At 42.6% G+C, this 201,120-nt stretch carries 156 protein-coding genes, 2 tRNA genes and 1 rRNA gene; 43 read left to right on the top strand and 116 right to left on the bottom strand.

Annotated features, from left to right (window positions below):
- Positions 1–53 precede the first annotated feature (53 nt).
- Positions 54–179 (bottom strand): hypothetical protein, encoded by a 126-nt coding sequence (locus LKO28_RS15465; RefSeq protein ID WP_262906112.1) that lies wholly within the window; start codon positions 177–179, stop codon positions 54–56.
- A 417-nt stretch (positions 180–596) separates the two neighbouring features.
- On the opposite strand from LKO28_RS15465, the gene LKO28_RS12790 reads away from it, so the two are divergent.
- The 7 genes from LKO28_RS12790 to LKO28_RS12760 all read left to right on the top strand — a co-directional run bounded on the left by LKO28_RS12790 (position 597) and on the right by LKO28_RS12760 (position 5,703).
- Positions 597–788: a hypothetical protein gene (locus LKO28_RS12790; RefSeq protein WP_227695307.1), complete on the top strand. Its 192-nt coding sequence runs from the start codon at positions 597–599 to the stop codon at positions 786–788.
- A gap of 346 nt (positions 789–1,134) precedes the next feature.
- On the top strand, positions 1,135–1,758 hold the full coding sequence (locus tag LKO28_RS12785) for a Crp/Fnr family transcriptional regulator (protein ID WP_227695306.1): 624 nt from the start codon (positions 1,135–1,137) through the stop codon (positions 1,756–1,758).
- Between the two features lie 62 nt (positions 1,759–1,820).
- Entirely contained in the window at positions 1,821–2,618 is a 798-nt protein-coding gene (locus LKO28_RS12780; RefSeq protein ID WP_227695305.1) for a sulfite exporter TauE/SafE family protein, read from the top strand.
- A 95-nt stretch (positions 2,619–2,713) separates the two neighbouring features.
- Positions 2,714–4,123, top strand: coding sequence for an MBL fold metallo-hydrolase (locus tag LKO28_RS12775; protein ID WP_227695304.1), 1,410 nt, complete (start codon positions 2,714–2,716; stop codon positions 4,121–4,123).
- An 86-nt stretch (positions 4,124–4,209) separates the two neighbouring features.
- Positions 4,210–4,443, top strand: a complete 234-nt coding sequence (locus LKO28_RS12770) for a hypothetical protein (protein WP_227695303.1) — start codon at positions 4,210–4,212, stop codon at positions 4,441–4,443.
- A 196-nt stretch (positions 4,444–4,639) separates the two neighbouring features.
- A complete protein-coding gene (locus LKO28_RS12765) occupies positions 4,640–5,191 on the top strand; it encodes a YeeE/YedE family protein (protein WP_227695302.1) in 552 nt (183 codons plus the stop codon).
- Positions 5,192–5,202: 11 nt separating this feature from the next.
- Entirely contained in the window at positions 5,203–5,703 is a 501-nt protein-coding gene (locus tag LKO28_RS12760) for a DUF6691 family protein (RefSeq protein ID WP_227695301.1), read from the top strand.
- A 65-nt stretch (positions 5,704–5,768) separates the two neighbouring features.
- Here LKO28_RS12760 and LKO28_RS12755 read toward each other — a convergent pair whose 3' ends face one another.
- Genes LKO28_RS12755 through LKO28_RS12745 form a run of 3 tightly spaced genes read right to left on the bottom strand, consistent with a single transcriptional unit; the run spans position 5,769 to position 11,234 of the window.
- Positions 5,769–8,957, bottom strand: a complete 3,189-nt coding sequence (locus tag LKO28_RS12755) for an error-prone DNA polymerase (protein ID WP_227695299.1) — start codon at positions 8,955–8,957, stop codon at positions 5,769–5,771.
- 17 nt (positions 8,958–8,974) lie between these two features.
- Complete coding sequence (locus LKO28_RS12750; RefSeq protein ID WP_227695298.1) at positions 8,975–10,468, bottom strand: Y-family DNA polymerase; 1,494 nt, start codon at positions 10,466–10,468, stop codon at positions 8,975–8,977.
- Complete coding sequence (locus tag LKO28_RS12745; RefSeq protein WP_227695297.1) at positions 10,461–11,234, bottom strand: ImuA family protein; 774 nt, start codon at positions 11,232–11,234, stop codon at positions 10,461–10,463. Before LKO28_RS12745 ends, LKO28_RS12750 begins: the two co-directional genes overlap by 8 nt.
- Positions 11,235–11,257: 23 nt before the next feature.
- Between LKO28_RS12745 and LKO28_RS12740 the strand changes: the two genes are divergently transcribed.
- Positions 11,258–12,079, top strand: coding sequence for an XRE family transcriptional regulator (locus LKO28_RS12740; RefSeq protein WP_227695296.1), 822 nt, complete (start codon positions 11,258–11,260; stop codon positions 12,077–12,079).
- A 409-nt stretch (positions 12,080–12,488) separates the two neighbouring features.
- Positions 12,489–12,920, top strand: coding sequence for a cold-shock protein (locus tag LKO28_RS12735; protein ID WP_227695295.1), 432 nt, complete (start codon positions 12,489–12,491; stop codon positions 12,918–12,920).
- Positions 12,921–13,012: 92 nt separating this feature from the next.
- On the opposite strand, the gene LKO28_RS12730 is transcribed toward LKO28_RS12735, so the two are convergent.
- The 4 genes from LKO28_RS12730 to LKO28_RS12715 form a co-directional block, all read right to left on the bottom strand.
- Positions 13,013–13,207, bottom strand: coding sequence for a cold-shock protein (locus tag LKO28_RS12730; RefSeq protein WP_227695294.1), 195 nt, complete (start codon positions 13,205–13,207; stop codon positions 13,013–13,015).
- Between the two features lie 4 nt (positions 13,208–13,211).
- Positions 13,212–14,351, bottom strand: coding sequence for a DEAD/DEAH box helicase (locus LKO28_RS12725; RefSeq protein WP_227695292.1), 1,140 nt, complete (start codon positions 14,349–14,351; stop codon positions 13,212–13,214).
- 304 nt (positions 14,352–14,655) lie between these two features.
- Positions 14,656–15,717, bottom strand: a complete 1,062-nt coding sequence (locus tag LKO28_RS12720) for a fatty acid desaturase family protein (protein WP_227695291.1) — start codon at positions 15,715–15,717, stop codon at positions 14,656–14,658.
- Between the two features lie 588 nt (positions 15,718–16,305).
- Positions 16,306–18,126, bottom strand: coding sequence for a BNR repeat-containing protein (locus LKO28_RS12715; RefSeq protein WP_227695290.1), 1,821 nt, complete (start codon positions 18,124–18,126; stop codon positions 16,306–16,308).
- A gap of 289 nt (positions 18,127–18,415) precedes the next feature.
- Between LKO28_RS12715 and LKO28_RS12710 the strand changes: the two genes are divergently transcribed.
- On the top strand, positions 18,416–18,751 hold the full coding sequence (locus LKO28_RS12710) for a hypothetical protein (protein WP_227695289.1): 336 nt from the start codon (positions 18,416–18,418) through the stop codon (positions 18,749–18,751).
- A gap of 3 nt (positions 18,752–18,754) precedes the next feature.
- A complete protein-coding gene (locus LKO28_RS12705; protein WP_227695288.1) occupies positions 18,755–19,000 on the top strand; it encodes a helix-turn-helix domain-containing protein in 246 nt (81 codons plus the stop codon).
- 168 nt (positions 19,001–19,168) lie between these two features.
- On the opposite strand, the gene LKO28_RS12700 is transcribed toward LKO28_RS12705, so the two are convergent.
- The 4 genes from LKO28_RS12700 to LKO28_RS12690 all read right to left on the bottom strand — a co-directional run bounded on the left by LKO28_RS12700 (position 19,169) and on the right by LKO28_RS12690 (position 23,155).
- The gene (locus tag LKO28_RS12700) at positions 19,169–21,091 is read right to left on the bottom strand and encodes a DUF2264 domain-containing protein (protein WP_227695287.1); all 1,923 of its coding nucleotides are present in this window, start codon (positions 21,089–21,091) and stop codon (positions 19,169–19,171) included.
- 125 nt (positions 21,092–21,216) lie between these two features.
- The gene (locus tag LKO28_RS15460; protein ID WP_262906111.1) at positions 21,217–21,411 is read right to left on the bottom strand and encodes a glycoside hydrolase family 88 protein; all 195 of its coding nucleotides are present in this window, start codon (positions 21,409–21,411) and stop codon (positions 21,217–21,219) included.
- Positions 21,374–22,339 (bottom strand): glycoside hydrolase family 88 protein, encoded by a 966-nt coding sequence (locus LKO28_RS12695; RefSeq protein WP_262906108.1) that lies wholly within the window; start codon positions 22,337–22,339, stop codon positions 21,374–21,376. The genes LKO28_RS15460 and LKO28_RS12695 overlap by 38 nt, the downstream gene beginning before the upstream one ends.
- Positions 22,340–22,351: 12 nt before the next feature.
- A complete protein-coding gene (locus tag LKO28_RS12690) occupies positions 22,352–23,155 on the bottom strand; it encodes a family 16 glycosylhydrolase (RefSeq protein ID WP_227695286.1) in 804 nt (267 codons plus the stop codon).
- Between the two features lie 301 nt (positions 23,156–23,456).
- Here LKO28_RS12690 and LKO28_RS12685 point away from each other — a divergent pair, with 301 nt between their 5' ends.
- The 6 genes from LKO28_RS12685 to LKO28_RS12660 all read left to right on the top strand — a co-directional run bounded on the left by LKO28_RS12685 (position 23,457) and on the right by LKO28_RS12660 (position 29,420).
- Positions 23,457–24,494 carry a hypothetical protein gene (locus LKO28_RS12685; RefSeq protein ID WP_227695284.1) on the top strand — a complete coding sequence of 346 codons (1,038 nt, stop codon included), beginning with the start codon at positions 23,457–23,459 and terminating at the stop codon, positions 24,492–24,494.
- A gap of 21 nt (positions 24,495–24,515) precedes the next feature.
- A complete protein-coding gene (locus LKO28_RS12680; protein WP_227695283.1) occupies positions 24,516–24,815 on the top strand; it encodes a hypothetical protein in 300 nt (99 codons plus the stop codon).
- A gap of 196 nt (positions 24,816–25,011) precedes the next feature.
- Entirely contained in the window at positions 25,012–26,010 is a 999-nt protein-coding gene (locus LKO28_RS12675; protein ID WP_227695282.1) for a hypothetical protein, read from the top strand.
- 105 nt (positions 26,011–26,115) lie between these two features.
- A complete protein-coding gene (locus LKO28_RS12670; protein WP_227695281.1) occupies positions 26,116–27,087 on the top strand; it encodes a hypothetical protein in 972 nt (323 codons plus the stop codon).
- 41 nt (positions 27,088–27,128) lie between these two features.
- Positions 27,129–27,689, top strand: a complete 561-nt coding sequence (locus LKO28_RS12665) for a hypothetical protein (protein WP_227695280.1) — start codon at positions 27,129–27,131, stop codon at positions 27,687–27,689.
- Positions 27,690–27,881: 192 nt separating this feature from the next.
- The gene (locus tag LKO28_RS12660) at positions 27,882–29,420 is read left to right on the top strand and encodes a hypothetical protein (RefSeq protein WP_227695279.1); all 1,539 of its coding nucleotides are present in this window, start codon (positions 27,882–27,884) and stop codon (positions 29,418–29,420) included.
- Position 29,421: 1 nt separating this feature from the next.
- Here the strand turns inward: LKO28_RS12660 and LKO28_RS12655 are convergent, their stop codons facing one another.
- From LKO28_RS12655 to LKO28_RS12590, 14 genes are all read right to left on the bottom strand, one after another.
- A complete protein-coding gene (locus LKO28_RS12655; RefSeq protein WP_227695278.1) occupies positions 29,422–30,948 on the bottom strand; it encodes a hypothetical protein in 1,527 nt (508 codons plus the stop codon).
- Positions 30,945–33,695: a hypothetical protein gene (locus LKO28_RS12650; RefSeq protein ID WP_227695277.1), complete on the bottom strand. Its 2,751-nt coding sequence runs from the start codon at positions 33,693–33,695 to the stop codon at positions 30,945–30,947. The genes LKO28_RS12655 and LKO28_RS12650 overlap by 4 nt, the downstream gene beginning before the upstream one ends.
- 2 nt (positions 33,696–33,697) lie before the next feature.
- Positions 33,698–35,167: a hypothetical protein gene (locus LKO28_RS12645; protein ID WP_227695276.1), complete on the bottom strand. Its 1,470-nt coding sequence runs from the start codon at positions 35,165–35,167 to the stop codon at positions 33,698–33,700.
- Positions 35,168–35,173: 6 nt separating this feature from the next.
- Positions 35,174–35,662: an immunoglobulin-like domain-containing protein gene (locus tag LKO28_RS12640; protein ID WP_227695275.1), complete on the bottom strand. Its 489-nt coding sequence runs from the start codon at positions 35,660–35,662 to the stop codon at positions 35,174–35,176.
- A 465-nt stretch (positions 35,663–36,127) separates the two neighbouring features.
- On the bottom strand, positions 36,128–38,833 hold the full coding sequence (locus LKO28_RS12635; protein ID WP_227695274.1) for an MG2 domain-containing protein: 2,706 nt from the start codon (positions 38,831–38,833) through the stop codon (positions 36,128–36,130).
- Positions 38,834–38,862: 29 nt separating this feature from the next.
- Positions 38,863–40,146 carry a hypothetical protein gene (locus LKO28_RS12630; RefSeq protein ID WP_227695273.1) on the bottom strand — a complete coding sequence of 428 codons (1,284 nt, stop codon included), beginning with the start codon at positions 40,144–40,146 and terminating at the stop codon, positions 38,863–38,865.
- On the bottom strand, positions 40,143–41,876 hold the full coding sequence (locus tag LKO28_RS12625) for an O-antigen ligase family protein (protein WP_227695272.1): 1,734 nt from the start codon (positions 41,874–41,876) through the stop codon (positions 40,143–40,145). The genes LKO28_RS12630 and LKO28_RS12625 overlap by 4 nt, the downstream gene beginning before the upstream one ends.
- A gap of 65 nt (positions 41,877–41,941) precedes the next feature.
- Positions 41,942–42,718 (bottom strand): hypothetical protein, encoded by a 777-nt coding sequence (locus LKO28_RS12620; RefSeq protein ID WP_227695271.1) that lies wholly within the window; start codon positions 42,716–42,718, stop codon positions 41,942–41,944.
- Between the two features lie 49 nt (positions 42,719–42,767).
- Positions 42,768–44,093: a hypothetical protein gene (locus LKO28_RS12615; protein ID WP_227695270.1), complete on the bottom strand. Its 1,326-nt coding sequence runs from the start codon at positions 44,091–44,093 to the stop codon at positions 42,768–42,770.
- A gap of 17 nt (positions 44,094–44,110) precedes the next feature.
- Positions 44,111–45,652: a hypothetical protein gene (locus LKO28_RS12610; RefSeq protein ID WP_227695268.1), complete on the bottom strand. Its 1,542-nt coding sequence runs from the start codon at positions 45,650–45,652 to the stop codon at positions 44,111–44,113.
- A gap of 367 nt (positions 45,653–46,019) precedes the next feature.
- Positions 46,020–46,991, bottom strand: coding sequence for a hypothetical protein (locus tag LKO28_RS12605; RefSeq protein ID WP_227695267.1), 972 nt, complete (start codon positions 46,989–46,991; stop codon positions 46,020–46,022).
- A 212-nt stretch (positions 46,992–47,203) separates the two neighbouring features.
- Positions 47,204–47,620: a hypothetical protein gene (locus LKO28_RS12600; protein ID WP_227695266.1), complete on the bottom strand. Its 417-nt coding sequence runs from the start codon at positions 47,618–47,620 to the stop codon at positions 47,204–47,206.
- A 419-nt stretch (positions 47,621–48,039) separates the two neighbouring features.
- Entirely contained in the window at positions 48,040–48,270 is a 231-nt protein-coding gene (locus LKO28_RS15595) for a PLDc N-terminal domain-containing protein (protein WP_227695312.1), read from the bottom strand.
- Between the two features lie 223 nt (positions 48,271–48,493).
- A complete protein-coding gene (locus LKO28_RS12590) occupies positions 48,494–48,994 on the bottom strand; it encodes a hypothetical protein (protein ID WP_227695265.1) in 501 nt (166 codons plus the stop codon).
- Between the two features lie 487 nt (positions 48,995–49,481).
- Here LKO28_RS12590 and LKO28_RS12585 point away from each other — a divergent pair.
- Positions 49,482–50,839 (top strand): IS3 family transposase gene (locus LKO28_RS12585; protein ID WP_373407983.1). Its coding sequence is split into 2 segments (ribosomal slippage): positions 49,482–49,797 and positions 49,797–50,839, totalling 1,359 coding nucleotides; the frame shifts between segments, so codons are not numbered across the junction.
- Positions 50,840–50,879: 40 nt separating this feature from the next.
- Here the strand turns inward: LKO28_RS12585 and LKO28_RS12580 are convergent.
- From LKO28_RS12580 to LKO28_RS12545, 8 genes are all read right to left on the bottom strand, one after another.
- Positions 50,880–51,497 (bottom strand): hypothetical protein, encoded by a 618-nt coding sequence (locus LKO28_RS12580; RefSeq protein WP_227695264.1) that lies wholly within the window; start codon positions 51,495–51,497, stop codon positions 50,880–50,882.
- 206 nt (positions 51,498–51,703) lie between these two features.
- Complete coding sequence (locus LKO28_RS12575) at positions 51,704–53,059, bottom strand: O-antigen ligase family protein (protein ID WP_227695263.1); 1,356 nt, start codon at positions 53,057–53,059, stop codon at positions 51,704–51,706.
- Between the two features lie 234 nt (positions 53,060–53,293).
- Positions 53,294–53,788 (bottom strand): hypothetical protein, encoded by a 495-nt coding sequence (locus tag LKO28_RS12570; protein ID WP_227695262.1) that lies wholly within the window; start codon positions 53,786–53,788, stop codon positions 53,294–53,296.
- Between the two features lie 77 nt (positions 53,789–53,865).
- Complete coding sequence (locus tag LKO28_RS12565) at positions 53,866–55,035, bottom strand: hypothetical protein (RefSeq protein ID WP_227695260.1); 1,170 nt, start codon at positions 55,033–55,035, stop codon at positions 53,866–53,868.
- Between the two features lie 45 nt (positions 55,036–55,080).
- On the bottom strand, positions 55,081–56,406 hold the full coding sequence (locus LKO28_RS12560) for a hypothetical protein (protein ID WP_227695258.1): 1,326 nt from the start codon (positions 56,404–56,406) through the stop codon (positions 55,081–55,083).
- A gap of 11 nt (positions 56,407–56,417) precedes the next feature.
- The gene (locus LKO28_RS12555; RefSeq protein WP_227695256.1) at positions 56,418–57,962 is read right to left on the bottom strand and encodes a hypothetical protein; all 1,545 of its coding nucleotides are present in this window, start codon (positions 57,960–57,962) and stop codon (positions 56,418–56,420) included.
- A 654-nt stretch (positions 57,963–58,616) separates the two neighbouring features.
- Positions 58,617–59,594, bottom strand: coding sequence for a hypothetical protein (locus tag LKO28_RS12550; RefSeq protein ID WP_227695254.1), 978 nt, complete (start codon positions 59,592–59,594; stop codon positions 58,617–58,619).
- Positions 59,595–59,744: 150 nt separating this feature from the next.
- Entirely contained in the window at positions 59,745–60,296 is a 552-nt protein-coding gene (locus tag LKO28_RS12545; protein ID WP_227695252.1) for a hypothetical protein, read from the bottom strand.
- A 258-nt stretch (positions 60,297–60,554) separates the two neighbouring features.
- On the opposite strand from LKO28_RS12545, the gene LKO28_RS15535 reads away from it, so the two are divergent.
- Positions 60,555–61,826 carry a MutS-related protein gene (locus LKO28_RS15535; RefSeq protein ID WP_227695250.1) on the top strand — a complete coding sequence of 424 codons (1,272 nt, stop codon included), beginning with the start codon at positions 60,555–60,557 and terminating at the stop codon, positions 61,824–61,826.
- A 22-nt stretch (positions 61,827–61,848) separates the two neighbouring features.
- Here the strand turns inward: LKO28_RS15535 and LKO28_RS12535 are convergent, their stop codons facing one another.
- From LKO28_RS12535 to LKO28_RS12490, 10 genes are all read right to left on the bottom strand, one after another.
- Positions 61,849–62,013 carry a hypothetical protein gene (locus LKO28_RS12535; protein ID WP_227695248.1) on the bottom strand — a complete coding sequence of 55 codons (165 nt, stop codon included), beginning with the start codon at positions 62,011–62,013 and terminating at the stop codon, positions 61,849–61,851.
- Positions 62,003–62,200, bottom strand: coding sequence for a hypothetical protein (locus LKO28_RS12530; protein WP_227695246.1), 198 nt, complete (start codon positions 62,198–62,200; stop codon positions 62,003–62,005). Before LKO28_RS12530 ends, LKO28_RS12535 begins: the two co-directional genes overlap by 11 nt.
- Positions 62,197–62,664, bottom strand: coding sequence for a DUF5675 family protein (locus LKO28_RS12525; RefSeq protein WP_227695245.1), 468 nt, complete (start codon positions 62,662–62,664; stop codon positions 62,197–62,199). The genes LKO28_RS12530 and LKO28_RS12525 overlap by 4 nt, the downstream gene beginning before the upstream one ends.
- 12 nt (positions 62,665–62,676) lie before the next feature.
- On the bottom strand, positions 62,677–63,309 hold the full coding sequence (locus LKO28_RS12520; protein WP_227695243.1) for a fibronectin type III domain-containing protein: 633 nt from the start codon (positions 63,307–63,309) through the stop codon (positions 62,677–62,679).
- Between the two features lie 918 nt (positions 63,310–64,227).
- Positions 64,228–64,887: a response regulator gene (locus LKO28_RS12515; protein ID WP_227695242.1), complete on the bottom strand. Its 660-nt coding sequence runs from the start codon at positions 64,885–64,887 to the stop codon at positions 64,228–64,230.
- The gene (locus tag LKO28_RS12510) at positions 64,880–65,971 is read right to left on the bottom strand and encodes a hypothetical protein (protein WP_227695241.1); all 1,092 of its coding nucleotides are present in this window, start codon (positions 65,969–65,971) and stop codon (positions 64,880–64,882) included. The genes LKO28_RS12515 and LKO28_RS12510 overlap by 8 nt, the downstream gene beginning before the upstream one ends.
- 317 nt (positions 65,972–66,288) lie before the next feature.
- A complete protein-coding gene (locus tag LKO28_RS12505) occupies positions 66,289–69,435 on the bottom strand; it encodes a glycoside hydrolase family 2 TIM barrel-domain containing protein (RefSeq protein WP_227695240.1) in 3,147 nt (1,048 codons plus the stop codon).
- 123 nt (positions 69,436–69,558) lie between these two features.
- Positions 69,559–71,220: a sodium:solute symporter family transporter gene (locus LKO28_RS12500; RefSeq protein WP_227695239.1), complete on the bottom strand. Its 1,662-nt coding sequence runs from the start codon at positions 71,218–71,220 to the stop codon at positions 69,559–69,561.
- Positions 71,210–72,373, bottom strand: a complete 1,164-nt coding sequence (galK, locus tag LKO28_RS12495) for a galactokinase (protein WP_227695238.1) — start codon at positions 72,371–72,373, stop codon at positions 71,210–71,212. Before galK ends, LKO28_RS12500 begins: the two co-directional genes overlap by 11 nt.
- Positions 72,366–73,418: a UDP-glucose--hexose-1-phosphate uridylyltransferase gene (locus LKO28_RS12490; protein WP_227695237.1), complete on the bottom strand. Its 1,053-nt coding sequence runs from the start codon at positions 73,416–73,418 to the stop codon at positions 72,366–72,368. The genes galK and LKO28_RS12490 overlap by 8 nt, the downstream gene beginning before the upstream one ends.
- A gap of 205 nt (positions 73,419–73,623) precedes the next feature.
- On the opposite strand from LKO28_RS12490, the gene LKO28_RS12485 reads away from it, so the two are divergent.
- Positions 73,624–77,709 (top strand): two-component regulator propeller domain-containing protein, encoded by a 4,086-nt coding sequence (locus tag LKO28_RS12485; protein ID WP_227695236.1) that lies wholly within the window; start codon positions 73,624–73,626, stop codon positions 77,707–77,709.
- A gap of 89 nt (positions 77,710–77,798) precedes the next feature.
- Here the strand turns inward: LKO28_RS12485 and LKO28_RS12480 are convergent, their stop codons facing one another.
- From LKO28_RS12480 to LKO28_RS12460, 5 genes are read right to left on the bottom strand one after another with little or no spacing between them, the layout of a single operon-like run.
- A complete protein-coding gene (locus LKO28_RS12480; RefSeq protein WP_227695234.1) occupies positions 77,799–78,941 on the bottom strand; it encodes a glycoside hydrolase family 43 protein in 1,143 nt (380 codons plus the stop codon).
- 25 nt (positions 78,942–78,966) lie between these two features.
- Entirely contained in the window at positions 78,967–80,502 is a 1,536-nt protein-coding gene (locus LKO28_RS12475; RefSeq protein ID WP_227695232.1) for a hypothetical protein, read from the bottom strand.
- Entirely contained in the window at positions 80,477–80,902 is a 426-nt protein-coding gene (locus LKO28_RS12470; protein ID WP_227695231.1) for an ExbD/TolR family protein, read from the bottom strand. Before LKO28_RS12470 ends, LKO28_RS12475 begins: the two co-directional genes overlap by 26 nt.
- Before the next feature lie 26 nt (positions 80,903–80,928).
- The gene (locus LKO28_RS12465) at positions 80,929–81,390 is read right to left on the bottom strand and encodes an ExbD/TolR family protein (protein WP_227695230.1); all 462 of its coding nucleotides are present in this window, start codon (positions 81,388–81,390) and stop codon (positions 80,929–80,931) included.
- Positions 81,380–82,930 carry a MotA/TolQ/ExbB proton channel family protein gene (locus LKO28_RS12460; RefSeq protein ID WP_227695229.1) on the bottom strand — a complete coding sequence of 517 codons (1,551 nt, stop codon included), beginning with the start codon at positions 82,928–82,930 and terminating at the stop codon, positions 81,380–81,382. The genes LKO28_RS12465 and LKO28_RS12460 overlap by 11 nt, the downstream gene beginning before the upstream one ends.
- A 474-nt stretch (positions 82,931–83,404) precedes the next feature.
- On the opposite strand from LKO28_RS12460, the gene LKO28_RS12455 reads away from it, so the two are divergent.
- Positions 83,405–85,471, top strand: a complete 2,067-nt coding sequence (locus LKO28_RS12455; RefSeq protein ID WP_227695228.1) for an FN3 associated domain-containing protein — start codon at positions 83,405–83,407, stop codon at positions 85,469–85,471.
- 17 nt (positions 85,472–85,488) lie between these two features.
- Here the strand turns inward: LKO28_RS12455 and LKO28_RS12450 are convergent, their stop codons facing one another.
- The 23 genes from LKO28_RS12450 to LKO28_RS12340 all read right to left on the bottom strand — a co-directional run bounded on the left by LKO28_RS12450 (position 85,489) and on the right by LKO28_RS12340 (position 124,114).
- A complete protein-coding gene (locus LKO28_RS12450) occupies positions 85,489–87,696 on the bottom strand; it encodes a hypothetical protein (RefSeq protein WP_227695227.1) in 2,208 nt (735 codons plus the stop codon).
- 25 nt (positions 87,697–87,721) lie between these two features.
- Complete coding sequence (locus LKO28_RS12445; protein WP_227695226.1) at positions 87,722–88,975, bottom strand: hypothetical protein; 1,254 nt, start codon at positions 88,973–88,975, stop codon at positions 87,722–87,724.
- A 34-nt stretch (positions 88,976–89,009) separates the two neighbouring features.
- A complete protein-coding gene (locus LKO28_RS12440; RefSeq protein WP_227695225.1) occupies positions 89,010–90,059 on the bottom strand; it encodes a hypothetical protein in 1,050 nt (349 codons plus the stop codon).
- Between the two features lie 167 nt (positions 90,060–90,226).
- Positions 90,227–92,563, bottom strand: coding sequence for a beta-galactosidase (locus tag LKO28_RS12435; protein ID WP_227695224.1), 2,337 nt, complete (start codon positions 92,561–92,563; stop codon positions 90,227–90,229).
- 70 nt (positions 92,564–92,633) lie between these two features.
- Positions 92,634–94,352 carry an alkaline phosphatase family protein gene (locus LKO28_RS12430; RefSeq protein ID WP_227695222.1) on the bottom strand — a complete coding sequence of 573 codons (1,719 nt, stop codon included), beginning with the start codon at positions 94,350–94,352 and terminating at the stop codon, positions 92,634–92,636.
- Positions 94,353–94,368: 16 nt separating this feature from the next.
- On the bottom strand, positions 94,369–96,492 hold the full coding sequence (locus LKO28_RS12425) for a M60 family peptidase N-terminal accessory domain-containing protein (protein ID WP_227695221.1): 2,124 nt from the start codon (positions 96,490–96,492) through the stop codon (positions 94,369–94,371).
- 51 nt (positions 96,493–96,543) lie between these two features.
- Complete coding sequence (locus LKO28_RS12420) at positions 96,544–98,376, bottom strand: DUF4983 domain-containing protein (RefSeq protein WP_227695220.1); 1,833 nt, start codon at positions 98,374–98,376, stop codon at positions 96,544–96,546.
- A gap of 16 nt (positions 98,377–98,392) precedes the next feature.
- Positions 98,393–100,078, bottom strand: coding sequence for a DUF5124 domain-containing protein (locus LKO28_RS12415; protein ID WP_227695219.1), 1,686 nt, complete (start codon positions 100,076–100,078; stop codon positions 98,393–98,395).
- Between the two features lie 24 nt (positions 100,079–100,102).
- Entirely contained in the window at positions 100,103–100,834 is a 732-nt protein-coding gene (locus LKO28_RS12410; protein WP_227695218.1) for a fasciclin domain-containing protein, read from the bottom strand.
- Positions 100,835–100,847: 13 nt separating this feature from the next.
- Positions 100,848–102,368, bottom strand: coding sequence for a RagB/SusD family nutrient uptake outer membrane protein (locus LKO28_RS12405; RefSeq protein WP_227695217.1), 1,521 nt, complete (start codon positions 102,366–102,368; stop codon positions 100,848–100,850).
- 21 nt (positions 102,369–102,389) lie between these two features.
- The gene (locus tag LKO28_RS12400) at positions 102,390–105,590 is read right to left on the bottom strand and encodes a SusC/RagA family TonB-linked outer membrane protein (protein ID WP_227695216.1); all 3,201 of its coding nucleotides are present in this window, start codon (positions 105,588–105,590) and stop codon (positions 102,390–102,392) included.
- Positions 105,591–105,644: 54 nt separating this feature from the next.
- Positions 105,645–106,700 carry a DUF5007 domain-containing protein gene (locus LKO28_RS12395; RefSeq protein WP_227695215.1) on the bottom strand — a complete coding sequence of 352 codons (1,056 nt, stop codon included), beginning with the start codon at positions 106,698–106,700 and terminating at the stop codon, positions 105,645–105,647.
- Positions 106,681–107,475, bottom strand: a complete 795-nt coding sequence (locus LKO28_RS12390) for a hypothetical protein (protein WP_227695214.1) — start codon at positions 107,473–107,475, stop codon at positions 106,681–106,683. Before LKO28_RS12390 ends, LKO28_RS12395 begins: the two co-directional genes overlap by 20 nt.
- Positions 107,476–107,483: 8 nt before the next feature.
- Positions 107,484–109,064 carry a RagB/SusD family nutrient uptake outer membrane protein gene (locus LKO28_RS12385; protein ID WP_227695212.1) on the bottom strand — a complete coding sequence of 527 codons (1,581 nt, stop codon included), beginning with the start codon at positions 109,062–109,064 and terminating at the stop codon, positions 107,484–107,486.
- Between the two features lie 22 nt (positions 109,065–109,086).
- Positions 109,087–112,032 carry a SusC/RagA family TonB-linked outer membrane protein gene (locus LKO28_RS12380; protein ID WP_227695210.1) on the bottom strand — a complete coding sequence of 982 codons (2,946 nt, stop codon included), beginning with the start codon at positions 112,030–112,032 and terminating at the stop codon, positions 109,087–109,089.
- Positions 112,033–112,561: 529 nt separating this feature from the next.
- Positions 112,562–113,842, bottom strand: a complete 1,281-nt coding sequence (locus LKO28_RS12375; protein WP_227695208.1) for a chloride channel protein — start codon at positions 113,840–113,842, stop codon at positions 112,562–112,564.
- 86 nt (positions 113,843–113,928) lie between these two features.
- Positions 113,929–115,137: an NO-inducible flavohemoprotein gene (gene hmpA, locus LKO28_RS12370; protein ID WP_227695206.1), complete on the bottom strand. Its 1,209-nt coding sequence runs from the start codon at positions 115,135–115,137 to the stop codon at positions 113,929–113,931.
- 53 nt (positions 115,138–115,190) lie between these two features.
- The gene (locus LKO28_RS12365; protein ID WP_227695205.1) at positions 115,191–115,628 is read right to left on the bottom strand and encodes an RrF2 family transcriptional regulator; all 438 of its coding nucleotides are present in this window, start codon (positions 115,626–115,628) and stop codon (positions 115,191–115,193) included.
- 77 nt (positions 115,629–115,705) lie between these two features.
- On the bottom strand, positions 115,706–116,977 hold the full coding sequence (locus LKO28_RS12360; RefSeq protein ID WP_227695204.1) for a glucose-1-phosphate adenylyltransferase: 1,272 nt from the start codon (positions 116,975–116,977) through the stop codon (positions 115,706–115,708).
- 10 nt (positions 116,978–116,987) lie between these two features.
- On the bottom strand, positions 116,988–118,400 hold the full coding sequence (locus LKO28_RS12355) for a glycogen synthase (protein WP_227695203.1): 1,413 nt from the start codon (positions 118,398–118,400) through the stop codon (positions 116,988–116,990).
- A 1-nt stretch (position 118,401) separates the two neighbouring features.
- Complete coding sequence (glgB, locus tag LKO28_RS12350; RefSeq protein ID WP_227695202.1) at positions 118,402–120,306, bottom strand: 1,4-alpha-glucan branching protein GlgB; 1,905 nt, start codon at positions 120,304–120,306, stop codon at positions 118,402–118,404.
- Positions 120,307–120,320: 14 nt separating this feature from the next.
- Complete coding sequence (locus tag LKO28_RS12345; protein ID WP_227695201.1) at positions 120,321–122,780, bottom strand: glycoside hydrolase family 31 protein; 2,460 nt, start codon at positions 122,778–122,780, stop codon at positions 120,321–120,323.
- Between the two features lie 89 nt (positions 122,781–122,869).
- Positions 122,870–124,114: an ABC transporter permease gene (locus LKO28_RS12340; protein WP_227695200.1), complete on the bottom strand. Its 1,245-nt coding sequence runs from the start codon at positions 124,112–124,114 to the stop codon at positions 122,870–122,872.
- Positions 124,115–124,298: 184 nt separating this feature from the next.
- On the opposite strand from LKO28_RS12340, the gene queA reads away from it, so the two are divergent.
- The gene (gene queA / locus LKO28_RS12335) at positions 124,299–125,348 is read left to right on the top strand and encodes a tRNA preQ1(34) S-adenosylmethionine ribosyltransferase-isomerase QueA (RefSeq protein ID WP_227695198.1); all 1,050 of its coding nucleotides are present in this window, start codon (positions 124,299–124,301) and stop codon (positions 125,346–125,348) included.
- A gap of 141 nt (positions 125,349–125,489) precedes the next feature.
- Here queA and rpmA read toward each other — a convergent pair whose 3' ends face one another.
- The 5 genes from rpmA to LKO28_RS12310 all read right to left on the bottom strand — a co-directional run bounded on the left by rpmA (position 125,490) and on the right by LKO28_RS12310 (position 129,523).
- Positions 125,490–125,756, bottom strand: a complete 267-nt coding sequence (gene rpmA / locus LKO28_RS12330) for a 50S ribosomal protein L27 (RefSeq protein WP_227695196.1) — start codon at positions 125,754–125,756, stop codon at positions 125,490–125,492.
- 53 nt (positions 125,757–125,809) lie between these two features.
- The gene (rplU, locus tag LKO28_RS12325) at positions 125,810–126,121 is read right to left on the bottom strand and encodes a 50S ribosomal protein L21 (protein WP_227695195.1); all 312 of its coding nucleotides are present in this window, start codon (positions 126,119–126,121) and stop codon (positions 125,810–125,812) included.
- An 87-nt stretch (positions 126,122–126,208) separates the two neighbouring features.
- The gene (locus LKO28_RS12320; RefSeq protein ID WP_227695194.1) at positions 126,209–128,119 is read right to left on the bottom strand and encodes a class II glutamine amidotransferase; all 1,911 of its coding nucleotides are present in this window, start codon (positions 128,117–128,119) and stop codon (positions 126,209–126,211) included.
- 104 nt (positions 128,120–128,223) lie between these two features.
- Positions 128,224–128,514, bottom strand: a complete 291-nt coding sequence (locus LKO28_RS12315; protein ID WP_227695193.1) for a hypothetical protein — start codon at positions 128,512–128,514, stop codon at positions 128,224–128,226.
- Between the two features lie 40 nt (positions 128,515–128,554).
- The gene (locus LKO28_RS12310) at positions 128,555–129,523 is read right to left on the bottom strand and encodes a YihY/virulence factor BrkB family protein (protein WP_227695192.1); all 969 of its coding nucleotides are present in this window, start codon (positions 129,521–129,523) and stop codon (positions 128,555–128,557) included.
- Positions 129,524–129,998: 475 nt separating this feature from the next.
- On the opposite strand from LKO28_RS12310, the gene LKO28_RS12305 reads away from it, so the two are divergent.
- Positions 129,999–131,318, top strand: coding sequence for a glycoside hydrolase family 28 protein (locus LKO28_RS12305; RefSeq protein WP_227695191.1), 1,320 nt, complete (start codon positions 129,999–130,001; stop codon positions 131,316–131,318).
- A gap of 4 nt (positions 131,319–131,322) precedes the next feature.
- Here the strand turns inward: LKO28_RS12305 and LKO28_RS12300 are convergent, their stop codons facing one another.
- Both LKO28_RS12300 and LKO28_RS12295 read right to left on the bottom strand, forming a co-directional pair.
- Complete coding sequence (locus tag LKO28_RS12300) at positions 131,323–132,084, bottom strand: TIGR03915 family putative DNA repair protein (RefSeq protein ID WP_227695190.1); 762 nt, start codon at positions 132,082–132,084, stop codon at positions 131,323–131,325.
- Position 132,085: 1 nt separating this feature from the next.
- Positions 132,086–133,342 carry a putative DNA modification/repair radical SAM protein gene (locus tag LKO28_RS12295; protein WP_227695188.1) on the bottom strand — a complete coding sequence of 419 codons (1,257 nt, stop codon included), beginning with the start codon at positions 133,340–133,342 and terminating at the stop codon, positions 132,086–132,088.
- Positions 133,343–133,410: 68 nt separating this feature from the next.
- Here LKO28_RS12295 and LKO28_RS12290 point away from each other — a divergent pair, with 68 nt between their 5' ends.
- From LKO28_RS12290 to pdeM, 4 genes are read left to right on the top strand one after another with little or no spacing between them, the layout of a single operon-like run.
- A complete protein-coding gene (locus LKO28_RS12290) occupies positions 133,411–134,406 on the top strand; it encodes a ligase-associated DNA damage response exonuclease (protein ID WP_227695186.1) in 996 nt (331 codons plus the stop codon).
- 11 nt (positions 134,407–134,417) lie between these two features.
- A complete protein-coding gene (locus tag LKO28_RS12285) occupies positions 134,418–135,998 on the top strand; it encodes an ATP-dependent DNA ligase (RefSeq protein WP_227695185.1) in 1,581 nt (526 codons plus the stop codon).
- A gap of 1 nt (position 135,999) precedes the next feature.
- Positions 136,000–138,453 carry a ligase-associated DNA damage response DEXH box helicase gene (locus LKO28_RS12280; protein WP_227695183.1) on the top strand — a complete coding sequence of 818 codons (2,454 nt, stop codon included), beginning with the start codon at positions 136,000–136,002 and terminating at the stop codon, positions 138,451–138,453.
- A gap of 5 nt (positions 138,454–138,458) precedes the next feature.
- Entirely contained in the window at positions 138,459–139,121 is a 663-nt protein-coding gene (pdeM, locus tag LKO28_RS12275; RefSeq protein ID WP_227695181.1) for a ligase-associated DNA damage response endonuclease PdeM, read from the top strand.
- A gap of 159 nt (positions 139,122–139,280) precedes the next feature.
- Here the strand turns inward: pdeM and LKO28_RS12270 are convergent, their stop codons facing one another.
- The 3 genes from LKO28_RS12270 to LKO28_RS12260 form a co-directional block, all read right to left on the bottom strand.
- Positions 139,281–140,195, bottom strand: a complete 915-nt coding sequence (locus tag LKO28_RS12270; RefSeq protein ID WP_227695179.1) for a LytTR family transcriptional regulator DNA-binding domain-containing protein — start codon at positions 140,193–140,195, stop codon at positions 139,281–139,283.
- Positions 140,196–140,348: 153 nt separating this feature from the next.
- Positions 140,349–140,957, bottom strand: a complete 609-nt coding sequence (locus tag LKO28_RS12265) for a hypothetical protein (protein ID WP_227695177.1) — start codon at positions 140,955–140,957, stop codon at positions 140,349–140,351.
- 71 nt (positions 140,958–141,028) lie between these two features.
- Positions 141,029–143,602 carry a phosphoenolpyruvate carboxylase gene (locus tag LKO28_RS12260; RefSeq protein WP_227695176.1) on the bottom strand — a complete coding sequence of 858 codons (2,574 nt, stop codon included), beginning with the start codon at positions 143,600–143,602 and terminating at the stop codon, positions 141,029–141,031.
- Positions 143,603–143,784: 182 nt separating this feature from the next.
- Between LKO28_RS12260 and LKO28_RS12255 the strand changes: the two genes are divergently transcribed.
- Both LKO28_RS12255 and LKO28_RS12250 read left to right on the top strand, forming a co-directional pair.
- Complete coding sequence (locus tag LKO28_RS12255; protein WP_227695175.1) at positions 143,785–145,974, top strand: FUSC family protein; 2,190 nt, start codon at positions 143,785–143,787, stop codon at positions 145,972–145,974.
- Positions 145,967–146,971: a YpdA family putative bacillithiol disulfide reductase gene (locus LKO28_RS12250; protein WP_227695174.1), complete on the top strand. Its 1,005-nt coding sequence runs from the start codon at positions 145,967–145,969 to the stop codon at positions 146,969–146,971. Before LKO28_RS12255 ends, LKO28_RS12250 begins: the two co-directional genes overlap by 8 nt.
- Here the strand turns inward: LKO28_RS12250 and LKO28_RS12245 are convergent.
- Positions 146,937–147,551 (bottom strand): TetR/AcrR family transcriptional regulator, encoded by a 615-nt coding sequence (locus LKO28_RS12245; protein ID WP_227695173.1) that lies wholly within the window; start codon positions 147,549–147,551, stop codon positions 146,937–146,939. The genes LKO28_RS12250 and LKO28_RS12245 overlap by 35 nt on opposite strands.
- 259 nt (positions 147,552–147,810) lie before the next feature.
- Between LKO28_RS12245 and murB the strand changes: the two genes are divergently transcribed.
- A complete protein-coding gene (murB, locus tag LKO28_RS12240) occupies positions 147,811–148,827 on the top strand; it encodes a UDP-N-acetylmuramate dehydrogenase (RefSeq protein WP_227695172.1) in 1,017 nt (338 codons plus the stop codon).
- 267 nt (positions 148,828–149,094) lie between these two features.
- Positions 149,095–149,604, top strand: a complete 510-nt coding sequence (locus LKO28_RS12235; RefSeq protein ID WP_227695171.1) for an RNA polymerase sigma factor — start codon at positions 149,095–149,097, stop codon at positions 149,602–149,604.
- An 86-nt stretch (positions 149,605–149,690) separates the two neighbouring features.
- Here LKO28_RS12235 and LKO28_RS12230 read toward each other — a convergent pair whose 3' ends face one another.
- The 12 genes from LKO28_RS12230 to mgtE all read right to left on the bottom strand — a co-directional run bounded on the left by LKO28_RS12230 (position 149,691) and on the right by mgtE (position 161,781).
- Positions 149,691–150,608: a PfkB family carbohydrate kinase gene (locus tag LKO28_RS12230; protein ID WP_227695170.1), complete on the bottom strand. Its 918-nt coding sequence runs from the start codon at positions 150,606–150,608 to the stop codon at positions 149,691–149,693.
- A 1,141-nt stretch (positions 150,609–151,749) separates the two neighbouring features.
- Complete coding sequence (locus LKO28_RS12225) at positions 151,750–151,962, bottom strand: hypothetical protein (protein ID WP_118194049.1); 213 nt, start codon at positions 151,960–151,962, stop codon at positions 151,750–151,752.
- Between the two features lie 63 nt (positions 151,963–152,025).
- Positions 152,026–152,670, bottom strand: coding sequence for an HdeD family acid-resistance protein (locus LKO28_RS12220; RefSeq protein ID WP_099371733.1), 645 nt, complete (start codon positions 152,668–152,670; stop codon positions 152,026–152,028).
- A 64-nt stretch (positions 152,671–152,734) separates the two neighbouring features.
- Complete coding sequence (locus LKO28_RS12215; RefSeq protein ID WP_185214046.1) at positions 152,735–153,589, bottom strand: universal stress protein; 855 nt, start codon at positions 153,587–153,589, stop codon at positions 152,735–152,737.
- 20 nt (positions 153,590–153,609) lie between these two features.
- Positions 153,610–155,151: a hypothetical protein gene (locus tag LKO28_RS12210; RefSeq protein ID WP_099371735.1), complete on the bottom strand. Its 1,542-nt coding sequence runs from the start codon at positions 155,149–155,151 to the stop codon at positions 153,610–153,612.
- A 59-nt stretch (positions 155,152–155,210) separates the two neighbouring features.
- Positions 155,211–156,368 carry an HlyD family secretion protein gene (locus LKO28_RS12205; RefSeq protein WP_099371736.1) on the bottom strand — a complete coding sequence of 386 codons (1,158 nt, stop codon included), beginning with the start codon at positions 156,366–156,368 and terminating at the stop codon, positions 155,211–155,213.
- Positions 156,369–156,446: 78 nt separating this feature from the next.
- On the bottom strand, positions 156,447–157,754 hold the full coding sequence (locus LKO28_RS12200; protein ID WP_214649548.1) for a TolC family protein: 1,308 nt from the start codon (positions 157,752–157,754) through the stop codon (positions 156,447–156,449).
- 52 nt (positions 157,755–157,806) lie between these two features.
- Entirely contained in the window at positions 157,807–158,259 is a 453-nt protein-coding gene (locus tag LKO28_RS12195; protein WP_099371737.1) for a MarR family winged helix-turn-helix transcriptional regulator, read from the bottom strand.
- 234 nt (positions 158,260–158,493) lie between these two features.
- Positions 158,494–159,774 carry a phage integrase SAM-like domain-containing protein gene (locus tag LKO28_RS12190; RefSeq protein WP_165438719.1) on the bottom strand — a complete coding sequence of 427 codons (1,281 nt, stop codon included), beginning with the start codon at positions 159,772–159,774 and terminating at the stop codon, positions 158,494–158,496.
- A gap of 187 nt (positions 159,775–159,961) precedes the next feature.
- Positions 159,962–160,035 (bottom strand) — tRNA-Asn (locus LKO28_RS12185).
- Positions 160,036–160,205: 170 nt separating this feature from the next.
- Positions 160,206–160,279, bottom strand: a tRNA-Asn gene (locus LKO28_RS12180).
- Positions 160,280–160,407: 128 nt separating this feature from the next.
- Entirely contained in the window at positions 160,408–161,781 is a 1,374-nt protein-coding gene (mgtE, locus tag LKO28_RS12175) for a magnesium transporter (RefSeq protein ID WP_227695169.1), read from the bottom strand.
- Between the two features lie 652 nt (positions 161,782–162,433).
- Between mgtE and LKO28_RS12170 the strand changes: the two genes are divergently transcribed.
- Complete coding sequence (locus tag LKO28_RS12170; protein WP_227695167.1) at positions 162,434–165,244, top strand: hypothetical protein; 2,811 nt, start codon at positions 162,434–162,436, stop codon at positions 165,242–165,244.
- A gap of 57 nt (positions 165,245–165,301) precedes the next feature.
- Here LKO28_RS12170 and LKO28_RS12165 read toward each other — a convergent pair whose 3' ends face one another.
- A complete protein-coding gene (locus tag LKO28_RS12165; protein ID WP_227695166.1) occupies positions 165,302–166,492 on the bottom strand; it encodes a phosphoglycerate kinase in 1,191 nt (396 codons plus the stop codon).
- Between the two features lie 80 nt (positions 166,493–166,572).
- Positions 166,573–168,339 (bottom strand): signal peptide peptidase SppA, encoded by a 1,767-nt coding sequence (gene sppA, locus LKO28_RS12160; protein ID WP_227695165.1) that lies wholly within the window; start codon positions 168,337–168,339, stop codon positions 166,573–166,575.
- 84 nt (positions 168,340–168,423) lie between these two features.
- On the opposite strand from sppA, the gene folK reads away from it, so the two are divergent.
- Complete coding sequence (folK, locus tag LKO28_RS12155; protein ID WP_227695164.1) at positions 168,424–168,936, top strand: 2-amino-4-hydroxy-6-hydroxymethyldihydropteridine diphosphokinase; 513 nt, start codon at positions 168,424–168,426, stop codon at positions 168,934–168,936.
- Positions 168,917–169,267: an Hpt domain-containing protein gene (locus LKO28_RS12150; protein WP_227695163.1), complete on the top strand. Its 351-nt coding sequence runs from the start codon at positions 168,917–168,919 to the stop codon at positions 169,265–169,267. The genes folK and LKO28_RS12150 overlap by 20 nt, the downstream gene beginning before the upstream one ends.
- Before the next feature lie 13 nt (positions 169,268–169,280).
- Here the strand turns inward: LKO28_RS12150 and pssA are convergent, their stop codons facing one another.
- Both pssA and rho read right to left on the bottom strand, forming a co-directional pair.
- Complete coding sequence (gene pssA / locus LKO28_RS12145) at positions 169,281–169,961, bottom strand: CDP-diacylglycerol--serine O-phosphatidyltransferase (RefSeq protein ID WP_227695162.1); 681 nt, start codon at positions 169,959–169,961, stop codon at positions 169,281–169,283.
- A gap of 68 nt (positions 169,962–170,029) precedes the next feature.
- Complete coding sequence (rho, locus tag LKO28_RS12140; protein WP_227695161.1) at positions 170,030–171,526, bottom strand: transcription termination factor Rho; 1,497 nt, start codon at positions 171,524–171,526, stop codon at positions 170,030–170,032.
- A 584-nt stretch (positions 171,527–172,110) separates the two neighbouring features.
- Here rho and LKO28_RS12135 point away from each other — a divergent pair.
- The gene (locus tag LKO28_RS12135; protein ID WP_227695160.1) at positions 172,111–172,971 is read left to right on the top strand and encodes an N-acetylglucosamine kinase; all 861 of its coding nucleotides are present in this window, start codon (positions 172,111–172,113) and stop codon (positions 172,969–172,971) included.
- A gap of 44 nt (positions 172,972–173,015) precedes the next feature.
- On the opposite strand, the gene LKO28_RS12130 is transcribed toward LKO28_RS12135, so the two are convergent.
- Both LKO28_RS12130 and LKO28_RS12125 read right to left on the bottom strand, forming a co-directional pair.
- Positions 173,016–173,702 carry a metal-dependent hydrolase gene (locus LKO28_RS12130; protein WP_317206630.1) on the bottom strand — a complete coding sequence of 229 codons (687 nt, stop codon included), beginning with the start codon at positions 173,700–173,702 and terminating at the stop codon, positions 173,016–173,018.
- Positions 173,703–173,727: 25 nt separating this feature from the next.
- The gene (locus tag LKO28_RS12125) at positions 173,728–174,051 is read right to left on the bottom strand and encodes a YbaB/EbfC family nucleoid-associated protein (RefSeq protein ID WP_227695158.1); all 324 of its coding nucleotides are present in this window, start codon (positions 174,049–174,051) and stop codon (positions 173,728–173,730) included.
- A 102-nt stretch (positions 174,052–174,153) separates the two neighbouring features.
- On the opposite strand from LKO28_RS12125, the gene LKO28_RS12120 reads away from it, so the two are divergent.
- Positions 174,154–174,651 carry an ABC transporter substrate-binding protein gene (locus LKO28_RS12120; RefSeq protein ID WP_227695157.1) on the top strand — a complete coding sequence of 166 codons (498 nt, stop codon included), beginning with the start codon at positions 174,154–174,156 and terminating at the stop codon, positions 174,649–174,651.
- A 24-nt stretch (positions 174,652–174,675) separates the two neighbouring features.
- On the opposite strand, the gene LKO28_RS12115 is transcribed toward LKO28_RS12120, so the two are convergent.
- The 3 genes from LKO28_RS12115 to LKO28_RS12105 form a co-directional block, all read right to left on the bottom strand.
- Positions 174,676–175,512, bottom strand: coding sequence for a hypothetical protein (locus LKO28_RS12115; RefSeq protein ID WP_227695156.1), 837 nt, complete (start codon positions 175,510–175,512; stop codon positions 174,676–174,678).
- Positions 175,513–175,684: 172 nt separating this feature from the next.
- Positions 175,685–176,200: a glutathione peroxidase gene (locus LKO28_RS12110; RefSeq protein ID WP_227695155.1), complete on the bottom strand. Its 516-nt coding sequence runs from the start codon at positions 176,198–176,200 to the stop codon at positions 175,685–175,687.
- Between the two features lie 31 nt (positions 176,201–176,231).
- The gene (locus LKO28_RS12105) at positions 176,232–177,095 is read right to left on the bottom strand and encodes an N-acetylglucosamine kinase (RefSeq protein ID WP_227695154.1); all 864 of its coding nucleotides are present in this window, start codon (positions 177,093–177,095) and stop codon (positions 176,232–176,234) included.
- A 110-nt stretch (positions 177,096–177,205) separates the two neighbouring features.
- Here LKO28_RS12105 and LKO28_RS12100 point away from each other — a divergent pair, with 110 nt between their 5' ends.
- Positions 177,206–178,945, top strand: coding sequence for a M61 family metallopeptidase (locus LKO28_RS12100; RefSeq protein ID WP_227695153.1), 1,740 nt, complete (start codon positions 177,206–177,208; stop codon positions 178,943–178,945).
- Between the two features lie 12 nt (positions 178,946–178,957).
- Here the strand turns inward: LKO28_RS12100 and LKO28_RS12095 are convergent, their stop codons facing one another.
- Entirely contained in the window at positions 178,958–179,488 is a 531-nt protein-coding gene (locus LKO28_RS12095) for a hypothetical protein (protein WP_227695151.1), read from the bottom strand.
- A gap of 253 nt (positions 179,489–179,741) precedes the next feature.
- Between LKO28_RS12095 and LKO28_RS12090 the strand changes: the two genes are divergently transcribed.
- Entirely contained in the window at positions 179,742–180,683 is a 942-nt protein-coding gene (locus LKO28_RS12090) for a YihY/virulence factor BrkB family protein (RefSeq protein ID WP_227695150.1), read from the top strand.
- A 7-nt stretch (positions 180,684–180,690) separates the two neighbouring features.
- On the opposite strand, the gene LKO28_RS12085 is transcribed toward LKO28_RS12090, so the two are convergent.
- The gene (locus LKO28_RS12085; RefSeq protein ID WP_227695149.1) at positions 180,691–183,411 is read right to left on the bottom strand and encodes a carboxypeptidase-like regulatory domain-containing protein; all 2,721 of its coding nucleotides are present in this window, start codon (positions 183,409–183,411) and stop codon (positions 180,691–180,693) included.
- A gap of 157 nt (positions 183,412–183,568) precedes the next feature.
- A complete protein-coding gene (gene cls, locus LKO28_RS12080; RefSeq protein WP_227695148.1) occupies positions 183,569–185,047 on the bottom strand; it encodes a cardiolipin synthase in 1,479 nt (492 codons plus the stop codon).
- A 174-nt stretch (positions 185,048–185,221) separates the two neighbouring features.
- Between cls and LKO28_RS12075 the strand changes: the two genes are divergently transcribed.
- The 3 genes from LKO28_RS12075 (at position 185,222) to LKO28_RS12065 (ending at position 191,071) form a co-directional block, all read left to right on the top strand.
- Positions 185,222–186,376 (top strand): efflux RND transporter periplasmic adaptor subunit, encoded by a 1,155-nt coding sequence (locus tag LKO28_RS12075; protein WP_227695147.1) that lies wholly within the window; start codon positions 185,222–185,224, stop codon positions 186,374–186,376.
- A 63-nt stretch (positions 186,377–186,439) separates the two neighbouring features.
- A complete protein-coding gene (locus LKO28_RS12070; protein ID WP_227695146.1) occupies positions 186,440–189,598 on the top strand; it encodes an efflux RND transporter permease subunit in 3,159 nt (1,052 codons plus the stop codon).
- A 3-nt stretch (positions 189,599–189,601) separates the two neighbouring features.
- The gene (locus LKO28_RS12065; RefSeq protein WP_227695144.1) at positions 189,602–191,071 is read left to right on the top strand and encodes an efflux transporter outer membrane subunit; all 1,470 of its coding nucleotides are present in this window, start codon (positions 189,602–189,604) and stop codon (positions 191,069–191,071) included.
- A gap of 20 nt (positions 191,072–191,091) precedes the next feature.
- Here the strand turns inward: LKO28_RS12065 and LKO28_RS12060 are convergent, their stop codons facing one another.
- The 7 genes from LKO28_RS12060 to LKO28_RS12030 form a co-directional block, all read right to left on the bottom strand.
- Entirely contained in the window at positions 191,092–191,757 is a 666-nt protein-coding gene (locus LKO28_RS12060) for a sulfite exporter TauE/SafE family protein (RefSeq protein ID WP_227695308.1), read from the bottom strand.
- 29 nt (positions 191,758–191,786) lie between these two features.
- A complete protein-coding gene (locus LKO28_RS12055) occupies positions 191,787–192,209 on the bottom strand; it encodes a FixH family protein (RefSeq protein ID WP_227695143.1) in 423 nt (140 codons plus the stop codon).
- 8 nt (positions 192,210–192,217) lie between these two features.
- Positions 192,218–193,609 carry a cytochrome c oxidase accessory protein CcoG gene (gene ccoG / locus LKO28_RS12050; RefSeq protein WP_227695142.1) on the bottom strand — a complete coding sequence of 464 codons (1,392 nt, stop codon included), beginning with the start codon at positions 193,607–193,609 and terminating at the stop codon, positions 192,218–192,220.
- Between the two features lie 36 nt (positions 193,610–193,645).
- Positions 193,646–194,527 carry a cbb3-type cytochrome c oxidase N-terminal domain-containing protein gene (locus LKO28_RS12045; protein ID WP_227695141.1) on the bottom strand — a complete coding sequence of 294 codons (882 nt, stop codon included), beginning with the start codon at positions 194,525–194,527 and terminating at the stop codon, positions 193,646–193,648.
- A gap of 6 nt (positions 194,528–194,533) precedes the next feature.
- Positions 194,534–194,728 carry a hypothetical protein gene (locus tag LKO28_RS12040; protein WP_227695140.1) on the bottom strand — a complete coding sequence of 65 codons (195 nt, stop codon included), beginning with the start codon at positions 194,726–194,728 and terminating at the stop codon, positions 194,534–194,536.
- A gap of 10 nt (positions 194,729–194,738) precedes the next feature.
- The gene (gene ccoN / locus LKO28_RS12035) at positions 194,739–196,883 is read right to left on the bottom strand and encodes a cytochrome-c oxidase, cbb3-type subunit I (RefSeq protein WP_227695139.1); all 2,145 of its coding nucleotides are present in this window, start codon (positions 196,881–196,883) and stop codon (positions 194,739–194,741) included.
- Between the two features lie 172 nt (positions 196,884–197,055).
- Complete coding sequence (locus tag LKO28_RS12030) at positions 197,056–197,817, bottom strand: lytic transglycosylase domain-containing protein (protein ID WP_227695138.1); 762 nt, start codon at positions 197,815–197,817, stop codon at positions 197,056–197,058.
- Between the two features lie 293 nt (positions 197,818–198,110).
- Between LKO28_RS12030 and LKO28_RS12025 the strand changes: the two genes are divergently transcribed.
- Both LKO28_RS12025 and LKO28_RS12020 read left to right on the top strand, forming a co-directional pair.
- Positions 198,111–199,223, top strand: coding sequence for a pseudouridine synthase (locus LKO28_RS12025; protein WP_227695136.1), 1,113 nt, complete (start codon positions 198,111–198,113; stop codon positions 199,221–199,223).
- A gap of 50 nt (positions 199,224–199,273) precedes the next feature.
- Positions 199,274–199,741, top strand: a complete 468-nt coding sequence (locus LKO28_RS12020) for a nucleoside triphosphate pyrophosphohydrolase family protein (protein ID WP_227695134.1) — start codon at positions 199,274–199,276, stop codon at positions 199,739–199,741.
- 28 nt (positions 199,742–199,769) lie between these two features.
- Here the strand turns inward: LKO28_RS12020 and LKO28_RS12015 are convergent, their stop codons facing one another.
- A complete protein-coding gene (locus LKO28_RS12015) occupies positions 199,770–200,720 on the bottom strand; it encodes a TIGR01212 family radical SAM protein (RefSeq protein WP_227695132.1) in 951 nt (316 codons plus the stop codon).
- A 92-nt stretch (positions 200,721–200,812) separates the two neighbouring features.
- A 5S ribosomal RNA gene (rrf, locus tag LKO28_RS12010) occupies positions 200,813–200,924 on the bottom strand.
- Positions 200,925–201,120 lie beyond the last annotated feature (196 nt).

Here is a 201,120-nt window from a genome sequence, read left to right as displayed (position 1 = left end):
AATCCCTCACTCTCCGCAGAGCTTCAATCGAAAGGTTGGAGCTTTTTTTATAGCTAAGCTTTTACAAGCTGCTCGTTGAGGGATGAGAACCCCCGGGTTCGATTCGAAGAAGGTTCAGGGATCAGCATGGGGATGTGGGGCTGAACCAATCCCTCACTCTCCGCTGAGAGGGTCTTCATCGAGAAGACCCTTTTTTTTTCGTATGTCAACAGTCTAGCCGTATCCTTCATAACTACAGCGATCCGGATAGAGGTTTTATCCTTTGGAAAGCATTTTTGGAAGAAGTAACACTTTAAGAGTGAATTTTAATTCCTCTTCGGATTGGAAATAAGGCATTCGTCGTCCTCCTTCAGCAAGTATGTCGCCAATCCAAATAGACCCTATCCATGAGTGCTCAATTCCAAAAGTATTGGGATAACGTCTATTTGCCCTTCGGGTGCTGCGCAGATTGTCACCATCCATGCAGTTCAGTTCGTCCTCCTCATAGGCGGCTACTTTGTCTGGCGTGGAGCTGTGGAGGAAGTCTGTGAATATTTAGGTTTGGATAAAGAGCAGATAAAAACGGTAATTTAGACCATCGATCAACCATATTGGATGTGTTTTATACTGAAACGTTCATACAGCCTGCCTTGGTAGTCGACGGCATTCGATTAGCCACCATAGAGGAGATTATTGCCATGAAGGTCGATGTTGTTCAACGTATTGGCGGAAAGAAAGATTTTTGGGACCTGCATGAGCTGTTGACTAATCACGATATCCAGACTATGATATATGCTCCCATTTTCTGACCTCTTTACATCGAAGAAATACGTGCGATTTCCTTTAGTGACTTTATCAGTGAATAATTCGATATTGGTGACGACAGACGGGCACATTGGGGTGAAAACCCGTAAATATCATAAAACAAACGAGAAATAACGTAACAGTAAAGTGGCCGTTTATACGGAAATTTGCATTAGTAATTGTATAACGTTAAATTTAAATCATTATGCCAATTCCCAGCCTGTAACACCACACAAAATAAAACATCAGATATGGAACAGCATCAGCACAACCATAGTGACGGGCATGGCAATGGATATCGCGACCACCCTCAGCATTAAAAAGTAATACTGATTACCTGACATAAGAAAAATGAAGCAACTTGAAGATATAACAGAATTTAAGTCATCGCCTGAATTGATAGAGAGACTTTATGAATTCAGCATACAAAAAGAATATGAAGCCGGAAGCGTTCTCCTGAATGAAAACGCTTACATACGTTCAATCCCAATTGTTACCAGAGGAACGCTGAAAGTTATCCGAACAGATGAAGACGGCAAAGAAATTCTGCTCTATTACATCCGATCAGGAGAAAGCTGTATTATGTCCTTTTTGGGCGGTATGCACAACGAAACAAGCAAGGTAAAAGCAGAAGTGGAAGAAGATGCCGAGATTCTTTTTTTGCCTATGGATAAAGTAGCGTTGTTCATTAGGGAATATCCACAGTGGCTGGATTATATTTTCCGTTTGTACCACAAGCGTTTTGAGGAACTGTTGGAAATAGTCAACGATGTTACTTTCAAAAAGGTCGATGAGCGATTGTTATCTTTATTAAATAAAAAGCGGGAACTTACGGGAAGCAATATTTTAAACATAACCCATGAACAATTAGCCAACGAACTGGGTACTGCGCGAACCGTTGTATCACGACTTTTAAAACAGTTGGAAGATATGGGCAAGGTGCAGTTGGGCAGAAACAAAATCATCCTTGTGTGACTAAAGTAGCTGTATAAGATTTGAAATTGATACAATTTTACAGTATCAATTTCAAATATCATATGGAAATAGCAGGCTACTTGGCATCAATTTTTATAGGTATAGCATTAGGAATAATCGGCGGTGGCGGTAGCATACTTACCGTTCCCGTGTTGGTTTACCTGTTCAGCATAGATGCGGTTTTGGCAACCGCATATTCTCTTTTTGTCGTCGGTGCAACCAGTGCCGTCGGTTCATTCTCTTATTTCACTAAAGGTTTGGTCAATATCAGAAAGGCTATCGTTTTTGGTATCCCGTCCATTATCGCCGTTTACCTTACGAGGGCGTTTATCGTCCCTGCCATTCCCAACGAAATTTTCAGCATCGGAAATTTTACTCTTACCAAGAGTATCTTACTGATGCTGCTCTTTGCCATACTGATGATATTCACTTCATACAGTATGATTAAAAAAGAGAAAGACGTAACGGATGAACCACCCCAAAAACAACAATTCAATTATCTCTTAATTCTTATTGAGGGTACACTTGTGGGCATCTTGACAGGGCTTGTCGGTGCAGGTGGCGGGTTTCTGATTATCCCGGCATTGGTGCTGTTGAGTAAATTGCCGATGAAAGAAGCTGTCGGGACATCATTGGTCATCATTGCCGCAAAATCGTTGATTGGCTTCTTGGGAGAAAGTGGCGAAACCGCTATTGATTGGCTGTTTCTGTTAAAGGTATCTGCCTTTGCCATTATCGGCGTTTTCATGGGAATGTCACTTTCCAAAAGAACTAATGCAGAGAAGCTTAAACCCGCTTTCGGTTGGTTTGTGTTGGTAATGGGAGTTTACATTATCGTTAAAGAAACTATTTTGAAATAAATTTTGCTTGTGTGACCAAAGTAGCTGTACAAGAGAAAAAAATAACGGAAATTTGCAGTATCAACAGAATAATCAATCCTTAAAAATAAAGGACTATGTTTTTTGAACACGTTTATGACAAAAGCTTGGCGCAGAGCAGTTACCTGATAGGCTGTCAAGCTACGGGTGAGGCAATCGTAATAGATGCGCAAAGGGATATAGATGTATATCTTGAAATTGCAAAACAGAACAACCTCCGCATCACACACATTACCGAAACCCACATACATGCCGACTTTCTTTGCGGTTCACGAGAGTTGGCTGCCGTTACCGGAGCACCGATGTACCTGTCGGACGAAGGCGGCGAAGACTGGCAATATCAGTTCCCACACAAGGGGTTGAAAAACGGCGATGTGATTAAAGTAGGCAAGCTCACGCTTGAGGTTATGCACACGCCCGGACACACTCCCGAAAGCATCAGCTTTTTGTTGACCGACCATGCTGCAACGGATAAGCCTGTCATGGTGTTCACTGGTGATTTTGTATTTGTGGGCGATATTGGTCGTCCCGATCTATTGGAAAAAGCTGCAGGGCTTACCGGAACAAAAGAAACCGGAGTAAAACAGCTATTCCAATCGCTGAAAAAATTTGCGTCACTGCCTGAATATGTACAGCTATGGTCAGGACACGGAGCAGGTTCGGCTTGTGGTAAGGCTTTGGGGGCAGTACCCAGCTCTACCATAGGATATGAAAAAATCCGTAATTGGGCGTTCCAATATGGCGAAGACGAAAAAGGATTTACCGATTACCTGTTAGCCGACCAGCCCGAGCCGCCTAAATATTTTGCAATGATGAAGCAGCTCAATAAAGTGTCCCGTACTTTGTTGATTGAAGTACCAAAACACCCGAAACTGTCTAAAGAGCAATTCATTTCAGCCTACGAAAAAGGTATCAAGGTGATAGATACCCGCAATAAGACAGATTTTGCCAACGGCTTTATTCCCGGTAGTCTGAATATTCAGGGCAACAACTCATTTTCTACGTGGTGCGGTTGGCTGTTGGACTATCAGGAGCAATTTATACTGATAGCCGACGACAGCCAGATGGAGGACTTGACCCGTAAACTGATGCGTATAGGCTTGGACAACATTTATGGTTACATTTCGGATATCAACGATTTGGGCACTGAACTACAGACCGCAGACGTGATTTCTTTGGACGAGTTTACCAGCTATATCGATAAAGAGAATGTACAGATTGTAGATGTTCGGGGAGAAAGGGAGTATAAATCGGAACATGTAGCCGGTGCAGAAAACATATTTGTGGGAAACTTGCCGGACAATCTGGATAAAATCAGTAAGGACAAACAGGTAATCATCCATTGTCAGGCAGGCGACCGATCAGCGATAGCTTATTCCATCCTTGCCAGGAACGGCTTTAAAAACGTAAAGAACTTTTCGGGCGGCATGAAAGAATGGTTGGCAACCAATGGTAAAACAATGGGCGTGGCCTGCACCAATGTTTAAAATGTGAATGATGGGATTTTCGATCTGTTGGAGAGAAGTCAATGTTCCCAATAACAATTCGTATGTTAAAGCAAAGCGTTAAGACAATGAAAAACTATTTTAAGAACTGGAATTTTATGCGGATGCTACGTTTGGCATTAGGCATCCTTATAATTGTACAGGGTATCATGGCAAACGAATGGCTGCTCGTAGGAGTGGGCGGTCTGTTCTCCTTGATACCTTTAATGAATATGGGTTGTTGCGGTGTATCGGGTTGCAGTACACCTGCTCCGAGAAGCAATAAAAAGACAAAAGATATAACGTATGAGGAAATTCGCTAAAAAACATTTGTCGACCCTGATAGGTGTGGCAATCGTTGCAACCGCAGGCAGCAGCTGCTTTTCAGGTACGTGGCGTACCTACGCTCATTATCTTAAAAAATGGTGAAATACGCTGGAGGCAATCGGGCGTTTTTCCCGCAAATGAATTGGAAAGATTAATTAACAAAAACAGATAAAAATATAAATGTTAGAATTTTTGAAACAACCGTGGGCTTGGTACATTGCCGGTCCATTGGTCGGGCTTACTGTACCAGTGCTTTTAATTGTTGGCAATAAATCATTTGGTATCAGTTCCTCACTACGGCATATATGCGCATCCTGTGTGCCAGCCAATATCCCGTTCTTTAAGTATGACTGGAAAAAAGAAGCGTGGAACCTGTTTTTTGTATTCGGGATATTTTTGGGCGGAGTTATGGCCGTTAATCTTTTATCAAATCCAGCTCCTATCGAGGTCAATCCAAAATTAGCACAGGAATTAGCAGGCTATGGCATTACCGACTATAACAACCTAATCCCGGAAGATATCATTAATTGGCAATCGTTATTTACCATTAAAGGTTTTATCCTGATGGTCGTCGGAGGCTTTTTGGTAGGCTTCGGCACACGCTACGCTGGAGGCTGCACAAGCGGACACACCATTATGGGCTTGTCGAATTTACAGTTGCCCTCACTGATTGCCACCATTAGTTTTATGATTGGCGGTTTCATTATGGCAAATCTCATTTTGCCAATTATTCTTTCACTTTAAACCGACAGAAAATGCAACAAAATACAGATACAGAAAAAGATTTACAGCTTCGGGAACTGGATGGAATGTGTGTAAACGAAAGCCGTTTGGAACACAAAGGTTATCATAACCTCAAATACCTAGTCATTGGAATACTGTTCGGTATCGTCTTCGTAAAATCAGAAGTAGTCAGTTGGTATCGTATACAGGAAATGTTCCGTCTGCAATCGTTCCATATGTACGGCATTATCGGCAGTGCGGTGATAACAGGCATGGTTTCCGTTTTCCTGATAAAGAAATTCAACATCAAAACCATTTACGGCGAACCGATTAAAATTGCTCCCAAAACATTCAATAAAGGTCAAATCTATGGCGGTTTGATTTTCGGTCTGGGCTGGGCAATGACCGGAGCTTGCCCCGGTCCGCTGTTCGCACAGATCGGAACAGGTGCAACCGTCATTGGGGTTACCTTATTGAGCGCCATTGCAGGTACTTGGGTGTACGGCTTGTTAAGAGAGAAAATTCCTCACTAAACCGCAATCACAGAACGACTGCCAGCGCGATGACGAAACCCTATATAATCCGTAAGCGAAAACCCCTACTTAAAATCCCTCGACTTAAACAGATCTCCCTGTGTTCCGCCCCCGTCTTTTTCATCGGCCCTTGCCGGCTTATGTACCGAACCGATATCGCGCACGCCCAGATCAATTCGCAGCAGTTTATTCATGTTATGGCAGGATTCGGCAATGACATGGATCACCTCTCCTTCGATCTGCAGCTTGCCCATCACCATCAGCATCTTCGATTGCAGGATCACCTTTCGGAATACTTCGAAAGTCTTGCCCCAGATCACCAGATTGGCATAACCGGTTTCATCTTCAATCGTGACAAACAGCACCCCTTTGGCCGTACCGGGACGCTGCCGTACCGTGATCAGCCCGCATACCTTGATCAGCGAACCATCCTGCAGCTCTCCCAGTTTACCGCAAGGGGTGACATGCAGCGCATCCAGCTGCTGCCGGGCAAAACTGACCGGATGCGCCTTCAGTGAAAGTCCCGTAGAACCGTAATCCTGAAAGACATGTTCTTTAGCAGATACGGCTGGCAATACCACCTCACGCTCCCGGCTGCTCACCGACGGATGTCCTTCAAACAGGCCGGTAGGATGGTCGGCAAGAGCCGATACCTCCCATAGCGCCTGTCGTCTGTCCAACCCCATCGAGCGGAACGCATCCGCGTCGGCCAACCGTTCCAGCACGGAAAGCGGAACGCCGCAATCCAGCAGCTCGTTGATCGTGCGGTAATGCCGTGCTCTATGGGTTACCAGCCGCCCCAGGCTTTCCTCGCGCAGCCCCTTCACCTGCCGGAATCCCAATCGCACAGTCCGATACGCGCCCGACGGCTCCTCCATCGTGTTGTCCCAGTGTGAATGGTTGACATCGACCGGTCTGACCTCTACACCGTGCTGCCGCGCATCGATCACTAGCTGTGCCGGCGAGTAGAAACCCATCGGCTGGCTGTTCAGCAGCGCCGTTGCAAAGATATCGGGATAATAACATTTCACCCACGAAGAGACGTAAACCAATAACGCAAAACTGGCAGCATGGCTTTCCGGAAAGCCGTAACTTCCGAAACCTTCCAGCTGGCGGAATACCCGGTGTGCAAACTCCTCCTGATAGCCTTTTTTGACCATCCCCTCTACTAGTAGCCGTTCATATTTCGATACCTTACCGTTCGACTTGAATGTGGCCATGCTGCGGCGCAGCCCGTCTGCCTGCGCCGGAGTAAAGCCCGCCGCCACAATCGCAATTTCCATCGCCTGCTCCTGAAACAGTGGCACCCCTAATGTCCGTCCCAAGATCTTCTGCAGCTCCTCGGACGGATATTCCACGGGCTCCTCGCCGTTACGCCGCCGCAGATAGGGGTGTACCATATCCCCTTGTATAGGGCCGGGGCGGACGATAGCCACCTCAATAACCAGATCATAGAACGACTTCGGCCGCAAGCGGGGCAGCATAGACATCTGTGCACGGCTCTCGATCTGGAAGACACCGATGGTATCCGCGTGGCTGACCATTTCATAGACCTTGGGGTCGTCCTGCGGAATATTCGCCAGCGTGAGATCCAGCCCGTAATGTTCTTTTGCCAGATCGAAACACTTGCGGATACAGGTCAGCATACCCAGCGCCAGCACATCGACTTTGAGAAAGCCAAGCACCTCGATATCGTCCTTGTTCCATTCGATATTGGTGCGGTCTTCCATGCGGGCGTTCATGATCGGACACAGATCGGACAGCCTGTTCTGTGTGATGACGAAGCCTCCCGTATGTTGGCCCAGCTGTCGGGGAAAGCCCATGTACTCGCCTGTAAGTTCCAATACCTTCCGAAGTAAAGGATCATTGGCATCAAAACCTTCCGAAGTGGGGGCCGATCTCCCCGAATACCAGTCTTCAGTAAACTCATAACCCGTCTTGGCAAGCCTGTCTACCGCATCGAGGGAAAGCCCCATCGCTTTACCAATATCGCGGACGGCGCCCTTCCAGTGCACCTGTGTAACCGTGGCTACGATCCCTGCGCGGTGGCGGCCATATTTACGGTAGATGTATTGCATCACCTCCTCGCGCCGCTCGTGTTCAAAATCCACGTCGATATCCGGCGGTTCGTTGCGAGCGTCGCTCATAAAACGCGCGAACAACAGGTTAAATTTGGAGGGATCTACGGAAGTGATACCCAAGCAGTAGCAGACAGCCGAGTTGGCGGCCGATCCGCGCCCTTGACAGAGGATGTTCCGCTCGCGAGCGAAACGCACCAGATCATAGACGGTAAGGAAATACGACGCATAGTTCTTCCGACCGATGAATTCCAGCTCCATTGTCAGGGTGGCGCGCATCTTTTCGGGCAGGGGATCGCCGAAACATTCGCGTCCCCCCTTCCAGGTGAGGTATTCCAATTCTTCCATCGGGCTCCGCCCCTCGCTGACAATCTCCTCGGGATAGATATACTCGAGCTCATCCAACGAAAAACGGCAAGCATCAGCCAGCGCCAAGCCATGGGCAAGGGCTTCTGGATACTGCCGAAAAAGGCGGTGCATCTCCTCCACCGGCTTGAGGTAGCGTTCAGCATTAGCATGGAGCCGGAATCCAGCGTTATGGATGGTACTTTTCTCTCGGATACAGGTCAACACATCCTGCAGCTGCCGCCGCCCGGGATCGTGGTAATGCACATCGTTGAGCGCGACAAGCGGGATATCCAGCCGGTCGCCGATCTGCGCCAGACGGTACAGCTTCTTCTGGTCGTCACCGCTATAGAGGAAAGCAGCACCTAGATAGAGATTCGTACTAAAGGCCATACGGTATTCTTCCAGCGCCGCAATAAACCCTTCATCGAACATGAATTCGCTGTTTAGCACATCCGGCGGAATAGCAATAAAACGGATACCCGCGGCGTGTTTATAAACATCTGCTTTGTAGATCAAACACTGGCCTTTCTCGGCGCGAAGGTTGCCCGCTGAAAGCAAAGCGGAAAGACGGCCGTATGCCTCCCTATCCGTCGGATACGCCAACAGGCTTGGCCCATCGACCAAGTCGATCCGGCAGGCGGGGATAAAGCTGATGGGCTTTCCGTGTGCCGCTGCATGCGCCCGGACAATGCCCGCCAGCGTATTGCGGTCGGTCACGGCGATAGCCTTGTAACCCAATGCAACAGCCGCGTCTATAATCTCCTCGGGGTGTGAACCGCCCCGTAGGAAAGAAAAATTGGTGGTTATTTGTAATTCAGCGTATTCCATTTCTATTCTTATTTTAATCAAGCAAAGAAACCATGGAGGAACCATTCGGGATCCCCTTCGCCGTAATGTCCGGAGCGAAACAGCCAGTACCGCGCGCCGTTTTCATCCTCCACCCGGTAATAATCCCGCGGCCGTCCATCTGCTATCCACCACTCCTGTTCGATGCGTTCCGGTCCTTCGGCCTTAGCCAGTTTATAGGTTCTTCCTTTGTGGATAAACAGCAAGGGAGGATAATCCGGCAATACCACCATCACGGATATAGGCTCAGGCCGGGAGAGCAGATGGAGGGGGCGCAATCTATCGGCCGGCCAATCGGTATCCGGTACCTCATCCAAAGAGGATGTCGCCCGGATCGACCGCTCCGGCCAGTGGTGCTGCCGGGGCATATACCGGTGTATAGCGTCCATACCCATCTTTCCGGCGATGGTGTCCAATAGTTCGGCCACCTGCCTGCGCCCGCCCTTGGTTTCCCAGAGTGCCTCCTGCGCCTTCGGCACCTCCTCCACAAACGGTGCTTCCAGTAGGAACAGCTCAATGCCCAGTGCGGGCTCGATGGTCGCTATCTGGAGGGCAAACAGCCGGAATAGGTGTTCGGGGTTGTGCGAGGCCCGGCTGGTGCCGATCTGGATCTGTTGAATATTTCCGTCTACGCGGTAGCCTTTCAGCACACCGCTACGCATTCCCCTGCCCTCTTTGGCCAGCCGCTTGCAGAGGCTTTCGAGCAAGGTCTGTAGGGCGATTTCGATGGCTGGGCGCGTGCGTATAGGTTCCAAACAGGGTAAACGCTCCTGATAGGGCAGCTCGGGAACAATGGGTTCCAGCGTTTCGGGTTCCGTACCCAACGCCTGCCCCAGGCGCAGCAGTAGCGCATCGCCAAAGCGCCGCCGCAACATGGATTTTGGCATGTGGAGAAACTGGCCGATCTCGCGGAAGCCCAGTTTCTCCATCCGCGCCAATACCGATGTTTCGAGGCGAAGTGCGGCAGGCGGCAATGCTTCCAGTATGGCAGCCTGCTGACCGCTCTCCACTATGGTACCCTGCGTTCCGAAATGCGCCTGTGCCCAGGCGGTTCCGATCGTATCGGCTATCGCTATCCTGGTGCCATAGCCCCCTTGGGCTAAGCGGGCGACAATATGATCCAGATAAGGTTTTTCCCCGCCCCATAGATGTGCACAGCCCGATATATCCAACAAGATACCATCCGGCGCGTCTACCGACGCAATCGGGCTGAAACGCAGACACCACTCGGCCAGCGATTCCAGTACGCGTGCGGTGGTAGCCGGGTGATCCGGTAAATTTTGCAACTCAGGTAACATCGCTTTTGCGTCGGCCAGTACCTTCCCCGGCAGGATGCCCTCCTTCCGTGCCCGACGGTTCGATGCGGTAACTACAGTACGCCCGTTTTGCGGTGTGGAAAGCACCAGCGCGAGCTCGCGAAGTTCGGGGCGGCCCTTTTCGATACGATCCGTTGCCAACAGCGGCAGCCAGATCGCCATATAACGCTTAGGCATAATGCTCCCTTTTCGGTGCTGCCACGCGTTGTAGATCGGGCAGTAGCGTAAATTTCCCTTGGCGCCAGCCCATACACCATCTCCCAGGTTTTCCGTTTCTGATCTTTTCAAGCGTTACCTCCCAGCGGGGATGGCCGACGCCGGGCATCTCCTCCGTTACGTAGCTTGCTGTGGGTCTGATCTGCCAGCGGGCAACGCAGGCGAGCGCGCGCTGCCGCCCTGGCCGTCTTCGGTGCAAAAATCCCGTTACCCGGCTTTTCTCTACCGCCAGTTGCAACCGTTGAGATTCGGCAAAACTGACCTCGCTCAGCTCCGCGACTACGGCCGCTAGGGCATCACACTTGAGCCCCTGTTCCATGACCCAGAGAACCTCCTTGTCCCGCTTCACATCTACGAAGATGATCTGGTGAGGCGGTACACCATATCCCTCCAACGCCAAGGGGTACAGGCTCCGTTTCGTACTCACCCATAAACAGAACATCCCTTTTTGAACCAGCCCTGAAAGCAGCCCCGAAATAAATCCGTTAGCCGCGGCTGCGCAGGCAGCCGTAGGGCTGATGAATTCATGCACGGCCCCAGTCGGAAACACACCGCGCGGGAAGGCGTGCGCAATCTCCTGCAAGCCCAGATCCGTTCGTTCCATCTCTATCCTGCCACTTTTGAGCCCCTCCATGAGCAAGATCTGCTCGCGAAGACTTTCAATAATTTCCTTTTTTACACCCTCCATATCCAAAAAAATTAATACATTTGTTATTATTAATAACAAACATGCGTTTCTAATTATAACAAATGGAAACTAAAAAACAAAAGATATTTTTTGCAGCGAACGTGAAATTCCTTCGTGAGCGGCGGCGGATAAGCCAGCAGGATCTGGCCGAAAAGCTCGGTATAACAAGGGCTAAGCTAGCCGCTATCGAGGCAGGAAATACGAAGTCTCCACAGCCGGAAGATTATTTAAATTTTTCAGGTTTTTTTGCGATCAGTATCGATACACTGCTCAAAATTGAGCTCTCGAAGCTGGGGGAACTGAAAATACGCGAGCTGGAAGCGGGCAATGATGTCTATATCAAGGGCGGCAACCTTCGGGTGCTGGCCATCAGTGTAGACCGGAACAACAACGAACATGTGGAGTATGTACCGATCAAAGCCAAAGCCGGTTATGCCGCCGGTTATGCCGACCCAGCTTATATCGCCGCCTTGCCCAAGTATTCCGTACCGAACCTCCCTACCGGGGATACATACCGCATTTTTACCATTTCGGGCGACTCTATGCTACCCATCTCGGAAGGCAGTGATATTACGGGTAAGTATGTCGCAGACTGGACGGCTATTAAACCAGACACACCCTGTATCGTCATCTTAAAAGGAGAACAGGACGTAGTATTCAAAATGGTGACGGTGCATGCGGATGGGACTTTGTTACTGAGATCGCTTAATCCGCTATACGATCCGTACACCGTGGAAGCCGACGAGGTGCTGGAAATCTGGAAATTCCATGCGTATACCAGCCGAGATTTCCCAGAAGGGCAGTCAGATATGGCAGCGATGCTATCGGCGATACGAAGTTTGGAAAGCAAAATGGACCGGATAGGTAAACGTAGTGCTTTTTAAATCATTATATTAACTGATGCGGACCGGTCGTGGTGATACCCGCAAGGCCGTGTACAATAGGAATGTGGAATTGCAACTTAAAATAGGAGACTTTTTTATGCTGCCATTTTCTCTTTTTCCAATAGCATCTCTTCGATCTGCTTAGGGGTTTTATATCCCAGGGTAGAATGTGTTCTTTTGGCATTTGGCGTTTTTGGTTTTTAGACCAAACGGTTTTAGGATGGACTTTTGGTTTGGTATGTCTTTTTTCTGGTTGATACAGAGATCACTCCGCAACCGACTCAATTGCTTTTGCCATTTTTTATCCGTATATTTGTATGCGTTTCAAAAAGGCCCCTATCTCTTATCTTCGAGCACATCGCTTCTATAAGATTTACACCTTATTATTTTATAACTTTAACCCCTTTTAATGTCAAGAAATCAACTTACATTCAAGAAAAAAGAACTTGCTAAAAAACAGCAACAGAAGAAGAAAGAAAAACAAGAAAGACGAGAATTAAACAAATCGGAAAACAACAAAGGCAAACCGTTGGAGGAGATGTTTGCGTATGTGGATGAATTTGGGAATCTCTCCGACACACCACCCTCCCAACCTTACAAATTCAAAGAAGAAGATTTAATCCGTCCGGCAGATAAAGAAGAAGAGTTTCTTTACGGTCGGGTTTCTTACTATAACGAAGCCGGGCACTATGGTTTTATCCGAGATAACCTAAGCAGGGAGACCGTTTATTTTAACGATTCCCTAGTTGGTATGGTTTTAGCCGTCGACCAAAAAGTAAAATATAAATATATCCGTACGAAACAAGGAAATCAAGTTTCAGAAATAGAACTACAGCCGTAATCTTTCAGGTTAAATAAAAAAAATGGCGAGTTTAAAAACTCGCCATTTTTAATATGAAAAGTAACCTGATACATTATCAGATTACCTCTTCATTATTGTGCTACGCGTACATTCACCGCGTTAAGCCCTTTTTTCCCTTGCTCTACATCAAATGTAACGGTGTCATTTTCACGAACCTCGTGTACTAGACCTGTTGAATGTACAAAGACGTCCTGACCACCATTGCTTGGTGTAATAAAACCGAAACCCTTGGTAACGTTAAAGAATTTTACTGTTCCTTCTTGCATTGTATTAATTGTTTATTGATAAATTATTATTTCTTTCTTTGGCAATTGGCAATTGAAAGCCAATTAATTTTTGAATTTTTAACAGAGTCGGCTTTTCTTCCTCACTACATAAGGAAAGTGCTTTCCCTTCTTTTCCAGCTCTCCCTGTCCGCCCGATACGATGTACGTATGTTTCAGAGTCTACCGGCAAATCGTAATTGATAACAAACGGAAGCTCTTGGATATCGATACCTCTCGCAGCAATATCCGTAGCGATCAATATATTGACCCCACCATTTTTAAAAGATGACAATGCGCGTTGTCGGGCTGTTTGCGATTTATTTCCGTGTATACTAGCTGCTACTATTCCGCCCTTACCCAATATTCTAACTAATCGATCCGCACCATGTTTTGTACGCGTAAAAATTAAGGTTTGTTTCACATCACTATTTCGCAACACATTGGCTAGGAAAGCCGCCTTATCTTTCTTTTCGACAAAAGAAACAGATTGCACAATCTTTTCTGCGGTCGAAGAGACGGGAGAAACATTAATTTCAGCAGGATGATGCAGGATGGTATTCGCAAACTTTCGGATCTCATTAGGCATAGTTGCCGAAAAGAATAGCGTTTGTCTTTTCTGCGGGATATACTTCAAAATACGCTTTATATCGTGTACAAATCCCATATCTAGCATACTATCCGCTTCATCCAACACCAACATTTTAACTTCGCTAAGGCTCACATGTCCTTGGTTGATCAGGTCCATCAGTCTGCCTGGTGTGGCGATAAGCATGTCTACCCCCTTGCGCACCCGATCCACTTGGGTAACTTGAGAAACACCGCCATAAATCGCCAATCGACTAACACGAATATGCTTACTGTATGCTGCTACACTTTGGTCAATCTGTATGGCCAACTCCCGAGTCGGGACAAGCACCAATGCACGGGGCATTTTGTATTTTTTAGTATCCGACTCCAGCAGCTGCAAAATAGGCAATGCAAAGGCTGCTGTTTTGCCGGTTCCGGTTTGTGCACAACCGATAATATCCTTCCCCTCCAATATAAGTGGTATTGCCTGCTTCTGTATCGGTGTTGCCAACGTATACCCTATGTCGTTGACGGCTTTTATAATAGGATCTATTATCCCAAAATTCTTAAAACTCATTTTTTGTAAATTATGATATCTCCACAAGACGTTGCTTGCTTCCAAAGAGAACCATGCATTTTATTTGTTAGCAGTAATATATCAAGATGTTCAGATCGGAGGGTTTCATCGCCAATCAGCACGAGCGCTGTTTATATTTATGATAACTTAAATGGCAACTGAAAAAACTAAAGTTGATCCCAAAAGTAATGAAAAGGAAATCAAAAAAAGCGTAGGCAGGGCCTTGTCCGGTCAAAGATAATGCTAATTATTTATAAATAAAACATTTTTCTTTATTTTCTGCACCATCTGCTACAATATACAATTATCTAGACATTGCCTGAATAACCTTGACATGCGACATAAAAGCCTGTCGAAAGGATCTAAACTCGATATATTGGATATTGTATTCTCTGCAGGTTTGCTGTACAATTTTATTGAGCGCGGGATAATGTACGTGGCTAATCCGCGGAAAAAGATGATGTTCTACTTGAAAGTTGAGCCCTCCTAACAACCAGGTCAGTACATTATTCTTCGTAGCAAAATTCGCCGTGGATTGGATCTGATGAATCATCCATTCTTCCTCGACCTTCGATTCATCCAACGTTTTGAACTCCGTTTCCGAAACAACATGTGCCAATTGGAAAACAGTAGCCAAACTGATACCGCATACGGCACCCGCGATGCCTAATCCGATTAATGTCGGTAACCATCCTACGTATAATATAGGAACCACGACAAACATGATGAAATGTAACACCTTACTTGTCCAAAAGATAATTCTCTCCCGCAATGGAAAGTGAAATTTAGCCGAATTTCCTCCCATCTTCTGCCTAAAATATTTTTCGTAATCTTGATAGAATATCCACGCTAGATAAGAAACCCCATATAGAAAAATAAAATAAAACGATTGGTACCGGTGATGTTTTTTCAATTGCTGATCATGATGAATCCGCATGAATTTAACTTCAATGTCGTGATCTTCTCCCTCAATATTGGTATAGGTATGATGTGCGATATTATGCTTAAGTTTCCAAAAGTAGATATTCCCTCCCAAAAGATTCAATGTATAGGAAAGCACGGTATTCAAATTTTTATTATCCGAAAATGAGTTATGCCCCGCATCGTGCATAATATTGAAACCGATTGCCGCAAGATTAATCCCGAACAAGGCACAAAGCACTATACTGATGGACCAATGCGGTTGTACAAAAACCAAAACGGTGTACAAAAGCGCAAAGGCAGCCAATAGCACTGCTGCCTTAATAAATATGCGTCTATTTCCAGTCTTCTTTTTATAGGTGCTCGTGAAATAATCGTTGATTTTAATTTTAAGGGATTTTGAAAACAATGTATTGACATTGTTAAACTTAACGGATGAGCTCATTAGATATTGTAAAGTGGTATTGATCTTCTGTTTTATTGTCTAGTCTAATATGGCTAGTATTTTTTTTGTAAAGATAAGCGATAAATTTGAATAATGTATGGAATCTACAGTTAAATGAATGTTAAATTAAAGTGTTAAAAGTTGTTAATGCCTGTTGAGCCATACAACATTTTACGCAGACCAACGTTATATAAGTAATTCATAATTTAGGTTAATAATTGGTTAGTTAATGAAAATCCCGAAGCTCCCCGCTTCGGGATTTCTTTTTATGAGCTATTCTGAATAATCTATAAAAGCAAAAGGGTTCAGATTAAATCTGAACCCTTTCTTACTTCTTTACTTCGTATCTTTTTTTCCGTTTCTATGTTTCTTCTTGTTTCTATGTTTCATTTTTCGAATAAACCCTTTGCTTATTCTTTGCCGATACATTTTTCCATAAAGAAGCGTTTATTTAAAAGTATCTCGTTTTAGCGATCCTGTATTTTTGCTTCTCTTTATATTAAAAACGCTGGTATGTGTAATATATTGTATAAAAATTATATTTTTTTATAGTTATGGTAAGCGTTTGATTGAATGATATTTATCGCATTAGCGTAACGCCGTAATCTCCTGCCAATTCAACACATTTTCATATACTGCTATTTCATGCAAGTCGTGATTTGGAGAAGAAATAACTACGCCAGCGCGGTCCAGCTTCCCGATAGCTACATGTTGATCGAGTAAACCATTGATATAGATGGAGCAAGTTCCTCTATCATAAACCAAAGTAAGTTCCAGATATATCAGCTTCTCCAGCGCATACCATCTTCCGTTCGTACCTCGATCAGCCCGCAGCCAACTATCCGCCGTTGCCAATTTATTTCCGCTGATATATTTCTTACCGACGTAGGACAGTTCCGGTTGCAGGGTTTCGGCATTGACCGCATAAATAAGTTCCCCGATTTTTAATACTGTTCCTTTATAGTTGGCTGTATCCAATTGAATTTTGGTATGGATAGTAAACTTGTTAGGCAACTTTCCACTAAATTGCGTACCCTCAGACAGCAATCGTCTTCTGGGTTGCTTGTCCTCTTTAAATCCGGAAAAATCAGCATGGATGGCGGTTGGATAACCCGGTCTGCTTTTGCTGACAATCCAATCATAATAATCGCCATGCATCCACATAAGGCGCAGAGGTGTTCTGTTACTCCCTTGAATCATGTATGGGCGAACGTTATTTTTCACTGAATTATGTGTAATGGTGTCAGTAGAGACAACCTGCCCGGCATCATCCAATGTATATTTTATTATCTCGTACACACGACCGTGTTTACCTTCTACCGGTACCGAACAATACACCTGATTCACATTATCTGGGTCGATTGCCATCCCTCCGCTATAGCACATCTCCAAATTCTCCGTCTGATGGAAATGTCCGCCACCATTTGCCAAAAATGTCTTCTGCCATGTGGCTCCCGTCCATTTGCCATAATAATAATCGTGCGATTTTTTATCCTCGCTTATCCGAACGAATGCGATTACTGGAGCACCGTCTTTATCCATAGCCACTTGCCAGACCCAATCCCGCAGTTGCGGATTGTCCACAACGGTCGCAGGGAATCGCTGGACATATTCTTTTGTCGTATTGACACGAAATACACCCTCCTCGATAGCCGAAAGTTCCCTACCTCCTACATCGTGTAAGGTCATCGTATTCACATCCACATAGTTGAAATAGAGAAAATTCGGGTTTTCGTTATCCGGATGCCCCGTTGTATAGACCATATAAATCTTATCTTTCCCATTAGACATATATTTAGCGTAGGGACGGGAACCTGTAGACTGGACAATTTGATACGGCTTATCAACAAAACGCACCTCATCCCGTTCGCCCGGTAAAGAAAGTTTCGCAATAGTGGGATGCCATTTCAGTCCACGCCAGCAGAGATAAATATGATCAGGATCATCGGCAAGTATAAAAGGTGACGGATACGTGGTATTATGATCCGTCTCCAAGCGTTTTTCTTCACCCAGCGTCGTAATATCGCCCGGCTTTTGGGAAATACGGTAATAAAAACAAGCTTCGTCGGTATGTCTCGAATAAAAGATCATCACCCGATCGTCCGGAAGTACCAAAAACGTTGGGTTGTTATGGTCATCCGGCTGAAACCAGGAACGTACCAGTACCTCCACTTGTTCGTTCTTTACAAAATCGTACTGCATCGCTTTGATATTACCATGCACATCAATATAACCGATGTATGTTTTTCGGATTTTCTTCTTCGAGTTTTCATGATGAATAGCTCGTGGATCCGCAAACCAACACCAAGCACCTTCTGGACTTACCTCATAGCCACTTGATATTTGTGCAAACAACGGAAAGACGAACGAACTTAAAAGCAATAATGGTAATAGTAAGATTCTTTTCATATATAATTTTGTCAGCATAAAATTTCAGTTAAGGTTTTTTATACCCTACACATATAACATGTCGACAATATAAAGTAAAGATTTCTCTTCTTCATGCGTACATCATAAAATTCCCATTATCCCCCCCTTTTTATACGAATCTGTCCTTAATACAGGCACGAGATAATATGTATCATTGCATAACGATTTCGCTGATAACAAATTATTTACACTTATGCACAAATTATGGGCTATATGCTTACTTTTACTTATACTATCATATAATACTATAAAAGCCTCCACGGCAAAAGTGGATTCAATAAATATTCAATCAGCTCCATATCCCGTCTCTTGGGTGGCAAACGATGGATGGAGCAATATCCATTTCCGGGATATCGAGCGAAACAACAATGTGTCTTTGGCCATTTCGGACAATCTATCTGAGAATATATGGTCGGTCCATGATATTTATCCCCGAAGTGTCGGCGAATGGGAACCCTCTTATGACACCGAACTCTGGAAACGGAAACAATGTCTGGATATTTATTTACAGGAAGTGGAGCAGGTCGACGGCGAAGGAAAAGCAAATCGTGCACCAACGAAAGTCGGGGTGCTACAATGGAAACCCAATAAAAAAGGAGACTAAAATTTGGCTTCTATTCGATTAAAATATGGAGATCGTAAACACGATCTGCAAAAACAGGAAGATATCCTGAAAAACCTTCGGGAGAGATTCGGCTGTACCCAACAGGAAGTTGCTGACGGGTTATATGTCAGCCGGCAAACTTACTCCTCTTGGGAATGCGGGCGTAGTGAAATTCCTTTGTCCAGTTTTCTACAACTGGCGGTGTTCTACGATATGGATATAGAAGAACTCATACAAGCGTTGTTCTGATACAAAATCATACAGATAAAGGTATTTTTCAGTTACCTAAACCAGCCCCTCTAACAGTACTTTGCTGTAGCGGGGCTATCTTTTTGATGTGAAAATTTGTAGCATGGAAGTACAGGGAAGCAAATTTTGAGGTCGCTTCCCGAGATCGGTTATATAAAGAGGAAGTCCTTACTCAACATCTGCTTCCTGCCATTTCTCGCCCGATTTCTTCCACAACAGCCGTGTTTTAAAGATATGCTCCGGCTGGTTGATTTTCGATGAGGCTTGAATCACGTGGCTGATGTTCGCTTCGGGATGTAAGCCAGCTGAAGTCACTACCTCTACTTTATCCCAACCCGCTAATGGTATCATGGCCAACTGATATATCCCATTATCCAATATCGTTACCTGATATCCAGCTATTGTTTCTTGACGTTGTTGAATCGATTTGCCATCCAATTCTGGTAAAGCATAGTGTCCGAAATTCACTGTTTTCCCACTTGCTCCGAATAGCGTATCAACACGCAATATACCATTCGCTTTTATATTGTCTGTCAGCTTCATCCGAACAGATGTATCTGATCCCCAGATCGCTTCCCTACGATAGACGTTATCATCATAAGATTGGAATGTGTACATGCGGAACGTTTCCCATTTTTTTCCATCATCAGATAATGCGTAGTTCATCGAAACCGTACCATCTTCCCCATCCGCTTGCCATGGAAAAGCACTACTATACGATAGCTTTGTGTAGTTTTCCGTTCCTTCGTAATACCCCACTTTCCACGTCCCGCTCCACGCTCGTATTTCAGCAGCCCCTATATCGGCATAATCGGTAATCAAGATATTTGACCCTTCTGAATACCGCTGCACAAGGCCGTGTTGCGCTATCCCATCTGCCCAATCACCTTCATTTTCTACTGCTGTCCAAAAAATATTGTCCTTGGGTATCAATAATCCGGTCAAAAAGACTTTACCCAACCAAAAGGCACTCCCTCTACAGCTGTACTGCTGTACGGCCGGCTCAAAGGCTCCGTAAAAACCTAAAGTGGGCAGACGATCTGATAGAAAATCCGGGTGCTCCAAAAATTGGAGTAAAGTGCCCGACGCTATACGGCGCATCCAGCCATAATTTACATCCTCCCGATCCTTCAACAAGCCCATCAGTGGAAATGGTGCTGCAGCGCCCATACGGTAAGCAATGCTGCGCCCCCACATGATCATCTTACCATCCCGGGCAAACATATACGGATAGGTATCCGTCAAATCACCCAAATTATCCATAAATTGCTTGGCATCCTCCGGATAGTGACGCTTTCCGAACATGTCAGCCCACAACACGCCATACATCTGAAACGCCCACATGCTATAGTAATCGTAATAAGGACTATCGTTGTACCAGCCTTGCCCCGCGTAATCATGTAGCACTTTTTTTACCAGTTCTTCTAATTTAGTTTCATTGACATCGTAACCTTGGTCTTTGAATAAACTGAGGATAAAAATATTGAAAAAGCGCCAATTCATATCGATAGTCGGGCCATCCCCGTAGCTCAACATTAAGTGGGACAGCTTTTCCTTTTGGTCGTCAGATAAAGGTTCCCAAAGGATTTCCGGTGCTGCCATTAGGGAAATAGCCAATCCACCAAATTCAACCAGTATTTGACTAGGCCCTCCATTTGGAGCACGTGGTGCAATATAGCTTGAGCTGCTTGTATCCGATAAGCGCATGATCTGATTCCGATAGTAGTCTGCTATCGGTATGCCCTGAATGGTCAATTCAGGTTCATCTTTTAAAAGCGGAGCGGCAATAAACAAAGTTCGGCACAGCCCTTCCAATATTTCTGTCGGTGTATGTTTTCCATCGCGCGGATAGCTTTTGCCGGGTTGCTTCGGAAATAGCAGTGGATCGTCCAGCGTCTTTACGTACGAAAAAGCGCCGTCCAACAAATACTTGCCCGCTTCTTTCCAATGTTCGCGGGTCATTCCAGTAAACGGACTTCCCTTTTTATCGGGGTTATCAACGTGAAACACCGTTTGCGCCCGCATGGGCAGACTATATAGCACTGTTGATAGCAACACCAAACAGATTCGAAGTATATTCTCTTGTTTCATATGTAAATAATTTGTCTTTTAAAGGCCATATGGAATGTCCAGATTATCTTCGATGAGCCCTTCGGGGTTATTTTTATTCGTATTTGTGTTTTTGCAATCATGGATATTTCATATTCATTCTTCGTTTACTTGCCCAAAAAACGATACATTTCCGATGCCGCCAATAAAAATGCCCCTACACCAAAGGGCGCAGTCGAATTTTGGTCGACAATCTGTCCCGGAATAGCCCGCTCCCCTATTGGTTGTACAAAACCAAGATGTCCGTTTGGTTGCAATGCTTCTTTAGACAGATATTCCCAAGCCTTTTTTACCGTGGGCAAATATGCCCTTTTTATCCAAATAACCGTTGTTTATTCCCCATAGCAAGCCATAGGTAAAAAAAGCTGTACCGCTTGTCTCCGGCCCGGGCGCATGATCTTTGTCCAACATACTTCGTGTCCAATATCCTTCCGGTTGTTGCGATTTACGCACAGCTTCTGCCATTGCCGTAAACTTTTCTACATACACATCGCGGTGCGGCGCATCTTTAGGTAAATCCGCCAATACCTTTGCCAATCCAGCCAGCACCCAACCATCGCCTCTCGCCCAAAAGTCCTTTTTCCCATTTGCAGATTTATGCTTTGGATACACGTATTTTGCATCTCGATAATACAAGTTTTCTTCATCATCAAACATAATGCTGTTGGCATATTCAAAATAAGTGTGTAGTTTCTCCAGATAGATATCTTCTTCCGTAAGATGATACATTTTAGTCATCACCGGCATCACCATATATAATCCATCCGACCACCACCAATAATCGTTGTTAGGCGTACTAACTTGGTAAGCCATCACTTCTTTTGCCCGTGCAACTTTCTTCGGATCGGGCTTCAAATTATACAGATCAATATAAGTTTGAAAGCAGATCTGCCAGTCGCCAAACAGCACATAATCATCTTTTTCACCATACGAATATTTCCATTCGGATTTATTGTCCGATTTCGCTCCTTTCCATTCGTTGTGCTCTGCCCAACGTTCTGAATAAGCCAAGTATTGTGGATTTTGGGTTATTTTATACGCTTCCATATTACCCGTATGATAGGCTGCGATATCCCAGAACGCCCATTTTTCAGCAAAATGATTTGCTTGCCAGTAATCGTTACTGGACTTCAAGGCTTTAAGTACATCTTTCTTTTTGGGTAGTTTTTGGGCATGAACTATCCCAGCGGTTAAACTGACCGCGAGCAACAACATTGTTATTCTCCTCATTATTATTTTGTTTTATTTTTTATATGCTTTTACTTCTATATCTTTTGCCTTAAACACAGCTTTTGCAGGGCCGCTGGCTCCCTCCATTTGTAAATTGACAATAACATGGAAAGGTTTCCCTACAAAATCTGCAGTATGGGACGCCTTTAGTTCATCATCAATGTAGTATTGGAGTTCTACATTTTTATCATCTATTTTTCGCATGATTAAGGTATACCGATGCCATGTATTGTCGGCTGTCGCTAACGTTGTTTTTTCGGTTTGCCAATCCGTGTTTAGCCAATCTTTGCCCTTTACGGTATTCTGCCAATTGATATTGTCCCCTTTAAACTCCAAGATATCACTTTCAGGCGGCCAAGTTTCTGATCCTGTAATCCAGAATGCCGGCCAAGTACCTTTTTGAGTCGGAGCTTTGAAATAGCCTGTCAATTCCCATACAGGGTAATTGTCATTAACCTCTATTGCAGTTTTAGCATGAATTGCACCAGAATGGTAAACAATAGGTAAATGGGGATCTTTTGTACTTTTTCCGTCCGGCATTGTGAGGCGGTCTGCCGTGATATGCAGTTCGCCATTTTCAATTTTCACCTGCTCTTGCTTCATTCTTGCCGTTCCGTTGTGGTCTTCGCCCCAAGGATATAGATAGTTCCAATGTTGGCTAAAAGCCGATTGATCATTAAGCGAGCTCACGGGAATCACTGTTTTTGGCTTTGTCGTATATAGCTGCTCCTGTGCTTGAAGGGATAGTCCTTGACATATCAATACGGTCAGTGCAAAGGCAAAAGAAATCTTCTTTTTTTCTAATTGTATTCTCATTTTTATAATTGTTGCTCATGTTACTCCGCTATCTCACTTTTATCGGCTAGAAGGGGGAGGTTTATAACCGCGAGGTCAATTACAAAAATGGGGAAATACCCCTGTAAGCATAAGGGGTAAATCTGTAAAAAACAGGGGTGAATTAGTGTATTTCGGTATTGTATCGAAAAAATCACAGCGGATTCCTCTCATTCCACCACCGGCTATCCATGTCAAAATTTGTAGCATTGATACATGAAGCATATTGGTTAGTTTTGCTTAGACAGTTATAAATGCGATCCCTTTATAAACACAGATCGTTATGAAAAAAATTATTTTATACATGCTATTTGGTCTCGCTGCCATCTCCGCTCGTGCACACGAAGGCATTGGGCTAACACAAGATTATGGAAATGTGCGCGTTCTCTCCTACAAGGATAATGAAGTAGAAGCCTTTCGAAAAGCCTTTATCATCGGACAGCTGGTTGAGAAATTAGCCCATGAATTGAAATATAGTCATACAATCTATTTGGATTTCCGCCATAATATGTTTCGACAGGATAGCCTGCCGTCCGTCTATCATGTAGCATTTGAAACATTCAGCTACAGCGACGAAGAAGGTGAAATCTCGGAAAAACTGGTTGTCCGGCAATATGCAAACGATTATGATGCAAGCGATATATTAAAGCTTGTCGAATATGCTGTCGAACATAAATCGATCATTAAACAGCAACAAGCAGAAAAAGAAAACGCCATCAAATACGGAACACGTAAATTCCCGTCCATCGACGATAAAAAAATCCGTACTATACAAGAAGCCCCCACAAGCCCTATCGTCGAGAAGATCATGCACACCCGGATCGATCGACCGTTGTTTTCCGACGAAAGGCCGTCCGACATTACATATTATTGGCAGGAAGATCAATACCACATATACCGTCACCGATGGGGGCGTAAAGACGATGATCAACCCGATGTCGTTCTGTTAACCGTGCCATCTATCCAGCAATTCGCGACCCTGGACTTGGTCTTTCTAATTTTCGATACGCCGTCGTCTTTCTATTATCTCAATATCAATCACTACGATAAGGATACCCGTCTTAACAAGGTCTCCTCTCATCATATCATAGAAGATGTCGGAGAAATTGATTTTGGTAAAGAAGCTGCTGCTATATCCGACGGTGATGTCAGCATCTATTTCACACACGGTGCGATGGGCTGGGGAAAGAAAAGAGTGCTGCTTTATTTTTATGCGACAGAGACATTAATACAAAATGTATATGCAGCAGCTGGAGTCGAGTCCAGCAATCCGGGAAAGCAGCTTCGGGAAGCATATAACAATGCACTACCTGCCCAATAGAGGCATTAACACACGAATAAGATGAAACAGTTATTTCTTTTTATACTTTGCTCTATTTTCTCCCATTTCGCGACGGCGCATACGGGCATTGGAGTGACACAGCACTACGGAAATGTGATGGTACTTTCCTTCAAAAACTTTGAATTGGAGGAATTTCGAAAGGCCTTTATCATCGGGCAACTGGCAAAGAAGCTGGTAGATAAATTAAATTACACCGACTCTATTTACTTAGACTTTTACCACAACCATTACCAGATCGACAGCCTACCGTGTATATATCACCGGTATCGACCGACTGTGTGCACCCGGTCAGATATATAAAATAGGAGACGAAAAAATTGTCGTCCGCCAATTCGCCAATGAATACAATGTAGAGGAAACCTTAAAGCTGCTAGAATATGGTATAACGTACCGTAAACAGATCAAACAGGATCAACATATTAAAAACAACGCTACGATCTACTCCTCTTTAGTCCGCAGTTTCCTATCTATCAGCGATGCGGAAATCCAACAAATTTTGCAAAAGCCAAGCAGTACCGTCGTCAAAGAGGTGATGCAAAATCGTATAGACCGCCCTCAGTTTGAATATGATCATCAGCCATCAATAAGTTATTATTGGCAAAACGACATCTATTATCTATTCCGTCATCGCACGTCCATACAAAAAAAATTAACGGAAGCCATCATCATGGAACTTCCCCGGATACATACCTTCTATCCGCTTTATCCGATGACGGTCGTTTTTGAAAATTCGGAATCGTTCTATGTCATTCATCCAAATAACCGTGATCCCAAAACAGGTGCCTATCTCCCGTCTAAAAAACAGACGATTGCTTATATGAGCAATACCGACCAAGGAAAGAAAGTATCCGCCATTTCATCGGATGATGTAGCTATTTTTTTTCGGTATGGATATGTGGGATTCGGCAATAGCCCTGCCCGATTATTACTTTATCTGTCCCAAGCCGACACACTCATACAAGATGCCTATACATTAAACGATTCACTTTCTTCTCGCCCATCATACGATAAGCTTAGAAAAGCGGAAATACTGCCAAAAATACATGAGTATACAACAACGTGGAGAAAACAGTTGGACTTTATTAAAGAGCAAGGAAAAAACGATAAAAATATAAGGCTGCTTGGGCACACCGAGCTTGACCGGAACGATAGCATCTCTATATCGGATTTCGATGAGGCAAGACTATATCAGACGATCCCTCGTATCTGGACAGGTATTCCGGAATACTTCAAACGCTACCGAAATCCGGCGAAAGGCAGACACGCCTACATCCAAGAACACACCGAGGTGCTACGTCGACACCAAGCAATGAAAGACGATTTAAAATTGATCAAACTCCAATGGAGTTATAACGATCAAGTCTTTTATACATATGCTGTGGCGTCAACCTATTTTGATACACTTATATACGACGACATTATCTTGTACAATGACGGTCCCGGAGAATCGTATGTTATTCGGGATATGATCCGCTTTAGCAGACGGGATCGTTAAGCGATTGGCAACATTCGATATAACACGTGATGTCAAAATTTGTAGCATGGAAATTTGAAAATGATCAGTTACCTTTATCAGTAGCAACCAAAAATATAAACGTATATGAAAATATTAAAATTATCTCTATTAGGCATTATTTTGTTCGTTTTAGCATCTTGCTCAAATGATTTTCTAAACATAAATGATACAACAACGGAAAAACTCGAAAATATTTCTTTTAACACCTATAATGAACATTTTGAAGCTACATTAGAAATTAATTCAATGACCAGTAAACAAACACTTGAATTATGGGAGAGCATGAATATTGGTTTGGAAATTTCTCCAAAGAGTTCGGGGGGAGATCCCAATACGTATTCAGATCTTCGTTATCAGATTGTTAGAAGGGGTGAGTCTTTTACAACAACACCGGATAGTGGTCCAGAGATTCATCCCTGTCACAACAATAAAAATTGCCTTCGAAAACCCATGCAACCGGGAGAATGGGATATTCGGGCTATAATTGTGTATCCCGATACAAGTGAATTTGGAGCGCAGACCGTTTATTCAAACATCGTTGAAGTTGACGTCTTATATCCGGATATAGACAACATTTTAAGCCATCATGATATTAAAACCGCTATGGATAGTATATGGGATGCTTCCATAGACAATGCGGATTCAACCGGTCATCGGGAATTTGGTTTTGCGGCTTACGCCGTGGTAGACCACACCGGAACAGTAGAGTACGTAGCAAAAATGGCTCCTCCCGGAACAAAGGTATCTTGTCCTTCAAGAGCCAAGGTCAATGTGCCTTTTGACCCTGATTATCCGACCTATAATGCGAATGGTGGCTGGTTTGTAATTGCATGGTTTCATACCCATCCTCCTCATACATGGTGTGAAGGTTGTAGAGATACTGAACCTTCAGATGAAGATGAAGCAATAAGCAATGACAGAAAGATGCCAGGAGTTCTTTTAGATTTCCCCCAAAATGAAGTTTGTACTGATCACAGCGTAGATGTTGGTTATAAAGAAATAAAAATTGGCTCCGCAACAAGAAGGACATATACTGATTTTGGCAACATACCTTAGTGGGAGCGGACACATATATTTATAATTATAAAATAAAACTCATGAAAAAACTATTCATTCTATTATTGATAAGCTGTAGTATACAGGTTATGGCACAGGAAACTCAGCGTAATGACAAAAACCAAAACAACGAAGATCATTACAATAACCCTGAATATGCCCCAATGGGCAGACTATACGCGGCCCACTTCGATGCCTATTTATATGTATTGACTCCCGAACGTAGAAAAGATTTTTTGAACTGGTACTATCAAGGCAACAAGAACTTGGTGGAAAGACGTGAACAGTTATTTGAAGATAGACTCCGAGAAGTAGAAGCGATGACACAAGCGCAACGAGACTCGATCATGAAGATCCCGCCAACTGAAGAAAGAAAGTCAATTACCAACGTGAAATTAATGAATATGGAGGAGCAGATTTTTAGTGAACACATGTTTGTTGCTCCAAAGGAAATCGTTCATTTATTCAGGGGATACCCGGTATACGTGGTATCTACAAAAGGAAAGCTTCCGAACAGTGAGGTAGAGACAAGCAGTATAGCAATATACTTCCAAAAGACAATGAATTGGCTCTATAGCAGCGTGATCATGACAACGCACTAATTGTTCAACACGAGGTCGTTCCAAGCTGATTAGTTCAAATAGCAGAGGAAGCTAAGCGATATATTTCTGCGAAAATAGCCTCCATAGCGTATTGCTGACTAACGCCAATGTCAAAATTTGTAGCATTGATACATGAAACCTAATGGTTAACTTTGGATAGACGATTATAAACTCCCTTAAAAAAAGATAGCTATGAAACAGTTACTCATCTTTATACTTTCATTTATTTCAATACTATCCTTTGCAGTTTCGAGAGGAGATATCCAAACACAAGATTACGGGAATATACGCGTATTATCTGCAAGCAACTATGATTTTGAAGAATTTAGAAAAGCGTTTATCATCGGACAGTTAGCGAAAAAACTGGTCGATGAACTGCAATACATCGATTCGGTCTATCTGGATTTCTATCATAATCATTATCAGTTAGACGACTTTACTCCTATCTATCACGTTGGTGTTCAGCAAATAGGAGAGAAAGGCAGAAACAGTATAACTGGTGAAGAAAAAATTGTTATCCGACAATATGCGTATCAATACGATTTTGAAGGAATGTTAAAGCTATTGGAGTATGCTATCGAAAATAAAACACAGATCAAGCAACAACAAAGCATCAAAAGAAACGCCAGTGCTCATGGCACACGCAGCTTTCTTTCTATTAACGACAAAGTTATTAAAGAAGTATTACAAAAACCGATTAGCGAAATCTTAAATATAACATTGCAAACCCGAGTTGACCGGCCTGTACTCACCAAAGAGCTTAAACCATCAGCAGGAACAATCGATTATTACTGGCAGAACAATATGTATTACGTCTTTCATAACACACCTCTCCGAGGGGAAAAAGAAAATAAAGATATAACGATTATGAAACTGACAAATATTTATACTTTCCATTCCTTATATCCAATGACGGTCGTGTTCGACAATTCCGAGTCGTTCTATTGTATCCATCCGAATCGTCGTGACAAAGAGACCTCGGCCTATATTCCATCCCGTAAACAAACCATTGAAGCGATGACACAGATTGACAGAGGAAAAAAAATAGAGGCCATCTCTCACAACGATATTTCTATTTTCTTTCAATATAATTACGGTGTCATTGGCACCTCTTTTCTCAGGCGATTATTGTTATACTTCTCGGAGGCAGACACGCTGATACAAGATGCCTACGCCTTCAACAACATTGTAGAAGATTCTATTTGGCGCAAAGCTTCCCATGCTGAGATCAGGGAAATGGAAAAGAAACCGGAAGTCTACGATCTAACTACTTGGAAGAAACAATTGAATTTTATCAAAGAGTACCAAACATCAGGAACAAATAACAGAATTAAAAAACCTGAACTTATTTCCTATACAGCAGTTGATGACAATGAGGTTATCGATATCAAAGATTTTCTAGGAGAAGGATGGGAACAAACTATTGAACGTATCCGGAAAAACATTCCTGAAAGCCTTATGCAGCGGATGCGTCCGAGAGCTAATGCAGAAGCCTATTATAAACGTAAAACAGAAATCCTACGTCAATACCAACGTCCAGAAAATGATTTAAAACTATTGAAATTAACCTGGACGGTAGATGATGAACCTTTTCATACCTATGCCGTGATATCGGAATTTCATGACAGTGTGATATACGATGATATTATTTCATATCTAAGTAATTTTCCAATCAATATAGTTCGGGGCTCGTTTCGGTATAATGAATGGCAATTGTATCCGTATTTGTGATTCACTCCAACACCGGGTATCCGCCATTCACACTATCCTCATCCATTCGCCAACGTCTGAAGGGAAAACCGAATTTGCCCGTCCAAGCATTGAGTCGATCGACAAAGCTTGCTGCTTTCATAATATCATCAGGCATCTGTTCGAAAACTTTCGGCGATCGAATGAGATACATATCTTTCTGCACCTCCGTTTCAAAATCACGCATGTTTCTGGGCAATCGCTGTGCTTCCAATTTTACGACCACCGTGGAGGAATCACTCCAATAACAACTATCTCCTCTCCTGTCCAATAGATACACGCTCCGTCGCCAATTCCATCCATAATGACCAATTAATCCATCCACATGCACAGGATACTGGCCCGAAAGTTTTCCCGCATTATAGCAATTGGCAAAGTAAGTACCCTTTCTCATCGAAATCCTAAAAAAACGCAACAAACTATCAATCGGTGTGTTTCTGTCGGTTATACCCTCTTCTGAATAATCCAGTTCCCCGCTTGACGTGCCGATTTCCGCTTCATCGATGGCAAAAGAGTCCCCTCCCGAACTTGCCGTATCGATTATGCTTTTACCGACATCCGCAAAAGATCCGGCGATTCCACCGATCATATCTTCGCCGGTTATCCCTCCCGTATTGTAATTGTTAGCAAAAGTATCCTGCGTACTGCGTAACCTATCCGCACGTTTTTCCACATCCCGCACAATTCCTCTATCCAATTCATAACCCTCTTCCAACCTCCTTAAATCATACAATGCACCGTCCAAAAGTGCTCCCACAATGCCGCCTACGCGTTCATGTCGGCCACGCACATCTCCCTGATTGGAGCAATTGTAAAACGATCCCCACATAAAACTCCCGGTGATGCCCCCTACCCGTCGTTGACCGTATATGTCGCCCAAGTTCGCACAATTGATAATTCGATTGTATTCCTCCGCCTTGCCTACAATACCCCCTATCATGTGCCCCGCACCTCTTATCGTTCCTCCAAAAGTACATCCACTGATCTCGCTCTTATAACCTATCATTCCAGCGATACCGCCTACATGATCGTGTGCTCGGAGGTAGGACGCCATCACCTGCACATTCCGTATGCGCCCGTTCAGCACTAGACCAAACAATCCTTGGTAGTAGCTTTCCATACCACGACTGATATATAGCCCATATACCGTATGTCCCTGTCCATCGAATGTTCCACAAAAAGGTCTATCTTCTTTTCCGATTGGCATCCACTGCGCATCACCAGACGGTGGATTCTGCTCCCAATCTTTCCATCCTGTTGTATCATTCAAAAAAATATCGTTTGCCAAGCGTACCTCCTGTTTATGGAAATCAATTCCCGAATTGACCAGTTCGGCAAAACCCCGTAATTGTGCTACTGAATGAAGCTCAAATACGGAGTCTCGTGTATTGTACCAGTGTACTTCCACAGGGTCTTGTTGCCTTCCGTACAACGTGTTTCCACTTGACAACGTAATATGCCCTAATAAGCAACTACACAACAGCAAAAGTCGTTTAAGTATACACATCATTCATTAATCTTTACATCTTCATCCTTAACTGCCATCTCCACAATCTCTCTGACCATTTCGCCTTTTTCCGAAATCCCTTCCACAATAATGGAATATGTTCCCGGTTCATCCGTCGTATAAAATGAAAACCGTGCTACGCCGTTTGCATCGGGTTTCAATGCTGGATTCCAATAAACGGTTTCCCGTTGGTCAGGTGCCGGATCTTCTTTCTTTTCCGGTGTGTCGTAGATGGGGTAATAGAATTCTACCGGGGGTTGATATCCCATCGGGAACACCGTGCTACGGGGAGCATAGCCGGAAAAGCGTGGAATAAATCGCTCTCCGAAATTGCGGGTATCAAATCCCTCGCGCGTCACGATGTGTAAAGCCGGCATACCATCCTCTTTTGAATACAGATCAAACAAACCTCGCAATCCGTCGCGTTTGCCCATCGGCAGACCAGCCAGGCGGTTAAGTGTCGTTGCCGTAACAAACGGCAAAAATACAATCTCTTCCAAATCGGAAAGCTTGAGCTCATAAAGTACATTCGAATGATATGGCATCGGTTCGCCGTTAACAAATAGCGCAACGCGGTCTTTGTTGCTGTAGATAAAATTGTCTGGCTCACTATCCACACGGCCTAAGGGCGCTCCCGCTGAAATCCGCAACCCCATGTGCTTTAAAAGCCCTGTCATATCGTGGTAGGGTAGGCGTCCTACCTCTCTGAGCGTGAATTGCATGTACTCCGTACTACCCCAATAAGGCGGATACACCTGCACCGGCTTGATCAGGAAATCCCGACCACGGCGGGTAACCAGCGGAACTGTATCCAATAGGTCTTCCGGTATCCCGATGTATTCAGACAAAGGGTCTTGCAGCACATCATTGTCTACCGAAACCTCCTCAATCTGGTTCAACTGGATATAACGATCGCCTTCTGGAAAGTACTCCCCTTTCTTTATCGCAGAGATATGGAACCCCGCACCATCCGCATATTCCAGACTATCAAAAACAAACGTCCGTTTATTATCCGTCCGGACATCGTTTCGGTACGCGTTGTTCGTGCCCCGGATACGCACCGCATAATCCTTGCTCCAGTCGAATACCGATACCGCCTTTACCTGACCGGTGATCTGCATAAACTGTTCGGGATTCCGTTTGGGCTTGGCAATATGGCCTTTCAGAACAGCCGGGAGGTCGTAGCGTCGCCAACCCTTCACCAATAGGAGCAAATCCAACGCCTCCTTCGAAAGGTGGTCATCCCGTAGGTAGAACGAGGGGTTCTCGATGGTGCCCCGAAGCTCGGAAGAAAGCAGAAGTGTCGCCAAGATAGAATGTGCCGTGTCGGTCATTCCCGTCGCCTTGTCCGTTACCGCTACCGAGAAATCTCCTGAAAGCGGATCGCCACTGCGGCTTTGTAGAGACACAACCGCTTCTACCTTATCCCTTTTTTCAAAAATATCTTTGTTCAAAGACAGCTGTGCCATACCTATCTCATCTTCTCGGCTACTGAATACCAAGCGTTCCGCCAGGGGGTTCGATTGCCCGTCCAACAATAGGAACTGTACCACACCGGAAGGGAACAACCGCTTATCGAAGATATAGCGCTTGCGGCTCTCTTGCCAAGGAGCGAAGTATAGTACCGCGCCCCGTACATGCGCGAGCAACGCGATATCTGATTGGTCGATCTGTGCTGCAGCCTGTAGGCTCACGATATAGGTGCTATCGGTCGTTTCCACCTGTATGCCGATCCCGTCGGTCAAAGCAGCAGGCAAAGCCGTTTCGTTCACCGTTCCAAATCTATCCTTACTGCGTACGCGATAAGCCCTGCCGGCTTCGGGTGTAAAGATAAATGAACCTAATCCAGCATAAACGGTATTCGCCTTAACCACTACATTGTCACTATCGTCCAGCACCTCTACAGTGACGTCCTTGTCGTGTCCGGTCTGGCTTTTCGCACGGAAGCCAACCCGGCAAGCGATCCCTTCCAGCAGGTATCCTCCTTCCGGATAGCATGTGACGGCAAAGTCTGCCCTGTCGGTTGCTAGCGGGATGTATTTCCGATAACGGTCGTTGTTGACGTCCGTCACCTCCAACAGCATACTTCGGTTATCGCTTCGCTCACGAGATCGAAAAGCTGGCTGTAGCCTGTTCTGTACGATCGGTACACCAGCTGTAGCTCCGTTGGACAAGGTGGCCGTTGCGCCACCGATTTGTATTGGGCTAGACGAGAAACTATCCCACAGATGTAATGAAAGTGTCGATTTAGACTGCCCTAGTGGCGTCTGTGCCTGTACATCAAAAGCCTCCCAGGCAGGTGGCACAATGGTAATAGAGCGGCTAAAGAAATGACGTAGGCTGTCCGATGCCATATAGGCCGTGTAGGCGCGCAACAGGTAGTTCCCTGCCGGAAGCTCGTCATTTAATACTAGGTATCCTGCCATCGTCGTCGTATCGGTATCCCGTATTTTCGTCGTGCTCACCACCTCGTCAAAGGGATTGACCAGTTCCGTGTAGATATACCGACTAAAATGAATAGGTGTATGGAATGTACTATGTACCATATAGGCACGGAAACGTATACTGTCGCCGGGGTAATAGGTCGAGCGATCCAGGTGCAAGTGTATTTTTTCCTGCGGATAGGTCGTTAGCTGCTTGGCCATGCCCTGTAGTGTTGATTCCAATAAGACAGGATCGCCCATTTGGGCATGGAGCTGCACATTGCAATAAACGAACAACGCTATAAGTAAAATCAGTGTCTTTCTCATGGCTACTCTCCTTCGGGTTCAAAAACAGGGTAACCCCCATTGATATTTTCATAATCTGGTCGCCAATGGTGAAAAGTCCGTCCCTGCTCTTCCACCCATGTATTGAGCTTAGCTACGAATTCTTCAGAACGCATCTTATCATCTTTCACCTCTCCAAAACCCTTCGGCGGGCGAACCGAATAGATTTCTTGCAAGTTATCAAAAGAACGTATATTACGGGGTAATTGTGCCGTTTCTACTTTGGCTACTACGACCGAGGAATCACTCCAATACGAATTGGCCTGGCGCTCATCCAACAAATGAACAGCTGTTTGCCAATCCCAGTCGTAATGTCCAATGAGGCCATCGGTATTTACTGCAAAACGGCTTTTGATCTGTCCCGTATTGTAACAATTGGAAAAATAACGCCCTTTTATTGTCGCGGCACGTATATTATTCGCCGCAAGCTGTCTAAATCCTAAGATGTCCCATACATCCGTCTTTTTTTCATCTTCTACAGGATCCCTATCTACAAATTTTAAAAATGATCCGGCAAGACCCCCGATTTTATACTCTCCTTCCACCGTTCCGGTATTGTAATTATTGGCAAAGGTATAACGTAGTTCTTTTGCCGTTACCTTACGTCGTTTTTCCACTACACGCACTACACCTTTTGCCCATTCCCAATTATTTGTATCCCTTTCTCCAAACTGCCCACCAAGCACCATACCTACCAAACCGCCGACATACTCATGCCGTGCTTTAATATACCCCCGGTTAAAGCAATTATATAATTCTCCATATTCAAAACTACCGGCAATACCGCCCACCCTACGCTGCCCCTGAATATCTCCCATATTACCACAGTCAATAATCCGGTTATACTCCTCTGCTTTACCCACGATACCGCCTACCATATGGCCACGCCCAATAATTTTGCCGTGAGAAGTACAACCTCTGATCTCACTGGTATAGCCGATCATCCCGGCGATACCGCCAATATGATCATGCGCACGGATATGGAAAGATTGGAGATGCACATGTTGTATATGACCATCCAATACTAATCCGAAGAAGCCCTGATAATAGCTTTCCATTCCTTTGTTGATATACAATCCAAATATCGTATATCCCTTCCCGTCAAATGTACCCGAAAAAGGGTTATCCTCTTTACCAATTGGTATCCACGGCTCCAAATGTCCCGAAGCATCGTGTTCCCAGTCTCTCCATCCGGTAGTATCGTTGAGGAAAATATCGTTTGCCAAACGCACCTCCTGTTGATAAAAATCAATGCCCAAATTGACCAGTTCGGCCAATCCTCGTAATTGTGCCGCGGTTCGCAGCTCGAAAACAGAATCTTGGGTGTTGTACCAGTGTACTTCTACAGGGTCTTGTTGTCTTTCGGGCAAAGTGGCTTTTGTTCCGCTCTCGCCGCAGACAGCGACGTGGCAGATTAAGCAACAGATTAGAAGTAGGAAAAACGGCTTGGGCATATATAGCTATTTATATTGTTCACGTACGAATAGCTCATCCCAGATATAATACCGCTGTTCCTCTCCCTCGAAATTGAAATATTTTACAATACGGTATTTTTTGCCCTCCTCATAAAACCATTTAAAAATCGGATCAAAAGAAAATGAGTGCTCCCCTTGAGAACCCGGTAGCCGATTGAGTCCGATCAAATCAAAAGCACGTATAACCGTCACCGAATCATTCGTCGCGCGAGGCACAGGCCCCTCCATCTTTTCCCACCTCTTTCCAGACACAAACTCTTCTTCCATAAACGGTGTTCCATATTCAATGGTCTCGTTACTGTTATTTATCATCTGGTATCGAATCGTACGTGTCGTATCTATCGGTAGATATAAAGTATCTATGATTTTGAATTGAATATCCCCGCGGGTATATTCGATCGGTTCGGGTCGCTCTTGCGCCCATAAGGAGAAGGAAAACACCGATAAAATGAGATAGATAAGTGTTTGCTTCATTTTGCAGTTCTTTTACAAAGTTTGACAATCATCCAATACAACCAAAAAGGCTATAGATACCAACACAATAAGTGATAGTAGTGTCCATAAAGTAAATCCTAAAGCTGGTTCCATAGTATGTGTATTTTATATTTATAATTTCTGTTAACTAAAAACAAACTTAAACACAATGTTTCAGGTTTCCATGCTACAAATTTTGACATCAGCGATTCCTTATTGCATAAATATTGAACGCGTTATTATAATTGGTCTTCACCGGCTTTTTCAAGACAAGTATAGCGGGAGGAACTAATAATAGTGTCGTTACGATATAAGTAACTACCAAATGAGGGCATGATTTTTTTCGGTATCATTTCTGAGGCAAGCCAGTAGGGTTTTTCAGCTTCCGAATAATTTCTCCAATTGAAATAATTATTTGCTAGCAACATTTAAATATCATAGTCGTTCAATCGTTTCATACGTCGTTTACTTACTTTCCGTCTCTATCCTAATTTTTCTTATCTCATAGATAATATCTCCTTTTTCGGTGATTCCTTCAATCACCGCTGTATAGGTAGCCGGTTTATCCGATGTGTAAAAAGAAAAAGAAGCCTTTCCTGTCGAATCGGTCTGTATATCGGGCTTCCAGTGGATCGTCGGGCGAAAAGCCGGTGCTTCTTCATCGTTTTCCGATTCCCTTTCGTATAGCGGAGAATAGAATTCGGCGGGCTGTTGGTACCCCAATGGAAAAATAGAAACCACACCTGCCTTCTCGTCATTCACGGTTGTGGATCCCGCCAAAAGGGTAGTTGGATTTGCCCATCTTATCTGCCGAAGGTCGTAGGAATCCTTGGTCACAATATCCAAAAATGGTGTCGTATAGCCAAATGTCATGTCACGGTTCATATTATCGATATCATTTAGATAGGTGAGTTCCGCAGCTGGCACGAACGTAAGCTGTTGAATACTTTCCACATGAATGTTGTCCAATAATAGACCGACGTTTAAGTTATATCGATAATCTATATAAACGGCCGCACGTTCTTGCTGGTAATTGAGCTGCAGAACATACCCCCGTTCATCCATGACTACATCCAGGCCCAGCGAGGTCAGCAGATCATACATATCCCGATATCTTCTCTTGGCCAGGTCCCGTCCGTCTAATTGGACATAATCGGCAGAGCCCAGGTAGGACGCCCTGACCTCTACGGAAGGAATATAAAAACGCTTCTCTCCGCCGGTATAGCCAGTCCAAAAATTATCCAAACCGTCACTATCCCCTTCTATCGGCCTTTCCGCAAAACGCGGCTGCGGAAAAGACGGGGCCGGAGCGGGATATACCTCTTCCTCCATGACGACCGGCAGGCGACGGGTTCCTTTTCTATCATTCTCCATCCCCACGATTTCAAGCCCTACTCCCTCGGGGAACTCCACGTCATCAAAACTGAAATGACCCTGTCCGTCCGTTACCATCTCTTTGCTGTATTCCATTCTCTGGTCAAAGACGGTGACCTTTCCTTGTTTGCCCCGGTTGAATATCCCACCGGATTGCACCTGTCCGGATATCCTGACCCCTCTTTCCGGCGTATCTGCCGGATGCTTCAGCTTTCCGGCCAGCACAGCAGACAGGTCATACCGCCGCCAGCCCTGCGTGAGCAGGAGTAGATCCAGTGCCCGTGCGGCTCGCGTACCGTCCGTGCGCAGATAGAAAGACGGATCGTCGATAGGTCCTTTAAGTTCCGAGGTCAACAACAGTGTTGCATTGATGTGAAATGCCGTGTCCGCTATCTGCATCGCCGAATCTGTGATAGCCACCGATAGGTTTGCTTTAAACGGATTCCCTAAACTATCCGAAACCCCCAGGTCTACAGTCACCTTTTCATGTGAACCATACACTTCCCTGTCCGTTACCCAGACAAAATCCAGGGCAGGCTCCTTGCTGGAAAAGCTAAGTCTTTCGCTCATTACCTGAAAGCTCTCATCTAACAACAGAAACTGGATAACTCCCGGTGGAAATAACGCTTTGTCGAACACCATCGGAAGATTTTCCGTTTCCACGGCGCCGGCATATACGGGAGCCCCGCGCACCTGGGCTATCAGGTACAGCGCAGCACGGGGCGCGTCCGATGCCCCGTTCACCCACACCGCTATGCTGTCCGTTCCGCTTTTTACCCGCAGCCCGTAGATATCTGCCCGCACTTCCGGCAGCTCGACCGTCTTCTCCAGTCCCTCCGCGCTGGTACACCTCGCCCTATAGCGTTGACCTACTTGTGGTGTCAAGTCAAAAGAGCCCATCCCGCGGCATAAAGTAGAATCCACCAGAAGCACCTTTCCATCCTCGTCCAGCAGTTCCACACGGACCGTAGCATCGCCACCGCTGATATCCTGAGCCTTAAAGGCTATACGGTTCGCCACACCCGAAACCAGGTATCCGCCTTCCGGATAGAATCCCACCCGAAAGTCTTCTTTCCCTGAAGTGAGGGCGTAATACCGGCGGTATCCATATCCTTCCCTATCCGTCATATCAAACAGTACCGACCGGTTACCGGCTATCTCTGCTGGTGTAAAAGCTACCTTCATGCGCTTGCCCGACAGGTCAGTGTTTTTTACCCGGCCGTCCTTCAGCTGCAAACGGCTCTCGACGGGAGTCGGGAGTTGCGATCCTAATCCCGTCATCTGCAGATCGTAGGTCGTCTGTCCGCTTCTCTCTATCGTGGCAGAACTTTCCACATCCAACTCGTTCCAGGCCGCAGTCTTGATATCAATTGCCCGACGGGAAAGATATCCCTCCCCCTGCGATAACATGTACCGGCTGTATGTGCGCAGACCATAACGGCCTTCCGCCACGTCATCCGGTACTGCCAGGTATCCGCTATATATCCCCACCGAATCCACTCGGATCCGTACGCGCGCCAGCAGCGAGTCCTGCGGGTTCCATAATTCGGCATATATATAACGGCTCTGGTAGCGGGGTGTGTGAAAGGTCGCATGTACAGGATAGGCCTTGAACCAGATGGTATCGCCCGGCGTATAGATAGATCTGTCGACATGCAGGTGTATCTTTTCCTGCGGATAGACCCTGAGCTGTTCAGCCATTTTATCCAGAAGCTGTTCTGTTCCCATATCTATTTCCTGTGCAGACAGGAGGGCTGTCTGGGTTATAAAAAGTACCAACAATAAAAATCTCTTCATCCCATATTCATTATGAATGATGTAACCGATTACTCTCTAAATACCGGATAGCCTCCATTGATACCCGTTTCATCGGGCATCCAGTCCTTATATTGTGGATGTTCCCGGGCAAACCCGTTCAGCAGCTCTACGAACTCGGCGGAAAGCATCTCCGCCTCTTCCAGATCCTTGATGTTTTCCGGAGAGCGTATTTCAGTACTACTGTACAACGCAACCGAGAGCTTTCTGCTTTTCGGCAACGGTATTTCAGCTTTTTTCACATAGCAAGGCCCGCTGTTCTCCTCGATAGTTTTCGCGAGGTTAGGTACTTCACCCCATATTCGCCCTGTTGCATATTGTCCGATCAAGTGATCAGTCGCCAGCGTGTAACGATCTACCACGGTGCCGGCGCTGTAGCAGTTTGAAAAGGTTAGCTTATCTAACGTGTTGCCATAACCAACTATTTTCCTTCTTGGGTGCCTGGAAAAATAACCGACCATTCCACCCGCGCCCAAACGGCTCACGATCGCTCCGGTATTGTAGCAGTTTGCCAGGGTATCCACCGTTTTCCGTACCGAGATAGTTTTAAACACGCCGATTATGCCGCCCACGTCCTGACTGCCGCTGACCGCACCACGGTTAAAGCAGTTGTAGATCGTGACTCCGTCATATTTCCCGTCAAAAAAGCCCATCGTGCTATAATGGCCTATAATCCCGCCCACATCACATTTACCCGTTACCGGCCCTGTATTGGAACAGCCGACCACCCGCGTCCCGCCCTGCGATACACCGGCTATCCCGCCTATATGGTTACGCTCACCGATAACGATCCCTGTGTTGTGGCAGTTGGAAAGCTCACTCTTTTCATATCCTATTGTCCCCACAAGGGCTCCGACATAGTGATAGGCCTTAATAAAGGAGGCGGCAATTGTTGTGTTCTTTATTGTTCCGTCCTCGACGATCCCGAAAAGCCCTTGATGAAAGCCTTCGGTGCCCACATGGATATAAAGCCCATAAATGGTATGGCCCTGCCCGTCAAATGATCCTTTAAACGAAGCCATCCGATTGCCAATGGGAATCCATTGCTCTAGCCCCGCCGCCGCATGATGCTCCCACTGATCCCATCCCGTCGTATCGTTCAGGAAGATATCATTTTCTAGGCGTACTTCACGCCCCGAAAAATCATCCCCCGCATTTACCTGGCAGGAAAAGTTCTTTAACTCTTCCGCACTCGAGATGTACAGGACACTGTCTACGACCGACCTACCGTAACCCAGGGGCATTGATCCTATAAAAAGTAGAATGAAAATGGATATAAAGGTTAAGTGTCTCATAATTCTAGTACTCCTGTTTCAGTATATTGTTTCATTTTATACTTGATCAAATGACTATTGGCGTTATGTATCTTCATAGGTTTGTCTATGATATGCAACGCCAACGTTTGTGCCTCTTCATATCGTGCTGTTTCATTGTAGATAATGACTAAATGATATAAAGGTAAAAAGGTGCTGGGGCGCATATAACGCGCATTTTGAGCATACTCTTCCGCCACCACATAATTTCCCAAGTTTAAGTAGTTATCAGCCATATACGTTTGTATCTGGCTATTATCGACATGTTGCGTACATTTTTCAAATATCTGAATGCTCTTTCTATAATCCCCGGATTGGTTCAACCTAGCTCCATAGTTAAACAAAAATGATTCCTTTTCAAAACCTCTTTTCAATAGATTTTCATACTTTGAAATAACGTCATCAACCTCGCTAAACTTCATCGATCCTTCCCTTATCTTACCCCACTCCCTATCATTTTTCATCAAACCGATGGTATTGTACAACAAAAACAAACCGGCAAATGCAAGCCCTATCGAAAGTATAGGTTTAGCCACCAATCGGGACAAAAAGATCCTCGGTTCGGGATTATATAACGACAGACAGATCCACAGGTTGATAGTCATTATAATGATGAGAGTGGTGTACTGGAAAGGATAAGAAAAAAAACCGAATATCAATACGCCCAATGTAGAAAAAAAAGCATATTTTTTCTGCTTAAAACCGACACGAACAGATTTCATAAGAAGAGCCAATAAGAAAAGAAAAGCAACAAAACCAATGATGCCATATTTAACGATAATGTCCAGATATTCATTAAAAGGGTGGGTTACATCATCAGCCAAATTTGCATAGGGAGATTCGGGTTTATCTTTTAAATATGCCGCTTGGTAAAACATGTATCTGGTTTTAAATCCACTTGTTCCATATCCTAATAACGGTTTTTCTAAAACCATGTTTATACTACATTTCCATATCAGTAATCTTCCATTAGCTGAATCCTTCTTTATTTGGTAGAGTATGAAAATAAACGTCAAGAGACCAATCAAGCAAGTAATTCCTACTGCTAATTTTTTAAAACTAGAAAATCGTAGGAGCTTATCCCTGCATCCGTAAATCAAATAAAGTACTACCAATGTAGATGCGGAAAATATACCTGACCTAGAGCCAGACAGATATATTGCCACAACGGCAATTAAGAGGCCAATTATACCCATGAATTTCATGACCTTTTTCTGTACCGTTAATAAATGAATGGAAAACGGTATTATCGCAACTTGTACAACGGCGAATCCTGCAGCATTATCAAAGTGCCCTATTGCTCCCGTTAAGTTGGTATGAAACGTAACAATCCCATATAAACCTTCAAAAATAGCATACAATACTAATCCTATAGATATGGGAATATGATTTTTTATTCCAATTCTTTTCAAGAACAGAAAAACACAAAACATCAATCCTACTAAATAGATATTTTGAATTGATTTGTTCTGGAAGAATACGAGCCCTACCCCTAGAAGAAAAAGAAAAAAAATTAGTTCATTTTTTGTAAACGAATTAGCATAGTTATTCACATACACACTAAACAATAAAGAACAAACAACTAATAACAGTGAAAGCTGTGTCGACACAGAATGCCCTAGATTATAACATAATGAAGAAAGAGATAGTATTATAACCGTAATTATTACTATAAGCCACACCACCTGCTTATTCGCTTGTATATTTAACATGGTTATAATACTATCAAGATTTTTTCCGCAAAAGATGTATTCCCACTTATAGAATATCTCTCATATTAATTCGTACTACCTTCTAAAAGCCAAACGACAGTTCCTACTTGTTGGTGCCCGAAAGTACAATACATATGTTCTTCATGTATATGCATACCGTTATCAAAACTATTTAACCAAGGAACTGACCCTGCGCCGGAGCTTTTAGAATTTAGTTCGTATGCTAGATCAACAGCAATATTATAAGACGCCTGAAAAGGTAATTCGTTTGCCACAAGCTCTCCCGTATAGCGTTGTAAGCCAACATCCCACGCGTCCAACAGGTTAGGTAATCTCCCTTTCGATAAGTAAACATCCATAATATTCAAACCGGTCAAAGATACCCCATTTAAACCATCGTAAGGAATAGTATATGGATACTCCGGATTAATGATTACTGATTTCAGTCCAACTTTATTTTTAGTATCTACGAACTGAATAACATTTTTTTTGACCTCTACAGGCATAAAACCCTCTTCGATCATTTGCGCAAGATACTCATTTCTTTCCTTCAATCTTTCCTGATAATAATCAAACAATTCCTGGTCCAGTCCTATTTCCGATCCCGATTTAATATCCAGAGTGAATTGTCCATCTTGAAAAGACAGTTTCTCGTCAACAACTTTATCAAACTTTTTTAATGTTTCAACCTGTGCTTTAGTAGGTTTATTTCGATTGCCTAATGATTGAACCTGTGGAGCATCTGGGAAATATTCATGTTCATTTTGGCAACTGTAAAATAAACCACCGAACATTAAACTTCCAACAAATAGAAATAAAATAATTTTTTTTGTTACTTTCATGATGTTAACTAATTTTAATATGTTAATAGAATTTTTTGTTGTCATTTTTTTAAAACCTCACCACATTCGTTTCCCGCTCCGCTTTTTCCTTTTCCTCCAGTTTCTTCAACAGCTCGGGACGGTTATCCAGGACATCCCGCTGTGCAAACTCGTTCTTTTTGCTCCGCTCAATGGCAACCCATTCATCGCGCACCTGCAGGCGCAGTCGATAGTCGAATAGTTCCTGATGAACGCCTGCACTATCTTGAGCCATTACCAACCCATATTCCCGTAGCTTTTCATAATCTCTCTGGGCATTCTCCTCCGCACTTTTCCGGTTCCGGATCTGGAGATAATTGTCAATCTGAAGGGTGTTCAACACCTTTACAAGTTCCGTCTTTTCGAACTGCCACCTGTCAAATCGTTCGTCGCTGTCGTCTGCTTTGAGGTATCTCGCCCTAAACTCTCCCTCCTGTACTTTTCGGTACATCGAAACAAGAGAATTGATCTGTGCGTTGGTAAGATCCAAACTCTTCCGGTGAAAAAGAATATTCAACGGCCAAGACCAAGGATGGAGATTCCGATGCCCGTCGTACAGGATGGTGATAGCCGGCTGGTGGCAGGCCATCGAATCCCGATATCGATCGTACAGTTTATTTTCTTTCTTGAAGCTGTAATATGCCAGTCCCCCTGCACGCTGATATTCGAATGGGTAAAGCAGTTGGTAAACTTTTGCACTATCATCCATGGTCATCAGTTCAGCATCCCGAAGTCTGTCCATAAGCTCGTCCACAGTCCGCTCTACGCCCGGAACAGAAGACAGATAGAAGTATTCCCGAAATTGCTCTTCCGAAAGGAAATGGGCTAAGCCTTCATTTTCCGCACTGTCCACGTTAAATTCCCCGCTCCTTGCCGATTCTTCGATCTCCGCCACATCTGCCAATAAGTCCAACACTTGATCCTTGCTCAGTTTCAGTTCTTCCGCATGCCGGTCGGCCATTCTCCTCAGTTTCAACGCGAGCGGATAATTCCGTAGCTCTTCATCTTCGTGAAGGGAAAGGATATACCGGTTAAAATCTTCGGGTTCCAACAGTTCCCTGATCTCGTCATAATCGACCGTATAGTATTTGGCAAAAACCACAGGGTCTTCGCCACGCTCTTTCGCTTGGTTCGCCATCCTGTCCTTCTCCTGAAAATACTCCGCCAGTTTACGTTGCCGTTCCACAGGCAATGCCACCCGTGAAGTTATGCTGTAGACCCGGGATATGACCGCGGCCGGATAGGCCTTCAGTACGCCGCTGTCCATTACCGACTCTGCCCTTCCTTTTGCGAAGTACGCCACTCCTATTATGATGCAGGCAGCCAATAAAACGATATAACCATATTTCTTTCTCATATATTCTGCTTTTGTATTTACCACCAATGCCTTGTCCCGTCATCCATGATCATAAACGGGCGCTCCTTACGTTCCGAGTACTCCGGCACCAGCAACATCAGTGCGTTGCGCGGTACATTGTCAAATTGCAATACCCTTTCATTTTCAGGAGCTATCTTCTCCGCCACAAGCCGCCACTGCGTATCCCAGTAGAACAGTTCATAGCGTTTGCCCGGACGGAAGATCAGATACCGGTCCTGTTCGTGTATCTCGATTGTCCTTGTATGCACGGTATCCGGCCGGAGCAACAGCTCGTTGTTAAAGCCGTTTACTGTCGGGTAGCCGACCGGCACCAGTTTCCCATCCCGGAAATGTGCCGGCATGACCACGGTTCCCCTTGGCATATCGGTAAACGTGACACGCCCACTGTCCGGTCTTCCCCACCACATAGGGTGCCAGTGACCACCGCTGAACATGCACGCGTACACCACGGATGTATCCTGCACGTTGCCAAACAGTTCAGTCTGTATATCTCGCACCGGCCAGTACTCCGCCGTAGCGTCCACATAGTTCTTCGTCCGCAGAAAGTTATAGGGAATAAGATCTTCATCCAGCGTGGATGCCAGTGCGCCCGGCTGCGCAGAGTAGGTCTGCCGGATAACCTTTGCAGGCTCTCTCGGTAGCTCGTGGTCTACCACGGTACCGGTCGTCACGTCTAAGTGCACGGGCTGCATATCCTTGTCAAAGACCGTGTTCATAAAATGTGCGCCCATAGACGTAGCCCATAGGGGCACGATGTCGTAGGCCACGGGGATGCCCTGCGAACGGAAAGCAAACACCTCCAATGCAGCCACATCCTCACAGGCGCCCTTCTCCCGGAAAAGTAGGTGGTTAGGTCCCAGTCGCGGAAGCGGTTCGTCACGGGTTTCTTTACCGAACGTGAAGGTAAACCAGTCGTTATAATCGATGCCTGCGTATGCCAACACTGTTTTTAGCGGTTTGTTCCGAAGGCTGTCGGTCATCCAGTGGTACCGCTCGTGATATGCCTCCTGCCAGTCCTGCAACGGTTCGATCGTCGCCCGGTAAGGTAGCACATATTCGCAGAAATCTTCAAAGGGGATGTCTTTTGCATAAGACGACCGCCAGCTCTTGAAAACGTGGTCGATGTGGTCGATCAGGTAGGTTCCACTGATGGTTTCCAGATCTCTATAGAGGGTATCCTGTTTAAGCAGTGTCCCTTTTTTCTCACGGAGCTTGTCCATCCCAGCTACTGCACTCGGAAAATCCGGGTAGGCAAACTCATCAAAATCTATCCGTCTGCCCTCCCTATCTTTCCAATAATAATCCGCCGAGTAATGGTTGTCCATATTTTCCAGTAGAAAATACAGTGCCTGCAACTTTAGGGTGTCATCCTGCGCCTGAAAATGCGTAACCGCCTTTTCCAGTTCCTGCCGATTGTCTCCTGCCTGCTCTATTGCCCGTTGGACGGAGAAAGGAACATCGTCGATAATAACCTGCCTGTGGCAAGATGTCGTCAAAAACAATAAAAAGACTAGAATACTGAATATGTATAACCTCAAAATCAAACGAAGGTAGTTAGCGGTATGATGTCAAAAACGTTTGACAAAAAACCGGTTTATAAAACTGTTCGTTGCAAAACTACTCCCTTCCACTTGAATTAATGAGGGGTATATTCGTATAAAAAGAGGGAGAAAAACATATTAGGCTGTAATACAGGACTCACAAGACCATCGTCAGCTTTTGCCTCATCAACGTCAGGGATATCAGAGCGTTCAAGGTTGAGGACTGGTCTGACTTCACCAGCTATTTCCTAGAAGAGGATTGATTTATACCTGTAAACTCAATTTCACCGCCAGCTCATCCCAGATATAATATTTCTGATCTTCTCCCTTGAACTTAAAGTATTTCACAACGCGATATCGCTTTTTACAAATCCTCCGGAGCACCATACTCATCTTGGAAAAACACCAAAGAACTGTCAATTACAGTATTCTTAAACAATTCTTCATATTCTTTGTCCATTTGCTTAACATCTACTATAATTCGATTATTTATGTCATCTCTTGCATAGAGATCAATGTTTTTCATAATAATGCCCTTTGGATTTTCTCGCATATAGGCGTTTATTTTATCCATAATCTCATTTAACGCATTCAGTGAATATTTTACGGTTCTTATGGATACATAATCACTGTTTGCATAATCACGATAGGAATCGATATTAGCCATACTATCCGTGATTAATATAACCAATCTCCCTTCATCATCTTTATAAGCACCTGCGTAAGATTCCGGATAGATTTTATCCGGGCGGGAGCGTTTACCTGTGCTAGGAGCATCATCGAAAGAGTCGAGCAACTGTTCGTAAATTTTTGAAGAATACTTTCGATTCCGTTTAAGCGTTTCAGAACGACCAAGGATCTCGTTGTCCCAAAACGCTTCTTTCACCAGCAGTTCGTCCGTGATATAATACCTTTGGTCTTCTCCTTCAAAATTAAAATATTTGACCATGCGGTATCGCTTTTCGGGTTGATAGGTCAGAAAATCCGACCCGATAAACTCAATCAATAACCTTCGTTTAGCTTCCTCTCCATTTTGAGCCGCCGGAAACGTAAACAAAGAAGTACTTTTTCTACGTTCAGCGTCCATTCGCTCCCAACCTTTTCCTGGCACAAATACCTCTCTTCCCATTTTCCGTCCATACCGAATCGTTTTCGGATTACGGCTAATCATTTCATAACCTATATAAGTCCGACCAGTATCCGAAGGGACGTACAGGGTATCCAATATATTGAAAAAAATATCACCTCGGGTATACGCTATAGTATCTGTTTTTTCCAGACAGAATCCAGAAACAGAAAACAGCAGTATAGCCAGATAAATCAATACATCTTTCATTTTGCAGTCCCTTTATAAAGTTTTACAATTACCCATACAATCAACATAACGATTGCCACCATGACAGTAAATGATAATATTGTCCATAAAGTCAATCCTAGAGCAGGTTCCGTAATACGCGTATTTTTTATTTATAATTCCTGTTAACTAAAAACAAACTTAAACACAATGTTTCAGGTTTCAATGCTACAAATTCTGACATGGACATTAAGCTATTCTGTCCCTCTTACACTAACTGCCCTGGTCTCATAGATAATATCTCCTTTTCCGGTTATTCCTTCGATGACAATGGTATAGGTCGCCGGTTCTTCTGCTGTATAGAAAGAGAAAGCAGCCTTGCCGGTAGAGTCTGTTTGTATATCCGTTTTCCAGAAAACTGTAGCACGAAAATCCTGTAAATCATTATCGACTGCTGACTTACTATCATATAACGGAACATACAATTCTGCAGGTTGCTGATGACCCAACGGAAAAATAGAGACTACTCCCGATTTCTCATCCTGTATCTTCTTTCCCCCGGCTATAAGTGTAATCGGATTTGCCCATCGTAACTGCCAGAGATCGTATGAATCTTTCATAACGATATCTAAAAATGGGATCGTATCGCCAAATGTGGTATCACGGCTCATAATGTTAATATCAAATATATCGTTTATATACATAAATTCCGCATCCGGCACGAACGTAAGCTGTTGGATCCTCTCTCTACACGTATATATTTAACAGTAGTCCGGGATCTACATAATTTCTATAATCTATATGGACATGCACATGCTCTTTGTCATAATTAAGCCACCGGGCATATCCTCGCTCATTCATAACCATATCTAGGCCCAGCGACGTCAGCAGGTCATACATATCCCGATATCTGCGCTTCGCCCGTTCTCGCTCACACAATCGGACATAATCGGTACACAATGGAAAAAAAAGAATGTACCTAGTAAGAGCTCAAAACGTGCAATTGCTAAAAGCGCTTAACTACACCCATGCGCATTTAATTCTGAAAAGACTTCAAAGCTACTCGTGACGTGAAAGCTAATCTAAAATCTCAAAAATTATTATCCGAAATCGTTCGCCCTAAAAGCTTAAATTCTTTCCGCCGCTGTTTCGCACCGATCAAAGTATAAGCAAGTGCCCCAAGAAGAGGTTGGACCAATACCAACAGAAACCAAAATACTCGATATCTACTTGACAAATTTCTATTTATGGCGATCTTGTAGAGACAATAAAGCGCAAATCCATGAACTAATACATTGACTAATAGTGCCAAACCGTCCATCTGCAAATTCGTAATATTATGTAATAAATTCATATATAAAAGTTTTATTCTAAGAAATTATAGGCCTAGCGCATTGCCATTCCAGATTAAAGTTATTACTTTATTTTAATAAAAACAACTTAAATATAATGTCTTGTACATGAATTATCATTTGTGTTTCAATTCCAAATAGACCTTAGGTGACTGTGGCATTTAGATATAGCTTTTGTCTGAAAAGGATAATCTAAAGCATCCCCTTTTCGATAACTGTTAGCTTCGCCTCCACAATAGATTTCATAATTTCTATTTCTCTGGACGGCACCTTAGGCTTCCGAGACAAAAAACGGTGAATAAGATCACTCATTTTTTCTTTTTGATTGGTCATTTCGTACAATTTGATCAATTGAAATGATGGCATGAATTTCTTCGGTATCATTTCTCCCGCAAGTTTGTAATGCTTCTCGGCTTCGGAATAATTCGTTAAATTAAAATAATTATTTGCCTGGAGCATTTGGACGTCATAATCGTTCAACTTATCCATACATTCGCTCAATATATATAAACTTTTTTCGTATTGTTCTAAATAGTTCAGTTCTGATGCATAGTTATACAGAAAATAAGGGTTGTTATTCCATCTTCGATAGATATTATCATACGTTAAAACAACCTCGTCATTATTTCCCTGTTTTGCGAACTCATAGCAACGACCCCATTTATATTCGTAAAACGCATCTTTGCCAACCATCAAAGAAACAAACAACAAAAGAACCGCAACAAACGAAGCACCCAGTAGGTTAGTCCGAAAGACGAGAAAACTCTTACTTTCTCTCGAAATTTTTGCTAGACAAAAAGCTAGTATAACTAAGATCGACCAATATTTTAAAGGATAAGAAAAAAAACCCGTAATAAGTACGGATAACACTGAAAGAAAATATGCAGGATTTTTTCTAGAGATCTTGCCTAAATAACATAAAATAACCAATGCTAGTAACAGTGACAAAAGTCCATGTTCATAAATCGCAAGCAAATATTCGTTAAGTGGATGATTAATATTATCTGCTAATTCACTGAAAAGGCTATCGGAGTTATCTTTAATATAGATTGCCTGACCAACCATATATTTCGACCTAAAGGCGCCATAACCTTCACCGAATGTAAATCGTCAGCAAAAAGTGGACATGATAATTTAGAATCTTAAGGAGTGTTTTCATCAAAAAAGATTAGATTTAATTATGGGAACACCGAAGAAAAAGAGTACGGAATCATTTGTCAAGGACATTCGCAGGCAGACGCGCAGGATGTTTACAGCCGAGCAGAAGATTTTGATCGTGATGGAGGGGCTTAGAGCAGAGATTTCCGTTGCAGAACTTTGCAGAAAGCACAGCATAGCCCAATCCCAGTTCTACGCTTGGAACAAAGAGTTTATGGAAGCAGGAAAGAAGCGTTTGAACGGCGATGTGGTTAGAGAAGCCACGAGTGATGAAGTATCGGAACTCAAGAAAGAGAACGCCCGCTTGAAAGAGATGGTAGCCGATCTGGTATTGCGTTACGATATCGTAAAAAAAAGTTTGGACATGCTGGATTAATCCATAAATACCGAAAATATATGAGATTATCAGCAGCAGAAAAATACGAGATCATACAAACGGTTACCACCAGTGCAATTGGTGTAAAGCGTACCCTTGAAAGCTTCGGCATCCAAAGGAGTACATTCTACAAATGGTATCAGAACTATCTCAAGAACGGTTATGACGGCTTGAAACAAGGTTGCAGAGCATCTAGAAGACAATGGAACAGCATTCCCGAAGAACAAAAAGACCTGGTGGTTGAAATTGCTCTGGAACACACCGAGTTATCTTCCCGGGAACTGGCGCACAAGATCACGGATGAACAGGGCGTTTTTATTTCAGAATCCAGTGTTTACAGGATTTTGAAGCAAAGGGATCTAATCCCAGCTCCGAATCATATTCTTATCTCGGCAGCTAATGAGTTCAAGGACAAAACCCAATTCGTGCACCAGATGTGGCAGACCGACTTTACCTATTTCAAGATTGTGGGTTGGGGATGGTATTATCTGAGCACGGTTCTGGATGATTACAGCCGCTATATCATCCACTGGGAGCTTTGCGATTCAATGAATGCAGAGGATGTGAAGAGAACGGTAAATACAGCCATTGAAAAAGCAAAATTAAAGTCGAAAGCAAAACCGAAATTGCTGTCCGATAACGGCCCTTGTTATATCTCCAGCGAGTTAAAAACATATCTAAAAGAGGATATGAAGATGAAACAGGTTCACGGCAGACCAATGCATCCCCAAACACAGGGGAAAATTGAACGATATCACAGAACGATGAAAAACGTAGTGAAATTAAACCATTTTTACCATCCCCAAGAGCTTGTCGAAGCCCTGGGAAACTTTGTGGACAACTATAACAACAGGCGTTATCACGAATCGCTGCAAAACTTAACACCTGCAGATGTCTATTGTGGACGTTCTGAAAGAATTTTGGAAAAAAGAAAACAGGTGAAAATCGATTCTTTGAACAAAAGAAGAAAATTGTATAATCAACAAAAATTAATAAATTTATAACTTGAAACTCTCCTTAAGGTTTGAACCTAATATGTCTAATTTAGTTTGAAGACGTACACTTAGCGATGACCAGACCTGTACAATACGTATACTTGTTCTTAAATGGTTCCTCCAGGGGTATATCATATATGTATACCGTATCTGCATTAAACCTTTCTTTAACATCTTTACCAATAATAGTGGTGACATACGTGTTGAAGTCGATTGAGGTTGTATCATATACCGGAGTAACAATCATTGGAACAGAATTTTTCGACTTTGTTGGGGGAGTTATATAATCTGGATAACCCAAAGCAGCCTTTATCTCCCGCACAATTTGACCAGTATAAGACAGATATTTAGCTTCCGCTTTTGGATTACCTTGTAAATCCCATGGCCATGCCCAGGCAGAAGAAGGATATTGAATGATACAATTCCCATCTGGAGTTTGGAAAACAGGGCCATACATCGCGCCGACACCTCTATCGTCCCGAATCGGTTGGACGACAAAATATTCCTGTAAATCAACCAGCTCCTTCGAAGGTTTACATTCTATTCCATCGTTCTCAAAGATATAGTTGCTGTACGCTTCAAACGTTTTTTCATATGGAATATTCTCCTGCGCCCATAAGGAGAAGGAAAACACCGATAAAATGAGATAGATAAGTGTTTGCTTCATTTTGCAGTTCTTTTATAAAGTTTGACGATCATCCATACAATCAAGACAACAATTGATAACAACACAAAAAGTGATAGTAATGTCCATAAAGTCAATCCTAAAGCTGGTTCCATCTTCCTATATTAGTTTATAATTTATTGTTAAGCTGAAAAACAAACTTAACGACTATATTTCAGGTTTCCATGCTACAAATTTTGACATATAAACTATCCGCCCCATTCCATCGCAATTTTTTTAATCCTATCGACTGTAGAAGACTGTACTTTCACCGGTTTTTCGATAATAAGGCTTGCTATCTCCGTTGCTTTTTTAACTTCTCCGGTACTTTCATAAGTCGTCAATAAACCGTATAACGGCACAAAGCGAGTTGGACACATTTCAGATGCCAACCGATAATGAAACTCTGCTTCTTTATATTTTTCCAATTGTTGATAATTGTGCGCCATGATAAGCTGTAAGTCATAATCTGCCCACATGTCACTCACGAGTTTTGCAATATCTAGACTTAGCATATATTCTTGCTGATGATTCATTTCTGCGGCATAATTGAAAAGAAACAGATGGTTTTCTTTTAACTTTGGGAAAAGCATCTCATACCGTTCTTTGATATTGTCGATACCTGCGTGCAAGGCAGCATTAATCGTCTGCGTCCACGCCTGTTTATATCGCATATCTCGATAAATGGTTGTACATATCATCAGCGTGGCAATACCACTCAATAGGGCACATACCCGTTGTTTGCGACGAGATAAATGAAACATATCCTTTAAACCGATCAAAAGAATACTAACACTTAACAACAACAGCCACCATATATAAGGGTATAATAATGGGTACGAGAATAGGGCAAGCACCGCGATTCCAATGAGCGTTTGCACCGCAAATAAGGTTAGCGGTGATTTATTTCTTCGGTACAGCCGAACAATTCCATAGATACAAACTATTAAAACTAAAAGCCCCAATAACCCGAAATTAACCAATAACAGGATATATTCGTTGAACGGTCTGCTGACATTGCCCGCCAGCATGGCGTATGGACTATCCGGAAATTGACGAAAATAAGCAGCTTGGTAGTACATATAATTCTCTCTAAATCCACCAAAACCGAAACCTGTCCACGGTTTGTCCATAATCATATTCCACGAGCAATTCCAAATAAGCAGTCTTCCATCAGCAGAGTCTTTTTTTAGCAAGTACAGAAAACAAATAAAACCGAGAAGAATTCCCGTCAGTATGAAAATCTGCTTGGTCTTAATTGATATGGAAAAATAGTGTAAAATATAGAGCATGCCCAAAACGACGAGGCAAAAAACTCCGGTTCTTGAACCGGATAAAATCACGGCAAGGATGATCAATAGTCCAACGACAATACTTAACCTGTTGCCCCACTTGTTAGGCTGTGACCAATGGTAATAACAAGTAGGGAAACCGGCAGACAAACAGATGGCGAAACCAGCCGGATTATCAAAACTACCCGTGACACGGAATATGCCATTGGCCGTTAAGATGCCAAAAAACTGCAATATCCCTTGAATAGCTAAAATGCCTGATGCTATTACCATCCACCACAGCGAAATCTTTATAATATTACTAAAAAAGATAGTCGTTGTTGTATAGCATATGCTTCTTATACAACAAACGACTATCAATATGGCAGTAGTAAAAACAGCCAGATACCATTTCGGCGTGACCGCATAATTCAAAAATGTCTTCGATTCCAGAAACAATGTCCCAAAACATAATATCCCCAAAAGGGTAAGCATCAGAAACTGTATCGAAAGGAACCTAAACATTACTTATTGTTTATCCTCCTTCACCACCAGTTTATCCCAGATATAATACCACTGTTCCTCTCCCTCGAAATTGAAGGCCTTAGTAATTCGATATTTCTTACCAGTTTTATAAATACTATGAAATGGCAATAAAAAAGAAATACTATGTTCTGATTGATGCTTAGGTCTAAGAGGTATCTGAATCAAATGAGTCACGCGTGGAAGAACAAGCGTATCTCCCTTAAAAAAATGACTCTTTTCATAAACTAGCTGTTCCCAACCCCTGTCTTCAATAAATTCTTCTTCATCGAAGTCTTCACCAAATTCAATCAACTTCGGACTATTATTGATCACTTCATACCGTATAATGGTTGGAGTAGTGTCCAAAGGCAAATATAAGGTATCCAAGATTTTTATGACGACATCATCGTGCTTATAGGCTATTGTGTCTATATTTTTTTGTCCCAAACCAATGATTGGGAGCATAAGGAGAGACATATATAATAATATTAATTTCATATTCTGCTGATTAGTAAAAGGAAAAAATGTTCTTTAAGAAAATTAAAATGATTCTAACAATTCTATTTGTACTGATATCAGTTTATCGTAACCCCCAAAGCATCTTGTATCTTAGAGGCTTTACTATAAATACAAAGATTAGTTTGACCTGGTTCTGAACCCTTTCCCTTGATTACCCCTAATACGCCACCAGCTCTCACAAACACTCCTCCTCCGCTATCTCCATTCGTTAACGTAGATCCACTATCAAATGCGAATGCAGACATATTCGTTAAACCATTCGACGATACATTTGTATACCAAATCTCTCCGTAAGCGGTATTGTTATAACCACGAGCAACGACTTTAACGCCGACAGCTTCTGTTCCAATTGAACCACCAGCGCTGGCGTTGACTTCAAAATCACTGTCCGTGATTTCACAAAACGCAGCGTCTACTGATCCAGAGTTCTGAAAATTCACTAATTTGGCAAAGACATCTCCATCATATTTTACAGATTCTCCTTCTTCCCAGGCTGCATGCCCGGTTGTGATAAATCCTTCTTCACTATCCAAACTTGCACGAATCCCTAACGAAAACCCTTGACCGCTGCTATTCGCCACAATCTCTGCCCCGCTCTGTAAACTGGTAGAAGCCAATTCGTCAAAACTGCCATGTTTATCCTGAAAAACAACACAAGAGGCATCTGCTATTAAATTCCGCAGCCGTACCTCATACCCTTTGTCCAACTGCTTCACATCCACGATGACGCGGTTAGCTTGCTCATCGATAGCAAAAAAATCGATATTTTTGGCGATTGCCCCGTCCGGGTGCTCTTTGATATGCGCATTCATTCTTTCCATAACATCTTTTAATGTATTCAGCGGATACTGAGTTGCTTTCAATCTGGTATTGCTATCGTTTACATAGTGACTGAACGAACGGGCGTTAGTACTACTATCGGTAACACAGATAACCAATTTACCATCCCCGTCAATATAAGCTCCTCCATAAGATTCCGGATAAATTTTATCCGTTTGTGCGCGTTTTCCTTTGCCACTTTTCGCTTTAAGCGGCACATCATCAAATGAATCAAGCAACTGCCTGTACTGGCTTAAAGCCTGCTCCTGGTTTTTCATAAATTGCTCGGAATAATGTGATTCCACATTATCAGCACCGGAAAAACCGTCCAAAAAATTATCTGAGCAGGAGAACTGCATCACGATAAATCCGATTCCTGTTAAAATAGTTGTTACTCTTCTTTTCATTTTAGTTTGTTTTTAAAAGTTAACATGTTATTCATTTTAAAAGGCCTAAAACCTCACCACATTCCTGTCCCGGTCTGCCTTGATCTTTTCCTCCAGATTCTTTAATAACTCCGGTCGGTTGTCGATTATATCCCGCTTGGCAAACTCGTTCTTTTTGCTCCTTTCGATACCGATCCATTCATCAGATAGCCGCAGGCGAAGCCTATAACCCAATAAGTCCTTCAGAACCGCGATACTATCGGCAGACTGAACCAAACCGTGTTCATTTAATTTTTCCCAATCCTTTTTACTGTCCTCTTCTGCACTTTTTCGGTTTCGGATCAAGAGATAATGATCAATCTGCAGGGGGGTCAACACCTTTACAAGTTCCGTCTTTTCGAACTCCCACCTATCAAATCTTTCCCTGCTGTCATCTGTTTTGAGGTATCTTGATCTAAACTCCCCCTCCTGTACTTTTCTGTACATTGAAACAAGGGAATTGATCTGTTCGCCGGAAAGATCAAGACTATCGCGATGGTGCAGAATGTTCAACGGCCAGGACCAAGGGTGCAGGTTCCGGTGCCCATCGTACAGGATCGTTATATCCGGCTGCAGGCAGGCAATCGAATCACGGAACCGGTCATGCAGGATGTTCTCCTTCATAGCACGGTAATAAGCCAGTCCGCCAGTCCGTTCATATTCGTAGGGATATAGCAGCCGGTATATCCTTGCACTATCCCCGTTCGCTATCAGATCCGCTTCCTGAAGTTTACCGATAATATCTGCCACCCTCTGTGCCGCATGTACCTCGGCAGACCGATAAAAGTGTCCGCGGTACTGCGTATCGGAGAGGACACGCCGCAGGCATTCGTTCTCGGCACTGTCGATATTGTAGCCACCCGCTCGCCTTGCCATCTCATTCTGTTTTACCTCGTCCAATATCGCCGTTACCTGACCCGTTGTTAACCCCAGGCTTTCCTTCTGTTCGCTGACCAGCTTCCTCAGTTTGAACGACAGCGGATAGTCCCGCAATCCCTTGTCCTCATAAAGCGAGAGAATATAACGGTTAAAGTCCTCTCCTCCGAGAATATCGCCGATCTCTTCATAGTCGATCTTATAGTAGGCCGAAAAAACGTCCGGTCCCTCTCCTTTGTCCTTTGCCTCATTTGCCAGCCGGTCTTTCTCCATAAAATAGATCGCCAGTTTCTCCTGCTCCCCGCGGATAAGTCCGGCGCGGGAGGCAATATCGTAGACCTGCGCGACAATGGCCGCCGGATAGGCTTCCATAACACCTCTATCCATCACCATTCCCGTGCGCCCCTTAGCCAAGTACCATGCACCGCTTATACCCACCAGCAGCAATAGAATTATATAGCTGTATTTTTTCTTCATATCCATTTTTTTCACCACCAATGTCGTGTCCCGTCGTCCGTTATCATAAACGGCCGCTCCTTGCGTTCCGAATACTCGGGCACCAATAATAGCAAAGCATTGCGCGGTACGTCCTTAAATTGCAGTACCCGCCCGTTTTCGGGAGCGGTCTTCTCGCCCAATGACCGCCACTCGATGTCCCAGTAAAATAGTTCATAGCGTTTCCCCGGGCGGAAAATAAGGTAGCTCTCCTGCTCATGTATCTCGATTGTACGCTTCCGAAGCGTATCGGGTTCCAAAAGCAGCTCATGATTGAAACCGTTCACTTTCGGATGCCCCACCGGGAGCAGCATACCGTTTTCGTAGCGCGCGGGCATTACCACTGTGCCTCTGGGCATATCGGTAAAAGTAGTCTTGCCGCCGTCCGCCCTGCCCCACCACATCGGGTGCCAGCGTCCGCCGCTGAACATACAGGCATAGACGATAGATGTATCCTGTTGTCCACTGAACAATTCCATCTGCATATCGCGGACAGGCCAGTATTCGCGGGTAACGTCAAGATGATTTTTTGTCCGTAGAAAATTCGGGGGGATACGTTCTTCCCGTTCCAGGATAGCTAGCGCATGAGGTTGTGCAGAATAGGTCTGCCGGATAACCTTTGCCGGCTCACGTGGCAGTTCGTGGTCGACTACCGCTCCGGTCGTCACATCAAGGTGTACCGGCTCCATATCCGCATCAAAGACCGTGTTCATAAAATGCGCACCGACGGAGGTTGCCCATAACGGTACGAAGTCGTACGCCACGGGGATTCCCTGCGAGCGGAAAGCAAAGACCTCCAAGGCCGCCACATCCTCACATGCTCCTTTCTCCCTGAACAACAGGTGCTTCGGTCCCAACCGGGGGAGAGGCTCATCCCGGGTTTCCTTGCCGAATGTAAAGGTGAACCAGTGACTATAGTCGATACCGGCATACGCCAATACCGTTTTCAGCGGTTTGTGCCTCAAGCTGTCACCCATCCAGCGGTACCGTTCATTATAAGCTTCCCGCCACTGCTGTAACGGTTCGATAGTTGCGCGGTAGGGCAGAACGTATTCACAGAAATCCTTAAAAGGGATGTCCTTCGCATAGGATGCGCGCCAGGTACGGAAAACATGGTCGATATGGTCTATTAAGTATTTTTCACTAATTTCGGCCAAATCCTTTCGGATTACCCCCTTTTTATATAAGTTCCCTTTTTTCTCTCGAAGTTGCTTCATGGCATCCACGGCACTCGGAAAATCCGGATAAGAAAACTCATCAAAGTCTACCCGTTCCCCATTCCTGTCTTTCCAGTAGTAGTCTGCCGAATAATGGTTGTCCATGTTTTCCAGCAGGAAATACAGAGCCTGTAACTTCAGCGAGTCATCACCGTTCTGGAAATGGACGATCGCTTTTTCAAGTTCCTGCAGGTTATCGCCTGCCTGCTCCAATGCTAATAAAACGGTCGCCGGCACTTCGTTTACCCGTATCTGCCTGTTACAGGCGGTTAGGACAAACGCCGGAAGAATAAAAATCAATATATGTCGTAAAAACCTCAAACGGAATTTTTTATAATGTAGTAAGTTATTTCCCTTCATAGTCTCCTTTAGGAAAAGGGGACGTTGCAAATGTGGTGCTTATTTTTACGGATTGTGAGGGGTATATCCGTATAAAAGGGGGGGGTACAAACACCTTTATTTATTCTGTTTCAATAAAAATAAATAGAATTCGTTGTTTTGGTTCGCCCATTATGTCGCAAGCTTGCAGCTCGTGACTTCAATAAAAATGGCAAGTTGCAAACGTGCGATATACCGAAAACTGACAGAAAAACAACCTTTAACGATGACGATGTTTTGATAATTTTCCAAAGAATGAATATGAGCAGGGAATAGATTAATTAAAAACAGAATATAGTATTAGCACAACAAGCAATACAGAATAAAAGTAGAAAAAGCGATTTAGGTATACATCAGCTTTTGTCTTCATGATTAACCACCCAATAATACCCGATAAAAGGAACCAAAGCTACAATCATCACGTGCGTCAGTCTTGTCCAATGGCTTATACTGTTTCGGGGCAAGATATTACCAACACAATATCTTATCGCCAAATAGGCGTGTATTATAAAGAGAATATTTATTATCATCATCTCTTTTCCACCTACATTAATAAAAGCAATATTCATAATAATAAAATTTGATACAATTGGTTTTCTATTGCACTGTAGAAGTGGATGGCAAAACATTTATACTCGACAATGTTCCCCACTTAGCACCGGATCCTTCCTGTCCATCCAGAATCGCGCTTCCGTATTTTACACCTAATTCATAAGCAAAATTGACATGCCCATCCTTTCCTTCTTTGAAAGAGACTATGTTTGATTTTCCTGTGGCTTCCCAAAAAGGCATACTATTAAATTTATTGTCGTAGGAGTAATCTTTAATAGATAGTTTATCACCATCTTTCTTTCGCCTTACTTTTATCGTGGTTGACGTCTGCGCGAGTGTCGAACCTATCGGTGATTTTATAGCCAGAGCCTCTCCAAATATATAGTCATCTCCAGGCATGACGTCTGACGGCTGAAGGGCAACATCGCCTCCCCTTGACTTTGTCACGATAAAAATATTGGAGAGAATATCATCATAGATAAAAGTATCCAACGTTTCGGATACGACACAGTAACTGTGAAAAGTACTATCCTGATATTTCCATTCCAATCGAACCAAATGTAGTCCAAGGTCAACTTCCAAGGAATCATAGTAGTTAACAATATCAGCCTTTATAGCTCTATAAAATTTTGCTCCGCGCCATTTTTCCCGTATTTTCTGAATGACGGGAACTCCGTTTTTGTCACTTCTGCCAATGATACTGACCGGCATCTCTTTGAATTCTTCCAAAGTAGGGTACTCCCCCGCTTCAACCGCTGTAAAAGAAACCAAACTTAAATCGCTCGAATCCAACACCCCTTTGTACCCGCCCTGCCGTATAAAATCCAGCTGAGCCTCCCACGACTCGAATCCGGCTTTTAGATTAGCAGCAAGTGAAAACGTCTCCTCGGTATCTTGTTTTCGGGTCATTTCGCCCTTTGACCCGTTATATCCCTTAGTGGAGTTTTGTGCCATTACCGAGAAACCTGCTAGAATTGCTAAACATATAACAGTGAAAGAAAAGAGTTTTTTATGTTGTATCATTTGGTCTTTGTAATTTATTTGGTGTTTATAATTTGTTGTTAAGCTAAAAACAAACTTAACGACTATATTTCAAGTTTCCATGCTACAAATTTTGACATCGAAATAAGTTTATGGGCCTTGAATTAGTGTTGTGTTTGTAATATTTTACAACTATTCTAACATTTGCTTAACCTGTTCTTCTATATTCTTGCGCAAAGCTTCCTCGTTCGGACGATCCGGTTCCTCCATTTTCGCAATGTCGGCATTTAAACGCACAAGATCTTTTTTGTAAAGCTGAAATATCTCTTCCGAGATTCCAATTTCTGATCCGGAGGGAACACTACAAACTAGTTTGCCTCCCTCGACCTTCACTTGATTATAAAATCGATATATCAGAACGCGAAAATCGACAATATGATTTTCGTCGACGGTTTTTTCACCTATTAAATATGCTTCTATTTCTGGGAGATCATCGACTTTTATATCCACAAACTGATTCTCCTTTATCTTTTTGCGTACTTTTTCACTGATGACCGAATCACCTAATCCGCTTCCAAATGTCGTCGGGAAAATTTTAGGCAGTTCGTTATATCCATCATTCACCTTTATAAGCTCACTGGTCTGCGTTTTACCAATCCTACTGTTCAGTGTAAAAATTTCGAATAAATAAATTAGGGCAATTATTACCAACAAACTCAATAATATTATTACTATCTTTCTCATAAATGTTCTTACTTTTAATGTTGGTGAAAGGTTAGCTGTCCGACCCTGCTTTGAAAATATATAGTCACTTTAGTACAACGACTATGCAAAGATGTCGTGTTCATTTGAATATTATAAGGGGTGTATTCGTAAAAAGACAGGGGTATAATAACATATCATTGTTTTAGTTTGGATATTAAAACACATATAAGCAATTTGGTAAATCAACGAGAATAATTCGAGAATCAAAACCAAAATAGAACACTAAAACAAAACAACGTGACAAATCTAAACGATCTCCATATCGAATCGGATATACTAGGCATCTTTGATAACACCCTAAACGCTTTTACCAAAAATCGGCTGATCGATATACTTTCTGCTCCACTCGAAAGCGTAGAAGAAATAAATAGACGCCAACAAATATTAAAAGCATTCCTAGCTAACAAAAAGTTATTAGAACGATACTATTATAATAGGCTGGATTTCCATGATATCCAAACGCTTTTGACATCGTCTGACGATACAAAGATTAACCTACGTTTTAAAGCAGCCCTTTTCTTTCATAACGACAGGCGAAATGCTACCAAAGGTATTTACATTCAGCTTATCATATTCCTGCAGCAACAGTATACGCTCCTATCAAATTTTGTCGACTTTTCCTTGTTTCCTTCTGCGTACAAACAAGAACTAGACACCTTAGAAAGGTATTTCCTAAACTTTGAACTGGATTTTTTCAGTAATCTCATACGGGAGAAGAAATTCAAAATTCATCATCTTATAATACTGAAAAAGAAAATAAATGCATTGCAACAAACCGGGGAAACCGAAGAATTCTTTGAACGCTTATTTACATTTGAGTCGTTACTATCAATAAGTCAATCTATCCATAAGCAGGATTTCATCTTTCCCAACGTAGGTGACTATGTATTTTCGATCAATGGCGTTTACCACCCATTATTAACCAACCCCATTCGTAATAACATCACCCTAGACAAGCAAGTTGCCTTGATTACGGGGTCTAACATGGCTGGAAAATCTACTTTCTTAAAATCGATCGGAATATGCGTCTATTTAGGACATTTAGGTGTCGCGATTCCAGCAGAAGAAGCCGAATTTCCGTTTTTCCAAGATATCTACGTGTATATCAATCATACAGACGATTTACAACGAGGTTACAGCCATTTTATAAATGAAATTAAAAGCCTTAAAGAAGCGGTTCAGGCTGCTTCGGAAGGCTCCCCCGTTTTTGCAATTTTTGACGAAATATTTAAAGGAACCAATATGAACGATGCGCTGGATATTACCCGAACCACTGTGCAAGGGCTTGCCCGGTTCAGCAAGTCGATGTTCTTCATATCGACACATATGGATGAGTTAAAGGACATGGAGCCGACCAGCTTTAGTTCTTATTTTTTAGACTGTAAAGTTGAGAATGGGATTCCTGCATTTAGCTATCGGCTAAACGAGGGGTGGTCCAGCGTTCAGATTGGTAAGTTGTTATTTAAAAATGAAGGACTTTACGATATGCTACAAAAAAATAAGGGCTGACACATCTGCCAGCCCTTACCATTTACCGCCTTCGACGACGGCGATCCAATAATCTACTCACCAAATAGCTCACCATCGCACCTACCGCAGCGAGTACAGCGGTATGCAACATATTGCCCCAATCGAAACTGTTCCATACCGAACAAATTGTACCACCAATCGTCGCAAATTGTACATTAGTCATCATGCGCATTGCTTCCCTCCTTTCCTTTTGTTTGAGGAGAATTTTCTTCTTCCTTTTCCAATACCGTCTCGATAATACCTAGGCCAACGGCGATATATTTCAATACGTTTAATGCCTTTCCCGGCAATTTTATCGGCGCCAGCAATACCACCTGTACCGCTTGGCTAATTTTTTTAATTATTTTTTTCATGTTTTTATACCTTGTAATTCATCACTTATAACTACATACACCTCTCTTTTTTCCATCATAGCTGCCAACCGCTGATACAACGACATATACGCTTTCTTTGACTTCCGGATTTCGTACTCATCCCAATCCTTAAAGTACTTCATCGTCTTGCCTACCAAAAGACATCCTGACGTATCGGAGAAATTGTTGCCCATGTGGATATAGATGTAGGAGAAATTCGGAACATCCATCAGCTGGATCATCCCCTTATGAAAATCGGGGAATAGACGTTTGTATTGCCCGTTCATCCCACCATAACGCCGGAATGCCAGTTTGTAACGACCTGCCGGAATCGCTGTACTTCCCGGTATTTTCTCATCACGTACAGAATCCTCCAGCACATAGCAGATAAATTCACCATCGATATAGAGTTCAGACAGGGTACTGTTTTTCCCCTGCCTGATACGTTTTACGTGTATTTCCAACAAACTGTAAACTTATCTAGCTATTAATGATACCGGTTCGCTCCAGTCACCGGTTCCTTTGCCGTTACGCGCACGTACGCGGGCATAGACCCGTTCGCCGGGCGTCAGGTCCCGGATATAGTTCAACCGTGAGTCTGTGGTCCGCACAATATCCCCCCACTCCGGCAATCCATCCTCGTTCAGACTAGTCGCATAGCAATACTCGTATTCCCACGCTGACCGCAGCGAGGCGAAAGTATAGCGCATCTCGCCACTCACGTTGCCGTCCAGCAAGCGGGCGTTTCCCGGAATCCCCGGAATCTTGGAAGATTTCGGTTCTGGAACGATCTCAAAGCCTGAGCTTGCCAGCATTTCCCGATCACCATCGGCAACCGTATTCACGTAGAAAGCCATTTCTTTCATCGCCCGGGCTACCGCCGCTTTCGCATTGTCCCGTGCTTCTTTCTCCAAACGGCTACCGCCGTTGCTGGCAACCTGGTGTTTCTGTCGGTAGTCGCTTACCAATGCATCGTAGTCTTCCATTGAAGGACGCGGATCCGGAAAATTAGTATTTCCTGTCATAGCCCCCAACGTGCGTCCTGCGAGCGTGGCCAAGGAGTCGTCTCCCCATTTTTCATAAGCGATATATACTGTTGCTTTTCTCATTTTTATTGTTTTTAGTGTTAATGATATTTATTTGTTCGCTGGGAGCCCTTGGCTCCATGTTCACCCTTTTTCGGCGGTCCTCTCGGACGGTTTTCTATCGTTTGCATGCCCAAAAATGGCATCAGAAACATGGCTGAACGAGTAAACAAACAACGCCTAACAACAAACTACAAGACCTCACAAAAAACAACAGAACCTAACACAGTTGTAGGAACCGCCAACGGATGTAAACGAACTCAAAACTGGAACCTGCTACCTAACATGGATGAACTCCCGAATAGAAACGATCAGCTTCTATACAGAAGAAAAATGTTTCTGGAAAATAATTGGATACTTCTGGCCAGCAATAACTAACGTCCACATGAAAGTAAAGCACATCCGACAGATCCTACGAACATCAGGAAAGAACGTAGGGGGAGCCACGCGGAAGCAACTTACCGCTATGTCATAGCTCGCAACTTTGACATAGCGTACAGGTATCTCCATATAGAAATAAACTATCCCCTTGCCGTATCTACCCACTTCGGACCAGTAATAAGCAAAAGCTGGTCACAAGTATGCCTATACCGGAAAACTATTTGGTACTTCCCCGTGGAACTATCCCCCGTCCGCGCGGAAGTGAGCGATAACGGTATGATACGATATAGCTTCCGCGTCGACGTATTTCACTATCAGATCGAAGAAGCACCTATCTGCACAAAACCAAATTACTTCTGGACAGCGCGCCCTTTCTTCTTACCGGACCCCATGGGATTGGGATGGAACCGACGTATAACTATATTGAAGGGGCAAAGATCTATATAGATATATTTTACTTCAAGTTAGCAGTAAAAAGCTTCCATACCAGAGTTGAGGGTTCTGATATAAAAGCTGTTGACTTCGAAGTATCCCGGCATCACAAAAAGGAGGAGTCCGGCCTTACACCTTGCCTTTTAGAACGCTGTAACGAAAACGCGCCTCTTCTACTTCCTTTCGCCAGAGGCGCACCTGTCCGTCCTTTTTTAAAGTCGTCAGTTCGCCTTTGTCGCGCAGGTCCTGTATTTTCCAACGGCTAACTTTCAAGATGCCTTCCGCTTCCTTCACCGTTACCAAATCCTGTTCCGAAAAAGCTTTGTCTTGATCGGCTTTTCCTTCTGTCGAAGCTCGCTTCTTGCGCTTGCCATCCCTCTTGCGAATGGACAGGCGCGCTATTTCCTCTTGGATCGCGATATACGCTTTGATCAGCTTTTCCGCGGTCAGCGGCTTCTGTATATAATAAACTGCACGGTGGTCAAAGCAATCCTGCGGATTGACTTCAAAACCCGAGCAGAGGACGACAAACAGACGCGGCACAGAGAGATTGCCCGGGTTGACCAGATGTTGTACCTGTTTCATTACATCAAACCCGTCCAGTAAGGGCATATCGACATCGAGCAGGAGGATATCGGCATGCTCCTTCAGCAGATATACCAAGGCCTCTTTGGGGTCGGTCGTGGCTTTTTTCAGCCGTAGGGCGGGTACCAGTTCAACGATCCGCACCGCATAGTCGATGAACGCACGGTCATCATCCAATATCACCAGTTTTAGCTTTTTATTCATGGTTATATCTTTTTAGGTTATCGATCTGTATCTCCAGCCAAAAGCGATCCCCGTTTATTCCCGTGCGAAGGACTGCCCGGTTTCCGTAAACTTCTTTTAACCGCTGCTGGATATGCCGCAGCCCATGGCCACTGTCCGTCCGCTTCCACCGTGGCACTGCTGCTATGCCGTTCTCACTGTAGATACGAAGTGTCGAATCTTCGATCCGAATGTCAAGCAACGCGTGCGGCTCGCCCGGTAGATGATTGCCATGTTTGACCATATTCTTCGTGATACTGACCAGCAGGACGGGAGGAATCTGTACACCCCGGACATCGCCGCTCACCTTCACATCGATATCGTGGTCGCCTTCCATCGACAGGAAATGACGGGCAGCCGTAATCTCGTCTTCCAGGGGAACCGTGTGTCGGGGCGGACCGACGAAGTTCTGCGTGCCGTAATCCAATAGGTTGACCAAGTGGTTCAGCCGTTCCGAACTTATCCGGGTATTGGACAAGAGCCAACTACACACGCGACTGATGAGATTGCTCGAAAAATGGATAACAAGCGGATTGCGTTCGATCGTTTCTTTCCAGTATGGATGGTGACTATAGAAACCGACCAACGCTATCATATCATCCGGCCGGTATCGTGATAGCAGCCAGTCGATGCTGTCGAACAAGTATTTTTCGAACGCGAAGAAGATCATCCCGTATTTCGCAAAATTGAAATACCAGCCGAGGTAAAATCGGATATAATCTTGCCAGGGGTGTCCTACGCTTGGGCCTACCACGCCAGCGGATATCGGATTTTCTAAACCGTGGAACAGCAGATAGCCCGATATACCAAAAAGGGAAAAATTGGTCAATAACAGTATCGCAGCACGGACCGCCTGCCGCCGTCTTATATTCAGCACCAGCACATATCGTGCAGTATAGGCGACGCCGATACCAGCAACACCCGTAAGCAATAGCGCTAGGGCCCGCATCGCGGTGATTCCACCAGCTTCGCTATTGAATATAAGTAGGATGACGAGGTAGGACATCGATAAAGTGATATGGACAAACGCCCTGCGCCTCTCCAGCATACAAATAAATAGTTTCATGGTCTATATGATCAAATAAAATTTAGTGATGTATTCATCCCGGTTTATAGCCTCCGCTAGGGGCATAGTTAGCCATCATGTTTCACAACATTCTGACCGTCAGACCTAATTTCAGGAAAATATCTGTTAATTCCTAATTCGTGATTCATAAAGCCGTACCTATTAATTAGCGTCCTGAGCCTTTCGCGATCGTAAATAATGACTTGTAATATCGGCTGGAATACGATATTTTGGAAATAAAAAATCCCACGCATACCTTAATAAGGCACACGTGGGATCGCCATATATAATCCCCGTCTATATGACTTCTTTTTGGGTTATTCGTCTCGACTACCGCCGTCCGCTATCGCTTTTATCGTATAGCTATAGCTGTACGTTTTATCCATTAAGCGATATGGCTCGTGTGGCAATGAACCCCAACTATCATCTCCGGCTACACCGCGTTGCTTCCAGTCGACATGCAGTTGGATATCTTTTGATTTCTTCAATTGATAAGGATGCATCTGCTTTTTTGTCATGCCTGGATCCAATTCCTCCACAGCATAACGAGTAGCTGAAAACGCTATCGCTTGAACACCGGAGATTTCCAAGCCAACACCTTTATTGTTCAGCAACCGAAGCCATCGCACATCCGTTTTATTTCCAGATTCCTGCGGACGCATGTACTCTAAGAAATACTGGTTATCGACATTATCCTTATATATACCTATTTCCGAAGAATAGTTTCGATCGATATAATTTTCCCAAGGGCCACGTCCGTAGTAAGACAAGTTTTCAAACTGACTGTCTAATATCATCCGCATTCCAAAACGAGGTAATTCCGGCAATTCGCGATTGCCCATATCCATACTTGCTGTCACCGTAACAGACGCATCGGCATGCACGATATATTTTACCTCATAAGGTACATGAATGCCTGTTAATTCATAGCGTGTGACAATTTCGTATTGGTGAGTGCCTAGTTCCCTCACATCTACCGAGTTTACTTTTCGGTTCACATGTGCATTCCGCCATATCCCTAATTTTTCCGGCATACCATTTCCAAAATCATTGTCCGTAGGTGCACGCCAGAAATAAGGAATCGGAAAATTTTGTATCACGCTTGTACCGTTGACTGTATACTGCGTCAGCTCTCCTTTTTTCAAATCAAACGTGCCGCTGATTTTTCCATTGCTAAACGTTAATTTATCTGCTGTTTTCTCGATATCCAGCCCGTCGCTCTCATCTTGTCCTTGCTGCGCAAAATAGTCTCCGCTAATTTTCAGCTGTTCATGTGCTACCACGTGGCCAGCCGATAACAACGGTCGGTCATCTTTTAATAGGGCTTTTACATTCAGGAAGTACTCTTTATCTGCATCCATTGCCGGAAGCGATAACGTAACATTCTCCTTTTCTCCTGCTGCCGGATTTACCTCAAATTCACCTGTTTCTATCACGGTTCCATTTTCAATGACCTCCCATGTAAATGTGTAATCGGATAAATCTTTAAAATGAAAGCCATTGGTAATCGTTATTTTTCCATTACTGAGGTCTTCGGCAACAAAATCAATATTCTGATATACTTTCTTTACCTCATACGCGCCCGGATGTGGCACTGTACGGTCCGGGTTCACCAGCCCATCTGCAACAAAATTATCATCATTCTGCAAATGGAAACCACCAAGATCACCACCATATGCCCAGAACTTATTTCCATAGCCATCATCAGTCGCCATGCCGTGATCCATCCATTCCCAAATAAACCCTCCCTGTAGATGCGGGTAGGTCTTGATGATATCCCACAGATCTTTAAAGTTCCCTGTACTGTTACCCATGGCATGGGCATACTCGCACATAATATAAGGCCGCGACTTGTCGGTCGCTTTCGCATAGTTCCAGATACTGTTCATATGGGGGTACATCGGAGCAACAATATCCGTATTGCTGTTTTCGCCCGCTTGCTCAAACTGCACAGGGCGAAATGGGTCTCGTTCTTTCAGCCAATCGTAAGCCTCGTAGAACACCGGGCCATTACCGCACTCATTGCCCAGACTCCATATAATGACGCTCGGATGGTTCTTGCTCCGCTCAAACATGCGCTCGATACGGTCAAGGTGTGCTGCCTTCCACTCTTCCCGGTAAGCCGGATGGCGGTCTTTGTTGAACCAAGCCTGCCACTCCGCGCCCATACCGTGCGTCTCGATATTAGCTTCGTCCACCAGATACATTCCATATTCGTCGCACAGCTCGTACCATAAAGCATCGTTTGGATAATGCGCGTTCCGGACTGCATTGATGTTCAGTTCCTTCATCAATTGGATATCGCGGATCATGTCTTCTCGGCTCACAGCTCTGCCTTTTGTCGGGTGCTGTTCATGCCGGTTCACACCTTTTACATAGATAGGCACACCGTTCACCAACAATTGCGCATTTTTTATCTCTACCCTTCGAAACCCGGCGTGCACCGCCGTACGGGTCAACACTTCGCCTCTGTCGTTGACCAGCGTGTAGACGGCACGATACAAATGGGGTATCTCTCCGTTCCATTTATGGACATTGGGTATTCTTCGTTTTGCCTCTACAACGATAATGGAGTCTGTCGAGCGAAAACTATCTTCCTTTTTCCAGACCGATCTGCCCTCAAAAAACAATTCTGTCTGTAACTTTCCCCGTTGCTCGGTCTTTTCAAAATTGCGGATGGAAACCTTCGACGCAAACAGTCCATCTTTATACTTCGTATCTAAATCTGCCTGCTGCTCCACATCCCATATGGTCGTCTTCGGTAGCAATAGTAGGGACACATCACGGTCCAGTCCACCCAGACGCCACATATCTTGATCTTCCGAATAACTGCCGTCATGATATTTGAATACCTGTACAGCAATCGTATTTTCTCCGTCTTTCAAAGCATCGGTTACATCAAACTCGGCCTGCATTTTGGAGGTTTTATTCATACCTACTTTCTTTCCATTCACATAGATAACTGCATACCCGGAGATAGAACCGAACTGCAAGATAGCCTGTTTCGAGGACCAGTCCGCGGGTAGCGTAACGATTTTCCGGTAGGTACCCACCGGCACGTCATTTCCCACATAGGGCGGATTGGCCGGAAACGGATAGATGATATTCGTATAGATTGGAATTCCATGCCCGTGCATCTCCCAATTTGATGGAACTGGAAGGATGGCCCAATCGCTGTCATCCAACTCCTGCGTGTAAAAATCGGTAGGTCTGTCGGCAATAGTTTCCGAGAAGTGAAATTTCCAATCCCCATTTAAGGATACGAGTTGATTGGACGAGCGGGCCTCGCCCGAAATAGCTTGCTCCTGCGTATCATAGTAGCGCAAGGAGGCGCGCTGTTTCTCTTTATTAAAATCGAGTACCTTCGGGTTTTCCCATTCGTTGGTTTGTCCAACGGCGTTAAAACTCATCGAAAAAACAGCAATCAGGGTTGATAACAACTTAAAAAAGATTTTATTATTCATAGTACAATGTCCAAAATAGGTTTATTACTTTTTTGACTTTACAAATATGCCCCCTCCAACTGTAAATAGTAGGGCACAAACTCATATAAAAAGGGGGGTAATCTTGCGAAATGCCCACACATCCTACCAATATATCGTATAGAGTGCTGTCAGCGCTGCGACGACCAGCAATGCACCAATGGTAAAACTCCGAGATGTGCGGAACATACTTGGATCAGTCTCGAAGCCCACCGGCACTACACCACGCCTATTATCCCATTTGCTGATGAGTACCATTCCTGCGATACAGCTCACGAAAACGATCGCAATCCGATCGATAAACGGAATTTCATATACGCCTGCTGTTGTAGGTACAGCAAACCCGATTCCGGCAAGAAACGAAAGATCAACCAGTAAGGGAAGAAATTTCAACAGCATGGACATCACAAAGCCGCCGATGGTCGCAAAAAGTGCCGCGTTAGACGTTGTTTTCTTCCAAAAGAATCCTAATAGGAACATCGCAAATATCCCCGGTGATACAAAACCCGTATATTCTTGGATATACTGAAACCCACCTTTTTTATCAATACCGAGATAGGGCGCAATCAAAACCGCTAAAATCATAGAAATTATAATGGTGATTTTCCCCGTATCAACCAATCGTTTTTCGTCCGCATCTTTGTTGATAATTTTTTTATATATATCCAACGTGAAAATAGTCGCTACACTATTGGCTTTACCGGCCAGCGACGCCACCACGGCTGCCGTCAAGGCTGCAAAGGATAATCCTTTCAAACCTGTAGGCAGCAGGTTCAGCAACACTGGATAGGCTCGATCGGGGTTGATATCATCGCCCAAACCCATTTCCTGCTGGAAAAGTCCATCTTTATAAAGCACATAGCAGGCGATTCCCGGTAATACCACGATAATCGGCATCACGAGCTTGATACCGGCCGCGAAGAGCAAACCGTTCCGCGCTGTGTTAAGATCGGCTCCTAACGCCCTCTGGGTAATGTATTGGTTACAGCCCCAATAGCTGAGATTCACCACCCATAGCCCACCTACTAATACGGACAGGCCCGGCAGATCAATATAATGTTCATCTTCCGGCCTAAAAATCATTTGGAAATGTTCGGGTGCCTTTTTTACGATCGTTCCATAGGCCTCCAAAATTCCATTGCTCCCGTAATGGTTAGCCACCAAATCCAAAGCCAGGTAGGTTGTGGCCAACCCGCCGAGGATAAGAAAGAATACTTGGATAACATCCGTATAGCCAATCACTTTCATTCCACCTAGTGTAATCAAAATCGCAAAAAATGCCAGTCCGTACATACAGAACGTCAGGCTTAACCCCGACACGCTGCTAACAGCGAGTGCACCAAGAAATAAGATGGAAGTGAGATTGACGACGACATAGAGCATTAGCCAAAATACCGCCATAATCATAGCTACCGTCCCGTTATATCTTTTCGAAAGGAATTCGGGCATCGTCGAAATCTTGTTTTTGAGATAAACAGGTAGAAAGAAGATGGCAACGACAAGCAATGCCGCCGCGCCCATCCACTCATAGGATGCAATGGCCAATCCCATCATGAAGCCCGACCCGCTCATACCGATAAATTGCTCGGCCGAAATATTAGAGGCAATAATAGATGCACCGATAGCCCACCAGGTCAGTGATCCTTCGGCAAGAAAATAATCTTTTGAAGAGGCCGTCTTTGCTTTCTTCTTGTAATAGATATACAGGCCATAGCCTGCCACTATAAGAAAGTAAAATAGAAATACAATATAATCTTTAATATCCATGCTCGTTAACTATTTCGGTACCATTCTTTAATTCCACCCGGTATTCGTCCAGCGCGAGGCCAAACTGCTCTTGATATTTAACGCGTAGTGCTGACAAAAGCTCCTCGACAAAATCCTGATGTACGATGTTTATCGTACAGCCTCCAAAGCCCCCTCCCATCATTCTGGCGCCTAATACTTCGGGAAATTGCCTTACATAATCGACTAGGAAGTCCAACTCCGCGCAGCTCACCTCATAATCCTTGCTCAATCCGGTGTGTGTCGCAAACATGTTTTGCCCCATCGCCTGCAGGTTTCCTTGTATTAAGTATGCACAGGATTCTTCTACCCGTTGAATTTCCTCTACCACGAATTTTGCTTTGACGAACGCTTCTTTATCCTTTTCCAACACCACCCTTTCCAACATATCGACATTGGCGTCCCGTAGGCTGCGCACATCCGGATACTCAGGCTGTAAATATGCCACGGCCTGCTCGCACTTTTCACGGCGCTGATTATAGGCCGAAGAAGCCAGCGAGTGCTTCACATTGGTATTTAACAGCAGCAACACATAATCTCCCATCTGCATAGGTACATACGTGTGGCTTAAATCCCGACAATCCAATTTAATGACGTGCCCGTCTTTTCCAAACAGAGAGGCAAATTGATCCATGATTCCACACTTGACACCGATATAGGTATGTTCACAACGCTGTCCCATGAGCGCTAGTTCCATTCGATCCATGCCCATATCAAAAAGTTCATTCAAGGCAAATCCTGTCGCAGATTCCAGCGCCGCAGATGAGGACATCCCCGCTCCTAACGGAACATCTCCATAAAAGGTCATATCGAATCCCGAGGGCAGCTTTTCTTTCAATTGGTCTGCCATACCTAATATGTAGTTTGCCCAATGTGTCGAAAGTGTATGCGATGTCTCTACAGCACTTATAACGGTTTCATTAAAATTAAGCGAATACAGGTATATCTTGCTGTCCGTTCTACGGGAAATGCCTACATAGATATATTTATCCACGGCTGCCGGAAGAACAAACCCTTCATTATAGTCGGTATGCTCGCCGATGATATTGATGCGGCCCGGGGAACGGACTACAAGCGGCTCTTCACCAAACTCCTTTACATGGTGCGTTTGTACCTGTTGTATGATCTTATTCATTTCTTTTTTGTTTATAGTGTACATCAGAAAGTTGTTGCAGCCGCTCGGCAGCCACCTCAGGCGTAATATCGCGTTGGGCGTCTGCCAACATTTCATAGCCAACCATAAATTTTTTGACCGTAGCCGAGCGTAGTAAAGGCGGATAGAAATGCATATGCCAATGCCATCCCTCTTGATTTCCGCTATTGACAGGTGCTTGATGCATACCCGCAGAATAAGGAAAGGATGTTTCGAAAAGATTGTCATACCGTACGGTGAGCTTTCCGATAATCGCAGCGAGATCTTGTTTTTCCTCTTTTGTAAAATCCAGAATCGTCTGCACTTCACGTTTGCTGATAAGCATAGTTTCGAACGGCCACTTTGCCCAAAAAGGCACGAGTGCGACAAAAGAGGTGTTTTCTAGGATAATTCGCTCTTTTTTCGCGCACTCTGCCACCAAGTAGGCATTCAACATCGTTTGCTTGTGTTGTTGATAATAATCCTGTTGGCGTTGCCCTTCCGTTAGGATATTACTGGGTATACCGCTCTGTGCCCATATCTGGCCATGCGGATGAGGATTGCTGCATCCCATCATAGCACCTTTGTTTTCGAAAATCTGTATATACTTGATCCATTCCTTTTTGGAGAGCTCCCGGAATTCGTCTTGCCATACATTGACAACCTCTGTCAATGCAGCCACATCCATTTCGGCCAAGGTCAGGTCGTGGCGTGGACTGAAACAAACGACCTTACAGATTCCTCTTTCGGGCGTCGCAAGGAAAAGATCATCGTTATTCGGCACCAATTTATGGTCTGCATCCAGCAGAGCTGCATAATCGTTCACAAATACAAAACTGTCTTTATATTGTGGATTATGATCACCCTCTGCGCGGCGATTTCCAGGACAGAGATAACAGCTTGGCTCGTAAGCTGGTCGGCTGTCCGCGACGTTTTTTTCAACTTGCCCTTGCCAAGGTCGCTTACTACGATGGGGAGAAACAAGAATGCGTTCGCCCGTTAAAATGTCGATCCGCGTATGAGGATCAGTGGTTATATCAAAATTCATATTATGTAACACGGTTTATGTTGTCGAAACAAAGATGGCGGCAAATGCAGAAATATATAGGGCGTAAACTCGTATAAAAAGGGGGACAATCCGGTGAAAATAGGATCCGAAACATCACGACAGCCACTTTCTTCTCCGATTCGCCCAAAATACCTTATATTTGTTTTTAGCAAAAAGCCAAACCAATCGTTAAAAAACTATGTACATGAGCATATATCCTGGTTATATATATATCATACGAAGATTCATCCTGATAGCCGTCTCACTGTCGGTATACCTCGGTCATGCCCAGGTCCAGCAGCTTGGCATGGACGACGGATTGTCTAACAATTCCGTCAAGAGTATTTTTCAAGACCACCAAGGGTATATGTGGTTTGGCACGTCAGACGGACTCAACCGTTATGACGGCTATGAAATACGTTCTTACCGTAATCAATTGCACAACCCCCGCTCGCTGCCACACAACTATATCTATTGTGTCACGGAAGATTTGCTTCAGCAGTTGTGGATTGGTACAGGGCAAGGAGTAGGAATATACAACCGGAATTTTGATACCTTCAGTAGATTACGCTTCCACCCCCATTGGGATGTAAACGACACGCAAGTGCTTGCCGCCGATGCCAAGACCATCGCCGTGGATACATTTAACAATGTATACGTCGGAACCAACGGATGGGGCTTGTTCGTTAAAAATGCGGAGCAGGATGTAGCAGACTGGATCCCTCTTCAGGCAGAACAACAAGGCAAGGACGAATATTATTATCATGTCTCGGTGTTACACGTCGATGAAGACAATACAATATGGGTTTTCATCAACGAGAAAGGCTTATTCCAATACGAACCAGCCAGCCAGAAATTTCAGTTGATGAACGATAGTGTGTCGACTGCGTCGGCACTACTGTCGGATAACGCCGGTGGCTTGCTTCTTGGCAACGGAGATGGTCTCTATGTCTATGACATCGACAGTCAACAGTATGTTGCCAGGGTTGATTCAGAACTCCGTTCTCCTAGCGTCGAACAACTTGCTTTGGACAAGGATAACAATGTTTGGTTGGCGACAAAAAATGGGGTTGAGCATTTGGACGTCCGAAAAAAACAGGTGCTAGGATCTTTCTGGAACAGCCATGACTACAACTCGCTTTCCAGTAATGCAATCTATACCGTCTATATCGATCAGGAACAACGCAAGTGGATCGGCACGTCGAAAGGCGGCGTAAATATACTCGATCCTTCCAAGCACAAGTTCAAAATGGATGACGCCCTTTGGGAGATCTCAAAACGTTTACCTAATCGCTTCGTCCGCAGTTTCCTGGAAACAAAATCTGGCGAGCTGTGGATCGGAACAGAAGGGGGCGGTCTCGGTATCTGGGATCAGCAGACAAATGCTTTTAAAACGATCAAAAAAGGACAAGAAGGGCTAACGGATAATGTCATCAACAGCATGGCTGTAGACCATAATGGCGACATATGGATGGCGACCTCAAACGGCATTCAGCGGTACAATGCTGGCACCGGCTTCAAACGGTATCCCTGCTATGCCGAAAATGGAAGAGAAAATAACCATATCCAGATTGTCCTGGCAGACGATCAGCAAACACTCTGGGCGGCCACATTTGGTTACGGACGGCTTTATCGATATAACCCCGAAAAAGATGCTTTCGAGATCTTTTCTTCGGAAGCCAATGATATCAACACGCTGATTTCGGCGGGGAGAGATTATCTATGGGGCGGAAATTATCACGAGCTTCTTAAAATAGATAAACGCACGGGTGCCTTTAAAAGATATGAAATAGGAAAACCTGTCCGGGCTATCTATCTAGACGGACCGGACCACATGTGGATAGGGACTGAAGGTCGAGGGCTTATTTTATTTAATCGATCGACGGATAGTATCGAGAACACGTTTGCAGACAAGGAAGGCTTACGTAATAACTCGGTGCTCAGTATTGAAAAAGATGATTCGGGACATCTTTGGTTAAGTACCTTCGACGGGCTTTCCCGATTTGATCCGGAAACAAACGAGTTCACCAATTTCGACCGCTCCGATGGTTTACAAAGTAATGAGTTCTCGTATGGTGCATCCCTGCATTTGCAAGACGGTAGGCTCGCTTTTGGTGGCGTCAATGGTTTCAACCTCTTTTACCCGGATAGCATTTCTTCCCGAAACTACACGCCCAAAATGGCGATTACAGCGATACGGATCAACAACAAATTGCTGCGGGATTCTACCTATCGTGTGCAGTTGGATAGCGAGTATCACATCCACAAAATCACATTGCCTTATGATGAGGCTATCTTATCCCTTAATTTTGTGGCTTTAGAATTTTCCTCACCGCACAAAATCAGATACCGATACATGCTTGAAGGGTTGGATAAGGAGTGGAATATGGCCGGAACGACCCGCGCCATTAACTACAATAACCTGCGGGAAGGCTCCTACACCTTACTGATTGAATCGACAAATGCAGAGGGAGAATGGAGCAACCAGCCAACGGAACTGCATATTAAGGTGCTTCCGCCATGGTACCGTTCCTGGTGGGCGTACATTATTTATGTGGGAGTTGCATTGGGTCTGTTACGGCTGTATATCCAGTATCGTCACCGCCAAACTGCACTCAAATATGAGGTGGAACTTGCTAATTTCACTGCGAAGAAAGAACGGGAACTCAATGAGAAGCGTCAATCTTTCTTCACGAACGTATCGCACGAATTCCGGACACCATTAACCCTGATTATCAACCCCATAAAGGACCTGTTACGAGAGAGTACAGATAGTCAGGAGAAAGCCAAGCTTAACATGGTGAAACGCAACACCAAACGGCTCCTGAGCCTTGTTGACCAACTGCTGTTGTTCCGGAAGGCAGAAAACGAAGTGGAGAACCTGAAGATGAGTCGTCTTGATATCGTCACTTTTACGCGTGAAATATTTCTCTGCTTCCAACACCAAGCACAGCAACTGCATATTCAGTATACCTTTGAAACAGATGTAGAACGTGCTGAAATTGTTTCCGATAATGAAAAGCTAGAAATCATCCTTTACAACTTACTTTCCAATGCTTTTAAGTTTACTCCAGAAAATGGGCATATAACCCTGCATATAAAATGCACATCTACGCAGGTAATCTTACAGGTATCTGATACAGGCGTGGGTATCCCTGCGGAAGTTGGGAACAGTATCTTTACGAAATTTTATTCCGACCATCGAAAAGGTGTAACACAAAAACCGGGGTTCGGCATTGGTATGTACCTTTCCAAAACATTTGTGGATATGTTGGATGGCGAGATATCTTATGAAAGTACTGTCGGCGTTGGCACGACCTTTACCATTGCATTGCCAAACAATGCCGATATGCTTCCCGCACATACGTATCTTCCCGAAACAGATACGCATTTATCCGTGATACAAGAACTTATAGCAGAAGACAATCCATTAGCCAATACTGATGAGACGGGGGAAGAGCAGGTTCCAACCCTGAAGGAAACAGAAATCGTGCAAACGGCAAGTCTGTTGGTTGTGGACGACGATAAACAGCTGCGAGAGTATCTTGCACAACTTTTCCGCGACAAATATATTCTCCATATCGCCAAGGATGGTGTAGAAGCGTTGGATATCGTCAAAAAACACCAGCCCGAAATTGTCATTAGCGACGTGATGATGGATCGCATGAACGGGATCGAATTATGTGCTGAAATCAAATCAAACCCTGCGTACGGTCATATTCAAGTAATCCTGCTCACGAGCAGTCCGTCCGACAGACACAAGTTAGAAGGTGTGGAAGAGGGTGCTGACGACTACATCAGCAAGCCATTCGATGCCGATTTATTAAAGGCACGAGTCTCTGCACTCATCAAAAATCGAAAAAACTTACAGCAGTTTTTCTATAATGCTATTACGCTGCAGTCCAACGATCTTAAGATATCTTCCAAAGACAAGGAATTTATTGAGCTTTGCATCCAACAAGTCGAAAAATATATCCGAAATGAAAACTTTAATGTTAAAATGCTGGCAGAAGAAATGAGCATGAGCTATTCGAGCCTTTATAAGCGCGTGAAAGCCATCTCGGGGAAAACGGCCAACGAGCTAATACGGGATATTCGCTTACGAAAAGCTGCTCAACTATTCATTGACACCGATATGAAAGTGAACGAAGTAGCGAACGAAACGGGTTTCTATGATGTGAAGTATTTCCGCGTTCAATTCAGCAAGCTCTTTGATATGAACCCTTCGGATTATATAAAGAAATATCGTAAAGCGTTTCAGAATGAATTTAGGGTAAAGCGTAATGATTGATGGTAAAAAAAGGAAATCCGCATAACGCGGATTTCCAACACTAAACTAATTGAATTAAAATAGATAATCTTATATCTCGGCGCACCGCCTCACTTCTCGTCGAATACACTCAAATCCCATTTGTTAAACCATTTTAACACCGGCATCCCATCCTCAAATAATACCGGCAACCATACATAGCGGCCATCAATTGGGTTCTCGGGACGCCAACGGTCTGCCATAAAGATGAACGCGTCTTTCTTGCCAGCGACAGGTAATATATAGGTGCTTTGGGAATGAAAAGTGAGCTCGGCACCTTTTCCGACAGCTGGGTTGGGATGTAATGTCCATTCGCCCAGCACATGATCTGCAGTGAGCAGCCGCGCTTCATTGGGATCCCAACCGGTACATCCCGACGTAATCATAAAGTACTTGCCGTCCTTCTTAAAGATAGCCGGGGCCTCATTATGTCCTGCCGGGGCGATCCGGATATATTTTCCTGTATAACTTAGGTAGTCTTCAGTTAGTTCTGCAATATGAAGGGTAAGGTTGTCTTCCGATGAATAAATATGATATCCTTTCTGATCATCGTCCACAAAGAGCGTCATGTCACGCGACATCTGTCCGCTTTCGAAGTCACGACGTACAAACAATCCGTTTTCAATAGCTTTCGTCCATTCCGGTGTCCACCATTCATAATCTTCCACCTTATCCGTCGCATTCCGTTGGGCTTCCGTCATGTTTAGCGGCCATTCTCCCGGATTCACGCGGTCATTTTTAACAAGCTCATACGGACCGGTCGGTTTATCGCTCACGGCAACCCCGACATGCGCAGCCTCATATCCCTGTCCTTTTAGCTCCAAATGGAAATACATCACAAACTTTCCAGTCGTTTCGTTATAAATGACTTTGGGCCGTTCGATGGTGCTCCCTGCCACTATCGGACTTGTATTGTCCTTACTTACGGCTAACGCCACCCCTTCGTCGCTCCAGTTGTATAGGTCAGACGACGAGTAACAGGTAACGCCCACCCAAGCGGCGTTCGATCTTTCGCCTTTGTGTTCGCCGAACCAATAATACTGACCTTCATGATATAAAACACCCCCACCGTGGGCATTGATAAGTCGTTGGTTATTGTCGAACCAAAGTTTCCCAGGATGGAATTCCGTTTCTTGCGCCCGAACGTGGACGAATGCAAAGAAAGCCGCAAGGGTGATGATTAGATATTTGTAGTTCAAAATTTTCATATTCATGATTGTAAATTTTTAGATGTTACTGTTAAATGGCATCTTTCGGGCAGATCAAGAAACTAAAGCCCGCGGCCCCGCCACCTCCATTTTCCAAACGCACCAACACTTTATTCCAACCTTGTCGGAAATTGAATGTTACGATGTGTTCATCAATATTGTACCAGCTTGTTCCCCTATCCTGCCATACATCCTGCCCATTGATCCAAACCCGTCCACTATCATCGGTACCCATCGCGACCAACATCGAGGCTGCCTCATCAAAGTAAAGCTCGGTATATGCGTAATAGGTCGCACTTCCAGTCGTGACGGGGGGCACGTTGTGCATGGATTCACTTTGCATAAAACGCCAACGTAATGTGCCATCCAGTTTCACACGTGGCCCTACCATCTTCAGCGGATGGGCATCCGTTTCGGCGATCCCCTCGCCTATTTTCCCATCGGTATACACGGCATCAAAATCTACGGCAATTTCTGGGGGGTGCACCACGGCAAAATCATCCCTTCCATAGCTTTCCCACGGGCCGATCATATACCAGGAATTAACGTATAGCCAACCTTTCCGTTCTGCATCTTTAGAAATCCGTCTCCCCGGCAAGGCTTGTGCTTTTACCATTTCAGGATCCAGCTTTGGCCCCGAATACGGCGCCATCGGTGCTTTTGGACCATCATCGTTACTAAATCCGATGGCCATACCGCCATCTCCTTCCCCGTTGCCCCCAGGTTGTCCACTGCTGTTCCCTCCCGGTCTATTCATCGAGCGACCGCCTCCGAATAGCCCTTCTAAACGTGCCCCTGCCAATCCTGCTTGGCGAGACGCCTGGTCTAATAGGCCGCGGTACTTATTCAAATCGCCTGTAGATCGCACAGCTATATCAGCGGCTTTCTCCAAACCGTCAAATTGTTGTGCCGCAAGATTATCAAAAGAAGGCATAGACGAGCTGCTCATCGTCAAGGAGGCGTAGACCTCCGGAAAAGAAAGCCCATCTGTAAGTGTTCTTTTTGCAGCATTGACCGCCACGTTCCGTTTTTGAATCTCCTGTTCATATTGTCGTAGTCGCTCATACATCGCAGCAGCACTAGCGTCAGCTGGCAAAGGTGGAGAACCCGCTTGTGGGATATTACGTGCGGCGGATACGTCGTTCGCATCTCGTGGTGCGCCCGTAGGCAGTTGACGTTGCTCCACTCGATCCAATGCGGCATTGCTATGCTCTCGCATCTTGTCCACCATCTGCTGGAAACGTTGTAATTGCGAACGCAATTGCATTTTTGTCATCTGTTCTGCTTTCGCAGCCATCTCATCGGCGTGCTCTTTGGGCAATGGACGCGTTTTTTGTTGCTCTTTTCGGGCGTTGGAAGGCTTTTTGACCGTCTGTGTCCGTGGTTTTATAGCTTTTCGCACATTTTCTTTTTCCGCTGGTTTAAACACTCCCTGTCCGGTACTCCGACCACTTTCCTGCATCAACAAATAGGCTATGCCACCACAGATCAATAGCGCTCCCAACCACGCGATGGTGATCACACCATAATGTCGTTTGCGCCTACCCTTTGTTGTAGTTTTCGTCATAAGTTCTAATCCCTATATTCGTCAGATTGTAAAACTGACAGGCATCCATAATTTCAACAAAGCGCCCAAAAGGGGCCTCCTTGTCCATATCAATCCGTATACGTCGATCAGGTTGCGTGATACTGACGTCCCGTAGTTGCTCCAATAGAAAGTTGGTGGAGCAATGTTCTCCTTCCCAAAAGATCTGTCCGCTATAATCAAGTCCGACTATCGCCTGCTTATCATCGGGTTTCATTTTGATGGCTGCGGTAGAAGCCGGTAAATCGACGTCGATATCCTTGTTTTTCACTTTCGTCATGCTCGACACCAAAAAGAATATCAACAACAGAAACACGCAATCGATCAAGGGCGACATCGAGATTTCCGGTTCGTCGTCGTTATTATCGTAATTCAATTTCATATCACTATCCGTTTCGTTCGTATTAATTACTGTAACTCGTCGCTCGGCGGTTTACTTCCCAAACGCACGCGCGTTTGATCAAATCCCGCTATTTGACAGGCATCAAACACATTGATAACGTCGTCGACGGCCACGGTGCGGTAGGCCGACACATCGATGGCAATTTCCGTCCCGTATTTTTGCTTCAACTGACCTAGGAAGCCGGATAAATCGGTTATAGGGACATAAGTGCCTTCACCGGAGTAAGCGTCGACATTTACGACCTGATAGATTCGATTACGCTCGTCCACGGACAACACGATAGGCTGATCGCCGGACTGCACTGTCGAAAGACTGGAGGTCGAAGATGGCAGTGAAAGTGGGATTTGCTTTTCCCACTTTTTCATCATCGTTGTCACCAGAAAGAATATAAGCAACAAAAACACGCAGTCAATCAAAGGTGACATCGGTACCTCTACCTTATCATCATCTTCATAGTTAATTTTCATTTGATTCAGGGTTCGTTTCTGGTGATTCGTGATTCGTTGCTTGTTCCTCTTGGTCTTCTTCGGCAGAAGCCTCCGTCAATAGCCTTTGCTCCTTTTCATCCGCTTGTTTGTACAGATATACCATGGTCAGGGCATGCTCTAGTTCTTCTTCCATAATCGTAGCTGTTCCTTTGATACTCCGTTTCAGGTAGAAATAAATAGTGATTGCTGGGATAGCGATCACCAAACCGGCTGCTGTAGTGATTAACGCTAGTGAGATGGAGTTAGAGAGCAAAGATGATCCACCTTCATCGCCGTATATGGCGACCAAGCCGAATGCTTCAATCATCCCCACAATCGTTCCCAGAAGACCTAAAAGCGGTCCTAACGATGCCACGACCGAAAGTGGATAAATTTTATCCAGTTGCTCCCGGATTTCACGCCCCGCCATGTCGCCGCTCACCTGACTAACTATATCTCTATCCGCATGTCGATGCTCAAGGATATACTTCAAGGATTCACTTAATGTCGATGGACGCTCTTCACAAGCTGCGATAGCCGCATCGATGTCATTCGTCGCCAATGCCAACCTAACTTCCTCCCGCATCTTCTTCGGAGCCAACCGTCCTCTTCTCGACAAAATTGCCCGTATGATGGTTATAACGATAGCAAAAAAGCCTAGCACGTATAATGGGTACATCCAGACACCTCCCGAGCGAATTTGCTCTACCCAATCTACTTTCAAAGCATCCTCGGGGTCTTCCCCGTTCTCATCTGCCATAATCCCCTCTTCATACGCTCCAGCTATCGTCGAATCGTTACCTTCTGCCAACGCTGTATCGTTTGTTGTCGATCCTCCTTTGGCAGGTGCATCTAAATCGTCTAAGGTAAGTTCCGCTTCTTTTACGGCAATAGGCTGCGCCACCTTCGTAGGTAACACCCCTGGCGAATTGTCAAAAACTTTGTCTGTTTGTCCTAAAAACACGTCGTCAAAGCCGGCATCCCTACGATCTGGACAAATAAATGATAGACCTGTAAGCGTAAAGTCCCCAAAATCCTTCCATAAATCCCGTGTTACGGTGATCCAGTTTCCGGGCGCCGTTTCGTCAATTTGCAATCCGGAGAGCAGGGAATCCATTTTTCCGGCTGCATACGTATAATTAAATTTTGAACCCTTTCCTTTGGAACTTGTCAAAAAGCGAAGGCCTAGACGATCTCCTCCCCAAGCTATCCACTTAAACGTTACATAACGGTATTCTCCCGGTCCCGGATTTTCGCGGATACGGAGAGACATGCCTGTCAGATTTGCTGGACTAAGATCTGGATTTAAGTAAATGTATTTTTTACTGTTCCCCGCGCCTCCGTCACGCTCTACGTTTTCTTCTGTTGACCATTTTGCACCCGCAGGAAGCTTATCCTCAAAAAGGGCATACTTTCCTTCCTTATTACTACGTTGCGCCATACTGTCTTGCGCCCATACGGTAGCGGCCGCGATACATGCAACCATGAATGCTTTCGATAATGCTCTCCATAGAGCAAAACCACGGTTTCTTTTTTTCATTTGTGTATAATTTGTTTTTTCAGTTGTCAAATGGAGCCTTTCTCTCTGTGCTTAATCGTTATTTTAATCATGCCAGCTTTATAATAACATAATTTTTTAATACAAAACCACTAAAAGTGTATACGATTCTCATAACAGATTTACAATAATAATAAAATCGATATTCAAAGATAGACCTTTGGCGGGACCATCGTGAGGGTATAAACTTCTAAAAAAGAGTGGTAAAATCGTAATTCCTGTAATATAGCTGTTATAAACCGTTGTCAAGGACCTGCTTCCCGTTGTTCCATCTTCGCGATTTCTGACTCATGATTATCAACGAAAGGGCACCCGCAAGGGAAGCCGCTATACATATTCGTGATTACCCGAAACGCTAAATTCCCCTATAATTTACGGATTACCCCCCCACAGGTCCACCGGAATATATCTTTATTTGTATCTCCGACGACGTATAAAAATATTGAACATATAATAATGATGACAAACAAAGAAAATCAACGAAAAACTATTTTCTTATCCATTTTTTTAACATGCTTTTTAATTATCCTTGAACAGGAGCGGATAGTGGGGCAAGCCTTTCCAAGGATGTCGGCAGTCGTAGGGCAATCGACAAACCGAGTCGCGAACACGAAACCAAAATCTGGCTATATATCTACTATTCCGCCGTCCGCCGTTGTTGCGCCACTAATATCTCTGCCTGACGGTGACTATTGGGAAAGTCAAACCCTTAAACTCACTCATCATCATCCAGCAGCAAAGATCTACTATACACTAAATGGTAGCGAGCCGGATAAAAACAGTATAAAATATAACACACCAATTCTGATTGACAAAAATACACATATAAAAGCTATCGCTTACATCGACGATGAGCCCAGCAAGCCCATCACACGCGAACTCGCCATCCGCACATGGGCAGCAACAGCTACTGAATTCAAACTCGCAGGTGAAAATGACGTGAAAAATGTCAAAATACATTGGGAGCAACGGCCGGATGTTGAACATTATAAAATATATCGGGACGGAAACCTCATTGGAGAATCGACAGGCGACGTCTTTGATGATTATAACCTCGACATAGGGAAAACATACACGTATTATGTCGAAGGTTATCAAGCCGGGCAAAAGATTGCAACCAGTCTTGATCATCAAGCGACGCCTTTCACGCCTAGCGAAGAAGTATCGGTTTACAAAAACAGCAACGGCAAGCAAGGGAGTAACCGCCGCAAGCAACCCGAAGGTATAAAAGTAGGCAATCAATATTATCGTTATTCTATCCGCCATCAGGTGAAAACAACGGAGGAGGGAACGGGTACGCAAACAGTTCGAGGTAGAGCCGTATATGAGCTGGTATCTCCGAATGGGCTGAATAATTGGACTTCGCGCGAATTGGCATTTTATCCACACCCGGCAAATTTTGAGGGCGTGTCTACCCAATACAACAAAAGGACCGGCAAAGTAGTTATCGTTGCGCATTATGAAGACGCAGGAGGTTATGTCGCCGCGAAACTGTATTTAGCACAAATTACACCGGGAGGTGATCTGGAAGTCACATTTGACGACCGACCTTTAGGGTTTGAATCGCGCGATCAATCTATCTTTATAGATGATGATAATACCGCCTACATCCTCTCTGCAACCAATATGAATGAGGACGTCAATATCTATCAGCTTGACGAAACCTGGAGCAAACCTATACGGTTAGTGAACACGGTTTTCAAAGGGCAGCATCGTGAAACCCCTTATATCACCAAAAAGGATAGCGTGTATTATTTTTTTAGTTCCAAAGCTTCGGGTTGGTATCCCAGCCAGGCGATGTATGCGTCAGGAACAGATCTAGCGGGCGTATGGACGCAAAAAAAAGAAGTAGGTAACAATTCGTCTTTTGGCTCACAGGTAAATTCCGTTTTCAGTACCGGTTCGGAACGTATTACCTACGGCATGTACAGTTACCGCTGGGGGGCACAGTATCATCATAGCGAAAAGACCGGTAATTTCCCTAGAATTTTGTTCGTAAACCTTAACAACGGATATGCTTCAATGGAGTATTACGACCGGTTGGAAAGACATGAAAAGTACGGGCTTATTCCGGTTCAAGCCGGTAGGAATTTGACTTTGGGCAAACCAGTAACAGCTACGAGCAGCGACGCGGGAACGGCACCGGCATCTGTTGTCACCGACGGAGCGGACTTGGATTCGTCGCCGTTTTTTAAAGGGGGGAAGTTGCCTTATTCACTAACGGTTGATATGGAACAGCATGCTAGCATTACTGAAATCAATCTTGCCACGCGATTGACCGGCGGTTCAGAAACGGCATACAAATATACAATAGAAGCCAGCGCTGACGGCAAGACCTACCATACCATTGTGGATAATTTGAATAATTGGAAAGTCGGTTTTCATATCTTAAAAATAGCAAATGAAAACCCATACCGCTATCTGCGACTGAACGTCCATAACGTTGTGAATGTGCACAACGAACAGGAAGCTGAATGGGCAGATGGTATATTTGAGCTAACAGCTTTTGGAGAATATAAATAGTGATGGGTGATAATATACTAGCGCGTTGAACCGCGCATCCAGGCCACCCGCCAAATGGTGGTCATGGTTTCTTTGAAAATCATTCTTATGGAACTGGTAAACAGCTCGCCGTCCTCCAGTTCTTTTTGATGTGTGACTACATACATCGGATATCCTCTAAAATGGTTTAGAATCTCCGTTAACCGCTTATTATTGGAATTCAATTGTTCATTAAGTTCAGCCACCGTAGTATCATTCAGCGTCACCAATTTGATATGTACCTGTTCATTCGAGTCTATCTCCCCGTTTCTCCTAATGACCGAATCCCGTTGCGCATCGGTCATCGTCGCTACCCAATTCAGGTTTTTACGGAGGCGATCTTCCTGTCTGGTAGCATCGTGCACATCTCCTTTACGGTGCAAATAAGCATAACGTATATCCTTGGGTAACGTATACAAATAAGTAGCGGAAGGAAAATATCTATTTATCCATACTCCTATCTGATGATACGGTATAGTGTCGATCGAAGCAGCATCATATCCGATTCTTGAGGGCAAATAAGCCCTTCCCCAGAGGAAATCCATTGTTTTTTGTAAAACAGCCTGTTCCGCGATCTTTATCACGCCCCCATCCGGTACTCTCCTATTCAAGGTGACTGCGTAAATCGGGAAGCCCTTAAAAACCGCTATCACATCCTTTTCTCGATCATCTTGCGGTTGCGCAATCAGCTGCTCGATAGTGGTCGACTTTATTTCGACGAAAGTATCTTTGGATTCGGGATCCTTGATGCGACTTATTAAGACAGAATCATGCTTTTCCGCAACCATATCCATTTGGCGTTGTATTTGTTTTTGATATCGTTCAAAATCTTGAAGGCTAAATTTTGGACGACGATAGCGCTCTAAAGCATATTGTACTTCCGGAGACAGGGTGCTGAGGTAAGCATATCTTCCATATCGTTGATATCGGCGACGAGCCGTTTCATACGTTAGGGTATCTTCTGCAGGTATCTGGTATTGACTTCCGGGCTGATAGATCGCGCCCCATATAAAATCCATTGTTTTCTGCAAAAAAGCTTGCTCGGTAATTTTAATCTCATGTCCATCCGGTAGTTTCTTTTTTAAGGTAACGACATACACTGGATTATCCTTAAATGCTTTTACCACATCTTTATCTTCGGGGGTTGATGGAGAAATAAGGAACTCTTCCATCGTGGTCGACTGAATTTCCACATTTACCTCTTCGGTCGCTTCAGGATTTTTTAGATGGCTTATCAGTACCGAATCGCGTTCTGTATCTGACAGCTGGCTAGCGAGCAAAACGCTTACTTGATAACGGGATTCTGCTATAGAATCAATTTGCTCATTAGACCTCCTGAGTACTACCTCGCGCATCTCATCCGGGAGTATAGCCAGGTATGCATCCCGATATTTACCGTAGTTCCTACTCATCTGATAGATTGTTCTTCTGTTGATGTAGTCTCCGTCATCAGCCCAACTATCCACCGCTTTAGAGTTTATTCGGGTTGGGCGTATTCCCAAATGTATCAGCGCGGCCTCTACCTTCTCTATTGCCCTCATATCCATACGGAATGCTTCCCGATCGACTGGCCTAACTCGTAATCTCTCATATGTCTTATCCCGCAGCGACTTAATATAATGGTTTAGCATGTCATGTACGGTGGAATCGCGCCTTGCTGCCAAAATTCTTTTCGAAATATCTTCTCTAGGCTCCTCGTTTCGTGCTCTTTCTTCCATTTCGGCATATAATTTTTTGATTTCATGCGCAATAGAATCGGTTTTATGGGCAATGGGTTTCAAAACAGCTTGAATCGACTCGGCTCTGGTAATTTCCATCGTGTATTGTGTGTACAGTGTATCTCTTTTTTCTGCCAGCGCTTTCATGATGTATGTTTCCACCGAATCACGCTTTTTTCGTAATAGCCCCAGCTCATCTTCCAACGTTTTGCGTTTGTCTTCTATACCCACAACATCGATTGAATCGGATTCCTGCTGACGCAGACTCCTTAACTCTTTAGCTATTTCATTAAACCGCATACGCCACGGTGCCAGATCCTTTATTGCTTTCATTCTTTGTAATTGTACAGTTTCCAGTTCTTTTTCCAATTGCAAAGCTTTTGGGGTATTGACAATTTCGGCAATTCGAACGGTCTCTTGCGCATATACGGTATGTACCGTTGATAACAGCATGAAAGATGCTAGTATATGTTTAAGGTGCTTTTTCATAAAAAAAATCATTTAAAGGTTAACCTCAACGGTCCACTATAATATCCACTACCTGAAAGGTTGGGATCCCTAAATACCCCAGCGCGGTGTTTATTTTGTCTGTCGCTCTTGTTTCTACACGTGAAATATCCAAGTCAATTTGATAAAGCTGTCGTCTGGCTGATGTCTCGTCACGTAATGATTTGATGTAATCCCGTATGATATCATGGGCTATGGGGTCACGTTTGGCTTCTGCAATTTTTCGTTGGATTTCTTGTGTTTGTTTGCCCTGGAGTGCATTTTCCTCATACTCATTGTACAGCGTCGCAATGACGTCAGCTATAGAATCCGTCTTATGGATAACCTGTTTTAAAACAGCTTGAGCCGACTTCCCTCTCGTGATTTCTTTCGCGTATTGGCGGTACAGTGTATCTCTTTTTTTTGCCAATGGGTCAGTTAGGTGGGCTCTTAAAGAGTCCCTTTGCTTTTTCAGCATCTTCCACTCCATTTGTAGTTTCTTACGTGTATCCGCTAATGTTCCCGCATCATGGGATTCTATTATTGTTCGATGTAACGCTCTTAATTCCTCTCCGGTCTCCCTAAATCGTTTGGATATAGACGCAATTTTCCAGTCTGCCCACCTTCTTTCCATCGCCAATCTGTTAAGGTCTTCCTCTAGTACCAGTGCCTTTGGGGAGTTCACTAAAGCGGAAAGATAGCCTAACATCCCCAACGCCTTATCTATTTTGTCAATGGATTCCATTTCGGTATCATAAATCTGGGCATCTATGCGTTTGGCATTTAGTTTCTCGAGTGTGGTTGTTTTAAGTAATTGTATATAATCTTCTTTCACGATAACGGCGCTGTCTCTGTTGTCTGCTTCCATCGCTTGTCTCATCTTATCCAAAACAGCTTGAGAATCTTCGTTTCGCAATATTTCGTTAGCGTAGAAAAGATTTAGCATAGCACTCCTTTTCGAGAGAGAATCCCTTTTTGCGTATGCCCTCTCCTTGATGGAACCTCGCTCTACAATGTAGGGTTTCGGTATCTTCTCCTGCTCTGAAGAATCGGTTGATCGGAGTCTTTGAGCATACAGTTCGTTTGCTTCTTTCCGCAATTTTGACAACTCTTCATTTTTGATCTTCATTTCATTATTTGTATGCTCTATTTCCTCCAGCAAGCGTAATGCCTTCGATGAATTGACTGCTTTATTTATTTCTTGGGCGTATGCTGTTTGTCCTCCTGCAAATACCAGGATAATAATAATAATAATAATCCATATTGTGTTGAGTGGTTTCATAAGTTAATAAAATTTAAACGATGCCTGTCCCGCATTATCTATACTGTACCGTAATAATATTGAGGTAGTCACGCGTATCAAACCATTCTTCCGTACGGTGAATCGTCACTGTCTTCTTAATGTCATTATAGTTGTCGTATTCGTACTGATAATTTTTACAGCGTCTGCTTATGTTTTCACCTTGTCTAAAAATTTCGACTTCACCCGCCAATCTGCCGTCTGCCAGGTATTGATACACTGTATGACGACTGAAACCATTATTCTCCGCGTGATTTTTAAACAATTTCTCGACCAACCGATGATGCTGATATAGCTCATATCCGCTTTCGATTGTGTCGTTATTTTTATCCTGGATATACCACGACTCTTTAGATTTCCCATTGTCGTCATAGGTAGTTTTTGTTTCCTTATATAGGTTTTTCAGATATTGATAGTCATTGCCCAGTACATAGCGTCCTTGACGATCATATTTATAAACGGTCTGTTGTACGGGCTGGTCATCTTCTGTATACGTTAGTGCAGTTACCTTTCTCCGGCCAAAAGAATAGACGCGTTTTGCCAATATACTGTCTCGATCATTTTTTATCAAAACCGCTTTGATCTGACCATATTTGGTATAATCAATCTTATAGCGATAGAGCGTCGTGTCTTTTGAAGGATAGTGATACGTCCATTCATCTACACCTACCAATCGATCTTTTTCATCAAAGGAGTAGTCATAACGCTCGCAGTACAACGTATCTCCCACTGTTTTGTTATAACGAGATTTCGTTAATACATAGCCTTTATCGTTAAGTTCGGCATCCCAATTCCCACCAGTATGTAACGCCAATTTTTCTGCTACCACGATACTATCATTTTCAAAGATACCGTCATAAGATCGGGAGTGCAGCTGACGATAAATGGTGTCTTTATGAAGTTGGTCGGGTTTTATATCTAACCGAAAAAGGTTGGATACGAATCTATCGTAATTGGCTGAGATTCCGTTCTCGTATAAATCACTTCTCCCAACATCAACAAGTAACCTCTGTGATGTACAGCTCGATATTAACGCTAGAGCCAACAATATGCACAGGTATTTCATAAGCTAACGAGTTTATAGCAAAGCTGGTTTATAATAGTAAACTTAAACAAAGATAACCAATAAGGCTAGATGTTTCAATGCTACAAATTTTGACATGGAGGCAGAGGACGGCTAAAAAAAAGGGACACATTCTACTTGATGCGTCCCTAAACCAAATGCTTACTATGCTAAAATTTAAACGGTTCCATTTTTAAATAAATGCGATAATCTTTGATCATGCCGGTTTTATTTGCTTCTGCACGTGGCAGATACGAGAAGCCGCTAACGACTTTTTCCTCGCCTAGGTCAATGACCAAATGGTGCGGATGTTTCGCTTTGGTTTTGGAATAGTTCGTATGCCAGAAAGTAGACTCCTGCAAATCAAATACGTTTGTCGCCAAATTATTGGCTTCGTCCACTTCTTCGCTGTCGGCATAGGCTACTTTCCAATGCTGGCGGGATACCGGTTTACCGTCTTCGCCCAAAATTTCCAACTCTGCGATAGCTGCATAATCATCACCGCCGTGTGCATCCAGGGTTTCGATCGTGAAATACCGTATTTTCTCTTTTTTACCGAAATCGACATGCTGCCAGCCGTGGCCGGGCTTAAAGCTTCCGGTATAGGATGGTGTCTCACCCGTCAGATCAAGTTCTTGATCGAACTTGCGATGCGTATAGGCACCATTGCCGGTCAACTGATCTAAAATCGGCTTTTCCAGTCCAGCCAAACGTAGTTCCTTCGGCTTGTCCATATCCAAAATGATGATTTCGTTTTCACCTTCTTTCAACCAACAACCCGGCATGTAGAGTGTCTGTTGTGGCCCTATCTCCCAAAAGCGACCGATATGGTGTCCATTGATCCATACCATTCCTTTTCCCCAAGTGCTCATATCAATAAAGGTATCCCCCACCTTATCCAAATCAAAAGAACCTTTATAGTATGCGGCAGCAGACGGTATTGTCGTCAATTCTTCGTAATTCTTCTTAGAAGCAAATGCGTAGTCCGATGGCAAAGTATAGACCTTCCAGTTTTTCAGTTCGCGACTATTGCCCTCCGATTGGATTTCGACTTTTTCGGTGATGCCCTTCCAGTCGTATATCCCTTTTCCAAAATTCATCCGCCCCATCGGCTCAACCAGGATATCCAGTACAGCGCCAACCTTTATCGCAGGTAGGGCGACCGCCCCCTCTCCCTTCATACGGCTCAATGTTGCAAGGTGCTTGCCGTCCACGAATACCTGCGCCCAATCGTTCGCCTCGGTAATCAAAAGGGTTTCCCCTTCTTCGACTTCTGGCAAGGTAGTGCGGTAGAGGATACTGCCGTAACCTTGGTCAAAAAACTCCATGGACTGTATATGCTCGCTCTCTATGGCTTCGGGCAGGTTATCGAAGATGGGAGCTACTTCCGAAATGTTAATGGATGGAATCGCCACGGTGGGAATTGCTTCTGGAATTTCACCCAAGGTCTCCCCTTCACCCAGGTACTGCTCGAGCAATTCGCGCACTTTAAAAAATTTGGGTGTGGTGTTTCCCGCTTCTCCGATTGGTGCATCGTAATCGTAGGATGTTGCTGTCGGCGAGAAGTTCGGGAAATTGGCCCCTGCCCAATGGCCGAACGAGGTACCGCCATGTGCCATGTATAAGCTAAAGGAGATGTTCTTGTCGAGCATTTCTTTCATGCCGCTGACCAACTCATCGGCGCTACGTGTCTCATGCGGTGCACCCCAATGATCAAACCAACCGGACCAAAATTCGCCGCACATCAGTGGGCTTTCGGGACGCAATTCTTTGACACGGCGAAACTGTTCGTCAATATTGGCTCCCGTACCAAAGTTAATCGTCCAAAACAAGTCTTCTTGGGCGTTGTTCTCAAAATTGGAGTTCCAATCGCACTGAAAGAGTGGCACATCGGTGAAGCCAGCACCTTCTACAATATCTTTAATTGCGGCGATGTAGGGTTTATCTACGCCATAGGCACCGTATTCATTTTCGACCTGCACCATGATGATGTTGCCGCCTCGGTTAACCTGTAGGTCTGCAATCTGCTCGCCTACCTTGTCCATAAAAATTTTGACGCGCTCCATGTAATAGGGATCCTGCTCGCGCAGGCGGATGTCCTTTTTCTTGAGCAACCACCAGGGCAATCCGCCCATTTCCCATTCGGCACAGACGTAGGGTCCAGGACGCACGATAACATACAGACCGTGTTTCTGCGCAAGACGACAAAATTCCGCCAGATCCTTATCGCCCGTAAAATCAAATTTCCCTTCTTCCGGTTCGTGGTAATTCCAGAATACATATAGGCAGAGCGTGTTCATGCCCAAGGCTTTTGCCATCTTAATCCGGTGTTCCCAATAGGGTTTGGGAATACGCGGGTAATGCATTTCGGCGGCTTTGACCACAAAGGGTTTATCGTTCAGCAAAAAGGTATTCTTGCCCACTTCAAAAGTCTCTTGGGCATTGGTGGTCTTGCATCCTGCCAAAAAGGCAAGTAAACATACATATAAAATAAATCGTATCATCATTATATTTTCATTATATTTTTTTGATTACTAAACTCTTACAGGGGACACAGGTTGAGCGCTGCAACACCAATTACTCTATCTCTCTCCACTCTTCTTCACGATTGAAATTGTCAATAAAACTAAAGCCATCCATTGTCGAAATTTGACCAACATTTAGCCAATACAATACCTGTGGAACAATCATCGCATTTTCTATAATAAGATTTCCAGATTGTCGTTGTGATGGAAGTGTATTGGCAAATTCAACGATATGGGGCGTGGTATTAAAAACTAGGTCGGGCATGCCTTCTACCTGGTTTTTGAATGTATTACCATTCATAAGCTGATCGGGCGTAAATTTCCAGTACCCCACGAGGTGTTTGTACTCTGAATGTGTAGATGGGATATTTAGTTCGCTATACAGATCTTCAAATGTTTTATCATCCAACATTTTATCCCAAATTCGCAATTCGGTAATATAGTAATTCGTCGGAATCGATGTCCCACCAATCTGTAAATCATTTTTGTCTTCCAGGTATCCTGCTGTATTCGAAGTCTCCCGCACTTTAATTTCTCCATCATACATCATCAGGTAACCTTTAGTCGAATCCGTCAGTGCATGTATCCCCAGCTGGTAGGAATGCCAAAGTGAATTGGTAAGCGTGGTAAAATTTTTCTGAATCGCATTCTTTCCCTTCTCTCCCTGCTCCATCCTGAAGACGACTTCCGTTCGCTCCCGATGGAAAGACCAACTGCGTTTTCTAATCATTCCTTGCCAGCCGCTTCCGCCAAATCCTCCCGTAGGGCCCTGTTCAAAACGCATCAATGCTTCAACAGAGAGCGAGCGACCCTGACCGGCACTGTAAATTTGATCTGGATCAGCTAGCCTTGCACTGTTATTTTGATCGAATAACACACCATAAAGGGTTGTCCCCTTCATTTCTACAGAAGCATAGCCCTGATAGTAAAATATGCACATCGTATTGCGCTCTTCTTGCGAAGCCCCTAACCAAGAACCGTCCGCCTTACCCCCATGGCCAGAGGTAATCACCACCAGCCAATCTTCATTTTCGACTCCTTCTCTGCCATTTATCGCCTCTAGACATTCGCCTATATAACCATCTAGGGTATTTAGCGCATCGATATATGCAGTATTATTTGCAGAAAATCCACCCGATTTTCCTTGTTCAGCCAACCCCGTAAAACTAACTAAGGTGAAATTCATGTCCTCATTTTTTATGGAAGCAATGACCAAATCGCGGGATTCTTCATCCGACGTGGATGTCACCGTGCGATAGGCATTATTCAGCATATTACCATTTAAATTGCGATAAGGCGTTACACATAACGTCTTTGCGCTCGGATAGCTGTCAGTAATATGCGTGATGACATTTGGGTAATAGTTCACTTTTTGCTCAGGATTGCTTGGATCGACATCTAAATTCGGGATATATGAATCATCCATCACCCTATGTGTTGCCGCGTTCATTCCAGTGAGTAATGTGGTCCAATTCGTCGCATCTTCCGCATCGGGATCTTCCTGTATACGGTTATCGGACAGTGACTCGAATGTATATTTACTATGCGGCAACATGGCATTTATATGCGTAGGAATATGATTTTTTACGATTTGTCCCACCGCGCCTTCCATATTGATCCAAAGCACTCGCCGTTTCACATTGGAGTCGCCATTCTCCAGAATGTCTCTTTCGATAGCCGCAGGTGTATCATATTTTGTACAGGAAAGGAGATTCAAAACGCCCACACCAATAAACAGGTATGTGTATATAGTATGATTAACTTTTTTCATTTTCTTAATTTTTTCATTAAAAGGTGCCGAACTCCGCAATGGTATGATCCGTGGTGCTACGATTCAGATCTGGGTTATCACTAAAATAGCTCGCCGCGCTTATCTCCGGCAATACGATACGTATATATCGAATATTTTTCTTATTGATAAACTCGAAAAAACGTTCATTTCTATATTGACCCGAAAGTCCCTCATAAGGTTTTACGTTATCTGCCGCACTGTAATTCTGCATGTCGTCAATAGGTCGTAATTCTGCAATTTTATACCAACTTACATTGTTATCGGCAAGTCTAATATTTTCTTCATCTGTCGTTTCAATAATCATGCGCATTGGTCGATATTGCCGGTCGCCATTCGCATAAAAAAACCCATTGCGCTCCTGTTTATTCTTCATATCGATAACCACGTAATGGGGAAGCGGAAGTGTACCACCTCTCCATACGGTATGCCAGTAAGACGCTTTGTTGCCGTCTATTATATGTTCTACCGATTGATCGTCACTAGGCTGATCGTTGTCAACATAATAGGCATCAAAAGCCTGAACATCCCAAGTTGAACGGTTGTGCCGATAACGATATTGACTACCGTCAAAAGAGCCAACCTGTGCATTCGGATCAGTGGATAACGGATCGTACTTCCAGATGGTTTTGTCTAGTAAGGGATAATTTCTTCCGAGCGTCCTTTGGGCATCCGTTAGGTCTATCCCCCAATGGTCAAAGAAGGGTGAAAAATCTTTGCCAAAATAGGTACAGAGTTCAGTAAAAAAGAAATTGAGTCCCGAGGAGAGAGGGTTTTGTTTTACTTTCCTATTTAGATGCTCATAAAATGCCCAATCGTTGTTATTGTAATTTGCTAATTGAATGATGGGTAATAAGGCATAAGCATCATGATTCGTGCCAGCATCCGAACGAAACCACTTCGACGAATCGGCGGACACGTATGACAGCGCCAAAGGGAATAATTCATTAATTCCTTCATTTTCCGCGGCAAAAACATCACTCATCCGCTGCGTGATTCCTGCTTTGAAACCCTGTTCTACCAAGCGGTAAAAAGGAATCATGTTTGCAGCCGCGGCCATCTGCGACCACCAGGGTGATTGGGTCATCGCATAATTATTGCCGAAGACCGTGAAAAAATTGATCGAATTACCTGACAATAAAGTATTTAAGTCGGTTAGGTCGTTCATCATAAAATTAGTATTTAGCGAAAAGACGGGTTGCCCAGTCCAGCGCATATACACGTTGTTTTCTAGTTGCACATCCAGCACAACACGTTCTGGAAATTCCGGCATCCGGAATTTGGGATCGTTGTCTCCTTTCTGAAAACCGTAATACGCATAATAATAGGTTTCCATGATATTATCCCAGGTCTTCAACAGTTCCTCCATTTGATTCGCATACTGAGGGTCTTCTAGTATTTTACTTTCAATACGTGCCCTAGACACCGAAAAGGCTACATGCTCTCCACGCAGTTCGAGCCAAGGCACTGTCGTATTGCGAATCTGATCTGCCCAAGCTAAGGGATCCATACCCGCGTTTATCACATAATCGGGGGCTTTATACACATTGCTGATCTTTAGCTTGAAATCAGATTTTCCAATCACCCCCTCCTTTTTTGTGATCCAGATATATCCTCCAAAACTATTACGGACGTAATTCTTCCCCGGGAAGAGTGCCTTAGTCGTGTAGATGATGGGTTCTCTAGAAGATGCTCCCGTGGCAGTGAGATCGTCTGTATGGGAGCCGATATGTACACTCAAGCCCATCGTATTGTCTTCTATATCGACAATGACCAATTCCCCTGCACCGGCATATAAGCCTGTGCTGTATATAGGTTGGGGCGAAGCCGTGATTCCCATCAGCTGTGGCGATGTATATTTCTTGCCTAAATCAACGTTTATCGTTGTATCGGCGATTCTCCTTTCTGTTAACGTGTCCACCAGACCTGGAAAAATACGCGCCCGATTGTACATCGTCACATCAATAGCCAAGGTGGTGTCTATCGTAACATTCGATGATTCGCCTTTATACTCGTCCGTTCCGCTCTCGATATCGTATTCGTAGCCGACTTCACAACTCTGTACGACCAAGCCTATCCATAATAAGCAGACCATTATTTTCGTTAAACTCCTTCCTTTCATATCTTATATATGCTAAAATGTAAGTGTAAGATTTGGATACCTAAAAATTCATTAATTCGTTAACACCCTGTATCGTAAAGGCCAACCCAAACCTTCTAGTTGCCATTGCCTATCCACCGATATACCCAGCCATGCCATGATCTGAACGGGGAGATCTACCGTGTTGAATACTTCCCGAAAAAATGCGTCGTCTGGGTTTGGACATACATTAGGATCCAACATACTGCCTGTTTCCCATATAGGGTTCGTAAGAACCATATCCGAACGGCCTGCATTCTCCCCCCCATAGACCGATCCATACTTGGAGTAATCTGGCAGGATGGTTCCGCCGTGATCGATCTCCCGGTCGTTAGGCCAATAGCCCAACAAATTATCCCAATATTCGAAACCATCAATTTTATCTAGACCAGTCTTGCAGTAGTTTGCTGCTAAGTAATCTGCTGGCAATGCAACATCATAGAATTGCACATTATTTACAAAGAAATGTCCATTTAAGCCGTAATTAGATCCCTCGATCTTTCCAATGGTTAGCGGCTCGTCATTTCGCATCTCATCATTCCATAATCTTTCTCTTCTAAACTCAACTCCATCTAAATAACAAAACAGCGAATCGATCTCCCCGCATTCTTTATAGACATATGTATAGACTCGCCAGGGATTATTCTTCCGGATCTGATACCAATTTTCGCCGCCCCAAGCTGAATTTCCTTCAAAATTAACAGCCACATTTCCCCCACTGGAATTCATGCGGATATTCCACCCTGGACCGTTATTCACTCGTGGCCTTTTGGATAAGATTGTATGTCCGTCACCAGCATTTGGCCAAGTATCGTATATCATAAATTGAATGGTGTAAGAAGTTGTGTCACTTGATCTTGACCCCATATTAAACAGCGTCGCATCCTTCACTATGGCATTGTCTGTGCCCCCCGTACCGGAATACCAGGGGCTGAAATAATTATACCGAATTTCCGCTGCCTGCGGTTGAAGTAAGCTTGATGTCAACCGTGGACTATAAAGCAACGTAAAAGTATTTCGCTCTGGATCATCGTAAAAGTCTCCTTCTTCTTTGTCACCCGTATAAACGCCGCCGTAATTGGAGGTGACAATGACCAGCCAATTTTCCTTAGCAAAGTTCGGACGCTCCCGCAAGGCGTCTACCATCGCTCCAATCTGACCATCGACGATATGAATAGCCTCTATAACATTGGCTTTCGGTATACCAGCATCATCGTAAAAGCCTTCGGCACTCCCACTTTTCTGAACCCCTTCCAGTTGTGCAATCGAAATATCCGGAATTTCCTCCGACGTATTCGAAATCTGATCTATAAGCGCATCGGTAACGGCTGCATCATTTGTCAAGCGATCACCCCTATCCACATCTCCTTCCAAAGCGGAAACAATATGTTGATTCGCAGAAAACAAATTACTTGATATTTGTTTCGGGGATGTCTTTAGTAAGGATAAAAAAGTAGGCGTGGCGAGATCTTCAAGATCCTCTTTTGTTTCGCCTACCTCATGGGTGGTGACCCCCGTCAGTAAATTTGCCCAGCCTCGTTCGTTGGATATATTCGACAAGTTTGTCCGCGAATCGGCTAATCCTTCAAACGTATACATGGAATTATCGATCAAGCCCCGTATCCGCGGTGCCTGAGCGGTGTTAACCGCTTGCTGGACGGCTTTTCCCGCCGCCCCATCGACCAAGATCAACAAGACCTTCCCTTGTTGATAATTTGTACCGGATTCACCATAATCTTCTGTAAGCACACGTTCAAAGTTTTTATTACACGAGGAAAAGCAACATACAGTTAGCATGGCTAAACTGGTTATTTTCCCTATCGTCTTTAGCCCATTCATTAGTCTACAACTTTTCATTTTCATCATTCTTTAGGGTTATTTTTTAATCAAAATCTACTTCGATCATCACGACATTGTTCGCAGGTTCGCCATTGAAGCGGGAGAAGTTCCCCATTAAAAGCAAACCATTGCTTCCCGTGGTGGTTTGCGTTTCTACAGCCTGATACAGCTGTCCGATAAAGGTGCCCGGTACATTAAAACGCTGTGTCGAGGTCCCATCTTCATCAAGGATCAGAAATCCTGGACGTGCTACGCCGTCGTAACGTTGAAAGCTTCCCGAAATCACCACCTTACCCGAATTCAGTATCGTGGCAAAGTTGATACTTCCACCTGTAATTTCACGAGAAACAAAGGTTTCATCCAAAGAACCATCCGTATTCAATACCGCTATGCCTTGCCTAGGTTTGCCATCGAAGGTTGTGAATTTGCCGACGACGACGGCTTTATCCAAATTTTTATTATAACGCACCATGTTGATGGAACCATTCGCACCTGTCCCAATATTATTCATAAAAGATTCATCCACAGCACCGTCGGTTTTCAACCGCACAATATGGTTTGCGGGTACACCATCGAATTCGGTAAATTCACCAACGACTACCAGCCTATCATCTTGATCTAGGTAGGCATCGGTTATACCTGCACCACCGATGGGATTACCAGAACGATATCCGGGATCCAGGTTTCCGTTGCGTTCCATCCGGATGGCCGTTGCCACAGTATAATAGTTGTATATATTCTCTAGGATAGTCGATCTGCTGTAGTCTGCCTGTGCATACGTGTTGATATTCCCCACCGCAATTACTTTTCCATCCTGCGTGACGAAGGAACGGATAATGGGCTGAAGGGTACCACCATTAAAACGAGGTACCGGCCTCGTCGTTTCGGTCGAGCCTCCCCAGGGAACCACCTGCACCACCATGGTGTCTAAAGTTAAATTATTGTTCAAAATAGTGATATTATTCACCTCGGCATAGGTGGATGAGTTATCGGTACTCGTTACCTCATAACCATTAAAGGTTCCAGATAACAATATCTGCCCATCACTGAAATAAGACATGGCGGATAAGGTCTCTTGGTTCCTATCAAAGATGCCTCCTGTTCCGACAGCTAGCCGTAAGGGTCTTCTTACATTGTAGTATGTAGAAACCTGATTGGCAAGAACACCACGATTCGACACGTAAGCCAATTGTGTTCTAGGCTGTTCTTCCACGGTCGAAAAACCACCCAATAAATAATAGCTCCTTGCTTGTGTATTATGCTCTAAAAAATTCAATATTGCACCATTGACTCCCGATTTCAGTCCCCATTCCCGATCTTTTCGGACATTGCCTAAAACACTGAAGTTTGGCCCGTAGAATACTTGACCTTGGAGTAAAATATGAGTAATTCCAGAACTTACATTTTGGGGTATAATAATAGTAATCGTTGAATCTGTCGCCGTTTTGATTTCTACTTTTTCATCAGCAATAAAAAACTCAAAATCGTATTGATTCTGTTCGGGCTCCGCCCACGCCAATAATCCCTTCGCATGAAAAGTCACTTCATCTCCAGGGTAGGCTGCTTCTGGCGATGGCGTTCTATTAGATAAAGCGATGCCCAGGGGCTCGCGCCCTCCCTGATACGGATCTTCTCCTATCGTTTCTATCTCTGCATCACACGCGACCAAACAACAAGCCGAGAAACAGATCAGCCCTAAAAGTAATTTGTGTATGTTATGTGTTTTCATCTCTCTATTGGTTTTAAAAGTTTATTAACGCCCTTGTTCACTTTTGGGATCTATCCCCGCTGCAACAGCTTTACTGATAAACAGAGATTCATTAAAACCAAAGTAGTGGTCGATAAAGCGCAATACATGCACTACTCCATTGATGGGTTGAACATCAGATGTGGCGACATATGCATTAGTCAAATCGTTATTCACAAAATCGTTTACATAGGAATACAATAATTGTCGATAACCGGCATACTTAATTCCGTTAGCATCGTGATACACAATACCCATGTTCATAGGACGGCCGTTCAGTGAAACGTACGCTTGTCCCGGATAGGCATCCATGGCCACTGTATCCAACTGTGGGATATCCTTTGCCACGTAGCGATCTTTTACGATATAAAGCGAAAGGAATTCCTTCCACACTTCGGGTTTTACCTGCGTAATCTGCGAAACACTGTCTTTTCCTTCCATATTGTACCAATAATTATTCAGTTCCTCCATACTTCGTTGGATAGACCAATCAGTAGGGGCGAAAAATGTAATTTCATCACGATCAAAAACGTCCTCCATCTCTGCATAGTGAATCACTTCGACCAGATCTTTAAACAAATCAGGACGAGATTCCAAAAAATGCATTATCGTACCATTGTAGTATGGGTCGGCCGTACCACCATCATCGAGATAGCTCTTATCCTGACAGGATATAACACATACCTGGCAGATAAGCGCCAGCAATATGACCTTTAGACTATTAAATTGCTTTTTCATGCTACTACGTATGTTATTTCCAAAATAGATTATCTGTCATCTTTGTATTATTAATAAAGGCGTCCGGATGTATGGGCCAGGTCCAACCTCCCGCATTGAAATCAACACGAGACATGGGGTGATAGCTATAGTTGGGATCATGTATTTTACTTGTTCTGATCAAGTCGTAGAAGTAATGTCCTTCGCCAATAAGCTCCCGCACCCGTTCCCAATAAATATCATCTTTAAGGTCATCACCGGACGATGATCTTGAGGGAGCCCCAGCTCTTTCCCTCACTGTATTCAATATTTCAAGGGCCTTTCCATCATCTGTACCTAACTCAGCTAGCGCTTCCGCATACAATAAAAGGGCATCGGCATAACGAAACACAATCTGATTTCCGGAATTCGACGTGGGTGTTGTACCCGATACATCTGCGTTGAGGAACTTCACCATTTCTTTTGATGTACCATCAATTTGATAGATGTTCTCATCGAACCAGGCTTCCCGTCTATTATCCACCTCTTCGGGTGAATAAAGTTGTAGCAGAAATCTGGATTGGTAATAAAGTAAAGGCGTACTAATACCTAATCCTCTATATCGGTACGTGAATAAGTTAGAATAATTAGCATTCTGCGGAAAGGTTTCATTCGTATTGATATTTTGTACGATCTCAAAAAGAGTTTCCGCGGTACCGCCCCGAAAAATATCATTAGATCGGGCTAAATCCAACAGATAGTAGGTTCCTCCGTTATCTTCAATCAATGTACGACCTAAATTGGCAGTATTTTGGTAATAAGTTGTCGCTCTGGTTGCATCAAATCGCACCAACCACATGTTGATATGCATCATCAGCAAGAGCACAGCGCCCCGATTCGGGCGGATACCTGCTTTCGCCCCGGGTTGTGTCCAGGGGATATATTGATAATTCGGATCGGCATCTATAATGGTCTGCAAATCTGCCAAACAGCCCTGCAATACCTCTACCATATTTGACCGAGGAAGTGCTTCATAATTTTGGGCATTGGTGTAATAGGGTATGTCACCAAACACACGTGCCATGAAAAAATAGGTAAGGTTACGCATAAAGATGGCCTCCGAACGGTATGCTCGCTTATTTTGTTCGGAGAGTCCGGGTACATTATCAATGTTTTCAAGCAGTATATTTGCGGATTGTACCACTTTATAAAAGGTTTTCCAACGAGTGATATTGCTTCCCAAATAATTGTTCTGCTGACTAATCAATTGATTGAGGTTGTTGGCTACCAGATGCCGCACATAGTAATTGGCGTCAGTCCCATAAGGTACCACGGGCGCCGCACGTAACTCTCCTGTATTCACTATAAAGGCAGCTTCTCTCATCGTGGCATCACGAAAAAAACTATATAGACTTAAGGTAAAGGATTCAACACTCGCGTCATTTCCTTCAGTCCAGAATTCATCTCCCGAAAGCCTTTCGTCGCTTTTTACCCTCATGAGATCCTTACAGCCTGTAAAGTAACAGAGGGACAGTAGCAAAATCAAGTAGGATATATATTGTTTTATAACTTTCATCGTTCATTTAAATTAAGCAGATTAAAAATTGATGTTTATACCAACCGTGTACGTCCGGCTATTGGGATAACCACTAGAAAAGTCGTGACCTAATGAGTTTACACTTTCCGGGCTAATGCCGGAATACTTGGAAAAAGTATAGATATTATTGGCACTGGCCGTAATATTCACGCGCTCAATACCGCCCAGGAAACGCAAAACGTTACTGTTAAGTGCATACGCAAAGGAAATACCATTAATCTTAAAATACGAACCATCTTCCATAAATAGAGTCTGGTTTGCCCGGAACGGATCCATAATACTTACGCGGGTATAATCGTAAGGATTGGGATACTCGGCAATACGGTTATCAGGTGTCCAGAAATTGTAAGCTCGGATAGGAACAAGTACACCGTTTGCCGTTGCGTTAGTACCCTGTGGGTTATTAAAATATCCAAAACGCTGTGCGACCGACGCATTAATAATATCCCTCCGCAACGTGAAGGAGGTATTGATGTTCATAGACAGGGCTTTATACCGTAGGTTCATATTGATACCACCTGTCATGCGTGGTTGCGAATTTCCGACAATAGTCAAATCTTTTTCATCAATTATATAATCGCCGTTTATATCTACAAATATGGGATCGCCTGCCCTAAAATAAGCCAGTTCAGATTCAGCATCCACGCCCCCGACCCTTAATCGCCTGCCCGTTGCAGGATCAACGGGTACATCTTCATCATACGCATAAACTCCTTTATTGACGTAGAGGTAATGTGATAGTGCGTTTCCACCAAGTTTATTGACCACCTGCGCATTGTTGCTAATAATCTGTCTAACATCCCCCGGCAAGCTCGTAATGACATCCTGATTGAGTGCGAAAACAAAATTGGCGCTCAAGCTAAAGTCTCTTGATTGTTTAAATGGTGTGACCCCCACAGCCATTTCCAGACCATAATTTACAAGACTAACATCTGTACTTTTGATTCGATCAAAACTATTATGGTCTACCAAATCAATGTCACTTAGTTGATTATCAACCTGTCTGTAGTAAACCTCACCGGTAACAGTAACCATACGATCGAACATCGTCAAATCCAAGCCAAGATTCCAGGTGGTGGAGGTGACGGGGTCCAAATCGGGATTTGGCATCGTACTGAAATCGATGGGCGTAAAAGCTTCTCCGTTATAGGTATTCCCACTTGCATTAAGTAGATAAGACCCCCATACATCGTAAATACTTGCGTTATATCGCACGACTCGCCCCCAGGTAGTCCGAATAGCTCCGTAATTCAGAAAATCCATATTCTCCATAAAATTCTCCGCATAGAAGTTCCATTTGAAACCAAAGCTGGGGTTGATCGTTACCTTCATTTTAGAACCATACGCCGAATTTAATTCAGGACGAATAGAGGGATTAAATATATACTTATCGGCCCCCATCTGGCTGGCAATACCAAAAGAAGGGGCAAAGATAATAGCCACTGTATTGTTACTGCGTGATAATGTGGAGTAGCCACTCGATATGGAAGCGTCTTGCCCGATGGGACCCAAAACACCATTTGGCAAACCGCCCAACGTAATGCTGTTTCCTGTGCTATTCCGCATATCAATTTCTCCTCCAACCGTCAAACCTAGGTTAAGCATACTTACACGTGTGGCATAACTAGCACTGGATTTCAAATAGATATGAGACGAGGTAAAGTTCCGGGATTCCATGCGGGAACCACTCCGCGCTCGATTTTCAATCAAAATACCGGGGGTGAACACTTCTACGTCATCCGTTGAATAGTTAAAAGAAAATGTACTGTTCCAAGAAATGTTATATGGCAGTATGTAAGTCGTTTGCACATTGGCGTTATAGCCTATAGAAGTAGATTGATTATCAGTGGACAACGCTCCTAACACATCATTGGAAGCCGTGTATAAAGAGGGTGGCGGCAATAGAGATGATGCGTTTGCTCCGCCGGCGACCCCGGACTGACCGAGGGCATTACCGCTGCCCTTATTGCTCAATCCCAACGTGGAACCAGCTTGTGCCATAATCCTAAATTTCTCGAAAGGCTGGTATTCCATCAACATCGAGATGCCGTACCGTTCAAATCCTGTTTTCCGGATAATCCCTCGTTCCTGAAAATAATTTCCGTTCACATTGTAGTTAAAGGATCCGTCCCCTCCAGAAAAACGAACATTATGATCGTGGTCATACGTTGTTCGCATAAAGACATTTTGCCAATCCGTGTTATTGTTGTAATAGGGGTTTAAGCTATCCGATAGAATGGGGTTAGCATGAATGTCGTAGTAGCCGTGAAACCGCGATGTATCGTGACTAAGTAATTGGTAAATACGGGAGTCCCGTTCGGTCATTCCTACCATCACATCACGTAGGCGCGGCGGTGTGCTCATTTTGTATCGCCCGTTGTAATCTATCTTGGGTGTTGGCGAGTTTCCACGTTTCGTAGTGATGACAATTACGCCATAAGCACCTCGCGAACCATACTGTGCCGTTGCCTGCGCATCTTTTAACACCTGAATCGTCTCGATATTCTCAACGGGTATCATGGAAATCGGAGAGATACCGGAACCGTCCAATAATCCGGCCGCATTAAACTCTCCCACATCTTCTTGCGGTATGCCATCCACCACAAATAAGGGATTGGAGGAATTGAGAAATACATCGCCTCCACTGCTGGTCACACCAATATCAGAAATACCACGAATGGTGTATGTACCGGACATTCCCGGTGTACCGTTATTTAACTGGACGTTCATTCCCGCTACTCGCCCCTGCAGCAAGTCCATTACATTAGCAGCCGGTGTAGCCACCAGATCTTCTGCTTTGATGACCACTACGGAGGCTGTATTATCCGCAATCGTTTTTGTTGTATACCCCACCACTACCGTTTCCTCGATCTCGTTTTGTGCGGCCGTCAGTAATATTCTTCTATTCGGATTTTCCGATGTCGCAGTAAACGTATGTGAATCGTAACCAACCAACGAAACACGTATCCTTGACCCAGTAGGTGCCGATAGAGCAAAACGTCCCTGCGCATTGGTGGTTGTCGTACGCCCCCTCATGCGCTTTCCAGCTGCATCTTGATAAACATCGACGGTCACACCGACCAAAGAATCCTGTGAGTCTTTATCGATCACTACACCACGGATCGTGATATCCTGTGCTTCTGCCTGCATAAAACCCAGAAAAAATAACAAGGGTAGAAGATAGATTTTATTTTTTTTCATAAAACAAAACGTCCGTTTATAATATCGTATAGCTTTATTCATTTTCCCCAAATTTTAATTATCAGTCCGTACGCCATCGGTAAAGAGCGGTCCGTTGCCGTCGAATACAAAAATGATTTCCCAATTTCCTTCCTTGAAAATGGAAAAATCCAGTTCCATATAGGATTCTTCCCGAAATCCGGATAAACCCACCCGGTTATAGGCGAAGCGCACCCGTGCTCTATCGCCAGTAATATTAGTATACCTAGAGACTGCATTCAGCAACGGAATGGGGTAAGCGACGGTATATCGCACATATTCGGCGGTGCGCTCGATGTTGAAACCATGTACAAGGTTGCCCCAGTCCGTCAGGTTGAATTTGCTGGGGTCAATCGGTGTGTAATCCTCTTTAAAAAAACGAAAGGTGAGGGCTTTGGCTCCAGCCTCGGTGTCTTCGTTTTCTCGAAAATACACTTTTACATTCTCCGGCGTCAACAAAAATCCCTCGTTGGATGAACGAACGCCCTGCATCAGCGAAGGATGCACATATTCCTGGGTTTCTAATCCGGTTCTCAGATCTACATTATTCGGTTCATAAGCAACCTCCCGCGTCGGAATTAGACGCATCCGAGTCGTATAGGCGTACCCACCCGAATTAGTGGCAAGCACATCGAAGGTGTAACTCGAATCGGGCGAGCATAACACAAAAGAAGAGTTGGCATTCTCCCACACTATGAATTCACCGGAATGCTTCCGTACCTGAAAGAGCGGGCGGTACTCTGTGGTACGCTTCGATTCAATCTCCTGCAAAGAAGTTTCGGTGCCCAAATAAGGTGTTTTCCAAACCTTTACCGGAAAGTACTGCGTCAATTCGGGTGCATCGGAACCATCAAAACGCTTAACGTTCAAAATTTCAAAGGTAAAAGGGAGTGTTGAATTTCCTGCATTGAAATTATTACTCATCAGCGTCGTACGTCCAAGTTGAGGTCTGTATACCGTTTCGGTAAAAACAGACTCGGGGTCAAAAGCGTCCAAGCTTTCGGGTAAAAAGTGGTCTACACATGATCCAGAAAAGACCAGTATCGCGAGCGCCCCTATACCTTTATTTATCTTAATCATAAATGTATTCATTTCCGTAATTTTGAAAATTTGCAATTAATTTACTGAAGCCAAACTCATGTCCATTTGAAAGTACATGTATATACCCGTTGCTCGTCTGAATATTGATGACTTGGGTTTCACTCCTATCCCATCCTTCATCTAACAATGTGTAGTTTTTATCACTCAGTATCAAACGTCTTTTCCCCATATCCTCCAATCCGGACGCATACTGGCGTTCGAAGAGGATATGCATGAGATATCCAAATTTAAAATCTTGGGTATGCAGTCCGTTCGTATATTCGGACAAGGTCTTCATATCGAAGCTGCCCTCAAAAATATATCGACTCATTAAACTGTCCAATTGTAGACGATAGTCGTAGGGATGCTCGATAATAATAACGCTATCGGGGGTCGGACCTTCTTGTTCCTCGATTACTACAAAAGGTTCTATCAACAAATCCCGCAAGTACAAGTTCCTTCCTTTTTCCTTTGTTTCCCGATAATTGTTTAGCCGTAACATAGCTTCCTGAAAGCAAATATTGGGCACGGCGAAGATCGTTCTTTCTCCAGTTTCTTTCGCCAAAGAATCCCGTAACCCGGGGATACCATTGATTACAACTAACATGGAGTCGAAGTCTAGTCCACGATTCGGATTTCCTTGTTCCAGATAGTCCAAGACAGAACCATCGAAAACGGTTATTTCGTCGGCTTGGGGTACATCTGTAAAGTCGCTATCATAGTCTTTACAAGCGATGAGCAGGGATAACATACAACATATAGCCCCTATATATTTTAATACATTCATAATTATTTTTATTTCCAATAGCTGTTTTGTTCAATCAGTGTATTGGCTTGTAGCACTTCATTTGCAACAGGCCAATAGATCCCTCCTTTTTCGATCAAATCCAATAAGGCTGGATCGTCTTTCAATAATTTTTGCCGGCGTATCAAATCATACCAGCGCCATCCCTCTCCAATAAGCTCTTTTCGCCTCTCTTCGAATATGGCACGAAGAAGTTCCGTATCATTTTGTTCAAAATCCTTCAGATAGGATTTGTCTCTCAAACCTCTTGTACGCCGCACTGCATTATAGGGGGCGATTGCTTCTACCCCTCGGTTTAATGCAACCAACGCTTCGGCACGTAATAAGCTGATTTCTTCTAGACGCGTAAACACGAGTGCGGAACCAAAAACAGCATAGTCGCCGTCGGCGGTTACACCGTTCTTTACGACTTTTATTTTACTGAAAACAGGAATATCGGCATTCAAATTATACACATAATTCGTGTGATAGAGAAATGTTATCGTATCCACACCAAAACGTAGATCGTCCATGTCATCGAAGATAGAATATAAACTATCTTTCGTCACGTAAATATCCGGGTAGGCTTTTCGCACAAAGGGATATGACAATGTAAGCTGCTCGATATGACCTGTCTGTGTATTCTCTACCAGACGGTCACTCACTGCTGGAAAATTGAAAGCAATAATCTTTGAACCCCTCAAAGAGGCATTGGTTTCTGAGCTGAACAACCCTTCTGATGATGACAAAACCAGATTTTCGATCGGCGTAAAGTTGGCAGAAATATGCGTATTGTTATCCAATATAAATTTGGTATAGGTCTCTACATCGGCGTAATTCCCTTCCCAGGCTGAAATATGCGCGAGGCAGGCGTATACCCACAGTTTGTTGAAGACCATACCTCGCCATTCCTCTGGATTCCGGCCATAGTATTGATTGGAAGAAGTGCCAAATTCAAACGGTAAGGTAGGTAGCACCTCCAACAGTTCATTCTTCGCGTAATTCAGGACGGTTTGCGCATCTGTTTTCGGAAACTCGCGAAATGACCCATTGTCAAAGGACTTGGTGATCAAGGGTACATCGCCCCAGATGCGAACCATGTAAAAATAGTTGAAAGCCCGCAAAGCTCTTGCCTGTGCAATATCCAACTCCAAATTACTCTCTGAATAGGATCTGTCTTTGTCTACGATCTGTGGGGCGCGCTCTATATACACGGCAGCAGCATTGATGGCCGCATAAAAGCGCCGCCAATTGGCCAATTGTTCAAACACAGGATATGACCTGGACAGCTTGTTTTCCACTACGGCACGTAGCTGCGATTCGTTATATGCTCCCTTCGTAACGGTAAAGTCACCCGCCCGCAGGTCACCATTGATCCAATGTGCATTGTTTTCAACAAGTGCTGCCCGTGTCAATCCATAAATGCCCATCAGCGCCGCGCGAGCATCTTCTAACTTATTCCACTGCTGTTCTTCTGACGCTGCGTGGTACACATCAATATCTACTATTTTATTACAGGAAGCCGAAACCAACGCAAGCATACACAACCAAAACCTGCTCCTGTATTTATTTGACTTAAGACTGTTGCTCATTTTTTTCATTGTTTCAGATCTTTTAAAATTTATACCGAAGTCCCACACTCATCGAGAAAGGAATTTGAAAATGATAGCCCGTGTAATAACCGTTAAAATCTACCAATTCGGGATCGCCAGCGCTGAAATTGCTTAATGTCCATAGATTGTTGGCAACGAGGTAAACATATAGATCGCTCTTTTTCTCTTTAATTCTGTTACTATCGAAAGTGTATCCCACCGATACACTCCTTAATTTTAGATACGTTCCGTTTTCTAGAAAAAGATCCTGATCTTCTCGGTAGGAATTTATCTCGCTTTCGGGATGATAAATAGGATAATCGTCCTTTTGCTGGGTATTTTGCCAAAAGAAAATCTCCCTTAGCGATGAAACCGTATTTTGCTCGTCCATGTCGGAAAATCCATATCGACGTGCATCGTAGGTATTTAACGCATGATGCCCCAACGCAAAGAATAAGTGGAAATTGAAATCAAATTGTTTATATGTAAAATGATTGTTCGTTCCACCGGTCCACCTGGGCAACGCGTGTCCTTTCATCACTTTATCGTCATCGTTAATTTGGTTATCTTGGTTGATGTCGTTCCATTTGGCATCACCTTCCTGAAATATCAATCCCTCCATGGCCATTCCTGCTGGTATATCATTCTGGTAAATACCTTGATTTTCAAGCACCCAAAACTGATCTATGCCATAACCGACTTTTAGCTTCCGGTTGCCTATTACTAATTCGTCTCTGCTCTCAGGCAGGGCTTTTAAGGTATTCTTATTGTAGTTCAAGTTCCAAGATGTTGTCCATTTGAATCTGTCGGGATTATTCAAGATCACACCTTGTAGTGTAACATCTACCCCTTTGTTATTGACGTGCATGCCGGATAGATACTGAACGCTATATCCATATTCCTGCGGAACGGGCATTGCCATTAACATATCCTTATCGTCATTATTGTACAGGTCTACATGAACATGTAATCTATTTTGAAACAAAGAAGTCGCAACACCTAGATTGAGTTTATCTGCATAAGGCCAACCGATACCGTAAGAAGACCAACCCGATGCATAGGGTCTCGATAGTGTAGCAAAAGAATTATAAGATGGCATTGCCCACTGGTTTTCCCAGCTCATGTTATTGGCGGTGTAATTAGGTCCTAAGGCAAATCGGTCGCTTCCCAGTAACCGGCCTATTCTCGCCCAAGATAATGATAACGATAAATCCGACACCTGATTGTCGTCTATATCAAACTGGTTTTTCAAATTCCATCTCGCCGAAAAAGCGGGTGTAAACAGCCAACGCTGATCGGGTTGAATACCGGAATAGCCGTCATATTTCATTACCGCCAGTAGAGATAGATAGTCTTTATATTGATAATCAATATTGAAGCCTGACGATACCAACCTGCTCTGCTCTTTGTCTACGAAGTTATACGTTCTATATCCGCCGGAGCCTGTTGTTTTATACTTGTCGTTCGTTCCATCGTAGGCTCTGGTATAATTGTATCGATGCAGATCTGCGTTGTAGTTGGTCTCTAGTTGTAAACCTAAGGTATGATCGGTATTAAATGTAAAATGATAACCTGCATAGCCGCGAACAACAATCCGCCTATTGATACCCCAGAAATCGGAAATGTAACTGACCGACTCCATCAAGGTAGATGGCCAGAAAATATGACGTGTATCGACATTGTGATCATACAGCAACTCCGCTCCGACTTTCCACTGATCTTTATCATATCGCAGTTTTAGGTAGCCATTGATATAATTTATGGTATTCATATCGTCAGACTCGTCGTATAGCGTCAAAAAATTACTGTGCGCAGCCGGAGCGAGAGGATAAGTAAAGTCGGTATAATATTCTGTTTCGGCATAACGATCACGTTGGTTCTTGTTTCGTTTACGGGAGGTTAGCGTTCCGGCAATCATCGCATCCATCCAAAAGTTTTTCACCGGTTGCATGGTGACAAAGAAATTCAGATTGTGCTTCGTAAATTGCGTACTATCGGCAATACCTGAATTTTTGTTACTGGCCACGGTAAACAACAAACTTGCGTTTTCTCCTCCTCCTCGTAAACTGGCGTAGGCATCGTATTGCTGCGCTAATTTGTAATAGGTGGTTGGCCAATTCGCATTTCCGTAATAGTTCACATCGGATGGATCTTGAAGATAGGGCGGTTGCTGATCGACCCCAAAAGGAAGATTATAAGCATCATAGAACTGTTTACGGAAGCCATGTTCGTAAGTGGCGTTGGTAGGCCGAATGGTGGTCGGAGGGGTAACGACCCCATAGGAGGTCTGCAACGTGACTTTCTCTGGATTATTCCGCGTATTTACGGCATCGTTTGTTTGTATCCAGATAGCACCATTCGCAGCCAGTGGGCCAAGTTGTGCCAGTCTGGCGGGATCCTTTATGATTTCGACAGACAATATATTATTCATATCCACCCCCGACAACATGTTGTTGGCAGAACCAATGGGGTTCACGTCATGCTGCTTAATATCGTATACATACGGATGGCGTTGTGTTAACGGCATCCCATTGACATATACAGTGGGCTGCGTTGCGGCAAGATCGCGATTGGAAAAAATAGGGGAAGAAATACCTCTTAACAACATATGTTGTATGGTACCTGGCTCTCCATTATTCTCTTGTACATAAAGTCCTGCAATATTTCCTTTTAAATATTGTTGCACAGATACGTAAGGTGATTTTTGCAAATCTACCACATATAGCGTATCTCGTGAAGGACTGGTATCGTGCCACGGCGTCTTAGATTTACGGATGAGACCACTAATGGTGTCTAACGGACTGATACTGTCTGTAAGAATTGTATCCTGTACAGAAAACGGTTTAAACAGCCCATTAGATGCAAGATTTTCGGCACTGAAAACTTGATTGCCCAAACCGAGAAAACCAATAACCATTAGTGCTTTGCCTATCTTCTTCCGATGGTAGCAAGGAAATGTATACTTCATTCTCCTCATTTTAATAATAGGTTTATTTATATTAATTCTATTGTTTCACATCACTTATCCTTCTTACACATTTGTTAACCATAAAATATATTTTGCTTTATGGTTTATTGACTAGTTTTTTCCCCTCAGCAAATCTCCATCATTACGATCCCTCATGCTTCTGAAAATCCGAGCTATTTTTTTATGAGTACTTTAAAAATAGGACTACACCGTTACTTATAAATTCCTCAGATAAAATGTCAGATGATTTAATATTGGTTAAAACAAAATCAACAATTCAAAGATACAACGACCATGTGTTTGTCGTGAGGCATAAATCAATATTAAATGGGGGGTATTTTTATTTTTCTCTTCCTAGGGGCTCAAAAATAGACTTTTTGTCATCGCCGGCAAAAATAATTTCGACGTAAAAGATATCATTACCGGGGTTTTCGGATCATTTCATGTATATATGGGTTTGTTACCTTTTACTATATTCCCCCTTATAAATTATGGATTTGCCCCCCTCATAGTCAAAAAAACAATGCGTTTATCCCACTACCCTCCGCTTCGCCAAAAATTGATCATACGTGTAGGCGTTATAAGGCAATATCTTCTGTGCCGCGTACTTTGCTACAAAACTGACAATCAAAATAGGGATAAACAGTTCAAACCCATTAGACACCAATCCGCACACTAAAAAAAGAGCGGTAAATGGCGCATAAATAGAAGCCGACAATGTGGCCGCAGCTCCCGCGAGTGCGAAATTGAAAAGAACGAGATCAGTACCGAAGTACGTATTGCAACCTATGGCGAATCCCAACCCTAATAAGGCGCCTGCGACGATACTGGGTGCAAAAACACCTCCATCTCCTCCAGCACCTAAGGTTAGGGAAGCTGCAAGAGGCTTCAACAGAGCGATAACAAGAAGTATTCCGAAAGATAGCTCTCCGCCTGTCATTGCGGTATGGATCAACTCCTTCAGTCCGTGATAGCTATCACCGTAAAGCAACGGAAAACAAAAAATCAGGCTCCCGACAATTAGTGCACCGAGATTAACGCGTATAAAATTGTTATTGATTCGCGAAAAAAAAGTTTTAATACGCGTTACCAACAACGTAAAATAGATAGACAACAGTCCGCACAACACGCTTAGTACAATAAAAAAAGGTAAAGCAGCCGTATACCAATCTTGAATGACATAGGTGAAAAACGGACGATTATCAAAAAAGTAAACAAATGTGCCCGCGACGACCGCAGCTGTTGTGCATGCTAAAACGAGGGTTTTACTGACTTTTCTGGCGATCACTTCCATGGCAAAAAGCCAACCTGCAAACGGGCTTCCGAACAATACGGCTACACCGGCCGTTACCCCCGCACAGATCAATTCCCGTTTGTACATCTTAGCGGCAAATTCCTTTTCATAAACGGCATTGCCGATGGATGCCGTAGCCACCACCGTAGATACCTCCACACCAGTCGATCCCCCAAAAACGACCGTTAAAAAACCATTGATATAATGGGAAGGTATCTTAAATAATGGGAGATGATCCTTTCTGTCGTCCAGCGTTTTGAAAATTTCGGTGAGGCCTTTATTCTTGCGGTTGTGGAACAACCATTTGCGTAAAAAATAAATCGCGGTAATGCCTATACTCGGGAACAAAAGGAAAAGCCAGATATTTGTATTGAAAATCCATTCCAACGCTGTTATTTCCAGCCATTCTGTAGCATGCTTTAGTGTGTAGGCCAATAAACAACACACCAAAGCTATCCCCATGGAAACGATTGCAAGTTTCCAATAATGCTGTTTGATAATCTTATTTCTGTCCATTTTGCGACAAAGGAAGCAATAAATGTAGACTATACCACATCTATTTGAAAAAAGCTTTCCGGTATGTTGGAAAGCTTTTCAGATTATTAATTGAATTGTAATGATGCCGGACCAAATTCTTCAAAATGTATGGCTTCCGTCGCCACTCCCTTTTCTCGCAGATAGGTGTAGTGTTTGGTAATAAAAGGAGACGGGCCACAGATATAGTAAGCTGCGTTGTCTAGTAAGACGTCTTTTTCGATCTCTCCTAAATCGACCATGCCAGCATGTGCATTATCCAACCCATGCTGTACATTCTCGTAAAAGATATGCCGCTTCACTTGGTTATGAACGGCTCCCAATTCTGCTATACGGTCTTTGAAGGCATGTACGGCCTCATTCCGGCAACCATGGACCCAAGTGATTGGAAATCCAGCTACATCTTTCGAAACTAGACTTTCCAACATAGCCATTAAAGGAGTCTGCCCAACGCCACCGCTAATAAATACTTTTGGTCTTGCCTGTTCTTCCTCTTTTAATACAAATGTCCCCGCCGGCGCGGTGAGCTCTACCGTATCTCCCTCGTTCACATGATCATGTAATCGATTACTGATCATTCCATCTGCATGCTGTGGCTTCCGTTCGCGTTTTACCGAAATACGGTAGTAGCCGTGATTTGGTGCACAAGAAATACTGTACTGGCGCGGTTGTAGCAAGTTAAGCTCGGGAAGAAACAAGCGTAAACTGATATATTGCCCGGCTAGGTATTTCGATACCTCGCCCCCATCCGTCGGATAAAGGTAGAAAGATGTTATTTCTTCGCTTTCTTTTACTTTCCGCTTCACGGTGAAAGGTCGCCATCCGCTCCATCCACCACGTTGGTTGGTTTGCACATCGTATAGCTTCTGCTCATGGCCACTCATAAGGCTCGCTAGCTGCTGGTATGCCTGTGTCCACGCCTCCAACAATTCGGGTGTGGCAGCGTCTCCCAATACTTCTGCAATAGAAGCGATGAGATGCCGGCCTACAATTGCATAATGTTCGGGACGAATATCCAAACTGGTGTGCTTATGCCCTATACTATCTACGACCGGTAGCAATACAGAAGGATTTTCGATATGCTCCGCATAAGCCAATACCGCCATCGCCAATGCTTGCTGTTGTTTGTTGTTCTTCTGGTTTCCCATATTGAAGATATGCTTCAACTCAGGATTATGGGTAAACATGCGTTGGTAGAAGTGAGAGGTTAACGCAACGCCGTGTTCACGCAAGATAGGAACGGTGCCTGAAATCAACTGCTTTTGTTCTGTTGTCATTATATGATGATATTAATAAAAGACAAAAATGTCTTTTATAGGGTTAAAAAAAATCACTTGTTTAAAGTCAATACACCTTGGATCAATTTCTCATTAAACTGTCCGATAGTTGTCTTGTGTAGCATGATATTGAGCCGAGCACGAATCTCTTTGAAATCATCGTGCAATGGACAAGGATTTTCCTGGGAGCAATAGCTCAATCCCATGCCGCATCCATTTAGAAACCGTGTGCCTTCGATAGCGATTACGATATCGGCCAGAGGTCTTTTTAATCCATCAGGCTCAATATAAAATCCGCCCTGTGGCCCCTTTGTAGACTGAATAAGGCCTTCTTTGCTTAGATTTTGTAAGATTTTCCCTAAAAAGTGCGCTGGGGAATTGATTCTATCTGCTACCTCTTTAATCCCTACCTTTCTCCCATCGCTGGATTGTGCCGCAATATACATCACAGCCCGCAAGGCGTATTCGCATGTCTTAGAAAAAAAACCCATCAATGATATCCAAAACAGTTTCCACAGGCAAAACTACAAAACAAATAATAAAAGACAAAAATACCTTTTATTTACTTTTAAAAACCAATAGTTGCTCCGTTCGGAATAATTGCATCGCGCTTGACAACCACGATGCCATCACGTATAGCATAGTTTTGAAAATCACCATCAGGTAAATTCGATCCACCTTTTATGCGCACATCATTCCCAATTCGGCAATTTTTATCGAGGATAGCATTCTCAATATAACATCGTTCGCCTACACCTATCGGAGGAGGCTGCTGGGTGTTACCCAACGTGAGCACTTCTTCCAGTTGTTCGTAATGATCGCCCCCCATCATATACGTTGCTTTAATGACAGTGCCTTTACCGATTCTGGAGCGTACACCGATCACCGAGCGTTCCAACTTATCACCATTCAGGATACAGCCGTCGGCAACGATAGTATGGTTTAGTGTCGTTCCGGAGATTTTGGAAGGCGGCAACATCCGTGCACGGGTGAAAACAGGTTCGTCGAATAAGTTGAAGTCCGGCACATCATCCGTCAATCCGATATTGGCATCAAAGAAGGAACGAATGGTACCGATATCTGTCCAATATCCGTCAAATTGGTAGCTAAGCACTTTTAGACTTTCGATGGCATCTGGAATAATCTCCTTTCCGAAATCCATTCCGGGATTCTCGGTGAGCATCTTACGCAATACATTTTTGGAGAACACGTAAATTCCCATCGATGCCAGATAAAGCCTTCCACGTCGTTGCATATCTTCTGAGACCTCCGACGACCACTTTAACACTTCTTCGCTATCTGGCTTTTCGGTAAATGACGTAATCTCATTCTCTTCGTTTGCTTTTAAAATCCCGAAGGCTGTGGCATCTTTCGAATTGACCGGAATGGTCGCGATGGTAACATCGCCCCCGTTTTCCACATGGAAATCGATAATCGACGAATAATCCATTTGATAAAGTTGATCGCCTGATAATATCAAGACATAATCATAGTCAACGTTGTATAAATAACGTTGCGTGCGGCGGACAGCATCTGCTGTGCCTTCATACCAGCGATCCCCTTCGATAGTCTGTTCAGCGGCCAGGATATCCACAAAACCTTTACTAAAAATGCTAAAATTGTAGGAGTTTTTGATGTGCTGATTTAACGACGCCGAATTAAACTGTGTTAAGACGAAGATCTTGTTATAGCCGGAATTCAGACAATTGGAGATGGGAATATCGACTAAACGATATTTTCCGGCAATAGGAACTGCTGGCTTAGAGCGCTGTTCTGTCAATGGAAAAAGGCGTGTTCCGCGTCCTCCTCCCAATACAATCGATACTACTTTGTGTGCCATATCATTACATTTATAACCGGTTATACAAATCGATATACTGTTGAGCGGATTTATCCCAAGAAAAATCCAACTTCATTTCCTTTCTTCGAACCCTTTGCATTTTTCCACGTTGTCCGATATAATCTAAGGCTCGCTCGATGGCCGAAACCGCATCTTCCAGAACAGCGTTCTGGAAGACGAAGCCATAACCGTTCTTCTCGCTTACATCCCGCACCGTGTCTTTTAGTCCACCTATGCCACGAACCACCGGAATAGTGCCGTATTTCATCGCATACAATTGATTTAATCCACAGGGCTCGACTCGCGATGGCATCAAAATCATATCTGCTGCGGCATATACTTCGTGTGCCAACCCTTCATTATAACCAAAGAATGTCGCTAAACGACCGGGATATGCGGCTAGTAAAGCTTGTAAATTAGCTTGAATCTGGACATCGCCTGAACCTAGTATAAATATACTTATTTTATTTTCTGTATTCGAAAAAATAGTTGCCACAATTTCCGGAAGCAAATCTGCCCCTTTCTCTACTGCAAAACGCCCGATATATGTCAACAAAGGCAACCTATCATCTAAACCGTACTTTTCACAGAATGCTTTCTTATTTTTCATTTTCCCTTCTTTGCTCGAATCGACATCGTAATTTACCGCGATCAATTTATCTTCTGCGGGATTCCAGTAGACGTCGTCGATACCGTTGACTATACCATAGCCTTTCGCTGCTTCCGAAGAGAATAAGCTTTCCAATCCATTCGCCTGCGTGTATAATTCTTGCAGATAGCCGGTACTAACGGTGGTAAAAGCATCGCAGCACTTAATTGCTGTCGCTAAAGGATTAATAAGACCATCCCAATCCAACAACCCCCATTTCCAGGTGTCAAAGGGAGGTAGTAGGATACCCTTATTCCAGCTCATCCAGCCTTGATATTGACCATTATGTACGGTGAACACCGTTTTTACAGATGCAAACATCTCAAAACCATCCGCATACTTCGTTAAGAACGGGATCAAACCTACATGGTGGTCATGACAGTTAATGACATCGGGCATAATCCGACTGCTCTTTAACCAGTGTAAAAAAGCATGTTGGAAAGCAATCCATTGCTCGGCTTCATCGGGATAACAATATACGTCTTCCCGATCTAATTTACCCGGAATATGGATCAAATATAAGGGGAAGCCTAAGCTATCCGCGGTTTCCTTCCTTATTTCATATTGCAATTCTTCTGAACCCTGAAAAAAGGAACCTTTTGCAACGGTCGAAAAGTCGTGTTCCTGTGTAAACGGCTTATCGTAGTACGGACATACCACCCAGGCATCCATGCCGAGCTTACGTTGGTATCGGGGCAGTGCCCCTACCACATCGGCCAACCCACCCACTTTTGCCAGCGGAAAACATTCCACACTTAAATGTATTACATGCATATTAAACTTGTTTAAGGACTAACCCGCCTAGTGGCGGCAATTTAAGTGTGATGGAAGCTGCATAGCCCATCCAGTCTATTTCTTGGGAATGCGCTGTTTGTTGCGACACCCCGCTTCCGTAATAGGATGTATCGTCTGAATTAAGGATCACCTCCCAAGAACCGGCGGCCGGAACGCCGAGACGATAGTCCCGAACAAGCGGTGTAAGATTAAGTACAACCAATAGCAGATCGGAAACGGTATTCCCGCGACGTAAATAAGCAAACACACTATTTTCCTTGTCGCCGAATTCGATCCACTGAAAACCCTCGGGACTAAAGCCGCGCTCATATAACGCGGGCTCTGCCCGATACAACAGGTTAAGGTCTTTCACAAATTGTTGTATACCTCGGTGTGGTTCGAATTGTGTGAGATGCCAATCGAGCGACTGGTTGACGTTCCATTCGGCTGTTTGCCCAAACTCTCCGCCCATAAATAACAGCTTCGTTCCTACGAAGGTATACATATAAAGATAGAGCGCGCGTAGGTTTGCAAACTTCTGCCATTCATCCCCTGGCATTTTATAAATAAGCGATTGCTTACCATGTACCACTTCATCGTGTGATAAAGGGAGCATAAAGTTCTCATGGAAACCATACACGGTTCCAAACGTCATCTTATCGTGATGATAACGGCGGTTGATGGGATCTTCCTTAAAATAGTTCAACGTATCGTGCATCCAGCCCATCATCCATTTCATCCCAAAACCCAATCCATTCTCAAATGTTGGCCTGCTTACCCCTGGCCAAGAGGTTGACTCCTCCGCTATCGTCTGCACATCCGGAAAATGGGCATATACCGCCTCATTCAATTCCTTCAGAAAATGAACGGCCTCTAAATTTTCCCTTCCGCCGTATTCGTTCGGTATCCATTGCCCTTCCTCGCGGGAATAGTCCAGATAAAGCATAGAGGCTACAGCATCTACGCGTAAACCGTCGATATGATACCGATCTAACCAAAAAAAAGCATTCGAAATCAAGAAAGAACGCACTTCATTTCGTCCATAATTAAAAATATACGATTTCCAATCGGGATGAAATCCTTTGCGCGGGTCTTCGTGTTCAAAAAGATGGGAGCCATCAAACTTATATAAGCCGTGGGCATCTCCCGGAAAATGGGATGGCACCCAATCTAAAATAACACCAATATTATTTTTATGTAGGCTTTCGATAAGGCACATCAAATCTTGGGGACTTCCATAACGGGAGGATGCGGCAAAATAACCCGTAATCTGGTATCCCCAGGAAGGATAAAAAGGATGCTCCATGATGGGCATAAACTCCACATGTGTAAATGCCATTTCTGTAAGGTAAGGAACCAATTTATCGGCAACCTCCCGATAGTTCAGAAAACGTTCGGGATTGGAGGGGTCGCGCGACCAAGACCCAATGTGCATCTCGTATACTGAAAAAGGTCTATCGAGCGCGTTGTGCTGTTGTCTTTCGCGCATCCACGCCTCGTCCGACCATTGGAACCACGTAGTACCGACTATCGAGGCGGTGTGCGGTGGTTGTTCGTTCACCAACGCAAATGGATCTGCCTTTTCGAGATGTTCACCGGTATTCGAATGGATATGGTACTTGTATACCTCTCCTAATTCCAATCCTTCAATAAATCCCTCCCAAATACCACTACTGTCCCAGCGAACATATAACGAGTGGCTATACGGATTCCATCCGTTGAAGTTACCAACGACGGAAACCGATGCTGCATTGGGTGCCCAGACAGCAAAGTGAACGCCTTCCTTACCCTGGTACGTCACGGTGTGCGAACCGAATTTCTCGTACAATTTAAAGTGCCTCCCGGCACGAAATAAGCTGATATCGAAATCCGTAAATAACGAGTGTACCTCTACTGCCTGCCGCATAACCTAAGTTGTTTTTATTTTGAAATGGTTAACCGTCTAAACTCTTTCTCGACTTCTACATAGTGCTTTCCATCTTCTTCCACAAACATCTCTAACAAATCACCATCTACCTCCACATGATACACATCAAACGGGAGTCCAATAACGTATATTTTATAATTGTCAAAACGTTCATGATACATCCCTTCCGTATGTTGGACGATTGTCAAGCTATTTTGTTCTCCCTCGACGATAAAATATTTCTCGTTGTATACACTTTGTTCGTAAGCGAAGGTCTCTCCGTGGTCTATATAAACGTGAGATTCATGTCGTCCTTGGGCCCAAAATACATTTAATTTCAACGCGTCGATATTCTTTTCCATCGTGTATTGCATTACCGGAAATTCAGGAATAATACTTCCGCCGCGAATAAAAATAGGCATTTCGTTTAATGGGGTTTCTACGGTATGTTCTTGTCCGCCCTCCAATACGGCATGATCAAAATAATAATACCAATTCCCCTCGGGCAAATATACAATCTTGGATTGCTGCCCCGGTTGAATAACCGGCGAAACAAGAATATGATGTCCGAAAGCAAATTCTTCTTCCCGTTGCAGATTTTCAGGCTTATGTTGTTCTAACAAAGAAACAGGACGTAAAATTGGCTCCTTATACTTATACTGTCTCCAAAAGACCGTATAAAAATAAGGCAACAGCTGATAACGAAGTTCAATAAATTTCTTACAGATAGCTTCCCATTCAGGACCAAAACTCCAAGGTTCTCTATCACGCGTATCGCCGGCAGAATGGACGCGCATAAATGGAGAGAATACGCCAAATTGCATCCAGCGGGTATAAAGTTCGCCGTCCGGCTCGCCGGTAAACCCGCCGATGTCCGTACCACAAAATGACAAGCCTGAAACGGACAGGCGCTGTAGTTGGAGTATACCGATCTTTAAATGTTCCCATGTTGCAATGTTGTCGCCCGTCCACACGGACGAATAACGTTGTACACCTGCATAAGCTGCTCGGGTAATTGTAAATGGGCGTCTGTTTTTCTGAAGTTTCTTTAAGCCGTCAAATGTAGCTCGCACCATCTGCATGCCATATATATTATGTGCTTTACGGTGAGACCCCCGCAAACCTTCAAAATAATGTCGCACATCATCCGGGAAAGTCCCGCGACCAAATACAGCTGGTTCGTTCATATCATTCCATACACCCGCCACACCATCGGCTACCAAACCACGGTATAGGGTTCCCCACCATTCGCGCACTTTGGGATTGGTATAATCCGGAAATTGACAACGACCGGGCCATACGTAACCCTCCATATAGTAATCGTCTCCCCTGCGACAGAAATATTTGTTTTCTTTACCTTCGTTGAACACCCAATAATCCTCATCCACTTTAATACCTGGATCGATCATGACAACCGTTCTAAAACCATCGGCCGCTAAATCGGAGATCATCTTTCGCGGATCGGGGAAATAGCGCTTATTCCAAGTAAAGCACCGATAACCATCCATATAGTCGATGTCGAGATAAATAGCATCGCAGGGTATCTGACGTTTACGGAATTCATAAGCAACCTCCCGTACATTCGCTTCTGGATAATAACTCCAACGACATTGATGATAGCCAATGGCCCATAAAGGAGGCATATCGTGGGTGCCTGTCAGTTCGTGATATCGCTTTACAACGTCCATCATCTGCGGCCCGTGGAGGTAATAGTATTGCAATTCTCCTCCCTCCGACCAATAGCTTGTCTGATCCGGTCGTTCGGCCGCAAAGTCAAAATAAGTCTTAAAAGTGTTATCGAAAAAAATACCATAGGCATCGCCGCCTGTTACACCAACATAAAACGGAATGGTTTTATATAAGGGATCTTGGTTAAATCCGAAACCGTAGGTATCTGAATTCCAATTCTGAAATCGCTTTCCGCGTAAGTTTAGATTTGTAGATTTGTCGCCCAATCCAAAAAATGCCTCATCCGCCGGTGTATCTTTTGTACAATACACATAATACCCGCCAAACTCAGGATTTTCCTCCCAGTGCATCGGCTGTTGGTCAGCATTCATCACTTTTCCCTCCGGCGTCTCGAAGGATACTAGAAAATCTTTTTTTTGTAATTGACAAATCACGGCGTTGGTTTTAATTTGAAACGCATCGTCTGTCTCTACAAGCGTAAAAGACGTAGGGTGTAGATCGAGATCTTTTTTTATGGCATAAGAAAAGTCTTCTAGAAACAGGTTTCTCGGAGCCAAACGTACCCGAATAATGTCGTCTGAAAAAATCTTAATTTCTACGCTGGCTTTCCCGTCAGTAAATACAAATACATTACCCTGCTTACTGTAGGAAAGTATCGCATTCAAGTACTTTTTCTCCACCGCAGGCACATCAAGCACAGGATTATTGACGTGATGGATATTATCCAAGGTTTCTTCCTGCAATATATCCGTAGCGATCTCTCCTTTTTTTTGGGATTCTGCCATATTCTTTTCTATTTAGTTTTGTGTCGGGGTTACATCGGTATTAAAGTACGATAAAATTCGACAAAAAGAAAACAAAAAACCGGAATTATCTAACTACGGATGGCTTCTACGGGATCAAGTTTGGCGGCTTGGATAGCGGGTACGATTCCCGAAATCAGTCCAATAAGGGTAGATAACACGGTCGTCAGTATAACCATCTTCAGACTGACGATGATCACCATGCCCGTCAATATAGTTGCCAAAGCAGCAAGCCCATAAACCATTAGCAGACCGATCCCTCCTCCGATAAGGCACAGTAGAATACTTTCGATTAAAAATTGGGATAGAATGAAAAATTGCTTTGCCCCCAATGCTTTCTGTATACCGATCAGATTCGTGCGCTCTTTTACACTAACAAACATGATATTGGCAATACCGAAGCCGCCGACAAGAATAGAAAATATACCGATGAAAAATCCAGCTAGGTTAATAATCGCAAACATCTGATCCAGTTGGGCAGTGATCAGCGTAGTTTGGTTGATCGAAAAATTATCTTCCCGCTGCGGAGGTAAACGACGAGCCGAGCGCAACAGTCCTATTAATTCACTTTCGGCTTCTTCTAACGCGTAATCTCGTTTGACTTCTACCGCTATACTAGGACCATAGTTTTCGTAATTCACAAGATTTCTGGCTAAGAGGAAAGGTATATAGGCCACCTCGTCATTAGAAACATTCAGTAACACGCCCGAACCCTCTCTCTTCAATACGCCCACAACCTGCAATTTTCTCCCTAAAAGTGTTACGTACTTCCCAATCGGTGTCGTATTAGGAAAGAGCCCTTCGGCAATCGTAGCTCCTAGAATAACGCGATGGCTTCCCGATCGTGATTCCTGTTCAGTAAAATAGCGACCATCTACTATATCTAGATTCCTGATGGAATACATTTCGTGCGTCACCGCTGTTATATTGATATTGGATGCCGAATTGTTCAAGTATTTCGCAGTAGCATTAGGAATATTTATAGAATAAGCAACTTGTTCTGCTGTAGTCATCCGACTTTTCACGACTTCAAAATCGGCATATTTTGGCTCAGGCCGATTGATATATCTCCACCAGGGATAATCCCCACCGCCGCCCCACGGCCATTTTTCTACATAGAGTGTGCGGCTTCCTATTTTACGAACAGATTCTTCTAAGTTATTTCTTAACGTATCGACTGCAGAAAAAACACTGATAATCGTCATGATACCGATCGTTACTCCTAACAAAGACAGCAATGTACGCGTACGGTTATCCCGCAATGCCGATATTGCAAATAGAAAACTTTCCTTAATAAGCGTAAAAACCGAAAACATATAGGGATAAAAGTAAATATTTTTTTTCGCTTTATTATGCTTAACTTTGTAAGCATTTTTGGAACCCAAACTGAGCTTATTTGTTAGGTTTCAACAAAAAGCATATCGAAACAAATGAATCGTGAGGTACATCCTATTTTATTAATGTGCATCACGTGCTCTCAACAGATAAAAAAGTAATTAGATGAAATTATCACAATTTAAATTCAATTTACCGGAATCATTGTTGGCAAGCGAACCATCAGAACATCGTGATGAATCGCGTTTAATGGTTTTGCATCGTGATTCGGGAAAAATAGAACACAAAATTTTTAAAGATGTACTGGATTACTTTGATGACAAGGATGTCATGATTTTGAATAACACCAAAGTGTTTCCAGCTCGCATGTATGGCAACAAAGAAAAAACTGGGGCCACAATTGAAGTGTTTTTATTAAGAGAGTTGAACAAAGAGTTACGTCTGTGGGATGTTTTAGTTGACCCAGCACGTAAAATCCGAGTTGGTAACAAACTATATTTTGGTGAAGAAGATTTGTTGGTGGCCGAAGTTGTGGACAATACGACTTCGCGGGGACGTACTATTCGATTTCTTTTTGACGGTACGGACGAAGAATTCCGACGTAATATTGAAATCTTAGGAGAAACGCCGCTCCCTAAATACATAAAGCGTAAGGCAACTCCGGAAGATAAGTTTCGCTATCAAACGATATATGCGAAAAATGAGGGCGCCGTGGCAGCTCCCACCGCTGGACTTCACTTCTCACGGGAGTTGATGAAGCGATTAGAATTAAAGGGTGTCGAATTTGCTGAGGTGACCTTGCACGTAGGTTTAGGAACTTTCCGAACGGTAGAAGTAGAAGATCTTACTAAACATAAGATGGACTCTGAACAATTTATTATTAGTGAGGAAGCTGCACGCACTGTAAACAGGGGTCTCGATGAGAAACGCCGTATCTGTTCGGTGGGCACGACTTCCATGCGCGCTATTGAATCCTCCGTTTCGGCAGATAAACACCTTAAAGCTGCAAATGATTGGACTAGCAAATTTATCTATCCTCCGTACGATTTCAGCATTGCCAATTCCATGATCACAAATTTTCATACACCGGAATCTACCCTTTTGGTAATGATCGCGGCGTTCGGTGGATATGAAAATGTAATGAATGCATACGAGGTAGCGGTAAAAGAGAAATATAGATTTTATTCTTACGGTGATGCGATGTTAATCATTTAGTAAGGCATCATTCAGATACACTAAAAAGAAGAGCGGTAGGAAATTACCGCTCTTCTTTTTTTTGGAGAACTGTAAACAAAAAAAGAAGCCGCTTCGTAAATACGAAGCGGCTTCTTTTTTCTAATTTTTATACAATAAAACTTAGTTTACTTGCTCCGCAGGAACTACGGACACATAAGATTTATTGTCTGCTTTTTTACGGAAAACTACAGTACCATCAACCAAAGCATGCAATGTATGGTCTTTCCCCATACCTACATTTTTATCCGGGTTATGTTTTGTACCGCGCTGACGAACTATAATGTTACCAGCAATAGCTTGTTGACCGCCAAAAATTTTAACGCCCAATCTCTTACTGTGTGACTCACGGCCGTTCTTTGAACTACCCGCACCTTTTTTGTGTGCCATCTTTTATCTTAATTTATGACGTAACGTCAGATTAAAAATTCTTGTTTTGCTCCTTACAGCGTAATGCCTGTTATTTGGATTTTGGTAAATTGTTGACGGTGACCATTTTTCTTTTTATAGCCTTTACGACGTTTCTTTTTGAAAACGATAACCTTATCACCTTTTAAATGAGACAAAATCGTAGCCGAAACTTTCGCTCCTTCAATAGTAGGCGCACCTACCGTGAATTTACCAGCATCTTCTGCTAACAATACATTGTCAAATTCAATACTAGCGCCTTCATCTCCTTGTAAACGGTGCACAAAAAGATACTGGTCTTTTGCAACCTTAAATTGCTGTCCTGCTATATTTACTATTGCGTACATTGTTATTAATATAAATTGTTAATATTTCAATAAGCTGCAAAGATATGCAATTATGTAAAATTTTAAAAATAAAAAATGAAAAAGCAATTAACTACTAAAATACGCCCGTACATTTTTACCTTCTACCCAATTCATAAATGCTCTGTTGACCACTTTATTACCGCCTGGTGTAGGATAGTTCCCGGAAAAGTACCAATCTCCTAAGTGCTTCGGACAAGCTTTATGTAGGTTATCGAGCGTTTGATAAACAACCTCCAACTCTGCTTCTAAATGATGAGGACGGATAATCCGAGAGATTTCTGCCGAAATTTCATCGTCTGTAAAAGGCTCATAAATCGCTTTTACATAGTTCTCCACTTCATCTTTCGGCATCAAAAGAGAAGCCAGACATTTCTGATATACTTCATCGATCACATGTGCCATTCCACCACTTTTCAACAAATTAATGGCGGCCTCAAACGCAACAAATTCTCCCATCCTTGACATATCTATCCCATAACAATCCGGATAACGAATTTGTGGAGCGGAGGATACGATGACAATTTTCTTCGGATGCAACCGATCTAAGATCGTCAATATACTTTGTTTAAGCGTGGTTCCTCGTACGATAGAGTCATCAATTGCGACAATCGTATCGACATCGTTCTGAACAATACCATAAGTCGTATCATAAACGTGCTGTACCATATCCGTACGATCGGCATCTTGCGTGATAAATGTCCGTAACTTGGCATCTTTAACGTTCAGCTTTTCAAAACGAGGGGTAATGTTAATCATTTCCTCCAGTTCTGCATCAGAAATCTTATCCGCACGATTCAGCAGGACATCCTTTTGGAAGTCTCGTACGTATGCATTTATTCCTTCCATCATACCATAATACGACACTTCTGCCGTATTTGGAATAAAGGAAAACACCGTGTTTTTAATATCATTATCCACTGCTTTGAGCACTTGTGGACATAATAAACGGCCCAATTCTTTGCGTTCTTTATAGATATCAGCATCAGACCCTCTTGAAAAATAAATGCGCTCAAACGAACAGGATTTCTGTTCTACCGGTTGCCGGAACATTTCCTCGCTTATCGTACCATCCTTTTTCGCAATCAAGGCGTGTCCCGGCTTAATCTCTTTAACTGCTTCCAACGGAATATTGAGTGCTGTTTGGATAACGGGACGTTCAGAAGCAACAACTAGTACTTCATCATCTTGATAATAGAAAGCTGGCCGTATTCCCGCTGGATCGCGCATGACAAAAGCATCACCATGACCAAAGATTCCCGCAATAGTGTAGCCACCATCCCAAGTCTTCGCAGAACGTGTCAATATTTTCGCAACATCTAAATTTTTTGCAATTAATGCACTTATTTCAATATTAGAATATCCTTCCCTTTTGAACTTATCGAATAACTCTTGATTTTCATCATCTAAGAAGTGGCCAATTTTCTCCAATACGGTAACGGTATCCGCCTGTTCTTTCGGATGTTGTCCCAATTCATACAACTGCTGTAGAAGTTCGTCAACATTCGTCATGTTGAAGTTACCCGCCACAACAAGATTTCGACTCATCCAGTTATTTTGCCGCAGAAAAGGGTGACAACTCTCGATACTGTTTTTCCCATGGGTTCCGTATCGTAAATGCCCTAACAGGACCTCTCCGGTAAAACTAACATGCTGTTTGAGCCATTTCGTATCCTTAGACTCTACAGGATATGCCTTGTTTACCGCAGCGAATTTCTTTTGTATGTATTCGAAAATATCTGCTACTGCAGAGGAGCCCATGGCGCGGTATCGGGAGATATATCGATGACCGGGCTTTACATCAAATTTAATAGTGGCGATACCCGCTCCATCTTGGCCTCGATTATGTTGCTTCTCCATGAGAAGATACATTTTGTTGACACCATAATAGGGCGTACCATATTTTTCTTGATAATAAGACAGGGGTTTTAATAATCGAACAAGTGCTATTCCGCACTCATGTTTTATTGCGTCACTCATAGCTTGAATTGATGCTGCAAAGGTAAGCATTATTTAGAAAAAAACTATGCTCTCTTCTACTGCGCAATTATATGTCATCTAAACAAATGACAAAGGAAAGATATTTACAAATCCTCGCTTTGTTCTAAATCCTCATGGTTATCCCCTCCCAGACTATAGTAATTATTTTCCTCGTCTTCTGAACCAACATCTTCTTGCGTATCATCTAACTCGGAACCGGGCACATCCAGTCCTTCATCCAGCGATGGTTCCCGTTCGTCTTCTTCCTGGCCTACCTTGTCACTCAAGATACGCTCTTCCTGCTCGAATATATCTTCATCTTCTGGATAATGAGGATATCCGGGCAGGTCTTTCTCTTTTTCTTCTCCGGATTTATGTTTTCTTGAATCTTGCATAATGAATATGATTTTATTCGTGCGACCAATGATTTATCTACTATTCTACATTTTTTTCTTCATCAGTTAAAGGTGCTGGTGGAATCTCGTCCACCTCCCGTTCGATTTCTCTGACTTCTATATGTACCGCGAACTCGGACGGTTCTATTGGCACGCCTTTATGGGTTGCGTATTCACGGGTATAAATTGCCCCTAAGTATAAAATTGCCGCTGTATAGTAGACCCATAACAAAATCAACACAATCGAACTAGCGGTACCATAAGTCGATTCTGTATCGGAACTTTCAATATAAATGCCAATCAATAAGCGCCCGACTACAAAAAGCAATCCGGTGAAAAGGGCGCCCGATCGAACGGTGCGCCATTCGATATTAACATCCGGTAAAACCTTAAAAATCACCGCAAATAACACGAAGATGACGCCAAAAGAAAGAAAAAAGTTAATGGCGTTGAACAAAAACACGGTGACATCTGGAAAATATTGCTGTAATCGATCCGTGAAAGCTAGGATGGCACCATTAATTATTAAGGTTACCACCAACAAAAAGCCGAGCCCGATGACCAAGGACGAAGACAGTAGCCTATCTTTCAACATCTTTAACCAGCCCTTTTTTACCTTTGGGCGGACGTGCCAAATTTTATTGATCGAATTCTGAATATCTCCGAATACGGTCGTCGCTCCAATCAATAGTGTCACAGCACTTATTAGTAATGCTATATTCGATTTTCCGGAAAGAGACAGGTTTCGAATTACCTCTTGAATCTGGCTGGCTGCGCTCGCTCCTACGAAACCACGTAACTCTTCAAAAACCTTTCCCTGGATTGCATCCTCACCTAAAAAGATTCCAGCTAAGGAAATCATCAATACTAAAATAGGCCCTAAGGAAAAGACAGTATAGTAAGCCAATGAAGCACTGTACTTCAAACTATCTTCACTCGTAAATCCCAAAGCCGTATTCTTTAAAATAATAAAATGAGATCTAAAAAAACTTTCTTTGTCCTTTGTCATACGCTATACACTAAGTGACTACATTAATAAACGGCTTGCCATCGCAAATGTTTAAAAAAATATCCCGAATCCATATCCAGCGCAATCACCTACAACAATTTATGGGCTATGTTGTTCTAGATATAACATGAAACGACACCGACATCCTATAAAAAGAAATAAAAAACTGATCTTCGCGGGATTTGCTATTCTCATTGGTGGCATGTGTATGCGGTTAGCTTGGGCCTTTCTGCACCACCCCTTGGGGCCAGTTATTATTATTGCGGGGGCGGTTCTGTTTTTGGGAGGGGTTATCGTATTTATAAACACTATTTACAATCAGCGGCATAAATTTTAACTTCTCACACCACTCATCTATAATAACCGAACCAGAAATGTTACTTTTGGCTTAGCAGTTTTAGATAAACCCAATGCTATGTTCAGAAATCTTTTTTTTCTTACCATAAGCCTATTGCTTATATCATCGTGTACAAATATGTCCGAAGAGAACTTATCGAGGACCCAAAAGAGGGATCATATTTTACAAACGATAGTCCCTCCTCCTATATCCGACAGTGTATTAAACCTACAAGATTTTGGCGCGCTAGGGGACTCACTTACAGATAACAAGCCGGCCTTTGATAGTGTCATCGAAAAATGCAAAGCATTAGGTGGAGGAAGAATTGTAGTTTCGCCCGGCATCTATTTGGTAAATGGCCCTATCCATTTAATAAGCAATGTCACGCTCGACCTACAAAAAGGCGCTAAGTTGGTTTTTGGTTCAAACCCAGACGATTATTTACCTGCAGTACTAACTAGCTGGGAAGGAACATTTTTGTATAACTATAGTCCCTTTATTTACGCCTATCAAGCAAAGAACGTCGCGATTATTGGCGAAGGTATAATTGACGGAAATGCTAAAGACACCTTCAGCACGTGGCATGCAAAGCAAAAGCCGAGTCAAATGCTGAGCCGGAAAATGAACCATGAGGACACACCGGTAGAAGAACGCATATTTGGATCAGGGCACTATCTAAGGCCTCACCTCGTTCAGTTTTTTGAATGTAAAAACATCTTGATAGAGGACGTTACGCTAGCTAATTCACCGTTTTGGTGTGTCCACCTACTAAAGTCGGAAAATATTACAGCCAGAAGGGTAAAGTTTGATGCCTTTAATAAAAACAACGACGGATTCGACCCAGAGTATTCCAAGAATATTTTAATCGAAGATATTGATTTTAATAATGCGGACGACAATGTTGCTATTAAAGCCGGCCGAGATCATGAAGGTAGAAAAACTGGAATTACTTCTGAAAACATTATCATCCGTAATTGTCGATTTAAAGGTTTACACGGTGTCGTCATTGGAAGTGAAATGTCGGCGGGGGTACAAAATGTTTTTGTGGAGGATTGCACGTTTGGCGGATATTGCAAACGTGGCATCTATTTGAAATCGAATCCTGATCGAGGTGGTTTTATCCGCGACATTTATGTAAATAACGTAGAATTTGGTGAAGTAGAGGATTGTTTCTTCATCACATCCTATTATCATGGCGAAGGATCTGGGCATGAAACAGATATACGAGATATTTTTGTCGACAACCTACGTTGTCATAAAGTGCACAACGCGGCTTTAGTCATTCAGGGCTATCCAACAAAAAAAGTGAGCGACATACATTTTTCAAATATCCAGATAGATACCGCTAAAACCGCTATCAGTTTCACCAACACAGAAAACATCGTATTTAATAATATTATCATTGGAGATGAAGTCAAGGTGCCATCACATGCTAATAGCCACACTGTTTTAAAATAAGAAGTTATTTCTTCTCCACCAGATACTTCCAGTATCTTCTAGGAACATGCTGGAGATGCAACTTCATATTTTTTCGCGCTTCAATATTGGTACTGGTATAATAGTGCTTCCACAGGTGCTGAAAAAGTTCGTCCCGTTCGTCCAGGGCAATCGCAATTGAAGGTGCCGCTGCTCCTTGTACTTCTTTTAGGCTAAGGTGCACCTCTCCCACCTGTCGCATATCGGACAGCAGACCATACTTGCGCTTCATATCATAAATAAGCCAAGGCATATCGGCGTATCTTTTTCTAAAAAAGTCCGAAATTAATGGCAATACGTTAAAATCCGGTTCCACCAATGCAAAATACAGGCCATCCGAGCTTTTACTAAAACGGATAAACGCTTTCATACGATGACGTTCGCGACTTACCTTTTTTAATATCTGTGAAAAGTATAATACCTGGTCGTTACCATAATGTTGCCGTATATCTGCCCGACCGTTAAATATTTGATGCAAAATAAAAAAAGAAGCTAGCCAAGCTTTCCGGTCTTCGGAAAGGAATGCTCGATAGAAATCCATCGCTTCCACATTACCGACACGTTTCTGTAATCCTTTCTGAACGCGTAATGCTTTTCGGTTATCGGTCACGATTGTCCTCGTTTCCGCAAATAGCGCTATTTGATAATCCGTGTGCACCAGGGGAGTGATAGGAAACTCCTTTCTTTCAAAGCTTTCAAATACGCAGCATAAAAAGCCTAAATAGGTGCCATCAAATAAATAGTACATATTAAAATAACGTTAATTGTCCAGCAACGACCTTTCGTTGATTATGGCGGGTACCTGCACTCAAAATAGCATGTCGAACGTGCTCCATACTCGGGCTCCCCAATATAAAAGGAGTATCGACGCATTGCAAAAAATATTTCGCACGGTTGTAGGCTATACCCATCTTTTGAAGTTGATAAATATGTAATCTTCCAAATTTTCGCGCCTGTACAATCTTTAGTGCAGACTGCCTGCCTATTCCGGGTATCCGAATGATAGCGTTAAAGTCGGCGGTATTCACATCCACCGGAAAAAAATGAGGATTACGTAATGCCCAACTTAATTTAGGATCGATATCCAGATCCAGATGTATATGTTGCGGATTTAAAATTTCGTCGAGTTGAAAACCGTAGAAACGCAACAACCAATCCGTTTGATATAGCCGGTTTTCACGAACCAAGGGCGGTGCTGAACCAATTTGTGGTAACAAAGAATTGCTGTTGTTTATGGGAATATAACCACTATAATAAACCCGCTTCAGTTTATAGTTCTTATAGAAATCATGGGCTACCTGCATGATTTCAAAATCATTTTCGGGCGTTGCGCCGATCACCATTTGCGTACTTTGACCAGCGGGAACAAAAATCGGCGTGTGTTTTATGAGTTTCTTTTCTTCTTTAAAAGATGCTATCTGATCTTTCACAAACGCCAATGGTTTCTTTACGGATTCATGGTCTTTCTCTGGAGCTACCAACTTAAGCCCTGCTTCTGTCGGTAATTCCAAATTGATACTCATCCGATCAACATATAGTCCAGCTTCCTTTATCAACTCCTCACTCGCACCGGGAATCGTTTTGAGATGGATATACCCATTATATCGTTCTTCTTGGCGCAACTTTTTCACGATCCGCAACATGCGTTCCATCGTAAAATCTGCATCTTTGAAGATGCCGGAACTCAGAAAAAGTCCTTCAATATAGTTGCGTCGGTAAAAGTTCATCGTAAGATCGACTACCTCTTCTACGGTAAAGGCAGCTCTTTTCACATCATTGCTTTTACGGCTTACACAAAACGCGCAATCATAGATACAATGATTGGTTAGTAGAATCTTTAGTAAGGACACACAGCGTCCATCTTCCGTATAGGTATGGCAGATGCCGGATGCCGAAGCATCGCCGACCCCTCCTTTATTCTTTCTCGTACTTCCACTGGAACTACAACTCACATCATATTTGGCGGCATCCGCCAATATCTTCAATTTTTCTTCAATTCGCAGCATATTACAACAAAAATACTAATTTTTTTAGCGAAAAACATAAAGTCAGAAAGTTGGTTATTTATTAATATATGCTACAGTTCCGACAAGAAGGTATTTATTGTATACCGGGCAATTTTTTTATTGACCCGTGGCAACCTGTAGATTTCGCTGTGGTGACACATGGGCATGCCGACCACGCACGCTGGGGTATGAAAAATTACCTGTGCCATCATTTTACGGTACCTATATTGAAAAGCCGTATCGGCATCGACATTTCCGTGCAGGGTCTTTCCTACCATGAATCCATTCACATTAATGGCGTCAAGGTATCGTTGCATCCGGCAGGACATATCATCGGATCTGCGCAGATCCGAATGGAATATAAAGGAAAAGTATGCGTAGTTTCTGGAGATTACAAAACTCAAAATGATGGTTTATCAGCCCCTTTCGAGTCTATTAAGTGCCATGAATTTGTCTCCGAAAGTACTTTCGGACTCCCTATCTATCATTGGTTATCGGTGGAGCAGCAAAATCAACACATGCAAAATTGGGTTTTACAGAATCAGACAAACGGTAAAACATCCGTTTTTATTGGCTATTCGCTAGGCAAAGCGCAACGCATTATGAAGGCTCTTGTAGGTATCGCCCCTTTGCATGTACACTATTCTATAGCGAAACTCAATCAAGCCTACGAAAGTGTTGGTGTCAAGCTACCTCCTTACAATATTATCAATCTTCAAGAAGACATCAAACAGGTAGATACGCATATTGTTATCGTTCCACCCGCCTTAGCCGATTCTAAAGTAATCCATAAAATACCGCATATGGCAAATGCTATTTGTTCGGGATGGATGCAGGTACGCGGATCCCGCCGTTGGCGGAGTGCTGACGCGGGTTTTGCCATAAGTGATCACGCCGATTGGCAAGGACTCTTGGATGTGATAAAAGCTACCGAAGCCGAAAAGGTTTATATAACACACGGACAAACAGCCGTGTTCACCAAATATCTGAACGAGATCGGCATATTGGCGGAAGAAGTTAGGACAGTATTTGGAAATGAGGAAGAAGAACTTGAAAAAACATAAGTGAGAAAATTATGAGAGCCTTCGCCACCTTAATTAATGCCTTGGATAGCACCAACAAAACCAATTTAAAATTGGAGGCTATCGACCGTTTTCTCCTAGAAGCCGACAATGACGACAAATTATGGTTTCTTGCTCTCTTTACCGGTAAGCGTCCTAAACGCAATATCAATACCACATTGATGAAGCAATGGGCGATCGAAGTGACCGGTATTCCCGAGTGGTTATTCCAAGAGTCTTATGCTGCTGTAGGCGATTTGGGTGAAACTATTGCTTTGATTTTACCACAAGCTCACCACTATGTGGATCGGACGCTCACAGCTTGGATGAATAGGATTATAGCGTTGAAAGACAGTACGGAGGCTGAAAAAAAAGAATTTGTCTTGCAAGCGTGGAACAATCTCCCTACTACCGAACGTTTTATCTTCAATAAACTATTAGGCGGCAGTTTCCGTTTAGGTGTCTCTTCCAAGACACTTATCAATGCTTTAGCAAGACATTATCAGATGGACGCCAGCACGGTAACCCATAGTGTCATGGGCGATTGGAAAATGGGTGAGGTGACATTTGAAAATCTTATAAAAGGTCATTATACCGATACGCAACTTTCCAAGCCCTACCCTTTTTGTCTAGCTTACCCGTTGGAAAAGGATTTGAATGAACTGGGAGACGTGAAGGATTGGCAAATAGAATACAAATGGGATGGTATCCGCGGACAGTTCATCAAACGCGACAATGAAGTATTTATCTGGTCACGTGGCGAGGAACTAGTTACCGATCAGTTCCCGGAGATACGAGATATACTGCGGCAATGGCAGGGAAACTTTGTTATCGATGGCGAAATTCTAGTCGTGAAAGAACAGGAGGTCATGAATTTTTCGGCGCTACAAAAACGTCTAAACCGGAAAACGATCAGCAAAAAATTATTGGAAGAATTTCCTGTTCAAGTATATGCTTATGACCTCATGGAATGGGAAGGCGACGATTGGCGACAAAAAAGCATGTTGGAAAGACGACAACAATTGGAAGCATTATTCTTTCTTAATCCATCTCCTCATTTGCACTTATCCAAAGTTATTACTATTGATCACTGGGAAGCGTTAAAGTCGATTCGGGAAAACGCGCGTTCCATCAACAGCGAGGGCATCATGCTAAAACACAAAGTATCTCTTTATCATACAGGACGTAAGAAAGGCGATTGGTGGAAATGGAAAATCGATCCATTAACAATTGACGCTGTTTTAATTTATGCCCAAAAGGGAAGCGGGCGGAGAAGTGCCTATTACACCGATTATACCTTTGCTGTGCGACATGGCGAGCATTTAGTGACGATCGCAAAAGCCTACTCCGGACTAACAGATAAGGAAATAAAAGAGGTTAGTCGTTTTGTCAACAAAAACGCCTTGGAAAAGTTTGGCCCGGTGCGAACCGTCAAACCCGAATTAGTATTCGAAATAGCTTTCGAGGGCATTGCTTTTAGTAACCGGCATAAGTCGGGTGTAGCTTTACGGTTCCCGCGAATAGCACGTTGGCGAACGGACAAAACGGTTGCGGACATCGATGATATTGAAGAAATCAAAAAAATGATTCATTGATTTGAAAAATAACAAGCGACATACCGAAGGCTACGTCATTATCACAGACTGGATGCAGCAAAAAGGCCATACACCTTTTAGCTTTCAGAAAAAAGCATGGAAGAAATACGGCAATGGGTACAGTGGCATGGTGGTCGCTCCTACCGGATTTGGGAAAACCTTCTCCATTTTTCTTGCGGTATTGATTGATTTCATGAATAATCCTTCCGGTTATGAAAAAGGATTAAAACTATTATGGATTACCCCTTTGCGTTCGTTAGCAAAAGATTTGGCCCGGGCGATGCAGGAAGCCATTGATGAGATTGGTTTAGATTGGGAAGTGGAGGTACGGAATGGTGATACGGATATCAAGATCAAGCAACGGCAAAGTCGACAGATGCCTGATGTATTATTAGTAACGCCCGAGAGTCTTCACCTCTTGCTCGGGCAAAAAGGTCGCCAGCGATACTTCAACGCTTTACAATGTGTAGCGGTCGACGAGTGGCACGAACTACTGGGAACGAAACGGGGCGTCATGGTGGAATTAGCAGTAGGATTTTTAAAACATCAATCTCCCAAACTACGCATCTGGGGTATCACAGCTACCATCGGCAATCTGGACGAAGCGATGGAAGTGTTAGTTCCGGACGTGAATAAACGAATAAAAATCGTTTCCCGTGAAAAAAAGAAAATTGCCATTATCCCTGTATTCCCCTCGGAAGTGAAGGTATTGCCCTGGGCCGGACATCTGGGTGGCAAGCTAGCAGACAAAGTCGTACCGATTATTTTGGAAAGTAAATCCACATTAGTTTTCACTAATACAAGAAGCCAAAGTGAAATGTGGTATCAATTGTTATTGGAAGCGTACCCTGATTTTGCGGGTCAGATTGCGCTACATCACGGATCCATTGATAGCCATATCCGACAATGGATCGAGGAAGCGTTAAGTGAAGGGAGGTTAAAAGCTGTTGTTGCCACTTCTTCTCTCGACTTAGGCGTAGATTTTAAACCCGTAGATACAGTTATTCAAGTCGGATCCAGCAAAGGGGTAGCGCGTTTCATGCAACGAGCGGGACGTAGTGGACATTCGCCGCACGAACTTTCCAAAATTTACTTTGTTCCGACTCATTCACTGGAATTAATTGAAGTCGCGGCTTTAAAGGAGGCTGTCAAAACACAAACTATAGAAAATCGGGATCCCATGGTGCTCACGTTTGACGTATTAGTTCAATTTCTGGTTACCATAGCTTTAGGCGGAGGATTTAAAACGGAGGTTATGTATCCCATGGTCAAAAGCACTTTTGCGTTTCGGGAATTAACCCGCGACGAATGGGATTGGTGCATGTTATTCATCACACAAGGAGGCGCCATAGGGAAGAATTATGAGGAGTTTCATAAAGTCGTCCAAAAAGATGATGACTTAATGGTTGTCGAGAAAAGACGCATCGCTATGTTACATCGCATGAACATGGGTGTTATTGTGAGCGATGCGATGATGCGCGTTAAGTTTCTTTCCGGAGGTTATATTGGTATGGTGGAGGAATATTTTATTTCGAGATTGCATAGCGGTGATAAATTTGTTTTGGCTGGACGTGTTTTGGAGCTTGTCCGCGTTAAAGAGATGACTGCCTATGTCCGCAGCTCTTCAGGTAAAGCCTTTACACCAAGTTGGTTGGGCGGCCGCTTACCCTTAAGCTCCAACTTAAGTCAATTCCTACGAGAAAAGTTAGCGCTCGCTACGCATCCCCATAGTGGAGAAAAAGAACTGCAATTCTTACACCCCTTGGTTGCACGTCAAAATGAGCATTCGCATATTCCAGCAGAAGATGAATTTTTGGTGGAATCTATCCAAACGAAAGAAGGATATCATCTTTTTATGTATCCTTTTGAGGGGAGGTTAGTACACGAAGTGATGGCTGCGCTAATTGCTTACCGCATCAGCCGTTTTATTCCAATAAGTTTTTCCATGGCCATGAACGACTACGGGTTTGAATTGTTCTCGGATGCAGAAATTGTACTAACGGAAACACAACTCCAGCAAGTCTTGAGTCGAGAGCACTTGATGGAAGATGTAACTAGCAGCATAAATGCCACAGAAATGGCAAAACGGAAATTTCGGGATATCGCGATCATTTCAGGCATGGTTATACAAAATCTACATGGAAAGCAACAAAACAACAAGTCTTTGCAGGCTTCTTCGGGTATTATCTTCCAAGTTTTGGAAGAGCATGATCCGCATAATTTATTGCTACGCCAAGCTTACACAGAGGTATTCAACCAACAATTGGAAGAACCACGATTGGTTGCGGCATTCCAACGGATACATCATAGTAAAATCATTTATAAATTTGCAACAGGGTTTACACCATTGAGTTTTCCGATCAAAGTAGACAGTCTGCGGCAATCCTTATCAAGCGAAGATCTGACAAGCCGCATCCAACGACTGCAGCAATACAATCGGAAACCTCGGAGATAAAAGCGATGAATATTATTACACATGACATATCTTTTGCTGGCACATCATTGACCTTGACAAATCAGCGCGTGTTGTTCTGGAAAAAACACAACATCCTTATCCTTTCTGATTTACATTTAGGTAAAGCGGCACATTTTAGAAAAAATGGTATTGCCCTTCCTACACAGGTCACGTTGCATGATTTGCAACGTCTAGAAAACTTGATACGTTATTTCCCTGTTAAACAAGTGGTGATCGTAGGTGATATAATTCATGCGGGTGCAAATACGGAGGTGAGTTTACTACAGCACTTCATTGGCAAGTTTCCTGATATCCATTTTGTTTTAATCAAAGGCAACCACGACCGTTTTACCAATACGCAGTGGACAACGATGGGTATTCATCAAATCTATCAAGATTGGTATCTGGACAACATTTATTTCACACATCAAACTAACATTATCCCTCATTCAGCCACGATTATTGGACACGCTCATCCTGGGGTTCGGGTCAGAATGCCCACCAAACAGTTCATCACCTTCCCATGTTTTGTTGTTTCCAGCCAACAAATTACACTGCCTGCATTTAGTCGATTTACCGGTCTCAACACAAGCCCCGTTTCACGTGATAGTGCGCGGTATGCCTTTCATGAGCAGGATATCTTTTGTGTACCCCATTCAAATTTATAGAACATTTTAACTATATTTCTGGATAGTAACTTAAAAAATATCAATATTTTAAAAAAAATTTGGAAGCATGTAAAAATCACACTATCTTTGTCCTATCATAATTTAGGTTTATAATTGGTTAGCTAAAGGTTTTCATTCTCCCCGTTTGAAAACCTTTTTTTATTTCAACCTATTATGTTCTTTCCATTTTTTATATGCAGGATACCGGTCGGATGTAGAAATTTTTAGTGGGTGATCCTCATAAAACCGCATATAAATTTTCCCCCCGCTTTCTCTAGCGATGTAAGGTAATGCAACCGCCCAACTCTCATGTATGCGGACAAATCGATCTTTGGGTAGACGTTCGCAAAATCGGGATAATGGAATTTTGACTTGCAAAGGAGAACCATCTACTTGGTATATGGTGGTAATCTCATCCTGTACTTCCAGATATACGATATTACTAATATCCAACATGTGTGTGATGGAACCTACTTTTACCGGCAGTTTATCAGCATGATCTGGAAAGTCTTTTGGGCTTTCGAATCCCATCGATATGGTAGCTCCTTGCGGACGCACAGCGTCTGTCAAAATAGGTTCCATCGTTATAAGTAACGGATTAGCACCGCGGTTTTTCGCGCCACGTAATCTTATCAAGAGCAACACCTGTTTCAATAAAAACAGAATTAAAGCATATTTAAAGAATGTCCAATAGAAGCGACTAAAACTTTTTAGAAACGCGCTCCATGAAGCTTCAAACTGACGATTCCACAACACGTCAGACACGATATTTTCTTTCACATGAATGATATAATACCCAAGAATGGCTAGTACGATATAACTACTTCCCAAAACCATCAACGCCTTGGTGTAATGTCTTCTCCGAAATAAAAGGTGAAGCATATATTGGCAGAGTTCTATTATTCCTATCGCGCTTAAGAAAATCAGTATATTGACTAAAAAACGAACGACAGACGACTCCGCATAATTGCTGATCTGGAAAAACAAAAAATACGAGCAATAAAAGCCGATTTTTAACCAAGGCCACCAATGTAATGAAAACGTCGAAAGGTAATTTAAAAATACGGATCTCATAAATGGTTAGTTTTATAAAAATTATGTCGATGAACAAATGTACTTAACCTACCTAATTTTTGCAATACCATAACCGTTTTCATAAAAAAAGGAATGCAGTTCCCTACATTCCTTTTTCGCTATCTTAAAAGTATACTGAGCTAAATTACTCGCTTAATGATGAGCGTGCGCATCTTCTTGACCGCCCGCCAGCGTAAATAATTCCGTTACTTTTTGTAAATTTTCCTCTGCAAAAGCACGTATATCTTTATCCGTATTACGCGTCATCCGCTTCAGCTGGTCTTTCACAACCGCCGCCTCATGTTGTACATGTTGAATATACGCTCCGTCTGAATAGGTAGCAGATGCCTGTTGAGCGACCGCTGCGTCTTCAACCTCCGCGGTATCTATATCTTCCTGCTCAGTTTCTACAGTCGTTACAGCGCTTGGCGCCGCAAATTTCGCAGATCCTTTAACTGGAAAATCAATGTGTTTGATAATTGCTAAGCTATCTAAAGCTGGGATCAATGAACTATATACTTCTTGACTTTTTGCGGCGACTTGTTTTGCTTGCGAAGAATTTGCTACTCCCGCCGCATAAGAAGCGTAATCGTTTTCATAAACAGTTTTGGCTCCCACAAGCTGAAAAAACTGGTAGGCGTCACCATCAACCAACGATGTATGTGTTAAATTTAATTGCCTTTCTTCCGCAGTCTTTGGGCTACAAGATCCCAAGAACGTAGCAGCACATACCCCTACTACAAATAAAGTATTTAATTTCATCTCTCTTCTATTTATCCTACAAAAATAAAAAAATAATCGACGTTACCGACTAAAATAACAATGTAGTGCGGTTACGCGACATTTCGCCCAGCGTTAACCACGCCATAAATGGTCCGAGCGATAAGTTTTCTGTATATCGCTTCCTGTTCTGCCGATAGCTTCTTGTTCAACATAGTGCGAATAGCATAATGTTGAATTGTTAAAAGTGGCAACACAATCTTCTCTCTCGCTAAGACGGATGCCCGCTCTATCGGATAATTTTCCATCAATTCCGATGCGTTACTCAGTTTCAGAAGATATTTTTTCGTCAATTCATATTCGTCACGCAGCATACACCAAAATGCACCAAAAGTTTCGTCGTACTGCATATAGGCCGTGACCTCGAAATTGGACTTTGTCATCGACATCATACAGTTATCCATAATCGTTTTGAACATGCCCGAACTTTCATAAAGATTTCTGACGTAAGACCAAAGGTTGTTTTCTTCTGCCCATTGTAATGCACTACCTACACCGTAAAATCCTGGAATATTCTGCTTCAGTTGGCTCCAAGAAGTCACAAAACTAATTGCCCGCAAATCCTCTAAACGTAATTCTCTATCGGAATTTCTCTTCACCGGCCGACTGCTGATATTTACTTCTGCAAGCTGCTTCAACGGACTAAGTGTCTCGAGGTATTTCAAAAACAAAGGATCCTTCCGTAACGACATGAATTTCCCATGACTGACCTGTGCCATCTGATCGATCACCTCCTTTTGCTTCTTAGTCAAGGTGTCGCCGTCGTTTTGCTGAAGCTCTGATATAATTCCGGCCTGTAGAAGTTGTTCAATGTTATACTTTGCCGTTTCCAACGAGCCGTACTGGCTACTGATAGTTTGCCCTTGAATCGTTAGTTGAATATGTTCGTTGGCAATCTCTTTGCCCATCGACGCATAAAAACGCTGGGTTTTTCCCCCTCCGCGCGCAGGTGGCCCTCCTCTTCCATCAAAAAACACTAAATCTACGTCATATTCACGTGCAATAGCTGTTAACTCGATTTTCGCCCGATAAATAGACCAATTAGCCATCAGGTATCCACCGTCTTTCGTACTATCGGAAAACCCGAGCATGATGGTTTGTTTGTTTCCTCGATGTTTTATATGTTCGGCATAGGCGTGATTCGCATATAAACTACGCATGACATCTGCGGCTCGGGAAAGGTCATCAACTGTCTCAAATAAAGGTACAAAGTCAATCGTCAAGTTATCCTTTTTCCATCCGGACCACAAGAATAACTGCATAAGACCTAGAATGTCAGATGGTTGTTGACAATTACTAATGATAAATCGTTGTGCCGCCCGCTCGCTTCCTGATTTCTGAATATCCTTGATTAACTTAATAACTTTTAACGTATCCACAACCAATGCATCTGCGTCTTGCTCTACATCAAAATTTGATTCTGTAAATTTAATTTCTTTCTCTTTTTCAACTTCCGAATCAGTAACTTTTTTCAAGTCAAGCCCCGTCTCAGGATGACGTTCGACCAAATAATTAAATGCGTTTCTTAACACACTACTATCCTGTCGAATATCCAACGTTGTAAAATAGCAGCCAAATGTGGACACTTTTCGTATTAAGTCTTCTACCAACTCTACAAACAATCCCTCATGCATGGTATCTAAAACCTCTTTTACTTTGTTGAGGTTCTCTAATATCTTAGCTGTATCGTCCGTTGGATTTTCTTTCGGATTAAAGCTGTTTTCATAGAATAAATTTTGAAGGACGTCCAAATATTGTTGCGTACCACGGAAGGTTATTCGACGTCGTAATACACGGAAATCGCGATAGTAACATCGGAATAATATAGTTCTTAACATGTTTGCAACTTTCTTCGTACCCTCCACCGTGACATTTGGGTTTCCATCTCTGTCACCTCCTGGCCAGAATCCTAATTCGATAAGTTGATTCACATCCTCCAACGGTACTTCCAACTCATTGTCGATACTTGACTGGATTTCAGAAGCGACCTTATAAAATACATTTTCTAAAAACCACGCTAAACTAGCGGCTTCGTCAACCGGTGTAGGCTTTTCTTTGTTGATAAAAGGCGTTTTACCAAGTTGCTGCAACAATAACTGGATATTGTGCACATCATTTCGTTTCAATGCATCAATTAAGTCTGTGATGATCGCTAGCACAGGACCTGGATAAAACTGTGTAGGATGCGCCGTCAACACGAGCCTAACAGAAAAATTATGTAATTTTTTTAATATCTTTTTTTTCAGATCAACGTTATCTTGTGCGCTACGAAATAACGACTGCAAAAGTCCAGAGTCGTCTGCTTTTCCTACGGACTGAAAGGCAGAATCTTCTACAGCATCAAAAAGCACTACCTGACGTTCAATATACTGTACAATTCGAAAGAGAAAATCAATGCGATCGTCTTCTTGGACGTATTGTTCATACTGTCCAAAGAAACTTTCGATAATATCCTCTGGTGTCAGTCTTTCTTCTACTCCTTTCTCGCAATGCGTGGAGAAAAAAGGGAGAATCGTACCTGTATGCTTTACACTTTGAAATGGTAACGTTAAAAAAAGGCTTTTATACAAATCAAAGCGCGTTAAGACCTCATTGTGAAAAACAGATTTTTTTTGACTTACTTTCATGTTAAAAATTAAGGAGTACTATAGATTTCGAATACCTTAAATTCGAATCGGACTAAATTATACACTTTTCACAACAAAAACAACTTTCTGGTATGATTAAAATATTAAACTACATTTTTCATTATCAAAAATACAAAGCCTAATGGGTGATTTTTTTGTATCTTTGTTTAGCACATTTTTTCATGAGAAGAACCCGAGAGATTAGTCATTTTTTCTACAGCCAATATTTTGCGGAAGGACTAATGATCACCCTAGGATGCATCATCCCGCTGCTCGTATGCGTTTATTTGGGATATGCTAACGAAGGAACTTTAATTTCTTTTGGAGCACTCCTAATCGGTCTTTCTGATACACCTGGAGCACCTTCTCATCGGCGATTAGGTATGTTATCTACGATCGGCTTAGGTATCCTAACCTATTCGCTGATCGTTTCCATCAACTTTTCTATTAGCTTAACGACCATCGCTATAGCCCTACTGGGTTTCTTTTTTGCGATGTTTGCGGTTTTCAATGCTCGTGCCTCAACCGTGGGAACAATGTGTACCCTTTTGATGCTCTTCAATGTGCAACATTCCGTAAACGCTGGAAATGTCTGGCTTAACCTTATATTCGTCATTGCTGGTGGTATGTGGTACATGCTAATCAGTATGTGGTCCCTCCAGATTCGCCCTTATCGTATTGCCCAACAGGAGCTTGCGGAGTCTATTCGCTATGTAGCGGACTATATCAGGCTAAAAGCAGATTTCTATGATCCTAATATCGACATCGACAAAAATTATCTCAAACTAATTGAAAAACAAGTAGAGGTCAATAAACATCAGGAATCCGTAAGAGACACCCTTTTTCAGAGCAAGCGGTCGATTAAAGATACCACCAAAATTGGACGTTATCTAACCCTTATCTTCTCTGATATTGTCGATCTTTTCGAGCAGAGTTTGACTACTCAATACGACTACAACGCCATTAAAGTTGCTTATAGTCAGTACGGCGTGCTCGTACCCTTCAAACATGCTATATTAAAGGTAACCAATGAATTAGATAATATCGCTTATGCGATCAATGCAAACCGGTTACCCAAACCGACTTATGCATTTGAAAATGATATGAACCATTTACGTGAATCGGTAGAAAAACTCGATAAACAGGGCGTTAATACCATCCCACTCAAAAAGGTCATTATCAATATCAGAACCATCATTAAGTATCTGGAAAACATATATAGTTATAACTCGACGAACGTCGGGCCAAATATCCCAAAAGAAGAAATAGACTCGGCGTCTCAATTTATTACACGTGACCAGATAGATTGGAAAAAGTTCAAGAGCAACCTTAGCTTGCAGTCGTCCGCCTTTCGCCACGCGATACGCGTGGGCGTTGTTCTCTCGGGAACCTACCTCACCTTGAATCTCATAAATTTTAATCCAAACGGGATTTATTGGACATTGTTAACGATTTTGGTTATTCTTAAACCAGGTTTCGGTTCTACACAAGAGCGGAATGCTCAGCGACTAATAGGCACCTTGATCGGCGGTATCCTCGGAGCGGTGGTTATTTTCACCATCGACGATGTCACCATACGGTTTATTTTCCTTATTTTCTTTTTCCTCAGCGGTTATAGTTTATTCCGTATTAATTATATTGTGGCCGTGATGTTCATTACCCCCTACATACTGATTATGCTCAGTTTTCATGGGACAGACACCTTAGAAATGGTGACTGAACGAATAATTGATACTTTTTTAGGGGGAGTGATTGCATTTGTATCCAGCTATGTTATTCTCCCAAATTGGGAAAGCTTTCAGTTTAGGGACAACATGCGCAGTTTATTAATAGCTAATTACAATTATTTGGCACAAGCAATACGGATACTCGCAGGAGAACAGCCGACTATTACTGCATATAAACTTTCTCGTAAAGAAGTTTATATCGCCTCGGCGAATATGGGATCAACGTTTCAACGTATGCTGACTGAGCCTAAATGGAGACAAAAATACACACAGGAGGTCAACCGTTTTGTTATCCTTGACCACATCTTATCATCCCACGCTGCGAACTTACTCACTCAAGTACAAGACGCAGATATGGATTGTTATAGTCGCGAACACGTTCGCCTGCTAAAAAAAACGCTTACTCATTTACGCAAGTCTATAGCGCTGCTCCCTTCACCTGATGATGAAAGAAAGTTTGACCCAGATGAAGACTTCCCCGATCTCAACGTAGCGACTAGCGAAGACGAGAACAGTAAACTAATTACGGAGCAATTACAGTTTTTGAGTAAAATCTCGGCAGATTTACACAAAGTTGTACAGCAGTTGGTCAGTCGCACCGTGGAAAATGAGCACAAAGAATCAATAAATTTAACAAATGGATAATCAAGTTTTTGATGTTTTAATTATAGGCGCTGGACCGATTGGGTTAGCGTGCGGCATTTCAGCACAAAAAGCAAATTTATCGCACATCATTTTAGAGAAGGGCTGTCTGGTAAACTCGCTATACAATTATCCGCTAAATATGACGTTTTTTTCCTCATCAGAACGACTTGAAATTGGAGACACCCCATTTGTGACAACACTGCCCAAACCTAAAAGAGCAGAAGCATTAGAATATTATCGTCGTATTAGTAACAAATTTGATTTAAACATCCGTCTCTTCGAGGAAGTTATTGAAGTAAAAAAGAACGAAAGATATTTTATCGTTACCACATCAAAGGAACAATATATGGCACGGTCTGTTATAGTGGCTACAGGTTTTTACGATATACCGATGTTATTGAATATCCCTGGAGAAGATCTTCCGAAAGTTTCGCATTATTATAAAGACCCACATTATTATACGAATCAGCGTGTCGTTGTCGTGGGCGCTAGTAATTCCTCCGTGGATGCAGCACTGGAAACCTATCGAAAAGGTGCGAAAGTAACATTGGTTGTCCGTGGACCAGAGATTGGCTCTAGAGTCAAGTATTGGGTACGACCGGATATAGAAAACAGAATTTCGGCAGGTGAAATAGATGTATATTTCCAAAGTCAACTTGTGGACATTCGCGAAGATTACGTCACTATTTCTACACCTACAGGGAAAGTCGAACTACCAAACGACTTTGTACTAGCACTGACGGGCTATCGCCCTAATTTTGATTTCTTAAAAAGAATAGGAATAGCTATACCAAATGAATCACCCATGATTCCCGAACATGATCCGCGAACGATGGAAACAAACATTCCTGGGTTATATTTAGCGGGAGTAGTTTGTGGGGGTCTCAATACGCATCTTTGGTTCATTGAAAATTCCCGAATTCATGCAGATATTATTATGCAACATATTTTAGCACGTACAGCTAACTGTGACGCAGGCCTCGAAGGAAGATCTTAACCATCTTTTGCTGCTTCGTCAAGATTAGGTCAAACTCATCTGGTGTAGGAAATAAGCAATCATTTAAATCTTTGCTTAATATTCCAACACGCATACCCATCAATGAAAAAAGCAGCAACTCTGCGGTTTCATTGAAATCGTCAACCTTGATCTCCTTATTGTCTACCCCCTTTTTTAAAATCCGGCTATATTGGTCACGGATGCGTTCAAAGTAGGGGCCGATATTCTTCCCCATCTCACCTGGATTTTGAATAAATTGGGAAGAAGAGTATTCAAACAAATTATAGTTATCCCGCATAATCGACATCCGGCTTTCCACGGCATACAAAAGTATCTCTTCAACGCCCGAAGCGCTCGGTATGTATGCTTCCACTTTATTAATCATCTCGTTTACCACATGTTCCAGCACAGCGGTATATAGACTATGTTTATCTGGGAAATAGTAATATAATAGCGCTTTTGAAAAAGATAAATCTTTGGCGATCTCTGCCATGGTTGTCTTTGTCATTCCAAAATGAGCAAAACGTCGTTTTGCCACATCAAGTATCTTTGCTCTCTTTACATCAACATTCTTCGACATGCTATTTTATTATTTATAACCTAAATGTATTCAATTTTATACGCTATAAAGTTACGCATTATATAAAATGAATATTCATGATCCTATGCCTTCAAAGGAATTTATGAACACAAGAGGGTGTATTTCATACTCCTCTTCTTTTGAAGGCTTATTTATAGCGGAAATACTGTGCTTTGTACTATCTTTACAGTCATATTATAAAGTTAATTCTTTTTTTGATTTTTTAAAAGGATTAGTCAAATTAAAACAAGTACAAAAAATGTCAAATACCATCCAGCATCAGATCTCTTTAAAAAATTATAATACATTTGGCGTCGAAGTTTCTTGTGAAAAATTCATCAATATACGCGACGAAAGTCAGCTCGTCACTCTTTTTAACGACGGCGCATTCCTTAAAGAGTTTTTCGTATTAGGAGCTGGAAGTAATGTATTATTTACCAGAGATTTCGATGGATTGATCGTTCGAATGGACACAAAAGGAATTACCTATTCTATAGAAGACGATTTCAATTACGTAACGGCAAGTGCCGGTGAGATCTGGAATGATCTAGTTTGGTATTGCGTGGATCATAATTTCGGAGGGGTGGAAAATTTAGCGCTTATTCCCGGTACTGTGGGCGCGTCACCTGTACAGAATATCGGTGCTTACGGGACAGAACTCATGGACGTCTTTCATTCCTGTCGGGCGTTTGATACAACTACCGGACAGTTCACGAATTTTCAGAGAGCGGACTGTAAATTCACGTATCGAGATAGTATATTCAAATCCACCTATAAGGGACGTTTTGTGATAACTTCGGTCACTTTTAAACTGCAAAAACATCATAAAATTAACACTACATACGGCGCCATCAATATGGAATTAGCGAAAAGAGGGATTTCCTCGCCTACCATAAGGGAAATCGCCGAGGTCGTATCCGCTATCCGGGTTGAGAAACTTCCAGACCCTTCGACTATCGGCAACGCGGGAAGCTTCTTTAAAAACCCGCTAGTATCTTCAGAAGTCTTTGAGAGTTTACAGGCACAATATCCTACTATTATTTCCTATTTCGTCGACGAAAACTATATAAAGCTTGCTGCTGGTTGGCTGATTGAAAGCTGTGGATGGAAAGGAAAAGTTGATGGTAATGTGGCTATATGGAAAAACCAAGCGTTGGTAATCACCAATTTAGGGTCAGCCAGCGGCGCTGATATCTACACGACATCGTCTAAAATAGTGAACGATGTGTATAAAAAATTTGGAATAACACTAGAAAGAGAAGTAAATATTCTTTAAAAGTTTTCCACATTTGTGAATTCACAATGTGATCAATGACACAAACACCTTACTTCATTGGCTATTAAGCCATTATTTATTGCAAATAATATAATTATAAAAGAATTTCATAAAATATTCATTTAGACTTAACACATATAAAAAAGTTTAGCACGCCATTTGCATAATTCACCGTGTAACCGTAGTTCATGAGAATGAATACTACTTTAGATAGCTAATTGAACAGGAATGTTCATTTTATAGTGTAAACTTTTAATCCAGTCTAATATGAACAAACTAGAATTTAACACTTTGGTAATTCAGCAATCGGAATCACTCAAAGCGTACGCAAGAAATTTCACGAGAGACCAGGATGACGCCAACGATTTGGTACAAGACACGCTTTTAAAAGCCGTTACTTACTTTAAAAACTTTAAAGAAGGCACAAACTTAAAAGGCTGGTTATACACTATCATGAAAAATACGTTTATCAATAACTATCGTCGTATTGTAAAAACAAACTCTTTCATTACCAAAGAGGAAGAAATCACTAGTGCTAACCTTGTTGTTTCTGCTACAAAAAACGGGGGAGAAAATAAATTTGTTATGGAAGATATCAATGACGCATTATCGAGTTTGTCGGATGATTACTACGTTCCTTTCACCATGTACTTCGAAGGATATAAATATCATGAAATATCAGACCATTTAAATATTCCCATCGGAACCGTAAAGACACGCATCCATGTAGCGCGCAAGGTGATGAAAAAAACATTGAGCACGTATAAATTCAATTGATAGCCCATTGTCGGAGCGAGTGATGGAGAATACCATCACTCGCTTTCAAAAAACGTCTATCATATAGAAAAACATCTTTCGGCTAGTTAGGTCAGTTCAAATCTAGACAAGCTTATAAACTGTTGGATTCGATTACGGATATCATCTACAGATAAATGCTGCAAGCGCTCCGTACCAAATCTTTCTACACAAAACGAAGCCAATGCAGATCCATAAATCACCGCATTTTTCATATTGGCAAAATTAATTGATTTAACTTTTGCCAAGTAACCAATAAAGCCACCAGCGAAGGTGTCCCCGGCTCCGGTAGGGTCAAAAACATCCGCCAAGGGTAATGCGGGCGCCGAAAACACTTGTCCTTCACCAAATAACAATGCTCCGTGTTCTCCTTTTTTGATAATCAGATATTTTGGCCCCATGGCTAATATAACCTGGGCTGCTTTCACCAAGGAATATTCACCCGATAGCTGACGCGCTTCGGCATCATTAATCGTTAACACATCTACTTGTTTCAGTACGGCTTTCAAATCGTCTAAAGCGACGTCCATCCAAAAATTCATAGTATCCAAAACGACCAACTTCGGCTTATGGTCTAAACGAGCCAATGTGGTTAGCTGCACTTGTGGGGTCAGATTCCCTAACAATAGGTACTCACAATCTTGATAGGAGCTGGGCAGTTTTGGGTCAAAATCAGCCAAGACATTCAATTCTGTTATTAAGGTATCGCGGCTATTCATATCGTTATGATATTTCCCTGACCAGAAGAACGACTTACCTCCTGACACCACTTCTACACCCTCAATATCAACCCCTTTTGACCTCAGAATATGCAGATTATCATCTCCAAAATCATCTCCGATAACGGAAACTAACTTTACTTTATTGTATAAATAGGATGCTGCTAGGCCTGCGAAGGTTGCCGCACCCCCTACAATTTTATCGGTTTTTCCGAAAGGGGTCTCAATAGCGTCAAACGCGACTGTCCCTACGATTACTAAACTCATAAGTTGCTCTGTTTTCAATAATAAACGACTAAAGCCGGTTGACAATATTAATGATTATTTCTGAAAACGTAAAAGCAAGAGAGATCTTAGTATCCCCAAGAATTCGGCTTGATCCGACAACAGCTTTCTAACTTCGTGCAGAAAACAAAAAAAGCGACCTCTCTTATAGAGAAACCGCTTTTAATTTTGCTCCTGAAGCTGGGCTCGAACCAGCGACCCTCTGATTAACAGTTATAGGGCCTATCCTTTATAAAGGAGTCAAAAATATGCCTTTCCGACTTACAGAAGCAATATATGAAGATTTTTTGGAACTGTAAAATTTTGGGCTGTTACATATTTGTAGCATTTTCTTGTTTTGTATCAATAAAGAAAAAGGGAGTTGCGACCTTTTTCCTACCACTGAACTACCAATCCCCATCGGGGTGTGGTTGTTCAATGGCAAGTGAGGTTTTTGTGGGCAGCACGAGGTACGAGGGTTGTACGTACAAAAACACAACTTGCAGATTGCGAAACAACAGAGAGGGGTTATACGGAAATATGCCTTAACGACACAAAAAACAGGCATTCTATTTTGAAGCATCTGAACACCCAGACATCTATATCTCCATACACCTAGATATCTACACATCTAGATATACGCATATTTATACACCTATATGCCTAGGCATCTATGCACCCAGATACCTCCCAAAAAATAGATAAAGGCAAGTGGGTAGATTTATTTCTATAATGCTGTGTTCAGCTATCAAAGAACGGTCTGGTTTAATCAAAATTACAACCATAAGATTAGCAACTAATCTTAAATTCAAGATAATAAAAAAATCGAAATAAAAAACTATTTAGCTAAATAATAAATCTAACCATCCTAAAGGGTATTTTCCGTGTTGCATTTATATATTTATATTAAGCACATAAATTATTTCTCCTTGCTTTTCTAATGACCTAGGTACCTGATTCGATCAGTAAATTACTGGATGCGCTCCTTAGTTTTTAGCTATTTTATAATAGCTAATATTTATACTGTGTTTGATTTTTTTACCCTACCTTTACTTATGATCTTATAAAGGTGGTTTCACAAATTATTATTGTATTTTTAGCATACGGAAACAATCACCCAAACGTTCTATTTCATTTAAATACTTTAAAAAGGCAGCAATTCACACCCGAAACCAAGATTGAATAAAAGAGAAGCAATCTCATCTTCCTTATAATTATCCCCTTCGATTATCAGCATATTATCAACATCTTCGAGGTCAAATTCGATATTGATTTTAGGATACATACATTCTAAATGATTGATAACAAGTCTCGATTCTTGATTATTAGTCACGTTGGTCTTAAATACTGATACCATAATATTATTTTAAAATATAAGTCTGTATATTAATCTATTTGTTGTCCTCTATTAACGAAAAAATTAATTTTTATCGCCATTAATTACTTCGTAATACTCCTCTTTCAAATCTTCGATTTTGTCTTTTAGCTCTTTTCTTAATTTGCCGGGAAGTGTTTTCAGTTTTTTCAATTGGAAAGCCAATACAATAGCAGATATTCCAGCAAAAATAAACGATAAAGCTGTTAATACGACCAATGACATTCCTGTAAAAATCGGATTAGCGATTAGTAGAAACGAGAATATTATCCCCAATACGCTCAAAATTGCCAGATTACCCCATTTGATGACACCGTAATTTTTCAGTTCAAAGGCAAATCCTAATCCTTGGAAAGAACGGAACAGCAAACTAAATCCTACGAAAAACGGCAGTGTAGTTGCAGCAACTTCGGGTTTTGCAACTAAAACAAGACCAATCAGTAAACCAAAAATTCCACTCGTCAGGTACCAGCCCCAACCTTCGAGTTCGTCTTTGTTCTGAACAGAAAACACGATTTCTAAAATCCCAGAAAACAAGAAAGTCAAACTGAAAAATATAGTCAGTGTTAAATAAGTCGCTGCTGGAACTGTGAATAAATAGCCTCCAAGGAGAATGAATAACGCACCAATGATTGCCGGAATATACCAGTGTTTTACGGTGTTGCGAATGGTTTTGAGAAATGTTGCCATAATAATCTATTTTGAATTAAAAATTTTGTTAAAAATAACTATAAAATTTGGTACTAAATCGAAATCAGTTACTGTTATAAATCAGTAAAGCGGTGTTTGAATATTGTAGCAAACGCTTGCTGTAATTGGCTCTGAACAGCCGTTGCATAAAACTCTTGTGCCGATGAATCACACACAACACATCAGTTGGGTTGCTGTTCATAAAATCGTTTAATCCGTCGATTACATCGGGATTTATGACGATTTCCAACGAAAATTCAGGGTTACTGATATTCGATTTCCATTGTTCTATCTTCGTCTCGACTTTCTCTATTTCCTGTTCACTTCCTGCCACATACACACATTTTAGCTGATTTCCTCCAAAAGTCTGCAAACTTTCGTTCAAACGATTTACGATTTTATATTCGTCGTCGTTCAGCATTACAGCGAGGGTAAAATTCCGTACTTCGGAAAAAGCTATATCCGCTGGAATGGCAAGCAAAGGGATTTCCAAATGATTCATCAATTTTTCGGTATTAGAACCAAACAGTTTTTTATCGACCGTATTCGCTCCGGAAGTCCCCATCACGACGACATCAATACCCAATTCATCAATATAATCATCTACAACCTCTTGAAAATAGCCTTTCTCAAAATGAAATTCTACAGGAATTCCCAGTTTGTTATTGTCCTCTGCAATCTTTTCCAATTTCTCAGCCTCGACTTTGAAATCAGACCGTTCGTCGGATTCCAGTTGTTCGTTATAGAAGGCAGCAAAAGGATGTATGCGACTCTGTTCCTCTTCATCTTTCGTCTCTATAATGTGTGTAACGTGAAGAATGTGAACTTCTGCCTTTATTTTCTCCGCAGCGGACAATGCATAGATAAAAGCATTTTCGGCTACTTTAGAAAAATCCGTTAAAAACAATATTTTTTTCATTTTATTAGTTTTCAAAATTTCTAAAACCTATATCCTTTAATGGAGTCTCCTCTAATCTTTTTACGTAATAACACCACTCGTTTGTAATGGAAACTACCGTAAGAATGTGTTGCTATGAAAATCAATATCGGCACAACCAACCAAGTCAATGTTCCCAATACGATTTTTCCTGAAGCCATTAACGCGTTCAGACTAATGTTTTGGTAAATTGCCATACCGTTCGGAATAGCTCCTGCATCGAGATACATCGAAATATCGTTCAAGCTTTGCCATTGTGATTGATAACTTGCCCACCCGATAATGGCACCACCAAGAGCTGTAGCCAGAAAAGACCTAACGACAATCAATACAGCAATCATTCCCATCATCTCATTCATTCCCAGGTTGAGCGAGGCATAAAACCATATCCCAATAAACAGAATACCCATTCCCAGACCTTTTAATATGGACGCATATTCAAGGTAACGTATGTCCATTTGAGGTTGAATAATCAGATAAAGACAAAGCGTATGCAGTGCAAAAAATACAAATCCTAAAGCAATGTAATACTTGAGATACCATTTATTTTTGAAGCCGTAAAACGCCAGTATTCCTGCGATGACGATACCAGGTATCATCCAAAGATTGGTGTGTGCATTAACTAGATTGTTGTATCCCAAGACACCAATCGCATACTGTGTATAAACCGAGGAACTTGCCAGATATAAGCCCAAAAACAGCAACAATATTAACGAATGACTGACATTTCTCTTTTTGAAAACCGAAAAATCAAGCATCTTCCGCTTGAGGGAATTTTGTCTGTATATTAAGGCAATAAATAGTCCCACGCCAATCATCAGCGAACCAACAATATTGGGTGAATGAAACCAGTTTTGCTGTTTCATAAACACAAAGAAATAATTCAGCGACATCATCGAAGCTGCGAATACAACCAGTGAAAACCAGTCAATTTGATACAGTGGCATCTTAAAACCAAAACGTTGATTGTGCTGAAAAATAAGTGATAGTGCTGCAATCACCAACATTATTGCGGACATAAACAAATACGGTGTCTGCCAACTGCCGTCGAATACCATCTGAGCAAAATAATACGCCGAAAGTTGTGCAAACCCAATAGACAACGGATAGAATATCGCATAGAATTTCCCTCGGTCACCTGTTGGAGAAAGAATGAACATCACTGGCAAAACCATTTCAATCAACGGAAACATCTTGAAAAAGCCTATAAGTAAGCTACATACTATCAACACAACAGGGCTGTCCGTTGTTCCGCACATATAGGATAATATGGCGAGGATAATTGCTGAACCGGCAATGATTTCTTTGGTACGGAAACGCATCTTGATGCGCATCAGTATCATAATGGCACAGCCCATCCCGATGGCTCCAGCGTTATTAGCCATCGAGATATATTCTGTATAAGTTGCTAAAGCTCCCGAAATATCCGTGATGTTGCTCGTATATACGCCCGAAACGGTCATCACTGGGAATAATATTCCCAAAATCAATAACAACATCACAGGTTTAGGAACCCAACTTGCAAAAGGTGCTTTATTGTACATAAATTTTGTTTTTCCTCACCCCAACCCTCTCCAAAGGAGAGGGAGGAGTGATGAGTTAACTATTTCAATGTTACTTCCACGTTCATACCGGTGCGAAGTTGCTTGATTTCTTCGGGTTTATTGTTTTCAGTAAATTCGATACGAACAGGAATACGTTGCTGTACTTTCACGAAATTACCCGTTGAATTATCTACCGGAACAGCTGCATATCTTGCTCCAGTAGCTCCCGAAACTGCGGTAATTTTTCCTTCAAAGGCTTTTCCGCCCAAGGCATCTACTTTGATAGTAGCCAAACCGCCGATTTCTACATTACCCATTTGTTTTTCACGGTAATTTGCCGTAATCCAAATGTTTTCTGTATCTACAATCGTAGCGACCTGTTGACTTGGATTCAACAATTGTCCGACATTAACAGTTCTCCTACCCATTATTCCGTCGTGTGGAGCGGTAATCACGGTGTACGAAAGATTTAGCTTTGCCATTTCCAACGCATTTTCGGCACGTTTGATTTCGGCATCGTTCATACTTAATCTTGCCTGCACTTCGTTTACCGACAATTCGCTCGTCGTTTTGGAGTTAATCACAGATTGATATTGTGAAATCTGAGCTTCCAGTTGTGCTTTTTGTGCCTCGAAATCCGATTTTATCTGGTCGAATTGTTGGCGAGTTACAGCTTCGTCTTCCAATAAGTTTTGGTAACGGTTGAAGTTTTGCTCGGCATTCCACAACCGTGCTTTGGTCGCTTCGATATTTGCTTTAGCTGCTTCCACATTTGCACCGACCGTATTGACATTGTTGGCTGCTGTCTTGACCGAAGTTGACGTCGCATTTTTAGATGCTACAGCCGCCATATAAGCTGCCTCTGCTTGTCCTAATTGTGTGATGATTTCACGGTCATCCAAAATCATTAAGGTATCGCCTTTTTTCACGTATTGATGTTCTACAAAATGAATTTCTTTGATATACGCTGAAACCCGTGTGTTAATCGGGTTGATGAACGACTCTACCTGTGCAGCATTGGTATATTTATCATTCCCAACATTGAAATAAGTTTTTACTACAAAATAAAGCCCACCCAAAACCAAAATAAGTATAAAAATATTGAGGATTTTGGTCTTTTTCTGCTTAGACTTTTGCTTGTTTTCCTTTCTCGTTTCCGCAGATTGTTGAACATCTTGCGGTGTGTTTTCTTGGTTGTTATTTGTATTTTCTGACATTTTAGTATTTATTTAAATCCCCAAATGGGAAATATTATCCTTGTTATTTTATCTTAATTCCTTACTCTTTGTTTCTTTTTACAAATTCCCGCTTTCTTTCAACAATTTGTAGTATGCATATACAATACTGATTTCCGAATTGGCAAACTGCAATTCCGCATCTAATTTCTGATTACTTGCATCAATCAAATCCAGCAAAATCGCTAACTGATTGTTGTATTTACTGTTCATAATCCTGTAATTTTCATCTGCCAAATTTTTGTTTGTACCCAATGTGTTGTTTTGCGTCAATGCCTCGTTGTATTTGACATAAGCGGCATTCACAGCAACATCAATCATTTGTTCAGTTTCAATTGCCTGAGCAACAGCTTTGTCTTTTTCAAAACGTGCCTGCTTCATTTTCTTCGGTGCTTTGTATAGGGCATCGATGTTGAAATTCAGCGAAAGTCCGGCACTCCAACCGTGGTTGTACATATCTAACACAGGCGAAGATGTCGTAATCGGGCGAGCCAATTGATTCCCTGCAAATGCCGAAAGTGAAGGCATCATATCTGCACGTGCAATTTTTTCGGAAGTTTCGTAAATATCCACCGCCTTTTTGGTCATCAATACCGTTGGATGATTCTGAGCAAACGTTCTGTAATCGTCCATCAACAATGCTTTTGGAACGTCGTTCAGCAAGGTTTCGTCAGGCACAATTTGTGTACTTTCTGGCAATCCCAACGCCGTGGTAAGCTGTTTATTGAGTATTTGACGGTTATTTTCTACTACTTGCAATGCCAAGTTGAGGTTAGACAATTGCAATTCGCCACGGATAACATCATTCCGAGTGACCATTCCTTCGTTAAAAAACTTATTGATGTTGTCGATACGTTGCTCTGCCAACTGGATATTCTGTTGATAGACATCTTTTTGATTGAGCAACTTGTACAAATCCAAGTAATAACCCAAGACCAAAAGTTTGATATTCTGCTCGTTCGATTGATAATTGAGCTCCATCAATTCCTCTTGCAAAGTTTGCGCTTTGATACCATTTTTGACCAAACCACCTTTCCAAATCAATTGGCTTGCCTCCACGGAAAACGTATTCCCGAAGTGCGGCATATCTACTCGTGTAGAGTTGGAAAAATCTTTGTCGATGATATGTGCATCGCCCAAATAATATGCTTGCAATCCGGCACTGAATGAAGGAAGTTGTGCGTTTTTAGCAACTTCAACACCTTGCCTTGCAATATCAATATCTGCTTTTGACACTGCCAGATTTGGGTGGTTTTCTTTAGCAAGCTCAAACAATTCATCCACAGAAATCTTGCGTTCCTGTCCGTACATTGTGCTTATCGACAATATACCTGCTATCAGCATCGGACCTAATTTTCTAATCTTCATTAATTTTATATTAAACTGTTTCAATTCAAACTATTTATTCAAAAAAATAGACTTAGTCATTAATTCTATTACGCATCTTATTGAGTATATCAACTGTATTACTCATTTCTTCAGCAGAAATATCCACTTGAAAAGATTGATATACTTCATCGAGAATCGGAATTAATTTTTCTTGATAGCTTCTACCTTGTTCGGTCAATACAATCAAATTATTACGTCTATCGGTCGGGTCAGGTTTTCTTTCAACCAAACCACGATTTGTCAAATTATCAATCAACGAAGTAAGACTTGCCTTATTTCGGTTTGTCTTATCAACGATTTCCTGTTGATTGACATTGTCTTTATTCCACAGAACATACAGTACCTCAAGCATTTCCATAGTAACATCGAGTTTGTATTCCTTCACTTTCTGTGAAAAATGTAAATACAAAGCTTTCCGGATATCCCGCATAACTTCCATCAATTCTGCTATTTTAGCTATTTCTGTAGCTTCTTTAATTTTCATTGTGCAAATGTAAAACAAATAATTTGAATTCAAACTATTTTCTAAAAAAAAGTTTTATATCGAACTGTTTTCTATCAGTCGTAGTAATTGTAAACTTGATTTAGTGAACAGAAGACAAAGATTAGAAAACCATTATTTGGGATAAACTCTATCTGCAAAATAATCCTATTTTAACACATTTATCATTGACCTCTAGTATTTTTAGTTCCTTAATCGTAACGTTTTACACAATTTTTACAACAAAAAAAGGATTCCCATCAGCTTTGCTTCAGCTTTTCTTAGCCGTGCAATGACTTTCCCTTGCACATCATCCACAATCTTCCAATCCTTGGCGATATAAATATCAGTTGTACGGTTGCCCTCATCAACGTGGTTCAGTGCAAGGGCTACATCATCTTTGGACATACGGCAATCATTCCTTGCGGTATTGGCAAAGGTGTGCCTTGCCCAATAGAATGTTACGCCCGCCAGCCCCGTCATACGGCATACCTGCTCCATTCCTTTGCTCAAAGCTTTGTTCAGGCATCCGATAGTGGAATAACGTGCTGCCAGCTTGCCGATATACTTTTCCAATAAGGGTTTCGCTTCATCCGTGATTTTGATACTGATAAAGGCATTGTCCTTTCTCCGTTCCGTAGTTTTTGAACGGTTGTATTCAAGCCGTCCGTTTCTGATGTTCTGTTGGCCTATCTGATAAAAATCTACAGCATTTGTACCACAGAGATAAAACGAAAGCATATACAGTTCTTTGGCAAGTTCTGCACGGCTACCGGATTTTGTAACACAATTCTTGATAGCCACAACTTCTGCAAGGGTGTTGTGCTTCTCTTTCGTCCGTGGCGGTGGCGAACCGACCTTGTATTTTTTGAACGGATAATGCTTGATGCGGAATATACCAATATCCTCTTCGTTGTAACGGTTTCTTGCACCGTTGAACAAGGTGCGGAGGTCTCGCATATAGTTATGTACCGCCGAACTGCTCACACCTTTTACCGTTGTCGTGACAGGATTGCCAAATTGATTTATTCGGGTCATGGTACGTTCGGATTTCAAGTAGCGTTCATACGACAGGAGCATCGTGTAATGAATTTGATTTATAGAAAAGGAGTCCGTCTTGAAGTAGTCCACGAGACTGTTACGCACAACATTGAAATTTTCTGCGCTCTTGATTCTTCCAACCTCTTTTAGTCCCTTGATATGCTCGTCACAGAATTTAACGAAATCAACATCTTCATCCATATCCCTTAGAAAATCCCGCAGGGTTTCCGCAGAGAAATGGTCGAGCTTTGTCTCCAGATCGCTGATCGTTTTTCGGCAGTCCCGCAACTGTCGCTCGACGACATCCGCAACAAACGGATCTTTGATCTTGAAATCTTTGGTCAGTTGCTTTCTGACCACGTAATGGGTCGTGTCAATGTACTTTCTTTTACCTTTGTGATAGACACAGATTTTCACATTGTAAGTGCCATCAGCTTTCTTGTGATGTTCATAAATTTTTGCGCTTACGGTTGCCATAATTTTTTCCTTAAGCACGCCAGAATTTCTGTTACATATTTGTAACAAAATGACGTGAAGTTCAACAAAAAACTATGTAAATCACACCGAACCGGAGAACCCGATCGGCCAAGCGAAGATGTCTCTAATCCTCGTTTAAAAAGCAAAAAAGCTGTTTTTCTTATCGAAAAACAGCTTTTTTTGTTTGCTCCTGAAGCTGGGCTCGAACCAGCGACCCTCTGATTAACAGTCAGATGCTCTAACCTGCTGAGCTATTCAGGAATACTTTACTTAAACAAACATTATGCGTTTTTGAAGTGCTACAAAGATACAGTTTCGTTTTCAATATTCAAAAAAAAATAAAAAACCTTCCACAAATACTTCATCAGTTCACTGTGTCCAACACACATTCAAAATGTCAAAAAAAGCCACGAGATCAATCCGTGGCTTTGCTCCTCAGGCTGGGCTCGAACCAGCGACCCTCTGATTAACAGTCAGATGCTCTAACCTGCTGAGCTACTGAGGAATTTTGTCTACCCCGAAATCCTGGGGTTATTATCCCTTTTCGGTGGTGCAATTATCGGAAGTTTTGATGAACTCTGCAAATCTTTTTGAGAACAAAAACACAACTCTCTCACACCCAACACGATTTTTTTAAAAGATTACACCCCCCAGTATAATCGTCGCGATCGTGAAATAGATAATGAGCCCTGTTACGTCAACCAACGTTGATACAAAAGGGGCAGAAGAACTCGCCGGATCAGCCCCCAACCGCCTCAAGACAAATGGTAACATTGCTCCGATAAGCGAACCCCACATAACTACCCCCACAAGAGAAAATGCTATTGCTAACGCGTATAATATCCATACGTCCCCATATGCACCGCTAAAAGCTTGATCAACGGAAATACGGGCAAATCCCAAAATACCTAAAATAAGCCCCAAAAATAATCCGGAAAGAATCTCTCTCCGCATAACACGCCACCAATCTCGCAAAGCTACCTCTCCCATCGCCATCGCCTGTATAATCAGTGTCGAGGCCTGTGAGCCGCTATTACCTCCACTCGACATAATCACGGGCATCAGCAACACTAAAATAGTGGACAGCCGATCCTCATAATGTTTCAACACATTAAAAGTAAGTAGCTGACCTAGGAAAAGTACGATTAACCATCCTCCCCGCTTTTTAACAAGATGGAATACCGAGACATCTAGATAAGGCTCATCTAAAGCCTCTGTTCCCCCGATACGTTGTATATCTTCGGTATACTCCTCATTCGCAACCCATAGGATATCATCTATCGTTACAATCCCTAACATAATCCCCTGTTCATCAACCACAGGAAGAGCGACTCTATTATTCATCCTAAAGACGTTGACCGCCTCCTCTTGCGGATCATTCGCATTCAACGAAATCAAGCGACTATCAATTAAGCTTTCGACTTTTGTTTCCGGATCCGCGATTAGGATATCCCGAATACGCAGGTCATCCATCAAACGTCCCTCCGCATCGATCACATACAATACATCGATAGTTTCAGAAGCGTTTCCATAACGCCTTACGTGATCTAGCACGCGCGTAATATCCCAGTGAGGCTTCACCGTAATGTAATCGGGCGTCATCAACCGTCCCACACTATCTTCCGGATAACCTAAAAGAGATAAGGCCTCTTTACGCTCATCCGGCGAAAGCATGATAATGAGGTGCTTTACGACGTCCCCTTTCAGCTCACTGAAAAATGAAGTCCGGTCATCCGGTGGCATTTCGTTAACTAATTCGCGCGCTTTGTTCGCTGATAACTTTTTAAATATCCGTTCCTGCGTCGGGAAGTCTAGAATACCAAAGACGCGGACCGCTCGGTTTATATTCAGTATTTCGATAAATAGGGCGGCATGTTCTGGAAGCACATCGATCAACTCTTCAACGTCCGAGATGTTTTGCTCGTTTAGAAAATCCTGCAGCTGGCCGGTGTCGCCTGATTCGATCCAACTTTCCACAAGCTCTATCTGCATTTCTAATTCTTCCATAAACCCTCCTATTTTATATGTCCTACATTGGTATTCTGTTGTTTTTTGTCGGAGCAAAAGTCGCCTTTTTAATTGGAAATAACTAATACTTTTTTCGAGTACAAAATGATCTATCCGGACCTCATCCCGCAATGGACCATCAAACCACCTTCATGACAAAGCGACAATATGTCATTAATAAAAAACCTACTTTCACCCGCTCTATTAGCGGCACACTGCACCTCCCTTGCTGCCAAACAACACGCACAACCCATGCAAATGTTCACGTTCGTCACTAAGGTTTCTGTCACGAGCTAACGATATATATTTAACACGCGCAGCTTTTCCACGTCAGCTTTTTTATTTCTAGGATAAGCCTATTTTTTACCACCAAGGGAAACGACAGACGAGAGACAGAAATCTAATATTTTTATTCTATATTGCAAATGGATTTGATATCCACACCCAACACGTAAACTACTTTATCCAACATCATGAACACTCTTTCAACAGCACATACACCCTTAAATTTAGTCATCTCTAGACATAATTTAAAAAACACAAAACTCTATATATCATACACATTACAACATAAATGTAAACATACACATAAAATAAAACAAACAAAATAAACTAAATATTTTAGCAAGCATAGATATAGTCACATAATAAAATGAACAAAAAACTGTTTATCAGCTTAATAACATTAATCATATCATCTATAACATCACACGAATCTTTAGGCCAGATTATTGAGAATGAACAAGCTCATTCATCAACAAAATGGCGGCAGATTGACACGCAAAACTTCCGTCTAATCTTCCCTCAACCGTTTGAAAAAGCAGCGAAAAAATTGGCAGAAAAACTTCCTCTCCTACAGCAGCAAAGTCATCGGGATTTAAAAAATTCTCCTCCGAAAATAACCCTAGTTTTACAGGGAAACCATCTTACACAAAACGGCTTTGTACAACTCGCCCCTCGAAAATCAGAACTATTCCCCGTCCCTTCTTCGACTGCAGACAATCAAGAATGGCTACCAAATCTTGCACTGCATGAACTTCGACACGTAGCGCAGTTTGACAAATTGACAGGAAAACTACAAGCACCTTTTTTCGAACAGCTCGCTTTCGCACTCTACGGTTTAAACCTGCCCGCCTGGTATTTTGAAGGCGATGCCGTACAAGTTGAAACCCTCTATAGTGATGGAGGCCGAGGAAGGTTGCCATCCTGGGAAATGCCCCTACGTGCAAACATTCTCTCCGGAAAATCGTATGATTTCAACAAATATGTACTCGGCTCGTTCAAAGACAATATCCCGTCTTACTATACCATCGGCTTCTTCATGAGTAGCTACGTGACCAACCATCATGGCATTGATGTTCACGAAAAAATAATGACGGATATGCGCGGCAAACTGTTTCGGCCTTTTAATTTTCGCCGCGCAGTAGAAAAGATTTCGGGCGAGTACCCGAGCGAAATTTTCAATAACACCATCCACGAACTGGCCAGCAAATGGAAACAGGAATCTCCCGCTGCACCCGATCCTTCAAATCTACCAATCAAAGAAAGCCGCTTCCCTAGCGATTATTTACTTCCGCAGATGAATGCGGACCAGGAGCTTTACGTTCTTAAGTCCTCCCCCGTTGCTGTCCCTGAAATCAAACGCCTAGATAGCCTAGGAAATGAAACCGGTATCGTAAAAACCGGCCTACAGATAACGCCCTATTTTCACCTTCGAAAACGAGAAATCGTTTGGGACGAGTATCGCAAACACCCTCGTTTTGGTAAACAAACGTACAACGTTATCAATGTATATGATATGACAACGGGCCGAACCAAGACCCTGACAAAAGCATCGCGCTATTACTCACCCGCATTTCATCCTATGCTTGACGAGATTGTCGTCGTCGAAGTCACACCATCCAATACGAGCAGACTGGTTGTTCTACACGCTAAAACAGGCCAGGTATTGGATAGCCTCCCTGCCCCTCATGACATGCACGTACAACAGCCAAAATATCATGCTTCAGGAGAAAAGGTCGTGGCGATTGTCGTTGCTGAGCAGGGCACAAACCTCGTAGAATTCAACCTCGCAACGCGAGCACATCGTTTTCTTCTTCCTTGGGGCCACCAACAACTAGAACGACCATTATATCATAACAATGATGTCATCTTCAAAGCTCACGACGATGGCATCGATAATATTTACCTATGGAGCGATAGAATGGGGCCTCGTAAACTCACAAACGCGGCGTTCGGTGCGTTCAACCCATCTATTGGCACGAATGGACAGCTACTCTATAATAATTATGCGTTTAACGGGCATAAACTTGCGCAAAAAGAAATTCCGCTTGCTACCAGCGAGCAAATAAACTCCTCCCCCCCTCCATATGTTTCCCCTACATTGGAAAACCTACACCCCGAGAGCTTATCGGATTCGTCGGCTTCCCCCATGACGATTAGCGACTACAATCCTAGCGCACATATCATCAATTTTCACAGCTTATCTATTAGCAGCACTAATTTTGAAAGTTTTGACGACTACATCCCAGGAATTTTCTGGTTATCTAATGATATATTGAACACTACCCAAATCAAGCTTGGTTATGAATATGACCCCAATATATCAAAAAGCCGCTATTCTGCTGAAATTTCCTATAAGCGTTATTTACCCATGTTTACCGCGCGTTACGCGAACCGCGGAATGGTGGGAAACGCGGTTTCGGGCAGTGCTCCGGAAAGCATCGTAATGTTTGACTATCGCGATCATCATGCGGTTTTCGAAATGTCTATCCCACTCTCTATATATCGGCAAAACACCGTATATAGTTATGGCTTTAGTTTCGGCACGTCTTATACCAAACGCTATAACACCAGTCTAAAACTGAAAAATTTCACTGATGTGATCGCTTTCCCGCTAAACTACCAAGTGTATATCAATAGAAATAGCATGCGAAGCAAAATGGACCTGGCTCCCCGCTGGGGACAAAACATCAGCTTCACGTATAGACACCTCCCTTTAGAAAAGGACTTAGCAGGAGAAATACTATCGCTACGCACGAATTTCTATTTTCCCGGCCTTGGGTCGAATCACAGCTTACAACTCCGATTTGCTGCACAGCACCACAACGGAATCTACTTAGGAACGTATGATATCCCGATGGTATCGGGATGGGGACATTTTAATTCACCTATAGTAAATAACACCGCGATGGCAAATTACAGGCTTCCTCTTTTCTATCCGGATTGGAGCATTGGCTCCCTTGCCTACATCAAACGTTTCCAAGGCCTGTTATTCTCAGACTTTCAAAATATCCATAGCAGCTTAACCCCAAAAAGTTTCGGTATAGGCGTCTCGGCAGACTGCAATGTATTCCGATATGTACTGCCTGACGTCAACGTGTCTGCAAAGGTCACTTACATCAATGACAAGACAGCGCCAACTAAAATTGTACCTACTTTTGGACTGAGTTACAGTTACTAAAACAACAGGGCAGACTAATTAGCCTGCCCTGTTTTTCAACTATAATATATGTTGTTGTTAGTCTTCCAATGCTTTCACACCCGGCAATACTTTGCCTTCCATGTATTCCAACAATGCGCCACCGCCAGTACTGACGTAGCTGACATGCTCAGTCATGCCGAATTTAGAAACCGCAGCCGCAGAATCACCCCCACCAATAAGTGAAAACGCACCACGTTCTGTAGCTTTTACAACCGCATCCGCAACAGCTTTTGTACCCTTAGCAAAGGTATCAAATTCGAAGACCCCCATCGGCCCGTTCCATAGCAAGGTGTTCGACGCACTAATAACTTCTGCAAAGTGTTCTGAAGAATCCAAACCGATATCTAACCCTTCTCTATCAGCGGGAATTTGATCGTTCGCTCCATTATAGGTATCCGCGTCATTAGCGAATCTATCTGCTATTTGCGCATCCGTTGGGAGCACGAGATTAACACCCTTTTCATCAGCCTTTTTAACTAATTCATTGGCTAGATCTAGCTTATCTAACTCTACCAACGATTTACCGATCTCTCCCCCACGCGCTTTCACGAAGGTATAAGCCATTCCTCCCCCGATAATTAAATTATCCACTTTATCCAAGAGTGCTTCGATCAACTGAATTTTATCCGAAACTTTCGCCCCTCCCATAATTGCCGTAAACGGACGTTCAGGTTTGTTAAGTACTTTTTCCGCATTGTTTATTTCGGCTGCCATCAAGTAACCCGCATATTTATCATTCGGAAAGAACTGCGCAATAATAGCCGTAGAAGCGTGTGCACGGTGTGCGGTACCAAAAGCGTCATTGACGTATACATCACCCAATTTCGCCAATTTTTCCGCAAAACTTACATCCCCTTTTTCTTCTTCTTTATAAAAACGTAGGTTTTCTAACAGCAATACTTCTCCACCCTTCAATGAGGCACTTTTCTGCGTAGCCTCTTCTCCAATACAGTCCGAAGCGAACTGCACGTCCACACCCAATACCTTTGAAAGATGTTGAACAATATGCTTTAATGAATATTTGTCTGTCGGACCTTCCTTGGGACGTCCAAGATGAGACATAAGTATGACAGCCCCCCCATCTCCTAAAATTTTTTTAATCGTGGGTGTTGCTCCTTGTATACGGTTATCATCTGTAATATTAAAATTCTCATCCAGAGGAACATTAAAGTCTACACGAATCAACGCCTTCTTTCCAGAGAAATTTAAATCATCAATAGTCTTCATATATTTTTTTATTTACGTATAATGTTTTATCGTTAAACCTTGCGTTAAATATAGAAAAAAGTAAGAATACTTTCAGCTATTTATCTTATTTCTACCTTATAAGGCACTCGTGCCTGTACCCCGGAGGAACGCAATACGTCACGTAGCTGCTTAACATATTGTCGATATTCGCCTAACTCGTCGTCCAACATCCACATCTTTATTCGCTCTCTCGATGTGCTAAACAATGACGCAAAAGGATCCTTCAATGTCGGATAATACCTGACGTTATAGCTTTTCAGTTTCGCTTTTGTGGCGGCGGCCGCTATTGCTCGATCGAGGTTTCCGATTTCATCCACGAGCCCAATTTCCAATGCCTGGCTTCCAGTCCATACTCGCCCCTGCCCGATGCTGTCCACCGTCGACACAAGTAGCCTCCTACCCGTAGCTACTTTATTCGTAAAGGTATTATAAATCCGATTGACTTCCGCTTGTATAATAGCCTGCTCTTCACCTGTTAACGGACGGTCCACTGAGGTCATCAAATCTGCGAATTTCCCCGTTTTAACTTCATCCATACGTATTCCCAATTTATTATTGAGCAATCCCTGCAAGTTAGGGATCAGACCAAATACACCGATCGAACCTGTAAGTGTCTCCTTTTCTGCAAAAATAGAGTCTGCCATTGCCGAAATATAATAACCTCCCGAAGCGGCGTAGTCACCCATGGACACCATGATAGGTTTTACTTCCTTCGTTAACTCAACTTCACGCGCAATAATGTCCGATGCTAATGCAGAACCACCTGGTGAGTTCACCCGCAATACCACCGCCTTAACCCGATCATCCCGACGTAGTTTTCGAAGTTCTCTGGAGAATTTATCTCCTCCAATAACCCCGTCTCCTCCTTCACCGTCAACGATGTCGCCATAGGCGTATAACACGGCGATGCGATCGCCTTGTGTGCTTGTCTTTTCTTCGTTGCTATAATCTAACAAGGAGATAGCGGGAAGGTCTTTCTTTTCTTCTATCTTCAAGCGTTCTCTCAATTTTGTAAACACCTCGTCTTTATAGCACTTATCATCGATAAATTTATAATGTACCGCATCATCGGCGTTTCTTATCAAGAAACGATTAGCTATATCTTTCAACGTATCGACAGGAATTTGTCTGCCATCGGATACATTTTCGAGAAATGCGGCATACATACTTCCCAGATAGGCTGACAATTGTTCTCTATTAGCTGCACTCATCTCGTTCAGGATAAAGGGTTCCACAGCCGACTTGTACGTTCCTACCTTGACTACCTGCATCTCGACCCCCATTTTATCTAGCGCCTCTTTCATAAATACCACGGAAGCCGAAAGCCCTTTAAACTCTAAAGACCCCTCCGGATTCATATAAATTTCATCTGCAGCAGACGCGAGATAATACGCTTTTTGCGTATAAAGATCACTATAAGCAATAATAAATTTACCAGACGATTTAAAATCGACGAGCGCCTCTCGTATCGCACGGAGACTAGCCATGCCTGTGTTGACATAAGTAGGGTTAAGATATATTCCTTTTATCCGGTTGTCCGTCTTTGCTTCCGCGATACGGGCGAGGATATCGTTTAGACCCAACGATTTCATCTCTCCATAACCCGGCAAGTTCATACTTTCCCAAGGGTTTGATGTCGTGCGCTCGGGGATGTCATGGGCTAACGAAACATGCAATACAGCACTAGACGGGATATAAACCTCATCTTTTGAGCCTACATTACTAACTGTAGCGGTGATAACTCCAATAAGCACAATCAATAAAACGACAAGCACAAGGAGCGTCCCTGTAACAGTCGCAAGGACATATTTAAAAAAAGACTTCATAGCTGTTTTCCATTTCTTCGCCTCTAATTTAAAGGTTTCTTTTTAAGAATTCGCAATTTTAAATATAAGCTTTATCTTTAAAGGATGAATAAAGTGTTTTTGTTATTGGGTGCGAATATAGGCGATCCCCCTTCGCAATTAGCACAGGCTCTACAAGAAATCCAAGACCAGGTAGGAAAGGTAGAAGCTTGTTCATCAATCTATAAATCGGAAGCTTGGGGGGTCACCGAACAGCCGACATTTCTTAATCAAGTCGTTTTAGTGTCCACACCCCTTCCGCCCATAAGTGTCTTAGACTGTATACAGTCTATTGAGAATAGATTGGGTCGTTTGCGACTAACCAAATGGGGGGCTCGAGTAATCGATATTGACATCCTATATTTTAACAATACAAACATCCATCATGAACGCCTAATTGTACCTCATCCCCATTTACCTGAACGGAGGTTCGTGTTAGTACCTCTTGTTGAAATTGCACCTGCATTTGTCCACCCCGAGTTGGGAATGACGACGACAGACTTATTAGCGCAATGCAAAGACCCCCTTATTGTCCAACCTTATACTCAACAAAGCGACGATGCTATACAAATTGATTAAACCTTCTATTATCCAGGAGAATCTGATGCACAACGCGGAACTCGTTTTGCAGTTTTTAGACCTTTACCGAGACCAGATACCCAAAGATATCCAAGTTTTAAAGGATGCTGTATTAGCAGGCACCTACAGCGCAATAGCGAATCAAGCACACCACATAAAGCCGACTATGGAATATATAGGAGCACACGCTTTACGCGAAAAACTACAACAGTTAGAAAATGGCGCTAAGACGGAGGTCAAAACAGCCGAGATCCTCGCCATCTGGACAGATATCGAAAAGGAGATCCATATACTATTATTGGAAATTTCCGATTATCGCAACAAATTGTAAACTAAAGAGCATCCTACTCTTTACGCAGAAAACGGAAATGTAAGTGGGAGAATACAAAATAAGCCAGTAGAATAGCCGGCAAGGCTAAAACACCTAAGCCAAGCAAAAGAATAACACTAACCGCTAAGAAAAGGTATCGGAACTTATTTTCGCTCCATGCGAGGGAAGATAATTTCATGCTGAACAGACGAATATTACACACTAACAGAAAACTGACCAATCCAACGACAGCAAGTAATATATAAGGTTGATATATCCAAGCTGGATACAGCTGACCAATAAAAGGTAGGGATATAATGAAAAAGGTGTTCATCGGTGTATTAAGCCCTATAAACTCTGACGTCTGTTCCTCATCAACATTAAATTTCGCCAATCTCAATGCTGAAAATGCGGTAATAATAAAACCTAAATAGGGAAGATAATCATGATCTGTAGATTCGGCCAAGAGCATATATAAAACTGCTCCCGGCAAAAAACCAAAACTTATCACATCCGCTAATGAGTCTAATTCTTTCCCAATATTTGATCTTACACGCAAAAGGCGCGCGACCATGCCGTCAAAAAAATCAAATATCCCCGAGACAAGCACACAGTAAAATGCCGACATAAAATCACCTTCTAAAACGAATAAAACGCCGAGACAACCACTAAACAGGTTGAGACAAGTCAAAATATTGGGTATATGTTTCTTCACAGTTATAAAAAATTTAAGCCATCCTTTGTGAGCAAGGGATGGCTTAAAAATAGAAAATATTGAAGGAATTAGCTATTCATACTAATTAAAAACTCTTCATTTGATTTCGTACCACGCATTTGCGTTAACAAAAACTCCATTGCTTCCGTCGAATTCATATCCGCTAAGTGATTCCGCAATACCCACATCCGTTGTAAAGTATCCCGATCTACCAGCAAATCATCGCGACGTGTACTCGAAGCAGTCAGGTCGATCGCTGGGAAAATACGCTTGTTAGCCAATTTACGATCAAGCTGAAGTTCCATGTTACCTGTTCCTTTAAACTCTTCAAAAATCACATCGTCCATCTTAGAACCCGTATCCGTCAAAGCTGTTGCTAGAATGGTTAAGGATCCACCTTTTTCGATATTACGAGCTGCTCCGAAGAAGCGTTTCGGTCTATGCAACGCATTCGCATCTACCCCTCCGGATAGAATTTTTCCTGACGCAGGAGCTACGGTATTATACGCACGAGCCAAACGCGTGATGGAATCCAACAAAATCACCACATCATGCCCGCATTCAACCATACGTTTTGCTTTTTCCAACACAATATTAGCAATCTTCACGTGGCGATCTGCCGGTTCGTCAAAAGTAGACGAAATCACTTCAGCACGTACGTTTCTAGCCATATCGGTAACCTCTTCCGGACGCTCGTCAATTAATAAGATAATTAAGTAAACCTCCGGGTGGTTCTTTGCAATAGCATTCGCTACCTCTTTTAAAAGGTTTGTTTTACCCGTTTTAGGTTGTGCTACGATTAATCCACGTTGACCTTTACCAATAGGCGTAAATAAGTCCATAATACGTGTTGAGTGATTTCCCGCTCCTAAATCTAAATTTAGTTTTTCGTCCGGGAACAACGGTGTCAAGTAATCAAATGGTACCCGATCCCGAATTTCGGCCGGGTTCTGACCGTTAATAGATTCTACACGAACTAATGGAAAATATTTTTCACCTTCTTTAGGGGGACGAATGGATCCTCGAACATTATCACCTGTTTTCAATCCAAATAATTTAATTTGAGATTGTGACACATAAATATCATCCGGGGAGGTCAAATAATTATAATCAGACGAACGTAAAAAACCATAACCGTCTGGCATAATTTCCAAAACACCTTCATTAACAATAACGTTATCAAAATCTGTCGGAAGTACCGAAGACGGGACCTCTGTTTTACCGGCTGCGGAACTTTCTTTATCGCTCGCAACAGTAAAGTCCGATGAGTTCTCTGCTGGCAAACTACCCTCTACTTTTGACGATACGTCCGCCACCGCCGCACGTGTAGTTACCGCCACTGGCTCAGTCTTTAACGTTCTAACACGTTTTCTTGTTCGTTCTGCTGCTGGAGTGTCGACTTCAGTGCTTTCGGAGCTACCTTCTTCGATGGATTGCTTTGCTATTACAGTGATACGGTCTATTAACTCCTGCTTACGCAATTTATCAGCATCAGTGATGCCCAGTACTTTTGCAATCTCGCGTAACTCTGACACGAGTTTGGTATTTAGTGCATTAATATCCATTAACTTTTTACTATGAGATATAGGATTTTATTTTGTTGAATTCATCCAATTACATTTTTCAGCAAATGCTATTCTATTTTTAGATGTGCTAACAATATAACAGCGGCACATAATCATTCTACCGCCATAACGCAAGCTATTTGCCTCTCTCTAGGATAAATCTGAGAATTGGCACAAAAATAACATAAGATTTGTATATTCAAATAATATTTGTAAAATATTTTCGTGAAGCGGTCTGTTCTTTCCGAAAGGAGCTTCCAATATTCTTAAGAACATCCTCTATTATAACGATCAAAATCTGTAATTGTTTTATTTGTAACTGCACAAATAAAACCGTGACGAATAACAACATCCATATTGTACAAAATACACTATGTTTTTTTAAAAGAACAAATACTCCAAAAACCGCTTTTAAAACTTGTTACAGAAGGTTTTTAAAGCAAAAAATTGAATAAATATCCTAACGACACTTATCTTTTTAGCATTTAAAATTCTTGTTTTTAAACATAAACACGTATTTTCGAAAAAGCATAAAGTAAAAATTAATTTAGCAACAAAACATAACACAATAAACCAAATCTATAATGATAATCATCGCGGACGGAGGCTCGACAAAAACAAATTGGTGTTTGTTAGATGACTCAAACAAAAAGATATATTTCAACACAGAGGGCTATAATCCCTATTTTGTCGACAGTGAATACATTGTTAATTCGTTAAAAAAAGGACTACCTAACGAGTTACCTTTTGAAAAGATTACCGAGGTAAATTATTACGGAGCCGGAGTACATAACGAAGAAAAAACTAAAATTGTAGAGTTGGCTATGCAGAAAGTTTTTCCAAATGCCAAGGTAGAAGCAGGTCATGATCTGCTTGCCGCTGCTCGTGCTTTACTCGCACATGAAGCTGGCTTTGCTGCCATTCTGGGAACCGGAACTAATACGTGTATTTATGATGGAGAGAAAATTACTCATAACATTGACTCTGCTGCCTACATATTGGGAGACGAAGGTAGTGGAGGGTATATGGGAAAGAAATTGCTAACCGATTTTATCCGGGGACTCATGCCTAAAGCTGTAGAAAAACTATTTTTTGAAACGTATCAACTCACTCCAGACGAAATAATGGACAATGTCTACACAAAGCCGTTGGCCAACCGCTTCTGTGCTAGTTTCAGCAAATTTGTATACGACAACAATGTTAACACGGAATACACAAAAGGGATCGTAGAAGAAGCATTTGATACATTCTTTAAAAATCTAGTCAGTAAATATCCAAATTATCAAGCATATTCTTTTAATTGCATCGGGTCAGTAGCTTATAATTTCCGAGACATATTAAAAGAAACGGCTACACGTTATGGTATGAAGGTGGGAAAGATTATACGCTCTCCTATAGATGATTTAGTGGAATACCACATCAACCGAGCAAAGAAGAGTCAATAATATAATAAGCAACGGTCGCCAACTAGCGACCGTTGCTTATTATATTATAGTTTAACCGATTCACCGATCTTTGGCAGATATAACCGTAGTCCGCTTGCCTCAAATTTTTGCTTCGCCCCTTCCGTATCGATACGAATAGGTGGGAACGTATCATAATGGATACCGATTATATTGGTGCAATTGATAAATCCAGCCGCTTTGATCGCGTCCTCCGTATCCATCGTGTAATGTCCACCGATAGGTAAAAAGGCCCAATCCAACTGTAAGCCTTCCAAAAGTTTCATCTCCAATGTCAAAGCGGTATCACCCGCAAAGTAAATTTTCTTATCGCCCACGAAAAAAACGTAGCCTACCGGCATTCCAGCATATTCCCCTTCCGGCGTACTGTTAGTATGCAGTGCATACACCATTTTAGCCCTTCCAAACGGTAAAGAAAGTGTTCCTCCAAAATTGTATTCAATAACCTTATCATCGGGAACACCTTGCTTTCTCACCCACGCTGCAGTCTCTACAATAGCGGCTACATTAGCCCCACTTTTAGATTGAATATATTTCATATCTGCGACATGGTCTTGATGGCAATGCGTCAAAAAAATATAAGCAGGTTGTAAAATATCCACATCGACATCTTTTGCTAACGGGTTATGCGTTATAAAAGGGTCTATTAAAACTTTGTGCCCATCAAAGTCAAATTCTACACAGGATTGTCCGTAATAAGTAGCTTTCATCATATCTTATTTTATCTTCCTTGGAATGTTATTTTTTACCGGCGAATAAATTCCCTAAACCTCCGACCCCACCTAGTAAATCCTGGGATACTGCCTGCATTTCGGATTGGCTAACATTTTCTGCTTGTTGTAGAGCTTTATTTATAGCCACGGCCAACAGCTCCTCTAACTCCTCTTTATCTTGAAGCTGATCAAGAAATGCATTATCGATCTTGACCTCTTTTATTTCTTTGTTAGCTGAAGCCACAACTCTTACCTTTCCGCCTTCTGCTTCGCCTAGTACCGAGATACTATCTAAACGCTTCTTCACTTCTTCTGCTTTTTGCTGGGCTTGAAACAATTTGTCAAACATAATTTATTTTATTTTTAAGTGGCAATTTACAAAATCCTTGCCACAGCGTCAAAAGTGAAAACAAAGAATTAACTTTGCACCAATACAAAGAGCGTACAATACATGCAACATCTTAATTTTTACACGACCTTATTCGAAAACATGCTACAGTCAGCCCCCGATCAGGCCGAACATCTACAGGAAGAGGTTAATATTCTTATCCATAAACTAAAGTTTATCTCCCAAGACCAACGACCAACGGTGCTTATACTAGCCCAACAAACGGGCTTCGAGCCGCTCATTAATGAACAAATAGTAGAAAGCGTCGCTATTGCGGGAGGAAAATTGCTAACAGAGAAGTATGAAAACCCCTCTATATTGATTCTCGTTCAAGAAAACAACAAACTTTATACGGCGGTCCCCGAACTCATTCAAGACGAAATTTTAAGCAGAACAACTGCTGTGGAATCCAATCATATTTTCATTATTCAAAAAACAGATTTCGGCAAAAATCCGCATAATTTCCTACACGATACGGAGATATGTGCTGAAATTATACAACCAAAATATTTCATTTACGGACACAAAGGAACCGATTGGGTCCAATTTGATATTGCATAAAAAACGGGCATCCTGCCCGTTTTTTTATAACATAAATTTCTTCCTCAAAATCGCGTATAACTTCTCGACAGTTTGCGGTTTATCCGCCCAATTATTTTTTAGCGCATAGTTTGTCTGCAGAAAAGCATCCGCTTCAGCAAACGTAACGTATCTATTCAAAAGTTCTATCGCTTCACTATACGCTAAGGAATACCCGTTAAATAAATCTTTAATAAACAACAGTTTGTCGTTTAAACTGATCGAAGACTTAAGATCAACTACTCTATCCTTATCTCCTCCTGCCGATGGGCTGGTGGCAGGGCTAGAAACAGGTGACGCCGCTGTCTGTCGTTGTTTCTGCAGGATTTCATTTAGTGTCAGCGGTCGTGCAGGCCGCTCTTCTTCCGTCTGAGATATTGTTTGCGTTTTTTCTAATTCGATTTCTTTAGGTTCTTCGACGACCTCATTCACAACAGTCTCTATCGGCGATTGCTCCTCCTCTACTGCGTCCGCCTGCGTTTCCGAGCTTTCAGATACAGAGGACACTACAGGTTCCTCTTCCGCTTCATAAACAGACTGCTGCTCATCCTGCTTTACCTCTTGAATCTCGTCGTAAACAGGCTGTATATCCTCCTCACCATCCAAGGATACAGGAGGTGTAAATCCCTTCTCTTCAACAGCTAAGCTTTCTTTTTCCGTTGCTACTGATAATCTCCGTAACACCTGTATGTGAGCGCTCAGATAGCTAACTTTCGCATCCATTAACAGCAAATCTTCATCCGATTTCACGATATTATCATCTGATAACACTGTGTATGCATCATTAATCTCAACCAATAACTCGCCAATTTTTGAAAATATGGATTCCTTTGTATATGCCATTAGATACCTCGTTTAATATAGAATACTCAAACTTACGTAAAAAGCGCTGTATTCGCGAAACTGAAATATAAAAATCGTCGCATCTTTTTTCATGGCGATTTCTATATCAAAAACTCACAATAACATTCATAGAAACTTCTTAAACCGAAGTTTTCAATTCGCATTGGACACTTTATAAATTACCGATAATCACCTTATCTAGAGGACTAATGCGGGATCGGTATCGATGTACGAGAGCTCCTTCTTTATCAATTAAGAACTTTTCAAAGTTCCATTCAATATCTCCTATAAAATCTGGATTTTTTTGAGTTGTCAAAAACTTGAACAGCGGGTGAATCTCCTTTCCTTTCACATCAATTTTTTCAGATAGCAAAAAAGTGACACCATAATTCCGTTCGCAGAATTCTTGGATATCTTCGTTATTATCCAGCTCCTGTCCACCAAAGTTATCTGAAGGAAAACCAATAACAACCAAATTTTCTCCATATTGTTCATGTAAAGCTTGCAAATCACTATACTGCTTGGTAAACCCACATTTGGAGGCCGTATTAACTATCAAAATATTTTTCCCACGAAAAGCGGACATATCCACTGGTTCACCATCAATGGAGGTGAAGCTAAAATCGTAAATCGAAACTGCAGGTGACAGGATGGAAGCCCACAGCACTATACTTGCTATTATCTGCATTTGTAAAAATATTATCGTTTATATATATCGATTACTTAAGAATCAATTTCGTCTCTCTTTCAACAACAAAGTGAAATAATTGTTCTATCGGATTGCTTAAAATTGATCCGACCCGTACCCCCAACACCTCGCATACTTCACGCAGCTGCAAGTCGAAATGGTAGGCGATGCCTCCAACAAAATTTACTTTATACTCCCAAAAATCAGGATAAGTGATGACATGTGTTCGAATAAATTCGTCAAATCCATTTTTTAATAAGGTATCAATATAAGGATGTAATCTATTTTCCGCCATAAATTCGGCAAACGATGCTAAATATGCATTGGGGCGATCTTTTTGATACACATTCTTAATTACGATATCTTTATTAACCCGATATTTTTCGGAAAATTTTTTCTGAAGGTCTTTCGGCATCTTCTCATATAGAAAATCGATAATTAGCCGTCTTCCAAACCAGGCGCCTGAGGCTTCATCTCCGAGAACATAACCGACACCATGTAAACTCGGGTGTAGTTCTTCCCCATCGTAATATCCTATATCCGATCCCGTACCAATGGTACATACATAACCTTTGTTTTGCCCACAAGTAGCATAAGCGCAGCCCAATATATCACTTTCTACAGCAATAAAAGCGGTGGGGAAAATTTCTGTAAGCGCATTGGAAACAATTTCTCGCCTATCTGGCGTAACGCATCCGGCTCCAAAAAAATACACTTCATGGATCTCGCTAGCATACGGCAATATTTCGGGCACTTCCTGCATGACCCGGGCGATTTCTTTCTCATTTACAAAAAATGGATTCAGTCCCTTCGTATTGAAGGATAGCGGAGCACTATCCGGTAGATTAAGCATCCAATCCGAACTGGAAGAGCCACTGTCTGCAACTAAAATCATATATGATGTTTAAATTTATATCGTGCATCCCAAAGATAATAATTTTTCATGTATAAATACTTTTGAAGCTTTGATTCAATCTGTGTAGCTTTGCAACAAATAAGCAGATCATGCCAGAACCTCGTGTACAATTTACCATTTCTTTTACCGAACCTCATGCGCACTACGTGGATGTTGAAATGGACGTTACTGATTTCGACGAAAAGATGTTAGACATCAGTATGCCCGTTTGGACGCCTGGATCTTATTTAATTCGTGAATATGAACGACACGTGGAGCTAGTCGAAGCTTTTTCAGAGACTGATCGCATCGCCTGTGAAAAAATTTCAAAAAACACATGGCGCATACAAGCCCCTGCTAACAAGACCAAAATAAGTTATCGAGTTTATGGCTTTGAAGTATCTGTACGGACCAATATGATCCTTGCAGATCGTGCGTTTATTAACCCCGCAGCCACTTTCATGTATATTAAAGGTCGTATTGATATCGACTGCACCGTTAAAATAAACCTTCCGGAAAAGTGGTCGCATATTTCCACTGGCCTGCCTAGAATAGCGCAAAATAGACACGTCTTCTACGCGAAAAATTTTGATATACTATATGATAGCCCTCTCGAACTAGGAAACCAAGATATATGGCACTTCCATGCCGCCGGTGTAGCACACGAGTTCGCTATGGTCGGCGGTGGAAATTACGACAAGCAACAACTATCGTCCGATATAACCAAGATTGTTGAGGAGGAAACCAAAATTTGGGGAGAAAACCCGAATACACAGTATGTTTTCATTACCCATAACTACCAAACGGGCGGCGGGGGTCTGGAACACCTAAACTCTACTGTACTAGGTGCCAGCAGGAATGCGTACCAAATACCAAGTGCCTATAAAAATTTCTTATGTCTTGTAGCACACGAATATTTTCATCTTTGGAACGTTAAGAGACTCCGTCCAAAGGAGCTAGGCCCGTTCGACTACGACAAGGAAAATTATACAACGGGACTGTGGATCATGGAAGGCTTTACGTCCTATTATGACAACCTTATCATTCGGCGTTGTGGTTTCTTTTCCATACCCGAGTACCTGGATATGCTCGTCAACGATTTCAACCAAGTCTACAATCGACCGGGGTACCGCATCCAATCTGCGGCATTAGCTAGTTATGACGCATGGATAAAGCATTATCGACCCGATGAAAATTCCGCGAACACCAGTATCTCGTATTATAATAAGGGTGCTATGCTCGCTGTCGCATTAGACGTCCACATACTCAGCGAGACACAAGGAACAAAACGACTGGATAATGTGCTTCGCAGCGCTTATCAGACCTTCTATAAAAAAGAAAACAGAGGTTTTGAAGAAAAAGAATTCCAAACATTGGCGGAAGCTGTAACCGGCACAAATCTTTCGGAAATTTTTGACGCGGCACATCGTACCGAAGAATTGGATTATAATAAATACTTCAACCGTGTGGGGTACCAACTAGTTGATTTAAATCATAACAAACAGGAGCTTTCGTTGGGAATAAAAATAGCGATACAAGAAGGCCGAATCATTCTTAAAAATGTCGAACGTGGTTCGGGCGCTTGGGATGCGGGATTGAATGTTGACGATGAACTCATTGCTATTAATGGGAATAGACTCGATGCTGCGGGCAAGGAACTGGAGTTTATACTGCAACATGGACAGGTAGACGAAATCATAGATATATTAGTCTCAAGGGATGGCTTAATCCGAACCATCCACGCACCGCTTCGCCGATCGACGAAACAACAATGGGTTATTCAACAAAAGCCAGACGCAACGCCTTTCCAAAAAAGAATGGGCGAAATCTGGCTTTCGGCAGAAATATAATAAGATCTTCTGTTAAAATTTGTATCGAATAGTCAATCCAAATGGATCTATTAATCTAATCGAACTTTCCTGTAAGAAATCAAAATACGGTTTAACATCCAACGAGACGGAAAGAGGCGTGGTTGGAATAGCATATTCTATACCGACAATTCCCTCGATACTCAAAGCTAGTTCTGAGTTATTATGTGTAACCGTTCTTGTTACTGATCCATTTGTCGGATCCTGTACTTCTGTAACGACATCCTTATATCGAAAACTTCCGATACTCCCCCCAAATCCATAGAACCACGTAAAATTCTCTGCCAGAGGTTTGTGGTATTGGTATAGTCCAATAAGCCGGAAACGTCTCGACTTCGAGTTACTTTGTATACTAAGAATCCCCTCCGCCGCTCTGTCATCTGCTAGTGTATAACGATAACTAAAACCGGTGGCACTCCCGAAACGTCCGCCTACAGCGTGCTGACTATTCAACTGCGCCCACGATGTATCGAATGAAAATAAAATAATCCCTAAGGTCAATAACACCCAATTTGCTTTCTTCATGAATATGATAATATTTTTTACGTTCGTCAAAAGTAATACTTTATTTAAACGTTCAAAAGTTAAATTCTGTTATCGTTTATCTAGAAATTTGTAACGTGGTTGACTTATTGAACGATAAAATCTTATCTTAGTCTATATATCATAAAATGGAGATCTCCCATTTTGAAAACGGTATGGGTAAGTACGAAATATTATTTTAATAAAAGATAGGAGTAACTTACCAAACAGTATATTAGAAAACAATATTTCAGGTATGGAAAAAGAAACACCTTGGTCCAAACTAAAAGGATTTGGACAATTACTACTCGATACGATCAATAGTTTTCTGACGGACAAATGTCTCAAAAAAAGTGCATCCTTAGCCTATTATACGGTGTTTTCTATCGGTCCTTTGATTTTAATTTTAATCTGGGCACTCGGCTTTTTTTATGGCAGCCAGATGGAATCCCCAACGGGCGCCCGGGATGAAATTATGACAGAGCTTCATCAACTATTCGGCCCCGATATTACGAGTATGCTAGACAACGCAATAAAAAAGATATCGGTAGAAAGCAAGAACAGCATAGGTCTTTATATAGGTATTGGTGTCTTAGTTTTTTCTTCTACCACTATATTTGTAGATATACAAAATTCCATTAATGAAATCTGGCATATTAAAGTGAAACCTAAAAAAGGTTGGGTAAAGATTATTATAGACCGTTTACTTTCTTTCTCCATGATTTTAGGTTTGGGATTTCTGCTGATGGTCTCCCTTATTCTCAGTAGCGTAATCGGTTTACTGATGGGAAAAGTAGGCGAGTTTTTGAGCGAATATATCCCCAACATTAACCTGCAGATGATTAACCTCATCAATACCGGCATGTCATTCTTCATTATCACAACCTTATTTGCCTGTGTTTTTGCGGTTCTTCCAGATGCTAGAACGCGTTTTCGAGATGTGTTAGGCGGCGCAATTTTTACCGCTTTACTCTTTCTATTAGGCAAATCTCTTATATCTTGGTATTTATCATCCAATGTTACGGCGAGTTCCTTCGGGGCGGCCGGATCCATTATCATCTTACTAAGCTTTGTTTACTATTCGGCCGCTATTTTATATTTTGGAGCCGAATTCACTAAGCATTATGCGATTAGGTACGGACGGGGCGTACGACCGAGGTCGTACGCTGTTAGGGTGGAAGTGACAGAAATAAAATAATTTTCTGTTATTGTACGTTATAATAGTACACTGTTCTTCCGGCAGTGCCGGCTTCGTTTTGGCCTTCTACCACTACTTTATATTTACCATTGCCATCTCCATTATAAAATTCTAAAGTAGCCATGCCCTCCTCATTCAATACCACATCTGGGTTCCAGTAGATCGTCGTCCGGTAGTCGTTCGTATTTTTACTATCTGGCGTATCATACTTTGGTGAATAAAACTCCCTTTCTTTCACATATCCAAGCGGCACCATATCAATGACATTCGTTTTCGGTAACATACTTTCTATTTCTGCAAGTGACATGCGAGGCTGTTTACTTTGATCTTTCTTTTTCGTCATAATAGATACCACACCATCATTCTGGTAAAGACGGCTTACCGTACCGAGTTCGTCGCGTAAGAAAATCTCTATCGCTTCAATCTCCGATGGGATAATGGAATTTAATCCAGGTTCATCGATCGGCATACCGTCTAAAAAAAACTGTACGGGTACCCGGCTCCCTTGGTTGTAATTGCGTGTGATATAGTATTTCAACGTCTGATTATCGTAGGTTATACCCGTCAACATAGTCGTTAAGCACATCGTTAGCACATTACAACCCGATAGTCGCTCACCTTCTAGACGATGTTCCGGCATAGATAACCCCGCTAACGAGGAGAATTCTTTACTGGTGACCATTTTTCGTTGCACACCGGTAACCTGAACCTCATCGATCAAAATAGATGTACGATATTCATTCTTACTATTATTCAAGTAAGCTTTCATTTCTTGATCAATATTTTGGACGTTATTACTCGCATAAGGATTGCCTTTATCAATCCCCGGAAAATAGGTCTGATCCATATTAATAACCAAATTCCTGAAGTTATCGTTGCCTCGTGCATTTATAGTCACTTTAGAAGAATCGGGAAACACTAAATTTTCGAATGCAAATCGTCCTTGGTTGTCGGTATAAGTATCCTTGCGTATGTTTCTCGCAGGAATAGATAATAAAAGCCCTCCGTTAGGTTGTGGGCGCCCAGTGTTCAGTCGTAATATTCCCGAGAGTGTAATCCCCTGTTCGGGCATAAATTGTACCTGAGGGAGTTTTTCGGCTACCAAATCTTCATATGAGAAACGTCTAAATCCTTGGGTCATAAGTAGCACATTTAAAGCTTCCTTTCTATTTTCATTTTTTTCATTAAAATAGAAATTCGGTTGTTCTACGTATCCCTTAAGGTCAGACGTTAACAAATAATTACTCACAATCCCTAGCTCTTGATCATCGTTATACGGTGTCTTAATGTCATCAATAACCGACACCGAGTAATTGCTTCTTAATGAATCTATTTGAGGTACTTGTAGCGTCAGCTTTACACTTTCTTTTTTTGTATAGCCTGTTTTATCGGTTTTCACACTAATATCCAACAAAGGTTGTGATTGATTAAATACCAAACGTTCGCTCAACAACTTCCCATCAGGCTGCATGATCGTCAACTGAACAATACCGTTAGGAAGTTTATCCTTAGGAAGACTGATGAGTACAGACGAGTTTTTTAACGTAGCTTGCGCAGCGTATACCAAATGCCCATTCGATTGTCCTAAAATGTAGAACGGCTGATTTACCATTTTTTCAAAATAAGCCTCGTTAGCAATCAGCGCCATCTGGAAAGCAGCGTCATCTTCATTATGTAGAATGATGTTAATTCCTTCTGCTTTTGTTTCAGGAAGGTCATAAGTCCGCTGCTCGCCATTTTCAAAGGATACCACCGCCCGATAACTTTCTCCCGCAACTGGCATAAACTCAATAGCCCCCATGCCAAACGCCATATCATTAAATGCCACGATTTCGTTCTTTTTACTATCGATGATCTTACCCTGTATCTTTAACCCCTTTCCGGTCGAGCTTACGGCTTTGAAAGCCAGCTTTTTGGCCACACCCGCTAGAAGATCACCTCCCTCAGGGAAAAACTGTACGTCTGCATCCCATAATGCGTATTGTAGCGGATAGCTCCCCAGCAAATCTGGTTCTAGCTTATCGCCCTCAACTCTTATATTCAGCCTTCCTTTTTTCAGGTATTCTCGTTCTTTTATAGTGAGGTTAATGGTCACGCGGCCCATGTCATCTGTTTCCGCTTTCCCTTTACTAAACGGATCCCAACCATCGATAGCTTCCCAGGTGAGTTTTCGTCTTCCTAGCAAATTGCCTTCTCTATTTCTAAACTGTATAGTAGCTTTTGTTTTATTATTACCATCGGGTGTATAGGTAATATCCGCTGCCAATTTTTTATTAATCGCGTCACCAATCGGTATAACCTTATTGTAAAAATAAGCATTATCAAAGTTTGCCATCCATTTCGTATAAGCCCTAAATCGATAATTATCCTGCTCGATAAACTGGGGGTCTAAAACCAATTGACCTTTTCCAGTATTATTTGTAAGTGGGACTCGCAAGGTTTGTATCAAGGAATCTTTGCTTGTTAATACTTCTACATAAACAATTTTACTAGGACTGTATTCAAATAAGTTATGTTGTAGATAGGTCTTGAACCATAAGGTGTCTCCCACTGCATAATAGGGTTTGTCAAAATGTAAATGGACTTTCTCCACTGGGTAAATACCAAAGTAATTTTGGACGCGATCCACTACCGTATTAATAGGTATAGCAGGCACTTGTTGAGCGAATCCGTTTCTTGATTGGAGCACAGAAAGAACGAAAAATACGAAAACAAAAAGCTTCTTCATGTAAATACAGTTTTTTTCTCAAAGTTAAACCTAAATAAAATGTTTTACATTCACGAAACGAATCATAAAAATTATCAATAGTAATCTCCTATGCATACCAACTAAACACATCTTTATACAAGTATCATACTTGTTGGCCTCAGCCGACTTTTATGATTTACAACAACGGTGCAAGTAATCTACATACCGAATCAAGTCCCCGTTTCCATATGTTTCTCTTTTTCCATTCGGCGAGTGTCATCAGTGTGCAATCCGCTTTATCAATTTCAAACTGCTCTTCCAATTGCCCACACAGTGTCGGATCTGAAACAACAGCAGCTATCTCGTAATTAATATAAAAACTCCGTGTATCTAGATTAACGGTTCCGATATAAGAAAGCTTCCCGTCAATATTGATTGTTTTCGCGTGAATAAAACCCTTCTTGTAGAAATAGACCTTTACCCCCCGTTCCAATAAGGGCTTGATGAACGAAAGACTAGCATGCTGTACGATAAAAGAATCGGATTTTTCGGGCAACATCAGCTCAACTTCTAATCCCGCGGCTGCCGCTATTTTTAGCGCGGTTGATAACTCGTCACTAGGCACATAATAAGGAGTAACCAGCTGAATTTTTTTGTCGGCCTCCCCTAAGCCTACCAGAATAGCTTCCATATTGAAAGGCCCCCTCGATCCAGGATCACTCTCCACAAAAGAAACTGCAGCACTTCCCTTTTTTTCAACAGCCGGTAAGCGATGGAGCAAATATCCCTCATTTAATTGAAAAGGTGTTCCTTCAGCTATATTCCAAGAATTCCAAAATCCAATTTGAAGCATAGTAACTGCCGGCCCCTCTATCTTTAAAGACGTATCACGCCAAAAGACAGCAGCACTATCCCCCCGTTGATTAATATATCGATCAGAAATATTAATTCCACCGATATAGCCTATTTCTCCGTCAATGATCCCAATCTTCCGATGGTTTCGAAAATTACTATTACCCATGGATGTGAAGGTGACGGGAAAAAACGGTCGGAACTCAAAATTCAAATCCTTTCTACGTGACAGATGCCGCACCAATGCCGGTGAACCGATACCATCTATCAATAAGCGTACAAAAACGCCTTCCCGTGCTTTTGCTTCTAAAATACCTAGGATTTCTTTCCCGATCGTATCCACTTCGAAAATATAGTATTCCAAATGGATGGAATGTTTGGCCCCATGTAAGGATTTTATAAAGTCTGGAAACTTCTCTTCCCCATTGATGAGCAATTTCACACAGTTTCCAGTGGTTGGAGACGATACACGTTCATTTTTTAAAAAAGTAAATACACGGGCAAGCGTACCTATCCGGCTACTAATACGAATAATATTTTGATCCATGTAGCCCTCCAGACGATCCCATTCCTTTTGTAGACGCATCATCTGCATATCATTTACCCGTTTCAAACGTTGTACCTTGTTAAATTTCTGCCCAAAAAAATAATAGAACAATAAACCAATAACAGGTAAAAAAATAATAACTAAAATCCAGGATAGCGTTTTTGTCGGGTTTCGATTTTCGATTAAAATCGTACTAATAGTTCCTATATATAAAAAGACAATAGGCATCCAATACCACTGCTTCAAAAAACTAAAGATTTCCTGCGCAAATTCCATATAGTAAATAACCTAAGATAAAAATAGGTCTTTTAACCGAATTAAACGAACCCAAAACGTACGTTAAGAATTGTTAAACGAACAACTATTCTCACCGAGAAATGTTATAATTGCATGTCAGCTGTAACTAAACCGTTACATTAAAACAGAAATTGACAAGATATAATTAAAAAAATGAGTACGAATAATTCGAAGCAAAAACAACTTCTATATGCATGCTTATTTACAGTGGCTACGGCTACCGTTCTAAGTTGTAGCACCAGTAAATCGGAGGATACCGCAAATAAGCCCCTGGCCTTACCTGTCCATACCGTGGATACAAGTAGTGCCGTTACCGTGAAGGACTATCTGGGAACAATAGAAGGAAAAGTAAATGTTGAAATTAGACCTCAGGTGGAAGGAATACTACAAGAAATATATGTAGATGAGGGACAATATGTAGAAAAAGGGCAAAAATTATTTAAAATAGACGCTTCGGTCTACCAAGAAGGTCTCAATAATGCAGTTGCTAATCAAAATGTCGCTAAAGCCAAGTTAGAAAATGCAAAGTTAGAAGTGGAACGTCTGAGACCTTTGGTAGAAAACGATGTAATATCCGAGGTCCGGCTCAGAAAGGTAATGTCAGATTACGATGTGGCTAAGGCTTCCCTTGACCAAGCAGCGGCCGAGGTTAGAAATGCAGAAATCAGCAAGGAGTTTACCGTTCTTACCGCTCCCGTCAGCGGATACATTGGAAGAATTCCAAAAAGAATAGGAAATTTGGTAACAAAGGGGGATAAAGAGCCCATGACGGTATTATCCGATGTACAAGAGGTGTACGTTTATTTTTCGATGAACGAGTCCGATTTCCTATATTTTTCGAAAATTAAAGCACGGGAAGATAGCTTACGTGGCGTCAAAAATTCCAAAAACAGACTTGTTTTTCCAGAAGCGACTTTAATTCTTGCGGATGGCGAAGAATACAGAGAAAAAGGTATTGTAGACGCGATTGATGGTCAGGTGGATCGCACAACTGGAGCAATATCTTTACGGGCTTCCTTTCCAAACGAGAACAATATTTTAAGAAATGGTAGTACAGGTACATTAAAAATATCGGAGACCAAAAAGGGAGTTATTCAAATTCCGCAAGTGGCTACCAGTTCACTACAAGATAGAACCTTTGTGTACACCTTGAATGATAATAATCAGGTAGAACGTCGTTCTATTAAAATAGAAGGTACAAGTAAAGATAATTATATTGTCTCGGGCCTTAACATCGGGGATAGAGTCCTGCTTTCGGGAATTGATAAAATTACGGATGGCTCCACCGTGACGCCAATCCAGCAATAATTCTGGTGGTCTTCATTATCCGCATTTCCCCTTTTTATCAGGTAAGTTTAAACGTATCGTTACATGTTAAAAACATTTATAAATAGGCCGGTCCTAGCCACGGTTGTATCCTTAATTTTAGTTATTCTTGGCTTGGTAGGTATGATGATACTCCCCGTGAGTAGGTTTCCCGAAATCGCTCCCCCTAGTGTGGTAGTATCATTAAGCTACCCCGGGGCAAACTCCGAAACAGTTGCCGAAAGTGTGTTACTACCCGTGGAAGAAGCCATTAATGGGGTCGAAGATATGACCTATATAAGGTCAACCGCTACAAATTCAGGCTCCGGCAGTATACAGGTGTTTTTCAAGACCGGCACCAATCCAGATATTGCTTCGGTTAACGTACAAACCCGTATTTCTCGAGCCATATCTACTATCCCTTCCGAGGTAAATGAAAATGGTATCATTGTGCAACCAAGACAGAGTGGTGCTATTATGACGATCAACCTTTACTCGGACCATAAGGATTCCATTTACGACGAAACGTTTTTACAAGCATATGCCCAAATCAACATGATTCGGCCGCTCTTGCGGGTAGACGGCGTTGCACAGGTAGCAAGGGTCGGTGCGCGGGACTACTCGATGCGGGTATGGTTAAACCCCGAAAAATTAGCACTATACAATCTAGTTCCACAGGATATTACGAAAGCATTAAGTGACCAGAACTTTGAAATGGCACCCGGTAAATTTGGGGAAGCTACAGACGAAGTCTTCGAGACGGTAATCCGCCACAAGGGGCGCTTTTCCCAACCCGAAGAATTTGAGAATATGGTCATCAAAACGAATGTTGACGGTTCCGTTTTATACTTAAAAGATATTGCTCGTATAGAATTTGGCGCCACAAACTTGAATAGTGATAATAAAGTTAACGGGTACCCCGGGTTGACGCTTAATATTACACAAACTAGTGGTTCCAATGCACATGCGATAGACCAAGAAGTTCGAAAAGTATTGGCGGAAATTTCAACGGCATTTCCAAAAGGTATGCACTACGAAATATCCTACAGTGTAAGGGACCAGATTGACGAATCTATAAATCAAGTAAAGCATACTCTTTTTGAAGCTTTTATTTTGGTATTTATTATTGTCTTCATCTTCCTACAAGACTTTCGTTCTACCTTAATTCCGGCTATCGCCATACCCGTATCGCTTATCGGAACTTTTTTCTTTCTAAATTTATTTGGTTTCTCGCTGAATGTGCTGACGATGTTCGCGCTTGTGTTAGCTATCGGTATTGTAGTGGATGACGCTATCGTCGTCGTGGAGGCAATCCATCAAAAAATGCATGAGACGGGTTTGAAAGCAAAAGAAGCTACGATACAGACCATGTCGGAGATCACAACGGCTATTCTTTCAATTACGATGGTGATGGCTGCTGTATTTCTTCCCGTAGGCTTTATGACGGGCCCTGCCGGTATCTTCTATCAGCAGTTTGCATATACCTTAGCCACGGCAATATTAATATCAGCAGTAAACGCGTTAACGCTCTCTCCTGCGCTGTGTGCTTTATTACTCAAACCGGTACACCCACAACAGATTGAAGAGGAAAAAAAACTCAACACCTTCCAAAAATATAAAACACGATTCTTCAGGGCGTTTAATAATTCCTTCGACAGATTCACCGATCGTTATATTGTAGGTGTAAAATACTTGCTTAATCACCAGAAGATTGCTTTCCTAGGTTTAGCTATTATCACACTAATCGGCGCAGTATTTTTAATGAATACTCCGAAGAGTTTTATTCCTACTGAGGATGATAGCTTCGTCACCTATTCATTAGCCATGCCTCCTGGTGCATCCCTAGCTAGAACGACTGCTGTTTTACGCAAAGCAGATAGTATTTTAAAGAAGCGAGAAGATATTGCAGGTATGACGACTGTTTCCGGTTTCAACGCCTTAGATGGCGGCGTCAGTCCGGCGTTCGCGGCGGGTTATATTAACCTCAAGCCTCATAAACAACGTTCTCACATCAAATCTATTCAAGCATTTATGGATACAGTTCGAGCCGACCTCTCGCGAATAGACGAGGCCACATTTACAGTGTTTCCTCGCCCTACTGTGCAGGGTTTCGGTGAGTTTGCAGGGTTGGAGCTGGTATTACAAGATCGTTTGGGCGGTGATATCCGTGATTTTGACCTTGTCGCTGACACTTTCATTCGCCAGATTAATAGCCTCCCTGAAGTCGGCAATGCATACACTACGTTTAAATCTAATTTTCCGCAGTTTGAAGCGGATATTGACGTGGTCAAAGCCAAAAGCTTAGGTGTTGACATTCGCGAGATGATGAGTACCATTCGCTTGTACTTCGCGCGTGTGAAAGGCGGAGACTTCAATCGCTTCGGCAGAACCTACCGAGTGTATTTACAAGCCGATTTCGATTACCGATCAGATCCCGAGTCCCTTAACTCCATTTTTGTCCGCAATAAAGAAGGAAAAATGGTTCCCGTAGGAACATTGATGACCTTAAATAAGGTGATCGGACCGGAATCAGTTTCTAGATATAATTTATATAATTCAATTACCGTGAACGCCACACCGGCCTCCGGATACAGTACGGGCGATGCGATGACGGCCATTGAACAGCTAGCTACCACTGAACTTCCTGCCAACTATGGTTATGAGTGGACCGGAATGGCCTATGAAGAAAGCAAGGCTGGTACACAGACGATCCTAATTTTTGGGCTCTCTTTTATCTTTATTTATTTTTTATTGGCCGCACAATATGAAAGCTATATCCTTCCATGGGCCGTTTTACTATCGGTTCCCGTGGGCCTAATTGGGGTATTCTCGACCATCTGGATAGTAGGGTTACAAAACAACATTTATGTGCAGGTAGGGCTCATTATGCTCATTGGGTTATTAGCCAAAAACGCGATTCTTATTGTAGAGTTTGCGGTGCAACAGCGCAACAAAGGGATGAGTATTTATGATGCAGCCATTATGGGCGCTAAATTGCGTCTCCGCCCTATTCTCATGACCTCTCTTGCATTCGTTGCAGGGTTAGTACCCCTTATGTGGAGTGTTGGCCCCTCTGCTATTGGTAATCATTCTATTAGCTTTAGCGCCGCTGGAGGTATGCTCTCGGGAGTAATACTCGGTATATTTATCATCCCTGTTTTATTTATGGTCTTTAAGACTTTAGATGAAAAAGTAAGAGAGAAGCTTAAATCATCAGACGAATAACGCATGAACATTATGAAAGTGAAATATCTCCTATATATTACGACAATATTGATCAGCTTATCGGGGTGTAAAGTCGGTAAGCGATATGTTCAACCAAAATTAAATCTCCCTGAAAGTTTTCGAGGAGATACATTGACCTATCAGCCGGACACCATCACATTCCCCCAGGTTTCCTGGCGTGATTTTTTTAATGATCCGCAGCTCATAAAACTGATTGACACAGCACTTGTGAATAATTATGATATGCGAACGGCGCTAAAGAATATTGAAATCGCTAATCGTAACTTAAGACAGAACAAGCTAGAATACCTTCCGTCTATAGATGGTAATATCGCTACGGTGAATAAACAATACCGCTCGAGGGATTTTTACAGCAACCCTTCTTCCAATTGGTATAGTAAAAATGGTAAGGAGGCGCCTGAGAACTTGTATGCTCATCAATCACAATTTTCGGCCGGATTGGAGTTTAGTTGGGAACTCGATATATGGGGCAGAATTGCGCATCAGCAAGATGCGTTAAAATCAGATTTTCTCGACTCTTTTGAAGCTAAAAATGCCATCCAAACTAAATTAGTGGCAGATGTTGCCAAAGGCTATTTCAATCTTATTATGCTTGACGCACAGATTGAAGTTGCTAAACGAAATTTACGACTGAATGATAGCACATTACGTATGATCCAATTGCAGTATGACGCCGGAGAGATCACGGCATTGGCCATCCAGCAAACGGAATCACAGCGATTAGTTGCTGCGTCCCTTATCCCAGAGTTGGAGAAAGAGATCGCTCTGCAAGAAAACGCGCTCAATATTTTAATTGGCGAAATGCCGAATGTCATTACCAGAGGTTTTCAAATCGACAGTCTAATGAACATTAAAAAGAGCATCACTTTGGGATCGCCGGTAGCAATTGTCAGAAATCGGCCAGATATCAAACGCGCGGAATATGCGCTTATTGCAGCGAACGCCGAAATGAACATCCGACAAATAATGCGCTATCCGCAACTTTCTCTTAGTGGCGTCCTAGGTACTAACGCGATGCTGCCAAAAAATTGGTACAATATCCCTGGAGCTTTACTCGGAGGATTTGTGGGTGGAATAACGACTCCGGTCTTCAGAAACGGACGTTTAAAGAATGCTTGGGAAGTTTCAAAAATCGAACGAGAAAAAACAGAACTGCAGTTACAACAAACGGTTATGGAAGCTGTACACGAGGTGTCAAACGCTGTCATTACGGTAGAAAAGCAGAAAGAGCAAATCGCCTTAGCTAGGAAACGGGTGGAAAACTCCGAATTAGCGGTTAAAAATGCTTCACTACTATTTATGAGTGACTATGCAACTTATCTCGAGGTGATCACTGCCCAAAGCAATGCGTTATCCAGTGAACTTGCGTTGGTCGACCTGCGCCAGAAACAATTAGAAGCGTATGTAGATTTATATAGAGCACTTGGCGGTGGATGGCAGGAAACGGATTAATAGCTTTTCTAATGGTTTTTTTAAACGCAATCAATTGCGCCATCTATATGTAATAACGGACTTAGGTAAGGAATATCTAAGTTCGCTCCCCTCAAGATAAACCAGATACCCATCATTAAATAAAGAAAGGGCAATATCCGGTTGAATCCGCGTTTAAAAATGGATTTGGACAAGTTCCCCGCCAAAGAAACCACAAAAAGTAAAGGCAGCGTTCCTAAACCAAAAAGAACCATAAAAAGAAAGCTACCCGAAAGCGAATCTGCATTCATCGCGGAGGCCAATGCCATATACACCATTCCACAGGGTAAGATACCGTTTAAAATCCCCGCTACGAGAGATCCACCCGGTCGATAGAGCCATCGCCCCATGTATTTAGCAAACGGTTGTACGGCTTTTGTTTGAAAGCGAGTTAGCGCATTTGTATTTTTTCCAAGCAAATAAAACAAGCCCATCACGACCAATATAACACCCACCATCATACTCAATCCTTGCTGCCATCCTTGTACACTGGCTACACTTCCTATTATTCCCAAAAAAAGCCCCATTATCCCGTAAGTAAAAACACGCCCCATCTGATAAAATATGCGGTTAAATACGACCTTCCACGATAATTCCATTTGGCCATTTATAGCGATCAATAATGGACCACACATAACTGCACAATGTATGCTCCCAAACAGCCCCATAAAAAATGCTAAATAGTGGTACGTCATAATTAAAAATACAAATTATGATCAGATCTATAGGGAGTCCCATCGTGCTGCCAAGATATTTCTAGCTGCCAACTACCCTTAGTAAAACTACTTACCGGTAATGTATAGTGCCGCCCTTGCGTTACAAAGGGTAAGGTCTTATCCAATTTACTATCCGAAGCCCGCTTCAAAGTAAGATCGCCCCGATTATCCAATGTACTAAATATAATATGTAGGGTATCATTTTTGACACTTACCGTCGGACGTGCATTATCGTCAATTAGGTTTTGTTTACGTTGATAAACCTCATTATAAGCAAGGCTTTTTTCATAATAATCCTCATGTTCCAACGTATCGGTGTCTTGTGTTACCATATATATCCCCGCGCTGAGGATAAATAGCATAAAAGCTCCTAATCCTATTATAATCTTTAGTCCCCAGTTCATCTCTATCCTTATTTTTTATTTGGAGGGGCAATAAAGGTCGTCTTTAAAGTCTCCATTATTTTCCCGTCAGAAACAATATTCACCTTTACATCTTGCTTGTATTCGCTAATATTACTCTTATCCATAATCAGGAAAAAACTTAATGTCGCATTCCCTTCTTTTTTCAAACCCTGAATATGATTCACCATTTGGACATCTATTTCGTTATCGACACTTTGAATCTCAAAAGAGATATCCTTTCCCGACTTATTCAATAACTCCAACGTATATAAATTGCTTACCGTTCCATCTTCCCTAAATTGATAAGAGCTTCCTTTAGCACGCAACAGACGTCCATCTATTTCCGCGCGATTAAACAACAAGGCACCAAATATAAAAGTCAGCACAACCAATATAGCCGAGTATGCGATGGCCCGTGTATTATTTTTCTTTCCTGCTTTTCTCTCTTCAGACAGATCGTCCATGGAATAAAAGCCAATAAGACGTTTTGGTCTCCCGATTTTATCCATGACCGTATCGCATGCATCAATACAAGCGGTACAATTCACGCATTCTAGTTGGGTACCCTCACGAATATCAATACCAGTGGGACATACATGTACACACAACCGACAATCAATGCAGTCCCCTTGGGTCGTATCATCGTTTTTTAGCTTTCCTCTGGGTTCTCCACGATTTATGTCATAAGCTACGGTTAAACTTTTTTCATCCAACAGCACCCCTTGAAGTCTACCATAAGGACATAAGGTAGTACAGACTATTTCCCGCACATGAGCGAATACCGCATAGAAGGCAAGTGTAAATAAAATAATTGATGCGAATCCAATAATATGTTGATCTACCGGATCTGTCATTATTTTAAATAAGGCGTCAACCCCGATAATATATGCTAAAAAGATGTTTGATATGAAAAAAGATATAATTAAGAAGATAGCGTGCTTCAATACTTTCTTCCAAGCTCTTGCATCGGAATCCGGGCCTTCGTTTAATCTCCTCTGCTGGATCCAATCTCCCTCAATAAAGTATTCTATCCTGCGGAATACCAATTCCATAAATATAGTCTGTGGACAAGTCCAACCACACCAAACTCGGCCATAGACTGCTGTAAAAAGTACGATGCCAACCATCATGATCAACATACCGAAAACGAAAATATGCAAATCTTGCGGATAGAAAACCGAACCGAAAATGGAAAATTTCCGTTCAATAATATTGAACATCACAAAAGGATTACCATTTATTTTAATAAACGGGGCTATAAATAGGAACAGTAATAGCGAATATCCAACCCACTGCCTGTAATTAAACAACTTACCTCCGGGCTTTTTCGCATAAATCCATTGACGTTTTTCTTTCTTTGGATTTGTACCGACATCCTTTCCCCCTACTACCGTTCCCATGATCGCTCCTTTATAAATTTACAATATTAATTACTTTTATTCTTCACTCTCTACTCCCTCTTCTACACCTGCCCCCAACTCATTTATCTTCGCCGTCACTTTTTCTCCCTGAGGGTCTTTTGGATTCGGCGGGTTTGTGCCGACTAATGTCATGATATAATTACTCACTTCAGCGATCTGGCCAGGTGTCAGCGTTTGTTCCCAAGGAACCATCCCCTTATCTGGCACACCATACTTGACCACCGCAAAGACATCTTTTATATCTCCTCCGTGTAACCAGTACTCGTCTGCTAAGTTGGGACCAATTCCGCCTTCACCAGCATTCCCGTGACAAACAGCACAATTCGCCATATAAATTCCTTGTCCCGCAGCTGCCAAAGCCCCCGTAGCATCTAACTCTATCGTACTTTCGTCAATTAAATTGGCGGCCTGCGCCAAAAACTCCTGCTTCGCCTTTTCTGCTAAAGCCATTTCCCGTTGATACTCTTGATCTTGATTAGGCCCCCAACCAAATACATGATACACCAGCAGGTAAACTACTCCGAAAGCAATTGTAGAGTAAAAGAGTGCATTAAACCAAGCGGGAACCGGATTATCTAATTCTTTGATACCATCGTATTCATGCTCGATTTCCAGATCCTTTTCTTCTTCTAGCGGACGCAAACTCAACAATTTTGCACCAATCGCTTGCCAATTTATCTTTTTAGCTTTTTTAGACTGGGATTCAGTCGCCAATTCTGGCATTATCAACTTCACAATTGCTTTCATGGCCTTGTTTACAACCAGAGCTGACGCCAAAAGGGCAATCATAACGATGATAAGCGCAACAATAAGAATATCGTTGTATATATTTCCAGATCCGAAGACCCATTCAGACGCTTGTGCAGGAGCATCGGCTACTAATAATAATGTATTCATAAATCTCTATTTCTGCAATGATTGGTCATTCTCCTTTTCCGACTCCCCATCATGAAAAGGAATATCTTTCATGTGATCGATATGATCTTTCTTCATCCAAAATAGCATAAATCCTACGAGAATAAAGAACACAAGAAAGACCCATAGTGATGCGATCAAATAAATCTCATCTCCGTTTAAATTTGTTATCTGCTTAAACATACATCCTCCTTTAATTATCTGATATGACTACTGAGCCAGCTGTTTCCGCCGCTTCCGCCTTAATATCTCTTCCTAAACGTTGCAAATAAGCAATCATCGCGATGATTTCGCTATCAGAACGAACTTCAACTTGATTTGCCGCCAAATCTGCCGTTATTTCATCGGCTTGCTTCTGCAAATCTTCAAATGCATTTCGGATCTCATCTTCGGAATAAGGAACACCTAAAACACGCATAGCATTCATTTTCTTGTCTAAAAGACTATTATCGATGGTTTGTTCAATCAACCAAGGATAAGCAGGCATAATACTGCCCGGCGACGTGATAGTTGGATCCAACAAATGGTCAAAATGCCATTTATTCGGATACTTACCGCCGAGGCGATGTAAGTCAGGGCCGGTACGTTTAGACCCCCACAAAAACGGCATATCATACACAAACTCTCCCGCCTTACTATATTCTCCATAACGGGCCGTCTCTGAACGGAATGGTCGTACTGTTTGTGTATGACAGTTCACACACCCCTCACGAATATATAAATCACGTCCTTGGAGTTCAAGCGCTGTATAAGGTTGCACAGATGCAATTTTAGGTATATTACTGCTAATCGTAAATGTAGGAATCATTTCTACAATGCCACCAATAAGAATCGCGACCAAAGCTAATACCATGAATAAAACAGGCTTACGCTCTAAACGACGGTGTGCGGCCGGTTCTCTAACAACCACCGGATCTAAGGCTGGAGCTTCCGCAGCCTCATTCGCAACCAGCTTTCCGGCCTTCATCGTTTTAATTAAGTTATACGTCATCACGATAACACCCGTTAGGTATAACGCTCCACCAGCTGCCCGCATCATGTGCATAGGAAGAATCTCCAATGTTGTCGCCAAGAAATTCGGATATTTCAATACACCTTCTGGTGTAAACTCTTTCCACATCAAACCTTGGACAACGGCAGCCCAATACATTGGAATCGCATAAAATAAAATCCCTAATGTGCCAATCCAAAAGTGTGCATTCGCCAGTTTTTTTGAATACAGTGGCGTTTTATAAATTTTAGGAATAATATAATACAAGACAGCAAAGGTCAAGAAACCATTCCATCCCAACGCACCGACGTGAACGTGTGCAACGATCCAATCTGTAAAATGCGCAATGGCATTTACCTGTTTCAGTGATAGTAAAGGTCCCTCAAAAGTAGCCATACCATATGCCGTTAACGCTACCACCATAAATTTCAATGTCGGTTCCGTGCGTACTTTATCCCAGGCTCCTCGCAAGGTCAACAATCCATTGATCATTCCCCCCCAACTTGGAGCTATCAACATAATAGAGAATACAACGCCTAGCGATTGGACCCAAGACGGTAGCGAAGTATAAAGTAGATGGTGAGGTCCTGCCCAGATATAAATAAATATTAACGACCAAAAGTGAAGAATACTCAATTTATAAGAGTACACCGGGCGGTTAGCCATTTTAGGCAAAAAATAATACATCATACCCAAATAAGGGGTAGTCAAGAAAAAGGCGACCGCATTATGTCCATACCACCACTGCACCAATGCATCCTGCACTCCGGCATATACATAGTAACTTTTCCAGAAACTCACCGGCAACTGAATGGAATTTACAATATGCAGGACCGCGACAGTTACAAAAGTTGCTATATAAAACCAGACGGCCACATACATATGCCTTTCCCGACGTCTCAAGATAGTACCAAACATATTGATTCCGAAAACCACCCAAACCAAGGTAATAGCCACATCGATTGGCCATTCCATCTCAGCATATTCGTGCGAAGAGGTATAACCTAACAACAACGTCACGGCCGACGCAACAATAACAAGCTGCCAGCCCCAAAAATGGATGTTGCTCAACAAATCGCTGAACATCCTAGCCTTTAATACGCGCTGCATGGAGTAATAAACACCCATGAAAATTGCATTCCCTACGAAAGCGAAGATGACCGCATTAGTATGTACGGGGCGCACCCTACCAAAAGTAGTGTACTGGTTTAGAAAGTTCATCTCGGGCCAAATCAATTGGGTAGCCACGAGTAGGCCGATGGACATCCCCACCAAGCCCCAAATGACCGTCGCGATACCGAAGTTCCGGACAATCTTGTTGTCATAATTAAATTGCTCTACCTGCATACTCTAATAGTTGATTTTGCTGTAAAGATAGGGTTTTTTTTTATGACACTCTAATGATATATCTTTTATAAAAAAGTGACTTTTATCACTTAAATATTCACGATGCAGTTCCGTAGGTTATAAAACAAAAAAGGCCCCCCTAAAGAAAGCCTTTTCTACTGCGTAAGCGAATTTATAATAAATTTCGCTCGTTCATATGTTGATATTTATCTTCTGTTTGAGCATAACGTTTATAGCCGTGTTTATGCGGGTTCTCTATAACCTGTTTCATCGAGACAAGTTTATATACATACGATCCTGTTTCCCTATTTAATTTAAGATTATAGTAATTATCTATCCCTTGGCGGCGTATAGCACTTTTTAAACTCCCCCCACCCACATTATAGGCTGCTGCTACCAATGTCCAATTGTCGAACTGCTTATGCAAACTTTTTAAATATCTCGCTGCTGCGTGGGTGGACTTGATTAAATCCTTACGCTCATCCACCTCGCCGTTTACTTTCAGTCCATACAACCTCGCGGTTGCTGGCATAAACTGCCAATAACCACCAGCTCCTTTATGAGAAGTAATCTGAGGGTTCATATCACTTTCCACCAATGGAACGTATTTAAAATCTTCGGGTATCCCATAAGACTTCAATATCGATGCTATCTTGGGTAAATGCTTTGCTGCCTTCTTATGCAGATCGTATGATTGTTGTTTACGGAAGGAAAAATTTGCAAGATATCTTTCAAACTTTTGCCCGACTAAAGGTTCATGTAGTGGAACCTGTTCATTAGCAAACATTACGGAGCGATAATACGCTTCCTTTTGTTTTTCTGGCGATAAGGCTATCGCTTCTTTTTGTTTCTCCACCTGCTCCAATAAAGCCTTTTTTATAGGATCCTTTTTGGACGGTGAGTTAGGTGTGGAGTAGAGTTTTGACAAAATCATTACCGACAAAACCATACTGCAACACAGTACTCTTTTTTTTATCATTCAATCCCTTACTGCTACCCTTCCACGAAATCAGGAACAAGTCCTAAATCGATCAGAAATAGCTTGATTTAATTTTAGCCTGCAAAACTACAAAGAAATCTGCGGTATTGCAAATACCCCTAACTTCACCACTCATCCGATTCCGATAAAATTAGGCTCCTAGGAAGTGCAAAGGGGTTTATAGAAGCATTTATATTTTTTCGTCTAACCAAATAAAAACGTTACCTTTGTATCTTAATTCTATAAATATGCCATTCAATAACAAGAGGAACAGTCGCGACGACAACTCCAAAAAAAGCAGAAGCAACTCCGAAAACTTCCGCTCACAAAATGGTCGATCACAACGGTCGTCTTCATCAAATGATTTTCGAAAACCCAGATTTGAAGACGAAGATAACAAGAAGACACATCCGTTTAGTAAATTCGAGAAAAAAAACAAATTTGACAAATTGGTGAAGAAGGGTACTGAGCGTTCTTTTCAGAAAGACGATAAGGAACCACGTAATTTCAATAAATTTGACAAGTCTGAGAACCGACCATTTAATCGGTTTAACGACTCAAAAAAAGATAAATATAAAAATAAAGAGTCCTTTAAACCATCATATCCAAGAAAAAAATCGGCTGTTACCCAACCTAAAGATGACGGCTTAATCCGTTTAAATCGTTATATATCGAATGCTGGCGTATGCTCTCGCCGTAAAGCAGACGAACTGATCGAGTCGGGCGTAGTTACAGTGAATGGCGAAGTTGTAACAGCGCTGGGAACCAAAGTCGATCCGGCAACAGACGAAATACGGTACAATGGAGAACGGTTGAAACGTGAAAAAATGGTCTATGTACTTTTAAATAAGCCCAAAGACTTTATAACAACTACCGATGATCCACAAGAACGTAAAACGGTTATGCATCTGGTGGCAAAAGCCACACAAGAACGAATCTATCCGGTAGGACGTTTGGATAGAAATACGACTGGTTTGCTATTACTTACAAACGACGGTTCTCTGGCTGAGAAACTATCCCATCCACGAAACAACATCAGTAAAATATACCACGTAGAATTAGATAAAAACTTAACACAAGGCGACTTCAATAAAATCCAGTTCGGCATAGAGCTCGAAGATGGGTTTATCAAGCCGGACGATATTAGTTACGTACAAGGGGGCAGCAAAAACGAAATCGGAATCCAAATCCACTCGGGGAAAAACCGGGTCGTCAGACGTATTTTCGAATCTTTAGGCTATGAAGTCTTTAAATTAGACCGCGTTGTATATGCCAACTTAACAAAAAAAGACTTGCCACGTGGAAGATGGAGATACCTCGAAGAGAGAGAACTTGTCCAGTTAAAGCATTTTATTAAATAAGTACATACCTATAGAGGATTTTTTTGTTTTTAAATTTTGAGTTTAAAGATATGACAGACCCAAAGACCTTAACTGCAGTAGCGGAATTTCACAAAACTTTCCAACACCCGATTTTGGACGAACCTACTATTCCTTCTGAAATACGTTGCAATCTTCGAATCGCGTTAATTGCTGAGGAATTAAAGGAATTGCAGGAAGCTATTGAGAATAAAGATATTGTCGAAATTGCTGATGCGTTATGCGATATTCAATATGTACTTTCAGGTGCCATATTAGAATTTGGATTAAAAGATAAATTCAATGCACTCTTTGAAGAAGTACAGCGATCCAACATGAGTAAAGCCTGTAAAACAGAAGAAGAAGCAAAAGAAACCCAAGCACATTACCTGTTAAAGGGCGTCCCTTCCTATTACAAAGAAGTTGACGGACTGTTTTTGGTATTCAGAAAGGAAGACAACAAAACGCTAAAATCTATAAACTATTCCCCCGCTGATCTAAAAGGAATTTTAAACAAATAAAGAAAATGTAGCGGTTAAATAATAACCGCTACATTTTTTTATATTGACTTCCTTGTATTACCCCTCTACTTTCTAGCCCCTTATCAATCTGCGTTTGGATCTTTGATTTAGGAAACCCCCAATTAGGAGCAATCAACAATTCTCTATCCGCAATACCAAAGATTCGCTGTAAAATAATATCCGGACGCAGAAGCGGAATAAACTTCGCTAAAAAGTCGGTATACTCTTCGATAGAAAATAACTTAAATGGTTCTCGCTTGTATTTTGTCCCCATAATGGATCCTTCTACGATGTGAAGGTGATGTAGCTTCACAAACTTAATCTGAGGGTGTCTATTGATCTCGTCTGCGTAGCGAAGCATCATTTCTTCGGTTTCCCAAGGAAAACCGAAGATCGTATGTACACATAACGCTAAGTTCGTGTTCCCTAACATATTCATTGTGCGCAGAAATTCATCATGAGAACAGCCTCGGTTAATACGCTCTAATGTGTCATTATAAATCGACTCCATACCCATTTCTAAATCGACGTCAAAACGATCCGTATAAGACTCTAATAGCGCGATCTTATCCATGTCCAGACAATCCGGACGTGTTCCTACAGATAGACCTAACGTATTTTCCGGATCGATACTTAATGCTTCGTCGTACAACATCTTTAATAGATGTGTAGGAGCATAGGTATTCGTGTTAGGTTGAAAATAAATAATAAACTTTTCTGCCCCATAGGAGTTTCGTGCTCGAGCTATACCGTTTTCTACTTGCTCTCTAATAGAAGGTATTTTACGTGCAGTATCGGGTGTAAACGAGTCTACATTACAATACGTACAACCACCATAGCCCTTCGTACCATCTCGGTTCGGACAAGTAAAATTCCCATCGACAATAACTTTAAATACCTTTTGCCCGGCATACTTTTCTTTCAAGTATGCTCCATAATGATTGTACGGTTTGATACCGCTATCTAGTAAACTACCCATTTCTCTGCAAAGGTAATGATTAGTATCGAGTAGATGAAAGGGTTCGCAGACAAAAAAAAGCCCCTGCAGCTAACTGCAGGGGCTTGTATAAAATTTGGCGCCGACCTACTCTCCCACCTGTTACGGCAGTACCATCGGCTCTGGCGGGCTTGACTGCTCTGTTCGGAATGGGAAGAGGTAGACACCGCCGATATAGGCACCTGAATATCGTGACCGGATTTATATTATATATACAACCTACCTATTGGCAGCATACATCCGGCTTAAATGACATATAAAGGTATAGAAAAGAAATACATAAAAGAGGACAGCGGATCTTCCGGCGCGGAAAGCTTCGGGCTATTAGTACCACTCGGCTATGGTATCTCTACCTGTACACCTGTGGCCTATCAACGTAGTA

Source organism: Sphingobacterium sp. FBM7-1, from assembly GCF_020687765.1.
Taxonomy (GTDB): Bacteria; Bacteroidota; Bacteroidia; order Sphingobacteriales; family Sphingobacteriaceae; genus Sphingobacterium.
Note: the sequence above shows the minus strand (reverse complement) of the source record. Positions and strands in the feature narration are given on the sequence as shown.

Bases quoted from the DNA above. Each gene is read 5' to 3' on its own strand.
- LKO28_RS12735 (WP_227695295.1), top strand. From the start codon at position 12,489: ATGTCAAGAAATCAACTTACATTCAAGAAAAAAGAACTTGCTAAAAAA.
- LKO28_RS12075 (WP_227695147.1), top strand. From the start codon at position 185,222: ATGAGTACGAATAATTCGAAGCAAAAACAACTTCTATATGCATGCTTA.
- LKO28_RS12430 (WP_227695222.1), bottom strand. From the start codon at position 94,352: ATGAAAAAAGTTAATCATACTATATACACATACCTGTTTATTGGTGTG.
- LKO28_RS12625 (WP_227695272.1), bottom strand. From the start codon at position 41,876: ATGTTAAATATACAAGCGAATAAGCAGGTGGTGTGGCTTATAGTAATA.
- LKO28_RS12695 (WP_262906108.1), bottom strand. From the start codon at position 22,339: ATGAGGAGAATAACAATGTTGTTGCTCGCGGTCAGTTTAACCGCTGGG.
- LKO28_RS12110 (WP_227695155.1), bottom strand. From the start codon at position 176,200: ATGCAGATAATAGCAAGTATAGTGCTGTGGGCTTCCATCCTGTCACCT.
- LKO28_RS12560 (WP_227695258.1), bottom strand. From the start codon at position 56,406: ATGAAGAAAAAATACAGCTATATAATTCTATTGCTGCTGGTGGGTATA.
- LKO28_RS12235 (WP_227695171.1), top strand. From the start codon at position 149,095: ATGAACAAACTAGAATTTAACACTTTGGTAATTCAGCAATCGGAATCA.
- LKO28_RS12250 (WP_227695174.1), top strand. From the start codon at position 145,967: ATGGATAATCAAGTTTTTGATGTTTTAATTATAGGCGCTGGACCGATT.
- LKO28_RS12015 (WP_227695132.1), bottom strand. From the start codon at position 200,720: ATGGGTAGTTTACTAGATAGCGGTATCAAACCGTACAATCATTATGGA.
- LKO28_RS12200 (WP_214649548.1), bottom strand. From the start codon at position 157,754: ATGAAGATTAGAAAATTAGGTCCGATGCTGATAGCAGGTATATTGTCG.
- LKO28_RS12130 (WP_317206630.1), bottom strand. From the start codon at position 173,702: ATGATGAAAGCTACTTATTACGGACAATCCTGTGTAGAATTTGACTTT.
- LKO28_RS12740 (WP_227695296.1), top strand. From the start codon at position 11,258: ATGGAAACTAAAAAACAAAAGATATTTTTTGCAGCGAACGTGAAATTC.
- rplU (WP_227695195.1), bottom strand. From the start codon at position 126,121: ATGTACGCAATAGTAAATATAGCAGGACAGCAATTTAAGGTTGCAAAA.
- LKO28_RS12600 (WP_227695266.1), bottom strand. From the start codon at position 47,620: ATGAGCCGTGATACCACATTTGGCGATACGATCCCATTTTTAGATATC.
- LKO28_RS12190 (WP_165438719.1), bottom strand. From the start codon at position 159,774: ATGGCAACCGTAAGCGCAAAAATTTATGAACATCACAAGAAAGCTGAT.
- LKO28_RS12620 (WP_227695271.1), bottom strand. From the start codon at position 42,718: ATGAAAGTAACAAAAAAAATTATTTTATTTCTATTTGTTGGAAGTTTA.
- LKO28_RS12290 (WP_227695186.1), top strand. From the start codon at position 133,411: ATGCTACAGTTCCGACAAGAAGGTATTTATTGTATACCGGGCAATTTT.
- LKO28_RS12165 (WP_227695166.1), bottom strand. From the start codon at position 166,492: ATGAAGACTATTGATGATTTAAATTTCTCTGGAAAGAAGGCGTTGATT.
- LKO28_RS12150 (WP_227695163.1), top strand. From the start codon at position 168,917: ATGCTATACAAATTGATTAAACCTTCTATTATCCAGGAGAATCTGATG.
- LKO28_RS12210 (WP_099371735.1), bottom strand. From the start codon at position 155,151: ATGTACAATAAAGCACCTTTTGCAAGTTGGGTTCCTAAACCTGTGATG.
- LKO28_RS12415 (WP_227695219.1), bottom strand. From the start codon at position 100,078: ATGAAAACACATAACATACACAAATTACTTTTAGGGCTGATCTGTTTC.
- LKO28_RS12605 (WP_227695267.1), bottom strand. From the start codon at position 46,991: ATGAAAGATGTATTGATTTATCTGGCTATACTGCTGTTTTCTGTTTCT.
- LKO28_RS12245 (WP_227695173.1), bottom strand. From the start codon at position 147,551: ATGTCGAAGAATGTTGATGTAAAGAGAGCAAAGATACTTGATGTGGCA.
- LKO28_RS12655 (WP_227695278.1), bottom strand. From the start codon at position 30,948: ATGATGTGTATACTTAAACGACTTTTGCTGTTGTGTAGTTGCTTATTA.
- LKO28_RS12260 (WP_227695176.1), bottom strand. From the start codon at position 143,602: ATGAAAGTAAGTCAAAAAAAATCTGTTTTTCACAATGAGGTCTTAACG.
- LKO28_RS12385 (WP_227695212.1), bottom strand. From the start codon at position 109,064: ATGAGCAACAGTCTTAAGTCAAATAAATACAGGAGCAGGTTTTGGTTG.
- rpmA (WP_227695196.1), bottom strand. From the start codon at position 125,756: ATGGCACACAAAAAAGGTGCGGGTAGTTCAAAGAACGGCCGTGAGTCA.
- LKO28_RS12040 (WP_227695140.1), bottom strand. From the start codon at position 194,728: ATGTTTAAGCAGATAACAAATTTAAACGGAGATGAGATTTATTTGATC.
- LKO28_RS12715 (WP_227695290.1), bottom strand. From the start codon at position 18,126: ATGAAAAGAATCTTACTATTACCATTATTGCTTTTAAGTTCGTTCGTC.
- LKO28_RS12115 (WP_227695156.1), bottom strand. From the start codon at position 175,512: ATGGCATATACAAAGGAATCCATATTTTCAAAAATTGGCGAGTTATTG.
- LKO28_RS12090 (WP_227695150.1), top strand. From the start codon at position 179,742: ATGGAAAAAGAAACACCTTGGTCCAAACTAAAAGGATTTGGACAATTA.
- queA (WP_227695198.1), top strand. From the start codon at position 124,299: ATGAAATTATCACAATTTAAATTCAATTTACCGGAATCATTGTTGGCA.
- LKO28_RS12285 (WP_227695185.1), top strand. From the start codon at position 134,418: ATGAGAGCCTTCGCCACCTTAATTAATGCCTTGGATAGCACCAACAAA.
- LKO28_RS12255 (WP_227695175.1), top strand. From the start codon at position 143,785: ATGAGAAGAACCCGAGAGATTAGTCATTTTTTCTACAGCCAATATTTT.
- LKO28_RS12205 (WP_099371736.1), bottom strand. From the start codon at position 156,368: ATGTCAGAAAATACAAATAACAACCAAGAAAACACACCGCAAGATGTT.
- ccoG (WP_227695142.1), bottom strand. From the start codon at position 193,609: ATGGGAACGGTAGTAGGGGGAAAGGATGTCGGTACAAATCCAAAGAAA.
- LKO28_RS12195 (WP_099371737.1), bottom strand. From the start codon at position 158,259: ATGAAAATTAAAGAAGCTACAGAAATAGCTAAAATAGCAGAATTGATG.
- LKO28_RS12475 (WP_227695232.1), bottom strand. From the start codon at position 80,502: ATGACGAAAACTACAACAAAGGGTAGGCGCAAACGACATTATGGTGTG.
- LKO28_RS12055 (WP_227695143.1), bottom strand. From the start codon at position 192,209: ATGAACTGGGGACTAAAGATTATAATAGGATTAGGAGCTTTTATGCTA.
- LKO28_RS12545 (WP_227695252.1), bottom strand. From the start codon at position 60,296: ATGAGAAAGATAGTAATAATATTATTGAGTTTGTTGGTAATAATTGCC.
- LKO28_RS12105 (WP_227695154.1), bottom strand. From the start codon at position 177,095: ATGATTTTAGTTGCAGACAGTGGCTCTTCCAGTTCGGATTGGATGCTT.
- LKO28_RS12230 (WP_227695170.1), bottom strand. From the start codon at position 150,608: ATGAGTTTAGTAATCGTAGGGACAGTCGCGTTTGACGCTATTGAGACC.
- LKO28_RS12720 (WP_227695291.1), bottom strand. From the start codon at position 15,717: ATGAGCTCATCCGTTAAGTTTAACAATGTCAATACATTGTTTTCAAAA.
- LKO28_RS12225 (WP_118194049.1), bottom strand. From the start codon at position 151,962: ATGGTATCAGTATTTAAGACCAACGTGACTAATAATCAAGAATCGAGA.
- LKO28_RS12500 (WP_227695239.1), bottom strand. From the start codon at position 71,220: ATGGATATTAAAGATTATATTGTATTTCTATTTTACTTTCTTATAGTG.
- LKO28_RS12380 (WP_227695210.1), bottom strand. From the start codon at position 112,032: ATGAAGTATACATTTCCTTGCTACCATCGGAAGAAGATAGGCAAAGCA.
- LKO28_RS12045 (WP_227695141.1), bottom strand. From the start codon at position 194,527: ATGAATACATTATTATTAGTAGCCGATGCTCCTGCACAAGCGTCTGAA.
- LKO28_RS12340 (WP_227695200.1), bottom strand. From the start codon at position 124,114: ATGTTTTCGGTTTTTACGCTTATTAAGGAAAGTTTTCTATTTGCAATA.
- LKO28_RS12565 (WP_227695260.1), bottom strand. From the start codon at position 55,035: ATGAAAAGAAGAGTAACAACTATTTTAACAGGAATCGGATTTATCGTG.
- LKO28_RS12410 (WP_227695218.1), bottom strand. From the start codon at position 100,834: ATGAAAAAGCAATTTAATAGTCTAAAGGTCATATTGCTGGCGCTTATC.
- LKO28_RS12690 (WP_227695286.1), bottom strand. From the start codon at position 23,155: ATGAGAATACAATTAGAAAAAAAGAAGATTTCTTTTGCCTTTGCACTG.
- LKO28_RS12760 (WP_227695301.1), top strand. From the start codon at position 5,203: ATGCAACAAAATACAGATACAGAAAAAGATTTACAGCTTCGGGAACTG.
- LKO28_RS12435 (WP_227695224.1), bottom strand. From the start codon at position 92,563: ATGATGATACGATTTATTTTATATGTATGTTTACTTGCCTTTTTGGCA.
- LKO28_RS12020 (WP_227695134.1), top strand. From the start codon at position 199,274: ATGACAGACCCAAAGACCTTAACTGCAGTAGCGGAATTTCACAAAACT.
- LKO28_RS12485 (WP_227695236.1), top strand. From the start codon at position 73,624: ATGAGCATATATCCTGGTTATATATATATCATACGAAGATTCATCCTG.
- LKO28_RS12510 (WP_227695241.1), bottom strand. From the start codon at position 65,971: ATGAAACTATTTATTTGTATGCTGGAGAGGCGCAGGGCGTTTGTCCAT.
- LKO28_RS12670 (WP_227695281.1), top strand. From the start codon at position 26,116: ATGAAAATATTAAAATTATCTCTATTAGGCATTATTTTGTTCGTTTTA.
- LKO28_RS12665 (WP_227695280.1), top strand. From the start codon at position 27,129: ATGAAAAAACTATTCATTCTATTATTGATAAGCTGTAGTATACAGGTT.
- LKO28_RS12420 (WP_227695220.1), bottom strand. From the start codon at position 98,376: ATGATGAAAATGAAAAGTTGTAGACTAATGAATGGGCTAAAGACGATA.
- LKO28_RS12530 (WP_227695246.1), bottom strand. From the start codon at position 62,200: ATGAAAAAAATAATTAAAAAAATTAGCCAAGCGGTACAGGTGGTATTG.
- LKO28_RS12395 (WP_227695215.1), bottom strand. From the start codon at position 106,700: ATGAATACATTTATGATTAAGATAAATAAAGGTATAGGGGCGCTCGCG.
- LKO28_RS12780 (WP_227695305.1), top strand. From the start codon at position 1,821: ATGGAAATAGCAGGCTACTTGGCATCAATTTTTATAGGTATAGCATTA.
- LKO28_RS12125 (WP_227695158.1), bottom strand. From the start codon at position 174,051: ATGTTTGACAAATTGTTTCAAGCCCAGCAAAAAGCAGAAGAAGTGAAG.
- LKO28_RS12645 (WP_227695276.1), bottom strand. From the start codon at position 35,167: ATGCCCAAGCCGTTTTTCCTACTTCTAATCTGTTGCTTAATCTGCCAC.
- LKO28_RS12030 (WP_227695138.1), bottom strand. From the start codon at position 197,817: ATGATTTTGTCAAAACTCTACTCCACACCTAACTCACCGTCCAAAAAG.
- sppA (WP_227695165.1), bottom strand. From the start codon at position 168,339: ATGAAGTCTTTTTTTAAATATGTCCTTGCGACTGTTACAGGGACGCTC.
- LKO28_RS12300 (WP_227695190.1), bottom strand. From the start codon at position 132,084: ATGTACTATTTATTTGATGGCACCTATTTAGGCTTTTTATGCTGCGTA.
- LKO28_RS12025 (WP_227695136.1), top strand. From the start codon at position 198,111: ATGCCATTCAATAACAAGAGGAACAGTCGCGACGACAACTCCAAAAAA.
- rho (WP_227695161.1), bottom strand. From the start codon at position 171,526: ATGGATATTAATGCACTAAATACCAAACTCGTGTCAGAGTTACGCGAG.
- LKO28_RS12730 (WP_227695294.1), bottom strand. From the start codon at position 13,207: ATGCAAGAAGGAACAGTAAAATTCTTTAACGTTACCAAGGGTTTCGGT.
- LKO28_RS12575 (WP_227695263.1), bottom strand. From the start codon at position 53,059: ATGGTAATAGCATCAGGCATTTTAGCTATTCAAGGGATATTGCAGTTT.
- LKO28_RS12120 (WP_227695157.1), top strand. From the start codon at position 174,154: ATGCAACATCTTAATTTTTACACGACCTTATTCGAAAACATGCTACAG.
- LKO28_RS12465 (WP_227695230.1), bottom strand. From the start codon at position 81,390: ATGAAAATTAACTATGAAGATGATGATAAGGTAGAGGTACCGATGTCA.
- LKO28_RS12750 (WP_227695298.1), bottom strand. From the start codon at position 10,468: ATGCCTAAGCGTTATATGGCGATCTGGCTGCCGCTGTTGGCAACGGAT.
- LKO28_RS12265 (WP_227695177.1), bottom strand. From the start codon at position 140,957: ATGAAATTAAATACTTTATTTGTAGTAGGGGTATGTGCTGCTACGTTC.
- LKO28_RS12725 (WP_227695292.1), bottom strand. From the start codon at position 14,351: ATGAGTTTTAAGAATTTTGGGATAATAGATCCTATTATAAAAGCCGTC.
- LKO28_RS12785 (WP_227695306.1), top strand. From the start codon at position 1,135: ATGAAGCAACTTGAAGATATAACAGAATTTAAGTCATCGCCTGAATTG.
- LKO28_RS12650 (WP_227695277.1), bottom strand. From the start codon at position 33,695: ATGAGAAAGACACTGATTTTACTTATAGCGTTGTTCGTTTATTGCAAT.
- LKO28_RS12405 (WP_227695217.1), bottom strand. From the start codon at position 102,368: ATGAAAGTTATAAAACAATATATATCCTACTTGATTTTGCTACTGTCC.
- LKO28_RS12685 (WP_227695284.1), top strand. From the start codon at position 23,457: ATGAAAAAAATTATTTTATACATGCTATTTGGTCTCGCTGCCATCTCC.
- LKO28_RS12270 (WP_227695179.1), bottom strand. From the start codon at position 140,195: ATGAGATCCGTATTTTTAAATTACCTTTCGACGTTTTCATTACATTGG.
- glgB (WP_227695202.1), bottom strand. From the start codon at position 120,306: ATGCGGCAGGCAGTAGAGGTACACTCGTTATTTACGGATTTCGATATC.
- pdeM (WP_227695181.1), top strand. From the start codon at position 138,459: ATGAATATTATTACACATGACATATCTTTTGCTGGCACATCATTGACC.
- LKO28_RS15465 (WP_262906112.1), bottom strand. From the start codon at position 179: ATGAAGACCCTCTCAGCGGAGAGTGAGGGATTGGTTCAGCCCCACATC.
- LKO28_RS12550 (WP_227695254.1), bottom strand. From the start codon at position 59,594: ATGATACAACATAAAAAACTCTTTTCTTTCACTGTTATATGTTTAGCA.
- LKO28_RS12660 (WP_227695279.1), top strand. From the start codon at position 27,882: ATGAAACAGTTACTCATCTTTATACTTTCATTTATTTCAATACTATCC.
- LKO28_RS12615 (WP_227695270.1), bottom strand. From the start codon at position 44,093: ATGAGAAAGAAATATGGTTATATCGTTTTATTGGCTGCCTGCATCATA.
- LKO28_RS12580 (WP_227695264.1), bottom strand. From the start codon at position 51,497: ATGAAGCAAACACTTATCTATCTCATTTTATCGGTGTTTTCCTTCTCC.
- LKO28_RS12070 (WP_227695146.1), top strand. From the start codon at position 186,440: ATGTTAAAAACATTTATAAATAGGCCGGTCCTAGCCACGGTTGTATCC.
- LKO28_RS12445 (WP_227695226.1), bottom strand. From the start codon at position 88,975: ATGAAACCACTCAACACAATATGGATTATTATTATTATTATTATCCTG.
- LKO28_RS12310 (WP_227695192.1), bottom strand. From the start codon at position 129,523: ATGACAAAGGACAAAGAAAGTTTTTTTAGATCTCATTTTATTATTTTA.
- LKO28_RS12170 (WP_227695167.1), top strand. From the start codon at position 162,434: ATGAACAAAAAACTGTTTATCAGCTTAATAACATTAATCATATCATCT.
- cls (WP_227695148.1), bottom strand. From the start codon at position 185,047: ATGGAATTTGCGCAGGAAATCTTTAGTTTTTTGAAGCAGTGGTATTGG.
- LKO28_RS12755 (WP_227695299.1), bottom strand. From the start codon at position 8,957: ATGGAATACGCTGAATTACAAATAACCACCAATTTTTCTTTCCTACGG.
- LKO28_RS12770 (WP_227695303.1), top strand. From the start codon at position 4,210: ATGAAAAACTATTTTAAGAACTGGAATTTTATGCGGATGCTACGTTTG.
- LKO28_RS12095 (WP_227695151.1), bottom strand. From the start codon at position 179,488: ATGAAGAAAGCAAATTGGGTGTTATTGACCTTAGGGATTATTTTATTT.
- mgtE (WP_227695169.1), bottom strand. From the start codon at position 161,781: ATGGAAGAATTAGAAATGCAGATAGAGCTTGTGGAAAGTTGGATCGAA.
- LKO28_RS12425 (WP_227695221.1), bottom strand. From the start codon at position 96,492: ATGAAAGGAAGGAGTTTAACGAAAATAATGGTCTGCTTATTATGGATA.
- LKO28_RS12100 (WP_227695153.1), top strand. From the start codon at position 177,206: ATGCCAGAACCTCGTGTACAATTTACCATTTCTTTTACCGAACCTCAT.
- hmpA (WP_227695206.1), bottom strand. From the start codon at position 115,137: ATGACAACAGAACAAAAGCAGTTGATTTCAGGCACCGTTCCTATCTTG.
- LKO28_RS12630 (WP_227695273.1), bottom strand. From the start codon at position 40,146: ATGAGACACTTAACCTTTATATCCATTTTCATTCTACTTTTTATAGGA.
- LKO28_RS12490 (WP_227695237.1), bottom strand. From the start codon at position 73,418: ATGAATTTTGATATAACCACTGATCCTCATACGCGGATCGACATTTTA.
- folK (WP_227695164.1), top strand. From the start codon at position 168,424: ATGAATAAAGTGTTTTTGTTATTGGGTGCGAATATAGGCGATCCCCCT.
- LKO28_RS12535 (WP_227695248.1), bottom strand. From the start codon at position 62,013: ATGATGACTAATGTACAATTTGCGACGATTGGTGGTACAATTTGTTCG.
- LKO28_RS12365 (WP_227695205.1), bottom strand. From the start codon at position 115,628: ATGGGTTTTTTTTCTAAGACATGCGAATACGCCTTGCGGGCTGTGATG.
- LKO28_RS15595 (WP_227695312.1), bottom strand. From the start codon at position 48,270: ATGGACGGTTTGGCACTATTAGTCAATGTATTAGTTCATGGATTTGCG.
- LKO28_RS12320 (WP_227695194.1), bottom strand. From the start codon at position 128,119: ATGAGTGACGCAATAAAACATGAGTGCGGAATAGCACTTGTTCGATTA.
- LKO28_RS12390 (WP_227695214.1), bottom strand. From the start codon at position 107,475: ATGAATGTATTAAAATATATAGGGGCTATATGTTGTATGTTATCCCTG.
- LKO28_RS12480 (WP_227695234.1), bottom strand. From the start codon at position 78,941: ATGAATATGAAAATTTTGAACTACAAATATCTAATCATCACCCTTGCG.
- LKO28_RS12505 (WP_227695240.1), bottom strand. From the start codon at position 69,435: ATGAATAATAAAATCTTTTTTAAGTTGTTATCAACCCTGATTGCTGTT.
- LKO28_RS12635 (WP_227695274.1), bottom strand. From the start codon at position 38,833: ATGAAGAGATTTTTATTGTTGGTACTTTTTATAACCCAGACAGCCCTC.
- LKO28_RS12460 (WP_227695229.1), bottom strand. From the start codon at position 82,930: ATGAAAAAAAGAAACCGTGGTTTTGCTCTATGGAGAGCATTATCGAAA.
- LKO28_RS12455 (WP_227695228.1), top strand. From the start codon at position 83,405: ATGATGACAAACAAAGAAAATCAACGAAAAACTATTTTCTTATCCATT.
- LKO28_RS12360 (WP_227695204.1), bottom strand. From the start codon at position 116,977: ATGGCACACAAAGTAGTATCGATTGTATTGGGAGGAGGACGCGGAACA.
- LKO28_RS12590 (WP_227695265.1), bottom strand. From the start codon at position 48,994: ATGGTTGGCAAAGATGCGTTTTACGAATATAAATGGGGTCGTTGCTAT.
- LKO28_RS12775 (WP_227695304.1), top strand. From the start codon at position 2,714: ATGTTTTTTGAACACGTTTATGACAAAAGCTTGGCGCAGAGCAGTTAC.
- LKO28_RS12515 (WP_227695242.1), bottom strand. From the start codon at position 64,887: ATGAATAAAAAGCTAAAACTGGTGATATTGGATGATGACCGTGCGTTC.
- LKO28_RS12470 (WP_227695231.1), bottom strand. From the start codon at position 80,902: ATGAAATTGAATTACGATAATAACGACGACGAACCGGAAATCTCGATG.
- LKO28_RS12085 (WP_227695149.1), bottom strand. From the start codon at position 183,411: ATGAAGAAGCTTTTTGTTTTCGTATTTTTCGTTCTTTCTGTGCTCCAA.
- ccoN (WP_227695139.1), bottom strand. From the start codon at position 196,883: ATGCAGGTAGAGCAATTTAATTATGACAACAAGATTGTCCGGAACTTC.
- LKO28_RS12375 (WP_227695208.1), bottom strand. From the start codon at position 113,842: ATGGACAGAAATAAGATTATCAAACAGCATTATTGGAAACTTGCAATC.
- LKO28_RS12640 (WP_227695275.1), bottom strand. From the start codon at position 35,662: ATGAAGCAAACACTTATCTATCTCATTTTATCGGTGTTTTCCTTCTCC.
- LKO28_RS12305 (WP_227695191.1), top strand. From the start codon at position 129,999: ATGTCCGAAGAGAACTTATCGAGGACCCAAAAGAGGGATCATATTTTA.
- galK (WP_227695238.1), bottom strand. From the start codon at position 72,373: ATGAATAAGATCATACAACAGGTACAAACGCACCATGTAAAGGAGTTT.
- murB (WP_227695172.1), top strand. From the start codon at position 147,811: ATGTCAAATACCATCCAGCATCAGATCTCTTTAAAAAATTATAATACA.
- LKO28_RS12440 (WP_227695225.1), bottom strand. From the start codon at position 90,059: ATGAAATACCTGTGCATATTGTTGGCTCTAGCGTTAATATCGAGCTGT.
- LKO28_RS12345 (WP_227695201.1), bottom strand. From the start codon at position 122,780: ATGGCAGAATCCCAAAAAAAAGGAGAGATCGCTACGGATATATTGCAG.
- LKO28_RS12295 (WP_227695188.1), bottom strand. From the start codon at position 133,342: ATGCTGCGAATTGAAGAAAAATTGAAGATATTGGCGGATGCCGCCAAA.
- LKO28_RS12570 (WP_227695262.1), bottom strand. From the start codon at position 53,788: ATGAAATTAATATTATTATATATGTCTCTCCTTATGCTCCCAATCATT.
- LKO28_RS12060 (WP_227695308.1), bottom strand. From the start codon at position 191,757: ATGGGGCTGTTTGGGAGCATACATTGTGCAGTTATGTGTGGTCCATTA.
- LKO28_RS12450 (WP_227695227.1), bottom strand. From the start codon at position 87,696: ATGAAAAAGCACCTTAAACATATACTAGCATCTTTCATGCTGTTATCA.
- LKO28_RS12135 (WP_227695160.1), top strand. From the start codon at position 172,111: ATGATAATCATCGCGGACGGAGGCTCGACAAAAACAAATTGGTGTTTG.
- LKO28_RS12065 (WP_227695144.1), top strand. From the start codon at position 189,602: ATGAACATTATGAAAGTGAAATATCTCCTATATATTACGACAATATTG.
- LKO28_RS12400 (WP_227695216.1), bottom strand. From the start codon at position 105,590: ATGAAAAAAAATAAAATCTATCTTCTACCCTTGTTATTTTTTCTGGGT.
- LKO28_RS12355 (WP_227695203.1), bottom strand. From the start codon at position 118,400: ATGCATGTAATACATTTAAGTGTGGAATGTTTTCCGCTGGCAAAAGTG.
- LKO28_RS12215 (WP_185214046.1), bottom strand. From the start codon at position 153,589: ATGAAAAAAATATTGTTTTTAACGGATTTTTCTAAAGTAGCCGAAAAT.
- LKO28_RS12680 (WP_227695283.1), top strand. From the start codon at position 24,516: ATGAAACAGTTATTTCTTTTTATACTTTGCTCTATTTTCTCCCATTTC.
- LKO28_RS12700 (WP_227695287.1), bottom strand. From the start codon at position 21,091: ATGAAACAAGAGAATATACTTCGAATCTGTTTGGTGTTGCTATCAACA.
- LKO28_RS12315 (WP_227695193.1), bottom strand. From the start codon at position 128,514: ATGCAAGATTCAAGAAAACATAAATCCGGAGAAGAAAAAGAGAAAGAC.
- LKO28_RS12520 (WP_227695243.1), bottom strand. From the start codon at position 63,309: ATGAGAAAAGCAACAGTATATATCGCTTATGAAAAATGGGGAGACGAC.
- LKO28_RS12220 (WP_099371733.1), bottom strand. From the start codon at position 152,670: ATGGCAACATTTCTCAAAACCATTCGCAACACCGTAAAACACTGGTAT.